Annotated in this window: 216 protein-coding genes, 4 tRNA genes, 3 rRNA genes, 2 pseudogenes and 2 other annotated features (2 of these 227 running past the window's edge); of the genes and pseudogenes, 87 read left to right on the forward strand and 138 right to left on the reverse strand. The window is 40.0% G+C overall.

The window, feature by feature from the left end; all coding sequences use genetic code 11:
- The 6 genes from NYR60_RS05090 to nrfA all read right to left on the reverse strand — a co-directional run.
- On the reverse strand, positions 1–1,539 hold the 5' portion of the coding sequence (locus tag NYR60_RS05090; RefSeq protein ID WP_279465894.1) for an ABC transporter substrate-binding protein. 63 nt of this gene lie to the left of the window's left edge; only the first 1,539 of its 1,602 coding nucleotides appear in the window; the start codon lies at positions 1,537–1,539; its stop codon lies beyond the left edge, outside the window.
- 183 nt (positions 1,540–1,722) lie between these two features.
- Positions 1,723–3,321, reverse strand: coding sequence for an ABC transporter substrate-binding protein (locus tag NYR60_RS05095; RefSeq protein WP_279465896.1), 1,599 nt, complete (start codon positions 3,319–3,321; stop codon positions 1,723–1,725).
- A 146-nt stretch (positions 3,322–3,467) separates the two neighbouring features.
- Positions 3,468–4,436 (reverse strand): cytochrome c nitrite reductase subunit NrfD, encoded by a 969-nt coding sequence (gene nrfD, locus NYR60_RS05100; protein WP_279465898.1) that lies wholly within the window; start codon positions 4,434–4,436, stop codon positions 3,468–3,470.
- Complete coding sequence (gene nrfC / locus NYR60_RS05105; RefSeq protein ID WP_279465900.1) at positions 4,436–5,113, reverse strand: cytochrome c nitrite reductase Fe-S protein; 678 nt, start codon at positions 5,111–5,113, stop codon at positions 4,436–4,438. The genes nrfD and nrfC overlap by 1 nt, the downstream gene beginning before the upstream one ends.
- Positions 5,113–5,766, reverse strand: a complete 654-nt coding sequence (gene nrfB, locus NYR60_RS05110) for a cytochrome c nitrite reductase pentaheme subunit (RefSeq protein ID WP_279465902.1) — start codon at positions 5,764–5,766, stop codon at positions 5,113–5,115. The genes nrfC and nrfB overlap by 1 nt, the downstream gene beginning before the upstream one ends.
- A 20-nt stretch (positions 5,767–5,786) precedes the next feature.
- A complete protein-coding gene (nrfA, locus tag NYR60_RS05115) occupies positions 5,787–7,292 on the reverse strand; it encodes an ammonia-forming nitrite reductase cytochrome c552 subunit (protein ID WP_279465903.1) in 1,506 nt (501 codons plus the stop codon).
- Between the two features lie 420 nt (positions 7,293–7,712).
- On the opposite strand from nrfA, the gene ilvG reads away from it, so the two are divergent.
- The 7 genes from ilvG to rraB all read left to right on the forward strand — a co-directional run bounded on the left by ilvG (position 7,713) and on the right by rraB (position 14,388).
- Positions 7,713–9,365: an acetolactate synthase 2 catalytic subunit gene (gene ilvG, locus NYR60_RS05120; protein WP_279465905.1), complete on the forward strand. Its 1,653-nt coding sequence runs from the start codon at positions 7,713–7,715 to the stop codon at positions 9,363–9,365.
- An 18-nt stretch (positions 9,366–9,383) separates the two neighbouring features.
- Positions 9,384–9,602: an acetolactate synthase 2 small subunit gene (gene ilvM / locus NYR60_RS05125; protein WP_279465906.1), complete on the forward strand. Its 219-nt coding sequence runs from the start codon at positions 9,384–9,386 to the stop codon at positions 9,600–9,602.
- Between the two features lie 122 nt (positions 9,603–9,724).
- Positions 9,725–11,560 (forward strand): dihydroxy-acid dehydratase, encoded by a 1,836-nt coding sequence (gene ilvD / locus NYR60_RS05130; RefSeq protein ID WP_279465908.1) that lies wholly within the window; start codon positions 9,725–9,727, stop codon positions 11,558–11,560.
- 202 nt (positions 11,561–11,762) lie between these two features.
- Complete coding sequence (locus NYR60_RS05135) at positions 11,763–12,593, forward strand: ZIP family metal transporter (protein WP_279465910.1); 831 nt, start codon at positions 11,763–11,765, stop codon at positions 12,591–12,593.
- A gap of 31 nt (positions 12,594–12,624) precedes the next feature.
- Positions 12,625–13,047, forward strand: a complete 423-nt coding sequence (locus tag NYR60_RS05140) for a DUF805 domain-containing protein (RefSeq protein WP_279465912.1) — start codon at positions 12,625–12,627, stop codon at positions 13,045–13,047.
- A 278-nt stretch (positions 13,048–13,325) separates the two neighbouring features.
- Positions 13,326–13,946 carry a ribosome biogenesis GTP-binding protein YihA/YsxC gene (gene yihA / locus NYR60_RS05145; protein WP_279465914.1) on the forward strand — a complete coding sequence of 207 codons (621 nt, stop codon included), beginning with the start codon at positions 13,326–13,328 and terminating at the stop codon, positions 13,944–13,946.
- Between the two features lies 1 nt (position 13,947).
- On the forward strand, positions 13,948–14,388 hold the full coding sequence (gene rraB / locus NYR60_RS05150) for a ribonuclease E inhibitor RraB (protein WP_279465916.1): 441 nt from the start codon (positions 13,948–13,950) through the stop codon (positions 14,386–14,388).
- A 49-nt stretch (positions 14,389–14,437) separates the two neighbouring features.
- Here the strand turns inward: rraB and tusA are convergent, their stop codons facing one another.
- Complete coding sequence (gene tusA / locus NYR60_RS05155) at positions 14,438–14,677, reverse strand: sulfurtransferase TusA (protein ID WP_005603270.1); 240 nt, start codon at positions 14,675–14,677, stop codon at positions 14,438–14,440.
- Between the two features lie 23 nt (positions 14,678–14,700).
- On the opposite strand from tusA, the gene pepQ reads away from it, so the two are divergent.
- Genes pepQ through nudC form a run of 5 tightly spaced genes read left to right on the forward strand, consistent with a single transcriptional unit; the run spans position 14,701 to position 18,854 of the window.
- Entirely contained in the window at positions 14,701–16,032 is a 1,332-nt protein-coding gene (gene pepQ, locus NYR60_RS05160) for a Xaa-Pro dipeptidase (RefSeq protein ID WP_279465917.1), read from the forward strand.
- A 22-nt stretch (positions 16,033–16,054) separates the two neighbouring features.
- Positions 16,055–16,519 carry an FxsA family protein gene (locus tag NYR60_RS05165; RefSeq protein ID WP_279465918.1) on the forward strand — a complete coding sequence of 155 codons (465 nt, stop codon included), beginning with the start codon at positions 16,055–16,057 and terminating at the stop codon, positions 16,517–16,519.
- Positions 16,519–17,367, forward strand: coding sequence for a DMT family transporter (locus tag NYR60_RS05170; RefSeq protein WP_279465919.1), 849 nt, complete (start codon positions 16,519–16,521; stop codon positions 17,365–17,367). Before NYR60_RS05165 ends, NYR60_RS05170 begins: the two co-directional genes overlap by 1 nt.
- Positions 17,368–18,069, forward strand: coding sequence for a pseudouridine synthase (locus NYR60_RS05175; RefSeq protein WP_279465921.1), 702 nt, complete (start codon positions 17,368–17,370; stop codon positions 18,067–18,069).
- Positions 18,066–18,854 (forward strand): NAD(+) diphosphatase, encoded by a 789-nt coding sequence (gene nudC / locus NYR60_RS05180; RefSeq protein WP_279465922.1) that lies wholly within the window; start codon positions 18,066–18,068, stop codon positions 18,852–18,854. The genes NYR60_RS05175 and nudC overlap by 4 nt, the downstream gene beginning before the upstream one ends.
- Positions 18,855–18,926: 72 nt before the next feature.
- Here nudC and NYR60_RS05185 read toward each other — a convergent pair whose 3' ends face one another.
- The 3 genes from NYR60_RS05185 to trxB form a co-directional block, all read right to left on the reverse strand.
- A complete protein-coding gene (locus tag NYR60_RS05185; protein ID WP_005595728.1) occupies positions 18,927–19,352 on the reverse strand; it encodes a YidB family protein in 426 nt (141 codons plus the stop codon).
- A 122-nt stretch (positions 19,353–19,474) separates the two neighbouring features.
- A complete protein-coding gene (kdsB, locus tag NYR60_RS05190) occupies positions 19,475–20,227 on the reverse strand; it encodes a 3-deoxy-manno-octulosonate cytidylyltransferase (RefSeq protein WP_279465925.1) in 753 nt (250 codons plus the stop codon).
- A 107-nt stretch (positions 20,228–20,334) separates the two neighbouring features.
- Positions 20,335–21,288, reverse strand: a complete 954-nt coding sequence (gene trxB / locus NYR60_RS05195; RefSeq protein ID WP_279465926.1) for a thioredoxin-disulfide reductase — start codon at positions 21,286–21,288, stop codon at positions 20,335–20,337.
- Positions 21,289–21,457: 169 nt separating this feature from the next.
- Between trxB and dhaK the strand changes: the two genes are divergently transcribed.
- The 3 genes from dhaK to dhaM are packed head-to-tail and all read left to right on the forward strand — an operon-like array spanning position 21,458 to position 23,575.
- Positions 21,458–22,528 carry a dihydroxyacetone kinase subunit DhaK gene (dhaK, locus tag NYR60_RS05200; protein ID WP_279465927.1) on the forward strand — a complete coding sequence of 357 codons (1,071 nt, stop codon included), beginning with the start codon at positions 21,458–21,460 and terminating at the stop codon, positions 22,526–22,528.
- Position 22,529: 1 nt separating this feature from the next.
- Entirely contained in the window at positions 22,530–23,156 is a 627-nt protein-coding gene (dhaL, locus tag NYR60_RS05205) for a dihydroxyacetone kinase subunit DhaL (RefSeq protein WP_279465928.1), read from the forward strand.
- 8 nt (positions 23,157–23,164) lie between these two features.
- On the forward strand, positions 23,165–23,575 hold the full coding sequence (gene dhaM / locus NYR60_RS05210) for a dihydroxyacetone kinase phosphoryl donor subunit DhaM (RefSeq protein WP_279465929.1): 411 nt from the start codon (positions 23,165–23,167) through the stop codon (positions 23,573–23,575).
- 127 nt (positions 23,576–23,702) lie between these two features.
- Here dhaM and NYR60_RS05215 read toward each other — a convergent pair whose 3' ends face one another.
- The 7 genes from NYR60_RS05215 to NYR60_RS05245 all read right to left on the reverse strand — a co-directional run bounded on the left by NYR60_RS05215 (position 23,703) and on the right by NYR60_RS05245 (position 30,438).
- Positions 23,703–24,164, reverse strand: coding sequence for a hypothetical protein (locus tag NYR60_RS05215; RefSeq protein ID WP_279465930.1), 462 nt, complete (start codon positions 24,162–24,164; stop codon positions 23,703–23,705).
- Between the two features lie 226 nt (positions 24,165–24,390).
- The gene (locus tag NYR60_RS05220; RefSeq protein ID WP_279465931.1) at positions 24,391–24,594 is read right to left on the reverse strand and encodes a hypothetical protein; all 204 of its coding nucleotides are present in this window, start codon (positions 24,592–24,594) and stop codon (positions 24,391–24,393) included.
- Between the two features lie 573 nt (positions 24,595–25,167).
- A 5S ribosomal RNA gene (gene rrf, locus NYR60_RS05225) occupies positions 25,168–25,283 on the reverse strand.
- 175 nt (positions 25,284–25,458) lie between these two features.
- Positions 25,459–28,357, reverse strand: a 23S ribosomal RNA gene (locus NYR60_RS05230).
- Positions 28,358–28,611: 254 nt separating this feature from the next.
- A tRNA-Ala gene (locus NYR60_RS05235) sits at positions 28,612–28,687 on the reverse strand.
- 51 nt (positions 28,688–28,738) lie between these two features.
- Positions 28,739–28,815 (reverse strand) — tRNA-Ile (locus NYR60_RS05240).
- An 83-nt stretch (positions 28,816–28,898) separates the two neighbouring features.
- Positions 28,899–30,438 (reverse strand): 16S ribosomal RNA (locus tag NYR60_RS05245).
- Together the 16S, 23S and 5S rRNA genes with 2 tRNA genes alongside form the textbook arrangement of a ribosomal RNA operon.
- Before the next feature lie 501 nt (positions 30,439–30,939).
- On the opposite strand from NYR60_RS05245, the gene tal reads away from it, so the two are divergent.
- A complete protein-coding gene (gene tal, locus NYR60_RS05250) occupies positions 30,940–31,887 on the forward strand; it encodes a transaldolase (RefSeq protein ID WP_279465933.1) in 948 nt (315 codons plus the stop codon).
- 139 nt (positions 31,888–32,026) lie between these two features.
- Here the strand turns inward: tal and trmL are convergent, their stop codons facing one another.
- Together trmL and rlmKL are read right to left on the reverse strand one after the other, a co-directional pair.
- Complete coding sequence (trmL, locus tag NYR60_RS05255) at positions 32,027–32,506, reverse strand: tRNA (uridine(34)/cytosine(34)/5-carboxymethylaminomethyluridine(34)-2'-O)-methyltransferase TrmL (RefSeq protein WP_005600016.1); 480 nt, start codon at positions 32,504–32,506, stop codon at positions 32,027–32,029.
- 57 nt (positions 32,507–32,563) lie between these two features.
- Complete coding sequence (gene rlmKL, locus NYR60_RS05260; RefSeq protein ID WP_279465934.1) at positions 32,564–34,702, reverse strand: bifunctional 23S rRNA (guanine(2069)-N(7))-methyltransferase RlmK/23S rRNA (guanine(2445)-N(2))-methyltransferase RlmL; 2,139 nt, start codon at positions 34,700–34,702, stop codon at positions 32,564–32,566.
- 190 nt (positions 34,703–34,892) lie between these two features.
- On the opposite strand from rlmKL, the gene NYR60_RS05265 reads away from it, so the two are divergent.
- A complete protein-coding gene (locus NYR60_RS05265) occupies positions 34,893–35,522 on the forward strand; it encodes a response regulator (protein WP_279445209.1) in 630 nt (209 codons plus the stop codon).
- Between the two features lie 131 nt (positions 35,523–35,653).
- The gene (locus tag NYR60_RS05270; protein WP_005614274.1) at positions 35,654–35,914 is read left to right on the forward strand and encodes a YfhL family 4Fe-4S dicluster ferredoxin; all 261 of its coding nucleotides are present in this window, start codon (positions 35,654–35,656) and stop codon (positions 35,912–35,914) included.
- A 49-nt stretch (positions 35,915–35,963) separates the two neighbouring features.
- On the opposite strand, the gene NYR60_RS05275 is transcribed toward NYR60_RS05270, so the two are convergent.
- Positions 35,964–36,851, reverse strand: coding sequence for a folate-binding protein (locus tag NYR60_RS05275; RefSeq protein WP_279465935.1), 888 nt, complete (start codon positions 36,849–36,851; stop codon positions 35,964–35,966).
- A gap of 8 nt (positions 36,852–36,859) precedes the next feature.
- Positions 36,860–37,723, reverse strand: a complete 864-nt coding sequence (locus tag NYR60_RS05280; protein WP_279465936.1) for a YicC/YloC family endoribonuclease — start codon at positions 37,721–37,723, stop codon at positions 36,860–36,862.
- A 203-nt stretch (positions 37,724–37,926) separates the two neighbouring features.
- Between NYR60_RS05280 and rph the strand changes: the two genes are divergently transcribed.
- Positions 37,927–38,643: a ribonuclease PH gene (gene rph / locus NYR60_RS05285; RefSeq protein ID WP_279465937.1), complete on the forward strand. Its 717-nt coding sequence runs from the start codon at positions 37,927–37,929 to the stop codon at positions 38,641–38,643.
- Positions 38,644–38,711: 68 nt separating this feature from the next.
- Here rph and map read toward each other — a convergent pair whose 3' ends face one another.
- The 16 genes from map to NYR60_RS05365 form a co-directional block, all read right to left on the reverse strand.
- The gene (map, locus tag NYR60_RS05290; RefSeq protein ID WP_005602974.1) at positions 38,712–39,518 is read right to left on the reverse strand and encodes a type I methionyl aminopeptidase; all 807 of its coding nucleotides are present in this window, start codon (positions 39,516–39,518) and stop codon (positions 38,712–38,714) included.
- Between the two features lie 106 nt (positions 39,519–39,624).
- Positions 39,625–40,290, reverse strand: a complete 666-nt coding sequence (locus tag NYR60_RS05295) for a 7-cyano-7-deazaguanine/7-aminomethyl-7-deazaguanine transporter (RefSeq protein WP_279440824.1) — start codon at positions 40,288–40,290, stop codon at positions 39,625–39,627.
- A gap of 120 nt (positions 40,291–40,410) precedes the next feature.
- Complete coding sequence (gene hisIE / locus NYR60_RS05300; RefSeq protein WP_279465939.1) at positions 40,411–41,055, reverse strand: bifunctional phosphoribosyl-AMP cyclohydrolase/phosphoribosyl-ATP diphosphatase HisIE; 645 nt, start codon at positions 41,053–41,055, stop codon at positions 40,411–40,413.
- Positions 41,056–41,069: 14 nt separating this feature from the next.
- Positions 41,070–41,420 carry a hypothetical protein gene (locus tag NYR60_RS05305; RefSeq protein ID WP_278226838.1) on the reverse strand — a complete coding sequence of 117 codons (351 nt, stop codon included), beginning with the start codon at positions 41,418–41,420 and terminating at the stop codon, positions 41,070–41,072.
- 86 nt (positions 41,421–41,506) lie between these two features.
- A complete protein-coding gene (gene hisF / locus NYR60_RS05310; protein ID WP_279465940.1) occupies positions 41,507–42,280 on the reverse strand; it encodes an imidazole glycerol phosphate synthase subunit HisF in 774 nt (257 codons plus the stop codon).
- Positions 42,262–43,035: a 1-(5-phosphoribosyl)-5-[(5-phosphoribosylamino)methylideneamino]imidazole-4-carboxamide isomerase gene (gene hisA, locus NYR60_RS05315; protein ID WP_279465941.1), complete on the reverse strand. Its 774-nt coding sequence runs from the start codon at positions 43,033–43,035 to the stop codon at positions 42,262–42,264. The genes hisF and hisA overlap by 19 nt, the downstream gene beginning before the upstream one ends.
- Positions 43,036–43,133: 98 nt before the next feature.
- Positions 43,134–43,727, reverse strand: coding sequence for an imidazole glycerol phosphate synthase subunit HisH (gene hisH / locus NYR60_RS05320; protein WP_279465942.1), 594 nt, complete (start codon positions 43,725–43,727; stop codon positions 43,134–43,136).
- Positions 43,728–43,733: 6 nt separating this feature from the next.
- Positions 43,734–44,447, reverse strand: coding sequence for a hypothetical protein (locus NYR60_RS05325; protein ID WP_279465943.1), 714 nt, complete (start codon positions 44,445–44,447; stop codon positions 43,734–43,736).
- Positions 44,448–44,574: 127 nt separating this feature from the next.
- Entirely contained in the window at positions 44,575–45,657 is a 1,083-nt protein-coding gene (gene hisB, locus NYR60_RS05330; RefSeq protein WP_279465944.1) for a bifunctional histidinol-phosphatase/imidazoleglycerol-phosphate dehydratase HisB, read from the reverse strand.
- A 64-nt stretch (positions 45,658–45,721) separates the two neighbouring features.
- Complete coding sequence (gene tnpA / locus NYR60_RS05335) at positions 45,722–46,177, reverse strand: IS200/IS605 family transposase (RefSeq protein WP_279465945.1); 456 nt, start codon at positions 46,175–46,177, stop codon at positions 45,722–45,724.
- A gap of 123 nt (positions 46,178–46,300) precedes the next feature.
- Complete coding sequence (gene hisC / locus NYR60_RS05340; RefSeq protein ID WP_279465946.1) at positions 46,301–47,353, reverse strand: histidinol-phosphate transaminase; 1,053 nt, start codon at positions 47,351–47,353, stop codon at positions 46,301–46,303.
- Between the two features lie 125 nt (positions 47,354–47,478).
- Positions 47,479–48,765: a histidinol dehydrogenase gene (gene hisD, locus NYR60_RS05345; RefSeq protein WP_279465947.1), complete on the reverse strand. Its 1,287-nt coding sequence runs from the start codon at positions 48,763–48,765 to the stop codon at positions 47,479–47,481.
- Positions 48,766–48,808: 43 nt separating this feature from the next.
- Positions 48,809–48,953, reverse strand: a sequence feature (His leader region).
- Positions 48,954–49,094: 141 nt separating this feature from the next.
- Entirely contained in the window at positions 49,095–49,592 is a 498-nt protein-coding gene (locus NYR60_RS05350) for a thioredoxin family protein (RefSeq protein ID WP_279465948.1), read from the reverse strand.
- 36 nt (positions 49,593–49,628) lie between these two features.
- On the reverse strand, positions 49,629–50,648 hold the full coding sequence (locus NYR60_RS05355) for a LacI family DNA-binding transcriptional regulator (RefSeq protein WP_279465949.1): 1,020 nt from the start codon (positions 50,646–50,648) through the stop codon (positions 49,629–49,631).
- 68 nt (positions 50,649–50,716) lie between these two features.
- Complete coding sequence (locus NYR60_RS05360) at positions 50,717–52,150, reverse strand: glycoside hydrolase family 32 protein (RefSeq protein WP_279465950.1); 1,434 nt, start codon at positions 52,148–52,150, stop codon at positions 50,717–50,719.
- A gap of 51 nt (positions 52,151–52,201) precedes the next feature.
- On the reverse strand, positions 52,202–53,125 hold the full coding sequence (locus tag NYR60_RS05365; protein WP_279465951.1) for an aminoimidazole riboside kinase: 924 nt from the start codon (positions 53,123–53,125) through the stop codon (positions 52,202–52,204).
- Between the two features lie 145 nt (positions 53,126–53,270).
- Here NYR60_RS05365 and nirK point away from each other — a divergent pair, with 145 nt between their 5' ends.
- Positions 53,271–54,350, forward strand: coding sequence for a copper-containing nitrite reductase (gene nirK / locus NYR60_RS05370; RefSeq protein ID WP_279465953.1), 1,080 nt, complete (start codon positions 53,271–53,273; stop codon positions 54,348–54,350).
- A 39-nt stretch (positions 54,351–54,389) separates the two neighbouring features.
- On the opposite strand, the gene NYR60_RS05375 is transcribed toward nirK, so the two are convergent.
- The 5 genes from NYR60_RS05375 to NYR60_RS05395 form a co-directional block, all read right to left on the reverse strand.
- Positions 54,390–54,827, reverse strand: a complete 438-nt coding sequence (locus NYR60_RS05375) for a methyltransferase family protein (RefSeq protein WP_279465954.1) — start codon at positions 54,825–54,827, stop codon at positions 54,390–54,392.
- A 72-nt stretch (positions 54,828–54,899) separates the two neighbouring features.
- Positions 54,900–55,991, reverse strand: a complete 1,092-nt coding sequence (ychF, locus tag NYR60_RS05380; RefSeq protein WP_279465955.1) for a redox-regulated ATPase YchF — start codon at positions 55,989–55,991, stop codon at positions 54,900–54,902.
- A gap of 140 nt (positions 55,992–56,131) precedes the next feature.
- On the reverse strand, positions 56,132–56,716 hold the full coding sequence (gene pth / locus NYR60_RS05385) for an aminoacyl-tRNA hydrolase (protein ID WP_279465957.1): 585 nt from the start codon (positions 56,714–56,716) through the stop codon (positions 56,132–56,134).
- A 103-nt stretch (positions 56,717–56,819) separates the two neighbouring features.
- A complete protein-coding gene (locus NYR60_RS05390; protein WP_279465958.1) occupies positions 56,820–57,335 on the reverse strand; it encodes a DUF805 domain-containing protein in 516 nt (171 codons plus the stop codon).
- A gap of 11 nt (positions 57,336–57,346) precedes the next feature.
- Positions 57,347–57,829: a DUF805 domain-containing protein gene (locus NYR60_RS05395; RefSeq protein WP_279465960.1), complete on the reverse strand. Its 483-nt coding sequence runs from the start codon at positions 57,827–57,829 to the stop codon at positions 57,347–57,349.
- Between the two features lie 193 nt (positions 57,830–58,022).
- On the opposite strand from NYR60_RS05395, the gene prfC reads away from it, so the two are divergent.
- The 5 genes and pseudogenes from prfC (at position 58,023) to NYR60_RS05420 (ending at position 64,622) form a co-directional block, all read left to right on the forward strand.
- Positions 58,023–59,603 carry a peptide chain release factor 3 gene (gene prfC, locus NYR60_RS05400; protein WP_279465961.1) on the forward strand — a complete coding sequence of 527 codons (1,581 nt, stop codon included), beginning with the start codon at positions 58,023–58,025 and terminating at the stop codon, positions 59,601–59,603.
- A 216-nt stretch (positions 59,604–59,819) separates the two neighbouring features.
- A complete protein-coding gene (locus NYR60_RS05405; RefSeq protein WP_279465963.1) occupies positions 59,820–61,394 on the forward strand; it encodes an ABC transporter substrate-binding protein in 1,575 nt (524 codons plus the stop codon).
- A gap of 90 nt (positions 61,395–61,484) precedes the next feature.
- Positions 61,485–62,432 carry an ABC transporter permease gene (locus tag NYR60_RS05410; protein WP_279465965.1) on the forward strand — a complete coding sequence of 316 codons (948 nt, stop codon included), beginning with the start codon at positions 61,485–61,487 and terminating at the stop codon, positions 62,430–62,432.
- Positions 62,433–62,434: 2 nt separating this feature from the next.
- Positions 62,435–63,219: pseudogene (locus NYR60_RS05415) on the forward strand (ABC transporter permease).
- Positions 63,219–64,622, forward strand: a complete 1,404-nt coding sequence (locus tag NYR60_RS05420; RefSeq protein ID WP_279465967.1) for an ABC transporter ATP-binding protein — start codon at positions 63,219–63,221, stop codon at positions 64,620–64,622. The pseudogene NYR60_RS05415 and the gene NYR60_RS05420 overlap by 1 nt, the downstream one beginning before the upstream one ends.
- A 91-nt stretch (positions 64,623–64,713) precedes the next feature.
- Here the strand turns inward: NYR60_RS05420 and recN are convergent, their stop codons facing one another.
- The 18 genes from recN to NYR60_RS05510 form a co-directional block, all read right to left on the reverse strand.
- Entirely contained in the window at positions 64,714–66,387 is a 1,674-nt protein-coding gene (recN, locus tag NYR60_RS05425; protein ID WP_279465969.1) for a DNA repair protein RecN, read from the reverse strand.
- 162 nt (positions 66,388–66,549) lie between these two features.
- Complete coding sequence (gene lpxC / locus NYR60_RS05430) at positions 66,550–67,470, reverse strand: UDP-3-O-acyl-N-acetylglucosamine deacetylase (protein ID WP_279465970.1); 921 nt, start codon at positions 67,468–67,470, stop codon at positions 66,550–66,552.
- Between the two features lie 33 nt (positions 67,471–67,503).
- Positions 67,504–68,718, reverse strand: a complete 1,215-nt coding sequence (gene ftsZ, locus NYR60_RS05435; RefSeq protein ID WP_279465971.1) for a cell division protein FtsZ — start codon at positions 68,716–68,718, stop codon at positions 67,504–67,506.
- Between the two features lie 38 nt (positions 68,719–68,756).
- Positions 68,757–70,031: a cell division protein FtsA gene (ftsA, locus tag NYR60_RS05440; RefSeq protein ID WP_279465972.1), complete on the reverse strand. Its 1,275-nt coding sequence runs from the start codon at positions 70,029–70,031 to the stop codon at positions 68,757–68,759.
- 25 nt (positions 70,032–70,056) lie between these two features.
- Complete coding sequence (locus NYR60_RS05445; protein WP_431831753.1) at positions 70,057–70,710, reverse strand: cell division protein FtsQ/DivIB; 654 nt, start codon at positions 70,708–70,710, stop codon at positions 70,057–70,059.
- 140 nt (positions 70,711–70,850) lie between these two features.
- Positions 70,851–71,762, reverse strand: a complete 912-nt coding sequence (locus NYR60_RS05450) for a D-alanine--D-alanine ligase (RefSeq protein WP_279465975.1) — start codon at positions 71,760–71,762, stop codon at positions 70,851–70,853.
- A 106-nt stretch (positions 71,763–71,868) separates the two neighbouring features.
- Entirely contained in the window at positions 71,869–73,296 is a 1,428-nt protein-coding gene (murC, locus tag NYR60_RS05455) for a UDP-N-acetylmuramate--L-alanine ligase (RefSeq protein WP_279465976.1), read from the reverse strand.
- Between the two features lie 52 nt (positions 73,297–73,348).
- Positions 73,349–74,404 (reverse strand): undecaprenyldiphospho-muramoylpentapeptide beta-N-acetylglucosaminyltransferase, encoded by a 1,056-nt coding sequence (gene murG / locus NYR60_RS05460; RefSeq protein WP_279465977.1) that lies wholly within the window; start codon positions 74,402–74,404, stop codon positions 73,349–73,351.
- Between the two features lie 152 nt (positions 74,405–74,556).
- Complete coding sequence (gene ftsW / locus NYR60_RS05465) at positions 74,557–75,735, reverse strand: putative lipid II flippase FtsW (protein ID WP_279465978.1); 1,179 nt, start codon at positions 75,733–75,735, stop codon at positions 74,557–74,559.
- Between the two features lies 1 nt (position 75,736).
- Positions 75,737–77,047 carry a UDP-N-acetylmuramoyl-L-alanine--D-glutamate ligase gene (gene murD, locus NYR60_RS05470; RefSeq protein ID WP_279465980.1) on the reverse strand — a complete coding sequence of 437 codons (1,311 nt, stop codon included), beginning with the start codon at positions 77,045–77,047 and terminating at the stop codon, positions 75,737–75,739.
- Between the two features lie 83 nt (positions 77,048–77,130).
- Positions 77,131–78,213: a phospho-N-acetylmuramoyl-pentapeptide-transferase gene (gene mraY, locus NYR60_RS05475; RefSeq protein WP_279465981.1), complete on the reverse strand. Its 1,083-nt coding sequence runs from the start codon at positions 78,211–78,213 to the stop codon at positions 77,131–77,133.
- 104 nt (positions 78,214–78,317) lie between these two features.
- Complete coding sequence (gene murF, locus NYR60_RS05480) at positions 78,318–79,712, reverse strand: UDP-N-acetylmuramoyl-tripeptide--D-alanyl-D-alanine ligase (RefSeq protein ID WP_279465982.1); 1,395 nt, start codon at positions 79,710–79,712, stop codon at positions 78,318–78,320.
- Positions 79,713–79,836: 124 nt separating this feature from the next.
- A complete protein-coding gene (gene murE / locus NYR60_RS05485) occupies positions 79,837–81,342 on the reverse strand; it encodes a UDP-N-acetylmuramoyl-L-alanyl-D-glutamate--2,6-diaminopimelate ligase (RefSeq protein WP_279465983.1) in 1,506 nt (501 codons plus the stop codon).
- Between the two features lie 23 nt (positions 81,343–81,365).
- Entirely contained in the window at positions 81,366–83,426 is a 2,061-nt protein-coding gene (locus NYR60_RS05490) for a penicillin-binding transpeptidase domain-containing protein (protein ID WP_279465984.1), read from the reverse strand.
- Between the two features lie 3 nt (positions 83,427–83,429).
- The gene (gene ftsL, locus NYR60_RS05495) at positions 83,430–83,744 is read right to left on the reverse strand and encodes a cell division protein FtsL (RefSeq protein WP_279465985.1); all 315 of its coding nucleotides are present in this window, start codon (positions 83,742–83,744) and stop codon (positions 83,430–83,432) included.
- An 11-nt stretch (positions 83,745–83,755) separates the two neighbouring features.
- Positions 83,756–84,697: a 16S rRNA (cytosine(1402)-N(4))-methyltransferase RsmH gene (rsmH, locus tag NYR60_RS05500; RefSeq protein ID WP_279465986.1), complete on the reverse strand. Its 942-nt coding sequence runs from the start codon at positions 84,695–84,697 to the stop codon at positions 83,756–83,758.
- Positions 84,698–84,720: 23 nt separating this feature from the next.
- Positions 84,721–85,179, reverse strand: coding sequence for a division/cell wall cluster transcriptional repressor MraZ (mraZ, locus tag NYR60_RS05505; RefSeq protein ID WP_279465987.1), 459 nt, complete (start codon positions 85,177–85,179; stop codon positions 84,721–84,723).
- A gap of 246 nt (positions 85,180–85,425) precedes the next feature.
- A complete protein-coding gene (locus NYR60_RS05510; protein WP_279465988.1) occupies positions 85,426–86,760 on the reverse strand; it encodes an anaerobic C4-dicarboxylate transporter in 1,335 nt (444 codons plus the stop codon).
- A gap of 892 nt (positions 86,761–87,652) precedes the next feature.
- On the opposite strand from NYR60_RS05510, the gene NYR60_RS05515 reads away from it, so the two are divergent.
- On the forward strand, positions 87,653–88,657 hold the full coding sequence (locus tag NYR60_RS05515; protein WP_279465990.1) for an ornithine carbamoyltransferase: 1,005 nt from the start codon (positions 87,653–87,655) through the stop codon (positions 88,655–88,657).
- 143 nt (positions 88,658–88,800) lie between these two features.
- Positions 88,801–89,748, forward strand: a complete 948-nt coding sequence (gene arcC / locus NYR60_RS05520; RefSeq protein WP_279465991.1) for a carbamate kinase — start codon at positions 88,801–88,803, stop codon at positions 89,746–89,748.
- A gap of 257 nt (positions 89,749–90,005) precedes the next feature.
- Here the strand turns inward: arcC and NYR60_RS05525 are convergent, their stop codons facing one another.
- The 3 genes from NYR60_RS05525 to thiP form a co-directional block, all read right to left on the reverse strand.
- Positions 90,006–91,427 carry a sucrose-specific PTS transporter subunit IIBC gene (locus NYR60_RS05525; protein WP_279465992.1) on the reverse strand — a complete coding sequence of 474 codons (1,422 nt, stop codon included), beginning with the start codon at positions 91,425–91,427 and terminating at the stop codon, positions 90,006–90,008.
- Positions 91,428–91,575: 148 nt separating this feature from the next.
- A complete protein-coding gene (thiQ, locus tag NYR60_RS05530; protein WP_279465993.1) occupies positions 91,576–92,223 on the reverse strand; it encodes a thiamine ABC transporter ATP-binding protein in 648 nt (215 codons plus the stop codon).
- Positions 92,220–93,806, reverse strand: a complete 1,587-nt coding sequence (thiP, locus tag NYR60_RS05535) for a thiamine/thiamine pyrophosphate ABC transporter permease ThiP (RefSeq protein WP_279465994.1) — start codon at positions 93,804–93,806, stop codon at positions 92,220–92,222. The genes thiQ and thiP overlap by 4 nt, the downstream gene beginning before the upstream one ends.
- Before the next feature lie 264 nt (positions 93,807–94,070).
- On the opposite strand from thiP, the gene ptsH reads away from it, so the two are divergent.
- The 4 genes from ptsH (at position 94,071) to miaB (ending at position 98,362) form a co-directional block, all read left to right on the forward strand.
- Positions 94,071–94,328: a phosphocarrier protein Hpr gene (gene ptsH, locus NYR60_RS05540; protein WP_005598406.1), complete on the forward strand. Its 258-nt coding sequence runs from the start codon at positions 94,071–94,073 to the stop codon at positions 94,326–94,328.
- Between the two features lie 122 nt (positions 94,329–94,450).
- A complete protein-coding gene (gene ptsI / locus NYR60_RS05545; RefSeq protein ID WP_279465995.1) occupies positions 94,451–96,172 on the forward strand; it encodes a phosphoenolpyruvate-protein phosphotransferase PtsI in 1,722 nt (573 codons plus the stop codon).
- Between the two features lie 85 nt (positions 96,173–96,257).
- The gene (gene crr, locus NYR60_RS05550) at positions 96,258–96,758 is read left to right on the forward strand and encodes a PTS glucose transporter subunit IIA (protein ID WP_279465996.1); all 501 of its coding nucleotides are present in this window, start codon (positions 96,258–96,260) and stop codon (positions 96,756–96,758) included.
- A gap of 176 nt (positions 96,759–96,934) precedes the next feature.
- Positions 96,935–98,362: a tRNA (N6-isopentenyl adenosine(37)-C2)-methylthiotransferase MiaB gene (gene miaB, locus NYR60_RS05555; protein ID WP_279465997.1), complete on the forward strand. Its 1,428-nt coding sequence runs from the start codon at positions 96,935–96,937 to the stop codon at positions 98,360–98,362.
- A gap of 140 nt (positions 98,363–98,502) precedes the next feature.
- Here miaB and rlmB read toward each other — a convergent pair whose 3' ends face one another.
- From rlmB to ribF, 6 genes are all read right to left on the reverse strand, one after another.
- Entirely contained in the window at positions 98,503–99,246 is a 744-nt protein-coding gene (gene rlmB / locus NYR60_RS05560) for a 23S rRNA (guanosine(2251)-2'-O)-methyltransferase RlmB (protein ID WP_279465998.1), read from the reverse strand.
- A gap of 97 nt (positions 99,247–99,343) precedes the next feature.
- On the reverse strand, positions 99,344–100,708 hold the full coding sequence (pssA, locus tag NYR60_RS05565) for a CDP-diacylglycerol--serine O-phosphatidyltransferase (protein ID WP_279465999.1): 1,365 nt from the start codon (positions 100,706–100,708) through the stop codon (positions 99,344–99,346).
- Between the two features lie 329 nt (positions 100,709–101,037).
- Positions 101,038–101,712, reverse strand: coding sequence for a hypothetical protein (locus NYR60_RS05570; RefSeq protein WP_279466001.1), 675 nt, complete (start codon positions 101,710–101,712; stop codon positions 101,038–101,040).
- A 62-nt stretch (positions 101,713–101,774) separates the two neighbouring features.
- The gene (locus NYR60_RS05575; protein WP_279466003.1) at positions 101,775–102,449 is read right to left on the reverse strand and encodes a hypothetical protein; all 675 of its coding nucleotides are present in this window, start codon (positions 102,447–102,449) and stop codon (positions 101,775–101,777) included.
- Between the two features lie 76 nt (positions 102,450–102,525).
- Positions 102,526–105,342, reverse strand: a complete 2,817-nt coding sequence (gene ileS / locus NYR60_RS05580; RefSeq protein WP_279466007.1) for an isoleucine--tRNA ligase — start codon at positions 105,340–105,342, stop codon at positions 102,526–102,528.
- A gap of 60 nt (positions 105,343–105,402) precedes the next feature.
- Positions 105,403–106,362, reverse strand: coding sequence for a bifunctional riboflavin kinase/FAD synthetase (gene ribF, locus NYR60_RS05585; protein ID WP_279466008.1), 960 nt, complete (start codon positions 106,360–106,362; stop codon positions 105,403–105,405).
- Between the two features lie 305 nt (positions 106,363–106,667).
- Here ribF and nadR point away from each other — a divergent pair, with 305 nt between their 5' ends.
- The 4 genes from nadR to NYR60_RS05605 all read left to right on the forward strand — a co-directional run bounded on the left by nadR (position 106,668) and on the right by NYR60_RS05605 (position 110,106).
- Positions 106,668–107,948 carry a multifunctional transcriptional regulator/nicotinamide-nucleotide adenylyltransferase/ribosylnicotinamide kinase NadR gene (gene nadR / locus NYR60_RS05590; RefSeq protein ID WP_279466010.1) on the forward strand — a complete coding sequence of 427 codons (1,281 nt, stop codon included), beginning with the start codon at positions 106,668–106,670 and terminating at the stop codon, positions 107,946–107,948.
- On the forward strand, positions 107,945–108,634 hold the full coding sequence (locus NYR60_RS05595; protein ID WP_279466012.1) for a metallophosphoesterase family protein: 690 nt from the start codon (positions 107,945–107,947) through the stop codon (positions 108,632–108,634). Before nadR ends, NYR60_RS05595 begins: the two co-directional genes overlap by 4 nt.
- 189 nt (positions 108,635–108,823) lie before the next feature.
- A complete protein-coding gene (gene arcA, locus NYR60_RS05600; RefSeq protein ID WP_279445256.1) occupies positions 108,824–109,540 on the forward strand; it encodes a two-component system response regulator ArcA in 717 nt (238 codons plus the stop codon).
- A gap of 47 nt (positions 109,541–109,587) precedes the next feature.
- On the forward strand, positions 109,588–110,106 hold the full coding sequence (locus NYR60_RS05605) for a porin family protein (RefSeq protein WP_279466013.1): 519 nt from the start codon (positions 109,588–109,590) through the stop codon (positions 110,104–110,106).
- Positions 110,107–110,184: 78 nt separating this feature from the next.
- Here the strand turns inward: NYR60_RS05605 and NYR60_RS05610 are convergent, their stop codons facing one another.
- Entirely contained in the window at positions 110,185–110,721 is a 537-nt protein-coding gene (locus tag NYR60_RS05610; RefSeq protein WP_279466014.1) for a KdsC family phosphatase, read from the reverse strand.
- A gap of 54 nt (positions 110,722–110,775) precedes the next feature.
- Between NYR60_RS05610 and NYR60_RS05615 the strand changes: the two genes are divergently transcribed.
- From NYR60_RS05615 to NYR60_RS05625, 3 genes are all read left to right on the forward strand, one after another.
- The gene (locus tag NYR60_RS05615; RefSeq protein WP_279466015.1) at positions 110,776–111,471 is read left to right on the forward strand and encodes a YggS family pyridoxal phosphate-dependent enzyme; all 696 of its coding nucleotides are present in this window, start codon (positions 110,776–110,778) and stop codon (positions 111,469–111,471) included.
- Between the two features lie 192 nt (positions 111,472–111,663).
- Entirely contained in the window at positions 111,664–113,511 is a 1,848-nt protein-coding gene (gene typA / locus NYR60_RS05620; protein WP_279466017.1) for a translational GTPase TypA, read from the forward strand.
- Positions 113,512–113,672: 161 nt separating this feature from the next.
- The gene (locus NYR60_RS05625; protein ID WP_005595677.1) at positions 113,673–113,936 is read left to right on the forward strand and encodes a GrxA family glutaredoxin; all 264 of its coding nucleotides are present in this window, start codon (positions 113,673–113,675) and stop codon (positions 113,934–113,936) included.
- A gap of 44 nt (positions 113,937–113,980) precedes the next feature.
- On the opposite strand, the gene hisG is transcribed toward NYR60_RS05625, so the two are convergent.
- The gene (hisG, locus tag NYR60_RS05630) at positions 113,981–114,880 is read right to left on the reverse strand and encodes an ATP phosphoribosyltransferase (protein WP_279466019.1); all 900 of its coding nucleotides are present in this window, start codon (positions 114,878–114,880) and stop codon (positions 113,981–113,983) included.
- A gap of 35 nt (positions 114,881–114,915) precedes the next feature.
- Positions 114,916–115,059 (reverse strand) — a sequence feature (His leader region).
- 191 nt (positions 115,060–115,250) lie between these two features.
- Between hisG and NYR60_RS05635 the strand changes: the two genes are divergently transcribed.
- Positions 115,251–116,108 carry a phosphoribosylaminoimidazolesuccinocarboxamide synthase gene (locus tag NYR60_RS05635; protein ID WP_279466021.1) on the forward strand — a complete coding sequence of 286 codons (858 nt, stop codon included), beginning with the start codon at positions 115,251–115,253 and terminating at the stop codon, positions 116,106–116,108.
- Positions 116,109–116,198: 90 nt separating this feature from the next.
- Here the strand turns inward: NYR60_RS05635 and NYR60_RS05640 are convergent, their stop codons facing one another.
- The 5 genes from NYR60_RS05640 to NYR60_RS05660 form a co-directional block, all read right to left on the reverse strand.
- Positions 116,199–116,516 carry a DUF2322 family protein gene (locus NYR60_RS05640; protein WP_279466023.1) on the reverse strand — a complete coding sequence of 106 codons (318 nt, stop codon included), beginning with the start codon at positions 116,514–116,516 and terminating at the stop codon, positions 116,199–116,201.
- A 65-nt stretch (positions 116,517–116,581) separates the two neighbouring features.
- The gene (locus NYR60_RS05645) at positions 116,582–118,606 is read right to left on the reverse strand and encodes a TonB-dependent siderophore receptor (protein ID WP_279466024.1); all 2,025 of its coding nucleotides are present in this window, start codon (positions 118,604–118,606) and stop codon (positions 116,582–116,584) included.
- Positions 118,607–118,652: 46 nt separating this feature from the next.
- Entirely contained in the window at positions 118,653–120,605 is a 1,953-nt protein-coding gene (gene fhuB, locus NYR60_RS05650; RefSeq protein ID WP_279466027.1) for a Fe(3+)-hydroxamate ABC transporter permease FhuB, read from the reverse strand.
- Complete coding sequence (locus NYR60_RS05655) at positions 120,599–121,552, reverse strand: iron-siderophore ABC transporter substrate-binding protein (protein WP_279466029.1); 954 nt, start codon at positions 121,550–121,552, stop codon at positions 120,599–120,601. The genes fhuB and NYR60_RS05655 overlap by 7 nt, the downstream gene beginning before the upstream one ends.
- Positions 121,552–122,316, reverse strand: coding sequence for an ABC transporter ATP-binding protein (locus NYR60_RS05660; RefSeq protein WP_279466031.1), 765 nt, complete (start codon positions 122,314–122,316; stop codon positions 121,552–121,554). Before NYR60_RS05660 ends, NYR60_RS05655 begins: the two co-directional genes overlap by 1 nt.
- Before the next feature lie 240 nt (positions 122,317–122,556).
- On the opposite strand from NYR60_RS05660, the gene NYR60_RS05665 reads away from it, so the two are divergent.
- The 3 genes from NYR60_RS05665 (at position 122,557) to NYR60_RS05675 (ending at position 126,643) form a co-directional block, all read left to right on the forward strand.
- Positions 122,557–123,123 carry an acetate uptake transporter gene (locus NYR60_RS05665; RefSeq protein WP_279466033.1) on the forward strand — a complete coding sequence of 189 codons (567 nt, stop codon included), beginning with the start codon at positions 122,557–122,559 and terminating at the stop codon, positions 123,121–123,123.
- A gap of 204 nt (positions 123,124–123,327) precedes the next feature.
- Entirely contained in the window at positions 123,328–124,809 is a 1,482-nt protein-coding gene (locus tag NYR60_RS05670) for an aldehyde dehydrogenase family protein (RefSeq protein WP_279466034.1), read from the forward strand.
- A gap of 196 nt (positions 124,810–125,005) precedes the next feature.
- On the forward strand, positions 125,006–126,643 hold the full coding sequence (locus NYR60_RS05675) for an ABC transporter substrate-binding protein (RefSeq protein ID WP_279466035.1): 1,638 nt from the start codon (positions 125,006–125,008) through the stop codon (positions 126,641–126,643).
- 73 nt (positions 126,644–126,716) lie between these two features.
- Here NYR60_RS05675 and pdxH read toward each other — a convergent pair whose 3' ends face one another.
- The 4 genes from pdxH to NYR60_RS05695 all read right to left on the reverse strand — a co-directional run bounded on the left by pdxH (position 126,717) and on the right by NYR60_RS05695 (position 129,633).
- Complete coding sequence (pdxH, locus tag NYR60_RS05680; protein WP_279466036.1) at positions 126,717–127,346, reverse strand: pyridoxamine 5'-phosphate oxidase; 630 nt, start codon at positions 127,344–127,346, stop codon at positions 126,717–126,719.
- A 74-nt stretch (positions 127,347–127,420) separates the two neighbouring features.
- Positions 127,421–128,758 (reverse strand): ATP-dependent RNA helicase SrmB, encoded by a 1,338-nt coding sequence (srmB, locus tag NYR60_RS05685; protein WP_279466037.1) that lies wholly within the window; start codon positions 128,756–128,758, stop codon positions 127,421–127,423.
- Positions 128,759–128,780: 22 nt separating this feature from the next.
- A complete protein-coding gene (gene rimI / locus NYR60_RS05690) occupies positions 128,781–129,218 on the reverse strand; it encodes a ribosomal protein S18-alanine N-acetyltransferase (protein WP_279466038.1) in 438 nt (145 codons plus the stop codon).
- Positions 129,211–129,633, reverse strand: coding sequence for a DNA polymerase III subunit psi (locus NYR60_RS05695; RefSeq protein WP_279466039.1), 423 nt, complete (start codon positions 129,631–129,633; stop codon positions 129,211–129,213). Before NYR60_RS05695 ends, rimI begins: the two co-directional genes overlap by 8 nt.
- 104 nt (positions 129,634–129,737) lie before the next feature.
- Here NYR60_RS05695 and rsmC point away from each other — a divergent pair, with 104 nt between their 5' ends.
- The gene (gene rsmC, locus NYR60_RS05700) at positions 129,738–130,730 is read left to right on the forward strand and encodes a 16S rRNA (guanine(1207)-N(2))-methyltransferase RsmC (RefSeq protein ID WP_279466040.1); all 993 of its coding nucleotides are present in this window, start codon (positions 129,738–129,740) and stop codon (positions 130,728–130,730) included.
- Positions 130,731–130,784: 54 nt separating this feature from the next.
- Here the strand turns inward: rsmC and NYR60_RS05705 are convergent, their stop codons facing one another.
- Positions 130,785–131,462, reverse strand: coding sequence for a phosphoribosyltransferase family protein (locus tag NYR60_RS05705; RefSeq protein ID WP_279466041.1), 678 nt, complete (start codon positions 131,460–131,462; stop codon positions 130,785–130,787).
- A 116-nt stretch (positions 131,463–131,578) separates the two neighbouring features.
- On the opposite strand from NYR60_RS05705, the gene NYR60_RS05710 reads away from it, so the two are divergent.
- The 4 genes from NYR60_RS05710 to NYR60_RS05725 all read left to right on the forward strand — a co-directional run bounded on the left by NYR60_RS05710 (position 131,579) and on the right by NYR60_RS05725 (position 138,092).
- The gene (locus NYR60_RS05710) at positions 131,579–132,388 is read left to right on the forward strand and encodes a Cof-type HAD-IIB family hydrolase (RefSeq protein ID WP_279466043.1); all 810 of its coding nucleotides are present in this window, start codon (positions 131,579–131,581) and stop codon (positions 132,386–132,388) included.
- A gap of 115 nt (positions 132,389–132,503) precedes the next feature.
- Positions 132,504–133,973 carry a porin family protein gene (locus NYR60_RS05715; protein ID WP_279466045.1) on the forward strand — a complete coding sequence of 490 codons (1,470 nt, stop codon included), beginning with the start codon at positions 132,504–132,506 and terminating at the stop codon, positions 133,971–133,973.
- 185 nt (positions 133,974–134,158) lie between these two features.
- Positions 134,159–134,422 carry a hypothetical protein gene (locus tag NYR60_RS05720; RefSeq protein ID WP_279466047.1) on the forward strand — a complete coding sequence of 88 codons (264 nt, stop codon included), beginning with the start codon at positions 134,159–134,161 and terminating at the stop codon, positions 134,420–134,422.
- A gap of 61 nt (positions 134,423–134,483) precedes the next feature.
- Complete coding sequence (locus tag NYR60_RS05725) at positions 134,484–138,092, forward strand: autotransporter domain-containing protein (protein ID WP_279466049.1); 3,609 nt, start codon at positions 134,484–134,486, stop codon at positions 138,090–138,092.
- Between the two features lie 78 nt (positions 138,093–138,170).
- Here the strand turns inward: NYR60_RS05725 and NYR60_RS05730 are convergent, their stop codons facing one another.
- The 8 genes from NYR60_RS05730 to NYR60_RS05765 form a co-directional block, all read right to left on the reverse strand.
- The gene (locus tag NYR60_RS05730; protein ID WP_279466051.1) at positions 138,171–139,088 is read right to left on the reverse strand and encodes a DMT family transporter; all 918 of its coding nucleotides are present in this window, start codon (positions 139,086–139,088) and stop codon (positions 138,171–138,173) included.
- Positions 139,089–139,098: 10 nt separating this feature from the next.
- Positions 139,099–140,031: a DMT family transporter gene (locus NYR60_RS05735; RefSeq protein WP_279466052.1), complete on the reverse strand. Its 933-nt coding sequence runs from the start codon at positions 140,029–140,031 to the stop codon at positions 139,099–139,101.
- Between the two features lie 79 nt (positions 140,032–140,110).
- Positions 140,111–140,368 (reverse strand): 50S ribosomal protein L27, encoded by a 258-nt coding sequence (rpmA, locus tag NYR60_RS05740; RefSeq protein WP_005621788.1) that lies wholly within the window; start codon positions 140,366–140,368, stop codon positions 140,111–140,113.
- Between the two features lie 20 nt (positions 140,369–140,388).
- The gene (gene rplU / locus NYR60_RS05745) at positions 140,389–140,700 is read right to left on the reverse strand and encodes a 50S ribosomal protein L21 (protein ID WP_005618624.1); all 312 of its coding nucleotides are present in this window, start codon (positions 140,698–140,700) and stop codon (positions 140,389–140,391) included.
- Between the two features lie 353 nt (positions 140,701–141,053).
- Entirely contained in the window at positions 141,054–141,467 is a 414-nt protein-coding gene (locus NYR60_RS05750; RefSeq protein WP_279466053.1) for a DoxX family protein, read from the reverse strand.
- Positions 141,468–141,675: 208 nt separating this feature from the next.
- A complete protein-coding gene (locus NYR60_RS05755; protein ID WP_279466054.1) occupies positions 141,676–142,227 on the reverse strand; it encodes an NADPH-dependent FMN reductase in 552 nt (183 codons plus the stop codon).
- A gap of 141 nt (positions 142,228–142,368) precedes the next feature.
- The gene (locus tag NYR60_RS05760) at positions 142,369–143,427 is read right to left on the reverse strand and encodes an NAD(P)-dependent alcohol dehydrogenase (protein WP_115587912.1); all 1,059 of its coding nucleotides are present in this window, start codon (positions 143,425–143,427) and stop codon (positions 142,369–142,371) included.
- Between the two features lie 117 nt (positions 143,428–143,544).
- The gene (locus tag NYR60_RS05765) at positions 143,545–144,384 is read right to left on the reverse strand and encodes a patatin-like phospholipase family protein (RefSeq protein ID WP_279466055.1); all 840 of its coding nucleotides are present in this window, start codon (positions 144,382–144,384) and stop codon (positions 143,545–143,547) included.
- A gap of 248 nt (positions 144,385–144,632) precedes the next feature.
- Here NYR60_RS05765 and ispB point away from each other — a divergent pair, with 248 nt between their 5' ends.
- The 8 genes from ispB (at position 144,633) to mutM (ending at position 151,292) form a co-directional block, all read left to right on the forward strand.
- Positions 144,633–145,628: an octaprenyl diphosphate synthase gene (ispB, locus tag NYR60_RS05770; protein ID WP_279466056.1), complete on the forward strand. Its 996-nt coding sequence runs from the start codon at positions 144,633–144,635 to the stop codon at positions 145,626–145,628.
- Positions 145,629–145,636: 8 nt separating this feature from the next.
- Positions 145,637–145,870 (forward strand): hypothetical protein, encoded by a 234-nt coding sequence (locus NYR60_RS05775; RefSeq protein WP_279466057.1) that lies wholly within the window; start codon positions 145,637–145,639, stop codon positions 145,868–145,870.
- Between the two features lie 11 nt (positions 145,871–145,881).
- Positions 145,882–146,097, forward strand: coding sequence for a hypothetical protein (locus tag NYR60_RS05780; protein ID WP_279466058.1), 216 nt, complete (start codon positions 145,882–145,884; stop codon positions 146,095–146,097).
- A 164-nt stretch (positions 146,098–146,261) separates the two neighbouring features.
- The gene (locus NYR60_RS05785; RefSeq protein WP_279466059.1) at positions 146,262–147,008 is read left to right on the forward strand and encodes an epoxyqueuosine reductase QueH; all 747 of its coding nucleotides are present in this window, start codon (positions 146,262–146,264) and stop codon (positions 147,006–147,008) included.
- A gap of 66 nt (positions 147,009–147,074) precedes the next feature.
- Positions 147,075–148,010, forward strand: a complete 936-nt coding sequence (gene fabD, locus NYR60_RS05790; RefSeq protein ID WP_279466060.1) for an ACP S-malonyltransferase — start codon at positions 147,075–147,077, stop codon at positions 148,008–148,010.
- A 118-nt stretch (positions 148,011–148,128) separates the two neighbouring features.
- A complete protein-coding gene (gene fabG / locus NYR60_RS05795; protein WP_279466061.1) occupies positions 148,129–148,854 on the forward strand; it encodes a 3-oxoacyl-ACP reductase FabG in 726 nt (241 codons plus the stop codon).
- Positions 148,855–149,123: 269 nt separating this feature from the next.
- The gene (gene brnQ / locus NYR60_RS05800; protein WP_279466062.1) at positions 149,124–150,410 is read left to right on the forward strand and encodes a branched-chain amino acid transport system II carrier protein; all 1,287 of its coding nucleotides are present in this window, start codon (positions 149,124–149,126) and stop codon (positions 150,408–150,410) included.
- A 60-nt stretch (positions 150,411–150,470) separates the two neighbouring features.
- On the forward strand, positions 150,471–151,292 hold the full coding sequence (mutM, locus tag NYR60_RS05805; RefSeq protein WP_279466063.1) for a bifunctional DNA-formamidopyrimidine glycosylase/DNA-(apurinic or apyrimidinic site) lyase: 822 nt from the start codon (positions 150,471–150,473) through the stop codon (positions 151,290–151,292).
- A 52-nt stretch (positions 151,293–151,344) separates the two neighbouring features.
- On the opposite strand, the gene NYR60_RS05810 is transcribed toward mutM, so the two are convergent.
- The 8 genes from NYR60_RS05810 to ubiE all read right to left on the reverse strand — a co-directional run bounded on the left by NYR60_RS05810 (position 151,345) and on the right by ubiE (position 157,586).
- Positions 151,345–151,707 (reverse strand): DUF4870 family protein, encoded by a 363-nt coding sequence (locus NYR60_RS05810; protein ID WP_279466065.1) that lies wholly within the window; start codon positions 151,705–151,707, stop codon positions 151,345–151,347.
- An 85-nt stretch (positions 151,708–151,792) separates the two neighbouring features.
- Complete coding sequence (gene hemB / locus NYR60_RS05815) at positions 151,793–152,812, reverse strand: porphobilinogen synthase (protein ID WP_279466067.1); 1,020 nt, start codon at positions 152,810–152,812, stop codon at positions 151,793–151,795.
- A 60-nt stretch (positions 152,813–152,872) separates the two neighbouring features.
- Entirely contained in the window at positions 152,873–153,619 is a 747-nt protein-coding gene (gene tatC / locus NYR60_RS05820; protein WP_279466068.1) for a twin-arginine translocase subunit TatC, read from the reverse strand.
- On the reverse strand, positions 153,609–154,193 hold the full coding sequence (gene tatB / locus NYR60_RS05825) for a Sec-independent protein translocase protein TatB (RefSeq protein WP_279466069.1): 585 nt from the start codon (positions 154,191–154,193) through the stop codon (positions 153,609–153,611). The genes tatC and tatB overlap by 11 nt, the downstream gene beginning before the upstream one ends.
- Positions 154,194–154,196: 3 nt before the next feature.
- Positions 154,197–154,421 (reverse strand): Sec-independent protein translocase subunit TatA, encoded by a 225-nt coding sequence (gene tatA / locus NYR60_RS05830; protein WP_279466070.1) that lies wholly within the window; start codon positions 154,419–154,421, stop codon positions 154,197–154,199.
- A 101-nt stretch (positions 154,422–154,522) separates the two neighbouring features.
- Entirely contained in the window at positions 154,523–156,154 is a 1,632-nt protein-coding gene (gene ubiB, locus NYR60_RS05835) for a ubiquinone biosynthesis regulatory protein kinase UbiB (protein WP_279466072.1), read from the reverse strand.
- Positions 156,151–156,783, reverse strand: coding sequence for a ubiquinone biosynthesis accessory factor UbiJ (locus NYR60_RS05840; RefSeq protein ID WP_279466073.1), 633 nt, complete (start codon positions 156,781–156,783; stop codon positions 156,151–156,153). The genes ubiB and NYR60_RS05840 overlap by 4 nt, the downstream gene beginning before the upstream one ends.
- A 35-nt stretch (positions 156,784–156,818) precedes the next feature.
- Positions 156,819–157,586: a bifunctional demethylmenaquinone methyltransferase/2-methoxy-6-polyprenyl-1,4-benzoquinol methylase UbiE gene (gene ubiE / locus NYR60_RS05845; protein WP_279466075.1), complete on the reverse strand. Its 768-nt coding sequence runs from the start codon at positions 157,584–157,586 to the stop codon at positions 156,819–156,821.
- Positions 157,587–157,886: 300 nt separating this feature from the next.
- Between ubiE and corA the strand changes: the two genes are divergently transcribed.
- Positions 157,887–158,840, forward strand: coding sequence for a magnesium/cobalt transporter CorA (gene corA, locus NYR60_RS05850; RefSeq protein ID WP_279466076.1), 954 nt, complete (start codon positions 157,887–157,889; stop codon positions 158,838–158,840).
- A gap of 389 nt (positions 158,841–159,229) precedes the next feature.
- Here the strand turns inward: corA and NYR60_RS05855 are convergent, their stop codons facing one another.
- The 5 genes from NYR60_RS05855 to NYR60_RS05875 form a co-directional block, all read right to left on the reverse strand.
- On the reverse strand, positions 159,230–159,736 hold the full coding sequence (locus tag NYR60_RS05855) for a hypothetical protein (protein ID WP_279466078.1): 507 nt from the start codon (positions 159,734–159,736) through the stop codon (positions 159,230–159,232).
- A 90-nt stretch (positions 159,737–159,826) separates the two neighbouring features.
- A tRNA-Ser gene (locus NYR60_RS05860) sits at positions 159,827–159,916 on the reverse strand.
- An 83-nt stretch (positions 159,917–159,999) separates the two neighbouring features.
- A tRNA-Ser gene (locus NYR60_RS05865) sits at positions 160,000–160,089 on the reverse strand.
- A 105-nt stretch (positions 160,090–160,194) separates the two neighbouring features.
- Entirely contained in the window at positions 160,195–161,301 is a 1,107-nt protein-coding gene (trmA, locus tag NYR60_RS05870; protein WP_279467969.1) for a tRNA (uridine(54)-C5)-methyltransferase TrmA, read from the reverse strand.
- Between the two features lie 155 nt (positions 161,302–161,456).
- Complete coding sequence (locus NYR60_RS05875) at positions 161,457–161,789, reverse strand: DUF413 domain-containing protein (RefSeq protein ID WP_279466080.1); 333 nt, start codon at positions 161,787–161,789, stop codon at positions 161,457–161,459.
- A 290-nt stretch (positions 161,790–162,079) separates the two neighbouring features.
- Between NYR60_RS05875 and yedE the strand changes: the two genes are divergently transcribed.
- Together yedE and yedF are read left to right on the forward strand one after the other, a co-directional pair.
- A complete protein-coding gene (yedE, locus tag NYR60_RS05880; RefSeq protein ID WP_279466081.1) occupies positions 162,080–163,300 on the forward strand; it encodes a selenium metabolism membrane protein YedE/FdhT in 1,221 nt (406 codons plus the stop codon).
- A 17-nt stretch (positions 163,301–163,317) separates the two neighbouring features.
- Positions 163,318–163,587 (forward strand): sulfurtransferase-like selenium metabolism protein YedF, encoded by a 270-nt coding sequence (yedF, locus tag NYR60_RS05885; RefSeq protein WP_279445299.1) that lies wholly within the window; start codon positions 163,318–163,320, stop codon positions 163,585–163,587.
- A gap of 64 nt (positions 163,588–163,651) precedes the next feature.
- On the opposite strand, the gene ddc is transcribed toward yedF, so the two are convergent.
- The 5 genes from ddc to radC all read right to left on the reverse strand — a co-directional run bounded on the left by ddc (position 163,652) and on the right by radC (position 168,308).
- Positions 163,652–165,187 (reverse strand): L-2,4-diaminobutyrate decarboxylase, encoded by a 1,536-nt coding sequence (gene ddc / locus NYR60_RS05890; RefSeq protein ID WP_279466082.1) that lies wholly within the window; start codon positions 165,185–165,187, stop codon positions 163,652–163,654.
- A 136-nt stretch (positions 165,188–165,323) separates the two neighbouring features.
- Entirely contained in the window at positions 165,324–166,688 is a 1,365-nt protein-coding gene (locus NYR60_RS05895; protein ID WP_279466083.1) for a diaminobutyrate--2-oxoglutarate transaminase, read from the reverse strand.
- A gap of 371 nt (positions 166,689–167,059) precedes the next feature.
- Entirely contained in the window at positions 167,060–167,230 is a 171-nt protein-coding gene (gene rpmG, locus NYR60_RS05900) for a 50S ribosomal protein L33 (RefSeq protein WP_005624479.1), read from the reverse strand.
- Between the two features lie 11 nt (positions 167,231–167,241).
- Complete coding sequence (gene rpmB / locus NYR60_RS05905) at positions 167,242–167,478, reverse strand: 50S ribosomal protein L28 (RefSeq protein WP_005599762.1); 237 nt, start codon at positions 167,476–167,478, stop codon at positions 167,242–167,244.
- 155 nt (positions 167,479–167,633) lie between these two features.
- Positions 167,634–168,308, reverse strand: a complete 675-nt coding sequence (gene radC, locus NYR60_RS05910) for a RadC family protein (RefSeq protein ID WP_279466085.1) — start codon at positions 168,306–168,308, stop codon at positions 167,634–167,636.
- Positions 168,309–168,503: 195 nt separating this feature from the next.
- Between radC and coaBC the strand changes: the two genes are divergently transcribed.
- From coaBC to crp, 5 genes are all read left to right on the forward strand, one after another.
- On the forward strand, positions 168,504–169,709 hold the full coding sequence (gene coaBC / locus NYR60_RS05915; RefSeq protein ID WP_279466087.1) for a bifunctional phosphopantothenoylcysteine decarboxylase/phosphopantothenate--cysteine ligase CoaBC: 1,206 nt from the start codon (positions 168,504–168,506) through the stop codon (positions 169,707–169,709).
- An 8-nt stretch (positions 169,710–169,717) separates the two neighbouring features.
- A complete protein-coding gene (gene dut / locus NYR60_RS05920) occupies positions 169,718–170,173 on the forward strand; it encodes a dUTP diphosphatase (protein ID WP_279466089.1) in 456 nt (151 codons plus the stop codon).
- A 100-nt stretch (positions 170,174–170,273) separates the two neighbouring features.
- Entirely contained in the window at positions 170,274–170,882 is a 609-nt protein-coding gene (gene slmA, locus NYR60_RS05925; RefSeq protein WP_279466091.1) for a nucleoid occlusion factor SlmA, read from the forward strand.
- A 5-nt stretch (positions 170,883–170,887) separates the two neighbouring features.
- On the forward strand, positions 170,888–171,106 hold the full coding sequence (locus tag NYR60_RS05930; protein WP_279445310.1) for a YheU family protein: 219 nt from the start codon (positions 170,888–170,890) through the stop codon (positions 171,104–171,106).
- A 77-nt stretch (positions 171,107–171,183) separates the two neighbouring features.
- Positions 171,184–171,861 (forward strand): cAMP-activated global transcriptional regulator CRP, encoded by a 678-nt coding sequence (gene crp, locus NYR60_RS05935; protein ID WP_279467970.1) that lies wholly within the window; start codon positions 171,184–171,186, stop codon positions 171,859–171,861.
- Positions 171,862–171,909: 48 nt separating this feature from the next.
- Here the strand turns inward: crp and NYR60_RS05940 are convergent, their stop codons facing one another.
- From NYR60_RS05940 to argS, 10 genes are all read right to left on the reverse strand, one after another.
- A complete protein-coding gene (locus NYR60_RS05940) occupies positions 171,910–172,233 on the reverse strand; it encodes a MazG-like family protein (protein ID WP_279466093.1) in 324 nt (107 codons plus the stop codon).
- Between the two features lie 49 nt (positions 172,234–172,282).
- Positions 172,283–173,641, reverse strand: coding sequence for a ribosome rescue GTPase HflX (hflX, locus tag NYR60_RS05945; RefSeq protein WP_279466095.1), 1,359 nt, complete (start codon positions 173,639–173,641; stop codon positions 172,283–172,285).
- A 37-nt stretch (positions 173,642–173,678) separates the two neighbouring features.
- Positions 173,679–173,957, reverse strand: coding sequence for an RNA chaperone Hfq (gene hfq / locus NYR60_RS05950; RefSeq protein WP_279466097.1), 279 nt, complete (start codon positions 173,955–173,957; stop codon positions 173,679–173,681).
- 63 nt (positions 173,958–174,020) lie between these two features.
- Positions 174,021–174,965, reverse strand: a complete 945-nt coding sequence (gene miaA, locus NYR60_RS05955) for a tRNA (adenosine(37)-N6)-dimethylallyltransferase MiaA (protein ID WP_279466098.1) — start codon at positions 174,963–174,965, stop codon at positions 174,021–174,023.
- 160 nt (positions 174,966–175,125) lie between these two features.
- Positions 175,126–175,488, reverse strand: a complete 363-nt coding sequence (locus tag NYR60_RS05960) for a helix-turn-helix domain-containing protein (protein WP_279466099.1) — start codon at positions 175,486–175,488, stop codon at positions 175,126–175,128.
- Positions 175,485–175,793 carry a type II toxin-antitoxin system RelE/ParE family toxin gene (locus NYR60_RS05965; RefSeq protein ID WP_279466102.1) on the reverse strand — a complete coding sequence of 103 codons (309 nt, stop codon included), beginning with the start codon at positions 175,791–175,793 and terminating at the stop codon, positions 175,485–175,487. Before NYR60_RS05965 ends, NYR60_RS05960 begins: the two co-directional genes overlap by 4 nt.
- A 179-nt stretch (positions 175,794–175,972) precedes the next feature.
- Positions 175,973–183,439 (reverse strand): YadA-like family protein, encoded by a 7,467-nt coding sequence (locus NYR60_RS05970; RefSeq protein ID WP_279466104.1) that lies wholly within the window; start codon positions 183,437–183,439, stop codon positions 175,973–175,975.
- Positions 183,440–184,490: 1,051 nt separating this feature from the next.
- Complete coding sequence (locus NYR60_RS05975) at positions 184,491–185,105, reverse strand: HI_0552 family protein (protein WP_279466106.1); 615 nt, start codon at positions 185,103–185,105, stop codon at positions 184,491–184,493.
- 74 nt (positions 185,106–185,179) lie between these two features.
- Positions 185,180–186,355 carry an Obg family GTPase CgtA gene (cgtA, locus tag NYR60_RS05980; protein ID WP_279466109.1) on the reverse strand — a complete coding sequence of 392 codons (1,176 nt, stop codon included), beginning with the start codon at positions 186,353–186,355 and terminating at the stop codon, positions 185,180–185,182.
- 141 nt (positions 186,356–186,496) lie between these two features.
- Positions 186,497–188,224 carry an arginine--tRNA ligase gene (gene argS / locus NYR60_RS05985; RefSeq protein ID WP_279466111.1) on the reverse strand — a complete coding sequence of 576 codons (1,728 nt, stop codon included), beginning with the start codon at positions 188,222–188,224 and terminating at the stop codon, positions 186,497–186,499.
- Between the two features lie 97 nt (positions 188,225–188,321).
- Between argS and NYR60_RS05990 the strand changes: the two genes are divergently transcribed.
- The 4 genes from NYR60_RS05990 (at position 188,322) to mutL (ending at position 191,659) form a co-directional block, all read left to right on the forward strand.
- Entirely contained in the window at positions 188,322–188,918 is a 597-nt protein-coding gene (locus tag NYR60_RS05990) for a VOC family protein (RefSeq protein WP_279466113.1), read from the forward strand.
- Between the two features lie 22 nt (positions 188,919–188,940).
- Positions 188,941–189,405, forward strand: coding sequence for a glycine zipper 2TM domain-containing protein (locus NYR60_RS05995; protein ID WP_279466114.1), 465 nt, complete (start codon positions 188,941–188,943; stop codon positions 189,403–189,405).
- Between the two features lie 27 nt (positions 189,406–189,432).
- The gene (locus NYR60_RS06000) at positions 189,433–189,708 is read left to right on the forward strand and encodes a deoxyribose-phosphate aldolase (protein WP_279466116.1); all 276 of its coding nucleotides are present in this window, start codon (positions 189,433–189,435) and stop codon (positions 189,706–189,708) included.
- Positions 189,709–189,787: 79 nt separating this feature from the next.
- Entirely contained in the window at positions 189,788–191,659 is a 1,872-nt protein-coding gene (gene mutL, locus NYR60_RS06005) for a DNA mismatch repair endonuclease MutL (RefSeq protein ID WP_279466117.1), read from the forward strand.
- Positions 191,660–191,702: 43 nt separating this feature from the next.
- Here the strand turns inward: mutL and NYR60_RS06010 are convergent, their stop codons facing one another.
- The 6 genes from NYR60_RS06010 to NYR60_RS06035 all read right to left on the reverse strand — a co-directional run bounded on the left by NYR60_RS06010 (position 191,703) and on the right by NYR60_RS06035 (position 198,507).
- A complete protein-coding gene (locus NYR60_RS06010) occupies positions 191,703–192,194 on the reverse strand; it encodes a hypothetical protein (RefSeq protein WP_279466119.1) in 492 nt (163 codons plus the stop codon).
- 89 nt (positions 192,195–192,283) lie between these two features.
- Positions 192,284–192,514 carry a zinc ribbon domain-containing protein gene (locus NYR60_RS06015; RefSeq protein WP_279466121.1) on the reverse strand — a complete coding sequence of 77 codons (231 nt, stop codon included), beginning with the start codon at positions 192,512–192,514 and terminating at the stop codon, positions 192,284–192,286.
- Positions 192,515–192,588: 74 nt separating this feature from the next.
- A complete protein-coding gene (locus NYR60_RS06020; RefSeq protein ID WP_279466123.1) occupies positions 192,589–194,607 on the reverse strand; it encodes a M13 family metallopeptidase in 2,019 nt (672 codons plus the stop codon).
- A 177-nt stretch (positions 194,608–194,784) separates the two neighbouring features.
- On the reverse strand, positions 194,785–196,752 hold the full coding sequence (locus tag NYR60_RS06025; protein WP_279466126.1) for a site-specific recombinase: 1,968 nt from the start codon (positions 196,750–196,752) through the stop codon (positions 194,785–194,787).
- Between the two features lie 124 nt (positions 196,753–196,876).
- Complete coding sequence (locus tag NYR60_RS06030; protein ID WP_279466129.1) at positions 196,877–197,686, reverse strand: D-hexose-6-phosphate mutarotase; 810 nt, start codon at positions 197,684–197,686, stop codon at positions 196,877–196,879.
- Positions 197,687–197,760: 74 nt separating this feature from the next.
- Positions 197,761–198,507, reverse strand: a complete 747-nt coding sequence (locus tag NYR60_RS06035) for an MlaA family lipoprotein (protein ID WP_279466130.1) — start codon at positions 198,505–198,507, stop codon at positions 197,761–197,763.
- A 169-nt stretch (positions 198,508–198,676) separates the two neighbouring features.
- On the opposite strand from NYR60_RS06035, the gene metJ reads away from it, so the two are divergent.
- The 4 genes from metJ to yidD all read left to right on the forward strand — a co-directional run bounded on the left by metJ (position 198,677) and on the right by yidD (position 199,984).
- Entirely contained in the window at positions 198,677–198,994 is a 318-nt protein-coding gene (gene metJ, locus NYR60_RS06040) for a met regulon transcriptional regulator MetJ (protein WP_279445325.1), read from the forward strand.
- A 198-nt stretch (positions 198,995–199,192) separates the two neighbouring features.
- Positions 199,193–199,327: a 50S ribosomal protein L34 gene (rpmH, locus tag NYR60_RS06045; RefSeq protein ID WP_005599701.1), complete on the forward strand. Its 135-nt coding sequence runs from the start codon at positions 199,193–199,195 to the stop codon at positions 199,325–199,327.
- A 31-nt stretch (positions 199,328–199,358) separates the two neighbouring features.
- Positions 199,359–199,724 carry a ribonuclease P protein component gene (gene rnpA / locus NYR60_RS06050; RefSeq protein ID WP_279466131.1) on the forward strand — a complete coding sequence of 122 codons (366 nt, stop codon included), beginning with the start codon at positions 199,359–199,361 and terminating at the stop codon, positions 199,722–199,724.
- Positions 199,682–199,984: a membrane protein insertion efficiency factor YidD gene (yidD, locus tag NYR60_RS06055; RefSeq protein ID WP_279466132.1), complete on the forward strand. Its 303-nt coding sequence runs from the start codon at positions 199,682–199,684 to the stop codon at positions 199,982–199,984. Before rnpA ends, yidD begins: the two co-directional genes overlap by 43 nt.
- A 51-nt stretch (positions 199,985–200,035) precedes the next feature.
- Here yidD and glnA read toward each other — a convergent pair whose 3' ends face one another.
- From glnA to NYR60_RS06085, 6 genes are all read right to left on the reverse strand, one after another.
- On the reverse strand, positions 200,036–201,451 hold the full coding sequence (gene glnA, locus NYR60_RS06060) for a type I glutamate--ammonia ligase (protein ID WP_279466133.1): 1,416 nt from the start codon (positions 201,449–201,451) through the stop codon (positions 200,036–200,038).
- Between the two features lie 272 nt (positions 201,452–201,723).
- On the reverse strand, positions 201,724–202,551 hold the full coding sequence (cpdA, locus tag NYR60_RS06065; RefSeq protein WP_279466134.1) for a 3',5'-cyclic-AMP phosphodiesterase: 828 nt from the start codon (positions 202,549–202,551) through the stop codon (positions 201,724–201,726).
- 206 nt (positions 202,552–202,757) lie between these two features.
- Entirely contained in the window at positions 202,758–203,381 is a 624-nt protein-coding gene (nudF, locus tag NYR60_RS06070) for an ADP-ribose diphosphatase (protein WP_279466135.1), read from the reverse strand.
- A 9-nt stretch (positions 203,382–203,390) separates the two neighbouring features.
- Entirely contained in the window at positions 203,391–203,810 is a 420-nt protein-coding gene (psiE, locus tag NYR60_RS06075) for a phosphate-starvation-inducible protein PsiE (protein WP_279466137.1), read from the reverse strand.
- Complete coding sequence (locus NYR60_RS06080; RefSeq protein WP_279466139.1) at positions 203,803–204,531, reverse strand: 4'-phosphopantetheinyl transferase family protein; 729 nt, start codon at positions 204,529–204,531, stop codon at positions 203,803–203,805. The genes psiE and NYR60_RS06080 overlap by 8 nt, the downstream gene beginning before the upstream one ends.
- Positions 204,532–204,590: 59 nt before the next feature.
- Positions 204,591–205,019 carry an EamA family transporter gene (locus tag NYR60_RS06085; RefSeq protein WP_279466140.1) on the reverse strand — a complete coding sequence of 143 codons (429 nt, stop codon included), beginning with the start codon at positions 205,017–205,019 and terminating at the stop codon, positions 204,591–204,593.
- Between the two features lie 167 nt (positions 205,020–205,186).
- On the opposite strand from NYR60_RS06085, the gene nhaA reads away from it, so the two are divergent.
- Positions 205,187–206,359: a Na+/H+ antiporter NhaA gene (nhaA, locus tag NYR60_RS06090; RefSeq protein WP_279466141.1), complete on the forward strand. Its 1,173-nt coding sequence runs from the start codon at positions 205,187–205,189 to the stop codon at positions 206,357–206,359.
- 74 nt (positions 206,360–206,433) lie between these two features.
- On the opposite strand, the gene NYR60_RS06095 is transcribed toward nhaA, so the two are convergent.
- Positions 206,434–207,345 (reverse strand): mechanosensitive ion channel family protein, encoded by a 912-nt coding sequence (locus tag NYR60_RS06095; protein WP_279466142.1) that lies wholly within the window; start codon positions 207,343–207,345, stop codon positions 206,434–206,436.
- 221 nt (positions 207,346–207,566) lie between these two features.
- Between NYR60_RS06095 and rluC the strand changes: the two genes are divergently transcribed.
- The 14 genes and pseudogenes from rluC to dtd all read left to right on the forward strand — a co-directional run bounded on the left by rluC (position 207,567) and on the right by dtd (position 219,410).
- Positions 207,567–208,529 carry a 23S rRNA pseudouridine(955/2504/2580) synthase RluC gene (gene rluC, locus NYR60_RS06100; protein WP_279466143.1) on the forward strand — a complete coding sequence of 321 codons (963 nt, stop codon included), beginning with the start codon at positions 207,567–207,569 and terminating at the stop codon, positions 208,527–208,529.
- A gap of 19 nt (positions 208,530–208,548) precedes the next feature.
- Entirely contained in the window at positions 208,549–208,983 is a 435-nt protein-coding gene (locus tag NYR60_RS06105; RefSeq protein ID WP_279466144.1) for a nucleotidyltransferase substrate binding protein, read from the forward strand.
- Positions 208,967–209,272 (forward strand): nucleotidyltransferase family protein, encoded by a 306-nt coding sequence (locus NYR60_RS06110; protein ID WP_279466146.1) that lies wholly within the window; start codon positions 208,967–208,969, stop codon positions 209,270–209,272. The genes NYR60_RS06105 and NYR60_RS06110 overlap by 17 nt, the downstream gene beginning before the upstream one ends.
- Positions 209,272–210,113: pseudogene (gene folP / locus NYR60_RS06115) on the forward strand (dihydropteroate synthase). The gene NYR60_RS06110 and the pseudogene folP overlap by 1 nt, the downstream one beginning before the upstream one ends.
- 16 nt (positions 210,114–210,129) lie before the next feature.
- Positions 210,130–210,477, forward strand: coding sequence for an ArsC family reductase (locus NYR60_RS06120; protein ID WP_279466147.1), 348 nt, complete (start codon positions 210,130–210,132; stop codon positions 210,475–210,477).
- Positions 210,478–210,765: 288 nt separating this feature from the next.
- Positions 210,766–211,902: a succinyl-diaminopimelate desuccinylase gene (gene dapE, locus NYR60_RS06125; protein ID WP_279466148.1), complete on the forward strand. Its 1,137-nt coding sequence runs from the start codon at positions 210,766–210,768 to the stop codon at positions 211,900–211,902.
- Between the two features lie 33 nt (positions 211,903–211,935).
- Entirely contained in the window at positions 211,936–212,601 is a 666-nt protein-coding gene (locus tag NYR60_RS06130; protein ID WP_431831738.1) for a M15 family metallopeptidase, read from the forward strand.
- A 117-nt stretch (positions 212,602–212,718) separates the two neighbouring features.
- Positions 212,719–213,474 (forward strand): class I SAM-dependent methyltransferase, encoded by a 756-nt coding sequence (locus NYR60_RS06135; RefSeq protein WP_279466149.1) that lies wholly within the window; start codon positions 212,719–212,721, stop codon positions 213,472–213,474.
- A gap of 108 nt (positions 213,475–213,582) precedes the next feature.
- Positions 213,583–214,587 (forward strand): SPOR domain-containing protein, encoded by a 1,005-nt coding sequence (locus tag NYR60_RS06140; RefSeq protein WP_279466150.1) that lies wholly within the window; start codon positions 213,583–213,585, stop codon positions 214,585–214,587.
- A gap of 193 nt (positions 214,588–214,780) precedes the next feature.
- On the forward strand, positions 214,781–215,959 hold the full coding sequence (locus tag NYR60_RS06145; RefSeq protein ID WP_279466152.1) for an ATP-grasp domain-containing protein: 1,179 nt from the start codon (positions 214,781–214,783) through the stop codon (positions 215,957–215,959).
- An 11-nt stretch (positions 215,960–215,970) separates the two neighbouring features.
- Complete coding sequence (locus tag NYR60_RS06150) at positions 215,971–216,723, forward strand: esterase family protein (protein ID WP_279466154.1); 753 nt, start codon at positions 215,971–215,973, stop codon at positions 216,721–216,723.
- A 166-nt stretch (positions 216,724–216,889) separates the two neighbouring features.
- Complete coding sequence (proA, locus tag NYR60_RS06155) at positions 216,890–218,128, forward strand: glutamate-5-semialdehyde dehydrogenase (protein ID WP_279466155.1); 1,239 nt, start codon at positions 216,890–216,892, stop codon at positions 218,126–218,128.
- Positions 218,128–218,979, forward strand: coding sequence for a virulence factor BrkB family protein (locus NYR60_RS06160; RefSeq protein ID WP_431831739.1), 852 nt, complete (start codon positions 218,128–218,130; stop codon positions 218,977–218,979). The genes proA and NYR60_RS06160 overlap by 1 nt, the downstream gene beginning before the upstream one ends.
- Positions 218,976–219,410, forward strand: a complete 435-nt coding sequence (dtd, locus tag NYR60_RS06165; protein ID WP_279466157.1) for a D-aminoacyl-tRNA deacylase — start codon at positions 218,976–218,978, stop codon at positions 219,408–219,410. Before NYR60_RS06160 ends, dtd begins: the two co-directional genes overlap by 4 nt.
- Positions 219,411–219,466: 56 nt before the next feature.
- Here the strand turns inward: dtd and ptrA are convergent, their stop codons facing one another.
- The 8 genes from ptrA to NYR60_RS06205 all read right to left on the reverse strand — a co-directional run bounded on the left by ptrA (position 219,467) and on the right by NYR60_RS06205 (position 230,385).
- Complete coding sequence (gene ptrA, locus NYR60_RS06170; RefSeq protein ID WP_279466159.1) at positions 219,467–222,427, reverse strand: pitrilysin; 2,961 nt, start codon at positions 222,425–222,427, stop codon at positions 219,467–219,469.
- A complete protein-coding gene (gene recC / locus NYR60_RS06175; protein ID WP_279466160.1) occupies positions 222,424–225,768 on the reverse strand; it encodes an exodeoxyribonuclease V subunit gamma in 3,345 nt (1,114 codons plus the stop codon). The genes ptrA and recC overlap by 4 nt, the downstream gene beginning before the upstream one ends.
- A gap of 104 nt (positions 225,769–225,872) precedes the next feature.
- Positions 225,873–226,169, reverse strand: a complete 297-nt coding sequence (locus tag NYR60_RS06180; RefSeq protein WP_279466161.1) for a DUF5374 domain-containing protein — start codon at positions 226,167–226,169, stop codon at positions 225,873–225,875.
- Positions 226,159–226,815, reverse strand: a complete 657-nt coding sequence (locus NYR60_RS06185; RefSeq protein WP_279466163.1) for a DUF2572 domain-containing protein — start codon at positions 226,813–226,815, stop codon at positions 226,159–226,161. Before NYR60_RS06185 ends, NYR60_RS06180 begins: the two co-directional genes overlap by 11 nt.
- A gap of 17 nt (positions 226,816–226,832) precedes the next feature.
- On the reverse strand, positions 226,833–227,465 hold the full coding sequence (locus tag NYR60_RS06190) for a hypothetical protein (protein ID WP_279467973.1): 633 nt from the start codon (positions 227,463–227,465) through the stop codon (positions 226,833–226,835).
- 25 nt (positions 227,466–227,490) lie between these two features.
- The gene (locus tag NYR60_RS06195) at positions 227,491–228,018 is read right to left on the reverse strand and encodes a pilus assembly FimT family protein (RefSeq protein ID WP_279466165.1); all 528 of its coding nucleotides are present in this window, start codon (positions 228,016–228,018) and stop codon (positions 227,491–227,493) included.
- An 88-nt stretch (positions 228,019–228,106) separates the two neighbouring features.
- The gene (gene fabA, locus NYR60_RS06200; RefSeq protein ID WP_279445349.1) at positions 228,107–228,637 is read right to left on the reverse strand and encodes a bifunctional 3-hydroxydecanoyl-ACP dehydratase/trans-2-decenoyl-ACP isomerase; all 531 of its coding nucleotides are present in this window, start codon (positions 228,635–228,637) and stop codon (positions 228,107–228,109) included.
- A gap of 110 nt (positions 228,638–228,747) precedes the next feature.
- The gene (locus NYR60_RS06205; protein WP_279466167.1) at positions 228,748–230,385 is read right to left on the reverse strand and encodes an AAA family ATPase; all 1,638 of its coding nucleotides are present in this window, start codon (positions 230,383–230,385) and stop codon (positions 228,748–228,750) included.
- A gap of 84 nt (positions 230,386–230,469) precedes the next feature.
- On the opposite strand from NYR60_RS06205, the gene matP reads away from it, so the two are divergent.
- On the forward strand, positions 230,470–230,686 hold the start of the coding sequence (gene matP / locus NYR60_RS06210) for a macrodomain Ter protein MatP (RefSeq protein WP_279466170.1). Its footprint extends 230 nt past the window's final position; the window shows 217 of its 447 coding nt (coding positions 1–217); the start codon lies at positions 230,470–230,472; its stop codon lies off the right edge, out of view.

Raw genomic sequence — 230,686 nt, forward strand, 5'->3', positions numbered from 1 at the left:
TTTTACTTCCTTACGAACCGGGAAATAAGTGGTTGAGTGAGCAATGGTTACCCATGGTGCTTGTTCTTTGAAAAGTACTTGCGCTTGTTTATAAAGCTCGGTACGTTTTGCTTTATCAGTTGTTTGAACTGCATCGGTCATTAACTTATCAAAATCTTTATGACAGAATTTGGCATAGTTAGAACCTTGTTTTACTGCCGCACAACTTAATAAAGTATTCAGGAAATTATCCGGATCGCCGTTATCACCGTTCCAGCCCATCATACCGGTGGTATGTTCGCCGTCACGCATACGATTGAGATATTCACCCCATTCGTAACTCACGATTTTGGCATTCACACCCACTTTTTTCCAATCTTCTTGGATAAGCTCCGCCATACGACGTGCATTCGGGTTATACGGACGAGAAACCGGCATTGCCCACACTTCAGTATCAAAACCTTTTTCCAATCCGGCTTCTTTTAACAAGGCTTTGGCTTTTTCCGGATTATAGTCATAATCCTTCACTTCATCGTTATAACTCCACATTGTCGGTGGAATCGGATTTTTCGCTTTTTCACCGGAACCTTGATAAACAGACTGAATAATTGCATCTTTATTAATCGCATAGTTTAACGCTTGACGCACTTTCACATCATCAAACGGTTTTTTCTGCGTATTGAAATGTAAATAGCCGATATTTAAACCCAGCTTGGTCATTAAATTGATATTCGGATCTTTTTTCAATGCTTCAAGATCAGCCGGATTCGGATAAGGTGCGGCGTGACATTCACCTTTTTGTAATTTCGCCATACGCACCGAAGCATCCGGTGTAATCGCAAAGACTAAACGGTCGATCGCCGGTTTACCTTCCCAATATTGCTCAAAACCTTTATAACGAATCTGAGCATCTTTTTGGTAATCAACAAATTGGAATGGTCCCGTACCAACCGGATTTTGATCTAATTTTTCAGGCGTACCCGCTTTTAATAATTTATCCGCATATTCCGCAGAGAAAATCGAAGCAAAATCCATCGCAATATTCGCTAAGAAGGGTGCATTCGGTACTTTTAGATTAATTTTAACCGTATAATCATCCACTTTCTCAACATTTTGAATAATGTTGCCCATATCCATACCGATAAAATATTCATAGTTACCACCAGATACTTTATGATACGGATGATTCGGATCTAATTGACGATTGAATGAGAACACTACATCGTCCGCATTAAAATCACGGCTCGGTTTAAAATCTTTAGTCGAATGGAATTTCACCCCTTTACGTAAATAAAAGGTATAACTTTTGCCGTCTTCCGACACTTCCCATTTTTCCGCTAAGGATGGTACAACTGTTGTTTCGCCTTTAGCAAAGTCAACTAAACGATTAAAAATCGCTTGGCTGGTTGCATCAAGCGTACCGCCGTCTGTTGCAAATTGCGGATTTAAATAGGTAGGAGAGGCTTCTAAACAATAAACAAATGTTTTAGGTGCAGCAAAAGCCGAACTTGAAGCGGCAATTGCCAATGAGAGCAGAGAAAGTTTTGTTAGTTTATTCATTGAATACTCCAGTATTGTGTTTGCTTTTTATTTTTATGAATTATTTGAATATACAAGTTTTTCAATGAAGTTCAATACTTTTTCCATAAAAAGCGGTCTAAATTTAGCGAAAATTTGAAAATCTTTCACTAAATTTAGACCGCTCATCATATCAATTGCAATCTATCCAATATAAATTTTAAACTATTGGGAATTTTCTAGTTCAATGCGATAAAAATTATGTGATAAAAAAGGACTGACCGTATAGCCTTTTACTTCTTTACGTATTGGAAAATAAGTTGTCGAATGTGCAATCGGCAACCAAGGCGCTTGCTGTTTAAAAATTACTTGAGCCTGTTTATAAAGTGCTTCTCGCTTTACCTTATCTGGCTCTTGCGCTGCTTGCGTAACTAAATCATTGTAAGATTTATCACAGAAATGTGCATAATTTGAGCCTTGTTTGACCGCATTACAACTTAATAAAGTATTTAAGAAATTATCCGGATCACCGTTATCGCCAGTCCAGCCCATCATACCGGTTGAATGTTCGCCTTGTTCCATTCGCTTGAGGTATTCTCCCCATTCAAAACTAACAATTTTGGCATTCACCCCGATTTGCTTCCAATCTTCTTGAACCATTTCAGCCATACGACGTGCATTCGGATTATACGGGCGAGAAACCGGCATTGCCCATAATTCCGTTTCAAAACCATTTTCCAAGCCAGCTTCTTTTAATAACGCCTTCGCTTTCTCCGGATTATATTCATAATCCTGAACCTGATCGTTATAGCCCCAAATTGTCGGCGGCATCGGATTTTTGGCAACAGAACCTGTACCTTGATACACCGATTCTAAAATTGCCTGCTTGTTTACCGCATAATTGAGAGCTTGACGTACTTTCTGATTATCTAACGGTTTCTTATCCAAATTAAAAGTAATATAGCCGATATTTAAGCCGGATTTTTCTAATACTTGTAAGTTAGTATCCGCTTTCATCTGAGCAATATCAGCTGGGTTTGGATACGGCATTGCCTGACATTCGTTTTTCTGCAATTTGGCATAACGTACCGTCGCATCGGGTGTCACACTAAACACTAAGCGGTCTAATTTTGCCCTCCCCTGCCAATAATCATCAAATGCTTTAAAACGCACATAAGCATCTTTTTGTAAACCGGCAAACTCAAACGGTCCAGTACCAATCGGTGCAGTATCGACTTTTTCCGGTGTGCCAGCTTTTAACATTTGGTCAGCATATTCTGACGAGGAAATTGACGCGAAATCCATCGCAAGATTAGCTAAAAACGGGGCATTTGGCACTTTTAAGTGGAATTTAACTACATAAGTATCCACTTTCTCTACTTTCTCAATAATATTAGGCATATCCATACCTAAGAAAAACTCGTAGTTACCGCCCGACACATTATGGAAATAGTTATATTTATTTAATTGGCGGTTAAAAACGAATAGCACATCATCGGCATTGAAATTACGAGATGGGGTAAATTCTTTATTTTTATGAAATTTAACCCCTTTACGTAAATAAAAGGTATAAGTTTTACCATCCGCAGAAATATCCCATTTTTCAGCTAAGGAAGGAATAAGATTTGTCGTACCCGGCTCAAAATCAATTAAACGATTATATAACGCCTGTGCTACATCTAATGTTGCACCGTCTGTACCGATTTGCGGATTTAAAAAGGTGGGAGAAGATTCAATACAATAAGTAAATGTTTGCGGAGCCGCCAGAACAGAGCCGGAAAAAGTTGCAATAGCAAACGCAGATAAGGCAGAGAGTTTTTTCATTAGGATTCCTGATATTGTGTCATATTATTAGTATATTCAGATATTATCAGGATATATCTTTGCTCTCAAATGAATAGATATAAATTTTTAAATAGATATAAAAAAAGTCCTAATATTAATTAGGACTTTTTGTTTTTAATCTGAGTTTAACTTGCTACGGTTAATTGTCCGCCATAGAGGATGAAATAACGTAAACACAATACACCGATTAAATCAAGAATTGAAACGAAAATGATAAATTTAACATTATGTTTCAAACTATGGCTACCTAGAATATTTGCCACTAATGGAATTAAGATACCGATAAAGAATACCCCAACCCAGAAAATAGTTCCCCAGAAGCCCGATAACGCATTATGTAATGCAAGTTGTTTATCCGCCCCACCGAAATGTAAACCAACAAAGAATGCCACTAACAAACCTAGTTCAGTCACCATTACTGGAACTTCAAATTTATGGATAAAGTGTACTTCGTTGCTTTCACCGGATAATTTACCAGCAATTAAGATCATTAAGAATGTCGCAGCAATACCGGATGATGTACCTGATGCTAAGAATAACGCTGGTAATACAGGGTTATTTAACATTGGATAGCTGATTAAAGCAGAAAGTAGGAAACCAGTATAAGCCCCTAATACGGCCGCTAACACAAAGAGTACGAACTCTACCAATTTTAGCAAACGGGTTTCTGCAAAATCCACTAACGGTAAAACAAACTTCAGTGCCGGAATATAACGGTTAATTAAAACTGCTAACCAGTCTTTAAACATAATTGCTATCCAAACGACTAAAACCGCCATATAGATTTGGAATAGCATTACCCCCATCGACATAACGGAAGTACCGCTATAGTTAAACATTAATTTCCAGAATGTCCACGGTTTAGTCAGATGGAAGATCAATAATGTTAAACCGATAAGCGTCGGTAACGTACCTAAAATAGCCGCACTACGAATAATCCAGTTTTCGCTATTTTTTTCGATTTTATTACCGCTATTACGGTAAGCGATCGCTAACTGCACCGCACCTGATGAAATACCTAATAAGAAAAGGTAAATCGCAATGGTGCTGTCCCACACTAAATTCGGGGTTTGGAATGGAATATAGTCGTTCATTATCTATGTTCCCCCTTGCCAAATGGAATGTGGTATAAGTTCGGCTCTGTACCTAAAGATACTTTAGTACGATATACAGGATTTTCACGTACTTTTTTGTACACTTCACTATTATGATCGTTCATATCACCGAAAGTTAACGCTTTGGTCGGACAAGCCTCTACACAAGCAGGCTGTTTACCTTCCGCAAGATTGGTATCACGACAGAAGTTACATTTATCTGCTGATTTTTTCTCCGGATGAATAAAACGTACACGGTATGGACAAACTGCGATGCAGTATTGGCAACCAACACATAAGTCTGAATGTACATCAACGATACCAGTTTCCGGATCAACGAATGATGCACCGGTCGGACAAACCGCTACACAAGGTGCGTTTGTACAATGTTGGCAAGATTGACGGAAAAATTCATACTCGACATTCGGAAATTCGCCATATGGCTCGCTACGGATAATTTCTAAACGAGAAACACCTTCAGGTACTTTATTCGTTGTACGGCATGCGTCCATACAAGCGGTACAACCGATACAAGATGCTTCATCGTGCACCATCGCATAGCGAATTTTTTTCTCTTCTTTCTCAGTAGCAAGAGTTACTGAGGTAGCAAGCCCGGTGCTTGCTACGACAGCGATAGCACCTGCCCCTGAGACGAAGTCTCTACGGGTGCAAGTCATTATTTAGTTTCCTTTGCTTTGAGTGAATCCATTTCACGAGTTTTAAATTCGCCTGAATGGATTTTTGTGTGACAATCCGTACAAAGTTTAATACGTTGTTTTTCAGGAATGTCTTTCATCGGTTCTTTTTCCGGGTGAAGTTCATGACAATTTGTACATGAAATTTTCGCTGCATGAGTATCATGCGCCCAGAATTTTTCACGTAATTTATCCGCCGTATGACAAGCTACACACACTTGGTTTTGTTCATTTACAGAACGTTCAAGCGAAGGATTGCTTGCTTTACCATGCGGATTAAAACGCATTACGTCTTTTACACCTTTACGGTGATTTTCAGAAATATTACCATGACAACTTACGCAAGTAATTTGTTCGCCACTATTCGGACTTTTCACATTTTTTTGGAAATGTTTACCCGCATGATGGAACGGTTTACCTGTTGCGTTTGCTGATTCGTGACACTGTACACAGTATTTATTCGGATCACGGCGTGCATCTTCTGCAATTTGTGCATCACTTGCTTGCTCACTCCACAATGGTTTCGGTGGTTGTGGCATTTCCGCTTGGGAAGCGGTTGAAATTGCAAAGAAACTTGCAAAAGCGACCGCTTGGAGGGCGATTGCTCGCCCTACTTTTGAGATAATGTTTTTCATAATTTCACCTCAAGCTTCTATTATTTCGCTTCTGCTTTTGGTGCTGTAACCGCTTTCGGTTCTTCTACTGCAGGTAATAAACCTTTTTCACGAGCTTGAGCTTCCCATTGTGGAACGACTGTACGTAAAAATTCTGCTTTATCTGCCTCTAATTTTGGCATATTTAAACCAATCGCTTTTTGTGCTTTTTCTCTCGTAGAAATATCTGGAATAGCAACCGGTGTTGTTACACCATGTTTCGCTAATACTACACCGAGTTTCGCACGAGCATCCGCTGCACGGTCAATACCTGTTGCAATTACATGCAGCATTACATCCGGAGCGTGCATATGGCTACCGTGACCCGCTGCTGAGTAATCCCAACGCCATTGAGCGTGACGAATTGCTGTTAACACATCTTTCATTTCTTCTTGAGTTGCACCAGCATCCCAAGCTGCTTTCGCTTCAAAGTGTGCTTTCACTAATTGATCTTCAAGTTTGATCATTGCTTCTTTAACTTGATGTTTATGCTCTTTTACACGTTTTTGTAATGTTTCTTTGCTTTGTTCATGACACGTTTTACAAGTCACATCAAATTGATCGAATGGATTACCAATTTTGTGATCCGTATAAACTTTACCATCTTTATCTTTCACTTTCGGCATATGGCAGTCGATACAAGTTACGCCATTTTTACCATGTACACCTTGAGACCAAACTTCAAAATCTGGGTGTTGTGCTTTTAACATAGGTGCTTTAGATAAAGCATGAGTCCAGTCAGTAAATTGAATTTCATCGTAATATTTCTCAATACTATCGACATCCACACCTTTTTTCCAAGGGAACGTTACGTCCGTTTTATCTTTAAAGTAGTACTCAACGTGACAGTTTGCACATACCGCAACACGTTTACCATGTTTATCTAAATCTTCAAATTTCCAACCTACAGTTTCTAATGCACGTAATACGTGTGGACGAGCAACGCGTAATGCTGGTTTGCCTTCTTCAAACTCTTTAGATTTTGTATCATGACAGTCTGCACAACCGATTGAGTTTACGATTTCAGCACCGTATTTTGCCCATTTCGGATCAAAGTAACCACGCTCGCCTTTTTCTTCGATTAAGCGAGGTACATCCGGACCTTTACATGTCCAACAAGCCATTGGCTGAGGGCCATCATTTTCATCTTTTGGTGCACCAGTACGTAAAATTTCACGTACGTCTGTTACTGCATAATAGTGACCACGAGGTTTGTTATACTCTGCGGAAAATAAATAACCCGCCCATAACACAACATAACGAGGATCTGCTTCTAATGCACTACCACGATCCGTTGATTCTGAAGTGGCTTTCCATGAGTTATATTGAAGCGGATATTTTTCAGCAAATTTATGGTTTGCCGATTCTACTACTACACCTAGTTTTTCATGTTTTAATGCTTTATCTGTTAAAGATGGAGCTTTCGCTTCCTCTGCCCATGCTGATGATGATAAACACCCCAACATCGCAATGGTCGCCATTGCTAATTTTTTAGTTAAACGTTTCACGTTGTGTCCCCCCACAAAATGTAGATAGAAATGATAACTTTTCTTATTAAAACAATAAGATAAACTTTAAGTTTCATTAATGAGAATAGAACAAAATAACTAAAATTTTTAGTTCGATTTTAACTTTTATTGAAATAAATCAACAAAAAATCCACAAATACCTCTTTAGCGGTATCTTATTTTGCACATAAATAACAATCATTTTTATCTATTTATGCCATTCATAAAATCTTTAGTAACGATAACGTTTGCTTCGAGCTGATAATATGGCTTATCCGTATTTATTCAGGTAGATAAAGATCGTATTAATTACAATTATTTTAATCTATAAGGTTTAAAAAAATCAGAATCTGTGTTATCAATAACAATCTTTTATTTTATAAATTTAACTAAATAAATAATATAAGGACACAACATACAATGAACGGTGCAAATTTAGTCATTGAAAGTCTGAAAGCACAGGGCGTGACTACACTATTTGGTTACCCTGGTGGGGCGATTATGCCTACTTATGATGCGCTTTATGACTCAGGATTAGATCATTTATTAGTTCGCAACGAGCAAGGTGCGGCAATGGCTGCTATTGGCTATGCACGTGCAACGGGTAAAGTTGGGGTATGTATTGCGACTTCCGGTCCTGGTGCAACGAATTTGATTACCGGATTGGGCGATGCAGCGTTAGATTCTATTCCTGTGGTTGCTCTTACTGGACAGGTAGCAAGTCATTTGATCGGTACAGACGCTTTCCAAGAATCCGATGTTTTAGGCTTATCACTCGCTTGTACTAAACACAGTTTCATTGTCCAAAATATTGAAGAATTACCGGAAATTATCGCTCGAGCGTTCCAGATTGCACAAAGTGGTCGTCCTGGTCCGGTATTAGTCGATATTCCTCGTGATATTCAACTCGCTCCAACTTCAGCCAAACCGATTGTTTATGAAAAACAGCCTGTTGGCCCACAAGATCCATACTTACTCAGTGAAGCAAAAGCTCTATTGGCTAATGCTAAACGTCCGGTACTTTACGTCGGTGGCGGTGTCGGTATGGCTGGCGGTGTACAAGCGGTCAGAAATTTCCTAAAAGTCACAAATATTCCGTCTGTATCAACCTTAAAAGGGCTAGGCACAATTACCGTTGATGATCCACTTTATATGGGTATGATCGGTATGCACGGTACTAAAGCAGCAAACTATGCGGTACAAGAATGTGATCTTTTAATCGCGTGCGGAGCACGTTTTGACGACCGAGTAACCGGTAAATTAGACACTTTTGCGCCACACGCTAAAGTGATTCATATTGATATTGATATTGCTGAAATTAATAAGTTACGCAAAGTACAGGTGGCATTACAAGGTGATTTAATTGAAGCAGTTAATGCTTTGGCACAACCGTTAGATATTGAGCCTTGGCGTGAAGATGTAAAACGCTTAAAAGCAGATTTGGATTTCCACTATATTGATAATGCCGGAGAAGGCGATATTGATGCTAAGGCATTACTAAACACGCTTTCACAACGCAAACCGAAAAATGCGATTATCACGACTGATGTAGGCCAACACCAAATGTGGTCTGCACAGCATTTACAACATTTTGCCCCGGAAAACTTCATCACTTCGGCAGGTTTCGGTTCAATGGGCTTCGGTTTACCGGCAGCGGTGGGTGCGGTAAAAGCTCGTCCACAAGATCCTGTGATATTAGTCACCGGTGACGGCTCAATTATGATGAATATCCAAGAATTCGGCTCAATCAAACGTGGCAAGTTACCCATCAAAATTTTATTACTAGATAACCAACGTTTAGGAATGGTACGCCAATGGCAATCACTCTTCTTCCATGGTCGCCACAGTAATACGATTTTAGATGATAATCCCGATTTTGTGGTATTGGCTTCAGCGTTTGGAATTGAAGGTGAGCGTATCGAAAAAGCAAGCGAAGTATCTGACGCATTAGATCGTTTGCTCAATGCCAAAGAAGCTTATCTACTACATGTTTGTATTCCGGAAGAAGATAACGTATGGCCGCTTGTGCCACCGGGTGCGTGTAACGCCGATATGCTTGATGATGAAGTGTAAGAATAGGGAGAAATAAATATGCAACGTTACGATCTAACTATTACGGCAGAGAAACGCCCTGAAACACTTGAGCGAATTTTACGAGTTGTACGTCATCGTGGATTTGAGATTTTAACGATGAATGTCAGTAGTGATACACAACATTTTGAAATGACACTTCATATACAAAGTACACGAGCGATTGAATTGCTGACGCATCAATTAAGCAAACTGATCGATGTAAAATCGATTCGCTAATCAACTAAAAAGCAAATTTCACAAGCGGTTGTTTTTTATTTGTTTCTGGTAAAATATCAAATAAATGCAACCGCTTATACATTGTTCAAAATAACACAACATAGCCTAATTTGGAGAAATATATGCCTATTTTACGTTCTGCAACCTCAACGCAAGGTCGCAATATGGCAGGTGCACGTGCATTATGGCGTGCAACAGGAATGAAAGAAAACGACTTCGGCAAACCGATTATTGCCGTCGTAAACTCATTTACTCAATTTGTACCGGGTCACGTTCACTTACGTGATATGGGTAAACTGGTAGCTGAACAAATTGAAGCTGCCGGCGGTGTTGCAAAAGAATTTAATACAATCGCAGTGGATGACGGTATCGCAATGGGTCACGGCGGTATGCTTTACTCACTACCAAGCCGTGATTTAATCGCTGACTCGGTTGAATATATGGTCAATGCACACTGTGCCGATGCAATGGTGTGTATTTCAAACTGTGACAAAATCACTCCGGGAATGTTAATGGCAGCAATGCGTTTAAATATTCCGGCAATTTTTGTTTCCGGCGGCCCAATGGAAGCTGGCAAAACCAAACTCTCGGATCAGCTGATTAAATTAGATTTAGTCGATGCCATGGTACAAGCAGCAGATAAAAATGTATCGGATGCAGATGTTGCTGCTATCGAACGTTCAGCTTGCCCTACTTGCGGTTCTTGTTCGGGTATGTTTACTGCTAACTCCATGAACTGCTTAACCGAAGCATTAGGTTTATCTTTGCCAGGTAACGGTTCAATGTTAGCTACCCACGCTGATCGTAAAGAATTATTCTTAAAAGCCGGTCGTCAAATTGTTGAGCTTTGCAAACGTTACTACGAGCAAGACGATGCGAGCGTATTACCACGTTCAATCGCCACCAAAGCGGCATTTGAAAATGCAATGAGCTTAGATATCGCGATGGGCGGTTCAACCAATACGGTTTTACATTTATTAGCAGCGGCACAAGAAGCGGAAGTAGATTTCACTATGGCGGATATCGATCGTTTATCACGTGTAGTTCCTTGCTTATCAAAAGTTGCCCCAAATACCAATAAATATCATATGGAAGATGTACACCGTGCCGGCGGTATTATGGCGATTTTAGGCGAGTTAGATCGTGCAAAATTATTACATAACGACACAAATACTGTACTGGGTATGACGATTGGTGAACAAATTTCACAATACGATATTATGTTAACCAAAGACGAAGCAGTACATAAATTCTTCCGTGCCGGCCCAGCGGGTATTCGTACCACACAAGCATTCTCACAAGATTGTCGTTGGGATACGGTAGATAACGACCGCCAAAACGGTTGTATTCGCAGCAAAGAACACGCATATAGCCAAGACGGTGGTTTAGCAATGCTTTCTGGTAATATCGCACTGGACGGTTGTATCGTAAAAACTGCCGGTGTAGATGAAAGTATCTTGAAATTTACCGGCGAAGCCATTGTATTTGAAAGCCAAGAAGATGCGGTTGCAGGTATTTTGGGCGGTAAAGTACGTGCTGGTCATGTCGTTGTGATTCGTTACGAAGGTCCGAAAGGTGGTCCGGGTATGCAAGAAATGCTTTATCCGACCAGTTACTTAAAATCAATGGGGTTAGGTAAAGCCTGTGCATTATTAACAGACGGTCGTTTCTCTGGCGGTACATCAGGTTTATCAATCGGTCACTGCTCGCCGGAAGCAGCGGCAGGCGGTTTAATCGGTGTGGTAAAAGACGGCGATACGATTGAAATCGATATTCCAAACCGCCGTATTGAGTTAAAAGTGGCAGAAGAAGAACTAGCACAACGTCGTACAGAACAAGATGCGAAAGGTTGGAAACCAGCAAATCGCCAACGTGAAGTATCATTCGCCTTAAAAGTGTACGGACATTTTGCAACTTCTGCGGATAAAGGTGCAGTACGCGATAAAACCAAAATCTAATAAAGGCTAATTAGCATAAATGGACACCCTTGGGTGTCCATTTTTATTAGGATCTAATATTCTTAATGGCAAGCGGTCAATAATGGGGTTATTTTTTGCAAAAATTGATTGAATAGTAAAAAATTAAGCTACATTTAAAACAACATTAACTAACAAAAATTTGTTAAAATTCAACCGCCATTATTTTTTATTCGTGAAAGCTATGTACGATTATTTTTTATCTTTACACCCAGTAGCACAAGCGTTTATCGCGGGGTTATTTACTTGGGGCTGCACTGTCTTTGGTGCGGCGTTTGTCTATTTCTTTAAAACGGTCAACCGTAAATTACTGGATGTAATGATGGGTTTTGCCGCCGGTGTAATGATTGCCGCCTCTTTTTGGTCGCTCCTAGCCCCTGCACTTGAATATGCCGAGCCAAGCTATGGTTCTCTGGCGTGGATACCAGCTGCGTCCGGTTTTCTTGCCGGTGGTTTTTTCTTACGACTCATTGATAAAATTGTGCCTCACCTACATTTAAGTAAGCCGCTTTCAGATGCAGAAGGTATGCCTCAATTTAAAAAAGGTTTATCTAAAAGTATGCTGCTTTTTTTAGCGATTACCATTCATAATATTCCAGAAGGTCTTGCTCTCGGAGTGACATTCGGTGCTTTAGCTTCAAATGTTGCCGATCACCAAGCAATGTTAACCGGTGCGATAGGTTTAGCAATAGGAATTGGCTTACAAAATATTCCGGAAGGGTCATCTTTATCGTTACCGATTCGTGGCGAAGGTAAAAGTCGTAAACAAGCCTTTTTATGGGGAGCAATGTCTGCGATCGTTGAACCAATTGCAGCGATATTCGGTGCTGCTTTTGTACTTTCGATGACAGCCATATTGCCTTATGCACTCGCTTTTGCTGCTGGTGCGATGATTTTCGTGGTGGTGGAAGAACTGATTCCCGAATCACAAAGCGGTGGCAACACCGACATTGCTACTTTGGGATTAATGGTAGGATTTGTAATTATGATGGTATTAGATGTCGCTTTAGGCTAATGATATAACTCTTCATCTAAAAAGGATTGATATGATTTGGTATAAAGCACTATTTTCGTTTCAAGGACGACTTAATCGCCAAGGCTTTTGGATCGGCTTTGCGATTAACTTTATTTTCTTATTTATTGCTGCAAACTTTTGGTTAAATTCTACCGCTTTTAATCTGCTCAGTTTGCTTCCGCTTACATTATCGCTATATAGCTTATCTGCGGTCATTATTAAACGCCTACACGACCGAAACCGTTCCGGCAAAGCGGTTATCATGGCATTTGTACCGGTTGTGTGCTATGGTGTATCCCTCTCAGCTCAAGGTACAATGGCATGGCTACTGGGGATGATGATGCCGATGTTTATCGGTACGATGTTGTTGCTAGAATGGGGTGTATTTAAAGGTAATCCGCAAGCGAACCAGTATGGGGAAAAGGGGCTAAGTGTAAAATTCCTAGCACGCTAGATCAATGTTACTTTTCTTTGCGTTGCCAAAGAAAAGTAACCAAAAGAAAAGCAACCCTATTTCACCGCTTATCTTCGCTTAGTTGAAATTTGCTTAACGGAACATTTTAGATTCGCTTCGGCTCAAGAAAAATGTTCCTACAAATTGCAACACGCTCAGGCGGTTCAGAAGGGAACCCAGATCAGACTGCCTAATATAACTTTCTTTAGTAACGCAAAAGAAAGTAGGCAAAACTTTTTAAAGATGCTCAACTTCTTAAATTAAAAGAAACACTAATAATGCTCAAACTAAACTATCACAAAACTCATTTTTTAACTTCCGCACCAGATATCCGTCATTTACCGGAAGATAGTGGTGTGGAAATTGCCTTTGCCGGTCGTTCAAATGCCGGTAAATCTACTGCGCTCAATGCGTTAACTAATCAAAAAAACTTAGCAAGAACTTCAAAAACACCAGGGCGCACCCAGTTAATTAACTTATTTGAAGTCGAGCCGAATTGTAAGTTGGTCGATTTGCCGGGATACGGTTATGCGGCGGTACCGGAGCAAATGAAGCTCCAATGGCAAAAAGCGTTAGGCGAATACCTACAAAAACGTGAATGTTTACGCGGTGTGGTGATCCTAATGGATATTCGCCACCCATTAAAAGATCTCGACCAACAGATGATCGAATGGGCAGTATCCGCACAATTACCGGTATTATTACTATTAACTAAAGCGGATAAACTCAGCCAAAGCGCAAGAAGTAAAACGGTAAAAATGGTGCGAGAAGCGATTTTACCGTTCCAAGGCGATATTCAAGTCGAAGCCTACTCTGCACTCAATAAAATTGGTATTGATAAACTTTCCGACAAATTAGATAGCTGGTTTGCCGAACAATTCCTCAATCAAGGAGCATAAAATGTACGATTTTAATGAATTACGTCAAGAAACAGATGAGATCATCGAAAACTTATTAAAAGATGGTTCGGATCCGGAAGCACTTTATATTATCGAACACCACGTGGCACACCGTGATTTTGATAAACTGGAAAAATTAGTAGTTGATGCTTATAAACTCGGCTATGAAATTTCAGAGGCGGAAGAAGTTGAAGAAGAAAATGGCAAGGTGATCTTCGTGTGCGACATCGTGAGCGAAGTCAACTTAAATGCCGACATCATTACCGCCCAACAAAAAGAATTACTGCCGCTGATTGAAAAAGTCGGTGCGGAATATGAAGGCTGGGGCACTTATTTTGAAGATCCGAATGCGGAAGATGATGAATACGGTGAAGACGGCGAATTTTTCGATGACCAAGATGAAGATTTTGAGTTTGACGAAGAAGAAATCAGGCGTCACTAATGTTTAAAAAATCCCCCATACGCTCGTATGGGGGATTATTTTATTGTGCTTAAAGCCCTTTTTTGACCCAGTAACGATATGGGGTGTTTTCCGTTTCGCTATTTAGCAATTGGTGATCCATAAATTCACAAAAACTTGGAATATCTCGCGTGGTAGCCGGATCGTCCGCCACAATTAATAATACCTCGCCTTCCGCCATATTGCGGATGGTTTTGCGAGTGAGCATTACTGGCTCTGGGCAACGTAGCCCAAGCGTATCTAATGTTTGGTCAATTTTTATATCCGTCATATTTTTCTCTTATTTTTTCTTTTATGAAACAATTATTTACACAACATATCAAGCGACTACAACAAGTCGTTCAAACCATTTTAGAAAGTAACTTTCTCAGCGGTTTATGGATTCACTCCGGCACGGCTCGCTATCATTTTTTAGATGATCAAACCGCCCCCTTTAAAATAAGCCCACATTTTAACTACTTCTTCCCTTTTCCGACAGCAGAAAATTGCTGGCTGTTTTTAGACGGCAAAAATAAACCGACCGTCTATTTCTATGCACCAAACGATTATTGGCACTCGTCGCCGACCGTCCCGACAGACGCTTTTTTTGCAGATGAATTTCAATGGGTGATTTTGCAAGATGCCCAAGAAATTGCAAAATTTATCCAAAATCCGACCGCTTGTGCCTTTATCGGTGAGGATAAAAACTTGGCAGAATCACTTGGTTTTAACCAAATCAATCCGCAAAAAGTGCTAAATCAGCTCCACTTCGAACGTTCGATAAAAAGTGAATTTGAAATCGAAGCAATCTATCAAGCACAATTTGCGGCATTAAAAGGGCATCAGGCGGCAAAACAAGCCTTTTTTGAGGGGAAGAGTGAGTTTGAAATTAACCTCGCTTACCTAAAAGCCAGTCAGCAATCCGACTTAAACGTGCCTTACGGCAATATTGTCGCCATTAATCAACATTCGGCTATTTTACACTATACTCAGTTTGATTACGCCCCTAATCCGCAACTGCAGAGTTTTCTGATTGATGCCGGTGCAACCGTACACGGCTACGCTTCCGATATTACTCGCACTTATGTGGTTGATTCTAAGAGCGAATTTGCAGCAATGATTAAGCAAATGGAACAATACAAATCTCGCATTATTGAGCAACTCACAGTTGGGGTGAACTATCTGAGTTATCATACGCAAATACAGCAATGGATTGCGGAAATGCTGCACGAATATGATTTTGTTCGCCTTACACCGGAACAAATTTTTGAAGAAGGGATTTCCAGAGCCTTTTTGCCACACGGTTTAGGACATTTGCTTGGACTACAAGTACACGATGTCGCCGGTTTCCAACAAAATCATCGTGGTACTCGTAAATCACCGCCGGAAGTTTATCCAAGCCTGCGTTGTACTCGTGATTTGGCGGAAAATATGGTGCTGACGATCGAACCGGGCTTCTATTTCATTGATATGTTACTGAATCCGTTGCAAAATAGCCCTCTTGCACGTCATATTAATTGGCAAAAGATCGCTGAATTTAAACAATTCGGCGGTATCCGCACCGAAGACAATATTGTGATGCGTTCACAAGGAGCGGAGAATTTAACCCAAAAAGCGGAAATTGAACTCCAACTTTCCGATAGTTAAAAAATTCAAATAAGGAACTGCTATGTCATTTCTTTTTATCTTATTCGGCATTTTTCTGTATATCTATTTCGAGATCTCACTACTGGTCTCAATCGGCTCCCAAATCGGGGTACTACCGCTGATTTTGTTACTGATCGGTATTTCGGTATTAGGCTTATGGTTTGTGAAATTACGTGGGTTATATACCATTTATTCAATTCGTAGTGAATTAAGCCAAGGCAAAATCCCGACACAAGCGGTGATCGGCTCACTTCTGTTTATTTTAGCCGGCGTTTTTTTAATTATTCCTGGTTTTTTAAGCGATATTATTGCGATTTTATTAATGTTGCCGGTGACTCGTCAGATTGCCGAACGCTATTTAATGCGTTTCTTTAAATCGAAAGTGCGTTTCAACCATTTTTCAAGCGGTCAATTTTCACAGCAAGATAACAATACCTTCGATGCCGAATTTGAACGTAAACAAGATCAAGATAAATGGATTAAATAGTGGATAAACATACGCTCGCACTATTGAAAGTGCATTTTACCGCAATCCTTTTTGGTGCATCCAGTATTTTCGGTGCATTAATTGAAAGTAGCCCGGATACACTTGTGCTTGGGCGAGTGATGATTGCGCTTGTTTGTATCTCTTTGTATTTTATATGGAAAAAACAACCGCTTGTAAAACTCACTCGCCAAGCATTCTTTAACCAAGTGCTTTCCGGCGTCTTACTTACCGCCCATTGGGTGACATTTTTTACTGCTGTGCAAGTAGGCGGTGTCGCCTTAGCAACCTTAGGCTTCGCCAGCTTTCCTGCTTTTGTCGCGTTATTTGAAATGCTCTTTTTTAGAGAAAAACTCAGTTATCGTGAAGGCTTTTTACTTGTGGCGATCACTATCGGCTTAATTTTGGTCACACCGGAATTTACTTTTGGCAATCAAGCAACATTAGGGCTTTTATGGGGTGTTTTATCCGCTTTGGTCTATGGCGTGTTGGCAGTTGTAAACCGGAAAAACATGAGCAAATTATCCGGTACACAAATGAGCTGGTGGCAATATTTAGTGGCAATGCTGATCCTGTTACCTTTTTCAACAAAAGGCTTAATAAACGCACCTGCCCTCGATTGGTTTTGGATTTTCTGTATCGGTTTTTTCTGTACCACATTGGCATATACGCTATTTGTCTCCAGCCTTGATACGATCAACGCCCGAACCGCTTCGATGATTATCTCGCTTGAACCGATATATGCCATTGCGATTGCATGGCTATGTTTTAACGAAGTACCAACTATCAAAATGTTGATTGGCGGTGCGATTATTTTACTCTCAGTCGCTTGGGCTAACTTAAAGAAATAAATGATGTTTAAAGCTAAATTTAATCAAAAAAATAAACCTCGTTCTGCAACAACCAAACCGAACTTGCAAAATAGAACCCAAAAACGACCGCTTAAACCACAGTTTTCGTTTGAAGATACTGTGGTTGTGTTGTTTAACAAGCCGTTTGACGTGTTAACCCAATTCACTGATGAACAAGGGCGACAAACGCTGAAAGATTTTATTCCGATTCCACAGGTTTATCCGGTTGGCCGTTTAGATCGTGACAGCGAAGGCTTATTGTTACTGACTAATAACGGTGAAATTCAGCATCGCTTGGCAAATCCCAAATTTGAAAAACAGAAAACGTATCTCGCACAGCTGGAAGGGATTCCGCAAGCTGCCGATTTAGCCAAGTTAGAGAAAGGTGTTGAACTGAAAGACGGCTTAACTAAACCGGCAAAAGCAAAAGCAATTTCCGCCCCGAATTATGAATGGCAAACCGCCCCAAAAATTCGAGAGCGAAAAACCATTCCAACCAGTTGGATCGAGCTAAAAATTCACGAAGGGAAAAACCGCCAAGTACGCCGAATGACCGCACACATCGGCTTTCCGACTCTTCGCTTAATCCGTGTTGGTTTAGGGCAATTTCAGCTAGGCGATTTAGATAGCGGCGAATACCGAGTTTTAGATGAAAAAGAAAAACGCCAATTATTTCAACAAATTGACTTAAAAATTGAATGATTTCGGGAGCAAATATGAAAAGTTATTGGGTATTAGTACATCAATTTGAGATTGCTTTAAAAGATGATGAGATTCCTTTCGGCACCGCCGAACAATTAGGTTTAGCCGGATTTGCTAAATTACAGGTTGGAAAATACCAAAACTCACCGGTTTTTCTGGTGCAACTGGATGAACAAGCGGTCGAAAATCTGCAAAATTTTACGATGGTAAACCTACGCTCACAGATTGCTCGCCTGGCGGAATTAGCTCATCTGTTACACCGAGCGGTTTCACTTAATCATTTCCTCAATACACATAAATTCTGCGGCAAATGCGGAGCTCACACCGAACTTGCTAACAACGAAATTGCCGTACATTGCCCAAATTGCCAACATCGTAGCTACCCGACCATCAGCCCGTCTATTATTGTAGCGGTACGCCGTGGACAACAAATTTTACTCGCCAGCCACTTACGTCATAAAGGCACGATTTACACCACATTAGCCGGTTTTGTTGAAGCTGGTGAAGCAATCGAAACCACCGTTCAACGTGAAGTATGGGAAGAAAGCGGTTTAAAAATCAAAAACATCCGCTATTTCGGTAGCCAACCGTGGGCATTCCCAAACTCACTGATGCTAGGCTTTCTCGCCGATTACGAAAGTGGTGAAATCACGCTACAAGAGGAAGAAATCTTCGATGCTAAATGGTTCGACTGCGATCAACCGCTCCCGGAACTGCCACCGGAAGGTACAATTGCATTAGAACTAATCAAAGAAACGTTGAAGATTTGTCGAGAGGAAAGATAACAATAATTTTATAAAGGGCTAATTATGCCAAAACAAAAACAGGGAGAATTAAATTCTCCCTGTTTTTTAATATTAACTAAATAGCTTACCTAATACACCTTTCGCCGCTTGTGCTAATAGGTCATTAGTATTTAAATTTTGCAGATCCGGTAATTGACCGTCTGGTGTTAACGTATCAACGATTTTCGGTAAAAATTCCGCTAATAAATCACCCGCATCTTTTTCTTCTACACCCGCTTCTTGTGCTGCTGCTTGCAGATTTTCTTGACCGAATACATTTGCGATTTGTTCACCTGATACCGGTGCGTTTTCTTCATCTGCACTGATCCAAGTTTTTAACAGATCGTCCAAACCGCCTTGTTGTAATTTAGCGATCACACCTTCAACACCACCTTGAGATTGTAGTAATGCTTGAATTAATTGAAGTGCTGTTGATTGATTGCCGTTACCGCCACTTAATACAGATGATGCGATTGAGCCTAAAATGTTTCCTAACATAGGTTTACTCCGAGAATGTGCCTAAGCACGTTTTTATTTACTGAGTTGCTACTCAGCCTAGATAATTAAGCGGTCTGATTTGCAACGTTTTTTGCAATTTTGACCGCTTGTTTCTGCCGATTCTAAGCCAAAATATGGCGAACTCGTTCCAAATCTTCTTGCGTATCTACGCCCACTTGAGGTGCTTGTTTAGCAAGTTCGATATGAATTTTTTCTCCGTACCATAACGCACGTAATTGTTCTAACGATTCCAACTGCTCTAATTGTGTCGGCTGCCAAACTACATATTGTTTTACAAAGCCGGCTCGATATGCGTAGATACCGATATGGCGTAAGTAATTTTGGCTTGCCACAAAAGCGTCATCACAGTCTGCGAAATGATCACGAGCAAACGGAATCGGCGCACGAGAGAAATAGAGTGCCATACCGTTTTTATCTGCCAGCACTTTGACGGCATTCGGATTGAAAAGTTCTTCTTTGGTGGTTAATTTTACTGCTAATGTCGCCATATTCACTTGGCAACGATCTAAATTTTCTGCCACTTGCGAGACGATCACTGGTGGGATCAATGGCTCATCCCCTTGTACATTCACAATAATTTCATCATCGGCAATCCGCATCTTTTCAATCACTTCCGCTAAACGTTCCGTGCCTGAATTATGTTGATCTGAAGTCATGCACACTTCCGCACCAAATGCTTTGGCGGTTGCTTCAATCTCCGGATGGTCGGTCGCAATAATCACCCGTGTTGCACCGGCTTGTTGTGCTTTTTCCCACACGTGTTGAATCATCGGTTTACCGGCAATATCTAGCAGCGGTTTACGAGGTAAGCGGCTTGAAGCGTAACGTGCCGGAATAATCACAGTAAAATTCATAACATTTCCTTTATAAAAAACACGGAACATCCGCTCGAATCAACATAGCAAAATTCTTGTGAAATTTAACCGCTTGTTTGAATAAAACTGATGTTCCGTAAAAATATTTAGGCTTCTAACGCATCTAAGAAGCGTTCTGCATCTAACGCCGCCATACAGCCTGTGCCTGCTGAAGTGATTGCTTGGCGATAGTTATGATCCATAACGTCACCGGCAGCAAATACGCCTGCTACGCTAGTTGCAGTCGCATTACCTTCTAAACCCGATTTCACTTTAATGTAACCGTTATCCAATTCAAGCTGACCGTCAAAAATGGCGGTATTCGGTGCGTGACCGATCGCGACAAAGAAGCCGTCCACTTTAATTTCTTCTTTGCTCTCATCTTTGGTCGAAGCTAAACGTACACCGGTTACACCCATATTATCGCCTAACACTTCTTCGACCGTTCTGTCAGTGTGAAGAATGATTTTGCCTTCTTCCACACGTTTCTGTAAGCGACCTAATAAAATTTTCTCAGCACGGAAACTGTCACGGCGATGCACTAAATGTACTTCGCTAGCAATATTGGCTAAATATAACGCTTCTTCAACCGCAGTATTACCGCCACCAACAACCGCAACTGGTTTGTTACGATAGAAGAAACCGTCACAAGTTGCACAAGCCGATACGCCTTTGCCTTTAAACGCCTCTTCCGAATCTAAGCCTAAATATTTTGCCGAAGCACCGGTTGCGATAATTAATGCGTCACAAGTGAAAGTATTGATATCGCCTTTTAATGTGAATGGACGTTTTGAAAGATCAACGCTATTAATGTGGTCAAAAATAATTTCTGTATTAAATTTTTCTGCGTGTTTCAGCATTTTATCCATTAAACCGGTACCGGTGGTATGCTCATACTCGCCCGGCCAGTTTTCAATTTCATCGGTGGTAGTTAATTGACCGCCTTGTTGCATACCGGTCACCAATACCGGATTTAAATTCGCACGAGCGGCGTAAACGGCAGCGGTATAACCCGCCGGACCTGAACCTAAAATTAAAAGTTTTGCGTGTTTAACTGTCATTGTTTAATCCTTATCAATAAATATTGTTGTTATTTTAGCGTAAATTTATCTGTAACTCTATTTTCGTTTTCACTCATCTTTTTTTCGATTTTGTGAAGTAGCTAACAGAAATCCGCCTCGAATTTTGGTTAAATTGGGTCAAATTCTTCTTTTAAAAGGATAAACACCAATGAAAAAACTTATCAATTCAATCGAAACGGTATTACAGGAACAGTTAGCCGGTTTTGCTAAAGCACATCCCACTATTACTCTAAATGCCGAGCCGACTTATGTACGCCGAGCTGACGCACCGGTTGCCGGTAAAGTGGCATTGATTTCCGGTGGCGGAAGCGGACACGAGCCGATGCACGCCGGATTTGTTGGTAAGGGAATGTTAGACGGTGCTTGTCCAGGGGCGATTTTTACCTCTCCGACACCGGATCAAATGTTTGAATGTGGGTTAAATGTCGATAGTGGCGAAGGTGTTTTATTACTTATTAAAAATTATACCGGTGACGTTTTAAATTTTGAAACTGCCACCGAACTTCTTGCCGATAGCGGTGTAAAAGTCGCAACCGTACTTATTGATGATGACGTAGCGGTCAAAGACAGCTTATATACCGCCGGCCGCCGTGGCGTTGCCAACACCGTGTTATTAGAAAAACTATTAGGCGCAGCAGCAGATAAAGGCTACAACTTATCGCAATTAGCCGAGTTAGGTTATAAGTTAAATAATGCCGGCCATTCGATTGGTATTGCGCTTGGGGCTTGTACCGTACCGGCAGCCGGTAAGCCGTCTTTCACTTTAGCCGAAAACGAAATGGAATTTGGCGTAGGGATTCACGGCGAACCGGGTATTGAACGCCGTCCGTTTGAGAACCTCGATAAAACCGTACGCCAAATGTTTGAAACACTCATCGCACACGGCGATTACGAGCGTACTATACGCCGTTGGGATAACGATACTCAACAATGGAACGAAGTGTTAGATAAAAAACAAGCGTTACAAAAAGGCGATCGTGTAATTGTGTTAGTGAATAACTTAGGTGCGGTACCACTTTCAGAATTATATGGTGTTTACAATGTGCTTGCGGATTGTTGCGAACAATTCGGTTTAACGATTGAGCGTAACTTGGTCGGTTCATACTGTACTTCACTCGATATGCAAGGGGCTTCAATTACTTTACTGAAAGTCGATGATGAAACCTTAACACTTTGGGATGCACCGGTGAATACGCCGGCGTTACGTTGGGGAGCATAAAATGGCGATTTCAAAACAACAAATTCTACAATGGCTTGAAAATTGTAATCAAGTGATGACTGAACAACGAGATTTCCTCACACAGCTGGATACCGAAATTGGTGACGGCGATCACGGCTTAAATATGCAACGTGGTTTTAGTAAGGCGTTAGAAAAAGTTGCTACGGTCAGTGATAAAGATATCGGCACGATCTTAAAAACGGTCGGTATGACGTTACTCTCTCAAGTCGGCGGTGCAAGCGGGCCTTTATACGGCACTTTATTCATTAAAGGTTCACAAGTTGCTAACGGTAAAGAACAGCTTACTTTTGAAGAACTTGTAGGTTTCTTCAAAGCCGGTATGGAAGGCATTGTCGCTCGCGGACGTGCAGAGCTGGGCGATAAAACCATGTGTGATGTTTGGCTTCCGTTACTTGATGAATTAGCACAAGCGGATCACTCCCAAACTGAATCTGTTCTACTTAACCAAGCGGTTGAAAAAGCTGAAATTTTTGCAAATGCAACTGTGACGATGATAGCTAAAAAGGGACGTGCCAGCTATTTAGGCGAACGCAGTATCGGTCACGCCGATCCCGGTGCAACTTCGAGTTATTATCTTATTAAAGCCTTAGCGGAAGCAGTTAAATAGGAGCTGTTATGGTTAATTTAGTGATTGTTTCACATAGTAAACAGCTTGGAGAAGGCGTAGCAGAAATTACTCGCCAAATGGCACAGGGAGCATGCCAAATCGCTGTCGCTGCCGGTATTGATGATCCGGATAATCCGATTGGCACGGATGCGGTAAAAATTATGAATGCGATTGAGGACGTATTCAGCGAAGACGGAGTGGTGATCTTTGTTGATCTCGGAAGTGCAATTTTAAGTGCGGAAACCGCAATTGATTTACTTGAGCCAGAGAAAGCGGAAAAAGTGGTAATTAGTTATGCACCGCTAGTTGAGGGTGCATTCGCTGCTACGGTAGCGGCTGCTGGAGGCGATAATTTGGCTTTAGTATTACAAGAAGCAAATGAAGCAGCTGCATTAAAACTAGCTCAGAGTCAAAAATAATACTTATCATAAAACAGCTAGAAACTTCTAGTCGTTTAAGCCATACTAGGCAAAATTGTCTAGTATGGCTAAAACTCAAAAATCTTTATTATAAAGAAATAAAAAGATCTATTTACTATCATCTAAATCAATAGGTTCGACAATTAGTCATTGATCCATACTGATTACAATAGGTTATTTTTGGGGTTGAAAATGGAGTACCAAAACCGAAAGATTGCTGAGAACTAGAAGCGTCTCGAATGGCACTAGCTTGAGCTCGTATAGCCCTAGCCTGAGCTTGCATAGCGGCAGTATATTTTCTCTGAGCATCAAATTGGATATCTGTAGCAGTAGCCTTTTTATTCGATACAGTATTTGTATAACTTCCATAGTTTGATTGTACCGCATAACGGTTTTGGTACTCAGCTTCAGCACCACTCACCCAAATAGCTTTACAAAGAGGCGTTTGAACAAAGCCTATTTGTACCCCTTGTTCCGGAATATCATAGCGTAAAGTAGTTGGTGTATATCCAAAATCTTGAAAACCGCTCTGACTGTTTTCACAAACCAATTTGGCTGATTCTGGAAATGAATTATATTGAATATACAATCCAGTCGGTGGAGAATAAGGAAGAGCAACGCAGCCTTGAAGTAAAAAACTGAAGACACTATAGCTATACTATACATAAAATCTCGTAAACATTTAATCATAAATCCCCCCAAAGTTACTCCACATTAATATGCTTATTAAATGATAAATCCTCATTGTTATTCCCTACTAATCATCAATATCCGCAATACTTTTGCGAGAAACGGTTAGCTGTAGTGAATTCGTATCAAAAGCATATTCCACGACAAAAAAAAGGGCACTTTTTAATTTCTCTCCTTACTATTTTTTCACACTCATCTTTAGGATAGCTAACCTCAAGTAAAAAAGTTTTTGTTTGGTAAATTACCCCCAAATGTTCTTCATCAGGAATAGTTTTAGTTGCACTTGTAATCAGTCTATCGACATGATATTTAAAATCTTCCAAATCCATACTATCTCCATAAAAATTGTTTAACTAGTATTGTTTTAATTCCTATGTCAATAGGAAGTAAAAGCAGTATACTGCTTTGAAAATTTTGGATTTTTTGGCTGAAATTAATTTAGGGGAGTGGCAAGCGGTCTGATTTTACGATTTTTTGTAACGCTAGGGACTTAGTTAGCTCTGTTAAGATTACTTTCTTATTAACCCAAAAGTAAAAAATAAAAAAACCAAATCCATAAAATGCTTTAACCGTATTATTTTACTTCTTATGTCAATAGGAAATAAAATCAATATACAGCTTTTAACATTTTAGTTTTCTGCTTGAAAAAGTTAACTTTGAGGAGAATAACAAGCGGTCAAATTTCCCTTATTTGTTGCAAATCCAATAAAAAATCATACACATATGTATAAAACAGTTCGGGCTAAATCGAGGAATAAATAAATGAGAGAATAAAGAAAAAAGCAGAAAGAAATGAATCAATAAAAGGAATAAAACAATGAAAAAATAAAGTGTCGAAAAAGCAAAAACCCCAGAGCTATCACTAACTCTAGGGTTCTCTCTTCGCTTTCGCGCTAAATTCAATCTGGCGATGCCCTACTCTCACATGGGGAACCCCCACACTACCATCGGCGTTACTGCGTTTTACTTCTGAGTTCGGAATGGAATCAGGTAGAGCCACAGCACTCTGGTCGCCAGAATATTCTGTTGATGACCTTTATCTTCTTTATTTGTCTTTCTCTTCGTTCTTTATCTGCTTTTTATTCGCACTTTAAATTCGAAACAAGCTGTTTACTGATTTTTTCATCTTCTTTAGTTTTTAGTCTTTTCTAGCTTTTCACTTCGCTCTACGCCCAAAAACACTTGAGCGTTGTATAGTTAAGCCTCTCGGGCAATTAGTATGTGTTAGCTCAACGTATCACTACGCTTACACACCACACCTATCTACGTCGTAGTCTCCAACAACCCTTACAGTCTTATAGACTGGGAGAACTCATCTTAAGGCAAGTTTCGTGCTTAGATGCTTTCAGCACTTATCTCTTCCGCATGTAGCTACCCAGCAGTGCCTCTGGCGAGACAACTGGAACACCAGTGATGCGTCCACTCCGGTCCTCTCGTACTAGGAGCAGCCCCTCTCAATTCTCCAACGCCCACGGCAGATAGGGACCGAACTGTCTCACGACGTTCTAAACCCAGCTCGCGTACCACTTTAAATGGCGAACAGCCATACCCTTGGGACCTACTTCAGCCCCAGGATGTGATGAGCCGACATCGAGGTGCCAAACACCGCCGTCGATATGAACTCTTGGGCGGTATCAGCCTGTTATCCCCGGAGTACCTTTTATCCGTTGAGCGATGGCCCTTCCATTCAGAACCACCGGATCACTATGACCTGCTTTCGCACCTGCTCGACTTGTCTGTCTCGCAGTTAAGCTTGCTTATACCATTGCACTAACCTCACGATGTCCGACCGTGATTAGCAAACCTTCGTGCTCCTCCGTTACTCTTTGGGAGGAGACCGCCCCAGTCAAACTACCCACCAGACACTGTCCGAGACCGCGTTCCGCAATCTTCGTTAGAACATCAAACGTTAAAGGGTGGTATTTCAAGGACGCCTCCACAATCACTGGCGTGACTGCTTCAAAGGCTCCCACCTATCCTACACATCAAAATTCAATGTTCAGTGTCAAGCTATAGTAAAGGTTCACGGGGTCTTTCCGTCTAGCCGCGGGTACACCGCATCTTCACGGCGATTTCAATTTCACTGAGTCTCGGGTGGAGACAGCCTGGCCATCATTATGCCATTCGTGCAGGTCGGAACTTACCCGACAAGGAATTTCGCTACCTTAGGACCGTTATAGTTACGGCCGCCGTTTACTGGGGCTTCGATCAGGAGCTTCTCTTTCGATAACACCATCAATTAACCTTCCAGCACCGGGCAGGCATCACACCCTATACGTCCACTTTCGTGTTTGCAGAGTGCTGTGTTTTTAATAAACAGTTGCAGCCAGCTGGTATCTTCGACCGGTTCAACCTTCAGCGGTAAACGCTTACAATCTACGCCGGCGCACCTTCTCCCGAAGTTACGGTGCTATTTTGCCTAGTTCCTTCACCCGAGTTCTCTCAAGCGCCTGAGTATTCTCTACCTGACCACCTGTGTCGGTTTATAGTACGGTTTAGTATAACCTGAAGCTTAGTGGCTTTTCCTGGAAGCGTGGTATCGGTAACTTCATCTCCGTAGAGACTCGTCATCACTTCTCGGTGTTAACAGAATTCCGGATTTGCCTAAAATTCCCACCTACCGGCTTAAACAGACATCCAACAGTCTGATTACCTAACCTTCTCCGTCCCCACATCGCAATTATACCAAGTACGGGAATATTAACCCGTTTCCCATCGACTACGCTTTTCAGCCTCGCCTTAGGGGCCGACTCACCCTGCCCCGATTAACGTTGGACAGGAACCCTTGGTCTTCCGGCGAACGAGTTTTTCACTCGTTTTATCGTTACTTATGTCAGCATTCGCACTTCTGATACGTCCACCAAACTTCTCAATTCAGCTTCATCCGCTTACAGAACGCTCCCCTACCCAACAATGTTTCCATTGATGCCGCAGCTTCGGTGACTAGTTTTAGCCCCGTTACATCTTCCGCGCAGGCCGACTCGACTAGTGAGCTATTACGCTTTCTTTAAATGATGGCTGCTTCTAAGCCAACATCCTAGCTGTCTAAGCCTTCCCACTTCGTTTCCCACTTAACTAGTACTTTGGGACCTTAGCTGGCGGTCTGGGTTGTTTCCCTCTCCACGATGGACGTTAGCACCCACCGTGTGTCTCCTGAGTATCACTCTTCGGTATTCGCAGTTTGCATCGGGTTGGTAATCCGGGATGGACCCCTAGCCGAAACAGTGCTCTACCCCCGAAGGTGTCCGCTCAAGGCTCTACCTAAATAGATTTCGGGGAGAACCAGCTATCTCCCGGTTTGATTGGCCTTTCACCCCCAGCCACAAGTCATCCGCTAATTTTTCAACATTAGTCGGTTCGGTCCTCCAATTAGTGTTACCCAATCTTCAACCTGCCCATGGCTAGATCACCGGGTTTCGGGTCTATACCTTGCAACTAAACGCCCAGTTAAGACTCGGTTTCCCTTCGGCTCCCTTATTCAGTTAACCTCGCTACAAAATATAAGTCGCTGACCCATTATACAAAAGGTACGCAGTCACCCCATAAAGAGGCTCCCACTGCTTGTACGTACACGGTTTCAGGTTCTATTTCACTCCCCTCACTGGGGTTCTTTTCGCCTTTCCTTCACAGTACTGGTTCACTATCGGTCAATCAGGAGTATTTAGCCTTGGAGGATGGTCCCCCCATCTTCAAACAGGATTTCTCGTGTCCCGCCCTACTTATCTCAAACTTAGTACCACAACCTATTCTTCGAATACGGGACTATCACCCTGTGTCGTTGAGCTTCCCAGCTCATTCTTCTGAATTGATTGCTATCGTTTGAAGGCTCCTCCGCTTTCGCTCGCCGCTACTCACAGAATCTCGGTTGATTTCTTTTCCTCGGGGTACTTAGATGTTTCAGTTCTCCCGGTTTGCCTTATTAAGCTATGTATTCACTTAATAATAGTAGATTCTTCATCTACTGGGTTTCCCCATTCGGATATCTTGGATTAAACGCTTCTTATCAACTCATCCAAGCTTTTCGCAGATTAGCACGTCCTTCTTCGCCTCTGATTGCCAAGGCATCCACCGTGTACGCTTAGTCACTTAACTATACAACCTCAAATGTTTTCAAAACTTATTTAAATTCATTCAATGCGTATTTTATTCAACTAAACACTTGACTGCTTTTGTTCAGTCAAGATTTTTTAACTACTCAGACTTTCTTTCGAAAATCTCTCAGTTTTTCAGCTTGTTTCCAATTTTTTAAAGAACAATTTAAGACAATAATTTGACTTATCATCATTACTAAATATACAAACAATTAACTTTTATTAAGTTTTGCTTATATGCTTAGTAATGATGATTGGTGGAGATAAGCGGGATCGAACCGCTGACCTCCTGCGTGCAAGGCAGGCGCTCTCCCAGCTGAGCTATATCCCCATACATCACAACTTGATATAATCATACCTTTTAGCTTTCACTCATTTAGAGTGGTGGGTCTGAGTGGACTTGAACCACCGACCTCACCCTTATCAGGGGTGCGCTCTAACCACCTGAGCTACAGACCCAAAAGGATGCCGGATTATACCCGTTTTTGTCTTCTCTTCTATCAAACAATCTGTGTGAACACTTGCAGTCGCTCAATTCTTGGTAAGGAGGTGATCCAACCGCAGGTTCCCCTACGGTTACCTTGTTACGACTTCACCCCAGTCATGAATCATACCGTGGTAAACGCCCCCCTTGCGGTTAAGCTATCTACTTCTGGTACAACCCACTCCCATGGTGTGACGGGCGGTGTGTACAAGGCCCGGGAACGTATTCACCGCAACATTCTGATTTGCGATTACTAGCGATTCCGACTTCATGGAGTCGAGTTGCAGACTCCAATCCGGACTTAGACGTACTTTGTGAGATTTGCTCCATGTCGCCATATTGCTTCCCTCTGTATACGCCATTGTAGCACGTGTGTAGCCCTACTCGTAAGGGCCATGATGACTTGACGTCATCCCCACCTTCCTCCAGTTTATCACTGGCAGTCTCCTTTGAGTTCCCGGCCGAACCGCTGGCAACAAAGGATAAGGGTTGCGCTCGTTGCGGGACTTAACCCAACATTTCACAACACGAGCTGACGACAGCCATGCAGCACCTGTCTCAGAGCTCCCGAAGGCACTCCCGTATCTCTACAGGATTCTCTGGATGTCAAGAGTAGGTAAGGTTCTTCGCGTTGCATCGAATTAAACCACATGCTCCACCGCTTGTGCGGGCCCCCGTCAATTCATTTGAGTTTTAACCTTGCGGCCGTACTCCCCAGGCGGTCGATTTATCACGTTAGCTTCGGGCACCAAACTTATAGTCCAATCCCCAAATCGACAGCGTTTACAGCGTGGACTACCAGGGTATCTAATCCTGTTTGCTCCCCACGCTTTCGCACATGAGCGTCAGTACATTCCCAAGGGGCTGCCTTCGCCTTCGGTATTCCTCCACATCTCTACGCATTTCACCGCTACACGTGGAATTCTACCCCTCCCTAAAGTACTCTAGTTGACCAGTATGAAATGCAATTCCCAGGTTAAGCCCGGGGCTTTCACATCTCACTTAATCAACCGCCTGCGTGCCCTTTACGCCCAGTTATTCCGATTAACGCTCGCACCCTCCGTATTACCGCGGCTGCTGGCACGGAGTTAGCCGGTGCTTCTTCTGTAGTTAACGTCAATTGATAATGCTATTAACATTACCACCTTCCTCGCTACCGAAAGAACTTTACAACCCGAAGGCCTTCTTCATTCACGCGGCATGGCTGCATCAGGGTTCCCCCCATTGTGCAATATTCCCCACTGCTGCCTCCCGTAGGAGTCTGGACCGTGTCTCAGTTCCAGTGTGGCTGGTCATCCTCTCAGACCAGCTAGAGATCGTCGGCTTGGTAGGCCTTTACCCCACCAACTACCTAATCCCACTTGGGCTCATCTCATGGCATGTGGCCTTGCGGTCCCACACTTTAATCCAAAGATATTACGCGGTATTAGCTACAGTTTCCCGTAGTTATCCCCCTCCATAAGCCAGATTCCCAAGCATTACTCACCCGTCCGCCACTCGTCAGCAAATTAGCAAGCTAATCCCTGTTACCGTTCGACTTGCATGTGTTAAGCCTGCCGCCAGCGTTCAATCTGAGCCATGATCAAACTCTTCAATTCAAAAAGTTTAATCGCTCAATAAACTGCTTAGCTAAGTTCACTTCTCTTACCTAACTAAGTTAAGTAAAAGATAAATATGAATTTCTAGTTTAAGCACCTATTAAGACTTCAAGTTTTAAATAATATTTTTAAAATCAAGTCAATCAACAAGTGCCCACACAGATTGTCTGATATATTGTTAAAGAACAAAAAGAAACGACGCACTGGAAATCAATTTTAAATCGTTCACAACAGTGCGTCGTTGTGTGTGGTGCATTATAGAGAAATATCAAATCCTTGCAAGTACTTTTTGCAAAAAATTTTAATTTATTTATCATTCGAATAACATTTATTCAAATTGAGCAAAACAAGAACATTTTTGAGCGATTTTATGATAACTTTTGAGTGCATATTTAATTTTGTGATCTACCTCACAAAATTATTCGTACTTTTTAGAAAAGTTACTGGTATTATATATGCCATTATCCTTATTCATCTATTATATATAAAGAGGAACCTTTTATGAGCCAATTAGATGCTTTACGTGAAATGACTGTTGTTGTTGCAGATACCGGTGACATTGAAGCAATCAAACAATATCAACCGCAAGATGCAACCACTAACCCATCTTTAATTTTAAGTGCGTCTGCATTACCGCAATACGCATCATTAATTGATGACGCAGTAGCTTATGCTAAAGCAAAAAGTGATGATAAAGCCCAACAACTTATTGATGCAGAAGATAAGTTAGCAGTTAATATTGGTTTAGAAATTCTTAAAATCGTACCAGGACGTATTTCTACAGAAGTAGATGCTCGCCTTTCTTACGATACGGAAGCAACAATTGAGAAAGCTCGTCAAATTATGAAGCTTTATAACGAAGCAGGTATTAGCAATGATCGTATTCTTATTAAAATCGCTTCAACCTGGCAAGGTATCCGTGCGGCGGAAGTGTTAGAGAAAGAAGGTATCAACTGTAACTTAACCTTATTATTCTCTCAAACACAAGCTCGTGCGTGTGCAGAAGCTGGTGTTTACTTAATCTCCCCGTTTGTTGGTCGTATCTTAGACTGGTATAAAGCAACAGAGAAAAAAGAATATGCACCGGCAGAAGATCCAGGTGTAATTTCTGTTACGAATATCTATAACTACTACAAACAATACGGTTATCAAACTGTGGTTATGGGCGCAAGTTTCCGTAACGTAGGTGAAATTACCGAAATCGCAGGCTGTGACCGTTTAACTATTGCTCCACCGTTATTAAAAGAACTTGCTGAAAGCAATGCCCCGCTTGTTCGTAAATTAGAATATAAAGGTGAAGTGAAAACTCGTCCGGCACCATTAACAGAAGCGGAATTCTACTGGCAACATAACCAAGACCCAATGGCTGTTGAAAAATTAGCGGAAGGTATCCGTAAATTTGCAGTAGATATTGAGAAATTAGAAGCAATGCTTGCTGCTAAACTTTAATTACTGAATGATTGAAACAAAAATCCCAAGCGAATGCTTGGGATTTTTTATGTGATTTAGATAAGCAAGCGGTCAATTTCTCGGAATAATTTGCAAATTATTTTAGAAAATTAACCGCCTGTCATTTGATAGTGCTAAGCTAAATTGGCTGTCTCGGTACAGAACCTTGATAACCGAATTGACGCCATGCTTCATATACAACAACAGCTACCGTATTAGATAAATTCATACTGCGACTGTCTTTGCACATTGGTACTCGGATTTTTTGCGACATCGGTAAGCTATCCAAAATCGCCATCGGGATACCACGGCTTTCCGGCCCAAACATAAGGAAATCGCCTAATTCATAACTCACTTCACTATGATTCGGTTCACCTTTAGTTGTCAGCGCAAATAGACGTTTTGGCTTGGCACGTTCTAGGAAATCTTCAAAATTCTTATATTTTTGAATATCGACAAACTCGTGATAATCCAGTCCGGAACGGCGGAGCTTTTTATCATCCCACGCAAAACCTAGTGGTTCAATCATATGTAATCTAAAGCCACAGTTTGCACACAAACGGATAATATTACCGCTGTTTTGTGGGATTTCCGGTTCATATAAAACAATATCTAACATTTTTATTTACCATCAAAATATGGAATACACAAATCTCACTTGTGTATTCCAGCATTGTTAATTTTCAATATGACGAATGATCCAGCAGTTATGGATTTGTGGATTACGCTCAAAATCAAGCGGTAATGTTTTATGTGAAATATTTTCCGCTTGTAAACCTAATTCGGCTAAACCTTCGAAATCCATTTTAAAACCACGTTTATTATTCGAGAATACGATTATTCCATCCGCCGTCAAAATGCGTTTAAGCTGCGTCATTAGTTTAATATGATCACGTTGTACGTCCCAACTATCTTCCATGCGTTTTGAATTTGAGAAGGTTGGCGGATCAACGAAAATCAGCTCAAAGCGTTCTCGACATTCCGCCAACCACTGTAAGCAATCGGCTTGGAATAAGCGGTTATTACGTAGCGGTAAATTATTTAGCTCTAAATTTTGTTCCGCCCAATTCAGGTAAGTATTTGACATATCTACCGTAGTTGTGGACTTCGCACCGTTTAATGCGGCATGAATAGTAGCCGAACCGGTGTAAGCAAAGAGGTTTAGGAAAGTTTTTCCTTTTGCCATCTGCCCTACCATTTTACGTGTTAGACGGTGGTCTAAAAATAAGCCGGTATCAAGATAATCGGTTAAATTCACCCATAATTTTGCACCGTATTCGGTTACGTAGAAATAATCACCTTTATTAGCTAATTTCTCATATTGGTTTGTGCCTTTTTGCTTTTGGCGAACTTTTAAAACCAATTTATTGGTTTCCACGCCTGTTACATACAAGGTTGCAGACACGGCATCCAGTAAGCGTTGGCGAGCTTTTTGTTCGTCGATGTTTTTCGGTGCGGCATACTCTTGTACCACAATATGATCATCATAACGATCAACCGCTAAATTATATTCCGGTAAATCCGCATCATATAAACGGTACGCATTAATACCTTGCTGCTTCGCCCATTTCTCAATTTTCTTAATATTTTTCGTTAAACGATTCGCGAAATCAGGTGCAACTTGTGCATTCTGTTCAAATTTAAGTTCATCAGCTTGCTGTTCTGTCGCTGTGTGCTCACTAATTTGATAATTCTTTTGTAAACAGTCTAACGGACCATTTTTCGCTTTGAATTGACGGTGCGAACGTAAACGTAAGCAGTTCAATAATTCCGGCTCGCCACTAAAAATAGAAGCGTTCCAACCACCAAATTGTTGTTTTAAACGTTGTCCAAATACCGAATAAAGTGCAATCAACGCTGGTGTCGTACCTAAACGCTCACCGTACGGCGGGTTACAAATCACCGTACCGACTTGTTCAGAGCAAGGATTTTTTAACGCCGCTACATCACCTTGTTGCCATTGAATTAAATGTGCTACACCGGCATTTTTTGCATTCTGTTTTGCTTTAGCCAATACACGATGATCAAGGTCAAAGCCGAAGAAAAGCGGTTGAATTTCTTCATTTTGTTGTAAATAGGCTTGTTCCAACACCTCTTTCCATACTGCTTGTTGATGTCCTTTCCACGCATTAAAGCCCCAATGTTTACGATGTAATTGCGGTGCAATTCCTGCTTGCATCTGTGCCGCTTCAATCAACAACGTACCGGAACCGCACATTGGATCAACCAACGGAGTGCCTTTTTGCCAGCCGGAACGAAGAATAATCGCCGCCGCCAATGTTTCACGTAGCGGTGCTTTACCTGTGTCTTCACGGTAACCTCGCATATGTAACGCATCACCGCTTAAATCAAGCGATACCACCATATTTTCTCGGTCAAGATAAACGTGAATACGAATATCTGCATGATCTTTATCTACTGTCGGACGAGTAAAGCCTTTACGTTCAAAATAATCGACTACACCATCTTTTACTCGCATTGCGCCGAATTGGGTATTACGGATCTCTCGGTTAGTTCCGTTGAAATCAACAAAGAAAGTATCACGAGGATCAAAAATGTCTGCCCAGTTGATACCGACGATCGTTGCGTATAGATCCAGATCACTAAAAATTTTGGTGGTTACTAGAGGTAACAAGATGCGAGAAGCCAAACGGCTGTGTAGTAATGCCTGATATGCTCCTCGTTGGGTTGTCGTAAAATGCACTCCGCCTTGTGCAACTTTACACTCGGCTTGGCAGATCTGCTCTAATTCTGTTTTTAACATTTCTTCAAAACCACGAGCAGCGGTAGCAAAATAAGTTATTTGAGTTGTCATTGTTATCATTCTTTTAGCTAAAATTAGCCTTATTATAGCGGAACAAGCGGTCTAATAGTTGAAAAGTTTTACAAATTCAACTGGACAATAACTTGGTACAGATCAAAAATTAGCTGAATTACCCAAAATGGGTAACTTGCATTAGTTAAATATAACAAGCAAAATTCCTACCATTTCATTGGAGGTAAAAATGAACGAACCTTATAAAATTCTATTAATTGATGATCACCCTTTAATGCGTCAAGGTATGCGACAAATTCTTGAATTAGAAGATAATTTTGTTGTCATTGGTGAAGCCAGTAACGGTACTGATGGAATGAATATTGCATTGGATACTAATCCCGATTTAATCATTTTAGATTTGAATATGAAGGGAATTTCCGGCCTTGATACCTTACGAGCCTTAAGAAAACACGGTATTGACAGCAGAATTATCGTTTTAACGGTTTCGGACGAACAGTCTGATATTTTTGCTTTAATGGATGCCGGTGTGGACGGTTATTTATTAAAAGATAGCGATACTGCTGAACTTGTTGAGAATATCCGTAAAGCGGCACGAGGTGAAACGGTATTAAGCGAAAGTGTTAAACAACATCTATTAGAACGCCGTCCGGAAAATGATCCATTAAGTGTTTTAACAGATCGTGAACGTGATGTGTTGCAATGGATCGCAACTGGTATGTCAAATAAACAGATCGCTAGCCAACTATTTATTTCGGAAGAAACGGTCAAAGTACATATTCGTAATTTATTACGTAAATTAAACGTTCATTCTCGTGTTGCGGCAACCGTACTTTATCTTGAACAACAAAAAGGTTAGCCTCTAAAAGCGGTTAAATTTATACAAAAAGTGACAAATTTAATCGCTTATTTTTGCAAGTCTATGTAAAACCCATTCCTATTTTCTACTATAAAGGTATAATCGCTCACTTTTTAGAATACGTTGAATTTATGGCTTTACTGATTACCCACAAATGTACCAACTGTGATATGTGCTTACCTGAATGTCCGAATGAAGCAATTTCAATCGGCGATGATGTGTACGTGATTGATCCGGTGTTATGTACCGAATGTGTCGGACATTATGAAAAGCCGACCTGTCAAAAAGTTTGCCCGATTACTAACTGTATTATTCCGGATCCGGAACATCAAGAAACGCAAGAAGAGTTATGGGAAAGATTTGTGATGATTCATCACCCGGACAAGATATAAAAATAAAATATAAAAAAACGGAGAATGAACCTTCATTCTCCGTTTTTTATTATGCGTCTTTAAAGTTATAAGGCAAATCGCAAATGGCTAATGGAATGCCGTTAATTCTAAATGCGGTATCCGTTTCCACATCATTATTCATTACCACTTGCAGCCAAAGTTTATTTTGGTATGCCACGCTATTTAGGATTGTGCCGGTTGCACGCCAATTTTCACCGAGCTGCATTTCAACCGAACCACCAATCTCCGGTAAGCTCACCTCACCTTCAAATTTGCCGACTAAAGTAAACATTGCTCGCTTATTCGCACCACGATATTTTGCACGCGCTACGGTTTCTTGTCCGATATAGCAACCTTTGGTAAAAGAAATCGCATTTTCGACCGCTTGTAAATTGGTAGCCTGCGGAATCAACTCAAATTGATTCGCTTTTAGCAACATCGGAATCCCGTCTTGAATGTCGATTAAATCCCATAATTGGCTATCAGCATTGGTTTCTAGCGTTTCGCCCCAAACAATCGCACGTTTTTGCCCGTGCGGAATCACCAAAGCGGTCGTATTTTCGCGAAGTTTTGCCAAAATCTCACCGCTTGTTACGCCATAAATAGGCGTATCTAATTCGGTGAAAGTGACTTTAGAAAACACCGCATATTTTTTTAGTTGGTTAAGTGCTTCCGGCAATAAATCCACATGAATCATGGCGATAAATTTATCTGCCGCTTGACGATATAAACGGATTAACGCACTCATTTTGCCCTTCGGATCACAATGGCAAGTTAAGGTATGTTCTCCCTCTGCCAATTTCGCTACATCACAGGTTAATTGTCCTTGAAGATATTTCTCAGCATCCACACCTGCAATTTCAATTAAACGATACTGAGAAAGTTGCACGCAGAGATCTGGGTGGCTATTACTGATTTTGCTGCATTCACACGTCATAAAAACACCTACTCTAAATTCTGAATTTGCTCACGCATTTGTTCGATTAACACTTTTAATTCAACTGCTGAATTGGTTACGTCCGCATTAATAGATTTTGATGCCAACGTATTAGATTCACGATTTAGCTCTTGCATCATAAAGTCCAATTTACGACCTACCGCACCGCCTTTTTTCAAGACGTTAGTCGTTTCTTTCACATGTAACTGTAAGCGGTCTAATTCTTCCGCCACATCTACACGCTGTGCGGTTAATACCATTTCTTGCTCTAAACGTTGCGGATCTAATTGTAAATTCAGCTCGTCAAAACGTTGCTGTAATTTATCTTTCTGCCATTGCAGAATTTCCGGCATCTGTGCTTGCACTTGAGTTGCGATCTCGGCAATCGTATCTAAACGCTGTTGGATTAATGCCTGTAAATTCGCCCCTTCACGACCACGCATCGCAATAAAGTCCGCTAAAATTTGTTCAAAACCGGCTAACAGATCTTGCCCGATTTGATCCAAATCTTGTGTTTGCGTATCGACCACGCCCGGATAACGTAAAATATCCACTAAGTTGATCTCGCCCTCACCGGCAATGCCACGCAAAATTTGTAGTGAGCTGATTACCTTTTCCGCATACTCTTTATTTAATGCTAATTCACTGTTTTGGTTATTACTTAATTCGATACGTAAACTACATTCCACTTTTCCGCGTGTTAGTGATGCACGTAAACGCTCGCGCAAGGTCATTTCTAAATTACGAAATTGCTCAGGTAAACGAAAATAGGTCTCTAAAAAACGTTGATTCACCGAGCGGATTTCCCACACGGCATTGCCCCACTCTTTTTTAATTTCTAAATGGGCGAAAGCGGTCATACTATAAATCATTTTGTGTTCCTTCTTGTTAATTAACCTCGGAATATCACTGAAAAACACGGAAAGATTTTTGCAAAATTTTCGGAAAATTTAACCGCTTGCACTCATTCAAAAAAACCTTTCCGTGTATTTCCGTATTTTCCGAGGCAATAAAAATCACATTGTACTGTTTTATTTGTTAAAATGGCGAAAATTTTTAATAAAAGGAAGAAATTATGCGTCCAAATGATCGTGAACTGAATCAAGTTCGTCCGGTAAAGATTACTCGTCACTATACTCGTTATGCGGAAGGTTCCGTTTTAGTGGAATTCGGCGAAACCAAAGTTTTATGTAATGCAACCGTGGAAGAAACGGTTCCTCGCTTTTTAAAAGGTCAACAACAAGGTTGGGTAACCGCTGAATATGGTATGTTACCACGTTCTACTCACAGCCGTATGCAACGAGAAGCTGCAAAAGGTAAACAAGGCGGCAGAACCATGGAAATTCAACGCCTTATCGCACGCTCATTACGTGCAGTAGTCGATTTAAAAGCGCTTGGTGAACGTACAGTTACGGTTGATTGTGATGTGATTCAAGCAGACGGCGGTACTCGTACCGCGGCAATTACCGGTGCGTGTGTAGCGTTACACGATGCGATGAGCAAATTAGTCGCTGACGGCGTACTGAAAGAAAATCCGATGAAAGGTTTAGTAGCGGCAATTTCTGTCGGTATCGTAGACGGTAATGCGGTATGTGATTTGGAATATGTCGAAGATTCAAATGCCGAAACGGATATGAATGTGGTGATGGTCGAAGACGGCAGATTAGTCGAAGTACAAGGTACTGCGGAAGGCGAACCGTTCTCACATATGGAATTGTTACAATTACTGGATCTCGCTCACGAAGGAATTAATCAATTACTTGATGCACAACGTAAAGCACTAAATATCTAATTCTAAAAAATATGGCAACAAGCTCAAACTTGTTGCCATATTGCTATTTCGTGTGAGTTATCTATTCACTATACATTTTTCATCATGCGAGAAATACGACCTTCGGCAATTTCTTCATCACGAATCGTCATTACTTCACAGCCTTCTTTAGTTACCACAATTTGGTGTTCAAACTGTGCCGAATGGCTACGGTCTTTAGTTTTTACCGTCCAACCGTCCGGCATATTGCGGATTTCTTTTTTACCCGCATTCACCATCGGCTCAATGGTAAACACCATACCTTCTTGTAACACCACTCCACCGTCATCCGAGTTATAGTGAAGCACTTGCGGATCGCAATGGAATTCGGTACCGATACCGTGACCGCAGTATTCACGCACCACCGAGAAACCTTGCTTCTCAACATATTGCTGAATGGTTTTACCGATTTCTTTTAAACGAATGCCTGGTTTTACCGTACGTAAACCGATATAAAGCGATTCTAACGTTACGTCAATTAAACGTTTATCTCGAATGCTCGGCTCGCCAACCACATACATTTTTGAGTTGTCGCCGTAGTAACCGTCTTTAATCACCGTTACGTCAATATTTAGAATATCGCCTTTTTTCAATTTACGATCCGCACTCGGAATACCGTGGCACACCACTTCGTTCAATGAAATACAAGTCGCATTCGGGAAGCCATGATAGTTTAAACACGCCGGAATCGCCTGCTGTTCGTTTACGATATATTCATGACAAATGCGGTCTAATTCTGCGGTACTTACGCCTTCTTTCACATACGGCTCAATCATTACCAATACGTCAGAGGCTAATTTACAAGCGACACGTAATTTCTCAATCTCTTCTTCGGTTCTTAATGGAATCTTGCTCATACTGTTCTCTCTTCTTAATTCAAGCAGTTAAATTTCTCAATTTTCTTGCAAATATGCAGAAAAAAGTAAGGGGATTATACCTTTTTTCAGCATAATCCCCAAACGACTATTTCAGTTTAAATTTTTTGACTAAATAATTGAGTAATACACCGTACAACGGTAAAAACAGCAACAAGCTGACAAACAGTTTAAACGCATAGTCCACCGTACCAATAGTGAACCAATGTTCCGCCATATAAGCATCATCGCTTTTATAAAACGCCACCGCAAAGAAAGCAAAGGTGTCAATCAAGGTGCCGAAAATAGTCGAACACATCGGTGCCAACCACCAAGTTTTGCCCTGACGTAAGCGATTAAACACCACAATATCCAATAACTGCCCCACCACATAAGCACAGAAACTGGCTAAAGCGATACGAAACACAAACAGATTAAATTCGTTTAATGCATTAAAGCCTTGGAATTGCGTCTCAAAAAACAGCACCGAAATCACATAACTAATCAGCAATGCAGGCAACATTCCGACGAAAATAATTTTACGGGCAAGGCTTGCTCCAAATACACGTACGGTTAAATCTGTCGCCAAAAACACAAACGGGAAAGTAAAAGTCCCCCAAGTGGTCGGAATCACAGTATCGGTAAACGGAATCTTTACCTCAAAAGTAATCTGCACCAAATAGTTACTGATAGCGATAATAAAGATATGGAAAAGGGAAAGTAAAACTAGAGAACGACGCTTTTGTGCGTCTGAAAAATCAATTTGAAAGTTCATATTGTTCCTTTTTAAAAATAAAAAAGCCGAGGTAAGGGAACTCGGCAACCAATTTTGAGGGGCGCATTATACGCAAGCGGTCAAATTTTGCAAATTTTTTACAAAACCCAACCGCTTGTATTATTTATTTGAACCTTCTGGATGAAGCCCAATGCCCTGATGACGTTCTTTTAATTTGGCAATCACATCGCCCCATTCAAGATTCATCGAATGTAATAATACGGTTAAGTGATAGGCTAAATCCGCCGCTTCACTCACCACTTCTTCTTTATCTTGCGACACCGCCGCCAATGCGGTTTCAACGCCCTCTTCTCCCACTTTTTGAGCGATTTTCTTCACGCCTTTAGTATAGAGTTTGGCGGTATAAGAACTTTCCGGATCGGCATATTTGCGCTCGGCAAGCACCTGTTCCAATTTAGCAAACCACGTCCAATCGCCTTCGGATTGGCTTTCAAATTGGTGGAAACAACTCCCCTCACCCGTATGGCAAGTCGGCCCGATTGGATCCACTAAAATCAATAACGTATCGTTATCACAATCCAAACTCATATCCACCACATTTAAAAAATGCCCCGACGTTTCACCTTTCGTCCATAAGCGTTGTTTGGTGCGAGAATAGAAGGTTACCACTTTCTCTGCTAAGGTTTTAGCTAACGCCTCTTGGTTCATATAGCCCAACATCAGCACTTCACTGGTTTGGAAGTGTTGGATAATGACTGGGAGGAGGCTATCGACTTTTTGCCAATTAATTTTATGTATTTGCATTTATTTTCCTGTAACTAAATACCTAATTCTCTAGCGATAGAAATATATTCTAAAGAAAGGTTACCCACAATCTTTTTATTACTTCTCAAATAAGTTCCAATAACATCCACATATCTATGATCATCATATAAACAATGGATTATCGTTTTTAGATCTTGATAATTTAAACGCAATGTTTCGCTTAATCGTTTCTCTAATTCACCATAAGTAAAGTCACGCTGTTCAAATTCTTCAAAGACATCACATAAAGTATCAATTTGTTGCCCATCAAAATCAAATATTAATGCAATCTTATCAAATGCATTATTATCCCCTAAAGCCATACGTTTTAGTATGTTAAAATGGAATCGATCTTTTTCGTTCATATAAACCTCCGTATAAATTATTTAATGCTTATACAAAAATTAATTGACTCAATTCAGATTGGGGCTAATATTATTTTTTCAAGTAGCTATAGACGAACTTCAACTTTCTCGTTAGCCAAATACGCCTTCAACTCCCCAATCTCAATAATCCGCTTGTGGAACACACTTGCCGCCAATGCGCCATCTACATTTGCTTCAATAAACGCATCACGGAAATGCACCATTTCGCCAGCTCCGCCAGAGGCGATTAACGGCACATTGCACACTTCACGTACTAATTTGAGTTGGGTTAAATCGTAGCCGTTGCGAACACCGTCTTGGTTCATCATATTTAGCACGATTTCACCCGCCCCACGTTTTTGCACTTCTTGCACCCAGTCGAGCAGTTGCCAGTTGGTTTGGCGAGTGCGTTTTTCATCGCCGGTGTACTGGTTCACCCAGTATTTGCCTGTATCCGTCTCAAACCAACTATCAATGCCTACCACCACAGCTTGCACGCCAAAGCGATCTGCCAATGCGGTAATCAAATTCGGATCGGCAAGTGCGGGCGAATTGATCGAAATTTTATCCGCCCCAAAAGCGAACAATTTTTCTGCGTCTTCAATCGTCTTAATCCCGCCCGCCACACAAAACGGAATGTCGATAACCTGTGCCACACGCTCCACCCAGCTTTTATCCACCGTGCGACCGTCCGATGAGGCGGTAATGTCGTAAAACACCAACTCATCCGCCCCTTCTTCTGCATAACGTTTCGCAAGCGGTACAATATCGCCGATAATTTCGTGATTGCGGAACTGCACGCCCTTTACCACCTGCCCGTCACGCACGTCCAAACAAGGGATTATCCGTTTTGCCAACATTCAATTGCCTCCGCGACATTAAATTTGCCTTCTAACAACGCACGCCCTACGATCACGCCCGCTACGCCTGTGCTTTTTAACGCCTTGATGTCGTCAAGCGAGCCGATTCCGCCTGATGATTGGAATTGGATCTCAGGGTATTTGGCACATATTTCACGGTAAAGATCCACGTTTGAGCCTGCTAACGTGCCGTCTCGGGAAATATCGGTACATAAAACGTGCTGCAATCCGACTGCTTGATAATCTTCAATCAGCTCTTCGAGCGACACGCCACTCGCTTCTTGCCAACCGCTAATCGCAATGATTTTTTGACCGCTTGCATCAATATTTACGTCCAACGCCAGTACGAATTTTTCCGCTCCGTATTTTTCAAACCAGTCTTTAACCATTGCTCGCTCTTTCACGGCGGTTGAGCCAATCACCACACGATTTGCCCCCACTGCCAATAAATCCGCCACGTCCTGTTCGGTGCGAATACCGCCCCCCACTTGGATTTGGCAATTTATCTCCGCAATAATCTTGCCGATAAGTGCGGTCTGTCTTTTCGTAGGATCTTTCGCCCCCATCAGATCCACCAAATGCAACTGCTCCGCCCCTTGTGCGAGATAGTTTGCAAATTGCTCAAGCGGATTATCGGAATAGGTGGTTTGTCTCGCATAGTCCCCTTGATGTAGGCGAACGACATTGCCGTCGATTAAATCGAGGGCGGGGATGATGATTGATTTTTTTGCATATTGTGTTCCTGTACCTAGCACGAGCCGTGCTAGGCTGAATAAACTCAGCCGCTCTGCGGCTGTATCAAAGAGCCACAGCGTGGCTCGGATTATGTAGCCCCATACGGCTCGTATGGGGATTAAATATTCTCCACAAAATTCTTCAACAGCTGTGCCCCATTTTTGCCCGAACGCTCGGGGTGGAACTGCACGCCATAGAAGTTTTTGCTCGCAATCGCAGCCGAGAAAGGCACGCCATAATCAGCGGTGGCGATAGTATTTTCATTCGGCAACACCGCATAGCTATGTACAAAATAGAAATGACTGTTTTGCTCAATACCATGAAATAATGGGTGGTTGGCTTGATACTGAACCTTGTTCCAGCCCATATGTGGCAACGGCAAACCAGTGTTTGGAATTAGCTCAGTTTTACCAGTCATTAGGTTAAGCGTTCCTACATCGCCTTCAGCAGAAAATTCAGTCATTAACTGCATCCCCAAACAAATACCGAGCATTGGTTGCGTAGCGTTGCGGATCGCGTCAATCAAATCACGATCTTGCAAAATCTTCATCGCAGCCGCAGCCGTCCCCACACCGGGCAACAGTAACTTATCCGCCGATTTGATTTTATCTAAATCCCGACTAATCTCCGCCTGAATCCCCAGACGGTCGAATGCAAATTTTACAGATGACAGGTTTGCACAGCCTGTGTTGATGATGGTGATGTTTGGCATAATTATTTATTCTCGCTCAATTTTAGAAAATTCACTACGGATCGAATCGTGAAATTTTTTATTTTCTTTATTATCCTGTTCAATAAATTGATCAATTTTTTCTTTTAATTCTGACATTAACTTATTGTAATCATTAATCAGATTTTCATAATTATCCCACATCATTTCCTTATATAACCTTGTAATTTTATGTGTTAATTCTCCTTTACTCTCATGCCCAGTAAATGGATCTAAAATTTTTGGAATAAAGGCTATATTCCAAGGGGAACAAAATAAATATGGATTTTTAGTACTCCCAAAAATGTGAGATACTTGATAATTTCTTAAATTAGCATTGCTTCCCTTTTTAGTATATCCTGTTAAATTTTCTAATAATCTCGTAGGATAAGTATTATTGCTTGGATCTATTTCTAGATTACAATTAAAGATAGTTTTATAAAAATTTTGATATAAATGATTTTTTGAGCCATTTCGAGCATAAGATCTCACATATACTAACTCATTCTTTTTACTTATTTTGTCTTTTAACTTTTCCCATTCTATTTTAGCCTTGTCTTTCGGAATTAAAATAATAGATGAGTGAGCAAAATTTAAAAAATCATCTTCTGAAATATTAAATTTTTTAAAAAATTCTAAATATCCATCTCTCATAAATAAACTCGCAAAAACATTAGATCTACAAACGATTAAATTCCCTAAAAGCTTCACAAAAACCATCATACCTTTACCTAGCACTCTCGTGCTAGGTTACGCATAGTATTGTCGCTCTGCGACAAACTAGATTGGTTGCGGAGCAACCGCACTATGCGTAACCCTACACGCTAGTGTAGGGCATTCTCACGCTAAATCACAACACTCCCTTACTACTCGGCAATTCATTCCCTTCCACTTTAATGCACTGTCTTAACGTTCTACCGAACACTTTGAACAGGCTTTCGATTTTGTGGTGGTCATTGTCGCCTTGGGTTTTAAGGTGCAGCGTTGCCATTAGGGTGTAGGCGAGCGATTGGAAGAAATGTTCGGTCATTTCGGTGCTAAAATCGCCGACTTTTTCACGCTTGAATTTCGCTTTAAATTTGAAGTATGGGCGACCCGATAAATCCATCGTGCATTCCGCTTTGCATTCGTCCATAGGTAGCACAAAGCCGAAGCGTTGAATACCACGTTTGTCGCCTAACGCCTGTTTTAATGCTGTGCCGAGAGCAAGGGCGGTGTCTTCAACGGTGTGGTGTTCGTCAATCCACAAATCGCCTTTGCATTGCACATTCATTCGGAAACCGCCGTGCGTAGCGATTTGGTCGAGCATATGGTCTAAAAAGCCTACTCCTGTGCTGATTTGGTTTACGCCCGTTTCGTCCAGCCACACCTGCACTTTGATGTTGGTTTCTTTGGTGGTGCGAACCACTTCCGCATAGCGTGGAGAGCGTTCACAAGCGGTCGTTTTTGGCAATAATTTTTCCACAATCAGATCCCAATCCAATTTTTCTGGGTGATATTGCAACGCCTGAATACCAATATTTTCCGCCAATTGCACGTCTGTCGCACGGTCGCCAATCACAAAACTGCGGTCAGGATCGAACAATTTTTTGTCGATATATTTTTTCAGTAATTTGATCTTCGGTTTACGGCAATCGCAGTTATCTTCTGGCTTGTGCGGACAAATCAAAATCGCATCAAATTCAATGCCTTGCGAGCGGAAAATCTCCAACATCGCATTGTGCGGTTTGTCGAAATTTTCTTGCGGAAACGACTCCGTACCTAAACCGTCTTGATTGCTAACCATCACAAAACGGTAGTGATCTTTTAATTTCAGTAACGCAGGAATCACATTACGTTCCAGTTTGAGTTTTTCCAAGCTGTCGATTTGGAAATCAGTTTTCGGCTCATCAATCAAAGTGCCATCACGGTCGATGAATAGGGTGGGTTGCATATTGGTTCTCCTGTTTCCTAGCACTCTCGTGCTAGGTTAAGCATAGTGGCGATACTCTGTGTCGCTATAGATCTTTTTCAAAAAATTTTTCGTTGATTTCAATACCAGCTTCGGTCAATAAGAATTTGGTTTCATCAACAAAATTCTGCGTTTTATGATGTTCTTTCTGATTTTTAATGTAATTGATGATTTTTGCTTTATCTCGTTCGCAATAGGTCAAAGAACAATATCCTCTCGACCACGCATAAAATTCAGGAAATAAATGTTTATTTTCATCAATCCATTTATGGGTTGTCGTTTTCAATTTCTGCACAAATTCCGCTACGGAAAGCGTAGGGTGCAGCTCCACCAAAAGATGAATATGATCTGGCATACCGTTCACTCTATAAAGCACAGAATTATGCTCCCGTACAAATCCCCAAATATAGCGATAAAGATATTCTTCATTTTCTTCTACGATACTCGGCACGCCATATTTTGTACGAAAAATAATGTGGTATAGGTTTCTAGTGTAGCTCATGTTTCCTCCTTTTGACAATGTCGCAGAGCGACATCACTATGCATAACCACGTACGTTAGTGCGTGTTTTTTGCTCATATCCTAGCACTACGTACTAGGTTACGCATAGTACTGATGCTCCGCATCAGGCTACTCGGATTTCATCGATTACTCTCTCTAACTCCTCTCTCGTGCCAATCGAGATACGAATACAGTCTTGAAGTCCAAGAGCTTTGTGTTGATCACGCAAAATAATGCCTTTTTCCCACAGCGCTTTAAACACTTTTTGTCCGTCTTGGAATTTGACGAGAACGTAGTTGGCTTCGGTGTCGAAAATTTCCGCCACATTCGGAATGGTTTTAAGCTGTTCAATTAGCCACGCTCGGTTTTCTAGCACATTTGCTACACGTTGCTTCATCTCATTTAAGCCCTGTTCGGTTAAGGCTTGGGTGGCTATGTCGGAAACTGGTACGGGTAACGGATAAGGTGCAATCACTTTTTGTAGCACGCCGATCAATTCTTCATTGGCAAGGGTAAAACCGCAACGTAGCCCTGCTAGAGCAAAGGCTTTAGAAAGTGTACGGATAATTGCTAAATTCGGGTAATTAGCAAGTTCATTAACCATTGTCGCTTCAGGGCAAAATTCGATGTAGGCTTCGTCCACCACCACAATCGCTCGTCCTGCGGTGATTTGCAAAAGTTTGAGTAAATCCGACCGCTTGACGAGCGTGCCTGTCGGGTTGTTTGGGCTACAGACAAACACCACTTTTACGCTATCAAGGTTGCGTTCGATTTCAGGCAAATTAAGCTGAAAATCAGCGGTTAAAGGCACGGTTTTTAGAGCGATACCGCACGTTTCTGCCGACACGCTGTACATTCCGTAAGTCGGTGGGCAGTAAAGCACGCTGTCAGTCGGCTCGCAGAATGCTCGAATAATCAGCTCAATGCTTTCATCACCACCACGGGTAACGATCACATTTTCAGGGCGAACGCCTGCGTATTTGGCGTAGCTGTTTACCACATCCGATGGTTGTGCTTCTGGATAGCGGTTAAAAGTACGGTTAATTAAATCGAAGTTTGGCGAAGTTGGGTATTCATTCGCATTCAGCCATACATCGCCATTGCCTCCCAAACGGCGTGCTGATTGGTATGGGGTTAGAGCTTGTACATTTTTTCGAGAGAGTTGTGAGATTTGCATATTTTGTTCCTGTTTTTTACCCCATACTGACGTATGGGGTTAAGCATTGTATGGTTGCTCTGCAACCGATTTACTTGTCGTAGAGCGACAACATTATACGTAACCACGCACGTTAGTACGTGGGGCTAGGCAATCTTCGCCAATCGAATCGAAACCGCCTGTTTATGAGCCTCCAACTGTTCGGCTGCTGCCATTACTTCCACCGTTTTGGCAAGATCTTTAAAGCCCTGTGGCGTGAGTTCTTGTACGGTCATGCGTTTGCTGAAATCGGCTAAACCTAAGCTTGATGTGGTATGGGTGTAGCCGTAGGTTGGTAGCACGTGGTTTGTGCCACTGGCGTAATCTCCCATACTTTCAGGGGAATATGCCCCCAAGAAAATCGAACCTGCGTTGTCGAGTCTATCGAGTAGAGAACGGGCATTTTCCACTTGAACTACTAAATGTTCCGGTGCATATTCGTTGCTGATTTCGACCGCTTGTTCGAGGCTTTCGGCGATGAAAATTCGGCTATGTTCTAAGGCTTTACAAGCGGTTTCTTTTCTCGGCAATGTTGCAAGTTGGCGTTCAATGGCAAGTGCGGTCTGTTTTGCTAAGGTTTCGCTTGGAGTAACCAAAATCACTTGGCTATCCGCCCCGTGTTCCGCTTGGGAAAGTAAGTCGCTTGCCACAAAATCGGGATCAGCAAATTCATCGGCAAGCACCAATACTTCCGAAGGTCCTGCCTGCATATCAATCGCCGCCCCATTTACGCTTTGCGACACTTGGCGTTTGGCTTCGGTAACAAAACTGTTGCCCGGCCCGAAAATTTTATCCACTTTCGCCACCGTTTCTGTACCGTAAGCCATTGCCACAATCGCCTGAGAACCGCCCACTTGGTAAATGGTTTCCACACCACATAAATTCGCAGCATATAAAATCGCATCGGCAATTGGTGGCGGTGAACAAAGTACCACTTTTTTACAACCGGCAATTTTTGCCGGAATCGCTAACATTAATACAGTAGAAAATAACGGTGCAGATCCGCCCGGAATATATAAACCGACACGATTAATCGGGCGAGTTAGCACTTGGCAACGCACACCAGCTTGAGTTTCGATGTCAACCGGCTGTGGAATTTGAGCTGTGTGAAATTTTTCGATATTTGCTTTGGCATTTTGGATTGCTTGTTTTAGCTCATCTGATAAACGATCGCTTGCTGCTTGAATCTGTGCTTTTGAAATAACAAGATTATCTAATTTCACTTTGTCAAATTTTTCCGAAAGCTCAAACAAAGCCTTATCTCCATTTGCCAAAACATTTTCACGAATAGAATCGACTGCTTGTTGAATATTGAACGCAGAGCTGATTGCAGGACGAGTCAATGCTGCTTGGCATTGTTGTTCGGTTAAGTTTTTCCAGATTAGGGTTTGCATTTTATTTTCCTTTTATTCCTGTATAAGATGTGAATTTTAAGTATAAAAAAACCTCTCGGAAGTTGCCTTCCGAGAGGTTATGTATTTTGCTGCTGTATGCGATTGCGATTTATACGTACTCGGAAGATTTGCTATCTTCCGACCACATTCAAATGCCCGAAAGATATCAGGTTGAATGATGGTGATGATGAGTACGGATAAAGTTCATAATAGGTTTCTCAATATAAATTGTTTGAATTGCTTTTCAAAATACGCTCAAAATTTATAGATTGCAAGCTGTTTTTGCGAAAAAATGAAAATATTATGCAATCGTTTTCGTATCAGCTTTATTAAGCATTTTTGGTTAAAATAGCCAACAATTCTGCTTCAACTTGTTTACCGAATTTACCCATACGAAAATCAGCTTTCAGTTCGTCAAATTTTTCCGGTTCCGCTTCCATCTTCTGTTTTAAGAATTGCGGAAACTCACATAAAACTAATTCAGTTTTGCCGTTACGAATATCAAAGATGCTTGGAATTTTCTGTGCGGAAATGACCGCTTGTTGTTGCTCATCACTATCAAAATGCTTACGCTCTTTGTTATCTTTACGTGAAACGTATTTCACGTTGATATTCGGATTGAGCTTCGTCATACGTTGGAAGTAAGCCACGATTTCGACACAATCCGGGCAATAAGGCTCTGCCATTACTAACCAATCGCCCTGTACGCCGAGTGCTTTAAGTTTTTCCTCAGTTTCTGCTTCAAGTTTGACATCAACGTAAACCTCAAGCTGATTTTCACGGTCTTCGTCACTACTAAATTCTAAATATTCATAAAAATGTGCCATAGGATATCCTTTTAAGTAAACGTAACTATATTTGTTTTAGTGTCGCCAAATAATTTCACAATCAACTTTGGCATTACCAATCGCTTTACGTTGTAGCTTCTCACATACAAGTTGGAATGTTCTTAACGCAATCTGTTCGTGATCTTGTGCAATCGAATGAATATGAAACGGTAATGCGTCTAATAAATGATGATCATCAAAAGTCGCTAAATGTAACTCACGATTAAGTAATTTTTCCATTTGTTTATGTTCGGTCAAATAACGCAATACCCCTTCTAAAATCGTATAAGAAGCGGTAAAAACGGCTTCCGGTAAACGCCCTAAACGCTCAACCACTTCAGCTAGCATTTGGTAACCTGATTCCGGTTGGTAATCTTTATGCAAAATCCAATCGCTTTGTACCGCTAAACGTGATTGCTCTAAACCTTCGTAAAAACCTTCCAAACGAGAAGCACTCGGCGAAAGTGAAAGTTGTCCGCCTAAATAGAAAAATTCTTTCGGTTGATAAGCTCGTACGATATTTTCCACCAGTTTCGCCACACTTGGCGTGTCATCACTGATTATGTAATTTAGTTCCAAATTAGGGATATGGCGGTCGATATGCAAGACCGGTGTATGACGAATGATTTTTTGATAATAGTTCGGATCTTGGTGAGTTGGTGCGGTAATCAGCAAATCAACCTGACGATCCAATAAGCGTTCTATTACCAGTTTTTCTTGTTGCGGATTATCATCGGAACAGGCAATTACAAGCTGTAAACCGTTTTCACGGCATAGCTTTTCAAGATTGCGAGCGGTGGATGCAAAGCCGTAATTGGTGAGATCCGGAATCACCAAACCAATAACGTTAGAGCGTTGTGCTTGTAATGCTTTGGCATAAACATTAGCACGATAGCCGTATTGCTCGGCAATCGCTTGCACTTTTTGGCGAGTTTCAGGCTTGATACGAAAATCATCACTTTTACCGTTAAGAATCATACTTGCAGTCGTTTTTGATACCCCACTGAGTGCGGCAATATCATTGAGCGTTAGACGTTTTTTAGGTTTTGATTCCACGGTTTTTCCTTAAAAATAATTTTCGTATGGAGGTAAAACGGCACAAGTTTTACTTGTGCCTTATTATTTTAATTTTGGATTTGAATCGCCTGTACTTGGGCAATTTGTACTGTTAACGGACGAGAAGTTTCTAACAGATTGATTCGATTTGCAATAAAGAATCGTGATGTCATCACTTTTTCTCCGCTATTGATGAAAATTTCTACCACTGAACGGTCAAAGAAAATCTCTAAGCTGTCGAGTTTATCAACTTGGCAATGACGCAGGCTACCAAATTTTTCCATTAATTCAGTTTGCTCCGTTGCACTGCGATCTAGCGTTAATAAACCGTTCTCATAACGTAAACCTAGTGTTTGTCCGTTATCATTGCTAAAGAAATTTAATGCAAGCGGTTGATTTTCGACAGAAATTTGCAAATAAGCCGTATCAAGATTGTCGATTGTAATTTTTTGGTCAATTTCGACCGCTTGTTTTGCTGCGAGTTGAACGATTGGTGTTTGCTGAATTTTACCGTTTGTGACTTTCATTTGGCGTGGCAGGCTTAAGGTTGAATGCCATTTATATTTATCGGTCGGGTAAGTTAAATCCGGTAAGCCGACCCAACCGAAGACGATGCGATCAGAGTTTTGTACCGATTGCGGCGCATAGAAATCAAAACCGTAGTCTAGCTCTTCAATATGCTCGGCAATTAAGCTATTACCCTCTAATTTACCTAACGCATAGGTCGCATGATAATTATTTTGGAAGCGGTGTGCTTCACGTAATTTGCCTTGTGGCGACCAAACAAACACATCTTTACCGCCAAGTTGGAACAGATCCGGACATTCCCACATAAACACATGGCTGTTATCAAAGTCTTTTACCGCTAATTCGGAGATTAAACGAGGTGTGCTATCGAGATCGTCCATTTCATACACTAAGCACGTTCCGGTAAGGTTCTCACGTTGCGCACCAAGCACAAAGCGAATTTTACCTTCTGCGCTAATAAACGGTTTAGGATCACGAACGTGCTCGGTATAGCCAGCCGGTGCTTGGTCGATAATGCAACGTTTTTCCAATAATTTGCCCGATTTATCAAAAATCGCAATGTTTTGGTGCGGAACACGTTGGTTATCGCTCGCACGGCGAGTATTACCGGTGTAAAACGCTACGATTTTGTCTTGCCACATAATTGCACCGCCTGAATAGCAACCGTGTGATTCAAACATTTCATCAGGGATCAAGCGGTCGGATTTTTCAAAAGTTTGGAAATCACGGGTAATAAAATGTTCCCAGTGTTTCATTCCATGCAAGGCATCATAAGGGAACCATTGTGCGAAGATATGGTATTTCTCACCGTCAAAAATTAAACCGTTCGGATCGTTAAATAAACCGGTTTGTGGCGCTAAATGGTAGGTCGGATAGAAATCCTTATCGGAAAGCACGGTTTGGCGGATTGTAGCTAATTCGCCTTGTTCTGCTGCGTGAAGACTTTTGTATTTGCCGTTATTGAAAATGTGCATAGTAAAATCCTAAATTGCAAAAAAGCGGTGAAATTTCACCGCTTATTGTGATTATTGTGCTAAAAATGCTTCTAGCTCTGCTTTGTTTGGTAATGCTGACATCGCACCTTTTGCTGTTGTCGCTAAAGCACCTGAAGCGTTTGCTTTACGAATAACATCCACTAATACGCTTTCGTCTTTCCAGTCCGCAACTTGTGATAAACCAGCAAGTAAACCGCTTACAAACGCATCGCCGGCACCGGTGGTATCAACCGGTTTTAACGCTTTGCCTGCAACCACTTGGCTGTTACCGTTTAAGTGATAAATCGCACCGTCTTTACCTAAAGTAATAATGATTAATTTCTCCGGATATTGTGCGGTAATCACTTGAGTCGCTTGTTCAAGTGTAGTGGTATTGGTTAATAGCGTTAATTCTTCTTCAGAGAATTTAAGTACATCTGCCATCGCTACCACGCTATTTACCACTTGTTTCATCTCATCAAGACTTGTCCAAAGTGATTCACGTAAATTCGGGTCAAATGAGAAAAAACCACCCGCTTCTTTTACACGTCTAATCGCTTCAATCGTGGTAGAACGTGACGGATCGTTAATTAATGCGATAGAACAGCAATGTAGGAAATCGCCTTTTTGGAAGGTTGGTAAATCACTCACTTCAAGGAATTGATCTGCACTTGGATTCACCATAAAGGTAAAGCTGCGTTCACCGTCATCTAAACCAACAATTACCGTAGAAGTACGTTGTTTTGGATCGAGGATCATATGTTCTGTCGAAACTTTTTCCGCATTAAGCGTTTGCTGCATAAATTTGCCAAGCGGATCTAAACCTACTCGACCAATAAAACCAGCTTCTACGCCTAAACGTGAAACCCCTACCGCAACGTTTGCCGGCGCACCGCCCGCACATTTTAAATAGTGGTTTTCACCGTCCGGAATTAAATCTACCACCGCATCGCCGGTAACCCAAATCTTACACATAATTATGTTCTCTTTAATAGTCAAAAATAGTTAATTTATCTTAGCTAAAACGGTTTAGTTTTGCAAAAACTATTTCAAATTCTACCGCTTACTGATGTTAGTCATTATAATTTAAATGAAGGTTTCACACATAAAGGAATTAACAATGAAAAAGTCACTTATTACCCTCTGCTTGGCAACATTTTTAGCGAGCACTCCCCTAATGGCAGAACAAACGATAGCTGAAAATCCAAATTTAATTCCAGTTAAAAATCTACCAACTATTGAGGCAGAATTAACCGTTGCACCGAATGTTCCTAAGCCATTAGCACGTAATACACCGGCAAAAGTGGTAGTGAAATTAGAAACACTAGAAAAAGTGATGGAAATTGAAAAAGGAGTCAAATTTAAATATTGGACATTCAACGGTTCAACACCGGCACCTTTTATTCGTGTTCGTGAGGGCGATATGGTAGAAGTACAAGTGTCCAATCCGGCAAACGGCAAAATGGCACATGCGGTTGATTTTCACTCTGCCGCCGCACCGGACGGTGGTGCGAAAGCGAGTTTAACCGAAATCGGTAAACAAACCACATTTGCCTTTCGAGCGATGTCGCCGGGATTATATTTATACCATTGCGGTGCGGATCCGGTTTCGGTGCATTTAGGCAAAGGGATGTTCGGTTTAATGTTGGTTGAACCTAAAGAGGGATTACCGAAAGTCGATAGAGAATTTTATTTAATGCAAAACGAATTTTATGTAAAAGAGGGGACTAATCCCGATCTGAAAATTTTCGATATGACAAAAGCGAGTTATGAATTACCTGATTATGTTGTATTTAATGGTAAAGTCGGCTCAACTATGGGAGAAAATGCCTTAAAAGCCAAAGTTGGCGAAAAAGTGCGTATGTTTGTCGGCAATGCCGGACCAAATAAAATTTCTTCGTTCCATTTAATCGGTAAGCCTTTTGATACGGTCTATGTTGAAGGCGGTTCACTTAAAAATCATCACGTGCAAACCACACTGATTCCGGCTGGTGGCGTCAGCGTAGTTGAAATGGAAATGAAAGTACCGGGCGAATATACCTTTATTGATCATAGTATTTTTAGAACCGATAAAGGGGCAAAAGGCAAGTTAATTGTCGAAGGAGCGGAAAATCCGGAAATTTATACCGGTAAAACCAAAGAACAGAAATACGACAAGATTAATCCGGATGCAGATATTGATGCCGGATATGTCCATTAATTGTATCCAAATAACAATAAACCCACTCAGTTTTTTATTTTATAACCATCTACGGACTTTATCTTGATAACTAACAAAATCTTGCCCGAATTTTTCAGTTAACGCTCGTTCTTCCGGCATAATTTGGAAGCGGTTTAAATAAAGTATAAACCCGATAATAATCAGAAGGCCCCCATAACTGGGTAACCAAATTGTCAAAGCGGATAATAGTAACACTAAGGAAAGATACATCGGATTGCGACTCACACGATAAATGCCTTTAACCACTAATTGAGAGGTTTGCTTCGGATCTAACGGCGTTAATGTGGTTTTAACTTGCCAAAAAGTATAAACACTCATTCCACCAATAAGAAAGGCAAGTAATAGCAAAATATAACTCAAAAATTTAGGGATAAAATAAATACTGCTATGCGGTAGTAAATAAATGAATAATGAGGCAATAGCAAATAACAAAGGAGGAGGAATTTTAAGTTCCATCGTCAATTTCCATTAAAAAATAACCGCTTGCGATATGTCACAAGCGGTCAAATTTACATAATTTTTGGCAAATTACACGTTAAAGCGGAAGTGCATTACATCGCCATCTTGTACGATATAATCTTTACCTTCTAAACGCCATTTACCGGCATCTTTCGCACCGTTTTCGCCTTTAAACTGAATAAAATCATCATAGGCGATCACTTCCGCACGAATAAAGCCTTTTTCAAAGTCGGTATGAATAACCGCCGCCGCTTTTGGTGCAGTTGCACCGACAGAAACGGTCCAAGCACGTACTTCTTTTACACCAGCGGTAAAGTAAGTTTGTAAGTTTAATAAACGGTAACCGGCACGAATTACACGATTTAAGCCCGGCTCTTCAATACCTAAGTCTTGTAAAAACTCGACTTTTTCTTCGTCATCTAATTCAGCAATTTCCGATTCAATCGCAGCGCATACCGGCACAACTACTGCTCCTTCTTTTTCAGCGATTTCACGTACACGATCTAAATATGGATTATTTTCAAAACCGTCTTCATTCACGTTCGCAATGTACATGGTCGGTTTTAAGGTTAAGAAGTTATAACCTTTGATTGCGTGTAATTCATCTTTATCTAAATCAACCGAACGAATCATACCGGCATTTTCAAGCACCGGTAAGATTTTTTCCATAATCGATAATTCAAATTTTGCCTCTTTATCGCCGCCTTTCGCACGTTTTTGTAAACGTTGAATCGCACGTTCGCAGCTGTCTAAATCCGCTAATGCAAGTTCGGTATTGATGATTTCAATATCATCCGCAGGATCAATCTTACCGGCAACGTGTACGATATCGTCATTTTCAAAACAACGCACTACGTGACCGATAGCATCCGTTTCACGAATATTGGCTAAGAATTTATTGCCTAAACCTTCACCTTTACTTGCACCGGCAACTAAACCGGCAATATCCACAAATTCCATCGTGGTTGGCAATACACGCTCAGGTTTCACGATTTCCGCTAATGCGTCTAAACGCGGATCCGGCATTGGTACAACACCGGTATTCGGTTCGATCGTACAGAACGGATAGTTAGCCGCTTCAATACCCGCTTTGGTTAACGCATTGAAAAGAGTTGATTTACCTACGTTCGGTAAACCCACGATACCACATTTAAATCCCATAATTTCCTCTTAATTTTCACGGAATACACAGAAGAATATTGAAAATGACAAGCGGTCTGATTTTGCTAAAAATTTGCAAATTTCTAAAAGAAAATAACCACTTGTTTATGCCATCGAGTATTCTTCTGTGACAAATAATATTATGCTTTAAAGCTGTTAAGACGATTGGTTGCTTTCGTCACACCGTCTTTAAATAGAACATCTACACAGCGACCAGCTTCATCCACCGCCGCATTAATTTTTTCTTGATCCTGCGGGCTTGGTTTACCTAATACATAACCGGCAACCAATTCTTTACTACCCGGATGCCCGATACCAATACGCACACGGTAAAAATTATTACTGTTACCAAGGCTGGCAATAATATCTTTTAAACCATTATGACCACCATGACCACCGCCTTGTTTAATTTTCGCGACACCTGGCGGTAAATCCAATTCATCATGAGCGACTAAAATTTCTTCCGGTTTAATTCGATAGAAATTCGCTAAAGCCCCGACCGCTTTACCGCTTAAATTCATAAAGGTCGTTGGTACAAGTAAACGAACTTCACCGCTTGCGGCATTAATTTTTGCCACTTTACCAAAGAATTTCGCTTCTTCTTTTAAACTGACATTAAATTGACGGGCAATTTCATTAATTAGCCATTCACCGGCATTGTGACGAGTATCTTCGTATTTCGTCCCTGGATTGGCTAATCCTACGATAAGTTTAATGTGTGACATTCTCTGTCCTATTTGATTAACAGGGAAAAGCCCTAAAATGAAAAGTCGTTATTGTAGGCAAAAAGGGCATTTTCTACAAGGAAAATGCCTTTTTTAACCGATTTTATACGGTTAAGGAATTTGTGACTTCATTACTCTTTTTAACCGCTTTCGGATCTTCGCCGTATTGATTCGCAAAACGTTGTCCGTCTTTACATAACAGCAATAAACTAAACACCACAATGACGAGTAACATTATAAGTGTAGCAATATAAACAGCCCATTCCCCCACTGTTATCGCACCACTCATATCCTGATCCAAAGCAAAAATACTCACTAAAACGAGTAAGATCGTTAGGAGGTAAAGTCCTAATTGCCACCAACCGGACCAACCTAAATCATGTAAACGGCGAGTGGTTAAACTGGTCGCAGTCAGAAGAATAAGAATTTGATAAATTGTAAACAAAATATCAAATCCGTCTGCAATATTTTCCAAGCCTAAAGAAATAGCCACGCCGGCTAAAATACCGATAATGAAACTAATAATAAGATTTACTAAGTAAAACCAAGCGTATTCCCTACGTCTTGCTCGCCCCTTAAAATTTAAACTGTTTTTTAAGGTATATACAAACCAATACATAAATTCTCCTTTTATTTATTGTGATTTATTTCCGTGTAAGGTTTTCCATATCGATTTATAAACGGTTGCCCTTTTTTAGTCATTAAATAGCATATCTGACAAATATATATAATCAAACAGAGAAACATCCCCATTCTAGCTACACTATGATTGAGTATTATAGACGAAAGATCATGAGGTAAATAAATAAGAATAAGCCCCAGCATGTTTATCATCATCAAAGGCATCTGCCACCAACCGGAATAACCTAAATCGTGTAAACGCCTTATCGTTACGCTCAACATTGGCAATAAAAACAACAGATCTAAAATATCATTTAGAGCGTTTATACTATAAGATAATTGCGGTAATCGTAACGCAAATGTCACTTTTGTCATCAGAAGTAGAAACCAGCTACTTAATTCATAAACAGCAATAAACCAAATAAATTCGGCACGTTTTGCCCTCCCTTGATAATTAAATGTATTACGTAATACATATATAAACCAATCCATTGGCTTCTCCTTTATAAAAATTAAATAATAATTATTTGTTTTTGCTAAATTTTGCAGTAAATAGAACCGCTTGTCATTCAATTTTAAGAAATTTGCCCGGTTAGGTTGTCCTCAACGCATAAATCAGCGAAAATAGAACATATTTTTAAGGTGGCTTGTCCATCCTTTTTCATTTTTAAGCTTAGAGAAAAATATGTCATATCCACAAGAAGTTAATAAGCGTCGCACCTTTGCGATTATTTCTCACCCCGATGCGGGTAAAACTACGATTACCGAAAAAGTTTTACTTTACGGAAATGCTATTCAAACAGCCGGCTCAGTAAAGGGCAAAGGCTCAAGTGCGCACGCAAAATCCGACTGGATGGAAATGGAAAAACAACGTGGTATCTCCATTACTACGTCTGTTATGCAATTTCCTTACAATGATTGCTTAGTAAATTTATTAGATACGCCCGGACACGAAGACTTCTCTGAAGATACATATCGTACACTCACCGCAGTAGATAGCTGCTTAATGGTTATCGACAGCGCAAAAGGTGTTGAGGAACGTACGATCAAATTAATGGAAGTGACTCGTCTGCGTGATACACCGATTTTAACCTTTATGAATAAACTCGACCGTGATATTCGTGATCCGATGGAGTTATTAGATGAGGTTGAAAGCGTCCTAAAAATCCGTTGCGCACCAATCACATGGCCGATTGGTTGCGGTAAATTATTTAAAGGCGTATATCATATTGCGAAAGACGAAACCTATCTATATCAATCAGGTCAAGGCTCAACCATTCAAGAAGTGCGTATCGTAAAAGGCTTAAACAGCCCTGAACTTGATGCTGCAGTCGGCGATGATTTAGCGAACCAGTTACGTGAAGAATTAGAATTGGTACAAGGTGCATCAAACGAATTTGATCACGAAGCCTTTATCAACGGCGAATTAACACCGGTATTTTTCGGTACAGCATTAGGTAATTTCGGTGTGGATCATTTCCTAGATGGGTTAACCGAATGGGCACCAAAACCGCAAGCACGTCAAACCGATGTGCGTACGGTAGAATCAAGTGAAGAAAAATTCTCAGGTTTCGTATTTAAGATCCAAGCGAATATGGATCCGAAACACCGTGACCGAGTGGCATTTATGCGCGTTGTGTCAGGCAAATACGAAAAAGGGATGAAGCTCAAACACGTACGTATCGGCAAAGATGTCGTGATTTCTGATGCGTTAACTTTTATGGCAGGCGATCGTTCACACGCTGAAGAAGCCTATGCCGGCGATATTATCGGTTTACATAACCACGGCACAATCCAAATCGGCGACACCTTCACTCAAGGTGAAGTAATGAAATTTACCGGGATTCCTAACTTCGCACCGGAACTGTTCCGCCGTATTCGTTTGAAAGATCCACTTAAGCAAAAACAATTGCTGAAAGGCTTAGTGCAGCTTTCGGAAGAAGGTGCGGTACAGGTGTTTCGCCCACTAATGAACAATGACTTGATTGTCGGTGCGGTCGGTGTACTTCAGTTTGACGTGGTCGTTTCTCGTCTGAAAACCGAATATAACGTGGAAGCGATTTATGAAGCGGTAAACGTGGCAACCGCTCGCTGGGTTGAGTGTGGTGATGCGAAGAAATTTGAAGAATTTAAACGCAAAAACGAACAAAACCTTGCATTAGACGGCGGTGATAACTTGACTTATATTGCCCCAACTATGGTGAACTTAAATCTGGCACAAGAGCGTTACCCAGATGTTGAGTTCTTCAAAACTCGTGAACATTAATCTATATTAAAAAAAGCGGTTATTTTGTAGAAAAATTTTGCAAAATAACCGCTTTTTTATCTATTCCATTCTGATATTTCCTTATTAATCTATTCTTAATTTTTTATCCATGATTTTTTTATTGATTTTATAGATTAATATATATTATTTTTTTATGGTTTTATGCTAAAATTGCCAGCATTACAAAATACTTGACTAAAAATAAAGGAAATTTAGATGAAAAAATGGTTACTTCCATTACTTGCAACCACATTATTTACTGTAGCTTGTGATGATAAATCCGTTACACAAAACAACCAGACCAATAATCAGTCAACAACAGCTCAAAATCCGCAAAAGGATGAATTAACGCAAGTAACTGTAGTAGCACCTTGGGAATTAAACAGTTTACACCCTACTCAATCCGGCATAATTTTCCAACGTATGAACTTAGCGGAGACCTTGGTTGAAGCAAATGAAAAAGGTGAATTAGCTCCAGGGTTAGCAACAGAATGGCAAAGTAATAATGACGCAACCGAATGGACTTTTACATTACGTGATGCCGTTTTTCATAATGGGGAGAAAGTTACTGCACAAACTGTCGTAAAAAACCTAACGCTCTTAATGGCACATCCAAGCATTTTACAAAAAGCGTTTATTCAAGAAATTAGTGCGCTAAATGCGAATCAAGTGAAATTCAAACTCACAAAACCATTTGTGCCGTTTCCATCATTTTTAACACACTATTCAACCATTATTTTGGCAAACGAAGCCTTTAATGAAAAAAATGAAGTGGTAAGACTGATTGGTACCGGTGCTTTTAAAGCGACAAAAGTGGAAGCTCCGCAAAAAATTGAAGCCGTACGTTTTGAACAATATTGGGGAGAAAAGCCACAGGTTCTTCACGCAAATTACTTAGCTAGTAGCCGTAGCGAAACTCGTGTGTTAATGGCACAAAGTGATGAAACTTCACTAGTGTTTAATTTAGATGCCGCCAGTACAGATCGTTTAAAAACCGATCCGAATTTAACCTTAACTAGCGGTTCTATCGCCCGTACGATTCAAATGAAAATGGATGTGGCTAAACCGTTTTTTAATGATTTGGTAATCCGCCAAGCACTTTCGCAAGCGATTAATCGTAAAGCGATTGCCGAGCAAGTTTTAAAAATTGAAGACGGCGTTGCCGATCAAATTTTACCTAAGGCTTTTGCCGATTGGCGTGTAGAGAGTAAAGATGTCGATATTGATGTGGCAAAAATCAAACAAAATTTGACCGCTGCCGGTTATCAATTTAATCATGAAGGAAAATTAACCGATAAAGCAGGTAAGCCGTTTAGCTTTACCTTAAGAACCTTCTCGGATCGTCCGGAATTGCCAATTATCGCTACGATTTTACAAGCACAATGGAGACAAATTGGGATTGATGTAAATGTGTCGGTAGGTAACTTCAGTGAAATCCCTGCCGGTCACAAAGACGGCAGTTTAGAAATGGCATTATATGCGCTGAATTATGGTAAGACTATCGACCCATTCGGCATCATTGTGCAAGATTATGCCAAAGGCGGTAGTGATTGGGGTGTGATGAATTGGCATAACGAACAATTAGCCCAAACCTTAGCACAAATTGAAACAGAACGAGATCCTCAAAAAGCTAAACAGTTAAAACAAACTGTTAGCCAAATTATTCACGATGAATTACCGATTATTCCGGTTGTGTATTATCAGCAAAATGTGGCGACTCATAATGAGTTTAAAGGCGTAACGCTCGATCCGTTTGAAAGAAGATTCTTTTTAGAAAAACTCACAAAATAACATTCTCAAATTTAATTGTTAAAACACGGAAAACCGTACCAATATTGGGGCAAATTTCCGTGTTTTTTATATCAATTTACGGTTAGAAATATGCTTAATATTATTTTTAGACGCTTACTGCAAATTATTTTAGTCGTTTGGTCTGTCGGCACGCTTACTTTTATTCTGACTCGACAACTCTCTGGCGATATGGCTTACCGCATCGCAGCTAGCCGTTACGGTTACGATCAAACCGATAGTGCTGCTGCTGATTTAGTACGTACTGAATTGGGACTTGACCAACCTTGGTGGCAAAGTTATGGAGATTGGTTACTGGATCTTTTACAGCTTAATTTAGGTAAATCTTTAGTGACCGGCGATTCAGTTTGGGGAGAAATATCTCATCAATTTGGACATACCTTGAGCCTTGCTCTAATTGCTCTAATGATGGCAATTATCATCGGTCCAGTATTAGGTATTCTTGCTGCTCGTAAAGAAAATGGTGTTTTTGACCGCTTTACTCTTGTATTCAGTACCCTGTTTCGTTCCGTACCGGCATTTATTATTGCTATTGGACTCATTACACTCTTTTCCGCAACCTTACGCTGGCTACCTGCCGGCGGCTATGGTAGCTGGCAACATTTTATTTTGCCTGCTTTTACTTTGGCATTAGGTTTAAGTGCGGTTTCTGTTCGTGTAACTCGTGCTGCAATGTTACAAGTAAAACAATCGGAATATTACCAATTCGCTCGTTTAAAAGGTCTGTCTAAATGGCAAACCTTTACTCGTCACGGTATCCGTAATATCGCTATTCCGGTGATTGCGTATCATGCAGTACAGTTGGTTTACCTAATTGAAGGCGTAGTCATCGTTGAAAGTCTATTTGCTTGGCCAGGTAGCGGACATGCTTTAGTACATTCTATTATTGCTCGAGATGTGCCAATGATCCAAGGGACTTCTCTAGTGATGGGCGGTTTATTTGTCTTATTAAATATGTGTGCGGATATGCTAAGTGCATGGATTGATCCACGAATTACTCACAAACGTCATGGAGAATAATAATGAAAAAAATGACATTTAGCCAAAAAGTAGGGGCAGCTATCCTTGGCTTATTACTCGCCTTTGCCTTTTTACAACCTTACTTTTACCCAATGGATATCGGTTTCCAAGACCTGAGCAATATTCTCATTAAACCGAGTGAACTTGCTTGGTTCGGTACAGATCACCTTGGACGAGATATGCTTGCTCGCCTTGCCTCAGCAATCCGTTTGTCATTCGGTCTCTCTCTTTTTAGCGTATTTTGTGCATTAGTTGCTGGGCTGTTATTCGGGATTTCAGCAGGCTTTTTCGGTGGTTGGCTTGACCGACTATTCAGCTTTATTTGCGATTTAGTCATGGCTCTCCTGGCTTATTACTTATTCTCTTATTTGCAGCACTATCGCCGGGGTCATTTTGGACGCTTTATTTAGGTATTGCGTTAGTGATGTGGGTCGAGTTTTTCCGTGTGATTCGAGCAGTCAGCCAAACGCTTGCATCTAGTGCTGAAATCGAATCTTCTCGTTTAATGGGAATGGGGTTATTTTACAGCTTTAAACGCCATCTTTTACCTCGTTTACTACCGCTGATTGTGACCTTAAGCGCTTTCTCACTCGGTAATGCCATTCTAGCATTGGCTACGCTTGGGTTTGTAAATGTCGGATTACGTCCGCCTACAGCTGAATTAGGTTTAATGATGACAGAATTATTCCCTTACTACTATGAAGCTCCTTGGATCTTTATGCAGCCGGTAATCGCGGTCTTTTTAATGGTACTTAGCCTTCAACTGTTATCCGGGAGAGTAAAATAATGGCACTACTACGAATTGAAAATGTTGGAGTACAAACTACTTCGGGTTTAACTTTAGTTGAGCCAATCAGTTTAAACTTGGAACAAGGTAAAAATATCACCATTCTTGGTGAAACTGGTTCAGGAAAAAGTCTATTGATTCAGGCGATTATGGGTGCTTTGCCAGAAGGATTAGAGGCAAGCGGTCACATTTTTGTAGAAAATCACAAAACCGAAAATACCCAGCTTGAATTGCTCTGGGGTAAAACCTTGGTTATGTTGCCGCAAGAACCCCGCCGTTCTCTTGACCCAATTATGACGATCGGTAAACAGCTTTGGGAAAGTTTCTTCTTTATTGCTAAAAAAGATAAACAAACGGCAAAAAATGAAGGTAAAAATGCACTCGAACATTTAGGCTTAAAAGCCTGGGAAACTGCTTATCCTCACCAATTATCCGGTGGTATGGCTCAACGAGCTTCTTTTGCTATCGCAACTGCTGCCGGTGGCAAAATTTTATTAGCGGATGAGCCAACTAAAGGGCTTGATCCGAAAAGTAAAGCCAATGTCATTCAGCTACTTAAACAAGCTTACCAAAATCAGGGCGGTTTACTCACAATCACTCACGATATTGAAGTCGCTGAACAATTGGGCGGTGAAATTTTGGTAATGAAAAAAGGGCAATTATTAGAAAAAGGTGTGGCAGAAACCTTGCTGACAAACCCTCAGCATCCGTACACCAAAGCCTTGATTTCCGCCGATCCGAAACATTGGCAAGCGGTCGAAAATTCGCAAAATTTTGCAAAAAATCAACCGCTTGTATCAGTAAAAAATCTGAGTGTTGCACGAGGTAAACGCACACTTTTCAGCGAACTTTCATTCGATTTACATCAAGGAGAGATTTTAGGTATTGTTGGACATAGTGGTATCGGTAAAAGTACGCTCGCCGATGTATTATGCGGTTTACTCAAACCTAAAGCCGGTGAAGTGATTTGGCACAGCCAACAGCACAAAAAACATCAGGTGCTAAAACTATACCAAGATCCACCGGAAGCCTTTGCCCCGACTGTCAGTTTACAAACGCTGTTAGATGATGTGATCAATAAACACAAATTAGATCGTTCACAGATTCCAACCTTACTACCACAACTGGCACTTGCCCCAGATATTCTTGCTCGTAATGCGGAAAATGTTTCAGGTGGTGAATTACAACGGGTTGCGATCTTGCGAGCCTTATTACTTGAACCGGTATTACTTTTTGCCGATGAAGTAACTTCTCGCTTAGATCCGATTACACAAAAAGAAACGATTGAGTTATTAATCAATCAATGTCGTCAACGTCAATGTGCATTAGTGATTGTCAGTCACGATCCCTATTTAATTGAGAAAAGCTGCGATAAAGTGATTGATTTAACTCAGTTTATCTAAAATATCACACATTATAGAACAAGCGGTTATTTTACGGAAAAATCTTACCAAGATTTCCAGAAAAATAACCGCTTGTTTTTATTTAGCTCTTTTATTCAACCAGATCCAACATTTCCTGAGCATTGGCAAGTACTGTATCAGTAATCTTACTTCCCCCCAATAATCTTGCTAGGGCTTGTACTCGCTCAGATTGAGTTAACAACGACATTTGAGTTTCAGTTTGATTATTTTCTACATATTTTTGCACATTAAAATGATGATTGCCGTAACTTGCTACCTGCGGTAAGTGTGTCACACAAAGTACCTGACATTTCTTACCTAATTGACGTAACAGCTTACCCACAGTTGTTGCTGTCGGACCGCTAATCCCTACATCCACCTCATCGAAAATAATTGTCGGTGTGGATAATTTATTTGCCGTCAACACCTGTACCGCTAATGAAATACGTGATAACTCACCACCGGAAGCAATTTTAGCTAACGGCTGCGCTTGTTGCCCTAAATTACTCCGTAGATTAAATTCAACAAAGTCCGCCCCATTAATCGATAACTTTTTAACGTCGTGTTGTACATCAATAAAAAACTCACCGTTTTCCATTGAAAGATGTTTAATTTGTGTCGTCACTTGTTCGGCTAATTTTTTACTTGCCTCAAGCCGTTTCAAATAAATTTGTTCCGCTAACTGAATAGATTGTTGATAAGCGGCTTGTTCCTCTGCCATTAACTGTTCTTCATTACCGGCAAAATCCACCAACTTTTGTAATTCATCTTGGAGTAGCGAATGATGTTGCCATAAATTTTCCGGCAATACATGATGTTTACGAGCTAATTGAATCGTTTTACTGATCCGTATATCTAATTCATTTAATAAATCAGGATCTTGCTCAATTTTTCCGGCTAAACCGCCCACTTCAGAACTGGCCTCCTGCACTTGGATAAGAGCCTCATTCAGCATATTTAATGCTGATTGATAACTCGCATCCATCTCGACAAGATCTTCCAAATGACGAATCGTTTTATATAACATTGAATCGATATTTAAGTCATTTTCGCTAAGTAAATCAGTAACTTCTTGGGATAATACAGTCAGAGCTTCCGAATTGGATAAACGACTATGCGTTTCTTCCATTTCCTCAAATTCACCTTGCTTAATGGCAAATTCATCCAATTCGTCCACTTGATATTGTAATAGCTGTTTACGAGCCTCATTCTCTTGGCACTGTTGGCGAAAATTTTTAACTTGCTGATGTAATTTCTTCCAACGATGGTATTGGCTACTCATTTCATTCAACAAGCTATGGATACCTGCATAGTTATCCAATACCTCCAACTGATACTCACTTTTCAGTAACAGCTGTGGTGCGTGCTGGCCGTTCAAATGAATCAGATATTGACCTAACTCTCGCAGTTGAGAAATAGGAATCGGACGATTATTCACAAATGCTTTAGAACGTCCCTCTTGGTTAATCATACGACGTAAAATACATTCATAAGGATTATCTTCATCTAATAATTCGTGTTGCTGTAACCATAAATAAGCCGGACTACTCGGTTGCATAGTAAAGGTTGCAGTAATATCCGCTTTATCCGCCCCATTGCGAATCATACTACTTTCGGAGCGATAACCTAAACAAAGGCTTAATGCATCAATTGCGATTGATTTACCAGCACCGGTTTCCCCAGTAATCACGGACATTCCTTCATTTAGATCTAATGTTAAGTGACGCACAATCGCAAAATTATTAACTGTTAATTGAGTGAGCATAAAACACCTGTAAAAATATATCCTGTATAGATATATACTAAAACTGTTTTTTTAAACAGTAAAGCATTTTTACAAGATTTTTGCTAAATCCAACCGCTTACCCATAAAAAAATCCTCGCTGATTTTCATCAACGAGGATTTTCAAACTAATTAATCTTACTATTAGATAAAGACTTGTTCGCCAATACGATAGCCTTGCGGAGCTTGTTCTTTATCTTCAAAGGTTACAAATTCCCAAGCATTTTCATTAGCAAGGATCGCACGTAATAATTTGTTATTTAAACCATGTCCTGATTTATATGCGCTGAAATCACCAAGGATATTATAGCCGCACATAAATAAGTCGCCGATTGAGTCTAACATTTTATGCTTCACTAATTCATCTTTATAGCGTAAGCCTTCTTCATTCAGAATACGATATTCATCTAATACAATCGCATTATCAAGGCTACCGCCTAATGCTAAACCGATTGATTGAAGATATTCGACATCTCTCATAAAAGTAAATGTTCTTGCACGACTAATTTTGTGAATAAAGTTTTCAGCAGATAATTCCATTTTGAAATTACGCACATCTTTGCTGATCATCGGATGGCTAAAATCAATTGTGAAATCTAATTTTAAACCTTTGCTATAAGGTTTCATTTCCGCCCATTTATCACCCTCTTCTACACGTACCGTTTCTTTAATACGAATGAATTTTTTCGGTGAGTCTTGCTCTTCGATACCAGCATCTAATAATAAATAGATGAATGGGCTTGCACTACCGTCCATAATTGGAATCTCTAGTGCATCCACTTCAACGATTAAGTTATCTAAACCTAATGAAGCCATTGCGGCATTTAAGTGTTCAACCGTTGAAATACGCACACCGTCATCATTAATCATACACGTACAAAGTTGCGTATCACGAATAGATTCCGCACTTGCCGGAAAATAGACTGCCGGTTCTAAATCTGTTCGAGCATAAATAATGCCGGTATTTGCCGGTGCGGGACGTAACGTTAACGTTACTTTTTTACCGCTGTGCAGACCAATACCCGTAACTTTCGTCGCCTGTTTTAGCGTTCTTTGTTTAATCATTATTCTGTCCTTATCCCATTATCTGGGCAGTCATTATTGACCGTTTCTCATAAAGCCCGGAATTGAGTTAGGTGACCATACTTGAGCTGAATCCACTTGCTGAGGTTTTGGTTCAACATGTTGTGGTTGGCCAAACTGCTGTGTCGGCTGAGCATAACCGCCTTGCTGTTGTACAAATCCATGCTGTTGAGGTTGCTGTACTTGCGGTTGATAGCCTTGTTGAACTGGTTGTTGTACTTGTGGAGGAACAACCGCTGCTCTTGGTAAAGTTAATTCTTCCGCTTGACCAATACCAGTTGCCACTAAAGTTACACGTAATTTACCTTCCATTTCCGGATAAACGGAAGTACCAAACACGATAGTTGCATCCGGAGCAGCAAAACTATGGATATAATCCATAATCACATCTACTTCATTTAATTCGATATCTAAGCCTGAAGAAATACTAACTAAAATACCTTTTGCACCAGATAAATCAACATCTTCTAATAATGGACTTGCTACTGCGTCGTGTGCTGCGTGTTCCGCACGATCTTCGCCTTCTGCAATACCGGTACCCATCATTGCACGCCCCATTTCTGACATTACAGTTTTCACGTCGGCAAAGTCTACGTTAATCAGGCCCGGAGAAGTAATCATATCAGTAATACCTAAAACCGCATTACGTAAAATATCGTTTGCCGCTTTAAAAGCGTCCATCATTTTAGTATTTTTAGGTAATACTTTTAATAATTTATCGTTAGGGATGATAATTAATGAATCTACGTGCTTAGATAACTCTTGGATACCTTGCTCTGCGTAGTTCATACGTTTGTTACCTTCAAAACGGAACGGTTTGGTAACAATCGCAACTGTTAATGAACCTTGAGATTTTGCAATATCAGCAATCACTGGTGCGGCACCTGTACCTGTACCGCCTCCCATACCTGCAGAGATAAACACCATATCTGCACCTGCAAGCATATTAGATAATGCTTCACGGTCTTCTTCCGCTGCTTGACGACCTACATTCGGGTTAGCGCCGGCACCTAAACCTTTAGTGATATTCGCACCGATTTGAATCGTTTGGCGTACTGCACTTGTACGTAATACTTGTGCATCCGTATTTACTGAGAAAAATTCAACACCACCAACACCTTCATTTAAGCTACCATCAACCATATGGTTAAGTGCGTTACCGCCACCGCCACCAACGCCGACTACTTTAATTACCGCATCTTGCGTTGTTTCATAAATAGGTTCAAACATTTTTTATCTCCCTTGTGCCAACTTTCTTGTTAACACCATTAAAAACTCGATTTTGCCCAATTAACAGCTTTCTTCACACCTCTACCTAAAACGTCGAGAAGCGTATCCACTTTATCGACAATTTCGCCATTACTTTTCTCATCTAAATTGTAATGACTGTATTGTAAAAGACCTAGTACTGTTGCATATTGTGGTTTATTTACGTAATCCGTTAATCCTGTAATGTTTAACGGATATCCGACTCTCACTTGAGAACCGAAAATATTTCTCGCACATTCTACAATATCTTCGATTTGCGAACCACCACCCGTAAGCACAAAACCTGCAATTAATTCCTGTTTTATGCCTTTTTGCAGTAATTCGTGACGTAATTGTACCAATTCATTTTCTACCACTCTTAATAAATCACTATAACATTGTGAAGTAATCGTAGAAACTTGTGATTTTGTAAAGATTCTCGGTACACGACCACCTAATCCTGCCACTTCAATTTTTTTATCAGCATTATGTGTCGGAGGATTAATTGCACTCCCATAATTAATTTTAATGCTTTCAGCTTCATTACGAGAAGTCGTGAAGACTTGTGCGATATAATCCGTGACGTTATTACCGGCAAACGGAATCACTTTACTGAAACGTAACGCACCATCGGTATAAACCAATACGTCCATCGTTCCGCCACCGATATCAATCAAGCAAACGCCAAGTTCTTTTTCATCTTCGGTTAATACCGAATAACTTGAGGCAAGTCCCGAAAATACAACTTTATCTACTTTTAATTTCGCACGCTCTACTGCATTCTTGAGGTTACGTAACCAATCTTGATGGCAAGCAATAAGATGTGCTTGTGCTTGTAAACGCATACCGGCTAATCCTACCGGATTTTTTGTCGCAGGTAGTCTATCGACTTTATATTCTTGCGGAATAATATGTAACGTTTCTAGACCGTCTGGTAATTTAATCGAACGTGCGATATGGATAGCAGCATCAATATCTTCATTCGTCACAGTCCCGGATAAAGACACAGTCCCACTTTCATTTAAGGCGGTAATATGTTGACCTGAAATCGCTAACGTTACACCGATAATTTGACAATCGGATACTGATTCGGCTTGCTCAATCGCTCGTTGAATGGAATTTACCGCAGCGTCTAAATCAATGACACCACCGCGATCAACGCCTTTAGCCGGAGAACTGCCCGACCCCATAACGTTAATTACCCCATCAGGTAATACTTCGCCAACTACAGCGACAACTTTAGAAGTGCCGATATCTAAACCGACAATAATTTTGGATTCTGCTATTTTTGTCATATCGTTATATTATGTTTGCAAAAATTTATTTAGGTAGAGGATTAAAGCCAACGGCGGCACCATGTTCATAACGCAGATCAACATAAGCCAATCGTTGCCCATCCGGAATGTTAATTTCAGGGAAAATCGTCACAAAGCGGTCAATTTTAGGCGTCCATTCACCACGCCCTAATCTAAGCTCAACCTGATTGGATAAGGTAATTGTCCATGATCCTCTATTATCGACCGAAACAGATGCCAAGTCTAAATTACGTGATTTTAAGTCTGTTCTAATCTTACTCCACGCATCTAATACTGCCTTTCCTTCTGTATCCGGTCCATACAATACCGGCAAACCCGATTTATCCATCCGTTCAGGCGGCAAACTAAAAACTACCCCACGATCAGATAGGAAGTTTACATCATTCCAAACCGCCACCGGATTATGTTCTATCAACGTGATACTTAAACGATCCGGATAAAGTTTACGCACTACCACATCTTTCACCCAAGAAATTGCTAATAATCTTGCTTTAATTTCCTGAATATCTTGCCCAAAATATCCTTTTAGAACAGGCTTTTGCGATAAAGTTTCCCGAATATCCGAATTTGTTGTAAAACGCGTTTTATGTGTCAGTGCATAAGCACGAATCGGTGTTCGATCCAATCCATCTAACCAGTTATACCAATTGCTGTACACAATAAACGCAAAGATTACGCATAATAGCACAATCAAGGGTTTAATTAATACTAGCCGATTAAACGGATTTAACGATGATTTTGCTTTTAAGGGTTTAAAACGGACGGACGAAGCCGTTTTTTTCCGTAGAATTGCAACCATTAAGCACTTAACTCCAATACACGTTCAACTAATTTTTCAAATGGGATTCCAACCGTTGCCGCCGATTTCGGAAAAATACTGTGGCTCGTCATACCCGGACAAGTATTCACTTCAACTAAGTTAAATTGACCATTTGCATCTTCCATCACATCAATTCGGCTCCAGCCACGACATCCAACTACGTCATATGCAGCTTTAACTAATTTGGCTACCTCTGCTTGGCGTTCATCATTTAATGCTGGCACGAGATATTGAGTATTATCCGAAATATATTTGGCATGATAATCATAAAACTCACCTTCCGGAATCACCTGTACCGCCGGTAATACTTGACCGTCCAGCACCGGTACGGAATATTCGTTACCAGCAAGAAACGCTTCAACTAATACGATAGAATCGAACTTTAACGCTTCTTCCACTGCCGGTAATAATTGCTCAACTGTTTTTACTTTAGTTACGCCGACACTTGAACCTTCGCTTGATGGTTTCACAAAGACCGGCAAACCTAATTTTGCAATAATTTGTTCGGAATCGACCGCTTCACCACGGCGAACAACCACCATTTCAGCGGTTGGTAAGCCAACAGCTTGCCACATTAATTTGGTACGGAATTTATCTAAGGTTACTGCCGATGCCATTACGCCACAACCGGTATAGGGAATGCCCATTTGCTCTAATGCACCTTGTAATACACCGTTTTCGCCGATACCACCGTGTAAAATATTGAATACACGTTGGATTCCCTTTTCTTTTAATTTTTCAATCGGAAAATCTTTGGTATCAATACCTTCCACATTATAACCAAGCGATTTTAACGCCTCAGTTACTGCTGCACCTGAATTTAGCGAAACTTCACGTTCTTGGGAAACACCACCAAATAACACCGCAATTTTTTCGTCTTTAATACTCATCTTTTATCCTTTCTAATTTTGGACACGAAATATCGAGTCCATACTGACCGCTTGTAAATGTACAAGCGGTCATTTTTGCAAAATTTTCTAAAAATCTTACCGCTTATTACGCTTTCCAACTTTCCGCTAAACCACGTGAAATACGGCTTACGCTGCCTGCACCTTGTGCGAGAATTAAATCGCCGTCTTGGATAATTTGATCTAATACTTCGCCAAGCTGATCAGTATCTGAAACTAAAATCGGATCGACTTTACCCAAATTGCGGATTGAACGGCATAACGCTTTACTGTCCGCCCCAACAATCGGTGCTTCGCCTGCTGCATACACCTCGAGCATAATTAACGCATCAACTTGTGATAACACTTGTACAAAATCGTCGAATAAATCACGCGTACGTGAATAACGGTGCGGTTGGAAAATCATTACCACACGTTTATTTTCCCAACCAGAACGGGCCGCTTTAATCGTTACATCCACCTCGGTTGGGTGGTGACCGTAATCATCGACTAACATCACTTTACCGTTCGGGCGAATAAATGAACCCAATTGGTCAAAACGGCGACCTGCACCTTGGAAATCGGCAAGTGCAGCTAAAATCGCTTCGTTGGCAATCCCTTCTTCTTTCGCTACCGCAAGTGCTGCCGTTGCATTCAGTGCATTGTGTTTACCCGGTACATTCAGCAATACCTCAATACGTTCGCCGTTCGGACAAACTACCGTATAATGACCTTGGAAACCGGTTTGCTGGTAATCTTCGATACGATAATCCGCTTTTTCGCTAAAGCCGTAGGTCATGACTTGACGACCAACTTGCGGTGCGATTTCCATTACCGTTTCATCGTCAGCACACATAACTGCTAAACCATAGAACGGTAAGTTACGTAAGAATTTGACGTAAGTCGCTTTCATCTGTTCAAAATCACCGCCGTAAGTATCCATATGATCCGGCTCGATATTGGTTACTACTGAAACCATCGGTTGTAAGTGTAAGAATGACGCATCACTTTCATCTGCTTCCGCAATTAAGTAACGGCTCGCACCTAAATGTGCATTTTTCCCTGCCGATTTAACTAAACCGCCGTTAACAAAGGTCGGGTCCAATTGTGCTTCGGTATAGATCATCGAAATCATTGCAGTAGTGGTGGTTTTACCGTGTGTACCGGCAACCGCAATACCGTGACGGAAACGCATAATTTCCGCTAACATTTGCGCCCGCTGAATCACTGGGATTCGTGCTTCTTTTGCCGCTTGGACTTCTGGATTACTGTCATCAATTGCACTGGAAGCAACCACTACACTTGCTCCACTTACATTTTCCGCTTGATGACCGATAAATACTTTAGCACCGGCTTCAGCTAAACGCTTAGTTACTGGACCTTCAGCAATATCCGAACCAGAGATTTGATAACCTTCATTTAATAATACTTCTGCAATACCACTCATTCCTGCACCGCCAATCCCGATAAAATGGATTTGGTTTACACGACGCATTTCCGGTACTAATTTTTTAATTTTATCTTGGAAATTTTTCATTGTTGTTTTCCTAATCTGTACAACCAAATATTTTTGTTGGTTGCGTTTAAAACTATTTCGCTTGTTCGATAATTACTTCTGCAACTCGTTGTGCAGCGGTAGGTGTTGCTTTTGCTCTCGCTTTAACTGCCATTTCGGTTAACTTTTGGCGATCCGCAATTAACGGCTGTAATGCACTTAATAAATTTTCTACCGTAAAATCTTGTTGTTCGATAATAATTGCCGCACCATCATCTGCCAAATAAGTTGCATTCAAATATTGTTGGCGATCTTTATGCTGATAAGGCACAAAAATTGCTGGTAAACCTGCTGCGGCAATTTCACAGACAGTTAAAGCCCCTGAACGACAAATCACTAAATCCGCCCAGTTATAGGCTTGTGCCATATCGTCAATAAATTCGGCGGCAATACCGTTACCAGTCGCTTGATAAATTTCTTCCACCCCACTAAGGTTGCCTTTCCCTACTTGGTGACTAATAAACACATTTTGACCAAGTTGTTTTGCTACTTTAGGGACAGTCTGATTAATCACCCTTGCCCCTTGGCTTCCACCCATCACTAAAATATTGATTGGATAACCACGTTCGGCAAAACGCACTTCTGGTGCTTCCAGCTGAGCAAGATCTTCACGTACAGGATTTCCCACCACCTCCGCATTCGGGAATGCAGTCGGGAACGCTTGCAACACACGGCGAGCAATTTTGGATAACCATACGTTAGTCAAACCGGCGACTGCATTTTGCTCGTGCAAAATAACCGGTACGCCACATAATTTCGCTGCAATACCACCCGGCCCGGACACATAGCCTCCCATACCAAGAACTGCATCAGGTTGGTAATTTTTAATAATTTTACGTGCCTGCATCACCGCTTTAAAAATTGCAAACGGTGCTTTAAGTAATGCCCCAATGCCTTTTCCCTTCAGTCCGGAAATCTGAATAAATTCAATCGGAATACCGTGCTTAGGTACAAGGTCGGCTTCCATTCGATCCTGAGTCCCTAACCAACGAATCTCCCAACCTTGTTTTTGAAGCTCTCGGGCAACTGCGATCGCAGGGAATACATGTCCCCCTGTACCACCTGCCATAACAAGAAGTTTTTTAGCCATGTTGATCTCTTTTACAAAAATTTGAGCGGAATCGACCGCTTGTTAGATTTTTTAGACAAATTGTTGTTATTGTACAGGAAATTGGCAATTTACGGAAAAAGAAAGCGGTCAGTTTTTGCAAATTTTTTGCAAAAACTGACCGCTGCTTTATTTTAACTCTCTTTAATATGTGCATGCCCAATTAGTTCAAGCCGGTTTTCATAATCTATACGAACCAACACAGCTATCGCCACCGACATAATCACTAAACTTGAACCACCGTAACTTACTAGAGGGAATGTCAAACCTTTTGTCGGAAGTAACCCTGATGCGACACCTAAGTTCACAAAACCTTGAATAAAAATCCAAATTGCGATACCGAAAGCAAAGAAACCTCTAAATCTCGCTTCCAGTTTTAATGCTTCTTGGCTTATCTTTATGGCTCTAAATGATAATAACACTAAGAGGAATACCACAAATACAATTCCGATAAAACCAAATTCTTCACCAACTACCGCCATAACGAAGTCAGTGTGTGCTTCCGGTAAATATTCTAATTTTTGTACTGAGTTTCCTAAACCTTGTCCCCAAAATTCGCCTTGGCCAAATGCCATTTGCGAATTGGAAAGCTGGAAACCGTCACCATAAGCATCAGCAAACGGATCCATAAAAGAGGTAACACGTTTTAAACGATATTCCGAAGTAACCACTAAGAATACAAATAGTAGAACCCCTGTCACACCTAAGAACAAGAACTGCATTACTTTTGCACCCATAATAAATAACATTGCAAAAGTCAGCATAAATAATACGAACGTACTACCTAAATCCGGCTGTAGCAGTAATAGAAAACCGAAAATACTGAGAATGACCATTGGACGAATAAAACTTAATTGTCTAGTCCGCATTTCATCGTATTTACGTACGTAAAAACTAGAGAAATAACAAATAATCGCCAATTTAGCTAATTCTGCCGGCTGGAAGTTAATCGGCCCTAACGGAATCCAACGTACCGCTCCATTAATACTGCGACCAAAAATCAGTACAAGTACCAAAAATACTAATGATACCAAGAAAAATAGCACATTTCGCTTTTCCCAGTTTTCCGTTGGAATCTGGACTACGACTGCAAAAGCAAATAATGACGCAGCTAAATACAATCCATCACGGATCGCAAAATAAAACGGATCATCATTTAAACGGGTACTTACTGGAATTGATGCCGAAGTTACCATCACAAAACCAATCACCAATAAACCGAAAAATAACCAGATCAATGAACGATCATAAAGCGAGTTAGTCGGTGTGATACGTGTCCATTTATCCCATTCGGTTTTTAATTTTTCTAACATATTAAGCGGTTACTTCCTGAGCTAATTTGACAAAAATATGTCCACGTTCTTCAAAGTTCTTAAATTGATCAAGACTTGCACAAGCTGGTGACAATAGCACCATATCGCCCTGTTTCAGCTGTGGGCGAATTTGCTCAATCGCTTGTTGCATCGTTTCCACCAACACGCTTTGATTTGATAATGCGGCTAATTGTGATCCGTCCTGACCGAAGCAATAACAAACGATATTCGATTTATTAATCAATGGTTTTAACTCAGAAAAATCTGCTGCTTTACCATCACCACCTAATAACAAATACAGCGTTCCCACCACTTGTAAACCATTCAATGCTGCTACTGTACTGCCGACATTAGTGGCTTTCGAGTCGTTTACCCAACGTACGCCATCATTGGTTTTGACTGCTTGGAAACGGTGTTCTAAACCACCGTACACTTGCAATGCTTTTACAATCCCTTCACGAGGAATACCTGCCGCTTCAGCTAATGCCATCGCCGCTAACGCATTCATTTCATTATGGCGACCTGAAATCAACATTTCTTTAGTAGGGATAATAGCATCATTACCTGAATATAAAATGCCGTTACGCATTGTGTACTCAGCGTTATGTTCTGCAAAACGAATCAATTTTTTAACCGCTTGTGTTTCAAGCGGATAAGTCAGTCTATCTTCGCCGTTTACAATCACATTCTCAGCATTATCATAAATACGCAATTTGGCTAAACGATATTCTTCCACCGAATTATTGTAACGATCCATATGATCTTCGCTGATGTTTAAAATGGTTGCCGCTATCGCTTTTAATGATGAGGTCGTTTCTAATTGGAAGCTGGATAATTCCAACACAAACAACTCATATTCTTCATTCAATAGACTTAATACCGGCACTCCGATATTACCACCCATACCGACTTTAATACCGGCCTGTTTCGCCATTTCAGTCACTAATGTCGTGACTGTACTTTTGCCATTAGCACCAGTAATCGCAATAATCGGTGCTTTCGCTTCACGCACAAATAATTCAATATCGCCAACCACTTCTACACCGGCATTAATCGCTTGTTGAATTTCTGGTGTAGCTAAAGCAAGTCCCGGGCTAATCACAATTAAATCGGACGCTAACAACCATTCGCTATTTAAACCGCCGGTATGCAACGGTACATCTACCGGAAGCTGATCGGCACCTGCCGGTTTCTCACGGGTATCAATTACTTGTACTTTTGCTTGCTTATCCGCAAAAAATTCGACACAAGATAAGCCTGTTTTGCCTAAGCCGATAACCGTAACGACTTTATCTTTATATTGGTTTTGCATAATTGAATCTCTTTATAATAGGTAAAAATTTGGATAAATCAGACCGCTTGCAAGCGAAAAAGGTGGGATAAGCCCACCTATGATTAACGAAGTTTTAATGTGACTAAGCCAACTAATACAAGCATTAAGGTAATGATCCAGAAACGCACGATAACACGAGGCTCCGGCCAACCTTTTAATTCAAAGTGATGATGAATCGGCGCCATACGGAAAATACGTTTTTGGCGAAGTTTGTATGAGCCGACCTGTAAGATAACCGAAAGTGCTTCCACTACAAATACACCGCCCATAATCACGAGCAATAATTCTTGTCGAACCAATACTGCAATCGTACCTAACGCACCGCCTAATGAAAGCGAGCCGACATCCCCCATAAAAACTTGTGCCGGATAAGTATTGAACCATAAGAAGCCTAACCCCGCACCGACGATTGCAGTACATAGAATCACTAATTCACCGGCATTTGGTACAAACGGAATATGTAAATATTGCGCAAAATTAACGTTACCGGTTGCCCATGCGATTAATGCAAATGCTGCAGCTACCATAATGGTTGGTACAATCGCTAAACCGTCTAAACCGTCCGTGAGGTTTACCGCATTTGAGGTACCAACAATCACAAAGTAAGACAGAATAATAAAGAAAATACCAAGCTGTGGCATAAAGTCTTTAAAGAACGGTACGACTAATTGAGTTGCTGCCGTATCTTTACCAACTGCATAAATACCGAATACCGCAATTAATGCAATCACAGATAGCCAAAAATATTTCCAACGAGCAATTAAACCATCGGTATTTTTGCGTTTGATTTTCCAGTAATCATCAACAAAACCGACCGCACCGTAGCCGAATAATACGAATAGCACAAACCAAACATAGCTGTTACGTAAATCTGCCCAAAGTAAGGTACTCACCCCAATAGCGATTAAAATCATAATACCGCCCATGGTCGGCGTACCACGTTTTTTGAAATGGCTTTCCGGACCGTCATTACGCACTTCTTGACCAAATTTTAAGAGTTGTAAGCGACGAATCACTTCAGGGCCAATCCATAAACCGATACCCATTGCGGTAAGCAATGCCATAATTGCACGGAAAGTAATATAAGATACAACGTTAAATGCTGTATTGTATTGAACTAAATACTCAGCAAGCCAAACTAACATAGCAAAACCCTTGTTAAATCATTATAAGTAAGCAATCGCCTACCATTTTATCTACACTAAATAACATCACGAACGATTGTTCAATATTGCTATTTACCTAAAAATTAAAAAGAAACACCTAAAGAAACGCATAAAGCAGAAATCAATGTTTCCATTTTTTGGCTACGAGAACCTTTTGCTAACAACACTAGCGGTTGTTTTTCTGCAATCTTTTGCGAAATAATCGGCAATAAGAAATCGTGCATAGCTTGTTTATCGGTAAAGTGATGTGCGGTTTCTCCACTAATTACTGCACTTTGCTTACCAAAACTCACTACTAAATCTAAATTTGCTTCACGGACGAAATCCGCTACTTGTTGATGACAAGCCACACTTTCATCACCGAGTTCTGCCATATCGCCAACTGCAAAAATACGGAACGCCGGATAATTTTTTAATACCGCCACCGCTGATTTCATCGAATCGACATTGGCGTTATAGGTATCATCAATCAATAAACAATGCGGATTAACTTCAACCGGATACAAGCGGCCTTTAACTTGCGAGCGTTGCTCCAATCCGGCTTTGACCGCATTTAAATCCGCACCGACCGCCATCGCGAGCGAAGTTGCTGCTAAAGCATTGCTGACATTATGTGCGCCTAAATAAGGTAAATTAATTTCGATTTCGCCTTGCGGAGAATGTAGCGTGAAATGAGAACCGGATAAACCTAACTCCACATTTTCCGCCCAAAAATCCGCATACGAATCTTGATCCGAACCGGTATAGCTGAATGATTGCAGCTCATTCTCACCAATTTCTTTTTGCCATTGTGGGTAATAGAACGCTTGATTGACAATCGCTTTCCCACCGGCTTTTAAGCCTCGATAAATTTCACCTTTTGCTTGTGCCACACCTGCAAGTGAGCCGAAACCTTCTAAATGTGCTGCAGCAACGTTATTTACTAAACAAGCGTCCGGTTGAGTAATTGCCGTGGTATAGGCGATTTCACCGATATGGTTTGCCCCAAGCTCCACCACCGCAAATTTATGTTGCGGCGTTAAACGTAATAAGGTCATCGGCACACCGAGGTCATTATTTAAATTGCCAAAGGTATAAAGCACTTCATCTTCACAAGCGGTCATTTTTTGCAAAATTTTTGCCGTCATTTCCTTCACGGTGGTTTTGCCTGAAGAACCGGTCATCGCCACTGTTTTCGGGTTAAGTTTCGCTTTTAACCATTTTGCTAACTCGCCTAACGCAAGGCGCGTATCTTTCACGACAATTTGCGGTACGGAAATTTCACATTCATGCTCAACCACTACCGCCACACAGCCTTGTTCTACCGCATTCGCTAAGTAATGGTGTGCATCAAAATTCTCGCCTTTTAATGCAAAAAACAGCCCATTTTCAACCGTTTGTCGGGTGTCGGTGCTGGTGGTTTCCACCGCTACATTGCCATCTCCAATCAACTGTGCATTAAGAATGTCGGCAATTTCATTTGTTGTTAGTTTTATCATTTTCTTCTTTCAAAAATATTTGCTGTAAACCTCGTACTATATGTACGAGGTTACTGATTGTGCGGTTGCTCTGCAACCTAATCACTCGTCGCAGAGCGATGATACTATGCGTAACCTAGCATATTTATGCTAGGTATTTAGCTGCGGTTTCCTGATCCGAAAAATGATGCTTAGTCGCCCCGATAATCTGGTAATCCTCATGCCCTTTACCTGCAATTAAAATTACATCTTTTTCATTCGCTTGTTCAATCGCAGTTTTAATCGCTTGCTCGCGATCGTGGATCACTTGTACTTTCTCTACTTGAACAAAACCTCTGAGAATATCCGCCATAATCTTAGTATTATCTTCAGTTCTCGGATTGTCATCAGTCGCAATCACTTTATCCGCTAATTTTTCTGCAATCGCCGCCATCATCGGGCGTTTGCCTGCATCACGATCACCACCGCAACCGAAAATACAATAAAGCTCGCCTTCGGTATGCAATCGTGCCGCTTGCAATGCTTTTTCTAACGCATCCGGCGTATGGGCATAATCGACTAACACAAGCGGTCTATTTTGCGGATTTTTTTGCGAAACGATACATTCCATACGTCCTGCAACCCCTTGCAGCAGCGGTGCAGTTTCAATTAATTTTTGCAAATCATGACCAAGCACCAATAAGCTGGCTAATGCAGTAAGTAAATTATTGACGTTAAATGCACCGATTAAACGGCTATTCAACTCACCATTACCCCAGCTTGATTCAAACTCAATTTTTACACCTTGTAAGCTAAAGCTCACATTGGTCGCTTTAACAAATTTATGCTCGCCACTAAAGTGAGCATCGGTACTGACGGCAACCGCATTCGGCAATTTTGCTAACCATTCACGCCCCACTTCATCATCTGCGTTTAATACTTGTGCTTTGGTATCTAATTCGCTAAACAAACGAAATTTTGCTTGTGCATATTCTTCCATTGTCTTGTGGTAATCGAGATGATCACGACTTAAATTGGTAAATACCGCTAAATCATAACTCAACGCTTCCGCACGATATTGTGCTAAACCGTGTGAAGACACTTCCATTGCACAAAAATCAGCACCCATTTCCACAAAGCTGGCTAAATTACGCTGCACTTCAATCGCCGAACCGGTGGTATTTGCCGCTTCTTGTACTTTGCCGTATAAACCGTTACCGATCGTCCCCATTACCGCAGATTTTCCGCCTAACAAGTTGTGCCATTGGGCAAGTAATTGGGCGCTTGTGGTCTTTCCATTCGTTCCAGTCACCCCGACTAACGTCAGTTTTTCGGACGGATTAGCATAAAACGCACCGGCAATTTCCGATAAGATACGAGCCAAATTCGGTACTGAAATCACCTTACAAGCGGTACGTTCTAAGTTATATTTTGCAAATTTCGCATCTAACTCAATTTCAGTTTGCCCTTCATCCGCTTCCGCTAAGACTAAAGCCGCACCTTGTTCAATCGCTTTTTGGATAAATTGGCGACCATCAACTTGATGCCCTTTTAATGCCACAAACAGATCGCCTTCACCCACTTGGCGAGAATCTAACGTCATTTGCTTAAGCGGTTTTAACTCTTCCACCCAAGCATCTAGTTCGGTAAGAAAGGGAAGTAAACGTTTCATATTGTTACCTAATTTATTCTGTTTTAATTTACTTTTCGTTCCGACTTAATTTCACGTACGGCACTTTCCGTATCAGTAAGATTATCCGGTTTGATATTTCGTGCTTTCAAGGTGTAACCCATAATGCTTGAGAAGAGCGGTGCTGAAACCGAACCACCATAATAAGCACCGGCTTTCGGTTCATTAATTAACACCACTAACGCAAAGCGAGGATCGCTTGCCGGTGCCACACCTGCAGTATAGGCAATATATTTTTCTACGTACTGACCTTTTTCAAGTTTACGTGCCGTACCGGTTTTGACCGCCACACGATAGCCGTCAACGGCTGCTTTCTGACCACCCTCGCCTTTTTGAGCAACACTTTCCATCATATGTACCACATCTCGCGTAATTTTTTCAGGCAATACACGCTCACCGATAACCGGTGGGTCAACTTTAGTAATTGAAAGCGGTCGATAAATACCAAAACTTCCCAAAGTGGCATAAGCACGAGCAAGCTGTAATGGTGTAACGTTTAAACCGTAACCGTATGCCATGGTTGCACGCTCAATATCAGACCAACGCTTACGATCACCGTTCGTCCCTTTTTGTTCGCCTAAACCTAAACCGGTATCTTTACCAAAGCCGACTTTGCTATACGTATCGACCAATGCGGTAGACGGCATACGTAAAGCTAAACGGCTTACCCCGATATTACTTGATTTTTGCAAGATACCCGTTAGAGATAAGCTCTCACGCGGTGCAACATCCTTAATCGTATGCCCGTTTACGATAAACGGACGTGTATTAATCACTTCATCACGATAAGTCGCACCATTTTGTAATGCAGTTAACACGACCAACGGTTTAACTGTTGAACCCGGTTCAAAAGTATCGGTAATCGCTCGGTTACGCATTAATTCAGGCCTAAAACTATTACGTTTATTCGGGTTAAACGAAGGTGCATTTGCCATCGCTAAAATTTCACCGGTTTGCACATCAACTAATACTGCCGTACCTGATTCAGCATTATTGGCAATCACTGCTTCTTTAATCTTTTTATACACTTCGGATTGCAATTCTTCATCAATACTCAACATAACGTCTTGCGGATCGTATTGTTTTTCATCACGAATATTTTCAATCACATTACCACGAGCATCTTTACGAATCACTTGGCGACCGTTTTTACCAATCAATAAAGCATCGAAGCTACGTTCTAAACCTTCTGTACCGTGTACATCATCCACATCGGTAAAACCGATTAATTGTGACGCTTCTTCCGCTAGCGGATAAAAACGGCGAGATTCCGCTCTTAATACCATTCCGTCAATTTTAAGATCATAGGCATAATTGGCGATTTGTTCCGATTCGTGACGAGCAAGATAAATAAAACGTTGGCGAGCCGCTTTGTATAAACGAGCCATTAAATCATTATATTTTTCACCGGTAATTTTAGATAACGCTTCTAATTTAGAACGCTCAAATTGTGCTGCACTGATCTCTTGGGTTAGGAAAGCAGAACTTGGATTATTACGGATTAATTGAATTAGTGTATTATAATCCAGTCCGGTAGATTGAGCCAAAAGCGTCCAGTAATCTTCACTTTTGATATTGAGAATAGAACGAGGATCAAAAGCCACTTTTTCTTTTGATTTATTCTTTTTTTCAATAAAATCATTAATATTTTTTTCAATTTTACTCTTAGAAGCCCCCATTTCCATCGCTAACATTTTCCAACGTTCAGGAGAACGTCTTAAAAGACTATCAAAATATTCTCTTGGGTCTAAGGTAAGCGAATACATCGGAACACTAATAGATAAGAAACGTCCGTCACGATCTAAAATACGACCACGAGTAAAAGGTAATTCTTTAGTACGTAGTGAACGATTATTTGCTTCATTAATTAAACGTTCTGAATCATATAATTGAATATGTGCGGCTTTACCAAGTAGTGCGACAGCCATCAACACCATTAATACCACAACAACACCAAAACGAACCGGTAAATAACTCGGCTCATTCTTGACATTTGTTGCTTTCTTGATTTCCGGGGTAGGCTCTTCTGCTACGACTTTCCGCTTTAATTTTACTGATCTTGCCATATTCTATTTAACTAAAATAACTTCTTGTTCTTTTTTAATCGGTTGTAGCCCAAAACTAGAAGCTGCCGCTTCTACACGAGATTTTTGACTCTTTGCATTTTCTTCTAACTGTAAATTGATATAGTTACTTTCTAATTTTCTTTGTGCTTGAATCAATTTACCTTGTTCAGCGGTCAACAAACGAGTTTGATGAGTAATCCAAATCGTACCGATTGCAGTCGCGACAACGGCTATAATAAGAAATAAAGCCACTTTATTATGTCCGGTTAAATCATCTAAAATAATTTGGTGAAGCGGATAACGTTCATTACTTGCCATTCGTAAATTCCCTAGCGTTTTTCTGCAATACGTAAAACAGCACTACGTGATCGAGGATTAGCTTCAATTTCCGCCTCACTCGGCATAATTGCCTTACCGATAGTTTTTAGCGGAATATTTTTATTTAGCTCCGATTCCAAAATAGGTAAGCCTTTCGGCACATCCATACCTTTACTATTTTTCTTCATAAATTGTTTAACCATTCGATCTTCTAACGAATGGAAACTAATAATTGATAAACGACCTTCCGGTGCCAATACGCTTAAGGCTGATTGTAACGCTTTCTCTAACTCGTCTAACTCGCTGTTAATAAAGATACGGATTGCTTGGAACGAACGAGTTGCCGGATGTTTGTGCTTATCTTTGAATGGTACTGCACCAGCAATAATCTGTGCTAACTGAAGCGTACGAGAGATTTTATCCGTTGCAGATTTATTATAAGAAACAACCGCTTGTGCAATACGTTTCGCAAAACGTTCTTCACCAAAAGTTTTTAGTACCCAAGCCAAATCGTCCACTGACACTTGTGCTAGCCATTCTGTGGCAGATAGCCCCTTAGTCGTATCCATACGCATATCAAGCGGCCCGTCACGCATAAAGCTAAAACCACGTTCCGCATCATCAAGCTGCGGCGAAGATACGCCAAGATCAAGCAAAATACCGTCAATTTTACCGGTTAAACCTAATTGTTCGCACACTTCGGGAATCGTAGAAAAAGTAGTATGCACAATTTGGAAGCGAGCATCGTTGATCGTATTCGCTTCAGCAATTGCACGAGGGTCGCGGTCTGTGGCAATTAAGCGACCTTGTTCGGAAAGTTTTGAGAGAATGAGTCGAGAATGACCGCCTCGTCCAAAAGTACCGTCAATATAAATACCGTTCGGCTTAATTGCTAAGCCCTCAACGGCTTCATGTAGCAATACGGTAATGTGCTTATGGACTGTGTCATTCATTATGATTTAACTCACTTATTATCTTATAAAGAAAGGTTTTTTAAGGCTTCACAATTCAGCATTTCCGCTGAACTGCCCAAGGCAAGGTCTTCTGCAATTTGTGATTGCCACTGTTTTTCTTGCCAAATTTCAAATTTATTTAATTGCCCGACCAACATAATTTGTTGCTCAAGCTGTGCATGCTGTCGCAATGTAGAACTCAATAAAATCCGTCCTGAAGCGTCCATTTCACATTCCGTTGCAAATCCTTGCATCACTCGCTGAATACGGCGTTGCATCGGTTCAAAATTGGAAAGTGCAAGTAATTTTTGCTCTACGGTTTCCCATTCGTGTAATGGGTAAAGCAATAAACAAGGTTGGCGAATATCTACGGTACAAACCAAAATGCCCTCGTGTTTTTCACGTAATTCCGCACGATAGCGAGTAGGAATAGCCATTCGCCCTTTACTATCAATGCTGATTGAACTTGCACCACGAAACATTATTGACAACCTAGCTAAAATGGAATTTATCTGTTTAAAAGATTACTCAATTTTGGGAAAGTTCATTGTATTTCCACAAAACACCACTTTTTCCCACTTAAGAGATGAAATTTTATAGATTAGTTGCTCATGGAGCAAGCTGTTTTACGATTTTGTTAGATAAAGAAAGGGACAAAAAAATAAGCGGTCTATTTTTGCATATTTTTTACAAAAATAGCCGCTTAACTTAATTCTTAATCCAAAGTGTTAGATTAAAATTCCTGCTAAAGATAGGCCGACTAAACAGGCTACAATTACCCCGATTAAACCTGGCACCATAAAGCTGTGATTAAAATAGTATTTACCGATTTTTGTCGTACCAGTCATATCGAAACTTACTGTTGCAATATCTGATGGATAGTTAGGAATAAAGAAGTATGCATAAGTTGCCGGCATTAAACCAATTAATAAATCTGCAGGTAAACCAATCGCAATACCCACCGGTAATAACATTTTCGCAGTAACCGCTTGGCTATTTACTACTACAGACACCGCAAATAAAGCGAATGCAAAGGTCCAAGGCTGTGCTTTAACCATTTCGGTAATACCTGCCTTAAATGAAGGCATTGCATAATTGAAGTAAGTATCACTCATCCACGCAATACCAAAGATTGCAATAGTTGCTACCATACCCGATTTAAATACCACTGTATTCGGGACTTTTTTCACATCAGTTTTAGCTAATACTAAAATTAAACCGCCAAACGCTAACATAATCATTTGAATGATTTTATCCATTGGAGCAACTTTACCTGAAGCAGCAAGTGTTGGTTTTAGTGATGGGAACATTGCAATCACAACAATCGTTACAATCGCAAGTAAGAATAGATAAACAGCATTTTTAGCTGATTGCGGCAATTGTTCATTTAAAGTTGTACTGCTGGTTTCTTCAATACGTTTACGGAATTCAGGGTCTTGTAAACGACGTTGATATTCTGGATCGTCTTTCAACTCTTTACCACGGCGTAAACTATAAAGTGCCATAGCAATTACACCAAGGAAAGTCGCTGGAATTGTTACAGCTAGAATTTGTAATAAAGTAATATGTTCTGAACCCGGTACATTAACTAATTCAGTCAAATAATATGCAACAACTGCAGAAACTGGGCTACCGGTTAAACCTAATTGCGATGCCACAGAAGCTGTTGCCATCGGACGTTCCGGACGGATCTCATTTTTTACCGCAATATCGGCAATAATTGGCATAATTGAATACACAGAGTGGCCTGTACCAAGCATTAAGGTCATAGTATAAGTTACGATAGGGCCAAGAATTGTGATACGTTTAGGATTCGCACGTAAGATTTTTTCCGCAACTTGTAACATAAATTTTAAACCGCCAGCAGCTTCAAGCACAGAAGCACAAGCCACAACAGCAAGGATAACTAACATTACGCTGATAGGCGGCTCAGATAACGGCATTTGTAAAATAAAGACTTCAATGAATAAGCCAATACCCGAAACGACACCTAAGCCCACACCACCGAAGCGACTACCTACATATAAAAATGCAAGTAATAGCAAAAATTCTGCATAAAGCATATAAACTCCAAAATTAAAAATAAATAATCATTGTTGATAAGTGTACTTGAGCCGGTATTATGATTCCTTGCACTTGATCAAAAATAGCTTAACACTTTAGTGTTATTTTTTAAAAGATAAAATAATTTAATGATGAGCAGGACAAGTATTGAAAAACCATTAATGATTTACGCTTTATGCGTTACTATATCCGTTACCTAGAAAGAAAATTCCTTTGGAGGAATTATGATTGAAGTTTATTTACTCCTTATTCCGTTATGCTTTTTGATTATCTTCAGCATTTCATTTGCTCGTAAAGGTTTTCTCAAAGCAGTTTTATCTGGTTTAGCACTTTCACTGATTTGGCCAATTTCACTTCCATTACTCATTGTAAAACGGTTATTCAGACGTTCCCATTAAAGGACAAGCGGTTCAAGTTCCTCTCTTTTTTGCAAAAGAATCTTGAAAACAGACCGCTTGTTCTCTCCTTAATCTTCATCAATTTTTATTTTCTTTATAAAAACAACTTGCATCAAAATGAATAAAAATGCAAAATAAAAGCATAATTAATCAAGTTGAGTTTTTTATCATTTAATTAACAACTTGATGGCAAACGTTTGCTTTGCTAGAATTGTGTGCCTACTTCTACAAGAAAGGTTAATGGCGACTCTCAAGTACCAACCCCATAAATTTTTAGGAGTAAAAATGTTAAACCCTACCCTTTTTATACCTTTAACAGGTATAACTCATAAGATAGCTATCGCCTTTGCTATCGCAACGCAATTCTTTTTAAAGTATTCTCGCCTTGCAATTCCATATTTCCTTTATCCACGATCCCGAATAAGTCCTTTCACTTATACAAGCGGTCAAATTTTTAAAACTTTTTACTTATAGCAGACACAGGAGCAATATCATGGCATTTAATCTTAAAAATAGACACTTACTCAGCCTGGTAAATCATACCGAACGTGAAATCAAATTTTTATTAGACTTAGCTCGAGATCTCAAACGTGCGAAATATGCAGGAACAGAACAACCACAATTAAAAGGCAAAAATATTGCATTAATCTTTGAAAAAACTTCAACCCGTACCCGTTGTGCATTTGAAGTAGCGGCTTATGACCAAGGCGCACACGTGACTTATATCGACCCGACTTCATCACAAATCGGTCATAAAGAGTCAATGAAAGATACCGCTCGCGTGTTGGGCAGAATGTACGATGCGATTCAATACCGTGGTTTTAAACAATCGGTGGTACAAGAATTAGCCGACTACGCTGGCGTGCCGGTATTCAACGGTTTAACCGATGAATTTCACCCAACTCAAATGTTAGCCGATGTACTCACCATGATTGAAAACTGTGAAAAACCGTTAAGCCAAATCAGCTATGTTTATATCGGTGATGCACGTAATAATATGGGGAACTCCTTATTATTAATCGGTGCAAAATTAGGGATGGATGTGCGTATCTGTGCACCGAAAGCATTGTTACCGGAAGACAGCTTAGTTGAAATGTGCCAAAAATTCGCAGCGGAAAGCGGTGCAAGAATTACCGTGACGGAAGACATTGATACCGCAGTAAAAGGCGTAGATTTCGTCCATACTGACGTTTGGGTATCTATGGGCGAACCGCTTGAAGCTTGGGGTGAACGTATTGATATGTTAATGCCGTATCAAGTTACACCGGAATTAATGCAACGTACCGGCAATCCGAAAGTAAAATTTATGCACTGCTTACCGGCATTCCATAACAGCGAAACCAAAGTCGGTAAACAAATCGCTGAAAAATATCCGGCTCTAGCAAATGGTATCGAAGTGACCGAAGATGTTTTTGAATCTCCTGCAAACGTGGCTTTTGAACAAGCGGAAAACCGTATGCACACCATCAAAGCGGTCATGGTAGCGAGCTTAGCGTAATAAAGCCCTTCTTTAGTAAAGAGCGGTTGGAGAGATTTGACAAGCAGTTATTTTTTCCCAAATTTTACCTATTTTCCAATCTTTAAATCTCCTCCTTGCCTCCTCTTTACGAAAGAGGGGGGAAATAATGAAAGGAATATAAAATGAAAATCGTAGTAGCTTTAGGCGGTAACGCTTTATTAAAACGCGGCGAACCAATGACCGCCCAAAACCAGTCGGCAAATATCAAAATTGCCGCAGAACAACTAGCAAAAATTAAACCGAATAATGAATTAGTGATTTCACACGGTAATGGTCCTCAGGTCGGATTAAGCGCATTACAACACGCCGCTTACCATGCGATTGATAACAAAATTGAGCCTTACCCGCTTGATGTATTAGTTTCCCAAACCGTGGGAATGATTGGTTATATGTTGCAACAAGAACTCACCAATCTCGTGCCGGAACACCCAACTCAAACCTTAGTCACTCAAGTGATTGTTGATGCTAACGATCCGGCTTTTGCCAAACCAAGCAAACCAATCGGACAAGTTTACTCAAAAGAAGAAGCGGAAAAATTAGCCGCTGAAAAAGGTTGGACTGTAATGGCAGATGGTCAATATTACCGCCGTGCCGTGCCAAGCCCGAAACCGCAATCGGTAACTGGTATTGATGCGGTAAAAGCGTTATTAGCACAAGATCAAATCGTAATTTGCGGTGGTGGTGGTGGCGTACCGAGTATTCGTGATGCACAAGGCAAATTACAAGGTGTGGAAGCAGTTGTGGATAAAGATCTTGCGACAGCAGTAATTTCACAACAACTTGATGCAGATTTATTTATTATCGCAACCGATGTTAAAGCGGCGTGCGTAAACTTCAATAAACCAGATCAACTACAAATTGCCAAAGCAACTCCAGCAGAATTGGAAAAACTAGCTGACGAATTTGCACCTGGCTCAATGGGGCCAAAAGTACAAGCAGTGATTAACTTTGTTAAAGCAACCGGTAAAGATGCTGCAATCGGCTCACTTTCCGATATTCAAGATATTGTGGCCGGTAAAGCAGGAACCCGTGTCACCAATAGTATTTCCGGTATTGAGTTTTATAAATAAGCAAAAACAAGCGGTTAGATTTTACTAAAAATCTGCAATATTAAAAAAGTAGGGGCGTACTGAGTACGCACTTTTTTAATGCAAGTGATTAGTTATAAATGGGAACATTCGTACTATCGCTTTCTGTGACTCTCCGTGTATTCCGTGGTTAAACTCCCATTTGTAAAAAATCGAACAAATTTAACCACTTGTTACATAAACGAAAGCCCCTAAACCATAAGATTGAGGGGCTTTCTCTATTATTTTATTGCCGGCAATTATTTTTTAGCTTGTGCTTTTTTTACCCATACCGCTGAGATTGAGAACGCAACGATAAATGAAATTGCCATACCTACAGAGTACATTGCAAGGCTGTCCGGTTTGATTGACGGCACGCCTAAGAAACCTGCCGCACCTAATGCAATCGCTTTCACATTAAAGAATGCGATGAATGCAGAAGCCACACCTGAACCGATCATTGCAGCGATAAACGCTTGACGGTAACGTAAGTTCACACCAAACATTGCCGGCTCTGTAATACCTAATAACGCTGAGATACCAGACGGCACGGCTAAACCACGTACTTTTGCATCTTTCATTGCGAATGCCACACCTAAACACGCCGCACCTTGTGCGATGTTAGACATTGCAGCGATTGGGAAGATAAATGTACCGCCTGTGTTCGCTACTTCCGCTAATAATTGCGTTTCTACCGCAATAAAGGTTTGGTGCATACCGGTGATGACGATTGGTGCATAGAATGTACCGAAGATTGCACCGCCGATAAAGCCTAAGCTGTCGTATAACCACGTTAAACCTGCTGAAATCGCTGAACCTGCTTCACGGCCGAATGGACCGATTACCGTGAATGCTAAACAACCAGCGATAAATAAAGACATCATTGGTGTCACAAGGTTATCTAAATAAGAAGGCACAAATTTACGGAAACCTTTTTCAAGGGTTGCTAATACCCACGCAGAAACGATAGTTGGGATAACCGTACCTTGATAGCCCACTTTTTCAATTTCAAAACCAAGTACGTTCCAGTATTTGATGTTACCTTCCATTAAGGTTTTCGCATAGTTCCAACCGTCTGCTAATGCAGGGTGAACTAATAACATACCGAGTGCCGCACCTAAGAACGGGTTACCACCAAATTTACGCGTTGCAGAGAAACCAAGTAATACCGGTAAGAAGACAAACGGTGCATTTGCAATGGTGTTGATAAAATCAATTAAATCTGCAAATTCAGGGTATTTGGTCGCAACAGATTCACCTTCCCAGAAGAAACCGACCGAAGTCAGCATTGAGTGGATACCCATCAGCAAACCGCCGGCTACGATTGCAGGAATGATCGGCACAAAAATATCCGCTAAACCTTTCACTAAACGTTGTAATAACGGTTGGTTTGCCGCACCTGCCGCCGCTACTTCAGACGTACTCATATCGCCAATGCTCATTTGTTTTTGCATTTCAGCATGTACTTTATTGACTGTGCCTGAACCAAAAATAATTTGGTATTGACCGCTGGTTGAGAATTGACCTTTAACACCTTCGATATTCTCAATCGCTTGTTTATCTACTTTTGATTCATCCGCAAGGGTTAAACGTAAACGTGTTGCACAGTGTGCTAGCGTTGTGATATTGCTTTTACCACCGAGTTTCTCGATCGTTTGCTCCGCAATTTTCGGGAAGTTCATAGTTTGCCACCTATTTTTATATAAAAATTAAACGATTACATTCTAACTAAAACGTTTTAGCTAACAAAGCAAATTTTGCTAAAACGTTTTAGTTTTGTTGACTGGATCACATATTTACAAGTTTAGCTAATAAACATACTCTCTTACATTAATCACATATTAATTTATCTGAAATTATCGTGCCGTTCTCAATCGTTAACACACGATCAAAAAGCGATTTACTTTCTTCAAATTGGTGAGTCACCATTAATAGTGTCAGATTCTGTTGCCGACAAATATCCGCAACTAATACTTGTAATTCATTTCTACGCTTAGGATCAAGTGCCGAAAACGGTTCATCTAATAATAAAATCGGTTGTTTACGTAATAATGTTCGAGCAAGTGCTACTCGTTGTTTCTGACCGCCGGAAAGCTGATCCGCTCGTCTATTCAATAAATCGACAATGCCCATTTGTTCGGCAATTTCTCGGACTTGTGATTGTTGGCTTCGATTAAGTCTTAAGCTCGGAATTAAGGCTAATCCGATATTTTGCTCAACGGTTAAATGTGGAAACACATTATTATCTTGAAACAACATTGATACCGGACGCTCTGAGACTTCCGTTGTCGTATGATTGCAAGCATTTAACCAAACCTGACCGCTTGTCGGCATTTCAAATCCGGCAATAAGATTCAATAAGGTACTTTTCCCTGCACCGCTCTCTCCAACAATCGCTACTTTCTGCCCTTTAGGAATTTCAAGCCTAAAAGACATTGTCATTTGCTCATAATTAAAATGGACATCTAGACGAATCATCTTATTTTCTCTTGCTGATCAATAAATAAAAACGGCAATAATGCAAATAACATCAAAACCAAAGCCGTAACCGCCGCATCTTCGGTTCGATAACTACCTAATTGTTGATATAACAAATAAGGCAAAGAACTAAAATCGGGACTACCAAAGAAAGCGATGACAGTAAAACTGCCTAAACTCGATGACATTGCAAGTGCAAACGCATTGATAAGCGGTCGAATTAAATAAGTTTTTTCCACAATCCACCAACGGCGTAAGCCGGTTAATCCTAAACTTCGGGCTAATTTATCTTGTGCGGTAAGTGAATGCCACATAGCGGCAAAAATAAGTCGATAAATATAGGGTAATAGGGTTAAACCATTACAAATACCAACAATCCATAATAAGTTTGATGTTGTTAATTCAATCTCCATAAAGATTAAAAACAGCCCGACCGCCAATAAAAATACCGGTAAAATTAATGGATAATTAGCAACGCTACTTAATAAGGTATGCAAGCCATTTTTCTGACGAAAAGCAAGTTGGCGTGTTTCTAATGCAAGTAAATATGCTAAACACAGCACAGTAAATGCGGCAATTAAGCTCAATAAAAAAGAGAACCAAACTGCGTCCCATAAGGCTGAATTGAGCAAACGTTCACTTAAATTCGATACAGAAATGCCAGACCAAACCACACTCGCAAGCGGTAAAATAATAAATAAACTTTGCAACACTAGAATAATCTGAAGTCCTATCTTCCTCCAACCTAAAGGCTTCGGTTTCCAAATCATATCAACCACAGGTGCGTATTGTTTAGTATGATTAAAAGCAAATTTTGTAGTTAAACTCATTAAAAGTTGTAATACACTTCCCACCGCAAATTGAATAAGAATCAACATTACCGCTTTTGCGAAATCAAACTCAAAAGTGACTGCTTGATAGATTGCAACCTCTAACGTGCTATATTTAGGGCTACCTCCCAACATTAAAACAATCGGAAAGCTAGTAAAACAAATCAAAAATACATTTGTGAACGCATAGGGTAAAATTCCTTTTAAGATCGGTAATTCAACAATCCGAAAATACTCCCAACCTTTTAGACCTAGTTGGGCCGCTAAACGGTGTTGACTACTAGGAATCAAATTAAGCCCTTCTAAGCTATATTTCATCACTAATGGCAGGTTAAAAAGTATATGAGCGATTAAAATACCAACCAAACCGTAAAGTTGCACCTTCCACTTCAACTCGAAAAAGTGCATTATTTGAGCCATCCAACCCGAACTTCCCCAAAATCCAATAACGGAAAAAATAATAACTAGAGAAGGCAATGCCCAAACTAAAGTAATACTTTTATAAAGTAAGGATTTCCCCACAAAATCTAAGTAGAAAAAAGCCCTCGCTAACAATACTCCCAACACTACTGCAAAAAAGGCGGAAAGGCTTGCTTGTAAAAAGCTATATTTTAAAATCGGTAGCACTTCGGGAAATTTCCAAAGTGTTTCATATTGTCGATATTGCATTAATGCGTTTAAACTAAAAACATAAAGCCCGACAATTAAAATAAAGATAGACCATGCAGTAAATTTTGAGATGGAACGAAACATTATTTCCCCAATAACCGAATAAGATATTTTTTGAACATTTTACGCAATCGTTTAACTTTTAATAGCATTTTAAAAATTGACATGAGGCAAAATTAACTCGTTTTGGTTAATTAACCGGCTGATATTTAATATTTATCAAAATATTTTCAGGTTTTAAGCGTGTTTTTAGCGTCTTTTTGTAGTAAAGTTAGCATAAATAGTAATGGGTTTTAATTACTTAAACCGATTTTTTTCACTTTTTAAATTATTTAAGAGGAATCTTATATGTACTCAAAAGACGTTGTTATTACTGCACCTAACGGTTTACACACTCGCCCAGCAGCTGAGTTCGTAAAAGCAGCTAAAGGTTTTGCTTCAGATATTACCGTAACTTCCGGTGGAAAAAGCTCAAGTGCGAAAAGTTTATTCAAACTTCAAACATTAGGTTTAACGCAAGGTACAACAATCACTATTTCTGCGGAAGGTGAAGACGAGCAAAAAGCCGTTGATTTCTTAGTAGATTTAATCCCTACTTTAGAATAATCCTCATTGAATTTTTACTTCTAAAAACAGCCCTATTTCTTTTCTGTTTCACTAGAAACCGAGATGGAATAGGGTTGTATTGTGCTATATAGCATTGTATCACTTTTAGACAAGGACACATTATGATTACAGGTATCGCAGCTTCTCCCGGTGTTGTATTTGGTAAAGCACTCGTATTGAAAGAAGAGCCAATTGTACTTAATACTCAAAAAATTACAGCAGATCAAATCGAAGCTGAAAAGGCGAAATTTTTTGAAGGTCGTGATAAAGCGGCAGCACAACTGACTGCAATTAAAGAGAAAGCTAGACGCACACTTGGTGAAGAAAAAGAAGCTATCTTTGAAGGTCACTTAATGATCTTAGAAGATGAAGAGCTTGAAGAAGAAATTCTCGGCTATATTGCTGATAACCTTGTAACGGCTGATGTTGCGGCAAGTAAAGTTATTGATATGCAAGCCTCTATGCTGGCAGAAATTGATGACGAATACTTAAAAGAACGTGCAGGTGATATTCGTGATATTGGTAATCGTTTATTACGTAATATCTTAAATATGCACATCATTGATTTAGGTGACATTCAAGAAGAAGCCATTTTAGTTGCTTACGACTTAACACCTTCTGAAACTGCACAATTAAATTTAGATAAAGTATTAGGCTTTATTACTGATATTGGCGGTCGCACATCTCATACCTCAATTATGGCTCGTTCATTAGAACTTCCAGCGATTGTGGGTACGAATGATATTACATCACGTGTAAAAACCGGCGATACATTAATTTTAGATGCGGTAAATAACCAAATTCATATTAATCCGTCTGATGCTGAGCTTGCAGAATTTAAAGCCCTTCAAGAACGTGTAGCGGCAGAGAAAGCTGAACTTGCGAAGTTAAAAGAATTACCAGCGGAAACTTTAGATGGTCATCGTATCGAAGTTGCAGGTAACATCGGTACAATCCGTGATGTTGACGGTGTACTGCGTAACGGTGGCGAATCAATCGGTTTATACCGTACTGAATTCTTATTTATGGATCGTAGCGAATTACCGGGCGAAGAAGAGCAATTCCAAGCATATAAAGAAATTGTTGAAGCGATGAACGGTAAACAAGTGGTATTACGTACCATGGATATCGGCGGTGACAAAGAATTACCGTACTTAAACTTACCAAAAGAAATGAACCCATTCTTAGGTTGGCGTGCAGTACGTATCGGTTTAACACGTCGTGAAATCTTAGATACACAATTACGTGCGGTATTACGTGCCTCAGCATTCGGTAAATTAGCAGTAATGTTCCCGATGATTATCTCTGTTGAAGAAATTCGTGAATTAAAAGCAATCGTTGCGGAATTAAAAGAACAGCTACGTACTGAAGGTAAAGCATTCGATGAAAACCTTCAATTAGGTATCATGGTTGAAACACCGTCAGCAGCAGTCAATGCTCGTCATCTTGCGAAAGAAGCTGACTTCTTCAGTATCGGTACTAACGACTTAACTCAATATACTTTAGCAGTTGACCGTGGTAATGAAATCATTGCACACCTTTACAACCCATTAAGTCCATCAGTATTAAACTTAATTAAACAAGTAATTGATGCGTCACACGCGGAAGGTAAATGGACTGGTATGTGTGGTGAATTAGCTGGTGATGTTCGTGCAACCGCATTATTATTAGGTATGGGCTTAGACGAGTTTAGTATGAGTGCAATTTCCGTACCTCACGTGAAAAAACTTGCTCGTTCAATCAACTATGCTGATGCAAAAGCATTAGCGGATGAAGCATTAGCACAACCGACAGCAGCTGACATTGAAAAATTAGTTAACGATTTTTACGCTAAACTGAACTAATTTTCAATTAAATGGCATACAAAGGCAAAATTCTCGTATAAAATGTACGGGAATTTTGTTTACTATTTTAATAACGGAGATTTCTATGGGCTTTTTCGACAAATTATTTGGCTCAAAACAAGCAGCAACAAAAGAGGTTAAAGTTTATGCACCTCTTTCAGGTGAAATCGTAAACATCGAAGATGTACCAGATGTTGTTTTCTCTGAAAAAATTGTTGGCGACGGTGTTGCTATTCGTCCAAACGGCGATACTATCGTTGCACCGGTAAACGGTACTATCGGTAAAATTTTTGAAACAAATCACGCATTCTCAATTGAATCCGATGAAGGTGTTGAATTATTCGTTCACTTTGGTATTGATACAGTTGAATTAAAAGGTGAGGGTTTTACTCGTGTTGCTCAAGAAGGTCAAACAGTAAAAGCGGGCGATCCAATTATCAAATTCGATTTAGAATTACTTGAAACTAAAGCAAAATCAGTTTTAACACCGGTTGTCATTTCTAATATGGATGAAATCAGCAACTTAGACAAAAAAGTGGGACAAGTTGTTGCAGGCGAAAGTGTTGTATTAACACTAACTAAATAATTGATTTAGTAACATAACTAAATGCCACGATAGTGAAATATCGTGGCATTTTTGTTTGCTAATTTTATTTAGTTATAGCGAAAAAATAGTCAAACAGGTAAAATAAACATAAGTTTTTGCGTAAAGGGGCTATCTCTTTACGCTTTTATTTTCTACTTATTATTTTTTGAGAAATTATGGCGAAATTACATATTACAACTTGGGGTTGCCAAATGAATGAGTACGACTCATCAAAAATGGCAGATCTTTTAAACTCTACGCACGGATTAGAACTGACCGATAAACCGGAAGAAGCAGACGTTTTATTACTTAATACCTGTTCAATTCGTGAAAAAGCACAAGAAAAAGTATTCTCGCAACTTGGTCGTTGGAAAAACTGGAAAAAAGATAAACCGGAATTAATTATCGGTGTAGGCGGTTGTGTTGCATCGCAAGAAGGCGAACACATTCGTGACCGTGCGCCATTTGTTGATATTGTATTTGGTCCGCAAACATTGCACCGTTTACCGGAAATGATCAATAAAATTCGTGGTGGTGACCGTGCGATCGTTGATATTTCTTTCCCAGAAATTGAAAAATTCGACCGCTTGCCAGAGCCTCGTGCCGAAGGTCCAACCGCTTTCGTTTCAATTATGGAAGGTTGTAATAAATACTGTTCATTCTGTGTAGTGCCTTACACACGTGGTGAAGAAGTTTCTCGCCCGGTAGATGACGTATTATTTGAAATCGCACAATTAGCGGAACAAGGTGTACGTGAAGTGAACTTACTTGGTCAAAACGTAAATGCTTACCGTGGTGAAACTTTTGACGGTGGTATCTGCACCTTTGCAGAACTACTGCGTTTAGTTGCTGCGATTGACGGTATCGACCGTGTGCGTTATACCACTAGCCACCCGATTGAATTTACTGATGACATCATCGAAGTTTATCGTGACACGCCTGAATTAGTGAGCTTCTTACACTTACCGATTCAAAGTGGTGCGGATCGTGTATTAACGATGATGAAACGTAACCATACGGCATTAGAGTATAAAGCGATTATTCGTAAACTACGTGAAGTTCGTCCAAATATTCAGATCAGTTCAGACTTTATCGTTGGCTTCCCGGGTGAAACGGCGGAAGACTTCGAACAAACCATGAAAGTGATCGAGCAAGTCAACTTTGATATGAGCTTCAGCTTTATCTACTCTGCTCGTCCGGGCACACCTGCGGCGGATTTACCGGATGATATTTCGGAAGAAGAGAAAAAAGAGCGTTTAGCACGTTTACAACAACGTATCAATCACCAAGCAATGCAATTCAGCCGTGCGATGTTAGGCACGGAACAACGTGTATTGGTGGAAGGTCCGTCTAAAAAAGATATTATGGAATTGACCGGTCGTACCGAAAACAACCGTATCGTTAACTTCCAAGGCACACCGGATATGATTGGTAAATTTGTCGATATTAAAATCACCGATGTTTATACCAACTCATTACGTGGCAATGTAGTGCGTACCGAAGACGAAATGGGCTTACGTGTCGTAGAATCTGCAGCAAGCGTTATCGCTCGTACTCGTAAAGAAGATGAATTGGGTGTCGGCAAATACGTTGTAAATCTATAAGATCTTTATAAAAATATATTCCGTGGTAACACGACTTACCACGGAATATAAAAAAACTCAAAATCACTGAGGGAAGCAAGCGGTTAGATTTTAACAAATATCTGCTGATTTTCCCTGAAATGCTTCCTAATCTTCAAATATTATTCTGCCATTAATTTTTGGCGAACAATTTCAAATAGACATACACCAGTCGCAACAGATACATTTAGTGAAGATACTGAACCAGCCATTGGAATACTGATCAGCTGATCACAATGTTCACGTGTTAAACGGCGCATACCGTCACCTTCTGCCCCCATCACAAGAGCGATTGAGCCTGTTAATTTTGCTTCATAAATTCCTGATGTCGCTTCACCCGCTGTACCAACAATCCAAATATTATGTTGTTCTTGTAGCTCTCGCATTGTACGAGCAAGATTCGTGACACGAATCAACGGTACAGTTTCCGCCGCACCACAAGCCACTTTACGAGCGGTTGAGGTAAGTTGTGCCGATTTATCTTTTGGTACGATAACCGCATCTACACCAGCCGCATCAGCAGTACGTAAACAAGCACCAAGGTTATGCGGATCCGTCACCCCATCTAAGATTAATAAAAACGGGTTGTGCTTTTGACTCAAGATAACATCAAGATCGTGTTCATTCAGTTCTTTTTGTGGAACCACTTTGGCAATAATGCCTTGGTGAACCTCGCCTTGTGCTTTGTTATCCAATGTTTGACGATTGACTTGCTGAATGGCAATACCCAAGCGTTGTAGCTCATTTAATAAGGGAATTAAACGCTTATCTTCACGCCCTTTTAACACTAACACTTCGATAAGGCGTTCCGGAGCATTATCCAAGAATGCTTTTACTGCGTGAATACCATAAATTTGTTCACTCATTTTTATTCCTTTGTAAATAAAAGACGGATAACAAAGAAAAACACATTTCAAAAAAATCTGTGTAAATCCGTGTTATCCGTGACTAATTAAACTCTTGTTATAACAACATTTTAACGACTTTATCTAACTTCACACGTCCAAAACGTTTTAACAATTTTCGTACCGCTTCTGGATAATCATCTATTTGCTGTAAATCGCTATAGTGAGTTAATTCTGTGGTATATGTACGAATCTGGGCTAATTCAGCTTCCGCTTTTTGATGTAATTCCGCTTTTGGATCATGAATTAACACGGCATTCTCAGCATCTAAAGCCCAAGCACGAGGATTGAGATTATTACCGGTTAATAAGATATAACGATCATCAATCCATACCCCTTTTAAGTGGTAACTATTATCGCCGTGTTTCCATAAACGTACCGTTAATTGTCCATTTTGGATATAGCGATCAAAACGTTTAGCAAAGGCACGTAAATTTTTCTCGTAGAGATACGGTAATGCCGATGCCATTGTGAATTTCTCTTCCGGTGGGGTATAAAAATCATTAGCGGTTTTATCACCAACAATAATTTCCGCCTTTTTACCGTGTTCTAAAAGCCAATTTAAACGCTTATAGAGTGAAAGAGGAAAATTAAAATACGGCGTACAGATCGTTAATTTATCTTCCACTTGATAAAACAAAGCTTCAATGGTTTTGTTTAAGCTATTTTTACGTCCTAACCCCACTAGAGGTGATAAACTTAGCTGCTCGCTTTGTGACTGTCCGCTAAAAGCATAGCTCTGTGATGATAAATACTTACGAAATGCTTTAATAAGCGGCCGAATTTCATTGGTTTTCGGACGGTTTTCGTCATCTAAACGATTTACCGCATCATTTTGTAAAATATGCGTATTGGTGAAATCAATAATTGCATCAGTTAAGACTTTATTTTCAATCAGGTGATAACGGTCATAACGATAACGTTCAAATTGTTGTAGATAGACATTATTAATACTTGCTCCGCTATAGAGTAATGTATCATCAAATACAAAGCCTTTTAGATGTAATACGCCGAATAATTCTTTACGATTAATCGGCACACCCCAAAATTGAATTTCCTGCTCAGTGGGTAAATGATATTGTTGCTTGGTTTTCGCATACCAATCTGCATTTGAACTTGTCGTTTCTTCACCTATACGGCCTCGTTGTGCACGATGCCAATCTACCAAGATTTTAATTTCTAAGCTTGGATTTGCTGATTTTGCTTGATAGAGTGCTTCTAAAATTTCTTGCCCCGCTTCATCTTGTTCAAAATATAAAGCGGTTAAATAAATACGTTTTTTTGCAGTTTTAATGAGCTGTAAAATACGGTCTTTAAACGCTCTGCTACTGCTTAGAAAATCTACTTGTTCCGCATTTTGTGGCAGATAGCGGATACTTTCGAGGTATTTTTTAGCTTGGTTTGATTTGTTTAAAATCAGCATTTTATTGCTCCGTTATGATTTTATTCTTTTCCTAAAAGGATTTTTTACTGATACAAGCCAAAAGGCAATTATTGTCTCTTGTTTCTCTTTCTTCAACCCTGATATTATAACAGAGAGATCTTCTTGTACTTAATAATATACTCCATTTCTATTATGCATTTTTACATCCACAACGACGCACTAGCGGAAATCATGAACCATAAGTAACCAAAGAATATCTATTACTTACTAAAACGGCTGCTAATAAAAGCAACTTCAGCTTCATAAGCATTCCTGAATAAATCGGGAGATCAAGTGGTCAGATTTCGCTAAATTTTTGTAAAATCTGGCTATTTATGCCAATCACTACTATCTGAAGCTAAAAAGAGTAATTGATACGGCAGTGTGACAATATCCCCTATGATTGCAAAGGGAACAGCAGCAATCGCTGTAACGCCCCCCCAATCAACTCTCTCTCCAAATGTAAACTCGGTAATTTCTACAGGGATTTTAGTTTTGAACTTCCCATTGACTGCAACATCTTCTGTTTTTGCAAATATTTGTCCCTTCAATCCTAAGGAGGTTCTCACAACGTCGGTTGAATGGGTACTGTTTTGAGAACAGCCCTGACTAAATCCTAATTCTTTTAACGTTTGTTTTTCCGACTTTTTGGTAGCTTTATAGTATATGTAAGTAGAACCATCCCAATTTTGCGATTTTTCCTTTGTTAGGCGAATATCAACCGTATCGACGGAAAATTCTCCAGATAGTTTTGTATCCATCAGTTTTTGGATATATGCCGATGATTTTTGGTCTAATACGTACCAATACTTATCACCCATCATTACCAACTGCTTCGTGGATTTCAGCATACCGAACTGAGTCACATTGTCTCTAAACACGTTATACTCGCTAGATGGTATGGTTAACTGCGATTCATATAATGCAAGCGAAGTAAGACCACAACCGGATAACAATGAGCTGCTGGCTAACATAGCGGCGGATAAAAGATGTTTCAGTTTCATAAAAAACTTGTATAAGTAATGGAATTAAGCAGTCAGATTCACTAAATTTTTGTAAAATCTGACTATGGACTATGAAAAATATCGCCACTATCTACGGTTGCAAATATCAGTAATTGCAGCGGCAGAGTCACAATATCGGCTGCGATAGCAAAAGGCATTAAGGCAATTGCCGTTAGACCGTCCCCATCTACTCTCTCTTCGGTTTTATACTCGATAAATTTAATAATCAGTTTCGTTTTGAGATTGCTTTTTACCGCAATGCCCTCTGTTTTGGCAAAAAATTTGCCAGAAAACGATAACCTTTTAAAAAAATAGGTCGCTTCTGGGCAGTCATAACAGCCTTCAAACCCCAATGTATTTAGCTTCTGTTTTTCCGCCTTCTTGTCTGTTCTATACTCTAAGAGCGTCTCACCTTCCCAAGTTTGCGCCTGTTTGTCCTTGATTTGAAACACAGCTCCTGATGTCGAAAATCCCTTAGGCAGTTTCGCATCAATGAGTTTTTGCACATAGTTCGATGAGCCTTGGTCTAATAAGTACCAATACTTATCACCCATCATTACCAGCTGTTTCGTGGATTTCACCAAGCCAAACTGTGTAATATTATCTTCAGCAACCACTTTGCTTTCGTGATGGCTTGTGCTTACTCGCGCTTCGCTTGCTGTCAATAGGCTAAAGCAACCTGATAGCAATGTGCTGCAGGCTAAAATAACAGCGGATAAGAGATGTTTAAGTTTCATAGAGATTCCTAGAGAAGACATATAATTAAGCGGTGATATTTAACAAAATTTTTGCAAAATCTCACCGCTTGATTTTTTACGCAAACGTGCGTTTTTCGCCTTCACCTGCCACGTTTTCTATGCAACGTCCACATACTGAGCTATGTTCCGCATGAGTGCCGATGTCGGTTGCAAAGTGCCAGCAACGAGGACATTTTTCACCTTCAGCACGTTCGACTTTCACTGCTAAACCGGCGACTTCACCTTCTGCAACATCCGCTTCACTTAACGGCTTGATAATTGCTTGTGAAGTAATCAGTACAAAACGAAGTTCATTGCCAAGTTGCTCTAGCATTGCACGAATTTCATCATTTGCATAAACGGTTACTTTTGCTTCTAAACCTGAACCGATAACTTTATCTTTACGTGCTTGTTCTAATACACGGTTTGATTCAGCACGTACTTTTAAGATTTGTTGCCAGTAGGCATCATCTAATTTATCTGCTTCGGTTAAGCCGAATAAGCCTTCGTAAAATTCTTCGGTAAAGACAAATTCTGCACGGCCTTCCACTTGTGGTAAGTAACCCCAAATTTCATCAGCTGTGAATGATAGAATCGGAGCCATCCAACGAACCAATGCTTCTGCGATATGCCATAACGCTGTTTGGCAGCTACGGCGAGCAAGACTGTCAGCTTTGGTTGTATATTGACGGTCTTTAATAATATCTAAATAGAATGACCCCATTTCGATAGAGCAGAAACGCATTAAACGTTGTACTACTGCGTGGAATTGGTAGTTATCGTACGCTTCTTTAATATCGTTTTGTGCGTCTAATGCACAGCTTACCGCCCAGCGGTCTAATGCGATCATTTCTTCTGGTTTCACTAAATCACGTTTTGGATCAAAACCATTTAAGTTTGCAAGTAAGAAACGTGCCGTATTACGGATACGACGATAAGATTCACCGGCACTATTTAAGATATTGTGTGAAACGGCGATTTCACCGGTATAGTCGGTTGATGCCACCCATAAACGTAAAATGTCTGCACCGTTTTTATTCCACACTTCTGAAGGCATAATCACGTTGCCGATTGATTTCGACATTTTACGACCTTTTTCATCTACCACGAAACCGTGAGTTAACACTTGTTTATAAGGTGCTTTGCCGTTTGTTGCCGTTGAAAGCATTAATGAAGACATAAACCAACCACGGTGTTGGTCTGAACCTTCAAGATACATATCCGTACCATTACCATTGAACTCAGGACGAGCTTCTACTACGGATGCATAAGTAGATCCTGAATCGAACCATACATCTAAAGTATCCGGTACTTTACGGTAGTTTTTCGCATCTTCTTCACCTAGTACTTCAACCGGATCAAGATCCCACCATGCTTGAATACCTTTTTCTTCTACACGTTTAACTACGCTTTCTAAGATTTCAAGTGTACGAGGATGTAGCTCTTCGGTTTCATTGTGAACAAACATTGTCATTGGGACACCCCAAGTACGTTGACGAGAGATACACCAGTCAGGACGGTTTGCTACCATGGTATCAATACGCGCTTCACCCCAACTTGGGATCCAACGTACTGATTTAATTTCACCTAATGCTTGTTTACGTAAGCCTTGTGTTTCCATACCGATAAACCATTGCGGCGTCGCACGGAAAATAATTGGCGTTTTGTGGCGCCAGCAGTGTGGATAGCTATGTTTGATACGTTCTAATTTTAATAACGCACCGGTTTCTTTTAATTTTTCTAACACTTTTTCGTTTGATTCAAACACACCTAAGCCAGCAAAGAATGGCGTAGTTGAGATAAACTTACCGTCATTTGCCACTAAGCCTGCCATTTCAATATTGTATTTTTTCGATACGACAAAGTCGTCTTGACCGTGATCCGGTGCGGTGTGAACTAAACCTGTACCACCGTCAGTTGTTACGTGATCGCCTAAAATTAACGGCACGCTGTAATCGTAGAATGGGTGTTGGAATTGCATTAACTCTAATGCATCGCCTTTTACTTCACCTAATACTTCAATAGATTCTACTCCAACTGCTTTTTGCACGCTTTCTACTAAATCTTTTACTAAAATGACACGTTCATCACCAAATTGGACTAATTGATAGTCAAATTCAGGATTAATCGAGATCGCTTTATTTGAAGGTAATGTCCAAGGTGTTGTGGTCCAAATTACCGCAGAAATTTGACCGTTTCCTTTACCTGCCGCATTAAATTTTGCTTCAACTGCTGCAGTATCAACTGCTTTAAAACGCACATAAATAGACGGAGACACTTTATCTTCGTATTCTACTTCCGCTTCCGCTAATGATGAGCCACAGTCTAAACACCAGTGAACCGGTTTAGAGCCTTTGTATAAGTGACCGTTCGCAATCACTTTACCTAAAGTACGGATAATGTGCGCTTCCGTATCAAAGTTCATCGTAAGGTATGGTTTTTCCCAGTCACCTAAAATCCCCATACGCATAAAGTCAGCTTTTTGTCCTTCGACTTGCTCTTTCGCATAATCACGGCAAGCCTGACGAAATTCCGCTGCCGAGATTTTTTCGTTGGGTTTACCGACAATGCCTTCTACTTTCAATTCAATTGGTAAGCCGTGGCAGTCCCAACCCGGAACGTAAGGCGTATCGAAACCTAAAGCGGTTTTCGATTTCATAATAATATCTTTTAAAATTTTATTAACTGCGTGACCAATATGAATATTACCGTTTGCATACGGAGGGCCATCGTGCAGAATGAAAGATTTTTTCCCTTTCGAACTTTCACGTACTTTTTGATATAAGTTTTTGTCATACCAATTTTTTAACATATCAGGCTCACGCTTGGCGAGATCACCACGCATAGGAAAGCCTGTTTCAGGCAAATTTAAGGTGTTTTTGTAATCAATCATTTTTGTTTTCCAGTTAATAAAATTTTAGTTTGAATTTTGGTTTAAGTATGAAGTTACTTGTTATTTTGTAAATTCTTTGAAAAATTCGACCGCTTGTAACCTATCTTTCTCAATTTGTGCCTTAAGTGCTTCAAAACTCGGGAATTTCACTTCATCACGGATTTTGTGAATAAAGAATACTTCTATCGACTCGCCGTAAATCGAACGATTAAAATCCAAAATATGTACTTCAAGTAGTGGCTTTGTACCGTTAATCGTCGGGCGATTCCCAACATTGGCAATACCGTTATACTTACCACTTTTAGTTTGAATCTGCACAGCAAATACACCTTGTAACGGTATCACTAAGCGATTAAGCATAATATTTGCAGTCGGAAAACCAATGGTTCGACCGAGTTTATTACCGTGCGCTACACGTCCCGCTATCGAATAAGGTCTACCTAATAATTGTTCTACCAAAGCAAGCTGATTGTCTTGTAAAGCTTGGCGAATAAAAGAACTACTAATTCTCTCATTTTTAAAACTATGTGTATGGCTTTCCTCAACCGCAAAGCGATATTTTAAGCCTGCATTATGCAACATTTCAAAGTCACCTGCTCGCTTTGCCCCAAAACGGAAATCATCACCAACGCTGAGATAACGGACTTTTAACTGTTTTACTAATAGCTCACGAATAAAATCAGTTGCAGATAATTGAGAAAAAGCTTCACTAAAACGAATACATAGAACGAAATCAACACCGGCTTCCGCTAAATATTTGAGTTTATCACGTAGCCGCATTAAGCGAGCCGGTGCTGAAGTGGTCAGATTCTCCGTTTTTTTTACAAAAAATTCTCGTGGTTGTGGCTCAAACAACATAACAACCGAAGGTAATCCGACCTCAAGCGACTGATCGCATAAACGAGCAAGAATATTTTGATGCCCTAAATGCACGCCGTCAAAATTACCGATACTCAGTACACAGCCTTTTGCTAGAGTTGAATGATTTTCTAAATTGTATAGGCCTCGAATTAGTCGCATTTTATCCGCTTTTTTTAAAGAAATTGTTATGATTATACGGCTATCAGCAAAAAATATAAAGCTGATGAACCTGAAAATGATTGATTTTAGCTGATGAATGGAGAGATGTGAAACAATTCAAGTTCTTTCGTGAATATAGACATCCAAATCAAAGTACATAATGTTCAGCTAGCCTAAATTTTTCTATCTCAATCCTGAAAAACACATCAAAAAATAGTGCATCTATACACTATTTTTCAGATAAATACATATCCAAATGCTACATTTTGTTTTATCATATAAACAATTATTTTGAGGAAAAAATTATGACGGATTTTGCTTATCTTCAACAAAAACGTAAACAATTAAAGATGAAAGTAAATGATGTTTGTACGCAAGCAGGTGTAACACGTGCCTATTTTAATCAATTAGTCAGTGGCAAAATTAAAAATCCGAGTGCGAACAAATTAAAATCATTACATCAAGTGCTAAACATTATTGAAGATATGAATCAACGAGTCGGGATAATTTTCGGTAAATTTTATCCTGTACATACTGGTCATATTAATATGATCTATGAAGCATTTAGTAAAGTCGATATTTTACATGTCGTCGTTTGTACGGATTCAGATCGAGATCTGCAATTATTTAAAGACAGTAAAATGAAACGTATGCCAACCAATGAAGATCGACTGCGTTGGATGCAACAAATCTTTAAATATCAACAAAAGCAAATTTTTATCCACCACCTGAAAGAAGACGGAATTCCTAGCTATCCAAACGGTTGGCAGGCATGGGCAGATAGAGTCAAAGAATTGTTTAATGAAAAAAATATTCGTCCGACTGCCGTTTTTAGTAGCGAGATTCAAGATAAAGAACCTTACGAAAAATACTTGAATTTAGAAGTGCATTTAGTTGATCCGAAACGTGAATTATTTGATGTTTCAGCAACACGTATTCGTAATAATCCATTCCAATATTGGCGATTTATCCCGAAAGAAGTTCGTCCGTTCTTTGTAAAAACGATTGCGATTTTAGGCGGAGAAAGTAGCGGTAAGTCCGTATTGGTCAGCAAATTAGCGAATGTATTTAATACCACCTCTGCTTGGGAATATGGACGAGAATTTGTATTTGAACAGCTTGGTGGTAATGAGCAGGCAATGCAGTATTCAGATTATCCTAGAATGGCACTTGGCCACCAACGTTATGTGGATTATGCGATGAAACATGCACATAAAGTTGCATTGATTGATACCGATTATATTACGACCCAAGCATTTTGTATCCAATATGAAGGAAAATCACATCCGTTTTTGGATTCAATGATCAAGGAATACCCATTTGATGTGACGATTTTATTATCAAATAACACAAAATGGGTGGATGACGGATTACGTAGTTTAGGTTCTTTAAAACAACGCCAGCGTTTCCAGCAACTTTTAAAAAAATTGCTAGAAAAATACCATGTGCCTTATATTGAAATCGAATCGCCAAGTTATTTAGATCGTTATAACCAAACGAAAGAAGTCGTTGAAGCGATTTTAAAAGAAGAAGAAATCCCATTACAATTTAAGCAATATAATCATACAGTGGAAGAGAAAGAATGATCCTTTTTGCGGGTGATCCCCATGGGAGTTACGAGCATCTTTATCCGGTATTAAGGGAATATCAAGGCGAACAGATTGCTTTAGTTATTTTAGGCGATCTTCAATTAACGACTCCCAATACCTTGGATAAACTTTCCCAATATTGTGATATTTGGTTTATTCACGGTAACCATGACAGCAAAACGGTTGCTGCTTTTGATGCTATTTGGAATAGCGAATGGAAAACACGTAGTTTGCACGGTAAAGCGGTTGATATTCAGGGAGTAAAAATTGCCGGATTAGGTGGAGTATTCAGAGGACATATTTGGATGCCGCCAAATCGTCCGATGTTTTTTGATCCGATTCATTACTGCCAATACTGTCCGCAGGAACGGATTTGGCGAGGTGGTTTACCTCTCCGCCATCGAACCTCAATTTTTCCGTCCGATGTAGAAGCATTAGAAAATTTACAAGCAGATATTTTAATTACGCACGAAGCACCTAGACCTCATCCGCAAGGATTTGCTGTAATTAATCAACTTGCTAGAAAAATGGGCGTTAAAAAGATTTTTCATGGACATCACCATGATAACTTTGATTATCGTCTGATTAATCGTAATAAACATTGTGAAATTTTTAATATCGGCTTCCGAAGTCTGGCCGATATTCACGGTAATTATTTAATCGTCGGTGTAGATGACCGATAAAGATTGAACTTTCTAAAGTAAAGAAAGTCAACCGAACTTAGTGCATTAAGTTATTTGACCTAATATAACAAAACTTGAATTAACACTTTCTAGCGATAAAGAAGATAGGTAAAATTACCACAACTTTGCAACAATAATTCAACAGAATGCAATAACAGATTTTTAAAATTAATTAGAAGGCTTTATATAATGCAAAACCCACAAATCTTGATTGTTGAAGATGAACTTGTGACCCGTAATACACTCAAAAGTATTTTTGAGGCAGAGGGCTATGAGGTTTTCGAAGCAACCGACGGCGTAGAAATGAATGAAGTGCTTGCCAAGCAAGAAATTCATTTAGTGATAATGGATATTAATTTACCCGGTAAAAACGGCTTAATGTTAGCGCGTGAACTACGTGAAAATACGAAAGTAGCATTAATGTTCCTAACTGGACGTGATAATGAAGTCGATAAAATTCTAGGCTTGGAAATCGGTGCAGACGACTATATTACCAAGCCGTTTAATCCGAGAGAACTCACTATTCGTGCGCGTAATCTCTTACACCGTACAATGAATGAAAAAGAAAAGGTAACAAAAGACAGTACATTAGTTGAAAGTTATCGTTTTAACGGTTGGGAACTGGACGTAAATAGTCGTAGCTTAATTACGCCGGAAGGTGTGATAAATAAATTACCTCGTAGTGAATTTAGAGCATTGTTACATTTTTGTGAGAATCCGGGTAAAATCCAAACACGAGAAGATTTATTACTCAAAATGACTGGTCGTGAATTAAAACCGCACGATCGTACTGTAGATGTGACAATTCGTCGTATTCGCAAACACTTTGAAGATCACCCAAATACGCCGGAAATTATCGTGACAATCCATGGGGAAGGTTATCGTTTTTGTGGCGAATTAGAGTAGACACTTTAAATGTCTTTAGACAATCTTTCTAAACAAGGTACATATTTATGAAAAATTTAACAGTTTTAGCACTAGCAGGATTATTTTCTGCTTCAGCATTTGCCGCACCGGTGGGTAATACATTTACCGGCGTCGGTGTTGGTGTAGATTTAACTACTGCAAAATATAAAGTTAACGGTATTAAAGGTAAACAATCAACCGGCCCAGCATTAGTGGTTGATTACGGTATGGATTACGGCAACAATTTAGTCGGCGTGGTACAAGGCAAAGTCAAAACCGGTAGCACTAAAGTATTTAGCGATATAAAACAAAAAACGAAATATACCGTAGCTTATCAACAAGGTTACCGTGTAGGTTCAGACTTACTTCCTTATGTGAAAGTTGATGTTGCACAAAGCAAAGTAGGTGACGCTAATTTCCGTGGTTACGGCTACGGTGCCGGTGCTAAATATGCTGTATCAAGTAATGTTGAAGTGGGTGCGGAATATACTCGTAGCAACTTGAAGAAAAGTGGTAATAAATTAAAAGGTAATGAATTTACGGCAAACGTAGGTTACCGCTTCTAAACATTTATTCCCTTATAACAAGCGGTCGTTTCTTGCAAAAAATTGGCAAAAATGACCGCTTATTTTTTTATTCATTCTTTATTGTGCCATTTTTTCAGCTACGGTAAGAAAACCATCCGCAGTAGCATAAATTTCTTCAAAGCCTTGTGCTTGTAAAATCCGATCAGATACTTCACGAAAAGCTCCTTCACCGCCAGCTTTTTCTAATACCCAATCCGCTTTTGCTTTTACATAGCCGTGTGCATTACGGGTAGCTATTGCTAGTCCGCAAACCTCAAATGCCGGTAAATCTAACGTATCGTCACCAATAAAAGCGGTTTGTTCCGCTGTTACGCCTGCTTCTTGCATCAATTCAAAACAGGCGGAACGTTTTTCCATTTTACCTAATTTAAATAGCGGTACTTTAAGTACATCAATACGTTTACGTAACAATGCCGAATCGCCGCCGGATAAGATCGCAACTTGGATTCCGCAGGTTTGCAGCATTTTCATCCCTAAGCCGTCATGTACGTGAAAACGTTTCATTACTTCGCCTTCAGCGGTGTAATACATACCACCATCGGTAAGTACGCCGTCCACATCGGTAATCACTAATTTAATCTTAGTTAAATCCATTATTCTGTTCCTCAATATGCTATGATTTATTCATTATAGTTTTTGGAGTTACAAATGTCGATTTCTCAAAATTTATCTGAAATTAAGCAACAAATTCAGCAAATTTCCCAACAATGCGGACGAGATAATATTCGTTTACTGGCAGTTTCTAAAACTAAACCTGTTGAAGCGATTGAAGAAGCGATTTCTGCAGGGCAAACCGCATTCGGTGAAAATTATGTGCAGGAAGGTGTGGAGAAAATTGCTTATTTTGCTCAGCAACCAAATTTAGAATGGCATTTTATCGGGCCGTTACAGTCCAATAAAACCCGTCTAGTGGCGGAAAATTTTGATTGGATTCAAACAGTTGACCGTCTAAAAATTGCGGAAAGATTAAATGCTCAACGTCCTGAAAATAAAGCACCTCTCAATGTGCTGATTCAGATTAATATTAGTGACGAACAGTCTAAATCAGGTATTCAACCCGAAGAATTAGACGAGTTAGCAAAAGCGATTAGCCAATTACCGAATTTACGTTTGCGTGGTTTGATGGCGATTCCAAAGCCGGAAAGTGAAGTTGAACAGCAAAAAATTGCGTTACGTAAAATGCAGCAACTTTTTGACCGCTTGCAAGCCGAGTTTGAAGGCATTGATACGCTTTCAATGGGAATGAGTGATGATATGCAAAGTGCAATTGAGTGCGGTTCAACGATGGTACGTATTGGCACGGCAATTTTTGGTGCGAGGGATTATTCCGCTAAAAACGCTTAATTTGCAAAAAATTTAGTAAATCGGACCGCTTAAATCATAGCCAATAAATAAAAATTTCTGTATAATCTCGCCCCTTGATGAATTGTGATCTTGATCACACTAGATCACAATAAGCAGGGGCGATTCCCCTCTATAAAGATTTCCACGGTGCGTGTAAACGTACCCTATATTCAACTCAATAAAGACATTTCAATGCAAAATTTAGATATCAATAAATTGCGTAATATCGCAATTATCGCGCACGTTGACCACGGTAAAACAACACTTGTAGATAAACTTTTACAACAATCAGGCACATTAGGTGAAACACGTGGCGATGCAGACGAGCGTGTAATGGACTCAAACGATCTTGAAAAAGAACGTGGTATTACCATTCTTGCAAAAAATACAGCAATTAACTGGAACGATTACCGTATCAATATCGTAGATACGCCAGGACACGCGGACTTCGGTGGTGAAGTAGAACGTGTACTTTCAATGGTTGACTCGGTATTATTAGTAGTAGATGCGTTTGACGGTCCAATGCCGCAAACTCGTTTCGTAACCCAAAAAGCATTTGCACACGGTTTAAAACCGATTGTAGTTATCAATAAAGTTGACCGTCCGGGTGCACGTCCTGACTGGGTGGTAGACCAAGTATTCGATTTATTCGTCAACTTAGGTGCAACTGACGAGCAATTAGATTTCCCAATTATTTACGCATCGGCATTAATGGGTGTTGCAGGTTTAGAACACGAAGATCTTGCGGAAGATATGACCCCGTTATTCCAAGCAATCGTTGATCACGTTGAGCCGCCAAAAGTGGAATTAGATGCACCATTCCAAATGCAAATTTCACAATTAGATTACAATAACTATGTAGGAGTAATCGGTATCGGCCGTATCAAACGTGGTTCAATCAAACCAAACCAAACAGTTACTGTGATCGATTCTGAGGGCAAAACTCGTAATGGTAAAGTGGGTCAAGTATTAGGCCACTTAGGTTTACAACGTTATGAAGCGACTGAAGCATTTGCCGGCGATATCATCGCAATCACGGGTTTAGGCGAATTAAATATTTCAGATACGATTTGTGATATTAACAACGTAGAAGCACTACCGGCGTTAACCGTTGATGAACCGACCGTAACGATGTTCTTCTGTGTAAACACATCTCCATTCTGTGGTCAGGAAGGTAAATTTGTTACATCACGCCAAATCCTTGAGCGTTTAAACAAAGAATTGGTACACAACGTAGCATTACGTGTAGAAGAAACACCAAACCCGGATGAGTTCCGTGTATCTGGCCGTGGTGAGTTACACTTATCGGTATTAATTGAAAATATGCGCCGTGAAGGTTACGAATTAGCAGTATCACGTCCGAAAGTAATCTATAAAGAAGAAAACGGTAAAAAACAAGAGCCGTTTGAGCAAGTGACCATCGATATCGAAGAGCAACACCAAGGTGCGGTAATGGAAGCATTAGGTATCCGTAAAGGTGAAGTGAAAGATATGATTCCGGACGGTAAAGGTCGTACACGTTTAGAATATGTGATCCCAAGCCGTGGTTTAATCGGTTTCCGTAACGAATTTATGACAATGACTTCTGGCACCGGCTTACTTTACTCAAGCTTCAGCCATTATGATGATGTAAAACTGGGTGAAATCGGCCAACGTAAAAACGGTGTGTTAATTTCTAATGCAACCGGTAAAGCGCTTGCTTACGCCTTATTCGGTTTACAAGAACGTGGTAAATTAATGATTGATCACGGTGTAGATGTTTATGAAGGTCAAATTATCGGTATTCACAGCCGCTCAAACGACTTAACCGTAAACTGTTTACAAGGTAAAAAATTAACCAATATGCGTGCATCAGGTAAAGATGATGCAATTGTGTTAACTACACCGGTGAAAATGACGTTAGAACAGGCATTAGAATTTATTGATGATGATGAGTTAGTAGAAGTAACACCACAATCAATTCGTGTACGTAAACGTTTATTAACCGAAAATGATCGTAAACGTGCAAGCCGTACGACAACAAGTACCAGCACAAAATAGTTTATTAATTTAACCTAATCAATGCCCGTTGTGCTTAGCTAGCAAGCGGGCGTTTTTTTAGGATTTTTTACAAAAAACTGATAGAATTTGACCGCTTACTAGCCTATTCAAACTGGCATTTGCCAGTGAATAATCCGTTTAATTTTTATAAGGAATGAATTATGTTCGTAGAAATTTATGGTCGTATGACTTGCCCATACTGCACACGTGCGAAAGCATTAGCCGAAAAAATGAAAGGCGAATTAGCTGATTTCGATTTTAAATTTATTGATATGATCGCTGAAGGCATTTCAAAAGAAGATTTAGAACCACGTGTCGGTAAACCAGTTGCGACTGTGCCACAAATTTTCTTAGATAACGTCCACGTGGGTGGCTGTACTGATTTCCAAGCATTAGTAAAAGAAAAATTTGGTATTGAGGTTTAATTTCCCAATCTCATAAATATAGGCGACAGATGTCGCCTTTCTTTTTACGCTAACATTTTCTCAATCGGTAACACTAATACCGAACTTGCGCCCATTTCTTTCAGTTGTTCCATCGTTTCCCAAAACAGGTTTTCTTGGCTGACCACGTGCATAGCTACTCGTGCAGAATCATTGGCAAGCGGGAGAATAGTTGGATTTTCCACACCGGGTAAAAGAGCAGTAATTTCTTTGAGTTTATCTTTTGGTGCGTGCAACATAATGTATTTACTTTCTGCCGCTTGTTGTATTCCTTGAATACGGGTGAGTAAGCGATCGACTAATGCTTGTTTTTCGTCTAAAAGCGGTTCAGCACGTTGAATCAGGCAGGCTTTGGATTGATAAATCACTTCTACTTCTTTTAAGCCGTTTGCTTCCAAGGTTGCACCAGATGAAACCAAATCGCAAATCGCATCGGCTAAACCCGCAGAGGGTGCAACTTCGACGGAACCGTTAAGTAAGGTGCTTTTAAACGCTACGCCCTTTTCGTTCATATAGCGTTTGAGTAAGTTCGGATAGCTGGTGGCAATACGTGAATTAACGAAGTCTTGTACACCGTGATAAGTGCGGTCACGATCAATCGCTAACGACAAACGGCAACCGCCAAAATCCAAGGTGCGTAATTTTTTATATTCGATTTGCTCACCTCGGGCAAGACGACCAAGTTCCTCTTCTTCCAGTACATTTTCCCCAACCACACCAAGATCCACTACCCCCTCAAATACTAAACCCGGAATATCATCATCACGCACACGTAAAATTTCAATCGGCATATTTTCCGCATAAGCAATTAAACGCTGTTCGTTCCAGTTAATTTTTACCCCGCATTGTTTGAGTAATTCGTTGCAATCTTTGCTTAAACGCCCTTTCTTTTGTAGGGCAATACGTAAACGGTTTGTCGTTGTCATTTGTTAGTTCCTATGTTGTGTTTAAATTTCAGATATAAAAAAACCCCTCGGAAGTTGCCTTCCGAGGGGTTATGTATTTTGCTGCTGTATGCGATTGCGATTTATACGTACTCAGAAGATTTATATCTTCCGACCACACTCAAATGCCCGAAAGATATCAGGTTGAATGATGGTGATGATGAGTACGGATAAAGTTCATAATAAGATTCTCAATATAAAATTGCTTAAATTACTTTTTAAAATACGCTCAAAATTTATAGATTGCAAGCTGTTTTTTGCACAAATGTTTACTCATTTAGAATAAATTCGCAATCGTTTGCGTAAACGAGTATAATCCATCTCAGTTTTTCTTCTACAGGAATTTTTCACTATGCAAATTAGCCTCAAAAAAATTTACTCCGGTAAAGTACGTGATCTTTATGAAATTGATGATAAACGTATGTTAATGGTAGCCACCGACCGTTTATCCGCATTTGATGTGATCTTAGATGATCCGATTCCTCGTAAAGGCGAGATCCTCACTCAAATTTCTAATTTCTGGTTCCAAAAATTAGCCCATATTATGCCGAATCATTTTACCGGCGATTCTGTTTTTGATGTCTTACCGAAAGAAGAAGCGGAAGCGATCCAACATCGTGCCGTGGTTTGTAAACGCTTAACACCGGTAAAAATAGAATCGATTGTGCGTGGTTATTTAACCGGTTCAGGTTTAAAAGACTATAAGCAAACCGGCACGATTTGTGGCTTAAAATTACCAGAAGGTTTGGTAGAAGCAAGCAAATTGCCACAACCAATTTTCACCCCGTCAAGCAAAGCGGAAGTGGGCGATCACGATATTAATATTTCATATGAAGAATGTGAACGCCAAATCGGTGGGGAATTAGCGGCAAAAGTACGTGATGCAGCAATTGCACTTTATACTGAAGCAGCAGAATATGCTCTTACTAAAGGCATTATTATTTGCGATACCAAATTTGAATTCGGTTTAGATGAGAATGGTACACTAACGTTAATGGACGAGGTTTTAACCCCTGATTCAAGCCGTTTCTGGTCAGTAGAGACTTATCAAGAAGGTACGAATCCGCCGTCATTCGATAAGCAATTTGTGCGTGATTGGCTGGAAAACAGCGGTTGGAATAAACAAGCTCCGGCACCAAAAGTACCAGCGGACGTAATTGAAAAAACCGTGGCGAAATACCAAGAAGCGTTAGATTTATTAACCAAATAATTTTCGCTTTTCCCTAAAAGCAAGCGGTCGAATTCTGCAAAATTTTTGCAAATTCCGACCGCTTGTTGTTTACGAGTTACTTCACACTAATTACTTAGCGACAGGTTCAAGCGTTAATACTAAATCTTCGTTAATGACTTTAAATAATAAGTCGATATTCGGGTGTTTACCGGCATTTTGTTTTGCATCTTCCACGTGTTCGGCAAACCACTCAATGCCTTGCTGTGCTGCTGAAGCGGTTAATTTTCCGTCAAATTTTTCCGCTAAGGCGTTGTAAAGTTTAAGTGAACCCAATTTGCCTTCCACAGCTGGAATATGATGAATCACTTCCCCTTGTGCATTACGCACATTTAAACCGGCAAGATGATCAACCGCTGAAAAGGTGGCTAAATAGTCTTTAAATTGCATATTGTTTCCTTATGATTATGATAAAAAGAGCTGAGATTATCAGCTCTTTTGATAGGTTTTGCAAATTAGAATTTGTAGGTTAAGTTCGCTGTAACTTTACGTCCTTCTCCGTAATAACAATAGAAACTACAACTTGCTAAGTATTTCTTATTAAACAGATTATCCACATTAACTTGTGCCACCCAGTTTTTCGCAAATTCATATTTAGCCGATAAATCTGCAAGTGTGTAGTGACCTATTTTATAACCTTTATAGTATTGTTCATCAGTAGTTGAGCCTACATAGCGTATACCTGCACCAACAGTTAAACCATTTAGCACATTATCAGCAAAACGGTAATTTAATTTTGCCGCATAAGCATGTCGAGGAATCAGTGCCGAACGGATACTTTGCGAAACGGAGAGATCGGTTTTTGCTTTTGTATAGGTATAAGCGAATTGACCGGATAAGTTATCCGTAAATCCTAAATTTGCTTGAAGTTCTACGCCATGGCTTTTTTGTTTACCCGCTTGAACCGAAATATTGCTTGGATCTGCAATCAATGTATTCTTCTCCTCAAGATCAAACCATGCTAAAGAGAATGTGCCATTGATAAAACTTGGTAAATATTTAAAACCGACTTCGTACTGTTTGCCTTCAAATGGTTTATAAGCACGTCCATAGTCATCATTACCCGACACTGCTCGGAATGATTCCGAATAATTTGCGTAAGGTGCTAAACCATTATCAAATTGATACATTAAACCGGTTGAATAACTATTATGACTTACGTTGTAACCGGTGATTGCGCCATTTGATTCTGAATTTGCACGTACATCGTCATTGCGAGCAGACACATTCCATAACCAATTTTTATAACGTAATTGATTCTGTGCGTATAAACCTAGCTGAATAGTTTTGAGATTATAAGATTTCCCTATTGGGTTATAAGGTGTTTGTCCATAAATAGGGTTGAACATATTGATGGAATTAACCGTCTGACCGAACCCCTCATTGATCCCTTTGGTTTCTGAGTGTTGATAATCTACGCCAACTGTTGTTGTGTTATCAAATTCGCCTATGTTCCAATTCTTACTGATCCGATTATCAAATGTATGATTATTGGTATGACCGACTGTATAAGCATAGCCACGAGAAGCATTTGCGACTTGATCGGAACTCCATGCAAAAGTATTGTACTGATCAATATTCAGACGGCTAAAACGATAATTCTGAGTAAATTGCCAACCTTCTGAAAATTTATTCGTATACTCATACCCTAAAGAATATTGGCTACGATCCGTATAATCTTGGCTAGGCTCTCCCAAATTCACACCATGCGAAATTGTGCCGTTTGGAGTTGGAATTAATGACCCGTAAGCCGGTAAAAACGGATTAACCGGCACTCCGACATCTTTTTGTACACTCGCTAATAACGTTAATGCTGCCGTATTGGAAATATCCCAAGTTAGGCTAGGTGCAAAATAATAACTTTCTAACCATGTTCCATTTAACTGTCCATGGCGTTTATTATAATCTCCGACTACTCGATAACGTAGATTGTCCGCGAACTGGTTGCTCACATCAAAACTTACTCCACGCTCATCTTTATTACCGCCCGTCAGTTTTATTTCGCCTTTAGGTTCCTTGCTTGGTCGTTTACTGACTAAATTCACTAAACCGCCTGTTTCCACAGCACCATAAGTAAAAGAATCTGCACCTTTTACTACTTCAATACTTTCTAAACCGTAAGTATTTGGTAACCATACAAAGAAACCATTTTTCCCTAATGCGGTACCGTCTAACGTCATAGAAGCATCAAAACCACGAATCTTAAACCAATCCGTATCATTATCTCCACCATAAGGCTCTGTCACAATACCTGCTTCATAGCGTAAAGCCTGATCCACTTTTTGTGCATTTTCATCTGCAATTTGTGCATCATTAATCACATTAACCGATTTAGGTGTCATATATTCCACCTTACCTGCTTTAGAAACAGAGCCGACCACCGACACCTCATCCAATACAGCGGTTTCTTGCGCGATTGCCGGTGAGATAGCTAAGGCAACTGCCGAAGCGACTGTTGAATAGAAAAACGTTTTTTTCATTTTATTCACCCTAAAGTGTTGTTAAGAATTTTTTAAATTGTGAAGGTTAAACTCTTCTTAGCATTAATAAGAAATAAGTTCCACCCACTAATGTGGCGACTAAGCCTGCCGGAATTTCATACGGAAACAATAACTGCCTGCCGAGCCAGTCGGCAAGTGACATAATTAATCCGCCCAAACAAGCTGAAATCAAAATCTGTTGCGGAGCTTTTTTTACCCCTAAAAAACGTACCATTTGCGGCACCAGTAAACCGATAAAACTTAACGGCCCGATAACTAAAGTCGCTAGCGCAGTTAATAACGCACTAAATAAAATTAAACACCAGCGAGCTTGTTTGAGATTTAAGCCGAGCGATTGTGCCATCGGCGCTTGTAACGCCAATAAGGCGAGCCAGCGGCTAAAAATCAAACTGGCAAAAAGTAACGCAAAACTGACCGCTAGCAAGCCGATCGCCAATTCATTACTCACATTTTGAGTTGAACCGGATGTCCACGCAATCAGCTGATTAGCTCGAGGATCGCCGCTGGCAATCGCTAAACGCTGTAAGGTATCAAATAATGCCGATAAACTGATACCGGTCAGCAACACTTTTTCCGGCAACATACCGCTCCGCTGATTGATTGCAGTTAATACCAATAATGCAACACAAGCGCCGAGAATCCCTGCCAACCAAAACCATTCGGTTTGCTGTACACCAAACAGAAATAAAGCAGCTAAAATGCCCATCGAAGTGCCGGAAGACACCCCCAATAGTTCAGGACTCGCCATCGGGTTTAACGTTAAACGCTGTAAAATCACACCGGCGACCGATAATAAAATCCCGACCGATATCGCTACCATTAAGCGAGGCAAACGCAATGCGATCAACTCGCTTTGTTGCGTCCATTGCCAGCCATTGATACCTTTGCCAACAAATAACGCTAAGCAAATTGCCAAGGCTAGACCGCCCAGTATCAAAGCAAGAACAAGCGGTCTAAATTGACGAATTTTTTGCGAATCAGCCTCTTGTAAACGTCCGGTATGCGGTAATGCACTAAACATCAGCCAAAGCAACAATGGCGTACCGAATAAAGCCACTACCGCACCAGTCGGTAAATGAATACCGCTAAAAAAAGCAAAGAGTTGTAACAGCAAATCCGTATTCGCCAACAATAACGCCCCCAGCACAAAAGCGGCACATAGCTGATGACTAAAACGGCGAATATGCAGTTGGCGAACGATAGTTGCCGAAGCCAAGCCGATAAAACCCAACATACCGACTTTCGCCACCACAACCGCAATTAAAAATGCCGCAATCAATACGCCAATGACCCGCAATTTTGCGACCGGCACACCTAAGCTCTGCGCATTCGCATCATTTAATGCCAAAATGGTGAGCGGACGAATCAATAAACTAATAATCAAGATCGCAGGTATCGCTTGAGCAATCAGCAATAACGAATCCCGCCAACTTTCTTGCACTAAAGAACCGGCGCCCCATTGCGCCAACCCACGAGATTCTTCCGGATAAAACAACATCATTAGCGCAGAAAACGAACCGAAATACAGATTTACCACTAAGCCGGCAAGGATCAGCAATAACGGCGACATTGTTTTGCGCATCGCCAAACTCAATACTAAAATCAGGCTGAGCGCTGCACCGATTAATGCAACCATACTTGAGCCGTATTTCAGCCAATCCGGTAAAAAAATCGCCGTTAAAAATAGGGCGAATTGCGCTCCGCTACTAATACCCAGCGTGTTATCCGATGCCAACGGATTCGCCATTACTTGCTGTAATAATAAGCTCGCTAAACCTAAAATGCCTCCAGCCAACAATGCCATCACAATTCGAGGCAAGCTATAGCTTTGAATCAGCAATAGTTCCAAATTCTCACTTGGCAAAAAGAGCGAAACGAATCCGCTTCCGCCCGGCAGTTGTAGCATTAATACGGTCAACAGTAGTCCGATAAATAGCAAGCCTAATCCGCTGAACAATAATTTGCTTGCGTTTACCATTGCTCGCCTCCGTTCAGCAATCCGTTAGCAAAAATTTCGGCAAAGCGTTGAGCAGAAGGAATACCGCCGAATGTCCACACCGCCGGTAAAATTAACGGATCTTTTGCCATGGCTAAATGTTGCCACAAGGTGTTATAACGCAAGGCGGAGCCAATATTTTTCGGGTACGGTTTTACCACTACTAAGCGGCTATTTTCTGCCAGTCTAGCTAATTGAGTAACATCAATCGTTTCAAAGCCCCACGCATTTTGTGAACCGTTCCACGCATTGCGAAAGCCGAGTTGTGATAACACCGCACCAAACGGGCTGTTTGCGGCATAAATGCGTAAATGGCGTGTATCAATAAACTGTACCAAGGCAATCGGTCGCTCCAAGTAAGGCTGAACAAGCGGTCGAATTTCACTAATTTTTTGCCAATAGCTTGTCATTAATGCTTCAAATTCCTCTCGTTTATCCGCAATAAATGCCACTTTACGGCTGGCATTCACAATATTTTTCCAAGCATCGCCTTCCGTATAAAAATCGACCAATGTCACAGAGGAAAACGGCTCGAGTGCTGCGGTGGCTTGGGCGTAAAAACTGCTATTGATAAAATGCAAATCATGATCGCCCTGTTTTAAAGTAAGAATCTGTTCTGGATTCGGTTGCATTCGTACCCCGAGATCTAAGGTGTCATTCGGTAATACCGGTTTACTGACCCATTGCTGATAACTTTTTACATCACCGACCGCCACCGGTTTCTCGCCTAAAGCGATTAATGTTTCGGCAACTGTCCAATCCAAAGTCGCAAAAGATTTTGCCTTTACCCCATAAGACATTGCAAAAAAAAGTGTAAAAATGACCGCTAATGTTTTAACCACGGAGAAACACGAAAGCTCGCGGAAAATACGACATATACTTTCCGTGCTTTTCTGTGTGTTCTGTGGTAAAAAAATAAGTCGTTTCATTAATAAAAACTCACCGGTCGTTTGGTTTCCGGGTGTTCGATCACATTCAGATCAATGCCGTAAATTTGTTTTAATTTTGGGCTATTTACAATCTCAAATACATCACCTTGCGCTAATAATTTGCCGCTATGTAATGCTACAAGCTGATCACAATAACGTGCTGCCAAATTAATATCGTGAATCACAATAATCACACCTAAATTCAGCTCGTGTGCTAATTTTTTGACTAATTCCATCACTTCTACTTGATGTGCGATGTCTAAGGCGGCAAGCGGTTCATCCAACAACAAAAATTTGCTTTGTTGTGCCAATAACATAGCCAACCAAATGCGAGAACGCTCACCGCCGGAAAGCGTATCTACCAGCTGCTCGGCAAACTGTTCTGTGTGGGTTAGCGCTAAGGCTCGTTCGATGGCTTCATGATCTTTTTGTTTATTGGAACCGAATAAGCCGTTCCACGCATAACGCCCCATGGCGATAAGCTCTCTGGCGGTCAGATTGGTCGCTTGCGGAAGATGTTGAGGAAGATAAGCGACTTGTTTGGCAAAATCTCGTGATGACCAACAGCTCAGTTCTTGCTGCTTAAACAGAATTCTGCCACCGGATAACGCATTTTGTTTCGCCAATAATTTAATTAAGGTAGATTTACCTGAGCCATTGTGTCCAATTAACCCATACACTTTACCCTGCTCAAATCGTAAAGAAATTGGCTGAAGTAAGGTACGAGAAGGGATAGCAAAAGTCGCATTTTCGATTAAAAACACAATAGCTCCGAATAAATAAAAGGAAGCCATTCTAATTAAAAATTATTAGCATTTAAATCAGTTTCTCACATTCGTTTTGACTTTTTTCAAGATCTCATCAATTTCTATCCATAAGTGGGCAAATTTATAAAATTTTTGACAATTTTAACGTCAACTTATAGCAAGTAATTCAAGTTATCTATATAATGCACCGCTTTTAAAATATACATATTTTTATTTACTCACGACTCGAGGTTTTTAATGTCAAATCATAACGCTTTAACTGCGAATCCGGGCCCATTAGGTTTATGTGGCTTTGCCTTAACAACTTGGTTACTTAGCTTAATCAACAACGGTACATTCGGTGGCGAAAATGTAGGCTTAGTGCTTGCAATGGGCTTTGCTTTTGGTGGTACGGCACAAATGATCGCTGGTATGTTTGAATTTTCAAAAGGTAACACCTTTGGTTTCACCGCATTCACTAGTTACGGTGCTTTCTGGTGGTCATTCGCATTATTCAAAGTCTTTTTCGCTGAAGGCGTAACTGCACCATTTATCGGATGGTACTTAGTCGCTTGGGGAACATTCACATTAATGATGTTCATCGGCACATTAGCCAAAGCACGTGCATTACAAGCAATCTTCTTAGCATTAACCATCACCTTCTACTTATTAGCAGCAGGCGATTTCACCGGTGATCACTCACTTACTCATATCGGTGGTAACTTCGGTTTATTAACAGCCTTATTAGCGTTCTACTTAGCGGCGGCAGAAATCATCAATGAAAGTTTCGGTCGTACGGTATTACCAATCGGTGCGCCGAAATAAGCTAATTTCTGATTTCGTAAGGACGCTTTAGCGTCCTTATTTTTTTGCGTTCAATTATATACTCTCCTTTATTTTTGCGATCTTATTCACATTTTTAACATTTAATTAACAATTTATTCATAAAAACATTGCCGGATTAAATTTAAGAGGCGTATTATGGTTGGCAACAGCTATTTATTTCCCCATAAATCTAGGAGTAATGAGATGAAAGATCTTAATGTTTTTGATAAAAATTACGGCTTATTAATCAATGGCGAATGGACTCAAGGTAGCAGTAACGATTTACTTCCTTCTTATAATCCGGCAAACGGCGAAGTGTTAGCGCATTTTGTCGATGCAACCGATGCGGATGTGGATGCAGCGGTAAAAGCGGCACAAGAAGCATTTAAATCTTGGCGTAAAACAACGGTAGCGGAACGTGCGGCGATTTTAAATAAAATTGCCGATGTGATTGACGAAAACAGCGAATTATTTGCATTACAAGAAACCTTAGATAATGGTAAACCGATTCGTGAAACCAGAGCGGCGGATATTCCGTTAGCAGCCGATCACTTCCGTTATTTTGCCAGTGCCATTCGTGCCGGCGAAGGCAGCTTAAATCAAATCAACCAAGAAGAACTTTCGCTCGTACTGCGTGAGCCAATCGGCGTAGTTGGGCAAATTATTCCGTGGAATTTCCCATTTCTAATGGCGGCGTGGAAAATCGCACCGGCTCTTGCTGCCGGCTGTACTGTAGTCATTCACCCCTCCAGCACCACTTCGTTAAGCCTGTTATCTTTTGCACAAAAAATTAATCATTTACTGCCGAAAGGTGTATTAAATGTAATTACTGGTAAAGGCTCGAAATCGGGCGAATATATGCTTAAACACAAAGGCTTTAATAAATTGGCATTTACCGGTTCAACCGAAGTGGGTCGTCATATTGCGATTTCTGCGGCGGAATTACTCATTCCGGCAACCTTAGAATTAGGCGGTAAATCGGCTAATATTTTCTTTGACGATATGCCGTTTGACAAAGCATTAGAGGGCGCACAAAAAGGTATTCTATTCAATCAAGGGCAAGTTTGTTGTGCCGGTTCACGCATTTTCGTACAAGAAGGCATTTATGATAAATTTATCGCTGCCCTAGCCGAAGAATTTAAGAAAGTCAAAGTTGGTTTACCATGGGAAGACGACACACAAATGGGGGCGCAGGTCAATGCCGGACAACTTAACACCATTTTGAAATATGTGAAAATCGGTGAAGAAGAAGGCTGTCGTATTATTACCGGCGGTAGAAAAGTCTTAGCTGATAACCTTGCCAATGGCGAATTTGTCGAACCGACGTTAATTGAATCGAAAGATAATAATAGCCGTATCGCTCAAGAAGAAATCTTCGGACCGGTAGCAACCGTGATTAAATTTAAAACTGAAGAAGACGTTATCCGTATGGCGAACGATTCGGAATACGGCTTAGGCGGTGGTGTTTGGACCAAAGACATCAATCGTGCGTTACGTGTTGCACAAGCGATTGAAACCGGTCGTGTTTGGGTAAATTGTTATAATATCTTGCCGGCAGGCGCACCGTTCGGTGGCTATAAATCTTCCGGTATCGGGCGTGAAACTCACCAAATGATGTTAGATGCTTATACGCAAGTGAAAAATATCTATATCAGTACCCGTGAAGAACGTGAAGGTATGTACTAATTTTTCATTATAATCTCCAAAATCAGCGGTCTAATTTCCCAGCTTTTTTGCAAAATTTAGCGGAAATTAGACCGCTTTTATATCATTTTAGTATAAAAAAATGCCTTTTGTTCTTTACTCCATTGCTCAGAAAAGGTAATCTCTCGCCACTTTTTATTTTGCGATTTAATTTAAAATCCTACTTGGAGAAGCCGTTATGAAATTAACAACTTTAACGAAAGTAAGTGCAGGTGTATTAGTCGCACTTGCCCTAACTGCTTGTGACGATAAAAACACTGAAACTAAAACCGCAGTAAAACCGGCTGCCGAAAAAACTTTTGTGAACTGTGTTAGCCGTTCACCACAACATTTAAGCCCGGCATTAGCAATGGACGGAATTTCTTACAATGCAAGTTCTCAGCAAGTTTATAACCGTTTAGTTGAATTTAAACGCGGTTCAACTGAGATTGAACCAGCATTAGCCGAATCTTGGGATATTTCCGAAGACGGTTTAACTTACACCTTCCATTTACGTAAAGGGGTAAAATTCCATTCAAACAAAGAATTTACTCCAAGCCGTGATTTCAATGCGGATGATGTAGTATTTTCATTTAACCGTCAGTTAGACCCAAATCATCCTTACCATACGGTATCAAAAGCGACTTATCCGTACTTTAAAGCGATGAAATTCCCAACTTTATTAAAATCGGTAGAGAAAGTGGATGATCATACGGTGAAATTTACCTTAACCAAACGTGATGCGACCTTCGTTTCAAGTTTAGGGATGGACTTCACTTCGATCTATTCTGCGGAATATGCAGATGCGATGTTAAAAGCCGGTAAACCGGAAACTATAGATACGACACCGATTGGTACTGGTCCATTTGCCTTTACCGGTTACGTATTAGATCAAGCAAGCCGTTATGTGGCACATAAAGATTATTGGAAAGGTAAAGCTGATTTTGACCGCTTAATTTTTGAAATTGTGCCGGATGCAACTGCTCGTTATGCAAAATTACAAGCAGGTCAATGCGACTTAATCGACTTCCCGAATGCAACCGATATTGAAAAAATGAAAACCGATCCGAAAGTACAATTACTTTCGCAACCGGGTTTAAATATCGCTTATGTGGCATTTAATACCGAAAAAGCACCGTTTAATAATGTCAAAGTACGCCAAGCGTTAAATCTTGCAGTTGATAAAAAAGCAATTATTGATGTCGTTTACCAAGGTGCCGGTATTGCAGCTAAAAATCCATTACCACCAACTATTTGGGGATACAACGACAGCTTACCAGAATCAGAATTTAATATTGAAAAAGCGAAACAACTTTTAGCGGAAGCTGGCTATCCGAATGGTTTTGAAACCGAACTTTGGGTACAGCCAGTAGTGCGTGCCTCAAATCCGAACCCACGCCGTATGTCTGAAATTATTCAGGCAGACTGGGAGAAAATCGGAGTAAAAGCAAAATTAGTCACTTATGAATGGGGCGATTATATTAAACGCTCAAAAGCAGGCGAATTAACTGCTGGTACTTATGGTTGGTCGGGTGATAACGGTGATCCGGATAACTTCTTATCGCCATTATTCGGTTCATCAAACGTTGGCAACAGTAACTATGCTCGCTTTAACATCCCTGAGTTAGATGCGTTATTAGACAAAGCACTCGGTTTATCGGATAAAGCAGAACGTACAAAACTCTACGAACAGGCACAAGTATTGTTAAGAGAACAAGCACCGTGGATTAACGTGGCACACTCGATTAACTTTGCACCGACTAGTAAACGTGTACAAGACTACAAACAAAGTCCGTTCGGTTATACTTATCTGTACGGTACAAAATTAGCTGACTAAAAGGCTTTAGACTGATTTAGTTAAATCAACAAAAAATGGTGGGATTTCCCACCATTTTTTTATCTCTGCCACCTTATGGCGATAACCTTTCCTTATGCCATACACCTTCCACAAGGCGATAACAAATGCGATCGTGCAAACGACTTGGTCTGCCTTGCCAAAATTCAATACGTTCCGGTAACACGATATAACCGCCCCAATGTGGTGGGCGAGGCACTTGTAACGGGTATTTCGCTGCAATCAATGTCGCTTTTGCTACTAATTCACTTTTACTCGCAAGCACTTGACTCTGATGACTCGCCCAAGCACCAACTCGGCTGGTATAAGGTCGGCTGGCAAAATAGCGATCCGATTCCTCAGCGGAAATTTTTTCAATCCGTCCTTCAATCCGTACCGAACGTTCTAACTCCGCCCAGAAAAAAGTTAATGCCACATAAGGATTTTGCTCAATCGCTTGCCCTTTACGACTTTGATAGTTAGTAAAAAACACAAAGCCATTTGGATTCACTTCTTTTAATAACACAATACGGCTGGTCGGTTTGCCATCAAGAACGGTGGCAACATTCATCGCCGTTGGCTCATTCGCTTTAGCGGTAATCGCTTCCTGTAACCATTGTTCGAATTGCTGAATCGGATCCGCATGACAATGAGCTTGGGACAGCTCTTGTTTACTATAATCTTCTCGAATGTTGTGTAGATCCATGTTTTTCCTCTACAAACTAGAAAACAAAAGCGGTCGAATTTCCACAAAATTTTGCAAAAATTCAACCGCTTGTATTACGCAGATTTTGCCACTTCTGAAGCCGGTTTACGACGTTTACCAATATTTTTGGTATCTTTATGACGCACTTTTACCTTGGCTTTTGCTGCTTCTTTTTTCGCTTCTTTGCGTTTTTTAATGCGTGCTTTTTCTTTTTTGGTCGTAGTATTCAACTCGCCATCTTTCGGTGCTTTGGTACGCGGCTCTAAACCTTCAATCACCCTCGCTTTTAACAACTCTTCAGTATAGCGTTTGATTTTGCCTAACAGTTTGTAATCATGCGCTTCAACCAACGAAATCGCCGATCCTTTTTTACCAGCACGAGCGGTACGACCGATACGGTGCAAATAGGTATCTGCACTGTACGGTAAGTCGAAGTTAATCACATAATCGACATCATCAATATCAATACCACGCGCGGCAACATCCGTCGCTACCAACACATTCACTACACCGTCTTTCAAACGAGTGATCGCTTGGTTACGCTGAGTTTGTGCCATATCGCCTTCTAAATAAGTCGAACGTAAGCCACGTTTACGTAACGTATCGCTTAACTCACGCACATCTTCACGGCGGCGAACAAAGACAATCGCTTTTTCCATTTCCATCGTAGTAATTAAACGAGCAAGCAATTTAGTTTTGTGTTCTAAGTTATCCGCATGGTAATACCATTGTTGGATTTTTTTACGCTCACGGCGGCTTGGTTCCGCATCAATTTTTAACGGGTTATCCAAAATGCGATCTGTAAAATCCACTAATAGCTCACCTTCCAACGTTGCTGAGAATAACCACGTATGTTTACGCCAACGGGTTTCCGCTGCAATTTTTTCCGCATCTTGACCAAAGCCCATTTGTAACATACGGTCCGCTTCATCAAAGATCAAAATCTCTACCGCACGGCAGTCAAAATTTTCTTCTTTGATATATTGCATTAAACGTCCCGGTGTCGCGACCACAATATCTTGGTTGCTGTTAAACACTTCACCGTGGTTTTGATACGCCACACCGCCGGTAATCGTCGCAATACTAAGTTTGGTAAATTCGGCAAAAGCCTGAGCTTCTTCCGCCACTTGCATCGCAAGTTCACGAGTCGGCGTTAAAATTAAAATACGAGGTGCACCCGGTTTACGGCGTGGGTAATCCAATAAATGTTGAATCGCTGGCAATAAAAATGCAGCGGTTTTGCCGGTGCCAGTTGGTGCCGAGCCAAGTAAGTCACGTCCGTCCAGCGCATGCGGAATGGTTTCCGCTTGTACGGCGGTCGGGCGTTTGTAGCCTTTTTTATTGAGAGCTTTTAACAGTTGAGGGGATAAATCTAATTCCTCAAAGGTCATTAATGGGGTTTCAGTGGTCATTATGTTTAATGTTCCTAATTATTTATAAATACAATGCCATCACAACGGCATTTTCTCTTGTGCCACTCGGTGTCGGATAATAATTTTTACGAATAGTGACTTCATTAAAACCGAGTGCATCATATAATTTTTGTGCGGCGAGATTGGATTCTCGCACTTCCAGCCAAAGCGTTAAGATACCTTGTTCACGCAGTCTTTCAATTAAGGCGGATAATAAACGTTTGCCGTAACCTTTTGCTTGAAAACTCGGATCAACAGCGATATTAAATAAAGTGGCTTCGTCCAATACAGTTTGGCAAATGGCAAAAGCCACGATTTGATTTTGTTCGGTCAGCTTAAGATTTAAGTATTTATCGCCTTGATTATTGAGTAACGTGCCTTTGCTCCAAGGTACAAGATGAGCGGCTTGTTCAATTTCAAACAAGCGGTCAAAATCCGATTCATTCACTACTTCAATCATGATTATCCTCAAAATGCTGACAAAATGCCGCCATTAGTCGCCAAAGTTGGCGTTTAGTTGCAACATTAGTTAAATCTTGCCACGAGCTATGTTGCCAAGCGGTCTGATTTGCAAATTTTTTTGCAATTTCAACCGCTTGCGGTTTCGTTTGGATTAGCCAAAAAATGGGATGATGTTCAAAAGCTAAACGCTGGGCTTGTTCCGCATCCAACCATTGATATTGGTTAGGCTGCAACTGCAAAGTGCGTAAAATGTCCGAAAACAGACCGCTAGTTTGATGATTCTCGTCGCAGACTACAACTAGTTTCACCGCTTTATCCAAGCGAATTTGCGCATCGCCCTTTAATACTTGCGGTTTCGTCAGCACCCATTGAGGAATATTCATCTCATTTAATAGCAAATCTCGCCGATTCATCTCATACCTCGCAAAAACAAGTAGGGAATAGTATCAAAAGTCGGTAAAATGCGGAAATGTTTTTATGATTAAGCCCCGTAATATACGGAAATAAAAGGATATTTATGCTCTCCCTTGAAAGTGAAGTGTTAAACCGTCATTTGCCTTTATTTGCCAATAAATCGATTTTACTTTTTGGTGATGTTCGAGATCGCTTTGCCGATCAAATAAAAGCGAATGCGAAAAGTGTAGTCGTTTTTAGCAGTTATTTCGATTATGCTCGCCAATATACCGATGTGAACTTCGGCTTAGATTGCGAAATTAAAGCCGAATTAGCCGTCTTTTACTGGGCTAAAAACAAACAGGAATGCCAATATCAATTACTACAATGGCTTTCACAAGCCGCTGTAGGACAAGAAATGTTGATTATCGGTGAAAACCGTGCCGGTGTGCGTTCAGTAGAAAAATTACTTGAGCCTTACGGTAATATCGCCAAAATTGATTCGGCTCGCCGTTGTGGGTTATATCATTTTGAGTTGCAAAGCGTACCAGAATTTGATGGTAAAAAATTTTGGAAATCTTACCGCTTGCACGATCTCAATATCTTCGCTTTACCGGCGGTATTCAGTTCGGCAGAGTTAGACGGCGGTACGCAATTATTATTATCTACTTTTAATAAGACAGACCGTTTGAAAGGCAAAGTATTGGATCTTGGCTGTGGCGCCGGTGTGATTGGGGCAAGCTTAAAACAGCAATTTGAAAAGATTAAATTAACTATGTCCGATATTCATGCGATGGCACTTGAATCATCTCGTCGTACATTGGCAGAAAATGCTTTGGAAGGAACTGTAGTGGCAAGCGATGTGTTTTCGCATATTGAGGAACGTTTTGATTTGATCGTATCAAACCCGCCGTTTCACGATGGGATTGATACCGCTTATCGTGCAGTAGAAGATCTAATTGATCAAGCAAAACAGCATTTAAATCGTGGCGGAGAGCTACGTATTGTCGCGAATGCTTTCTTACCTTATCCAAATCTACTGGATCAGGCGTTCGGCTCGCATAAAATGATTGCAAAATCGAATAAATTTAAAGTGTATTCAGCAATCGCAAGATAACCTACAAATTACCTTAAACAAGACGGTAAAATATTTACTTACCGTCTTTCTTTTTTAAGTCCTTGCTAAGGTCCAAACCTGAATTTCTTGAACTCCCTTTTTCAATAATTCCGCACAAATCGTATTAAGCGTTGAACCTGTGGTAACAACATCATCAATAATCGCAACTCGCCGATAATTTTTAATTGGCTGATAAGAAAATGCTCCCTTTAAATTACGACGGCGTTCTGTCGCAGACAATTCTCGTTGTGCTTGAGTTGATTTTGTACGAATTAAACTCCGAGTATCCAATGGTACTCCAAGCCATTTAGCCAAATAATTTGCAAGCAACTCGCTTTGATTAAAGCCTCTTTGCCAATAACGTTGCCAATGTAGCGGAACAGGCATAAGTACCTCAGGTAATATTAATTGATGTTCACGGCGAGCATTTTTAACAGCCAGTAAAAGTAAGCGGGCAAGTGGACGATCCAACCAATATTTTCCTTGAAACTTAAAGTGATGGATCCATTCTGCCAACGGTGCTTTATAACGTGAAACCAATACCATTCGTTGCCATTTAGGCTCATTACGTAAACACTCGCCACAATATAAATGAGACTCAGCCAATAATGCTCCGCAACAGCCGCAATATGGCACTTGTTCCAACTGACGATAACAACGGCTACAAATGCCTTGTGTGGCAATCCGTAACATCCGTTCACATTCAATACAACGAAAACAGCAAATATTCATTCTTCCCTCCAGATATATAGCTCTTTGTATCAAATTTCTGTTGGAAAAATGCGAGAATTTTTGCGATACGGATCGGAAAAACGTACAATTCCATGTTAAAAATAGGGAGAGAAACTATGAATAAACCACAGCAACCAATTAAGATCGTCTTTTTTGATATTGATGAAACACTTTATATCAAACAAAAAGCATTAATTCCTGAATCAATTAAAAAAGAAGTGCTACCTCGTTTAAAAGAAAAAGGCATTATGACGGCGATTGCAACCGGGAGAAATTTCGGTAGTTTACCAAAAGCCTTAAAACCTCTCATTGACGATCACTACTTTGAATTATTCGTCACCGTTAACGGACAATATAATTTCTATCAAGATCAGCTTATTAGTGAATATGCACTAACTGCTTCGCAAATTGCAAGATGTATCGAAAAACTGACCGCTCTCGGCATTGTTTATGCTTTTGTGACCAAGGATGAGATCGCTGTTTCACAAGATAATGATATTGTGCGTGAAGCACTCAATCCGATTAAGCCCGATTATATTGTTGATCCAACATATTACTTACATCACACCGCCGTACAATTGTTAGCTTTCTACCCTGAATCGCAAGATCAAGAAGTCATTGATAGCGGTATTTTCAGTGATGAATTAAAAGTCTGTCGTTGGCATCCAATGGGTGTTGATATTCTTAGAAAAGAAAATTCAAAAGCACGCGGTATAGAAGATGTAATTAAACACTTCGGTTTAAATATTGAAAATACAATGGCATTCGGTGACGGCTTTAATGATATGGAAATGTTTGATATGGTTGGTTTTAGTGTCGCAATGGGTAATGCGGAAAACGAACTGAAAGAACGAGCGGATTATGTTACTAAACATATTGAAGAAGACGGTATTCTTTATGCTTTAGAACAACTTGATATTATTTAATTTACTAAAAGGCTGTCTCTTCTGATCTGACAGCCTTTTTATTTTTATGTTTTTATAAAAATCATCCTCATATATAATGATATTATCTTTACATAATTTACCATTTTTTGAAAATATGAGATTAAAATCATTCTTTACATTTCTATTACTTAACTATCCCCTTTCCTCATTTGCTGAAGTGGAAAATACCCCACAAAAAATTTCCGAACGCTTAGATGATCTACGTACTCAAACCGAAGTCACTACGCCACGCCATATCAATAAGACGATTGAACAACCGAAAATTGCGGTACCTCAAAGAGAAAGTAAACAAATATCAATGACAAAAGAGGCATTAATCCAACGACCGGACTTACTTTCTAATGCACTAAATTTGGCATTATTACAAGGCAATACGGATACAGTCGAATTTCTCTTCCCACTATATCAAAAAATGCCGAAACGTTATCAAGACGGTGGTTTTATTAAATGGTCAGAGGCTATTTTAGCTCGTCATTACGGTGATTACACAAAAGCTATTCAACATTATCGTGAAATCCTAGCAACCTATCCGGAGGCAACCGCTGCTCGCTTACAGCTAGCTATCGCCCTATTTGAAAATAATCAATACGAGGCTTCCGAAGACCAATTCCAAAAAGTTCGTTCTGATAATATTCCAAATGAAATAAAAGCATTAACCGATAAATATCTTTCTGCGATGAGTTATAGAGATCGTTGGAATTTTTCCGGCGGTATCACTTATCTTAACGATCCGAATATCAATAATGCACCAAAAGACGGTACAAGTTACGGCAACTGGACAGCACCAAAATCAGAATCAGCTCAAGGATTCGGATTTAATTTTAATATTGGTAAAAAATGGTCGTGGGGAAACGGCTTCTATAATGAATTACGCCTAGATACAAATGGAAAATATTATTGGAACAATAAAAAATATAATGAAGCGAATACTCGAGGCAGTTTCGGCTTGGGTTATCAAACTGCTCGTTTCAATAGCGCATTATTACCCTTTATGGAACAAACTTGGTATGCGGGTGGTTCTCAAAGTAGCGAATCAATCAAACGCTTTTCCAAATCCGGTGGAATAACCCTTGAAACAAGTTATTGGATATCTCCTAAGTGGCAATGGAATAACAATTACGAATACGCAGAAAATCGCTATATCGATCGTTTACATCTCAACGGTAATTATCATTTTATCGCAAGCGGATTAACCTACTTAGCTAATGCAAACCAATATTGGTTCGGTAATATAAATTACAATCGTACCGCAACACGAGATAAAGACGATAGCTATATACGCCGAGGGCTAAATTTAGGCTGGGGGCAAGAATGGAATTTAGGACTTTCAACTCGCTTATCACTCAGTTATGCACAAAAAAATTATAAAGCGCCTATGCCTATTTTCGGCATTACCCAACGCAATAAAGAATATGGTGTTACCGCAAGTATTTGGCATCGTGCTATCCATTATTGGGGAATTACACCACGTTTAACTTATAGCTTCACCAAAATAAAAAGTAACCATACTTTTTACAGCTATGACAAACATCGCATCTTTATTGAGTTTAGTAAACGTTTCTAATTTAATGACAATTATGCACTAAAAAAGACCGCTTGTAGGCTATACAAGCGGTCTTTTTTATTTGAAAAGATACATAGAAATTATAAATCTAAGTAAATAATTAACATTAAACGAAAAGAAAAAATAGGCATAAAGTATAATATATATGTTTTTGTTCTAAAAAATTTCCTGAGGAAAAAGTTTATATGAAATTTACGAAAAACCGTATCGCACTAGCTATTTTATTCGGAATACCTACGGTTTCTGTCGTGATGCCCACCATAGCGGTGGCTCAATCTCGATTTGATGTTACGGATCAAAATCAATTTCAACAGGCATTAAATGCTGCAAAAATTAATCAAACACTCACAGTTATTTCATTGTTAAATGACATTGTGATCTCAACTTATAACACAGCGGCAAATGATAAAAGAGCTTTACCGTTAGAAATGGGGGAATGTCACGATTGAAGGCAATGCTCGTTCATTAACCGTTCGTGCTGCACCAATTTCTTTAACCGGTAATGTGGTAATGAATAATCTTAAATTAATTTTACCGCCTGCTACCGGGGAAATTAATCTTGATGTCACCGCCAAAAGTCAGGAAGAAGTGACACAATTTATTTATCAAAACGGCAAAGATCTCACGCTCAATAATGTTGATACCCAAATCAACCAAAATGCAAAGAGTCTTGCGACAATTGTAATGGGTAACGGCACAGACACATCCGGTGAAGGTAATGGTACATTAACCTTAAGCGGTGTTGTTGGGAAACCACATTTTACTAAAGTAAAAGAAGTGATTGCAGGTAATACGAATAATAAGGAAAAAACTACCACATCAACAATCAATATTGAAGAAAATGCCGATGTTAGCACTATTACTTTTGGTAAAGAAGCGAATCCAGTGAGTGGCTCTGTTGTTGTTAATAGTGATAATAATACTGTTGACGTATTCCAAGGCGGAAGTGCAACAAATACCACAGTTAATCTCAAAAAGGCTAATGAGGCAACAATTAAAGACATCAAAAATGTTACGGTTGAAAGCAAGAAAGCGATTTCAGCGAATCTGATTAGCAATGTAGACACCCTCATATTAAAAAGTGGTGCTGTCGTAACAACAACGGCTGCAACAACACCTCTTACGATCAATAAAATTGTTTCAGAGGGCAATAATGAAGTGAGAATTTCACCAAACAATGAAATTCAGCTCACCGAGGGCGTGACTGATAATAATCTGAAAGTATCCCTTACTGGAGCCGGCATTATTAACAAGCCGTATGTAACTATTTTGGACGATAAGTCGGACAATGTTACGGTTGCCGATACTAACAACAGTACATTTGAATTTAAAGATAAAGCCTTTAAGTTAATTGATACTCAACAAACGACAGACATTACCGTACCAGTTATTCGATTCGAGAAAGATACAAATAATGATGGAATCTTAACCACTAACGAAGAAGCGTCAAATACGACAAATATCACGATTTCTTTTGATGAGCCTGATCAGCTTTACGGTGATGAAACAATTGAAGTTGTGATCATTCGAAATGGTAAACAAGAAACGCTCCCAGTAACATTAGGGGATAATGATTACCATAACCCAATCATCATACCAATTTCAATAAATGAAAAAGAAGCGGTAGAGATTTTTGCCGTTACTAAGGATCCGAAAAACGTAAGATCGCCGAAATCATCAACACTTACTATAAATGCGAAGAATATTACTCCACTTACTCCGGTAGAACAGAGAAATGGAAGTTCTGTAACCGCCGAAGCTAAACCGGAAATCGCTATTGTTCAGAAAAATGGAAGTGGCGTAACTACTGAGACTAAACCGGAAATTGCTATTGAACAGAAAAACGGAAGTGGCGTAACTGCTGAAGCTAAACCGGAAATCACTGTTGAACAGCAAAACGGAAGTGGCGTAACTGCTGAAGCTAAACCGGCTATTACTATTATTGAACAGCAAAATGGAAGTTCTGTTACCACCGAAGCTAAACCGGCTATTACTATTGAACAGCAAAACGGAAGTGGCGTAACTGCTGAAGCTAAACCGGAAATTACGATTGAACAGAAAAACGGAAGTTCTGTAACCACCGAAGCTAAACCGGCTATTACTATTGAACAGCAAAACGGAAGTGGCGTAACTGCTGAAGCTAAACCGGAGATTACGATTGAACAGAAAAACGGAAGTTCTGTAACCACCGAAGCTAAACCAGAAATCACGGTTGAACAGAAAAACGGAAGTTCTGTAACCGCCGAAGCTAAACCAGAGATCACGGTTGAACAGAAAAACGGAAGTTCTGTAACCGCCGAAGCTAAACCGGAAATCACTCAGGAAAAGCAAACTGGAAGTTCTGTAACCGCCGAAGCTAAACCGGAAATCACGGTTGAAAAGCAAAACGGAAGTTCTATTACCACCGAAACTAAACCGGCTATTACTATTATTGAACAACAAAATGGAAGTGGCGTAACTGCTGAATCTAAACCGGAAATCACGGTTGAAAAGCAAACTGGAAGTTCTGTAACCGCCGAAGCTAAACCGGAAATCACGCTGGAAAAGCAAACTGGAAGTTCTATTACCACCGAAACTAAACCGGCTATTACTATTATTGAACAACAAAACGGAAGTTCTGTAACCGCCGAAGCTAAACCGGAAATCACGGTGGAAAAGCAAACTGGAAGTTCTGTAACCGCCGAAGCTAAACCAGAGATCACGGTTGAACAGAAAAACGGAAGTTCTGTAACCGCCGAAGCTAAACCGGAGATCATGGTTGAACAGAAAAACGGAAGTTCTATTACCACCGAAACTAAACCGGCTATTACTATTATTGAACAACAAAATGGAAGTGGCGTAACTGCTGAAGCTAAACCAGAGATCACGGTTGAACAGAAAAACGGAAGTTCTGTAACAGCCGAAGCTAAACCAGAGATCACGGTTGAACAGAAAAACGGAAGTTCTGTAACCGCCGAAGCTAAACCGGAGATCATGGTTGAAAAGCAAAACGGAAGTTCTATTACCACCGAATCTAAACCGGAAATCGCTATTGAGCAAAAAAACGGTAGTAGTGTAACTATTGAGGCTAAACCAGAAATCACTATTGAGCAAAAAAATGGAGATAGTGTAATCACTCAGGAGAAAGCAAATGCTGAAACACCGGTTGTGCAAGCAAAAGGAACTGGGGTAACCACAGAAGAAAAACCGGCTATAGAAATTCAAATTGAACCGGATAATAGTAAGAATTTAGTCTTATTAGAAAGTCAACGTGTTGCAAATATTCCATTATCAAATCTTGCAACACAGACAGACGATATAGCAACAGTTGGTATCGATTTAGCTCAAGCCGTGATTGAAAAATTCCCTGAAAACGGTAATAACTATCGTATTTGGTCGAAAAATACTTTGGCAAATAGCAAACACTATGCAAATTTCCATAAAGGCTACGAAAGTGATAGTTTCCGCACTCAATTAGGAATCAGCGGCTTAATCAATGAACGTACTCAAGTGGGTTGGCTCCTAAACGATATGCGTAGCGATAACGATTTTGCCGATAATACGAAAAGTAAAAATAAATTCTTAATGAGTTCTATTTTTATGAAATATCAAACGCTAACCGGAAACTTTGCTGCGATTGACGTTGGATTAGGCCATATTAAAAACGAGCTTAAAACAAATGGCGAAGAAATTAACGTACGCCGTAATATATGGCAAGCAGGATTAACATTCGGTAAAGAGCTTGAATGGAAGCAAATTGAAATCACGCCTAAAGCAGGTATCCGTTATAGCCGTTTAGAATCAGCAAATTACCAGATTAACGGTAATCAAATACAAGAGGAAGCGGTCGGATTTGTTAGTTATCTTGCAGGATTAGATGCAGGTTATCGTTTTAACCTATCTCAAGATTATAGTTTAAAACCTTTTATTTCCGTAGAACATTGGTGGAATAAAGGTAACAGTGATGTAAAAGTAAATGGTTATAACTTTAATTTTAATGCAAGTAACCAATACCACTATCTCGGTGGTCTTGAATTTGCCTATAAAAACTTAAAACTTAAAGCATCGGCAGGGATTGCTAATGGTTCACAAATGGCGAAGCAAAATCTAGCAAGATTACATTTAAGCTATGATTTCTAGCCAAGTCTAACGCAAAACAAAAACGGATATTCATCCTACTGAATATCCGTTTTTTATCTCTACAAGCGGTTTATTTCTCTACTTTTTTACCCATAATTTATCCCCTACCGCAGCCAGCATCGCACCGATAACAACAATAAATGCACCAATATAACTCATTAAATTCATATCAGGATTAGCAAATGTATTTGGGAAAAAATAATGTCCGATAAAAGCAAAAATCATCGTAAAAACCGGAATCATTGTCGTTACAACGCTGACTTTTGACGTATCCCAATGATTTAGTGCTTCTCCATAAGCACCATAACCAATTAACGTATTACAACAGCAATAAATAAAACAAATTAACGGAAAACCGCTTAGTTGTGTTAATTGACTCGGTGTTGAAAGCGGTGCAAGTAACAAACCACAACCGATATAAATAATCATTAAGACTTGTTGTGAGCTTAACTTTCTGAGTAATAATTTCTGTGCAATACCATATATAACCCAAATTGTACTGGCTCCTGAACCGAGTAAAATGCCTAAAGCATAACTATCAAATTGTAAGATCTCATCAAAGTGATCATTAAAAAATGCAATCAAACCAATAACTAACAGTATAAAGCCGACTTTTTGGAAAAATTTTAACTGTTCTTTAAAGAATAAAATTCCACATAGAATCATTGTAAAAGGAGCTAATTGCCATAAAACCTGGTCGGTAGTCGGTGAAATATAATTCAGTGCGTCAGCAAATAATACAAAATTAGTGGATAAACCGATAACACCTAAACATACCCATCCCCAATCTTTTAAACTCAGTTTCGCTAATTTGGGCAAACGACGAGTGAGAAATAAAACCGACATTAATACAATAGCAGCAACTACAAAGCGGCTCCATACTAATGTTTGTGCATCAACATATTTTAGTACTTGCTGTGCCATCATCGGTAATGATCCCCATGTCGCCGTTGCAAGTAATGCTAAAGAAAATCCAAGTAGAGGTCTTCGTGTCATCATTTATCCTTTATCTTTTACGTAATTGATTACGATAAAACAATTTATGACCGACAGCGGAAATCATCGCTCCGGAAACGACAGTAATCGCACCAATATAACTTAAACCGTTCAGATCCGGTGCTTCAAATAATTCGGGCGAAAGAGAGTGACTTAATGCAGTAAGCATAATGGTTAGAATCGGGATTTGAGTCATCATTAAACTTACTTTAGACACTTCCCAACGATTTAATGCCTCGGCATAACAGCCGTAGGCAATCACCGTATTAATACCACAAAAGCCTAACCAGCCCCAAGCGGCTAAATCTAATTTAGCTAATTCTCCCATATGTGCAAAAGGCGTAAATACCAAAGTACAACCAAAATAAATCAGTAACAAAATTTGTTGTGAACTAAAATTCGCCAACATAATTTTTTGTGACAAGCTATAGCCAATCCAAATCAAACTGGCACAAATGCCCAGTAATACACCATATGCATAGCTATTCATTGCGATTAAATCTGCAAAACGATTATTAAAAAACATTGCTAAGCCAATGACTACCAGTATAAAACCAATTTTTTGATGAATACCGATCGTTTCTTTAAACAACACAACACCGAGCGCAATCATTACAAATGAAGAAAGTGGACTAATAACCTGGCTGGTTGCCGCCGGAATATAATTTAAGGCAAGATTAAACAGAAAGAAGTTACAAGACAATCCGATGACCCCCACCAACCATAACCAACGATATTGGCGAAAGAAAGCGGTTAAATTCGGTAATTTTTTTGCAAAAGCGAGTATGGCAAAAACGCCGAGTGTTGCGACTAAGAATCTAAACCAAACAATCGTTTGAGAATCTAATGATGTTAAGACTTGTTTAATCGCAAGCGGTAGCATTCCCCACATAAAAATGGCTATTAAAGAAAATAAAAAGCCAAGTAAGGGTTGTTGTTTCATAGACTTTTATGAGCTTGAAAAAAGGTAACAAAAAACCCCACATTTGTGGGGTTTTCTTACAAATCTTTATTGAAATGAATTACTCAGCAACGATGCTTACGTATTTGCGATTTTTCTCGCCTTTCACTTCAAATTTAACTTTACCGTCAGCAGTTGCGAATAAAGTGTGGTCTTTACCCATACCAACATTGCTACCAGCGTGGAATTTAGTACCACGTTGACGAACGATGATGCTACCTGCTAATACAGATTCGCCACCAAAACGTTTAACACCAAGGCGTTTAGCTTCAGAATCACGACCGTTACGAGTTGAACCACCAGCTTTTTTAGTTGCCATCTACTTGATCTCCTCTGAAATTATGCTTGAATACCAGTGATTTTCACTTCTGTGAACCACTGACGATGACCTTGTTGTTTACGGCTGTGTTTACGACGACGGAACTTAACGATTTTAACTTTATCGCCACGACCTTGTGCTACAACTTCAGCCACTACTTTTGCGCCAGCAACTACTGGTGCACCAATTTTAACATCTTCACCGTTAACGACCATTAACACTGAGTCAAATTCAACTTTCTCACCAGTTGCGATTTCAAGTTTTTCTAAACGAACTACTTGACCTTCGCTCACTCGGTGTTGTTTGCCGCCACTTTGGAAAACTGCGTACATATTTACTCCGCTAATTTGTGCCAATCGCTTCTGCTTAGGCACTCTTAAATTCATATAAAATAGGTGGTCAATTCTACGCAAAAACAAGCTAAAGAGCAAGAATGTTTTGCAGAAAAATTAAAAAATTTCCGGGTTATTTTCTCTTTAAATCACTTTTTCAGAAAAAAGTACAAAATAAACAACAATCTATTTTTGAATTGCGACTAAGTCGGCAATCATTTCAAGATGCTTTCTGTTTTTACGAGCTACCACCCTCGTGATTTTTGGATGTTTGGTATTATAACAAAAAAGCGGTCAAATTCTGCAAATTTTTGCAAAAAATGACCGCTTTCGATTTTTAATTGCTAAAAGGCTTATTTGTTAGCATTTACACGTTTATTATCTAATGCAAATGCACCCGGACCAACAAATACTAATAAGAAGAATACAACAGAATATAACAACGCTAATTCGCCTTTGTTTACTAACGGTAGAGCAATATCTGCTGCTGTTGCATGCATAAAGAAATAAGCGTATGCCATCATACCTGACAATAAAAATGCCACAGGACGAGTGAATAGACCTAAAATTAATAGAATACCGCCACCGATTTCTAAGATACCGCCGATACCATACATTGACATTAACGGCACTGAACCATTACCACCGGTCATTGACACCGGAAATTCAAAGAATTTTGCCGTACCGTGTAATAAGAACATATATGCTGCCACAATACGTAACAATGCTAATGCGTATGGGGTAATTTTCTCTAAGTTAGAGTTCATTTTGCTTTCCTTAAAAAATTAAATTGAATCATCAAGATTTGATAGGTGTATTCTATATAAATCATTTTTTAAAATAAATAGTATATTTATAAATAAACTATTTCATTTAAGTAAATAATATCTTACTCAATCTAAAAAGCGATTATTTTTGCAACAAATTTTACAAAATAACCGCTTATATTAAAGTAGTTTAAAGGGAATATTGCGACTAGAATTTAGCAATAAAATCCGCATAGCTGTCGATAAAACCTTTTAACGTACCTAATACCGCTTCAGATACAATTTCACCTTGCTCATTTAACACACCGTTAAATACGCTACCTACGTTTGCCGCAAACGGAGCAACCGGCATATTAATAAAACCGCCTGAAGCCACTACACGTAATTGATCTGCCGCACGCACGCCACCAGACATACCTGCTGCAACTGATACGATACCTGCCGGTTTACCAAGCCATAAACTTTGTCCCATCGGGCGTGAGCCTACGTCAATCGCATTTTTCATCATTGCTGACATTCCACCATTGTGTTCAGGTGTTACAAATAAGAAACCATCAGCTTTTACAATTTCCGCACGAAAACGATTATATTCCGCTGGACTATTTTCATCTAAGTCACGATCATATAATGGAAGATCGGCAATATTAACGAAATGTAACTGAATATTTGCTGGTGCAATAGTTTTTAAATGATTCGCAACCACTTGGCTGATTGATGTTTTACTGCCACTACCTACTAATACTGCAATTTGTTTTGTCATAAAAGTCATATCCTTAAATATAAAAAAAGAATGAATAAAAGTTTCGAATGTTATTCTACTCTTATTCATTCCGCTGACTAGATAGTAAATAATGAATAAACTATTTACTTTTAAGAAACAATTATGGGGTTAATTCAAATATTAACCCTGTTTTAGTGATTGCATATCGATCACAAAACGATACTTCACATCTGATTTCAACATACGCTCATAAGCCTGGTTAATATTTTGAATATCAATCATTTCCACATCGGAAGTAATACCGTGTTCACCACAGAAATCCAACATTTCTTGCGTTTCTTTAATGCCGCCGATTAATGAACCTGCAACAGAACGTCGTCCCATAATAAGCGGAACGGTACTAATGCTTGGCTCTAAATCGCCGACTAAACCGACAAGTACAATCGTACCGTTTAATGTCAGTGTATTAATGTATGGTTTTAAATCGTGTTGATAAGGTACGGTATCAATGATGACATCAAAAGTATTTGCTACCTGAGCCATTTGTGCTTCATCGGTTGAGATAACCACTTTGTGTGCGCCTAAACGGAATGCATCCGCTTCTTTACCGGCACTACGACTAAATAAAGTAACATCTGCCCCTAACGCATTAGCTAATTTCAATGCCATATGACCTAAACCGCCTAAACCGACAACTGCAACTTTTGTGCCTTTACCGACATTCCAGTGACGTAACGGCGACCAAGTCGTAATACCGGCACACAGTAACGGGGCAACCGCTTTAGTATCCAATGTTTCAGGTACGCTTAATACGAATTTCTCAGTAACTACAATTTTCTCGCTATAACCACCGAATGTCGTCATACCGTCTTTCGGATCAACTGCACCATAAGTATCAATACGACCGTTTTCGCAATATTGTTCTAAACCGTGGCGACAAGGTTCACAATGCTGGCAAGAATCTACCATACAGCCGACACCGACAAGATCGCCCACTTTAAATTTTGTTACATCTTTACCAACTTTGCTTACTCGACCGACAATTTCATGCCCTGGTACGATCGGATAAGTCGAGAATCCCCAGTCATTTTTTGCCATATGTAAATCCGAGTGGCAAACCCCACAATATAGGATGTCAATCTCCACATCATCTTGACGAATATCACGGCGTTCAATAATGTGTTTAACTAATGGTGTTTTCGGATCTAATGCCGCAAAACTTTTTACTTGAAATGTCATTTTTGCTTTCCTTTTTATTGAATAAAAACGAGTAAATTATAGAAGAAATATTGTTGCTCAATTATTAATGAAATCAAAATTAAGAATTAGGTAAATAAAAATAAACTGACATAATTTTTAGCCTAAAAATGCTTTTAATGCCGGTATAAGAGCTTTAGCGTCCTGAATCCCCAAGTTATACATCGCTTTTAATTTATTCGGATCTTTTTCTAAACGGCTAATTGCCAAAGATTGTGACGGACGGATCACAAAAATTTGCTGTTGCTCATTCAGTTTAATCACTTGTTCCACAGATTGATTATATTCAGCATAACGATTCTGCCAACGCTCGATTAATTTAGGGTATTTACGATAAAACCACTTAAATATTGCGGTAGAACTCGGTTTTTTACGGTAATCTAACGGACGAGTTAAAATTACAATAATCTTGTCATAGCCTAACTCAATACATTTTTGCAGTGGAATACTGTCGGCTATTCCTCCATCCAGATATTTTTTACCGTCAATTTCCACCATTTTCGAAACCATCGGCATTGCTGAGGTTGCTCGCAACGCTTCCATTTGAGTGAAAGCATCGGTAATTTTTACATATTCCGCTTCTCCTGTTTCTACATTGGTTAGCGTTACCCAAAAATCACATTGTGACTGTGTAAAAGTAGTCTGATCAAAAGGATCAAGCGTAAATGGTAATTCATAAAAGGCAAAATCTCGATTCACAATGTTACCGGTGGTCAATAAGCTATGTAGCCCCATATAACGTTTATCATTCAGATACTTGAGGTTGTAACGCAATACCCGTCCTTTTTGTTTGGAAGGATAATTAATGCCGAACAATGCCCCTGCCGATACAGTTACCGCTCCGTCAATCTGAATTTGCTCGTCTAAAAAGACATCCAATACTCCGGCGGTAAACATTCCTCTCATTGCGCCACCCTCTAATACTAATCCTACTTTCATCTCCAATCTGCTCTTTTATTTAGTTAAATCTATATCATCATATCATTCATAAGGAGAAAGAGGAGCTGATCCCATCGTTAAATTCACTGTTCGTACCTGTTCTTCAACCTCATTATTTAAGCGGTTATATTCAAATAAAAACGTGCAAATAATCCAACAAAATTAACCGCTTCCGCCAATTCCTTTTTGAAGCTCATCAGATTTAAGGTAGAATTACCGCCAAATTTTCACATTTCAATGAGAACGCAATGACAACCTTATTAACACTCGAACAAATTCAAGCACTGGCTAAACAAGATATGCAAGCGGTAGATGCGGAAATTCTTGCTCAACTGAACTCAGAAGTTATTCTAATCAATCAGTTAGGGCACTATATTATTGCCGGTGGTGGAAAACGTATTCGTCCGTTAATTGCGGTGCTTGCCGCTAACGCATTAGGTTATACCGGTAACAAACACGTTACTTGTGCCGCTTTTATCGAATTTGTGCATACTGCAACCTTATTACACGATGATGTGGTTGATGAGTCGGATATGCGTCGAGGTCGTGCAACGGCAAATGCAACGTTTGGCAATGCGGCAAGCGTATTAGTCGGCGATTTTATTTATACGCGTTCATTCCAAATGATGACCAGCGTGGATTCGCTTGAAGTGTTAAAAGTGATGTCTGCCGCAACCAATGCACTTGCTGAAGGTGAAGTTCAGCAATTAATGAATGTGAATGATCCGAATACTACCGAAGCGAATTATATGCGTGTCATCTACAATAAAACCGCACGCTTATTTGAAGCGGCAACCCAATGTGTTGCCATTGTGGCAGGCGTAGAAAAATCGGTTGAAACCGCGTTAAAAAATTACGGCTGTTATCTCGGTACCGCCTTCCAATTAATTGATGATATTTTAGATTACTCAGCAAAAGCGGAAAGTTTCGGCAAAAATGTCGGTGATGATTTCGTTGAAGGTAAACCGACTTTACCATTGTTACATGCTATGCACGCTGCTCAAGCGAAGGGTAATCAAGTGCAGGTGGATATGATTCGTTCTGCGATTGAAAACGGTGGAGAACGTGAACAAATTCCAGTGGTATTAGACATTATGGCGGAACATCAATCACTTGAATATGCAATGCAACGAGCGAAAGAGGAAGCTCAAAAAGCAGTTGATGCACTTACAGTTTTACCTGAAAGTGAATACAAACAAGCATTGATTTCTCTTGCTTATTTATCGGTAGATCGTTCTTACTAGGAGGATTTATGATCCAACTAAAACCTGAATATTTACATCAACAAATGGCACTGATTGTGCAGGCTATTCAAGCCGGTATGGCAAATCAGGAACTAATTACTTATGTTCAAAACATAGAAAAACGCTTGTCCGAACAAGAAGATCCTGAATTTAACTATGATTTGGAGCGAATAAAAAAACACGTTGAAAGTGAAAGTATCACTGTTCTTCAATTTTCTACACCAGAAGAACTAGATAAATAGATAGTGTCACTATGAGCGGATTAAAGGTTGAATTAGGACAATTATTTTCAAAGGAAATGAAAAATTATCCTCAGAAAGATCGCCTCTTAATTAATAAATTTATCATTCATATTCAGCAATTTGGTTTCGTTGGGCTAGAAGGTCGAAATAAAAACTCAGATAATGTGGATAAAGATGCTCCTTATTTCTCACAAAAAGTAAAATATGCTCAGGAGAATGCCCTATGACACTACCATATCGGGATTCTTCGTTATGATAAAAACAAACCTTTTGGCGATAGAACCTCTGAATACGTTTTACACTATCAACGTTTTAACGAAACAATCAAAATCGTGGATTATGCTGCTCATCCGCCATTCTATTTACCCGAAGAACATTATTTGATTTAACCATGACAGAACAAAACCAACAACCTTTAGAACATAAACAAGCGTTACAACAAAAGAAAAAGCTAACACGTAAAGGCAAAGATCCGAACGCACCTTTTGTGCGTGAAAAATTAACGCTTCCGGGCGGACATAACAAATTATTGCTGCACTCTTGTTGTGCACCTTGTTCCGGTGAAGTAATGGAAGCGATCCACGCATCGGGTATTGAATTTACCATCTATTTCTACAATCCAAACATTCATCCGATGAAAGAATATCTGATTCGTAAAGAGGAAAATATTCGCTTTGCCGAGAAATGGGGTATTCCGTTCATTGATTTCGATGATGATTACGAAAATGACCGCCGTGAATGGTTTAAAAAAGCGGAAGGAATGGAGTGGGAACCGGAGCGTGGTATCCGTTGTACGATGTGCTTTGATATGCGTTTTGAGAAAGCGGCGGAATACGCACACAATAACGGCTTCCTGGTTTATACCAGCTGTTTGGGAATTTCTCGTTGGAAAGATATGAACCAAATCAACGACTGCGGGCATCGTGCCGCCGCTAAATTTGATGATGTGGTTTATTGGGATTACAACTGGCGTAAAAATGGCGGTTCGCAGCGTATGATCGAAATCAGTAAACGTGAACGTTTCTATCAGCAAGAATACTGCGGTTGCGTCTATTCTTTACGTGATTCAAATAAATGGCGTTTAGAAACCGGTCGTCAGCGTATTGAAATTGGTAAACTTTATTATTCACCAGATTAAGCATTATTCATAACGGATGCACTCAGTGTGTCCTCAGTACCAAATTTACAAATAAGAGGAAAAAATATGTCAAATTTTGCAATGGTGTTCCCGGGACAGGGTTCACAAGCGGTCGGAATGTTAGCGGATCTTGCAACTGCATACCCGATTGTTGAAGAAACCTTCAAACAAGCATCTGATGTTTTAGGTTACGATCTTTGGGATTTAGTCCAAAACGGTACCGCAGAAGATTTAGGTCAAACACAACGCACCCAACCGGCACTTTTAGCATCATCGGTTGCAATTTATCGTGTATGGCAACAAAAATACCCTGAATTAAAACCGTCTGTAATGGCTGGTCATAGCTTAGGTGAATACTCAGCATTAGTTTGTGCAGGCGTATTAGATTTCCAAGATGCAATCAAACTAGTGGAATTACGCGGTAATGCAATGCAACAAGCAGTTCCAGCAGGTACAGGTGCAATGTATGCGATTATCGGCTTAGATAATGAAGCGATTATTAAGGCTTGTGAACAAGCTCAAGCGGAAGTCGGCGAAATCGTTTCAGCGGTCAACTTCAACAGTCCGGGACAAGTGGTGATTGCCGGTACAAAAACGGCTGCAGAAAAAGCAGGTGAATTATGTAAAGCAGCAGGTGCAAAACGTGCGTTACCATTGGCGGTTAGCGTACCTTCACACTGTGCATTGATGAAACCAGCAGCGGATAAATTAGCGGAAGCATTGCAAAATATTACGCTAAACGCACCGGTTGTACCAGTAATTAACAATGTTGATGTGAATGCAGAAACAGATGCTGAAGCAATCCGTCACGCACTCGTTCGCCAACTTTACAACCCGGTTCGTTGGACTGAAACGGTAGAAAAAATGGCAAACGAAGGTGTTGCAACGCTTTACGAAATCGGTCCTGGTAAAGTCTTAACCGGTTTAGCTGGTCGTATCGTAAAAGAGTTAAATGCCAAAGCAGTCAATGATGTAGCTTCATTAGAGGCTGTTTCAGCATAATGATTAACACCCCTCTTTGAAAAAGAGGGGCTGGGGGAGATTTTTAGGATCTTTAACATAACACTTATCTCCCCTCCCCCTCCTTACTAAAGAGGGGAACTTTTTATAGGAGAACAAAATGCAAGGTAAAATCGCATTAGTAACGGGGGCAACTCGTGGTATTGGTAAAGCTATCGCTGAAGAATTAGCTGCAAAAGGTGCAACCGTGATTGGTACGGCAACATCAGAAAAAGGTGCGGAAAGTATTTCTGCATACTTAGGTGACAAAGGTAAAGGTTTAGTGTTAAACGTAACAGATGCAGAATCTATTGAAGCCGTTTTAGCACAAATTAAAGCGGATTTCGGCGATATTGATATCTTAGTAAACAACGCTGGTATCACACGTGACGGCTTATTAATGCGTATGAAAGAAGACGACTGGTTTGACATTATTCAAACCAACTTAACTTCCGTATATCGTTTATCTAAAGCGGTATTACGTCCAATGATGAAAAAAGGTGGACGAATCATTACTATCGGTTCAGTTGTTGGCTCAATGGGTAACCCGGGTCAAACCAACTACTGTGCAGCAAAAGCCGGTTTAGTCGGTTTTTCTAAATCATTAGCGAAAGAAGTCGCTTCTCGTGGCATTACGGTAAACGTGGTTGCTCCGGGCTTTATCGCAACCGATATGACAGACGAATTAAACGAAGATCAAAAACAAGCAATCTTAAGTCAAATTCCGGCTGGTCAATTAGGTTCAGCACAAGATATTGCGAAAGCAGTCGCATTCTTAGCAAGTGATGATGCAAAATACATTACTGGCGAAACTATCCATGTAAACGGTGGTTTATATATGAACTAACCGAAATAAGCGGTCTGTTTTTAACCGAACTTTGCAAACAACAAAGTTCGGTTTTTTATTTTCTGAGCAGAAATCATGATAGAACCGACTCTCATTGGTAAACTTCATTGAATTATTCACTAAATAATGATATGTATAGCAATAAGCGGTTAAAGTTTATAAATTTCTTGTAAATTTGGCTGTTTCTTTACCGAGCTGTTTAGGTAATCTATGTTCCTCGCTGTTGCGAGGTTTATTTTTTATATTTAACTATTATTGTGTGTTTCATTATGTCTAAAAATACTTTTGTGGTCGGCTTTATGCTGTTTGCCATTTTCTTTGGAGCGGGCAATTTAATTTTTCCGCCAAAATTAGGATTTGAAAGCGGTGCGGATTTCTGGGCTGCAACAATCGGATTTGTGGTTACCGGTGTAGGTCTACCGTTACTCGGTATTATTGTAAGTGCCTCTTATAAAGGCGGTTATAAAGCAGCTTTACATCGTATCCACCCATGGTTTTCACTGCTCTTTTTAGTCGCGATTTACTTAACTATCGGGCCTTTCTTTGCTATTCCTCGTACTGCGGCTACTGCTTATGAAATGGCTGTTTTACCGTTTTTAGGCGAACAGACACCGATTTCATTGCTGATTTTCACATCGGTTTATTTTTCGTTAGCCATTTGGCTTGGTTTAAATCCATCAAAAATGGTGGAAAGAATCGGCTCGATTCTAACGCCTTTACTGTTAATTTCGATTCTTGCACTTGTCATCAGCGGTATCGTGTTACTTGCTGATAATCCGTCAAGCACTAATGTGATGGAAGCGCCGATTGTAGATGGAATCCTTGCCGGTTATAACACAATGGACGCTTTGGCTTCTGTTGCATTCTCAGTAATCGTAATCAACGCAATTAAAAATAAAGGCTTTACTGACGAAAAAGCTCTGAGCAAACAAACTGCGATGGCAGGCGTCATAGCAGCGGTTTTATTAGCGTTAATCTATTTATCTATCGGTTGGATTGGCAATAAATTACCAATTTCTGCGGAAGTATTAGCAGATTTAACTGCTAAAAAACAAGATTTAGGTACTTATATTCTAAATGTGGCGGCAGCTCAAGCATTTGGCGATTTCGGTCGTACCGTATTAGGTGTGATCGTTTCGTTAGCTTGCTTAACGACTGCGATCGGTCTGATTGTGTCAGTAAGTGAATATTTTAATGAGATTTTCCCGAAAATTTCTTATAAAACCTATGCCATTATTTGTACCTTAATCGGCTTCGGTTTAGCAAACCAAGGATTAAGTGAGGTAATCAGTAAATCTATCCCGGTATTATTGGTACTTTATCCGATTGCAATGTCGATAATCTTTTTATTGCTATTAAATTTATTTATTCAATTACCGTTATTAGCATTACGTATTTCACTAATTCTAGTCACGATCGTTTCTATTTTATCAGTCGCAGGTGTCAGCTTAGTTGATAATTTACCGTTAAAAGCCTATTCAATGGAATGGCTACCATTTGCACTCGGCGGTTTAATGATTGGGCTAGTCTGTAACCGCTTTGTTAGCGTAAAATAAAATAATTCTCGGGCAAGGTTATCCTTGCCCTTTATTTATCTCAAATCTTGGAGAAAAGATATGCCCGAATTACCAGAAGTGGAAACCAGCTTACGAGGTGTAGAACCTTATCTACACGGCAAAACCATTAAACAGATTATCGTACGAACTAATAAATTACGTTGGGCAATTTCAGATGAATTACAACAAATGCAAGGCGAAAAAATCATTTCGCTCTCTCGCCGTGCCAAATATTTAATCTTACATACGACAAACGGCGATATTCTGATTCACCTAGGAATGTCCGGTTCACTCGGTATTTTACAAGAAAGTCAACAAGCTGCCGGCAAACACGATCATGTTGATCTTATTACCCGAGATGGTACTGTGCTTCGTTATAACGACCCACGTAAATTCGGTTGTTGGCTATGGATGCACAATGCGGAACAACACGAGCTGATTACTCGTTTAGGACCGGAACCGCTCTCTGAAGCATTTACAGCCGAGTATTTATTTACTCGAAGCCGTAACAAAACCGTGGCAGTCAAAAACTTTATTATGAATAACGATATTGTGGTGGGTGTGGGGAATATCTATGCTTGCGAATCTCTGTTTATGGCTGGGATTCATCCGGAACTTGCAACGCAAAACCTGACTAAGCAACAATGCGAACGCTTAGTTAAAGTGATTAAAGATGTATTAACTAAAGCGATTATTCAGGGTGGAACAACGCTTAAAGATTTTATTCAACCTGATGGAAAACCGGGTTATTTTGCTCAAGTATTACAAGTTTACGGTCGCAAAGGCGAAGCCTGTAATGACTGTGGAACAATGATTGAAGCAAAAGTGATCGGGCAACGTAATAGTTATTTCTGCCCTCATTGCCAAAAACTGCCTCTCTAGCTCATTACAAGTGTGAAAAAGCGGTCAAATTTGACCGCCTTTTTGCAACTTACTACATAAACCAGCCGGTTGGTGTCACCGATTTGTTATCCAATAATTTTATCGCACCGTAAATCACTCGGAACACATACCAAATACTTACCGCCCAAATCACCAAAATACCAATGCCGATAAACGAAAGTATCATTCCCAAAACAAAGCCAGCTAATGTTCCCCAAAACGTACGAATGAGAAAACGCATATGATCATAATATGCTGTGCCTTGCATATCTTCACGTTTAATATAAGCCATTATCACACCGGCAATCGCCGGTAGACCACCAAAAATAATTCCTAAGCCGAATAAACCGTAAGTGATATACATCATCTTACGTTGTGAATCGTCAGACGGTTGAAGAGAAAAAGGATCGTTCATTTATACCTCCTAAAAAAGTAACGGTTAGACTGAAGTATTTACAAAAAATTCCTCAAATCTAACCGCTTACATTTAAACATTATCGTTATTTACGATTATCTTCATATAACCACTTCGCTACCGTTTTAGCGAAATAAGTTAAAATACCGTCCGCTCCCGCTCGTTTGAAACAGAGTAACCCCTCCATTACACATTCACGTTCTTTTAACCAACCGTTTTGAATTGCTGCCATATGCATTGCATATTCACCTGATACTTGGTAAGCAAATGTCGGTACGCCGAAAGTTTCTTTTACACGCCATACCATATCCAAATAAGGCATACCCGGTTTTACCATCACCATATCCGCCCCTTCTTGAATATCCATTGCCACTTCGTGTAAACCTTCATTCGCATTCGCAGGATCAACCTGATAAGTAAATTTATTACCGCCTTTTAAATTACCAGCCGAGCCGACCGCATCACGGAACGGACCATAATAATTTGACGCATATTTAGCCGAATACGCCATAATTTGCGTATTGATTAAGCCTTTCGCTTCAAGTGCTTCACGAATTTTACCGATACGACCGTCCATCATATCGCTTGGTGCAACAATATCCGCACCGGCTTCTGCGTGAGATACCGCTTGTTTTACCAAAACTTCGGTTGTAATGTCATTTAATACATAGCCTTCTGCATCAATAATACCGTCCTGACCGTGTGTGGTGAACGGATCTAACGCCACATCAGTCATTACACCTAATTCCGGATAAGCTGCTTTTAATGCACGTACCGCACGTTGTGCCAAACCTTCCGGATTATAGGCTTCTTCCGCCATTAACGATTTCTTCGACTCGCCAACGACAGGGAAAAGAGCAATCGCAGGTACGCCGTATTTAACTAATTCGCCCGCTTCAATTAAAAGTTGATCAATCGTCAAACGTTCAACACCCGGCATTGACGGTACATTGACACGTTGGTTTTCGCCCTCAATCACAAAAACCGGATAGATCAAATCTGCAGCGGTTAATTGATTTTCCGCGACCAAACGTCGGCTAAAATCGTGTTTACGTAAACGACGCATACGGCGAGTGGGGAATGAAGTGTTAAGATATTGGGTCATAATGCCTTCCTAATTTTGCAAATTTTAGTAAAAAATAACCCGCTTATGAGCGGGTTTCGATTAATTGGCTGCCGTTTCCTCTTGCTCATCTCTCGGTTTATAGAACTTCGAGAAGAACAACCCGACTTCAAATAGCAAACACATCGGAATCGCTAAAAGCGTCTGAGAAAAAATATCCGGTGGTGTTAATAGCATACCGATCACAAATGCAGCCACAATAATATAAGGGCGTTTTTCTCGTAAATCATCAGCAGATGTTACACCAGACCAACATAATAAAATGATGGCTACCGGTACTTCAAAACAAATACCAAATGCTAAGAAAATAGTCAGTACGAAATCCAAATAGCTACTAATATCGGTTGCCATTGTTACCCCTTCCGGTGCGGTACTAGTCAAGAAACCGAATACCAATGGAAACACGACATAGTAAGCAAATGCCACGCCTAAATAGAATAATAATGTACTTGAAACCAATAATGGGTAAATTAATCGCTTCTCGTGCTTATATAATGCAGGAGCCACGAATGCCCAAATTTGATAAAGAATAAAGGGAACCGATAAAAATACCGCCACGACCCCCGTCAACTTAATCGGAGTAAAAAATGGTGTAGCAACGTTAGTTGCAATCATGGTCGCACCGACCGGTAAATTTTCGGTCAACGGCGTAGCGAGCAAAGTATAAATATCATTCGCCCAATAAACTAAGGCACAAAAAACCACAAGCACACAAATAAAGCTACGCAGCAAGCGATTTCTTAATTCAACAAGGTGACTAATCAGAGGTTGGGATTGTTCAACTGACATTCTGTTTATCCTGTTGTGTTGTTCCTGATGAGGTTGGGTTTGCTAAATCATCGTCAGGCGGATAATAAGCGGCAAACTGCGATTCGTCCAATTCAGCCTGTTCTGCAATTTCAGCGGGAGATAATTCCACTTTATCCTTAGCAGATTCATTATCAGCAAGCGGTTGATTTTCCAGATTCTTTTGTGATTCCGACACGGCAATTTGCTGTTCTTCTTGCTCTATTTTCGCTTGAATTTCAGCCACCTGCTCATCTGTCAGTTTGGTAATTTCACCTTTTGCCGATGCCAAATCAGCCTGCATTTGTTGTGCGGATTGTTTTAAATCTTCCACCGTTTTACTTAATTCAGGTGAAAGTGAACTTAAATTTAATGCTTCCGCTTTTTTAATGCTTTCTTGAAGCTCTTGTAATTTGAGTTCTTGTGCTAATTCATTCTGCACGTTTGCGGCTAATCCACGAATTGTACGAACCCAGCCCATTACGGTACGAATAGCAACGGGTAAACGTTGTGGACCCAGTACAACCAGCCCCACAACGAAAATCAGTACTAATTCAGAAAAACCTATATCAAACACAATCTATGCCTGCTCTTTTTCTTTTGCTTTTTGTTCGGTAGCTGCAGCTTCTTTTGCTTCTACTTTCTCAAAACTTGCATCTTGTGGTTTCTCCTCTGCCATTGCTTTTTTAAAACCTTTGACAGATTCCCCTAAATCCGTACCTAAGGTACGTAATTTTTTTGTACCAAATAATAAAACGATAATTGCTACAATAATAAGTAATTGCCAAATGCTGATACCACCCATAAAGGTTCCTCTTTTTGTTTTAAGTTTAAGAAAAATTGTTTGTATTATATGTTACTTTGCTTTGCGTTTCCAAACAAAAGTAACCGAAATCCCGACTTGTCCTATTTTCTTTGAAGAAGCAAAGACAATAATGCCACGGATAATAAACTAATATTTACCCATAACGGTAAACTGTCAAATCGCCATAACACACCGAGAATAATCATACCGCTCACAATACTCTGCATATTGCGAGTTTTCTGCTGTCCTTGTGTTTGTAGCGTTTTATTTAACTCGTCTAAACGGAAATTAATCTGCTTCTGTTGCTGTAAAGCATTAAATACCGCTTCCGGAAATTCGGCAAAATGTTCTCTAAATTGTGGCACACGTTGTTTTAAATCTCGTAAAATCGCTTTCACACCGACTTGCTCATTCAGCCAATTTTGTAAAAACGGTTTTGCGGTTTGCCACAAATCTAGCTGCGGATAAACCTGTCTGCCTAAACCTTCAATATACAGCAATGTCTTTTGTAACAATACTAATTGTGGCTGTACTTCCATATTAAATTCACGTGCCACATTAAATAGATTCAGTAACACGTGCCCAAAAGAAATTTCCGATAGAGGTTTGGCAAAAATCGGCTCACACACCTCACGAAAAGCCTGTTCAAACGCATCAATATCGGTATCCGCCGGTGTCCAGCCTGATTCCACGTGCATTAATGCCACACGGCGATAATCCCGATTAAAAAAGGCAACAAAACTTTCCGCTAAATAGCGTTTATCATTTTGGTTCAGCGTACCGACAATACCGCAGTCAATCCCGATATATTGCGGATTTTCCGGGTGTTCAGGATTAACGAAAATATTACCGGCGTGCATATCTGCGTGGAAAAAACTGTCACGAAACACTTGAGTAAAGAACACTTGCACCCCACGTTCCGCCAATAATTTCATATCCGTGCCGTTGGCTTTGAGTGTTTCGACATCCGACACCGGAATACCATAAATACGTTCCATCACAATCACGTTTTTATAGCAAAAATCCTGATACATTTCCGGCACATACAACATTTCACTGTTTTCAAAGTTATTACGTAAGCGAATCGCATTTGCCATTTCTCGGGTCAAATCCAGCTCATCGAGTAGCGTTTTTTCGTATTCACGCACCACTTCAGTCGCACGTAAACGCTTCGCATCATTCGATAGACGAGGAATCCAACTTGCTAGACGATACATCAACGCAATATCCGCCTTGATAAGCGGTTCAATATCCGGACGAATCACTTTAAGCACCACATCTTTGCCGGCAAGCGGTTGATTTTGATTAAATTTTGCCGTGTGAACCTGTGCAATCGAAGCGGAGGCAAGTGCCTGCTCATCAAATTCATCAAACCAAGTTTCAAGGCTTCCGCCTAAGGCTTGTTCAATAATTTGGCGAGCTAATTTGCCGTCAAACGGTTCAACCGAATCCTGCAATAACGCCAGCTGATCCGCTAATTCCGTCTCAAATAAATCACGGCGAGTTGAAAGCATTTGTCCGAGTTTAATCCACACAGGCCCCAACTCTTGCAAAGCTAAACGTAAACGCACACCGAACGGCTGATCTTTGTGTTGATTTCGCACCCAAAACAGAGCCTTACGTCCTAAACGAGCGTGGCGGGTAAGCGGAATATCAGGAATGATTTCATCAATACCGTAACGTAGAAATGTCGTGATAATTTGATAAAGGCGGCGAGTATTTTTAAAGGTCATAATTTATTCTCAAATTTTGCAAATTTTCGTTCAAATTCGACCGCTTGCTGCTCAAGTTCTGCCACTTGATCGTAAAAATTAACCGCTTGTAAGCGATGTACCAATACCGGACGTTCATTCATTAAATTCTCTGCGAGATGCTGATGATTCTGCTCAATTTGTCCTTTGAGTTTGTTAAATAATTTTTTGGCAAAATCAGTTGAAGTCTGAGCAATTACATCGCCAACAAAAGGCGACAACAGTTCGGCAGGATCTTTTTCCAATTCATCTAACAATACGGTGAAATGTTGTAACACCTGAATATCGCCGTTCAGTACCAATGATTTGTTATTAATCAGCTCGGTTAATTTGGCTTTATCGGCAAGTTTCGGCAAGGTTTCAAACGAAAGCTGTACGTGGCAATCCGCTTCGCCTTCGTAAGCCGATAGCCATTCCGCACGAGTTTCGCTAAAGATTAGATAAAAATTGATTGTCGGTGAGGTTAATTCAATATGTAAGCACTTACCTACTAACTTACGTAATGTCGGTAATACATGCGGCGAACGCTGCAGCAAGGCATTAAAAGCGGTTTCTATCGCACCGAACGCAAACTGTGGCAACATAAGCTGCTGTTTAAGTTGAGATAACATAACGTATTCCTTGGATTCCAATTCAAAAAGATAAATTAAAACTTATATCCTCGATGTAACGCTACAATACCAGCACTTAAGTTGTAATAATTTACGCTTTCAAAACCGGCATTTTCCATCATCGCTTTTAATTCATCTTGTTTCGGGTGCATACGAATCGATTCGGCAAGATAACGATAGCTCTCCGCATCGTTGACTACCACTTCACCCACTTTCGGCAAAATATTAAAAGAATAGAAATTATATAACTGGCTAATTGGGTCAATAATCGGTTTCGAGAATTCTAATACTAATAAACGGCCACCTGGCTTCAACACACGAAACATCGAACGTAGCGCTTTGTCTTTATCGGTCACATTACGCAAACCGAAACTGATTACCACGCAATCAAAGGTATTATCCGCAAACGGCAGACATTCTGCATTTGCTTGCACGTAATTCACATTGCCGACCACACCTAAATTACGCAATTTTTCACGGCCGACTTCTAACATAGAGCTATTAATATCAGCTAACACAACCTCGCCGCTTTCTCCAACAATACGCGAAAATTTTGCAGTAAAATCACCGGTTCCACCGGCAAGATCCAACACTTTTTGCCCTTTACGCACGCCACTGCAATCAATGGTAAAACGCTTCCAAACACGATGGATACCAAACGAAAGCAAATCATTCATTAAGTCGTATTTGCCAGCAACGCTGTGGAATACATTAGCAACTAGTTGCTGTTTTTCTTCTTTGGCAACGGTTTTAAAACCAAAATGCGTTGTTTCGTTTTCAGTCGTGTGTTGTAAATCAGTCATTGTCAAATTCTCATCGATTATTTCGGAGTGCTAACGATAGCAAAAAAGCGGTCATTTTTCCTTAAAATTTTGCAAAATCAAGCAAGTAAATGACCGCTTGCTTGACTAGAAAGCGGTTAATCTGTACCATTCGCACACTATTTTTATTTGAGGATTACAATTTTGGACAGTCACAGTCGATACTTATCAGATTTCTAACCCACTTGTCCAAACCCTCTGGTTGCCGACAAGTCGGTAACTCTCGCCTAGTATCTTTTTTGTTCCTTTTTGTTCATTACCTCCTAACCATTGGAGAATAAAATGATCCGTGCATTTGCCTTAGATAACGCACGTCTTATTAGCGTTGACGAAACCGCTACCGATCAGCTAAATGATGCGATTTGGGTTGATTTGATCGATCCAAGTGATGACGAACGTAGCGTATTACAGCGTGGTTTAGACCAAACCCTTGCAGAAGAACACGAATTGGAAGACTTAGAGGCTTCTGCTCGCTTCTTTGAAGACGAAGACGGCTTACACCTTCACTCTTTTTTCTATTGTTTAGATGATGACGATTACGCCGATATTGCCACCGTTGCATTTACTATTCGTGACGGGCGTTTATTTACTCTACGTGAACGTGATTTACCTGCATTCCGTTTATATCGAATGCGTTCTCGCCGTGAAAAATTAATTGATAGCAATGCGTACGAATTACTGCTCGACTTATTTGAAACCAAAATCGAGCAGCTTGCAGACGTGATCGAAACAATTTATGCGGATTTAGAAACCTTAAGCCGTGTAATCTTAAACGGTAAGCAAGAAAGTGAAAATTTTGACGATGCACTTTCGGATTTAACCGAATTGGAAGATGCCAGCTCAAAAGTGCGTTTATGTCTGATGGATACGCAACGTGCGTTAAGTTTCTTATTACGTAAAACTCGCTTACCGAACAATCAGCTTGAACAAGCTCGTGACATTATGCGAGATATTGAATCACTCCAACCGCATAATGAATCGTTGTTCCAAAAAGTGAACTTCTTGATGCAAGCGGCAATGGGTTATATCAATATTGAGCAGAATAAAATTATGAAGTTTTTCTCGGTCGTATCGGTGATGTTCCTACCAGCAACGCTGGTTGCTTCGACTTACGGAATGAACTTTGAATTTATGCCGGAATTACATTTTAAATACGGCTATCCGATGGCAATCGGCTTAATGATTTGTGCCGCCGCCACACCATATATCTACTTTAAACGTAAAGGTTGGCTATAAAAATGCGAAAGCACAGAATGTACGTTCTGTGCTTTTTTGTTATATATAAATGCTCTTTTTGTCTACTATGCTCTCTTCAATTTAATCTCTTAAATAAATATCTGATGGTAATTTAAATGGAGGATGAGCTGAAAAATCAACTACTTTAATAAAAGTATCACCTTTTATATAGTGCAAAATATATTCAGAAGTATAATTTCCAAAACCTAAACTTACGTCATATTCAGGGATGCCAATATGATAATGCCATAAATGATATTGCTGAGCCTTAGCAACTTTTATTGACCAATTCGGATCATCTGTTGGAACATTATCGGAACATTTATTTCGACCGGGTAAATTGTCTAAACCATAAGCTTCAACATATTCTTTAAATTGCCAAATCTTGATTAAGTCGTTTTCTCACCGGCAATTTTAGAACCGAATAAAACTTTACCATTCCCGATACCTTTTAACCAAGCTCTAAATTCACCAACATTGGTTACTTCATTAGGTAATTCGTGAAAAATATCATCCAAACGCTCTTCCATTCGATTCAAATCAAAATTGAATGATGTCGCTTTTGCCATCTTCTCTTCAATTTTCCGAATATTAGATTTCATATTATCTAATATTGCCATTGTTTGAGAACCATCATTAAAATAATCTTGGGTATCAAAAATAACAGCTTTATTCTGAGTAAGATATTTTTTGAAATCTGTTAAATTAATGTCAGTCCAAAAACTAGGATTTTGATCAATTGCTTCAAGACAAGTAACCAATAATTGATTAATCATTGAAATACGAAAATTTAAGAACAAAATTTGTTCTTTTGTTACTGATTTTTTATCAATGAATTCAAATGGCGGATAAATAGCAGTAAGTGCATTTGACATAGATAACGCAACATTTTTCATACTTATCTCCTCTATTATCCCTGATATTCTACACAGATTCTTATAAAAGAAAACCGCTTGTAATTTTCATTACAAGCGGTTTTGAATAAATGGCGGAGGAAGTGAGATTCGAACTCACGGAGGGCGTAAACCCTCGCCGGTTTTCAAGACCGGTGCCTTCAACCACTCGACCATTCCTCCGGATTGAAAACATATTCTAAATTGTATTCTCTTTGAGAGAAAAAAACTTGCTGATTTATCGAATCAACAAGTTGTAAATTTGATGGCGGAGGAAGTGAGATTCGAACTCACGGAGGGCGTAAACCCTCGCCGGTTTTCAAGACCGGTGCCTTCAACCACTCGACCATTCCTCCGTTGAAAACGAGCGGAATAATATAAGTTTTAAAGATGTCGGTCAAGAGAAAAATCGACAAAAATCGCTAAATGATTTTTTTTTCAGCATAACCGACTATTTATGCTTACTTCCTAATCAACCACACGCCACTTTCTACGTGATGAGTATAAGGGAACTGATCAAACAGTGCCGCACGCTCAATACGATGCGTTTGGGTTAATTGTTGTAAATTCTCTGCTAACGTATGAGGATTACACGAAATATATAAAATTCGCTCGTAAGCCTGCACCATATTTAGAGTATCTTGATCTAAACCAGCTCGTGGTGGATCAACAAAAATCGTATTGCAATTATACGCTTTCAAATCAATCCCTTTTAAGCGATTAAATTCACGCACACCGTTCATCGCTTGAGTAAATTCTTCCGCTGACATTCGAATAATCTGCAAATTATCGATCTGATTCTGTTCGATATTATATTGTGCAGAATGAACCGAAGATTTTGAGATCTCTGTGGCTAGCACTTGGCGGAAGTTCTCCGCTAATGCAATCGAGAAATTTCCGTTACCGCAATAAAGCTCTAATAAATCACCGCTACTATTTTTGGTACAGCTTCTTGCCCATTCCAACATTTTGATATTCATTTTCGCATTCGGTTGAGTAAAGCTATTTTCGACTTGGCGATAAATTAAATTACGCCCGTCCACCGGCAATACTTCTTCAACATAATCACGATCTAAAGCGATCTTCTGTTTAGTCGCTCGTCCGATAATTTGCACGTTAAAACCGTGATTTTCCAAACGTGTTTTTAATGCTACAGCTTCCGCTTGCCATTCTTCCGTCAACTTTTTGTGGTAAAGCATTGAAACCGCAATTTCACCGCTTAACGTGCTAAGATAATCCACTTGGAATAATTTACGCGTGAGTAATTCACGGCCCTTAATTTCAGCGAGCAAGCAGCTCATCATCTTATTGATCAGTTGATTAGCAATTGAAAATTGATCGACTCGATAACGCTGCTTAGTTTCCTGATCGAACATAATGTGATACAGCTCATTTTCTCCGGCTGCATTAGTGTCGTGCCACACACGAAACTCTGCACGCATACGGAAATGGCTGGTTTCAGACGCAAACACTTCAAGTTCGGGCGGATTAAAAGGTGCAAGTAAAGCGGTCAAATTTTCTGCTTTTTTTGCAAGAAGATCAGCATATTGCTCAATAGGAAGATTCATCATTTTTTACTGTCTGTATTACTGCCTCAAAATACGGCAATTTTAAAAATCAAAATAGTATAAAAAAATAAACCACAAAATACCCCGACCAACACTTACGTGTTTTCAGCGTATTCCGTGGCATATTTAAAACGGTAAATACTCAGAAATACTGATTATTCAGCTGCACTGAAATCATCACCGGCATCATTACCCGCATTACCTGAAAGCGTATAAATACGTTTGGTTTTACTGGTTAATGAGCGATATTTTGACCATGATTTTTCAATAATGCTTTCAGCAATTTCATCGCCTTTCATTACAGCAACAAAACGTTCTTCTTCTGCCGTTACCGGACTACGTTCGCCTGATTCTAACGCTAAACACGCTTGACCGAATTGCTCTAAAGTTTGTGCCTCACGAATAGTGTAATCACCATGACGTGCAAAACCACGCGGATAATTTTTATCATCAAAGAAACGACGCGTAACGCTAAAACTCTCTGCCATAATATGCCTCTTATTTAAAATTTATTGCTGAATTTGGAAAGAAAAAATCGACCTACCATTAAATCAATTATTCAAAATAAGTCAAGAAAAAATAGTTTAGATTATGTGATTTATAAGGATTGACGAAATCAGATTAATCTTTAGAATAAATTAAGTCTATTCAGACATTCATTCGATATATCGCAAGTTTTGTGTATAGGAAATGAACAAATCTAATTGTATTCAATTCTATTTTTTCATCGTTATACCTTGCTTGTCATTTTTAACTTCTCTTAAGGATTTAAGGACTTATGTTAGAAATCTGGCAACAATTCAAACAAACTTATCTGATTAAATTTTGGAATCCAATTCCAGCCGTTATCGCAGCCGGTATTCTCTCTGCCTATTATTTTGGCTTAACCGGTACTTATTGGGCGGTCACTGGTGAATTTACCCGTTGGGGAGGAGAAATCTTACAGATATTCGGTGTTGATATTTCAGGTTGGGGATACTTTAACCTAATCGGACTGGACGGAACAATTTTCACTCGAATTGACGGCTTAATGATTCTCGGTATGTTCACCGGCTGTATTGCCGCCGCATTGTGGGCGAATAATATGAAAATTCGGATGCCGCAAAATAAAATCCGGATTTTTCAGGCATTAATCGGCGGAGCTTTAGCCGGCTTTGGAGCTCGTCTAGCGATGGGCTGTAATCTTGCCTCTCTCTTTACCGGTATTCCGCAATTTTCTATGCACGCTTGGTATTTTACTATCGCTACTGCTATCGGGACTTACGCAGGGGTAAAATTTACGTTGTTACCAATGTTCCGACCGCCACTTAAACTGAAAAAAGGCTCAGGTAAAGTCAAAGCTAGTAATCCTAAGCACGCAAACATCCGCTTTTGGATTGGGATGATAGTCTTTATTGCTTGGGCAATGGCTTCCATCTATATATTGCAATATTCAATAAAATTAGGTTTTGCAATGTTATTCGGACTAGGCTTTGGTTTATTGATCGAGCGAGCACAAATTTGCTTTACATCTGCATTCCGAGATTTATGGGTTTCAGGTCGTTCACATATGGGCAAAGCGATCATTTACGGAATGTTAATCGGCACAATTTGCGTATTTAGTTACATTCAATTAGGCATGAATCCGAAGATTATGTGGGCTGGTCCAAACGCTATTCTCGGCGGTTTATTATTCGGCTTTGGTATCGTATTAGCCGGCGGTTGTGAAACTGGTTGGATGTACCGTGCAATGGAAGGTCAAGTGCATTTTATGTGGGTCGGCGTTGGGAATATTGCCGGTTCAACGCTACTTGCTTATCTCTGGGACGATTTAGCCCTGGTGCTTGCCCTAGATTATGAAAAAATTAACCTCTTAAAATCATTCGGCCCGATTAGCGGTTTATTGATTAATTACGCATTAATGATTGCTTGTCTTATCTTTATCGTATGGTGGGAAAAACGCTTTATCAGCAAAGCGAAAGCAAGAATAGCAGCAACCAATACCTATACTATTAACTAACCAAAAGGAAACACACTATGGCTTTTATCGTTATTGAACAAAAAGACAAACACCCGAGCGAAATCACACCGGATTACACATTAGATATGCTAGGCGAACCTTGTCCGTATCCGGCTATCGCCACTTTAGAAACGTTACCAACGCTACAAGACGGCGAGATCTTAGAAGTATTAAGCGATTGTGCACAATCTATCAACAATATTCCGGTTGATATGAAAAATCACGGCTATACCTTACTAAGCGTTGAGCAAGACGGTCCAACCTTACGCTATTTAATTCAAAAATAGCGAATAAAAATCATAAAAAAGACCGCTTGTAATGAAGCGGTCTTTTTCACTAAAGTTTTACCAACTAATCAATCGGTGGCACATAAGTACCGTTTACAATCGAATCTTTGATACGATCCGCTTCCGCTAATACTTGTGCTAATAATGCTTTCACATTTTCCAATGTTGCGATCGGGCTTAACGTGGTCATCTTAAGTGATTGTTTGTCTCCCACTTTAGTTACGCCGATATTCGCTTCGCCACGTGCGAAAAGCTCGTCCGCTACGTTTTGGTTTAAGGTATCGATAAATTCTGCCGGATAGCCTTGCGGTACGACACGGAATAACACCGAAGCGAATTGGCTTGGCACTAACATTTCTAAGCCGTCAGTTGCGTTAATATAGCCTTCCACTTCTTTCGTTAAGTTCACACCGTGATCAATCATTGAAGCATATAAATCTTCACCTAACGCTTCTACCGTAAACCATAATTTTAATGCGTCAAAACGACGAGTGGTTTGTAATGATTTCGCCACTAAGTTCGGTACACCGTGTGCCTCGTCATATTCTGAATTAAGATAATCCGCTTTATAGTCGATAAAACGATAGTTTGCCTGATCTTTTAATAAGAACGCACCACACGAAATACTTTGGAAGAAGTGTTTGTGGAAATCTAAGGTGATTGAATCAGTTTCCTCAATACCGTCTAAGAAATGACGGAAATCTTTAGAAAGTAATAACGCACCGCCCCAAGCCGCATCTACGTGTAACCATGCACCGAATTTATTGGTGATGGCACGAATTTCTTTTAAAGGATCGATTGCACCAGCGTCAGTCGTACCGGCAGTTGCTACTACACAAGCAACAATTTTGCCCTGTGCGGTCAAACCCGCCAATGTTTTCTCTAATGCTACAACGTCCATTTGAGCGTTTTCATTGCACGGTACGGTCACAACAGATTGGAAACCCATTCCCATCATTGCCATATTTTTTTGTACTGAGAAGTGAGCATTTTCCGAGCAAACCACTTTCACATTTTTCATTGCATCTGCCGGAATACCGTCACGTTGCACAGACCATTCCGAACCGTCTTCGTTTTTCCAGTTTTTCGCAATCGCCCAGTCACGAGCGAGCAATACGCCCATTAAGTTTGATTGCGTACCGCCTGAAGTAAACACGCCTGAAGTACCGGCACCATAGCCAACTTTTTGACGTAACCAATCAATTAAATGTTCTTCCATAATCGAACCTGCTGGGCTTTGATCCCAAGAGTCCATTGATTGGTTGGTCGCATTAATTAACACTTCCGCAATTTGGCTGGTTACCATTGTCGGGCAATGTAAATGTGCAAGCGAGTGAGGGTGATGAACTTTAAGGCTTGGTTTTAAGAAAATTTCCACTAAGTGCTCAAGCGATTGTTGTACGCCTACACCTTCTTTTGACGGATTAAAACCGTCAATCAAAGCACGCATTTGCTTGATTGAACCACCAGTGTACATTTTATCATTTTTTAACCAAGCACTGACCGCTTGCACCGCATTATTCATCGCATTTTCATAATCCGCGATTGATTGCGGATCACTACAGAAAAGCGACTGTCTGTGTTTTGAAATATCTGCCATTTTTTCTCTCGCACCTAGCACGAGTCGTGCTAGGTTATAATTAAGCTCAGCCCCGTTGGGGCTAGGATATAAAAAGAGCCACAGCGTGGCTCAGATAAAGCACCCCTACACGACACGGCTCGTGTAGGGTTTAGAATTAGCCACGCACCGCTTTAATTGCATCCGCCACAGATTGTTTGAAGCGTTTGATAAACTCTTCACATTCCGCTTGGTTGATGTTTACTGCACAAAGCACACGTACTACGTTACCACCACGTCCACCACGTTCTAGCAATAATTTATTGTTGAAACACGCTTTTTGAATTGCGACCGCTAATTCACCGTCTTGTGGGTAAGCACCGGTTGCATCTTGCGGTTTACGCTCATCAACGATATCGATACCCATCATTAAGCCACGACCACGCACATTACCGATACATGGAAATTCTTTGCTTAATTCACGTAATGCGTTGGTTAAGTATTCGCCACGTTCTTGAGCATTTTTCGCTAAGTTTTCTTCACGCATAATTTTTAATGAAGCATAACCGGTTGCCATTGCTAATTGGTTACCACGGAAAGTACCGGTGTGACCTGCCGGCTGCCATGCGTCAAATTCTTTACGAATGGCTAATACTGCTAATGGCAATGAACCGCCAACTGCTTTTGACATTACCACAACATCAGGTTCAATGCCTGCGTGTTCGAAAGCGAACATTTTACCGCTACGACAAAAACCTGCTTGAACCTCATCCACAATCATTAAAATGCCGTGTTTTTTGGTTACTTCACGTACTTTTTGTAAGAAACTGATAGGAGCAGGTACAACACCGCCCTCACCTTGAATTGCTTCTAAAATAACTGCTGCCGGTTTTACTACACCGCTTTCCACATCTTCAATAAAGTTTTCAAAATAGTGTTCAACCGCTTTTGCACCGACTTCACCGCCGATACCGAACGGACAACGATATTCATGCGGATACGGCATAAATTGCACGCCCGCCATTAAGTTTTGTACCGCATTTTTCGCACTTAAGTTACCAGTTAATGATAACGCACCATGTGTCATACCGTGGAAGCCACCAGAAAATGCGATAACATTACCACGACCGGTATAAGTTTTGGCTAATTTGATTGCTGCTTCGTTAGCATCCGCACCTGATGGGCCGGTAAATTGAAGGATATATTGATCTTTCGGGAAGAATGAAAGTAATTCTTCTGTGAATGCGTCTTTTAGTGGTGTGGTTAAATCAAGTGTATGTAACGGTAAACCGCTGTCTAATACGTCTTTGATTGATTGCATTAATACCGGATGGTTGTGACCTAATGCAAGTGTTCCTGCGCCCGCTAAGAAGTCAAGGTATTCATTACCTTCAACGTCTGTTACCCAGCAACCTTGTGCTTTTGCGTAAGCAAAAGGTAATTTACGAGGATAACTACGAACATTTGATTCCATTTTATCTTGACGATCTAAGAAATGTTTGTTTGATGCGAGAACTGCTTTTACAGGAGTGGTAATTGTCATTTGAAATAAAACCTTCTAAAAAGAGGTGAAAAAAAATAAGTCGGGTGCCTTGCGGGAAGCCTAAGCTTTCTGATTCTAAAAAACAGATGCCATGGGGCATTTGACTCGCTACTTATTAAAAAAAGCGTTTCAGCTTTTTTGTTTTTACCCTATATCTCCCAAAGAAAAGAATTGTGGGATAGGTTGGAAACAAGCTCAAATGTAGGGTTACATTTAAGAACGGCTAATAGTACATTTTTTTTACAAAAAAGGAAGTGATTTTTACCGCTTACGGCAAGATCTAAGCCTAACAGTTCAAAATCGGAACGATTGCTTAATATTACATATAAAAAAACCCGACTTAAAGTCGGGTTCTTAAAAACTGAATCAAATTATTTGATTTTAGCTTCTTTATAAACAACGTGTTTACGCACAACCGGATCAAATTTTTTGATTTCCATTTTTTCAGGCATATTACGTTTGTTTTTAGTTGTTGTGTAGAAGTGACCAGTTTCAGCAGTTGAAACTAATTTGATTTTCTCACGATTACCTTTAGCTGCCATTGGTTAGCTCCTTAGATTTTTTCGCCACGAGCACGGATTTCAGCTAATACTGCATCGATGCCTTTTTTATCGATAATACGCATACCTTTCGCTGTTAAGCGTAAAGTTACGAAACGGTTTTCACTTTCAACCCAGAAACGGTGAGTGTGTAAGTTAGGTAAAAAACGACGACGAGTCGCGTTTAATGCGTGTGAGCGGTTGTTACCAACTGCTGGACGCTTGCCGGTTACTTGGCAAACTCTTGACATTTTAATTCTCCAATTACTTAAGTAATGTTTAAATGGTTCGGGCGATTAGGACTCATATCAGTTTATCTAATTGCCTCGTCAGGCTCAGCCCGACCAAAGTCATATTTAAAGACCACGGATTATACTCGCTTTAATAGCGTTATTCAAGCCTCAATTTATGAATTATTTCGGCGATACTTTTCTTCCTCAAAAGAAAAATAATTGCCTTTTCCAACCACAATATGATCAACAAAACGAATTTCAACCAAATCACACGCCATTTCAATCTTTCTAGTTAATGCTCTGTCCGATTCCGAAGGCGTACAATTCCCCGAAGGATGATTATGGGCGACAATAATTGCCGCCGCATTACATTTTAATGCCTCTTTAATAATTTCTCTAGGATGTATCGTTGCCTGATTAATCGTACCGTAAAACATTTTTTCTTTTTTAATTAGACGGTTTTGATTATCTAAGAACATTACCATAAATACTTCTCGCTCTTCCGATTCTAGCTCACTCTGAAAACACATTACCGCTAAATGAGGTTCACTAATATTTTCTCTGACTTGCATTTGTTGTGCCAAATAACGCTTGGTCATTTCTTTAGAAGCCTGTAATTGAATAAATTGCGTTTTGCCTAATCCTTTAATTTGACAGAATGCCTTCAAATCCGCACTCAACAATCCCCTTAACGAACCAAAGTGTTTTAGCACCGCTTCAGATAACTGCATCACCGGCATCCCTTTAATACCGGTACGCAAAAAAATGGCTAATAATTCATAATCGGTTAAAGATTCCACACCATAAGCCAATAGCTTTTCCCTTGGCATTAATTCGTTATCATTCATTATTTTTACTCAAGTTCACTGAAATAACCCCGAAGCATAAATAAGCAAACTTATTGAAGCAAAAAGGTAATGCTATTTTTTCGATATGGATCGCAAAAATCACTTTATTGTGAGTGAGTGCTTATTCAGGTAGAATGATACTAGTGATTTTCTTTGCAAAGCAGAGAAATGAATTAGAGATTAAAAGGAATAGCTATGCTGCATAATAAGAAAATTTTAGTCGGTATTACCGGCGGTATTGCCGCTTATAAAACGATTGAATTAATTCGTCTTTTCAAAAAAGCCAATGCCGATGTACGAGTCGTTTTAACGCCGGCTGCCGAAGCATTTGTGACTCCACTTACCCTACAAGCGATTTCAGCCAATGCCGTTTCCAATTCCTTATTAGATCCGCAAGCGGAATTAGCGATGGGTCATATTGAATTAGCAAAATGGGCGGATATCGTGGTGATTGCACCGGCATCTGCCGATTTTATCGCACGTTTACGTGCTGGTATGGCAAATGACTTACTCTCAACCCTCTGTTTAGCAACCGCCAGTCCGATTTTTCTTGCACCGGCAATGAACCAACAAATGTTCAAACAAACGGTTACGCAAGAAAATTTAGCCGTATTAGCCAATCGTGGTGTACAGATGATCGGTCCAAATAGCGGCTTCCAAGCTTGTGGTGATGTTGGAGCAGGCAGAATGTCTGAACCGAGCGAGATCCTCCAAGCAGTATACGATCACTTTAACCATACACAAGATCTGAAAGATCTTAGCGTGACCATTACCGCTGGCCCAACCCGTGAAGCGATCGATCCAGTGCGTTATATCAGCAATCATAGCTCCGGTAAAATGGGCTTTGCGATTGCTGAAGCATTTGCCAAACGTGGTGCAAACGTGAATTTGATTGCCGGTCCAGTCAATCTTGCCACACCGGTAAATGTCGCTCGAATCGATGTGGAATCGGCACTAGAAATGGAACAACAAGCGGTCAAATTTGCCCAAAAATCAGCAATTTTTATCGGATGTGCTGCGGTTGCCGATTATCGAATGGCGGAAATCGCCCCGCAAAAAATCAAAAAAACCACTGATAATGACGAACTAATTCTTAAATTAGTAAAAAATCCGGACATTATCGCCAATGTGGCAAATTTAACCGAAAATCGCCCGTTTACCGTGGGTTTTGCAGCGGAAACGCAAGATGTAGCGAACTACGCTAAAGATAAACTTAAACGCAAGAACTTAGATTTAATCTGTGCCAATGACGTATCCGGCGGACAAGTATTCGGGCAAGATCAAAATTCGCTCCACCTGTTTTGGCAAAACGGGGAGAAAATCTTACCGCTTGCAGATAAAAGCAAACTGGCGGAAGCCTTAGTTCACGAGATTATTGAGCAATTTAAACACGACAAATAGGAACATAAATGAAACAAATCGATTTAAAAATTTTAGATAGCCGTATCGGCAACGAATTTCCCTTACCGGCTTACGCCACCGAAGGTTCGGCTGGTTTAGATTTACGAGCATTAACAGAAAGTGCTTTAACCGTAGAACCCGGTCAAACCGTCTTAATTCCAACCGGTATTTCCATTTATATCGCGGATCCGAATTTAGCTGCGGTAATTTTACCTCGTTCAGGTTTAGGGCATAAAAACGGCATCGTGTTAGGCAATTTAGTCGGTTTAATTGACAGCGATTATCAAGGCCCATTAATGGTGTCATTGTGGAACCGTAGCGATAAGCCTTTTACCGTTGAAGTCGGCGACCGTATTGCTCAGTTAGTTTTTGTACCGGTGGTTCAAGCCAGCTTCAATATCGTAAACGATTTTGCACAAACCGAACGTGGCGAAGGTGGTTTCGGTCATTCGGGTAAACAGTAATTCGATACCCAAACAAGCGGTCGAATTTGTAAAAAAGTTTGTAAAAATGACCGCTTACCGTTTCTTTTAATGATGAGCAGATGACTAACAAGAGAAATTTATGACACAACCAACAGTGAAGATGCCTAAAAAATCGGTAAAAGAACGCCAGCAACAAGTTCTCGAAGTGCTGATTGGGTTATTAAATTCCGAAGACGGTATGCAGCGAGTAACCACCGAACGTTTAGCCAAAGCAGTAGGCGTATCAGAAGGGGCGTTATATCGCTATTTCCCAAGCAAAACTAAAATGTTTGAGGCGTTAATTGAACGTATCGAACAAACGCTAATCAGTTATATTAATGCCAGCAAACGCAAAGAAAATTCGACTGCATTAGCAGTGAAAGCCATTCTCTATACCGTAATCGAATTTGCTCGCAAAAATCCGGGCGTAACTCGTATTCTGACTGGTCATGCACTTATGTTTGAAGACGATCAATTAAAAACACGCGTTGCCAAATTTTTTGACGGCTTAGAATTTCAATTCGCCAATATTTTACAAATGAGTAAATTGCGTGAAGGTAAATCCTTTGAAGATGAACGTGCGTTAGCTGGTTATTTGGTTAATTTTTGTGAAGGTCAATTTTTACGCTTAGTACGTTCTAATTTCAGTTATAACCAACACCAACATTTTGAAAAACAATGGGCATTAATTAAGCCGTTATTTGAGTAAATTTTATGATTATTCCATGGCAAGAGCTTGAGCCTGAAACATTAAATAATGTTTTAGACTCATTTATTTTACGAGAAGGCACCGATTACGGAGAAAGAGAGCTGTCTTTAGAGGAAAAACGTGAACGTTTATTCGCTCAATTAAAGGCGGATAAAGTCGTGATTGTGTGGTCTGAACTTCACCAAAGCCTTGATATTAAAGATAAAAAATCTTTCTTAGGCTAATTCATACTCCCGTGATACAATCACTTAGTTTAAAATATTAAAAGCTATAAAAGAATTTATCGAGGTTTTTTATGCAGATGCAAGATATTTCAATTTCAACACCTCAATTAGACAGTGAAATGACTGTCACACCCTCTATCCACGATCCTGCGGTAGAGTGGTTTCTGACTCACTGTCATATTCATCGTTATCCGTCAAAATATACGCTGATTCACGCTGGGGAAGATGCCGAATCATTATTTTATATCGTTAGCGGATCCGTTGCGGTATTTATCAAAGATGAAGAAGGCAAAGAAATGATTCTTTCGCATCTTGGTCAAGGCGAATTTGTCGGGGAAATCAGTTTATTTGAAGAATCTGTTCAACCGCGTACCGCTTGGGTTAAAACCAAAGGTGCTTGCGAAATTGCAGAAATCTCGTATAAAAAATTCAAACAGCTTGTGCATTTAAACCCAGATATTTTAATGTATCTTTCAGCACAAATGGCTCGCCGTTTACGCCAAACGTCACGTCAAGTCAGTAATCTTGCGTTCTTAGATGTCACCGGTCGTATTGCACAAACTTTAATGAATCTGGCGAAAATGCCGGATGCGATGACCCACCCTGAGGGAATGCAAATTAAAATCACCCGACAAGAAATCGGACAAATGGTCGGTTGTTCACGTGAAACGGTCGGCAGAATCTTAAAAATGTTAGAAGATGAAGGCTTAATTTCAGCCCACGGTAAAACCATTGTGGTTTACGGCACTCGCTAAAGTTTAATGAAATCAGACCGCTTGTTAACACTAGCAAGCGGTCTTTTTTTATTCGTCTTTTACATAGCGTTTGATAAATTTTGCTTGGTGCTTTTCAATCACTTCTTCCATCGAAATATCGTATTTGTCTGCCAAAATAAATAGATTATCCAGCACATCACCCAGTTCTTCCACTAAACACTTTCTTTTTTCTTGATAAGACGCTTCCGTTTCATTCGGGCGATCCCGACCAATTTCAATTGCACGCACCGCACGTGCCACCTCACCGACTTCTTCACTTAAAAAGTTTACTCGAATAAACGGGTTATAGCGATACCAACCCTGTGTTTGATAAAATTCTCTAACCCAATTTTGATAATCTTGAATCTGCATATAACTTCCTTAAATTGTAAAAAACGGTAGCAATGCTACCGCTTGTATTCTAGCTTTCTTCCCAACTTGCAAACTCAATATATTCTGCCAATTCCGGGAATTGTTTGAGCCACTTATTCCATTGTACTAAATCTACTTCCACTTCAACCAATCGGTCACCAAACTGATTAAAGGCTTCATTTTTAATACAATTCTGTAAACGGAATTGCGTATAAATTTGCCCAGCGGTTGCCGGTAATAATATCTTCTCACGCACTAACTCATTGCGTAAACATTCCCGAATCGCTTCATACAACAAATCAATACCTTGATTGGCTTGTGCGGAGAGATAAACCGAAATCGGTTTGCCGTCATCATTCCGCTCAATATGTGGCATCACACCTTCGAGTTTATCGACTTTGTTATAAACCAATAAGGTTGGAATGTCTAACGCACCGATTTCGTCTAAAACTTGATTAACCGCATCAATATTTTCATTTTTGCGATCATCCGCCGCATCAATCACGTGTAACAGTAAGCTCGCTTCGGTGGTTTCTTGTAACGTGGATTTAAAGGCAGAAACCAAATCATGCGGTAAGAAACGAATAAAACCGACCGTATCCGCTAAGATTGTCGTACCGACATCCTGAATCTGCATCCGGCGTAAAGTCGGATCAAGTGTTGCAAATAACTGATCTGCTGCATAAACGCCGGCATTAGTGATTGCATTAAACAAGGTAGATTTCCCAGCATTGGTATAACCCACCAATGAAACGGTCGGAATATCCGCTTTTTGGCGAGTTTTCCGATTTTGGCTACGCTGCTTATTCACTTTCTCTAAGCGGTTTTGTAACTGTTGAATCCGCACTTTAATCAAACGGCGGTCGGTTTCCAGCTGGGTTTCGCCCGGTCCGCGTAAACCGACTGCACCGCCCTTTTGCTGATCTTGATTGCCCAAACGGCGAACCAAACGGGTTGCCAAATGTTTAAGTTGAGCCAACTCGACCTGTAATTTACCCTCGTGCGATCTGGCTCGTTGGGCAAAAATATCTAAAATCAGACCGGTTCTGTCCACCACCCGACATTCACATAATGCTTGTAAATTACGAGTTTGTGACGGACTAAGCTCGTGATTGACTAACACCACCGTAGTTCCCAACTCTTTTACCGCTTGAGCAATTTCATCGGCTTTACCTTGTCCGACAAAATATTTGATATGTGGTGCAGAACGAGAAGTGGTTAAGGTGGCAAGAATTTCAACACCAGCCGATTCAGCAAGCGTTTGAAATTCCATAAGATTCTCAATATCTTTAGTTTGAGAAAGAAAGAGGTGGACTAAGACCGCTTTATCTTGCGTATGAGAAAAGTCTTTTGTCTGTTTCTCAGATAAAGCAAAGCCAAATACAGCATTTTCATCTGTATTTGGCATTTCATTATGAATTAAGGCTTCAGTAGTAATAACTTAATTATTCCGTTTTGTCCGCAGCCGCTTCAACTGCCGGAGCAGGTTGAGCTTGTGCCGCACCGCCGTTGTTATGAGAAACTGAGCGAGCCGGTACTACGGTTGAAATTGCGTGTTTGTAAACCATTTGGCTTACCGTGTTCTTTAATAAAATTACGAATTGGTCGAAAGATTCGATTTGTCCTTGTAATTTAATACCGTTAACTAAATAAATTGAAACAGGAATACGCTCACGACGAAGTGCATTCAAATATGGATCTTGTAAAGATTGACCTTTTGCCATTTTCTTTTCCTTTTTATTGTTGTGGTGAATATTGTTTTAGTGCCAAAGGCGAAGACGATATTATCATAATTTAATTAAGTTTTGTTCGATCTTTTTCATCATTTTTAACTTAGAACTGGTCGGATCTAAACTGTCCAACCATTCAATTTCGCCATTCCAGCCTCTTAACCAAGTTAATTGACGTTTTGCGAGCTGACGAGTGGCACAAATGCCTTTGTAAATCGCTTCATCGAGCGAAATATCGCCATCCAAATACTCCCACATTTGACGATAACCGACACAACGAATAGACGGCAGATCTTTATGTAAATCACCTCTAGCACGTAATTTTTCTACTTCTTGCTGAAATCCGAGATCGATCATTTTCTGAAAACGTTGCTCAATTCGCTGATGTAATACCGCTCTGTCTTGTGGTGCAATCGCAAATTGCAACACCTGATAAGGCAAACTCTCACCCTGTTGAGCAGTTAACTCTGTCATTGTTTTGCCTGTGATATAAAAAACTTCCAAAGCACGATTAATCCGTTGACTATCATTAGGATTAATTCGATTGCCGGCAACCGGATCTATCTCTAATAATTCACGATGCAATCCGTTCCAACCAATTTGCTCCGCTTTCGCTTCAATCTCCGCACGAATATTATCATCAGCGGAAGGTAACGGCGAAAGCCCTTCTAACAATGCTTTATAATAGAGCATCGTGCCACCGACTAATAACGGAATACGTCCACTTTCGCGAATTGCTGCCATTTCTCGTAACGCATCAGCACGAAAATTCATCGCTGAATAACTTTCGCTCGGATCTAAAATATCAATTAAACGGTGTGGGGCAAGTGCCAATTCCGCTTTACTCGGTTTTGCCGTGCCAATATCCATGCCTTTATAAATTAATGCCGAATCGACACTAATTACTTCCACCGGCAGCGTTTGACGTAATGCGATTGCTAAATCCGTTTTGCCCGAAGCGGTCGGCCCCATTAAAAAAATTGCTAAAGGTTTCTGATTCATATTATTCCGTCTAAAGTTACAAGCGGTCGCATTTTAGCGGAAATTTGCCAAAAGCCCAAATGGAATTCCTTTTGTTAGCCATTTCTTAGCGATTGCCTCACAGCACGAATTACAATACCAAAGTAAATAAAGCCTTCAATAAAGAAGGCTTAAAAAATCATTAAACATGGGAAATCTCATTGATGAGCTCTGGGCGTTTGTGTAACAGATCCAGTAAAGTTTTTGCCGCGCCACTCGGCTTACGTAACCCCTGTTCCCATGAACGAAGCGTTGCAACAGAAATCCCTAATTTTTCAGCAAACTTCGGCTGTGAAAGGTTCGCTCGTTGGCGAGTTTCTACAATAGGGGAAACCTGAATTTGAGATATTCTCCCGATTTCCCCATTTTTCGCACTCGCTAGTGAAAGACGTAAATCATTAGCATATTCTGCCATTTCAGGATCATCAGCAATAATTGCTTGCACCATTGCATCAATATCCCAGTCTTTGGTTGCATCTTGAGTAAGTTTTGCATAATCCGTCATTTTGTTAACTCCATTAGTTTTTTTAGATCTTTATCCGAAATATTTTCTTTTTCACTCTTGCAATAAATATCAATCATCAGAATGAAACCTGCTTGTAAAACATTAAAGTAAAGTACTCTTACACCACCACGTTTTCCACGCCCTTGATAATGCCAACGAACTTTCCTTACGCCTTTACCATGCTGAATTACATCTCCAATTTTTGGGTTCTGCGAAATATAAGTAAAGAAGGCTAAACGCTCATCTTCATCCCAAATTTTCTTAGATTCTTGTTCAAACTTCAGAGTTTCAATAATAGTGTACATTAACCTCTCCTTACCAAATGTATTATACTACTACCTTGTAATATCTCAATGTAATCATCAAATACAGAAAAATCAATATACAACGATTTAAATTAGCTATATCCATAAAAAACGGCGATAAGTTTGCACCTATCGCCGTTTTTATCTTATTTACTCAGTTCATTGAGTAAAGCGTTAAATTACCATTGGTAACCTACACCCACAGAACCACCAAGGTCGCCACGAGTATTTGCATTACCTTGAAGTTTCAAGATAAGTTTGCCATTGTCAGACGCACGTGAGTAACCTACCGCTACCGCACTTTCGCCTTTAAATGTACCCGCAGAAGCTGCAACCATTGATTTACCCGGAATGTAAACTTGTGGTAAGCCTGCTGCCGCATTCGCACCTGCGATACCAGCACGTAAGTCTTTATTAACTTTGTTAATACGACGGTTTACACCACCGATTTCGTCTTTTAATTGACCTACGTTCACTGCATCAGTACGAGCTTTACCTGCTTTCACGTTAGTAATACGTGTTGGAGAACCGTCTTTATTAGCAACATTTACAGAAGTGTTACCATCAACGTCTTTACCCTCACTAATTACAGTATTTTTACCAACTTGTACCGAAGTAAACTCAGGTGTTTTCGAAGTTGCGATATTGATATTTTTACCTTTACCGCTTACTACGATGTTGTTACCTGCATTAATGCTGACTTTGTCGCCCGCTTTCACTTTATCGCCGCCTTGGTATTCAGATTTACCTGTTGTACCTTCAACTGCTTTAGCTTCCACGTTCCAAGCAACATTATTAAGTGTATTAGCAAGATCACCTGCATTTACAAATTTATTTGCTTCTTCACCAGTTGGAACATTCACGTTACCTGCATCTGCAACATTTAACGTTGTGTTGTTAACATTGTATGCAATGTCACCCGTGTTAGGGTCAACAGAAACATTGGTATTAGAACCATTTACAAAGTTAACTTTGCCGTCTTTGTTCGTTGCCGGTTTGCCGTTTACATTCACATAGTTGTATAACTGGTCACCGTTAACCGCTTGGTTGCTGTTCGGAGAAATATCACCGTCTGCAACATTGCTAATCTTATCACCACCCACATCTAAGCCGTTATCACCTGATGTTAATGTAGTCGATTTAGCTGGATCTTTCGGATCACCTACCACAACGGTTGTCGCATTCATTTGGTTGAATGTCACATCGTCTTTAGTTGCGTAGGTAAACTTGCCGTTTTCTTGAACAAGTTTCATATTTTTACCTGCATCAAAGGTTACCGTTTCGCCCGGATTAACAAGCTCATTCGATTTACCAGATACTTCGCCACCATCAACGCCTTGACCTGCTGTTGCAGTCCAACCTGAGTTATTGATTGCATCTTTAACATCATTAACTGTGGTTAATTTACCGCCATTAGCTGTATCTCCACCGTTTGCAGTACCATTTGCGTTGTTCGTAATATCACCGGTTAACGCATTGACATCAATGTTAAATTGAACGTCTGTTGTTTTACCGTCTGAATTAATAACAACTTTTGTACCAGCACCGTCTTTGAAGTTAACCGTATCACCCGCTTTCACACCATCTTTCACATCGCCGTTACCCGCTACGTTCCAGAAAGTATTATTCACAGTGTTAATCACGTCTGCTGCTGTTGCAAGCGCATTCGGATTAATTGGCGTAGTTACCGGATTACCGTCTTTATCAACGTTAGTCGCAGTACCATCGTTATTCACACCAACTTTAGCCGTATCCGCTTTTACAGTTACGTTATAAACGCCATTCTCATCTGTTTTACCGGTTACGCTAATACCGTTTTCGCCGGTGAATTTAACTTCGTTCGCGTTTTTAACCGCTTGTTTATATTGGTTTTCCGGTGCGGATACTACCCAACCCATATTTGCTAAATCGCCTGCTGTTACCGCAGAATTTTGCTGTGCCAGGGTTAGGTTAGATAAATCAACTAACTGAACATCTGCTGGGTTAGTACCGTTCGCATCCGTTGTCGGTGTTACTTTCGTTGTTAACGGAGATGATACGCCGGTTAATTGTACCGGATTACCGTCTTTATCACCGAATTTCACAGCTGACGGAGTAATAGTATCGCCACCGGTTGTGCCGTCCGGTTTACCTACGTTGGTTGGTGAACCTTCTTGGGTTGTCATCGTTACATTCGGAGAAGTATCCGTATTGTTACCGATTGTTACGCCGTCTTTCGCGGTTACAGTAGTAAATACTGGGTTTGGATTTACTGAATAAGTAAATACGTTACCTGCTTGATTTAATACCATATTATCGCCGGCACGGAATGTTACAAGTTCACTTGGGTTAATTAACTCTTCAGTTTTACCTGAAACAGTACCTGTACCGTCTTTATCCGCAGTGACTTTCCAGCCTGACTTATTGATCGCATCTTTAACTTCATTAACTGTAGTTAATTTACCACCGTTATTTACATCACCACCGTTTGCAGTACCATCCGGGTTGTTAGTAATGTTACCAGTTAATGCTTTCACATCAATGTCGACTTTAACTTTTGATACGCCATCTTTCGTTGTGATATTTACGGTTGTACCATTACCATTTACGAAATCAACGGTTTCATACGGAGTAACAAAGTCTTTCTCTGTACCGTTCTCTTTTAAGTTCCAACCTGCATTTAATACATCGCCTAACGTTGCCGCTTTGCCTGTATTAACATTTGTCGGAGCATCTTGAGATTTCGGAGCTTCGCTGCCTGCAACACCATTATCAAATTTAGATGCAGTCGGTAATGAACTGTCTAAACCAGTGATTGAGTTATTTTCAATCGTAATATTCGGTTTATTTGAGTTCGGATCCGTATTTGGTACTTCAATTTTGTTTGAAGTAACGTTATTTGCAGTCACATTGTTAAATTCAACATCATCTGTTGTTGAGTAAGTCACTTTACCATTAGCTTCTTGCTTAACTTTTAAGTTCTTACCTGCAACCATTTCAACTACATCGCTTGGATTAATTAACTCATCGCCTGTTGACGCTGCGTCTTTCTCACCATCTGTTGCTGATGTTTTTAACTTGAAGCCAGCATTGTTGATCGCTTCTGCGATATCGCCTGCTGTTGCAAGTTGGTTCGGGTTAACTGCTGTCGCTTTACCTGCATCTGCGTTATTTACATCACCTTCAACCGTAATGTCTGATGTTTTTGCAGTAAAGGTAACGTTAGTTTTGGTATCGCCGTCTTTACTTACAGTTGCCGTTAATGTATCGCTGTCTACAAAGTGAACTTCGTTACTTGCTTTCACTTGGTTAGTTGCAGCATCACCGTTTTGGTGAACTGTCCAGAATGCATTATTTACGGCATTAACCACATCACCTGCTGTTGCAAGTTTGTTTTCATCACCTTGGTTAACGTTGTTTACATTACCTGCCTGATTATTCGTAATCGGCGTCGTTAATGCTGCTGTGTCAATATCAAATTTAACATTTGATACTGAACCATCCGTTGTGATGTTAACTTTTGTACCTGTACCATCAATGAAATTCACTGTGTCATAAGGTTTTACGAAGTCTTTCGCTGCGCCTTTCTCTTGTAAATTCCAACCTGCGTTTAATACATCGCCTAACGTTGCCGCTTTCGTATTATCTACATCTTGCGGTGCCGCTTGGTTTGTCGTTGTATTATCCGTATCCGGTAAAGTTGATGTTAAACCTGTGATTTGGTTGTTACCATCTTTCGTTTCAATTGTGATTGGGTTATTTGTATCGCCCACTTTCACGCTGGTAAACTCAGGATTATCAACCGTTGCAAAGGTGAAGTTTTGATCAACTTGTTCTACAGATAAGTTTTTACCTGCGATAAATTTAACTTCTTCACCGTTTTTCACTTTAGCTTGCGTTGCTGTACCAACCTGTACACCACCGTTAGCTGTACCTGACGTTGCATTCCAACCTGAATTATCAATTACGGCATAAAGCTGTGAACCGTTAATCGCATCAGTTGAAGTTGCAGAGATTAAACCTGCCGCTACGTTTTGGATACGACGCTCATCGCCAGCTTTACCTACAGAAACAACCGCTTTTGGTGTGGTTGCGGCAAATGTACCGTACTCAACACCGTTTACGTTTGCTGAAGTGACTGCCGTTAAACCTGCAGACTGAGCTGTTGCATCAGCACTTGTCGTTGCAAATGAACCTAATGCCACAGAATTTTGTAATGATGCTGTTGCATTTTGGCCTAATGCCATTGCGTTATTTTCTGTTGAACTTGCAGCATAACCTAAGCTAACCGATTGACGACCACTTGCATTAGAGTAAATACCTTCACTGATTGATGCAAAACCTGTTGCTTCTGATTTATAACCCATCGCAAGTGCGTGTCCGCCGTTAGCACCGTTAGCGGTTGCTTCCGAACCGATTGCGATATCATAGATATTCTCAGCTTTAGAGAAAGAACCGAGTACAGTTGCAAAATTTGCTTTCGCTTCTACACGGTCACCCACAGCTAAACTTGCTGTACCCTCTGCTTTCGCTTGTGAACCGATTGCAGTAGCAATATTACCTGAAGCAGTAGAACGGTTACCGATAGCAATAGTATCTAACTCGCTAGTTTCAGCATTTAAACCAATTGCAACCGCGTTAGAACCTAATTGATTTTTTTCTGCATCAGGATCATTTGGTTTATAAATATTTTTCGCACCATTACCTAAGGCAATAGAAGAAGAGGTCGCACTTGTCGAACTGTTACCGATTGCAACAGAGTAAGTACCACCAGCATTTGCAGAGCTACCCACAGCAACAGAACGCTCACCGCCTGCATTTGACGACATACCACCAGCAAATGCACCTGTTCTCTCTGCTGATGCAGACTGACCGAGTGCAACTGTACCTTGTGCAGCAGCATAAGAATCAAAACCGACCGCTGTCGCCTGATCTGCTAACGCTTTTGCTTTAGAACCTACAGCTGTCGTCGCAGTTTGTTTTGCTTCTGAACCAAGACCTAAAGCGGTTGCTTCATTGCCACTTGCTGCCGCACTTTTACCGATTGCAACCGTATTATCGTTACTTGCATTTGCATTGACACCGATAGCTGTCGCATATTGTACAGAATGAGCATTATTATCTGCCGTTGCACCCTGACCGATAGCAATCGTACCCGGACCATAAGATACAGAATTTAAGCCGATCGCTGTTGCAGCCTGAGCATCTTCTACACCACCGGAAACTGCTTTCGCATTTGTACCGATTGCGATAGAGTGTTGGCTATCCATTGCGCCATTAGCACCACCTTGGTTGCCTGCAGCGTTAATACCTGTTGCATTTGCACCATCACCGATAGCAATAGATGAAACACGCTCTGCTGTTGCATTACCGATAGCAATCGCATTGTCAGCGGTTGCTGAAGCATTAACACCTGCCGCTAAAGCAGCATCACCAGTTGCACCATCATTTTTATAGTTGTCACGGTGGTTACCGCTGTCATTTACACTATAGTAATGCGTTTGTGTTTCGTGTGCTTTGTCGATTACTGCATAAAGCTGTGAACCGTTGATCGCTTCAGTTGAAGTTGCAGAAATATTACCTGCCGCTAAGTTAATGATCTTACGCTCATCACCTTTCGCACCAACGCTGACAAAACGACCTTCGTCTTTTACAGTACCTTTAAAGCCATCATAAGTTACTTGTGCTGCACCAGTACCGATTGTTGCAGAGGTTACGTTTTCAATTGCGTGCGAACCTTCGGTTTTTGCGTCTTGACCAAGAATGACAGAACCTGCTTTCTCTTTCGCAACAGTAATGTTGTTACCTAATACCATTACGTTTTCTGCATTAACGGTATTGTTGTTACCGATAACCATTGAACCGCTTGCACTGTCAGCTAAGGTTAATTCTTTAGTTTGATCCACAACGCCATCTGCATTACGTGTACCTGTACCACCAAGGCTGTTTTGGTTACCGATACTGATTGCTTTCTCTGTGTTTTTAGCAATCACGTGGTTATTACCTAATACAGTCGAGTTGCTACCGTCAACCACAGATGGGTCACCGAATGCACCTGAATTATCACCTCTTACCACGTTACCGAAACCTACCGCTGTTGAGTAGTTACCGGTTACGTTTGCATTACGACCGATTGCTGTAGAACTATTACCGGTTGATTTTGCTGCCGCACCTAAGGCTAGTGCGAAATGGTTTCTTGCAACAGTTGCCGCACCAATTGCGATCGCACTATCAGATGAAACCACATTATCCGGTAAGACTTTAGCAAGATCCGATTGAACATCTTGTAAAGTCATTTGTAAGTTAACTAAAGTACGATCCGCTAGGTTATAATCATATAAAGTAGCCACTGACGGATTAGCAACATACGCTTCTTGTGCCGTTTTACGCTTGTTAGTCGCTGCGGTCACTTGTGCAGTTAACGCATCACGATATTTTTCTAATACCGCAACATCCGCTTTCGCCGTACCGCCGGCTGCTGAATTAGTACCTAATGCGATCGTATGGTCAGAAAGTGCATTTGCTTGAGAACCAATCGCTGTCGCACCCGGTGCTACTTGTGTAATCGCACCTTGATTAGCAATAGTAGATGGTTCACCTTGGTTTAAGACCGTTCTACCTGCATCAATAATTGATTGTGCACTATATTGACCGGCAATCGCATTGTTACCTAAAGCAATACCTGATGCACTACGTGCAGAGGCGTTATAACCAATCGCATTAGAGAAGTCTGAACCTGCACCTGCTCGTGCAGAAACCCCGATTACATTCGATGCTTGACCTTTAACAAAGGCATTTGAACCGATCGCATTACCGCCGGCTGCGTTATCCGTATACGCATAAGCACCGATTGCCACTGTACCGGTTAACCAGTGATCGCCGTTTGAACGAATCTGGTCAGAGGTTGCACCCGCACCTAAAGATACGCCGAACGCATACGCCTGTGTTTTAGTACCGATTGCTGTTGCAAAAGCGTCTGCACTCGTACCGTATAATGTATTACCTTTGGAGGTAACATAATCGCCACCGCCAACAACTGATTGATGACCTACCGCAACAGAACCCATACCAGACATAACTGATACGCCATTACCGATAATAACGTGGTCAGTTTTTGGACGTTGAACTGTAGTACCATCCGCTTTCTCGTATGTACGCCAATCCGGATTACTGATACCTGATGCACCAATCACAATATTATTGATACCCATTACAGTACCAGCACCAATGCCGATAGAGTTTTTACCAACTACATTAGTATTCTGACCGATAGCTATTAATTTATTACTATCCGTAGCTAATACTGGGTCAACTTTATTGCCTTTATATCCTAAATTATCGATAGGATTAGTTTGTGCTTTCTCACCGATAGCAATACCAACGTTAGTATTTGCCTTAGCATTACTACCTACCGCCACTGCATAAGAAGCAGCCGATGCAGTATCACCGATCGCGGTTGCATCTGCAGCTGTTGCTACTGCTGAACCGGCTTGTGTCGTGCCTTGGTAAGCAGTCGCCGCTAACGCATCTACTGCACCTAATGTTGATAATGCAACAACAATCGCCTTAGCGGTTGATTTTGTCTTACCTTTTGCTTTTGATAATTCAGATACCGCAACCCAAGTCTGCGAAGAATGATCCCAAATTACCTTAAAAATTTTATTCATAAACATTTCCTAATGTTACAATGTTACTCATTTCGAAATTATCACTACACCAATAAACAGTCCTTTGTTACGTAGGATATTCGTTTCTCTTGTATTGCTAATTTGCCTAAATTACAAATATAACAAGAACAAGTTATTCTATGATCAAAATCAAATAAATACCAAAGTCTATAAATTTATTTACTCATTAGACCTTATTTGTAAATTTGTTTTGTTTTGTTTTGTTTTGTTTTGTTTTGTTTTGTTTTGTTTTGTTTTGTTTTGTTAAAGAATTATCTTAAAGATTTGTGGGAAGTGAAATACAGTATAGGAAATATCTGTAAAAATTTAACCGCTTGTCTATGCCACGCACGGCAAGTCTTACGTGGTTAAGCATAGAACAGCCCCTTTGGGGCTGTCTAAGAAGATTTGTTGATTCGGAAAAACAGCAAATTGCTAGAGAAAATAGAGATTGGTCGGATAAAGAAAAGAAACGTTTATACGGCTAAATATAAAAATAAGGGCGGATATATACTCCGCCCGATAAATATATAAGTGCTAATTTATTTTAGATATAACCCGCTAATAACATCAATTTTCTGTAAAAATTTTTATATTGACAATTAAAATTGACAATCCTATTATCCACTTCAATTTTCTAAACTAGAACCTATATTAGGAGGACAAAATGAAAAAATTTAATTTCAATGAGGGTTGGGAGATCTAATAATGCTAACATTTTTAAAGAGCATTGATTGGTCACTAATTTATGGGCTAGGTACTTGTTTATTTACTGGGTACTTAGCCTTTTTTGCATGGTCACAACTTAATGAAGTGAGAAAGCAGCATAAACAAAAATCAACTATTGATTTATTAATTAGTAATAACAGCAATCCTTATTATAGAAAACGTCGAAAGATCTATATGAGAATGCGTGATGATGGCGAAAATTTTACCTCTCTTGCTTGTAAGTTAGCCCTTTCGACTCATAATTAATATACTCTCTCGCGTTTTCTTATTTATTAGCTTTAACAGCTAAATTTTTCTAGCATCTGCTTTCATAAACCCTAATCTATTTTTGATGGCACGCTTCATACAGCGGTAATAATTGGCGAATGGTTTGGTAAATAAATTCCGCTATATCAATCTGATCCAAATCAGCTTTTTCGATATTACGCCCGATACACCAAAAATCTTCTTCATTTTCAAGCGACAACAAATCGGTTTCTTTAAGCGTTTTAAAATCAGCATATTCACTTTCCGCACCGTGCCATACTTCAAAATCTCGGTATTGCAAGCGGTCTAATTTTTCTAACCATTGGTTATATTGTGCTAACGAAATCTGAGATCGATCCGCTCGGTAACAATGCCAATCCAAACACACCTGTAAACGGCGGCGATTTAAAATCACCGATAAAATTGCCGCAGAATTGCGGTTAAATTCATATTTATAATAGGCAAAAAAATGCGACCGCACTTGCCAACCGTTACACCATTTTTCAATATGTGGTTCGGCAAACGGCATACCGAGCTGACGAGCCACTTCTAAATGCAATGTTTTCCATTTTTGCCACTCCGCTTTGTAATTTGCTTTTATCAACGGAATATCTTCCGGACAATATTTTTTCATTTGCGCAAATTGAAAAAACGGGATTTCGAATAATTCACAACTTTTGGCATTCAGCATTTTGATTCCTCAAATAAAAAGCGGTCGAATTTGCAAATTTTTTCGCGAATTCAACCGCTTGTCATTAGCTAGGATTAGCTACGGGTGTAAACAAATTCCACACCTTCTTCATCTTCTTCCGACCAATCATCATCAAAGTCATCCCAATCTTCTTCGATAGGGTTTTGCATTGCTTGTTGATGGTAGTCATCCCATTTGAATTTCACTTCATCCGCTTCTTTATTTTCTTCTGCAACTTCACGAGGGTTCGCTTCGATAAAGTCCATAATGTCACGGGTTAAGTTTTGCACGTTTTGACCAGTTGCTGCCGAAATTAAGTAATAATCGCCTTCCCAACCGATTTGTTCTGCGATTTCTTTCGCACGGGCTTGTGCTTCTTCTTCGCCAATCGTGTCAATCTTATTGAACACTAACCAAGTCGGTTTTTCCGATAATTTTTCGCTATATTGATACAGCTCGCTTTCAATCACGGAGATATTTTGTGCCGGATCGCTTTCGTCAATCGGCATAATATCGACTAAGTGAATTAACACACGGCAACGCTCAAGGTGTTTTAAGAAACGAATACCTAAACCGGCACCGTCTGCCGCACCTTCAATTAAGCCAGGAATATCCGCCACCACAAAGCTGCGATCCGCACCGACACGAGCCACACCTAAACTTGGCACAAGTGTGGTAAACGGATAATCCGCTACTTTCGGTTTTGCTGCTGATACGGCACGAATAAAGGTTGATTTACCAGCATTCGGTAAGCCAAGCATACCAACATCGGCAAGTAGCATTAATTCCAGTAATAAATCACGTTTTTCGCCCGGTGTACCATTCGTTTTTTGGCGAGGCGCACGGTTTACCGACGATTTAAAACGGGTATTACCTAAACCGTGATAACCACCTTTTGCCACCAACATTTTCATACCGTGTTTAGTTAAGTCACCAATCACTTCTTGAGTGTCATTGTCGATTGCTCGCGTACCAACCGGCACACGTAAGGTAATATCGTTGCCACGGTGTCCGGTACAGCCGGCACTACGACCGTTCTCGCCACGACCTGCAGCATAACGTTTTTCAAAACGGTAGTCGATAAGCGTATTTAAGTTTTCGTCAGCGATTAAATAAACATCGCCGCCGTCACCGCCATCACCACCGTCCGGCCCACCTTTCGGGATATATTTTTCACGACGGAAACTCACACAACCGTTACCGCCATCGCCTGCTTCGACACGAATCAGGGCTTCATCAATAAATTTCATTGTTATTCCTTTTTTACTCCCCTCTTTAGCAAAGAGGGGCAGAGGGAGATTTGTTAGATCTAAAATTTGCAAAATATTGGAGAAATTTCACCGCTTGTAAAATCTCCCTAACCCCTCTTTACAAAAGAGGGGGACATTTCATTACATTTTTTCAATCGTCTTAATACCTAAGAGATCTAAACCTTGTTTTAGCGTTTTCGCTGTTAATGCAGCTAAACGTAAACGGCTGTTTTTCACATTTTCTTCCGCATTCAGCATTGGGCAAGCTTCGTAGAAACTTGAGAATGCACCGGCTAATTCGTATAAGTATTGGCAAAGAATATGCGGCATACCGTCTTTTGCCACGCCATTCAACGCTTCTTCAAACTGTAAAAGTTTAACCGCTAACGCACGTTCTTTGTCTTCAGTTAAGTTAATTTCGCCATTTAAGCCATTTACATCAATGCTGGCACGGTTGAAGATTGAACGAATACGAGTATAAGCGTACTGCATATACGGTGCGGTGTTGCCTTCGAAGGTCAGCATATTATCCCAGTCGAATACATAGTCTGTGGTACGGTTTTTCGAAAGATCCGAATATTTGACCGAGCCGATTGCCACCGCTTCCACTACCGCCGCTTTTTCTGCTGCAGTTAAATCGGTTGAACGCTCTGAAATTAATTTATCCGCACGTTCCACCGCTTCATCTAGCAGATCTTTTAATTTAACCGTACCGCCCGAACGCGTTTTAAACGGCTTACCGTCTTTACCTAACATCATTCCGAAGAATGGATGTTCAAGGCTGAAACTTTCTGGCACATAGCCTGCTTTACGGGTAATTAACCACGCTTGTTGCATATGTTGTGCTTGGCGAGAATCCGAGAACACTAACACACGATCAGCATTTAACGTTTCATAGCGATATTTCGCAGCGGCAATATCAGTCGTGGTATATAAGAAACCGCCGTCTTTTTTCTGTACGATCACGCCCATCGGGTCGCCGTCTTTGTTCTTAAATTCGTCTAAGAACACCACCAATGCACCATCGTCTTCCACCGCTAAACCTTTTGCTTTTAGATCCGCTACGATTTCCGGCAACATCGGGTTGTAAAGGCTTTCGCCCATCACATCTTTTTCTGAAAGGGTAACGTTTAAACGGTCGTAGTTTTCTTGGTTGTGGTGCATGGTAATATCGACTAATTTTTTCCACATCGTACGGCAATATTCATCACCACTTTGGAGTTTCACCACATAGTTACGTGATTTTTCAGCAAACACTTCATCACTGTCATAATGCTCTTTTGCCGCACGGTAGAACGCTTCCAAATCACTTAATTCCATTTGGCTGGCGTGTTCGTTTTCCATTTTTTCCAAGTATGCGATTAACATACCGAATTGCGTACCCCAGTCACCGACGTGGTTAGCACGAATCACGTTGTTCCCTAAAAATTCTAAGGTACGCACCACCGCATCACCGATAATAGTTGAACGTAGGTGACCTACGTGCATTTCTTTTGCTACGTTCGGCGAAGAATAGTCGATCACGATAGTTTGCGGATTTGAAGTTTTAATCCCAAAATTGACCGCTTGTAATGCTTCACTTGCTTGATTTGCTAACCATGCTTGGTTTAAGAAAATATTGATAAAACCCGGGCCGGCAATTTCTAATTTATCGGCAATACCGTTTAAATCTGCGTTATCTAAAATTTTCTGTGCAAATTCACGTGGGTTCATACCTAATTTTTTCGCCGCACCCATTGCACCGTTTGCTTGATAATCGCCAAACTCTGGTTTGCCTGACTGACGAACAAGCGGCTCAACATTGCTTTCCGCCCCAGCCGCAATCATTGCTTGTTTAATTTTGTCTGATAAAATCTGTTGAATATTCACGAATATATAACCTTTTTCTACGTGCAATTTTTGCACGATATTACATTTAAAAAATCCGAATAGTGCCTTAAATCGCACTCGAAAGGAAAAACGCTCTATGATACAAGAAAATGCAAAATTTTACGAGAAAATGACCGCTTATTTTGGCGATTTTTCTGAATTTCAACAAAAAATTCAGCAAATTGCACACTTAGCAATGTTGGATTTAAACCAGTTTGAGATTGACCATTTGGCAGTCAGAATGAATGAACAATATACCGCTGAACAATGGCGTTCGTTCTTACTCGAACACGGTGAATTATTAAAAGAAAGTGAAGTAAACGGGCGACCGATAGCTCTTATCAAACTCAGTCAGCCGTTATCTTTTTTAGGGCAAGCGGTTTCAATTATCGAATTACCGTTCCCGAAAGATAAAGTTTATCCGCAACAAGGTTGGGAACATATTGAAATGGTTTATCCGATGAAGAAAAACGAAACGGTTGAGCAATGGGTTGAACGTACCTTAAAACGATTTCATTTAAAAATTAATGCCAATCTTGAGCTTAAAATCAGTCAGCCACAGGTAGAAGGAGAACGTTTACCGAATCCGAGTATTGCAATTTCATTAAAAAGTAAAACTTATTCCAATCCTTATTGTCTAAAGCTCCACCCTTATGATATAAATACAGTGGTCCGATCAGAGGATCATTTCTGAACAACTTTTGTTGGAGAACAATATGAAAAAATTTAGTTTAGCAGCTGCTTTATTTGCCAGTTTAACTCTTGTAGGTTGTGCAAATACCGATATTTATAGCGGTAGCGTATATAGCTCAAACCAAGCGAAAGAAGCTCGTTCAATCAGCTATGGTACGATTGTTTCTGTACGTGATGTCAAAATTCAAGCGGATAACCAAGGCGTTATCGGTACTGTCGGTGGCGGTGTGTTAGGCGGTTTAGCCGGTTCTACTGTCGGCGGTGGTTCTGGTCAAGCGGTTGCAAGTGCAGTTGGTGCGATTGCCGGTGCAATGATTGGTAGCACGGTTGAAGAGAAAGTAAGCCAAGTTTCTTCATTAGAAATGGTAATTCGCAAAGATGATGGTCAAGAAATCGTTGTTGTTCAGAAAAAAGAGGATGGTTTTGCTCCAGGCAAACGTGTTAGAATTGTAGGCTCAAATTCAGATTTGAACGTATCACTTCTTTAATTTATTTATCTTTTAAGGATATTCATAATGAAAAAATTTTCTCTCGCTCTATTAGCAACAGTAGCTTTAGCCGCTTGTACTCAAGACTTCTATGCAGATAAAGGTAATGCGACTATTTTAGACAGCAAAACATTATCTGAAGATACTGTTCAGTTAACCGTTAAAAAAGACGACGGTAATGTTGTTACAGTTACTCGTAAATACGATTCACACGCTACTGTAGGTGCTCGCGTGAATCTATCCGACAATATCGAACAACAAGATGCGGATTTAACAACGATTCGTCGTTACGAATTTAAATAATTAAAGCAATCCCTTCAAAATGGTCGCCTATAATCTCTCGATTTAGGCGACCATAATTTTTTCTAAAGTGCCGAAAGTTATGACTCAACATCTTATTCATATTCTTCCTCCTCAACTCGCTAATCAAATCGCAGCCGGTGAAGTAGTGGAACGCCCTGCCTCAGTGGTAAAAGAATTGGTGGAAAACAGCTTGGATGCCGGTGCAAATCAGATTCAAATTGATATTGAAAAAGGCGGTTCACAACTTATCCGTATTCGAGATAACGGTTGCGGTATCAGTAAACAAGATTTAGCCTTGGCTCTAGCACGTCACGCGACCAGTAAAATTTCCAGTTTGGAAGATTTGGAGATGATTTTAAGTTTAGGCTTTCGTGGTGAAGCATTAGCAAGTATTAGCTCAGTTTCTCGCTTAACACTCACTTCTCGCCCGGAAGGGCAAGCGGAAGCCTGGCAGGCGTATGCACAAGGGCGTGAAATGGAAGTGGAAATCCAGCCGGCTTCGCATCCGGTCGGCACAACGATTGAAGTCGCTAATTTATTCTTTAATACGCCGGCACGCCGTAAATTTTTGCGTACCGATAAAACCGAATTTGCACATATTGATGAGGTGGTTCGCCGTATTGCCCTAGCGAAACCGAATATTGGCTTTACCCTGACCCACAACGGTAAAACAGTTCGCCAATATCGTAAAGTGCAAGATAATTCGGTCGAACAGCAACAACGTCGAGTAGCGGCAATTTGTGGTGATGAGTTTATTCAAAATGCGATCCATATCGACTGGCAACACGGCGATTTACATTTATATGGCTGGATTGGATCACCAGCGATTTCCACGTTGCAAAACGATTTGTGTTATAGCTATGTAAATGGGCGAATGATGCGTGATAAAACGATTAATCACGCTATTCGCCAAGCCTATGAAGCAACCAATATGCCAGCCGGCAATTACCCTGCATTTGTGGTCTTTTTAGATATTGAACCGAGTCAAGTCGATGTGAATGTACATCCGGCAAAACACGAAGTACGCTTTCATCAAGGACGATTGGTACATGATTTTATTTTACAGGGCGTACAAACCGCCTTACAGGGACAAGCAGAAATCGGTTTAGTCGATCAAGTGAATGAGCCGTTACCGAGTTATCAGCGAGATAGCAATCGTATTGCGGCAGGTGGTAATAGCTTTTTAACACCGCAACCAGCGGTCGAATTTACAGAAAATTTGGCAAAACCGACCGCTTCTCGTACGCCAAGTTATTCATCTCGTGCAACAAATGTCTCCAAATCGGCACAAAAATGGTATGGGGAATTGGTTAGTCAACCACAAGCTCAATCAGATAGCAGACAGGATATTATTGAGCCGAAAACGAATGTCGTACCGATAATTTTTGCACAAGAAAGAGAAGATGCTGAACATAAGCCAATACAATCCGTCCCAACGGCAACAGGACATTGGCAGCCGTTAGCCATTGTGCAAAATCAGGCATTACTGCTAAAAGCGGAACAACAATTTTATTTGCTTTCGCTAGAAAAATTAGCTCGCTTACGGTTTCAAACACAACTTGCCAAAGGCGAAAGCCAAGCGTTACTGATTCCGTTGAATTTAAGTTTAGACGAGCCACAAACACAGCGTTGGCAAACCCTTAAAACAGCATTGGCAAACTTGGGATTTGCGATCAAGGAGAAATCGTGGCAAGGACAAATGCGTCTTTCGGTTGCCCAAGTGCCGAGATTATTAAGAGAACAGAATTTACAACAAATCTTATTAGCCTTACTGGATGCACAAGCGGTCGATTTAGCCCAATTTTTTGCAAAATTTGCACCCATTCCGACCGCTTATAGCTTGTCAGAGGCAGTAAATTGGCTGGCAGAGAGTGAACAAGTCGCCAAAGCAGAATTGGAAAAGCTAAAAGTGGAAGTAGATTTTTCAGGCTTTTTAAATCAATTAAATTAACAAAAAACGCTAAGCATACAGCTTAGCGTTTCTTCTTTGACCACTATTTCACAACAATCTTCGCACCATTCGCAAAGACTAATTCTTTTGCCACATTTAATGAACGCACGCTTGCCTTAGGATCAGATAAAATTTGGCGTACATTTTCTGGCAATGACTCAAGCGGGATACTGATCGTCACATCTGTTTTTGCTTTAGAGCCTAGCGTTTTATCAAATACAACCGGAATATCTTGGGCAAAAAAACCTTGATCGCCTACGGCATAAACTGAGTGCCATGTAATGGATTTAATATGCGTTTTGCCTTTATTTCTTACCACATATTTGAATACTGCAACCGCTTTATTATCTTGCTGACCGATACCACGCTCCGTAAAAGTTAATTCTACTTGGCGATTAAATTTTTCAAGATTTTTATCTTTTACTACCGCTTGTTGTGTCGGTTTTTCGGCTGATGTTTTCACTTCCGCCGCTTGCGTATTTAGTGTAACCAATGATGCAAATGCTAAAGCAGTTAATGATTTGATTAATTTCATTTAATTCTCCCTCGAATCTTAGGTTTTTTATGACAATATATTTTACTCTATGTTCATAACAACTCAATATAATACCGATTACTTACGAATTAATTTAACAATAAACTCGCTCCGATAATCACAAGACTAAACACCGCTAACCAAAAAAGCTGTATCTTGATATTTTGGCGATTAAGCTCCTGATTATGTAAACGGCGTTGTTCCAATTTCTCACGATAAACGGCTAAGTCCGCTTCTTTAAATGAAAAACCGCAATGCGGACAAGCGATAACACTCTCGCTAATTTTGTGCCGACACTCTGGGCAACGTTGTAATGCCATAAAATTCCCTTAAATTAAGCGGTCAGATTTCAGCGATTTTTTGCAAAATTTTGCTGGAATCCGACCGCTTGCAATTACCAAATACGAATACGTTCCGCTTCATTGCGATACATTTTATCGCCAGCTTTAGTGCCGAACGCACGATGGAAACCACTGATATTTAGCACAGGTGCATAAGCACGGAATTGCCCTGGTGCGTGCGGATCGCTTTTCACTTGGTGAGTTAATGCTTGTACGGTTGCTTTATGACGCCATGAACGTGTCCAACTCATAAAGAAGCGTTGATCACTGGTAAAGTTTTCAATCGTCGGGCTAGTGCCGTGATCTTGCTCATACAATTTCAACGCATCGTAAGCGATACTTAAACCGCCTAAATCGGCAATGTTTTCCCCCAAAGTGAAACGCCCGTTGACAAAAACTTTCGGTGCGACTTCAAACTGATCAAATTGTGCGACTAATTTATCAGCCAAGGCTTCAAATTTTTTGCGGTCGTCTGCCGTCCACCAATCTTTTAGATTTCCTTCGCCGTCAAATTTTGAACCGCTATCATCAAAGCCATGGGTAATTTCGTGTCCAATAATCGCCCCGATAGCCCCGAAATTGACCGCTGGATCTGCCTGTTGGCTATAAAGCGGTGCTTGTAAAATGCCAGCCAGGAACACAATGCGGTTCATCAACGGACTGTATGAAGCATTAACCACCTGTGGCAACATTCCCCATTCATTTAAATCAACCGGTTTACCGACTTTAGCAAGGTTGTAGTCGTAGCTCCATTTCGCAATTTGTTGCATATTCGCATAGAGCGTACCGCCTTGCTGAACAGTTTTCAGAGTTAAATTGCTGTAATCTCGCCATTTGTTCGGATAACCGACTTCGACAATAAACTTATCTAATTTGGCTTTCGCTTTTTGTTTGGTTTCCGCCGACATCCAAGTGAGATTATCAATCCGCTGATGATAGGCTTTCACTAAATACTTCGCCATTTCCAACACATCATTTTTTGCTGATTGTGGGAAAAATTCCGCCACATAAAACTGTGCAAATTCTTGTCCAAGCCAGCTATTTATCGTGGCTAAAGCACGTTTTTCTAACGGGCGTTGCTGTTTCTGACCGACTAATTTTTTGCCGTAGAACTCAAAACGCACATCATCCATTGCTTTGTTTAAGTAAGGGGCGTTATCCGATAACGTGCGGAATAATAAATAATCTTTAATGACCGCTAAGTTTTGTGGATTGATAAGCTGATCCAACGCTTGGAAATAACGAGGCTCATATAAAATCACCTCATCGGCTTCCACGCCAACCGCTTTTAAATACTGAGCTAAGTCAATGTTTTTACTCAGTTTTTTCAGCTGTGCCATATTGGTTGGGTTATAACGTTTTTGAATGTCACGATCTTCTTCATTAGTAAACAACGTTTTCGCAATCGCTTTTTCGTAAGCAACAATTACTTTCGCCTTTGCTACTGGATTTTCGACTTTAGCATAGCCTAAAATCTGTGCGATATATTCTTGATACAGTTTTAAAGTGGCTCGATTTTCCGGCGTATCTTTTTGGAAATAATCGTTGCTTAAACCCAAATCCACATTGCTTAAATAGACCCCGTTTTGACGGGAATTTTTTAAGTGAGCAAATACCGACCAACCGAATAATACTTCGTTACCAGCTTTGGTTTCTTCAATCAAATAGCGTTCTAAATCGGCAAAGGTATTGATCTGTTTAATTTGCTCAATATCTTTGGCAATCGGGCTAAGCCCTGCTTGTTCACGTGCATTTAAATCGGTATAAGTTTCATATAGCGCTTTTAAACGTTGGGCTTTCACATCGTTGGCAAATTTCGGCTCGGAAATGACCGCTTGTAAGAATTTAATCGAACGTTGTTCATTCAATTCATTTAATTCCGCTAACGTACCCCATGAGGTTCTATCTGCCGGAATTTGTGCTTTTGCCAACCATTTGCCGTTTACAAAACGATAAAAATCTTGTTGTGGGGCAACCGTATTATCCACACCTTCTGTTAAGGTAGATTGATAACTGCTACTACAGCCCGAAACCGCTAGCACAAGGCTACAAGTTAGAAATGTTTTTTTCATAAATGATTTACTATTATTAATTATCTGTTTCAATAATGTAGAGGCGAATTGCATTCGCTCAAACAATTTATAATGAATATCATAAGGACGAACACAGTTCGCCCCTACAAATATACTTTTGTGCAACTGCTACATAATACCTATAAATATGATCAACCGAACCACTTTATTCCACAATTATTTATTCAACTGCACCGGAAGAATAAGACTTAACGGGCGTTTACGGATAATATCCCATAAACATTTTAAAATTTCTTGCCAGCTGTCAATTTCGGTATTACGTGAACGCAAGGCAATCCATAATGTTAATGAGAAGCTCACAATTAAGTTAACTGCCCCTATCATTAGGACAAAACAGATACTTTGTAACAACACTTGCCAACCTAATGATTCACTCACTACCGCATAGCCGACATTCGCCGAAGAAAATGCAACGTGTCGAATATCGAGTGGTAAATCTAACCAATAACCGATCACCCCAGTAATTCCAAGTAACATACCGAAGCCTAAGTTACCGATAATCGAACCGATATTATCGTGCATATAATCAGCAAATTTTTCTCGCATGGATAATGGTAAAATTGCCTTTAACCATGGGTGCTGTCTTAAACGCATACGAGTATTGAGATAATTGCTACGGTTATCAAAATAACCGGACATAATCCCCGAACAGAATAACCATAAACCGGCTATTGCCGCAAACCATAAAGTCCCTTTGGTTGGGTCTATCGAACCGAGTTGATATTCTACGGTTGCACGATCTAATAACGGTGTTCCGGTATAGTGTGCATAACCATAAGCAATTAATCCAGCAACGCCCATAGATACCATCACATTGCCTAAAACCGCAATACTTTGTGAACGTAATACATCTACTAATAATTGTGCCAGTTTCATATTGACCGCTCTGCCTTGCGGATTTCGCTCAACCGCCTCGGCAAAACGTGCGGCAGTCATCGCCGGCTGTTTCGTTGCCACGGTAAAATGCAACATAAAAATGATCGTGAAGCCGATACCGTAGTTCAAACCTTCCGCAATACCTTTCCAAACTTTATCGTCAATCATTCCACCTAAATACACTTTAAATAACGCCATTAGTGCAATCAGCACGCCACCGCCGGCAGCAGAATAAAACATACTGAAATATTCTTTTTTATCACGAGTAATATAGTGTTCGCCGTGATCACTAGTATGTTGAGTAACGCTACGAGAAAGCATTTTGACACTTTGCTTCCATAAATCGGAAATACTGTGTTGCTTCGCCGAAGCCTCCACTAACATTTTAGTAATTTGTAAGATACGTAAACGTGCTACACGATTAGTCGAGAATAATTCCATTAACATTGCTAATCGATCTAAAGTTTGGCTTAAACGCTCAAGTAAATGTGCTACGCCGAGTGATGAACCGGCTGTTGCCCCTTTTTTCTGTAAACGGTCTACCAGTTGGCGAGATTGTTCAAACATTACTTGTAAATGACCATCGTCATAACATTGATTTTGACGACGGGCTTCCAGCCATAAAAAAACTTCTTTTTGTAATGCGACAAAAGGTGAATCAGCATCTAATAATGTGCGATCCAAACGAATCAGTTCCGGTTCTAAATCTTCCGCCGCAATCCAAATCGAAAGCATTTTAATTGCAAATAGCCCTTCGTGGCGGATATGTTCATACAGCCAAGAACGGTCCTGCTCATTCACAAAACGATTTAAGCTATTCAGGAAATTTAACCAACTTTTGGTCGGAATCGCATTGATCCAATCAATATCGTGACGATCGCAAAACAGTAAAATAAACACATCACGTAAATCATTTACATCTTTAAAAGACGGATTAAGTTTCTCATATAAGCGATGACGCATTTCACGTCCGAAACCTTGGCGAGCTAACATACCACTACTGACTAAAATCGGATATAAACGAAGCTGACAAAGCCAGCGACAGACTAAAGTCGCAACAGATTGCCCAAATTCCGGTCGCTGTTTCAGTAAGTGAGTAAAAAATTCTAATTTTTCGACCGCCTGTTCAGCTTCTCCACCCCTCAGCCATTGGCATAAGCCGTTAACCAAAGTAAAGGCATCATTTTGTTCAATTTGTTCGTTCACAAAGGCTAAAAGATTGGTTTTATTCAATTCTATTTTTGGCATATTTAGTAAAATTTGTTCCTATTTTTCATTAACTTCGGTAATTATGAGCCTATTTTTCGAGAAAAAGTTCAAAAGAAAACGGTAAGGTTTCCCTTACCGCTAGTTAAATTAGAGTCTATAGATACTAAACTAATTTAAAGATGACTTCAAAGCTATCACCCTGTTGTAAGTTGCGGTTTATTCGGGCAGTTTCTACACATAACATTGTTTGATAACCGGTTTCGCTCATCGCACTGGTCGGCTTATGCCACGGGTTCCATAACACGATATCACTCGCATCAATATGCTCAATTTGAATTGTGCGTTGATTTGCTATATCTTCAATACGGCTGATAGATTGTTCTGCATTATAAATACAATCCACATTTTCACTGATTTTACGTGGTGAAGGCACTTGCACAAATTGCTTAGTTAACGAATCAAAACACTCATGCGGTAATCCTTTCACTTCGGTTTGCTGAATATCCGCCACATTGAAATAACTATGCAATGCCGCTTGTGCTTCTTGCTCTGCATAATGAGTAAAAATCAAATGACATTCTTGGTTAAACGCCATTTCAATTTTCGCTTCGATAATATTTTGTTCGTCATAGAGCGAAAATTCTAAATAGGCATATTCTTCATCCATTTCATAATGGCTGAGCGACCAGTCACGAAGACGAGCTGTGCCGTGTGAAGGGCTTTTTGCCATACCGAACCACGGATAACAAATCGGCACACCGCCACGAATTGCATTTCCCGCTTGAAATGGCTCAAGCTCAGATACCCATAATACATCTTGTTTTGCCGAAGCTGGTTGCCAACTTAATAATTGTGCCCCTTGTAAGGCAACTACCGCAGCCCCTAATTTGTGATCTACCCGAATTACATATAATTCATTGCATTTTTCAAGGCTGATGCCTTGGCTGATTTGGCGAATAAATTCAGTTTTCATATTCCACTCCTTTAACACATCCAAAAGCAAGCGGTCAAACTTACAACTTTTTTTGCAAATTTGACCGCCTGAGATTAATCAATATTTTTTAAATCTTCTTCAGAAAGCTGCTCTTTACCGCTTTCCTGAGCTTTACCATCACTCACTTTAAATTCAAGGTTTTGGAAATATGCCTCACGGAAAGTGACATATGGATCGGCTGATTGTTGTAATAGTGCGTCCTGATCTAATAATTTTGCTCTGCTATCCACACCTTGCACAGCGAATTTCGCAACAGTCCAAGGCATAGTTAACATTGATAATACTGGATATGCAGAATCCGCGACTTTTCCGACCGCTTGACGTGGTGTCGTAGCCCCATAGCCCGGCACCATAATATAAGTGCCTGCCGGCACATTATAACTGCCTAGCGTATGACCGAACTCACGATTACCGTTATCTAATTTTAAATCTTTTGTCTGGCTCGCCCAGTCAATTAAACCACCCAAACCGAAAATTGAGTTAATCCAAAAGCGATTAAAGTGAATCATCGCTTTTTTACCTTCTCCCTCTAATAAACGATTCACAAAACTTGCCGGCTCATCGAGGTTATTCGCCACATTGGTTAAACCGGTTTTAATCGGACTTGGCACATAATCACGCCAACCTTTTGCAACCGGTTTAAGAGCATAAGTATCAACATAATCGTAATTGACTTTCCACATCGCACGGTTAAAGCCTTCCAACGGATCTTTACGCTCACCGGTGGCTTGGTCAATTGCTGAGGAGCAAGCGGTTAACATGATCACGCCTGCAACTAAACCTAATTGTTTTAATTTCATAGCTAAATTGCCTTAATTAGAAAAATCATTGTTATATTCTAACCAACTCGCTACAAAACACAAAGTAAACCAGCGTAAAATTAGAGATAGAAATCTAGACGTCTAGATTGCGAGAAAATCAAGTTTTGATTACAATAATCACAATTTTAGCTAAAACAGGATTTTTAACATGGCAGATTGGAATGGCGAATATATTAGCCCTTATGCCGAACACGGTAAAAAAAGTGAGCAAGTAAAAAAGATCACGGTTTCGATCCCAATTAAAGTATTAGAAATTTTAACTAACGAACGTACGCGTCGTCAGATCAAAAACTTACGTCACGCAACTAACAGCGAATTATTATGCGAAGCCTTTTTACACGCATTTACCGGACAGCCATTGCCAACGGATGACGATTTAATGAAAGATCGCAGTGATGAAATTCCTGAAGAAGCCAAAGTTAAAATGCGTGAATTAGGCATCGATCCGGATCAATGGCAATATTAACCAAGATCCTATCCTATTTCGGGATTTAGTACGGTTTATCCGAATAAATAATATAAATTTACAAACAATCTATCTCTATTTTGCTTTCATTCTTGATTTCTGTTTAATTTATCGGTAAAATCGCAACTCTTTTTTATGGTCCTCGTTTGGCAAAGATTTAATTCCAGCCAACATATTTAAATATTTAGGTAGATAGCAATGAAACGTACATTTCAACCTTCTGTATTAAAACGTGCTCGTACTCACGGTTTCCGTGCTCGTATGGCTACTAAAAACGGTCGTCAAGTTTTAGCACGTCGTCGTGCTAAAGGTCGTAAATCTTTATCTGCATAATTTGCAGTTAAAGCAAAGCCTTATCACATCAGTGAAAAAGCTAACCTTTTCTCGGGAGCTACGCTTGTTAGCTCCCATTCAATTTAAAGCTGTGTTCGAACAGCCGCTTCGAGCTAGCACTCCCGAACTTACTATTCTCGCTCGCCATAATCATCTCGATATTCCTCGTCTTGGTTTAACTGTCGCTAAAAAACATTTAAAGCGTGCTCACGATCGTAATCGTATTAAACGTATTGTGCGTGAAAGTTTTCGTTTAAAGCAGCATGAATTACCAAGTGCAGATTTTGTGTTTGTAGCAAAAGGCGGTATTGGTAAACTTGATAATGCCACACTTTTTGCGATGTTGGAGAAGCTATGGGCTCGTCACATCCGTCTAGCGAAAAAGCCACAAGCGTAGTAACACCCTCTGTTGCCGCCAAATTGCTTTTGTTACCAATCTATTTCTATCGTTATTGTATTAGTCCGTTAATTGGACCTCGTTGTCGTTTTTATCCGACTTGTTCAACTTATGCGGTCGAAGCGATTAAATTACACGGAGCAATAAAAGGTGGTTGGTTAGCGGCGAAACGTATTGCACGTTGTCATCCTTGGAATGACGGCGGTGAAGATCCTGTTCCGCCTTGCTGCCATCGTCATACCAATAAGCAAGAAAAGTAAGTGGCAAACAAAAGGCGACCAAAGCGGTCGCCTTTTTAGATCTTTTTGCAATTATGCGTAATACATTTCGAATTCTACTGGGTGTGGCGTCATATTTAAACGCTCAACCTCTTTGCGGCGAATACCAATATATGCATCTACGAATTCTTTCGAGAATACGCCGCCTTGAGTTAAGAACTCATAGTCAGCTTCAAGTGAGTCTAATGCTTCCTCTAATGAACTTGCCACTGCCGGAATTTCTTTAAGTTCTTCCGGTGGTAAGTCATAAAGGTTTTTATCCATTGCATCGCCTGGGTGGATTTTGTTAATCACACCGTCTAAACCTGCCATTAATAATGCAGCGAAGCAGAGGTATGGGTTTGCTAACGGATCCGGGAAACGAGCTTCAACACGTGTTGCTTTCGGGCTAGTTACTGCAGGAATACGGATTGATGCAGAACGGTTACTCGCTGAATACGCTAATAATACTGGAGCTTCAAAGCCCGGTACTAAACGTTTGTATGAGTTGGTACTTGGGTTAGTAAACGCATTTAATGCTTTAGCGTGTTTAATGATACCGCCGATGTAATAAAGTGCCGTTTCAGATAAACCTGCATATTTATCGCCCATAAATACGTTTTTGCCGTCTTTACTTAATGACATATTACAGTGCATACCTGAGCCGTTATCACCAGCAAACGGTTTTGGCATAAAGCAAGCGGTTTTGCCGTGTTCTAATGCAACATTTTGCACGACATATTTATAGATCTGTGTTTCGTCCGCTTTTAAGGTTAGGCTGTTGAATTTTGTCGCAATTTCATTTTGACCTGCTGTTGCCACTTCGTGGTGATGTGCTTCAACCACTAAGCCCATTTCTTCTAAAATTAAACACATTTCCGAACGAATATCGTGTGCTGAATCAATTGGTGCAACAGCACAGTAACCGCCTTTTTTGAGTGGACGATAGCCTGTATTGCCGTCTTCGTATTTACGATTCGTGTTCCAAGCCGCTTCAATATCATCGATTTTATACGATACGTTGTTCATACCAACGTTATAACGTACATCATCAAATAAGAAGAATTCCGGTTCCGGACCAAACATTACGCTATCAGCGATACCGGTTGATTTTAGGTAATTTTCTGCACGAATAGCAATTGAACGTGGGTCACGGTCGTAAGATTGCATTGTGTTTGGGTCATAGATGCTACAGCGGATAGTCAGAGTAGGGATTCGAGCGAAAGGGTCAACAACAGCGGTTTCAGCGATTGGCATTAAAAGCATATCGGCTTTATTGATCGCTTTCCAACCTTCAACAGACGAACCGTCGAACATTTTCCCTTCTTCAAATAAGTCTTCTAAATCGTCACCGATTAAACTTACCAGGAGTGAAACACCGTGTTCTTTACCTTTGATATCGGTAAATTTTAACATTACGAATTTGATATCGTTATCTTTAATTAAATCAAATACTCTTTTTACAGACATTGTGGGACTTCCTTCAAGCGGGTTAATTTTCACAGGAATTTGCGAAAGAAGAAAGATACAAGAATTTGAGAAATTTTTAAATAGACAAATGCAATATTTTACAAAAAATTTTGATTCGAAAGATATTTGTTTTGAAAAAGGAGAATATCGAAAGTTAAACGTTTGCGTCGAAATAAGTGACTCAATAATTCAGAAATAAACGATTGCCATTAATACGAAAGCGATAAAATAAAATGAGCTAGGTTTTACCTAGCCATTTTAACAAAAATCCATTAATAACCTTTCGATTTAAAGTCCGGTAAAAATGCGTTGGAATTTAACCGCTTCACTTCCGTTTCGATATGTCCATCATCAAATAAATTTAATTCTCGCCAGCCTTGCGGAAGCATATCTAGGGTAAATTCATCACAATCGGGTTTAAATTGAATACAAGTGGAAGGTGTGGCAAACACACGGTAATTTTTCCAAAGTGCATCCACTTCTTGATGGATATGTCCGTGCAGAATCGCTTTAACATTGGGGTAATGTTGTAACACTTCCGCTAGCTGTTCACTGTTATTTAAGCAATGTTGATCAAGCCATGCGGAATGCGTAGATAAAATATTATGATGAAGAACAACCAACGTATAACGATCCGGATATTCGGCAAGTTTTTTATCTAACCAAGATAATTGGCCAAATGAAAGATGTCCACTTGCAGCTCCAGCTACTTGACTGTTCAACATAATAATTTGCCATTTCTCACCGGTTAAAATATGTTTTGCCGGAGAAATATGTGGATACTTTGCTAAATATAACCCCATATGCGGCTGTAAATCATGATTTCCTTCTAGCCAAAAAATCGGCTTTGCCAACGGTTTAACCATTTCAGCGAAACGATGATAAGCCTCAGGATTATGATCTTGGATAAGATCACCGGTTGCCAATACCAGATCGTAATCAAATTCACTTTGTTGTATTTGGTCAAGTACCGCTTGAAAACTATCCGTGGTATTTACACCAAGCAAATCATCTTTTTCAGAAGAAAATAAATGCGGATCCGTAATTTGTAGAACTCGCACTACCGGTTCTTTTTTACCTAATGAATAAAAGCTACCCATACTATGCCCCTTAGTTTTATGTTATTGTTGTTATTCCCTCGTAATTGGGCAACTTTATACTACTTTCTTTAAGTTTATCAGCTAGTTAAGTTTAAAAATGAGCGTTATACCTCATTTTTCACAAAAATTTACATTTTTTGCGTATTTATCAACAAATTCGCCCTCTCTCGAGGGCGAAAACTTTAGTCTGTTCAATAGACTAATACTTACTTTTGGTATTTTTGATAATTCAGCTGTAACCACTGTAAACCGACTACCGCAATTACATTGTCAATTTTGCCTTCACATACCCATTGATACGCCTGTTCACGGCTTACTACGTGTACCAAAATATCCTCACCCTCTTCTTCTAAACCGTGTACTGCACCTGATTGAACGGTAGAGCTATCAACTAGCCCTAAAAATAGATGCAAACGCTCTAATTGCCCACCCGGGCTATCCCAAATGCTGAGTGCGTGTTCCACCTTTTCAACATATAAACCAGCTTCTTCTTGTGCTTCTCGAATAGCGACTTCCGCCGGATCTTCATTTCCTTTATCAATCATACCGGCAACCAGTTCCAATAACCACGGCGATTTATCCGAATGAGGAGCATAAGCGCCGATACGAACCTGTTCGACTAATACAACGCTATCACGAACCGGATCATAGGCAATCAGTGCGGATGCCGCCCCTTTAATTAATAATTCACGTACGATTTCACCGCTCATTTCGCCACTGAACAACTTATGACGAAAATACATTTTTTTCAGTTCAAAATGCCCTTTATAAACGGTTTCTTCTTTTATTATTTGTAAATCGTTTTGTGAGAATTGAAGAATCTCAGCCATATAAATTCCTTAGCTTTTACGTAAGCGGTCTGTATGAACAATAAATAATGCAATAATCATCACTAAAATAGAGAGTGCAAACAAGAGCGTGTGCATTGCATTAGAATGATCGACAATGATTAAACGTACCATTGCGGTAATCCCGATATACAGAAAATAACGCAACGGAAAGTGATAATTATATTTAAAATACTGTACGATCAGGGCTAAAAATTCAAAGTAGAGAAAGAAAATCACGATTTTCTCGACAATTTGGAATTTTTCACTGTGGTTTGCCAATAATTCGTATAAAGAATAGGCTTCCGAAAAGAGTGAATAAGACAATAATAAGCCGGCAACTAATAGTGAAATATTAAGTATCCACTGGAAACATTCAGAAATAACTTTTCCAAATCGCGAGTGTTGTTCTTCTAAAGTAAGTTTAGGCATTTTTATCCCTTGGGTTAACTTGATAAATAAGCGGTTCAAAATCAGTGACTTTTTGTAATTTCCCGTCTTTCCATTGACGAATAACGGCAAGTGAATCACATAAATCCTGATAAAAGTAACATAAATAAAATGGCAACTGATGATAAAAATGTAATGTCCCTGTTGGACAATGTACCGATCTGATAATCCGTTGTTTTGGCAAATGTTTTACCTCTGATAATTGCACAATCCCTACGCCTTGTGATTTTAATACGGCTTCATGTAAGCACCAGCTCAAATAAAAGCGGTCTGTTAATTCAGTAAAAGGCGTATAGTTCTGTTCGAGTAGCCCTACGATTTCTTCTCGATTTGCATAATGACGTAATAAATCAGCATAACGTCTGACTTTTTGCGGATGTTCAATATCAATCCCCACTTGTAATTTGTGTTTATGATAGCAAAAGATGACAGCAACCCAATCCCCCGAATGGCTGATATTAAAATCAATTTGTTCATTTGATACAAAAGGTCTGCCGCTTTGGGTACGCTGAATATTCGCTAATAGTGCTGGCGGCAATTGATATTTTTCAAACAGCTTTGCCAATAAAAATTGAGCTGTTCTACGACTTTGCCAACGTTTTAATTGGCGTTCGGAAAGCCCTGCCGGCGGTAAAAAAGGATGCGGTAGCGGCTCATCACAATGTGCAAATACTACTTCAATAATAGGGAATGAATCTGGCATAAATGGGATCTTACAAGCGGTTAAATTGAATCAAAATTTTGCAAAAAATAAGCGATATTCTACCGTTTTATCGCAAGGGTTAAAACGCCTGCCGCAACGAGTGCAATACCAATCCAATCTTGACCGCTTGGTCTTTCGCCTAAAAAAATCACAGCAAATACAGTCACTAAGACAAGACTAAATTTATCAATCGGAGCAACTTGTGAGGCATTTCCGATTTGTAACGCTTTGAAATAAGCCAACCATGAACCGCCGGTTGCGAGTCCGGATAAGATTAAAAATGTCCAGTTTTTACCTGTCAGCGAACCGAACGGTTGCCATTTACCGCTATAAGTTAGAAAGGCGGCAAGTGCGATTAGAATCACCACGGTTCGGATAAAAGTAGCAAAATCCGAATCAATGCCCTGTAAGCCGACTTTAGCAAAAATTGCGGTCAACGAGGCAAATAAAGCGGAAGCTAACGCCCAATATAGCCACTCATTTGACATAAACCACTCCAAAATGATTATAAAAAAAGCAAACAAACCTAATAAATAGCCAAATTTCACAAAATATATACTGATTTGACTTTTGTATTTGGTTAAAAAAATGTTAATGTCCGCATTAAGTATAATCATTATACGATAAAGATAAGTATCTTACAGAGGGGATTTTTATGATCAAACAGATTCAGAAATTTCTGAAGCTAGAAGCAGCAAGTGGGATTTTACTACTTATATCCGCCCTGCTTGCAATGATATTTGCTAATACTGACCTCAATCAGCTGTATTTTAGTTTTTTACAGATGGATGTTGTGGTAAAAGTCGGTGCATTCAGCATCGATAAACCGTTATTAATGTGGGTTAATGACGGTTTTATGGCGGTATTCTTTATTTTGGTTGGCTTAGAAGTCAAGCGCGAATTATTTGAAGGCTCTCTGTCCAGCCCTCAGAAAGCAATTTTTCCAGCCATTGCTGCACTTGGCGGTATGGTTGTGCCGGCACTCGTTTATTGGTTTATTAACCAAAATAATCCGGAATACCAACAAGGTTGGGCAATTCCGATGGCAACCGATATTGCATTTGCCTTAGGGATTGTGGCTTTACTCAGTAAACAAGTCCCTCCCGCATTAAAAGTGTTTCTACTTGCGTTAGCAATTATTGATGACTTGGGTGCAATTGTCGTGATTGCCTTATTCTTCTCGCATGAAATGAGTATGCAAGCACTAACCATTGCTAGTATTGCGATTGTTATTTTAGTGGCAATGAACCGCTATAAAGTTATTGGGTTAATCAACTATGCGATTATCGGTACAATTTTATGGACATCGGTACTGAAATCAGGAGTACACGCTACACTCGCTGGTGTAATTATCGGTTTCTGTATTCCGTTACGCGGTAAAAATGGCGAAACACCGCTTTATCATCTTGAACATATCTTAGCACCTTGGTGTTCGTTTGCGATTCTACCGCTCTTTGCTTTCTCAAATGCCGGTGTATCGCTTGATGGAATGAGTTTAGATAAATTAGCTTCGCCGTTACCACTAGGCGTTGCGTTAGGTTTAATTATCGGTAAACCGGTCGGCGTATTCTTATTTAGCTACTTATCCGTCTTATTTGGGATGGCAAAATTACCGGAAGGTATTAACTTCAAACAGATTTTTGCGATTGCGGTACTCTGTGGTATCGGTTTTACCATGTCGATGTTTATTGCGGGTCTTGCATTCGGTGAACAGAATGCAGATGAAAGCCTACTACCACTTTCCCGTTTAGGTATTTTAATGGGGACTTTCGTTTCTGCCATTATTGGTTATACATTACTAAGAATAACGACGAAAAAAACTTATTAATCTTTGCTTTTAAAGCATAAAAAACGGTCGGTTGCTTGATACAACCGACCGTTTTGATTTAAATTATCAGATGATTATTTATGCTCAATCGCAATACTTTTGTTATCTGCAAGATGTAAATTCATTTGATTATACGGAATCTCAATACCTGCTTTATCAAACTCAAGTTTCACCGTTTCAGTAATGCCCCAGTAAGCGGTCCAATAATCTGAAGTTTTTACCCAAGGACGCACTACAAGTTGTACACTATTTGCCGATAAAGCACCAACTGCCACCACAAATTCCGGATCTTTTAAGACTAACGCATCATTTTCTAAAATACGTGTCACAATATCCTTCGCCTCTTTTAAGTTTGATTCATAGGCAATATCAAACGTAAAATCAATACGGCGAGTTTCGTTATCCGAATAATTCACAATACTATCTGAGAATACTTTCCCGTTTGGAATTAATACGGTTTTATTATCGCCGGTACGCAGTTCTAATACTAATAAGCCCATTTGCTCAACTGTACCGGTCATTCCGCCGGTTTCAATTAAATCGCCTTTACGGAATGGTTTAAAGATTAATAGCATCACACCTGCCGCAAAGTTTTGTAATGAGTTTTGCAATGATAAGCCAATTGCTAAACCTGCCGCACCGATTAATGCCACTAATGAACTGGTGTTAATGCCTAATTGTGAAAGCGATGCAATCACTACAATTAATAACAATAAGAAGTAACTGATTGAACTAACGAAACTTTGTAACATTTCGTCTTTGGTTGAAGCTAATGCCGCTTTACCCAACAATTTACTGATGATACGGGCTAAGAATTTACCCACGATAAAAATCACAATCGCTAACAATACTTTCGTACCGTATGGGATAACCCAATCATTTAATAAAGTTTGCATATCCATTGTGCTTACTTTATCAATCACTTTTGTCGTTTCAGCTACAACATCAACGTGTTGTGCCGTTTCAGCGGTTTTTTCTGCTGACATTTTATTTTCCTTTATTTAAGAGAGATAAAAATTCCTTAGCATAATACTAAGGAACCAAGAAATTTGAGGCGTGCATTTTGCATAAAATGCGTACTAATGACAATATAAATTATGATTAGTGCAGGCTATTTGTAAAATTTTTGAGAAATCTGACCGCTTGCCTGCCTCGCCGTGGGTGATTATGTTAAAATCGACAAAATTTTTGATGAAGAAGTAGAACAATGACCACAGAAAAAGTAATCAGTGCCAGCGTGCAGTTTTTTACCATTAGTGATGATGAAGCCGGGCAACGTTTGGATAATTTCCTGCTCGCTAAATTGAAAGGCGTGCCGAAAAGTTTAATTTACCGTATTGTGCGTAAAGGCGAAGTGCGTGTGAATAAAGGCAGAATCAAACCGGAATATAAATTACAAGAGAGCGATGTTGTACGTGTACCGCCGGTGCGTGTTGCCGAGAAAAACGAAGCACCGATTTCCACTAAACTCAATAAAGTTGCCGAATTAGAACAGCAAATTTTGTATGAAGACGAAGTGATGTTAGTGATTAACAAACCGTCTGGCATTGCCGTTCACGGTGGTAGCGGTTTGAACTTTGGTGTGATTGAAGCATTGCGTGCGTTACGTCCAGAAGCAAGATTTTTGGAATTGGTTCATCGTATCGACCGTGATACGTCCGGTATTCTATTGGTGGCGAAAAAGCGTTCGGCTTTGCGTAATCTGCACGAGCAATTGCGTGAAAAAGTGGTACAAAAGGATTATCTCGCCTTAGTACGTGGTCAATGGCAGTCACACGTAAAAGTGATTAAAGCACCTTTGCTTAAAAATGAATTGGCAAGCGGTGAACGTATTGTCAAAGTGAGCGAAGAAGGCAAACCGTCCGAAACTCGCTTTGCGATCGAAGAACGCTATGCCAATGCGACTTTAGTGAAGGCCTCACCTGTAACTGGCCGTACTCATCAAATTCGTGTACATACCCAATACGCAGGACATCCGATTGCGTTAGACGATAAATATGGCGAAGCGGAATTTGACAGCAAAATGAAAGCGGTTGGTTTACACCGTTTATTTTTACACGCTTATTCAATTCGTTTCGAACACCCGAAAACCGGCGAAGAAATGCTGATTACCGCTCCATTGGATAAAACCTTAAAAGGTGTATTAGCGAAGTTGAGAGCAGAAAAATAACTACAAATAGGAGGCTGTGATGAGTTTAAGTGTCGAGCATCTGCAACATACTGCAGACACTTTGGAACAAGCCATTTTACGTTTAACGGAAACAGATCCTAAAGATACGGTACTATATGATTTATTTCGCAATGCAGCTATTAAGAGCTTTGAACTTTCTTTAGAAACAACAGGAAAATTACTTAGAAAAGTACTGAAATTGTATAGTGGTAGTCCGCGAGAAATAGATCGTCTGGTATTCAATGACTTATTTCGTTATGCCAATAAACACGGTTTACTTGACGAAGCTGCGACTGAACGTTGGTTAACTTACCGAGCAAATCGTAATCTTACCGCCCACGATTATGGAGTCGCTTTTGCCGAAGAAACATTGACAATGTTGCCTCACTATTTAGTTGATTTACGTACATTAGCCGGTGTAATGAAAGAGGTTTTCGATGCGTCAGCCGATTGAAAAATTAGCGGTTAAACCAAAACATCTATCTGTTATTTTGCAAATTTTGGCGGAAAATGTACCGCTTGCAGAGGTGTGGGCTTATGGCAGCCGTGTAAATGGTAATGGACACGAGGGAAGTGATTTGGATCTTGTGGTAAAGGGTGAAGCTGATCTTGCCCAATTACGAAAAGCATTTCAAAGCAGTTTATTACCTATGCTGGTTGATATTCATTTATGGGAGCAAATTCCCTCAAATTTCCATACCAACATACAAGCCAATTATGTTGTGCTACAAGAGAAGAAATAATGCAAATTCATTTCAAAAATTATCAAAAAAAAGACCGCTTGCTAGATTTAACCCAGCCGAAAATTATGGGGATTTTAAACTTCACGCCCGATTCTTTTTCCGATTCAGGCAAGTTTTTCACATTGGATAAAGCGTTATTTCAAGTGGAAAGAATGTTGAGCGAAGGGGCGGATATTATTGATATCGGCGGTGAATCAACCCGTCCTAATGCGGAACTTGTAACGCTTGAGCAAGAACTGGAACGTGTTGTACCCTTGGTAGATGCGGTACATAAACGTTTCGATTGTTTAATTTCCATTGACAGTTCAAAAGCGGAAGTGTTTAAACAGTCAGCAAAAGTAGGTGCTGATATTCTGAATGATATTCGAGCCTTAACTGAGTCGAATGCGTTAGATACTGCGGTTGAATTAGGTTTGCCGGTTTGTTTAATGCATATGCAAGGCAATCCACAAAATATGCAACAAAATCCCGAATATGATGATTTATTGGAAGAAGTAGCGGATTTTCTTAATCAACGCATTTTTGAATGTATCACCGCAGGGATTCCAAAAGAACATATTATCCTCGATCCGGCTTTGGGTTTGGAAAAAGTGTACAGCATAACTTTACACTACTTAAGAATTTGAAAGCCTTTTCGGATGCTGGTTTTCCGGTACTTGCAGGTTTATCTCGTAAATCAATGCTCGGTGCAGTAACCGGTAAACCAGTTGATCAACGTGTGGCAGCATCGGTTGTTAGTGCCTTAATTGCCGTGCAAAATGGGGCGAAAATTATTCGGGTACACGATGTGGCGGAAACTGCCGATATGTTAAAAGTGTGGCAGGCAACAATTGAAGCATAAAAAATAAGGAAATAAGATGATTAAAGTTTATGGTATTAAAAACTGCGATACAGTTAAAAAAGCCTTGAAATGGTTAACTGAAAACAATATTGCTCACCAACTTCACGACTACCGTAATGATGGCTTACCTGCGGATTTTCTTTCTCAAGCAGCGGAAGTTTTTGGCTGGGAAGCCTTGGTTAACAAACGTTCTACAACCTGGCGAAATCTCGATCAAGCGGTTAAAAATAATCTTGATTTTGTCACTGCTTTGCAAGTGCTTACCGAGCAGCCAACACTGATTAAACGTCCGATTATTTTACAAGACGGGATTGCCTTGATTGGATTTAATGAAGAAGAATATGCGAAATCACTACTACCGTAGAATCATTCGTTCATTATTTTGGTTGTGTAGTATAAATGCTTTAATTGCACTTCCTATCGCTTATTTTTCAACCGGATTTGTATCAGATGTTAATGAATATTTTGAATACGGCTGGTGTGATTTTAATATGACGGCTGAAGAATGTGATGAAAGTGTCACAGCTTGGACAATTTTTTCACATAACTATGTTGTTGTTACGCTCTGTTTTATTACCTTCAGTTTAATCCCCTGGATAGTTTGCAATGTAATTTTACTTATTGCAGATTACTCTTTATCTCGGAAAAAGAAATGAAAAACACAATTATTGAACTTGCTCAAAACTTAATCCGCCGCCCGTCAATTAGCCCGAATGATTGTGGTTGTCAGGCAGAAATCGCTCAACGTTTAGAAGCGGTGGGATTTACTCTCGAATGGCTACCGTTCGGTGATACGCTAAATTTATGGGCAACACACGGTTCAGAAGATCCTTGTGTGGTATTTGCCGGACATACCGATGTTGTACCGGTAGGCGATGAATCACAATGGCAATACCCACCGTTTTCCGCCGAAATTGTAGACGGTACACTTTATGGTCGAGGTGCAGCAGATATGAAAGGTTCTCTTGCCGCACTTGTGATCGCCGCCGAAACTTTTGTGAAAAATAATCCGAATCATAAAGGTAAAATTGCGTTACTAATTACTTCCGATGAAGAAGCGGCAGCCAAAGATGGCACAGTAAAAGTTGTTGAAACACTTATGGCTCGTCAAGAAGCGGTACACTATGCTGTCGTGGGCGAACCTTCCAGCGGTAAAGTGTTGGGCGATGTGATTAAAAACGGCAGACGTGGCTCTATAACTGCCAATCTCTATATTGAAGGGATTCAAGGACACGTTGCTTATCCACATTTAGCTGAAAATCCGGTACATACCGCATTGAATTTCTTAACCGAATTAACCACATATCAATGGGATAACGGTAACGAATTTTTCCCACCGACAAGTTTGCAAATTGCCAATATTAAGGCTGGAACCGGCAGTAATAATGTGATTCCGGGCGAATTATATGTGCAATTTAATTTACGTTATTGCACAGAAGTTACTGACGAAATCATTAAAAATAAAGTAGCGGAAATGCTGAATAAACACGCTTTAAAACACCGTATTGAATGGAATTTGTCCGGTAAACCGTTTTTAGCCGGTAATGGTAAATTAGTCAAAGCGGCGGTACAAGCGGTTGAAAATGTCACAAAAATTACCCCTCGTTTAGATACGAGTGGAGGGACTTCAGACGGTCGCTTTATCGCATTAATGGGTGCAGAAGTGGTCGAGTTCGGGCCGTTAAACGCCACTATTCATAAAGTAAATGAATGTGTTAGCGTGGACGATCTTGGTAAATGTGGCGAAGTGTATTACCAAATTCTGGAAAATTTACTGAATGGCGAATAGCTTTTCATATAATAAAAAGGAGATTTTTCAATCATGCAAAATCTAACCGATATTCTCACCGGTAAAACACGTGAACACCTTGTGCCGTTGCCGAATCCGTTATCGGATAAACATTTTCTGCAAGCTGAGGTAGTTGATGCCTTTCTTGCATTGCAACAGGCAGCAAAAGATGCCGGTTTTAATTTACAGCCTGCTAGCACTTATCGTGATTTTGAACGCCAAATGCTGATTTGGAACGCTAAATTTAACGGCGAACGCAAAGTACATGATGATAATGGTTATGCGATTGATATGAGTAAATTGGACGACTTACACAAAATTCAAGCAATGATGCGTTGGTCGGCAGTACCAGGATCTAGCCGTCATCATTGGGGAACGGAAATTGATATTTTTGATCCTGATTTACTGCCGGAAGGGCAACATTTACAGCTTGAACCTTGGGAATATCAAAACGGTGGTTATTTCGCATTATTAACCGAATGGCTACATCACAATGCCGAACGTTTCGGTTTTTATTTTCCGTTTGATGGTATTCATAATGCGAAAGTCGGTTATGAGCCTTGGCATATCAGTTATCGTCCGATTTCTGCTGAATATGAAAAATTGTTCAATTCCGAGATTTTGCAAAAATCGTGGCAAAATGAACCGCTTGCCGGCAAAGCCTGCTTACTTGAACATTTTAACCAATTATTTGGCTGATATCTCTTACCTCGAAATACACTGACAACATGGAAATGAAACATTATTTTTCTTCTGTGTACCTTAGTATTTTCCGAGCTGTATTACCGAACCGAATAATCTTTTGCGATTAATATAATGACCATTCAACTTATCAATGAATCTTCAAATGCTGAGAAATTTCAGCAAATTTGTGACAAATGGCAACTCACTCACGCTCAATCCTCTAGCTTGGCTTTAGTGTTGACTGACGAACGTTTAGAACTGCGTAAACTCGACGAGCCGAAACTCGGTGCGATAGCAGTCAATTTTGTCGATGGCACCATGGCTCACCGCCGCAAATTCGGTGGCGGTCGAGGTGAAGCTGTGGCAAAAGCGGTCGGAATTAAAGGAGATTACTTACCCACAGTGATTGATGCAACTGCAGGACTGGGCAGAGATGCTTTTGTGTTAGCGGCTATCGGTTGCAAAGTGCTACTAGTCGAACGTAACCCGGTTGTTGCTGCACTCTTAGAAGACGGATTAACAAGAGCCTATGCCGATCCGGAAATCGGTAGCTTTATGCAGGAGCGAATGATTTTGTCCGATGTCCGTAATATTGCTCAACTGGATACGCAACAACAAACTGCCGATGTGGTTTATTTAGATCCAATGTATCCACATAAACAAAAAAGTGCCTTAGTGAAAAAAGAAATGCGAGTATTCCAACATTTAGTCGGTGCTGATTTGGATTCGGATGATTTCTTTGTGCCGGCAAAAGCACTGGCTCGTAAAAGAGTGGTGGTAAAACGTCCTGACTATGCCCCTTTTCTAGCGGAGCAAAAACCGGATTTTTCGCAAACCACGAAAAATCACCGCTTTGACGTTTATCTTTCTCATTTAAAATCTGCGTAAAGTTTTGTGAAAATCCAGTTGCTTATCTGCTTAGCTTCTAGGCAAATTGCAGTTTTTCTAGTAGGATTACTACTTTTAGTTTTTTAATTAGACATATAGGTGTTTACCGTGCCTCAACGTGATTATGCTGCCCGTTCAAATAAAAATAAGGGCCTAAATAAATCTCTTATCTTAGGAATTATTATTTTCCTACTTCTAGCCGGCGGAATTAGTCTATGGGTATTAAAAGAAAATGCTCCTACACCAATCATTCCAGCTACTCAACAACATCAACCGGTTCAGCCTCAAGGACCTGCCTTGCCAAGCCGTCCGGAAGAAGTGTATAGCTATATTCGTGATTTAGAAACTCGTGAAGTATTAACTGATAATACTCAGAAATCACAAGAAAAATTAGCTCAGCTTTCTGCAGAACAGAAACAGCAACTCGAAGCAAAATTAAAACAAGAAGAACAGGCTCGTATAGCGGCAGAAAACCCTGCACCTAAATCGTCCGAAAATACAACCGCAGATGCGACAACAGATACGCAAACACCGCCAAGCGTTGTAGCTCTAACACCGGAAGAATTAGAGGCAAAAAAATTGGCTGAGCAACAAAAAATGGCCAAATTAGCCGAAGAAAAACGCAAACAAGCGGAATTGAAAAAACAGCAAGAATTAGCAAAACAAAAGCAGGCTACCACTACGGCAGAAACTGTAAAATCGCCTACTCCGGCAGAACAGAAAGCGAAAACGGCAGCTGAACAAGCTAAAGCTGAGCCAAAAACCACAGAGTTACAAGCAAAAACTGAGTCATCTAAAAAAGTAGAACAGCCTAAGAAAGAAGAACAACCTAAAAAAGCTGAGCAACCTAAGATTATTGCAACAGCAGCAAAACCTTCTGATAAGCCCTCAGCTCAAGCTGGTAAATTTGGCTTACAATGCGGCGCATTTAAAAATAAAGCACAGGCAGAAAATATGCAGGCACGTTTAGCGATGGCAGGTTTTAATGCACGCATTAGTTCGAGTTCCGATTGGAATCGTGTATTTGTCGGCCCAGTCGGCGATAGGGCGGCGGCTTCAACGGCACAATCTAATGCACGTAGCGTTGCTGAATGTGTGATTATTTCAATGTAACTAGATTCGTTTAATTGCTTTCAAGGACTGATTCGATAATCTCGAATCAGTCCTTTTTATTTGATAATTAATATATTTCGCTTAATAAAATAGTATCAAAAAGCCAAAAAGTCGCTTAGAATCTGATCAACTTGATAAAAGTTATAAGTATTATTTTTACACCAATACACTTTCTTATATATGGAATGAATTTATGTCAAAACAACTCAACTTTGTGATGATTTCGCCGCATTTTCCGACTAATTTCGAGACGTTTGCCGTCCGAATGAAGGAAAAAGGCATTAATACGTTAGGTATCGCCGACACGCCTTATGAGCAACTCAGCGATACATTAAAAGCACATTTAACCGAATATTATCGTGTGGATAATATGGAAAATTACGATCAGGTTTATCGTGCGGTGGGTTATTTCGCCCATAAATATGGGCGTATTGATCGTATCGAATCACACAATGAATACTGGCTTGAACTGGATGCTAAATTGCGTACTGATTTCAATGTGTTCGGTTATAAAAATGAGGATATGCTCACGATTAAAACTAAAGCACAGATGAAAGAAGTCTTTCGTAAAGCCGGTTTAAAAGTAGCAAAAGGACGTGTGTTTAAAGATGAGCAAGATGCTCGCAAATTAGCTAAAGAGCTGAAATTTCCGGTGATCATAAAACCGAACTCCGGTGTTGGAGCTTCAGACACTTATAAAGTGCGTAATGAAGCGCAGTTAAACGAATTTTTCGCCGTTCAAAATCCGCAAGTCGAATATATTATGGAAGAATTTATTGACGGCGATATCGTGACCTTTGACGGTTTAACCGATCACGAAGGCAATATCGTATTCTATTCTAGCCTCGAATATTCTGAAGCGGTGTTAGACACGGTGGAAAAAGACGGCGATATGTTCTATTACGTACCACGTGAAATCTCACCCAAATTAGTCGAATTAGGCAAAATTTGTGTTGAAGCCTTTAAAGTGCGTGAACGTTTCTTCCACTTTGAGTTTTTCCGTGTGAAAAAAACTGGCGAATTATTACCGCTTGAAATCAACTGCCGTCCACCGGGCGGTTTAACCATTGATATGTGGAACTATGCGAATGATTTTGACGTGTTCCGTGAATACGCCAATATCGTGACGGAAAACCAATTCTATGCAGATATTACCCACCCATGGAATGTGGTATATATCTCACGTAAAGCGAACCAAAATTATTTGAACAGCATTGAAGACGTTTGCCATAAATATGCCAACAATATTATCAGCGTACAAACCGTACCGGGCGTATTTGCCAAAATTATGGGCGAACACGGCATTTTAGTCCGTACCGAAACCATGGAACAATTACGTGAAATTGTCCGTTTTGCACAACAAAAACAGTAAAGGAGCTAGCAATGCATTTTGAAAGAAGAAGTCATTGGAGTGGTGAATTAGGTCGTGAAATGCACTTCAATGTGTATGGTCATGCCGGTAAACCGGTAATCGTGTTTCCTTCCTCGGGAGGTAATCAAAACGAATATGGTAATTTCGGTATGATTGAGGCTTGCCGTGAATTTATTAATCGTGGTTTAATCAAATTTTACACACCAGATTCTTACGATAGCGAATCGTGGTTGGCATTACACAAATCCGGACACGATATGGCGTTAGCACATAATGCTTACGACCGTTATATCGTCCACGAATTAGTGCCGTTAATCCGCCACGAAGCAAATTGGAACGGTACGATGATCGCTACCGGTTGCAGTATGGGCGCGTTCCATTCGGTCAATTTTGCACTTCGTCATCCGGATCTGTTTGATACCACCATTGCACTGAGCGGTGTTTATGACGCGCGTTTCTTTACCGGCGAATTTTACGGCGATCCAACGGTATATTTTAATTCGTCTATTGATTCGCTTTGGGGACAAAATGATGATTGGTTCTTAAATCGTTACCGCCAAAATCATTTTATTATTGCGGTTGGACAAGGTGCTTGGGAAGAACAACACGTGGAAGATACCCGCCGTTTACAAGAAGCGTTCAATGCCAAAGCTATTCCGGCGTGGTTTGATTACTGGGGACACGACGTTGAACATGACTGGCCGTCATGGCGTAAAATGATGCCGTATTTCCTCGGAAAATTGGAAGAACAGCGAATTATCTAACTGTCTAAACATCCTAAAACTCATATCGCAACAAGGCAGAACTTGTAAAAGTTCTGCTTTTTTTAACACTTAAGTTAAAGTGATTTTCGGAGAAATTTCCACTTTAATCCGGGTAAATAGCTATGATAGACTGCTCTTAATTTTTATGATTCAGAGATATATCACTATGCAAATGCTTACCCTCGCTCAACAAGCCAAAACTGCCAGTATTGAACTGGCTCAATTCGGAAGCGTTCAAAAAAACCAAGCACTTCTTACCATTGCCGAACAATTGGAACAACGCTCGGCAGAAATCCTTGCCGCCAATGCCAAAGATATTGAATTTGCAAAAAATCAGGGCATTTCGACCGCTATCATCGATCGTTTGTTATTAAACGAAAGCCGTTTGCAAGGTATTGCTAATGATGTGCGTAACGTGGCGAAGCTCGCTGATCCGGTCGGGCAAGTAATTGATGGCGGTGTATTAAATTCAGGTTTAAAAGTTGAACGTCAACGTGTGCCGCTCGGGGTGATTCTTACCATTTATGAAGCACGCCCAAACGTCACGATTGATGTTGCCTCTCTGTGCTTGAAAACCGGTAATGCGGTCATTTTACGTGGTGGTAAAGAAACCAAATTTACCAATGCGGTGTTAGTGGAAGTGGTGCAACAAGCGTTGAAAACTGCCGGTTTACCGAAACTGGCGGTTCAGGCGGTTACCGATCCGGATCGTGCTTTATTACTCGAATTATTAAAACTCGATCGTTACATTGATATGGTGATCCCTCGTGGCGGTGCCGGTTTGCATCAGTTCTGTAAAGAAAACTCGACCATTCCGGTAATTGTCGGTGGGATCGGTGTTTGCCATATGTTTGTCGAAAAAAGTGCCGACCAACAAAAAGCGTTAGAGCTTATTGCGAATGCCAAAACGCAACGCCCAAGCACTTGTAACACGCTCGAAACCTTATTAGTTGAAAAAGCAATAGCGGTCGAATTTTTACCGAAACTTGCAAATCGTATGAAAGCATTAGGCGTGACATTACATACCGATGATTTGCAAAAAACTGAGGGAATTGAACCGCTTGATCAAGCAAGAATGCGTCAAGAATGGCTTTCGTTAGATTTAAATGTGGTGGTGGTCGAGAACTTAGCCAAAGCGGTAGAACATATTCGTGAATACGGTTCGCAACATTCGGAAGCCATTCTGACTTCTGATTATCAACTGGCACGCCAATTTGTCGCCCAAGTTGATGCGGCGGCGGTCTATATCAATGCCAGCACCCGTTTTACCGATGGCGGTGAGTTCGGTTTAGGAGCAGAAGTGGCAGTAAGCACCCAAAAACTCCACGCACGAGGTCCAATGGGCTTAGAGGCTCTCACCACCTACAAATGGGTCTGCGAAGGGGATTATTTGGTGAGAAAATAATGTTAAAAGCTAACGTAAATATGTTTTTATCACTAAAATCTTTTCTTAACCTGCTGCTCAAACGCTGGAAAATTCACAATATTCCGGTGTCAGCCGGCTACTTAACTTACAGTACAACATTAGCAATTGTGCCGTTGGTTATGGTGGTATTTTCTATTTTTACCGCTTTTCCTCTCTTTCAGGAAGCGACCGAGCAACTGAAAACGCTGATTTACGATAACTTTGCCCCAAATGCTGGCGATATGGTTGAAGAATATATTGATCTGTTTGTGGCAAACTCAAAAAAAATGGGAATGGTGAGTACAATCGGTTTAGTCGTGGTTGCTCTAATGCTGATTAAAAGCATTGATGAAACGCTTAATAAAATGTGGCGTAACCATCGCAAGCGGTCGATTTTTATCTCTTTTTTGCTATATGCCGTCATTTTATTTATCGCACCGTTACTTGCCGGCGGTAGCATTGCGATTAGCTCATATGTCTTTTCAATGGCAATTTTTAATGGTGAGGGATTGTTATCCTTTAGCCAATCTCTTCTGCAATACGCTCCTTTTGTACTAATTTGGTTACTGTTTACGAGTGTTTATTGGCTTGTACCGAACACCAAAGTCAACATTTTTCACGCTATGATAGGAGCAATTATTGCGGCTATCTTTTTTACCTTAGGTAAACAGGCGTTTATTTGGTACATTACCACTTTTCCGTCTTATCAAGCGATTTACGGTGCTTTAGCGGTGTTGCCGATTATGTTGCTATGGATTCATTTGAGCTGGCAAGTCGTGTTAATCGGCGGATTAATTACTTCAACATTGAATGTATATAGTGAAATGAAAAAAGGAAAACTCAATTTATGATCGCACTTATCCAACGTGTAAAATGGGCAAAAGTAGAAGTTGAAAATCAAATAGTCGGCGAGATTACACAGGGTTTATTAGTATTACTCGGTGTAGAGCAAGGCGATGATCAAGCCAAAGCGGATAAACTACTGGAAAAAGTATTAAACTATCGAGTCTTTTCCGATGAACAAGGCAAAATGAATTTAAACGTACAGCAAGCTGTCGGTAGTCTATTAGTGGTATCACAATTTACTTTAGCTGCCGATACCAACAAAGGTTTACGCCCAAGTTTTTCTCGTGGTGCAGCCCCTCAGGAAGCAAATGCGTTATACGAATATTTCCATCAACAAGCCGCCCACAAAATCCATACACAAACCGGACAATTTGCAGCAGATATGCAAGTCAGCTTGCAAAATGACGGTCCGGTGACTTTCTGGTTACAGGTATAAAACAAAGCCTAGTCAATTTTATAGACTAGGCTTTTCTCTCAATATTCTCTTCTCATTTAATAGTATTTAATCGGGAATTGTTTTTGGATTTTTTCAATACTCTCCACTTTTTCATAACCTACCGGTTTCGCCGCATCTTCCGCTTTTGCTTTAGTGCCTAATGCTTGGCTAACAAAAGCAAAACCTTGCTGTTCAATCACTGTATGTCGATAAAAATCGACCAGATCTTGCTTGGTAAGCTGTTTTACCGCCTCAATCATTTTTGCTCGTTGATCAAACAGCTCATTACGACGATTAAAGTCAAATGTGAATTGTGAAAACTCTTGGCTTAATGATTCCGGCTTACGCTGTAATTTCTCGATTAAACTCTCACGATATTTAACAAATTCTTGCTCAGATAAAGCGGTCAATTTTGCTAAACTTTCTGCAAAAAAGCGTTGATTATGTTGCATAATGCCAGCAGGTGTTGTGTTCGGACTCTGAACCATAAAACGCATGCCAGATGTTTTACCTAACTTAGCACTGCTTGCTGACACCACATAACCTAGTTGTTTCTCGGTGCGTAAATCATCAAAATACCAACGGCCGATAATATCTCGCAACAAACTTGCTCTCGCAGAACCAGCAAGTTCATCATAACCTTTAGCAAGATAAATAATGCTGAGTGCATTATCTTCGTGTGGTACATTCTTAATGTAATTTAACTTACGAGTGCTATCATTCAGATCTAAATAACGCCCTCTACCTCGTTCCGTTTCACTATTTTTGATAATGCCATTAATTTCGCTTGCCAAGTTTTCCACCTGTTTATCACTCAGATTACCGACGGATAAAATGCTTAACCCGGTTGATTTTGCTAACAATTTCTCACGAATTAACTTCACATCGTTAAGCGTCATCTCATTTAATACTTTACGCTGTTTATCTTCTTCAAAATACGGATAATCCGTAAAATTAGCAATGACTTGATTTGCTTGAGTAAGACTACTTGTCTTACTTAAACCGTCTAATGCCTCAACAGCTCTTTGTTTCGCTTGCGATAAAACTGCTTCACTTAATTCAAAAGTTTTAAACTGGATCAGTGTATCACCAATTAATTTCGCTAAGTGTTGAGTATAACCTTCCGCTTCAATCGAAATTCCATTAGGATAAGGATTGGCTTCTGCTTGCATACCGGCTACCGCGGTTTGGAAAGCAAGTTTTGTTTGTGCCAAATCATTCATATAACCTAATAAAGTGGCACTAACCGCTTCTTTTAACTCGTCATTTTTCGGCATAATGGATAAGCTGACCGACACGATTGCCTTTGGATCTTGAGCAAAATATTGACTCGGCATTGCATAAATCGCTTTACCTTCATTACTTACTAAGGCTTTCGGTATTTTACGTTCATCCGTCGGCTGAATGAGCGAAAAATCGGTTGCAAAGTAAGGATTTAGCTCCGGTAATTTAAGCGATGGATTTTTACTGAAATCCAACCATTGCTTTTTCTCTGCATCACTAAATTTTCTCACACTATAGCCAGCTTCAAAATACGGTGTTTTTTTATCAGTTTTCGCCAGCTCTGAAACCAATACAATACGTGCATTATCTAATGTCATTGTCTCCAATTTAGCTTTTATCGCTTCACGGTCCATTGTGCTGACCACATAAGATGAATCTAAAATATGTTCGACCGGATAATGCAACATTTGCTCGGCAAGTGCTTCAATATAGTTGCCGTTTTTCTCTACTTGTAAATGTTGGAAATCCTGTTTTAAGCTCTCACGCACTTCATTGAAATAACTGTCCTGAATACCTTCTTTTTTCACTTGTTCGATTTGTTGAAAAATCAATGAAATCACTTTATCTTGTTCCGCCAACCCTTTATCGGTTAACGCAACATAAAAAGTAAAATCGCCTCGATTACGGCTGACGTTCGCACTTGGTACGGCAGCAATTCCGCTATCGGACAAACCTTGTTTAATTAAGTAATCGGAAAGCGTTCCCTCAGTATTATTACTAAAAACATACGCCAAATATTCACCGGTTTTATGGGCGAATTTGTCCTCGTCATTCTGCATATCAAATGAAACGGACAGTAATTTGGTCGGTTGAACCGGTTTATATTCAATCAACACGCCTTTATCTTCCGCACGAAAGAATGGCATATCAACTGTGGGTACAGCTAGCTGCTTATTCTGCATTTTTCCTAACGTACGTTCAGCTAAAGCAGCTAATTGTTCGATGGATTGATTGGAATAGAGTATGGCTTTAACTAAATTGGCAGAATAATAACGCTGATAAAACCACTCTAATTCTGTTTGTAATTTACTATCCGATTTATCCGATAAAGTTTGGTTATTTCCAACCGCAAACTTGGTAATCGGGTGAGCTGGATTAGCAGTAGCTAAATTCACACTATGTAATAAATGCCCGTCACTCGATTTAGCTCGCACCATTTCCGCATTTACCGCATTAACTTCTTTTTTCGCATTACTCTCTGATAATAACGGCTGGGCAAAAGCATCCGCCAAACGAGCGACCGCTTCATCAAACGCATTATTATTTACCTCCAAATAATAAGCGGTACGATCGGAAGTGGTTGAAGCATTGTTATAGCCACCGTTTTTCGTCAAAAACTGATCTAAACTATTGGTTTCAGGGAACTGCTTTGATCCCATTAAGATCATATGTTCCAAATAGTGTGCTAGCCCTTGTTGCTGTTGCGGATCTTCCATTGAACCGATTGGTAAAGCTAACGACATTAACGATTTATTCGCTTTATCATCAGAAATGAGCAAAACTGTCATACCGTTTTGCAAACGAATCGCTTGGTAAATTGCTTTATCATTCGGGCTTTTATTAATCGTTTGCTGCAAGACTTCAAAACCGGCTGTTTTTAGCGGCAAAATTGTTCGTTCACCGGAAGCGGCCTGATTTTGCAAATTATTTGCCCATGTTGGCTGTATTATCCCCAATACAAAAGTTGCGGATAAGGCATAACGTATAGCACGAGAAATCATCTTCTTTCTCATTTTTTCTCCTTAATTTTGGCTTTTTTTGGTTTGCTTTGTTGCATTAATTCAAACCATTCCAAGGTTGTGGTATGAATGTCAGCATAATCTACTTGCGAACTCTGTTGTAATATTCGTTGCAAGTACCCCCCCTCAAAATACTGTTTATCTATTAATGCCGATAATTGTTGCTGACAATATTCTTCAATGGTTTGTTCCTCAGGCTGCTTTTCAAAATAATTATCCAAACCTTCCCAAATTCCGAAGGTTAATTTTCTAAAGGTGGCTAAATAAGCAACGACATAAGTGTGTAATTGCGAACGAGCTTGTTCCGTACTAATTTGACTAAATTGGAAGATTTCCGCTCCGTCTTTATTCCTTGTAATTGCCTTCAGATCTATATTTAAGTCTTGAGCTTTAATGACTAAATAAAAAATCCATAAACGGATATAATCCTTATCTTTCAAGCTACTTACTTTCCAAAACACAATTTCATTGGCAAATTTATTTTGGATATTACCGAATAAGCGGATTTTAAGTTGGTTAACTTCAAATAATTGTTCAATGCCTAAAATATCGCTCTCGCCTAAATAAGGCAAAATAAGTTCTCGCAATTCATTGACCGAATCTTCTAAATCCTGCACAGAAACTTTAGCAAAGTTAGCCATCGGTAAGTTTCCTTTTAATTGTTCTTGCTTAAAAAATGTCTCTCTTTCTGCTGACTCCAACGTGACCAAATGTTGACGCAATTGGTAATTATCCAAATCACTAAGCGAGAACTTCTCACTTTCTTCAATACTTTCTTCGTTGTTACGGAAATAAACACCCAACTGATGATTAAAGAAATATTTAATCGGGTTACTCACAAAGGCAATTAAATCTTCAAGATTAATTTCTGTCGGTATCTCGCCTTTTAAGTCCAACGGTTCATACAGAAAATCCGCTAATGATTCGTACGGTTGATCCAATAACCACTCTTTATCATAAGAAGCATATTCTGCTGTAAAGTTCTTAGGGCTAAATACAGTAAGCGGTTGTTTTACTACCATTTTTTGTAAAAATAATGACTCGGAGAACCGTTCATTTTCGCTCACTTGCAAACGTGAGGATTCGGTCAGATGCTCTGCCAAATAGTCTAATAATTGTGAAACCAATACTGACGGTAAACGTTGTTTATTATTCGTCGCCGATTGTCCGATATAGCTTAGATAAAAAATCTCTTGAGCAGAAAGCAAAGCCTCTAAAAATAAATAACGGTCATCATCACGTCTAGCACGGTCGCCTCGTTTCGGTGCATATTGCATTAAATCAAAACTATTGACCGAATGTTGACGAGGGAAATCCGCTTCGTTCATCCCCAATAAACAAACCACTTTAAACGGAATGGATCGCATCGGTAGTAAAGTACAAAAATTAACTTTACCGGCTAAGAAATGTAAACTATTTTGTTGTTGATTCAGCTTATCCTCTAGTAATAAACGAATGATTTCAATACCGATACTTTCGGTAAATTTAGCCTGTTCAGCTTTATTGACTACCTCATTTAATGTTTCATTCAATAACAATATGGCATCTAAACTATCATCTGATTCTTGATAAAACTCACCAATCAGCATTTGAATACGAGTATTCCATTCAATAATAGTGTGATCTTGTTGTATAAACTCATACCAAGCGGTCAGATTTTCAATAAATTTGGCTAAAAAGCCGACTAATGTTGCGGATAAACCATAGCTCTCATTAAAGGCAATGCTATCCTGCCAAATACCGGATTCCTCTTTTAAACTGGTCCCTAGCAATAAACGGGTTAAGCCGTTCTCCCACGCATTATGATTTTGCCAATCGTCTTGCTGAACATTTAAGCCAAAACGAATCCCGACTTGATTAACCCAATCTCGTAAAATTTGCAAATCTTGTTCTTGTAAATGAAAACGTGTACGAAGTGCATTAACATCTAATAAATCTAATAATGATTCTGCATTAAAATTACTTTCTTTCAAATTCAACAATATTAAAAAACTGGCAATAATCGGATCAACAGCGGTCACTTTTTGGTCGGAAAGCGTAAAGGGAATATATCGCTTATCGCCTCTTTCATAACGTGCAAACACCGCATTAATATAGGGTGCATATTTATCAATATCCGCCGACATTACAATAATATCTTTGGGCGTGAGTGCCGGATTCTGCTCGAACATCTGCAGTAATTTATTATGTAGCACTTCTACTTCTCGCATCACACTATGACAGGAATGGATTTGTATCGACCGATCCTGTTCAGCAAGCTCGAAACGTTGTTCATTGTTAAAATGCAAAATCGCATTTTTTAATTTGGTCAAATTTGAGTCGCCGGCATATTCATCAAAAACATCAATCGTATTATCCGGTTCTTGTTCAACTAATTGTGCTAAAAACTCACGTCCCTGCTTACCCCACATTGTCAGCAACTGATTACCCTGTTCCGCTAATAACGCATCAAGATCTTGCTGAGAAAGTTGCTGTTTTAACGCCAGTTTCTCCAAACTTTTATCTTCAACACTATCCGCCCAATATTCTTGGCTTGGATCTAAAAAGAACAAATAAATATCACAATGCTCACTCAGTTTCTTTAATACTGCAAGTTGTGTCGCCGGTAACGAGGAAATCCCAAACACAAAAATACGCTTAGGTAATTTAGCTTGTTCTGCTTTAGTCAAATTATCCAATTTATCGAAATATTGTTGTTGCAAATAAGCACGATGAGAAGTCATAAACACTTTTTCGTCACTATCTGTCTTAATATCTTCCACTAATGCGTTCCATAGTGTCGCCTGCCAACGTAAGTTCGCCAAAATATCTTGCTCATTTTTCTCTTGAAACGCAGCGGCAGTTAAAATTTCCTTTAATACCATTTCAATCTGGCCGCTTTCCCAATGTACTAACCAATGCGGACGATAAACTAAATATTGGTCAAAAAGATCAGCAATTTTGCCGGCTAATTGATATAACTTTAACTGATACTGACGCATATCTTTATTTAGATAAAGATTTAACGGTTCAAATTCCACTTGATGCAAATAATTTGGAATTAATCGCATTAAACGCCAAGTGACACGCTCTCTTTCAAAAATATTCTCTTTAGGTAGCTCCGGAAACAGCACACGATATTGTTGCCATAAAAAACTGGTTGGAAACGGAAATTGATAATTCCTGGCAACACCGGTTTGATCGGCAATTTGCATTTGTAGCCATTGTGCCATACCAACACTTTGTACTAATACAGTTTCCGGTTCAAACGGATTGGGATTCGGATCATTTTGTTGTAAACGGATAAGTAGCGTAGCCAAAGATGAAAGTTTTTGAGAGAAAAAGACCGTGAACATAGAAACTCCTTGTGTAGCCGAAAGATTTTCTACTAAAACCCCAACAGATTCAATCTCTTTCCTTGGTCGGCAAGCGGTCATTTTTTACTCGCCTTTGTAAAATCTCATTCAAAAATAACCGCTTGCCCAAGTGGAAACTTAACTTGAATTTTTCCGGTTTTACATTCAATCTGAAAAGTAATGCGATTTTGTATGATTTGTTTCTCACAAGGCTTATTGGCTAATCTAAGTGCAATCTGATTTTCTATAATCTGCAACGCTTGCTGATGCTGATAATGAGTATTAATTTTGGCTATCTGACGCTGTTGCCAATTGGAAAAACTCAGCCAAATCAATGCAAATAATGTAAGACCAACTAACACACTCGACAACGTTTCCGCCGTATATAACTTATTTCGCATTTAAAATATTCCTTGAGTTTGCTTGAAAATGCCAAGATGAATATTGCTTGTCAAAATAATCAACGACCTCACGGCTATAAGTAATATATCTGCTATTTTTATGATCCTCTTGTGAGGAATAAAGTATGCCGTATATCTTCGCTCCACTTTTCAATGCTAATTTATGCTGTGTAATCAAAATGCCATAAAAATCTCGAGTCAATTTTTCATTAATATCTTGTCCCAAAAGCACAATCTTAGGATCGCTAGGTGTCGTAGGCGGAAGCTCCAATAATGTTTCGATCTCCATAATCGGAATTGAATCATTCAGCCTTAAATGATCAGTTATTTGCTCAAAGATGACTATTTTTTTACTTGGTGGTTTGCCTAAGAAAAAGGGAGATTTCTCACAATAAAATTGATAAGTTGAATGAGTCAATTCGATCAGAATTTCATCTTGTTTAGCCTTTAGACATACTGCATTTTCATCAATAGCATGTTGTTTAAGTAATGCCATTTTATCGTTCAAATATTGATGATAATAATGATTTGCCTGTTGCTCATAAGAAATAAACTTTTCTCTGGAGAGAAAAATCAGACTTAAAATACCGGAAAGTGAAATTAAGCCGACAAGTAAAACCGTTGCTTTAAATTTATGTTGCCACATTTTATTCGTTTAACTTTTTAATGATTTAGAATATAGACTAAACTATTAACTTCATAACTTACCGCTTTCTGCCTGTTAGAGGTTAATTTCAGAGCAATATGTAATAATTTATTTTCTTCTTTCCATTCAAAGAGCAAACGTTCAACGAGATAATCTTGTTCCGAAGTAAACTTTCGCCATTTATCACGGCAAGCATTTAATAATTTTCGACATTCTTGATAAGTGCAATGCTCCAAAGTATTTTTATCGTAAATATAAAGTGATTTATTTTCTAACTTAATACCGAATACTTCTTTAGCTAATTCTTTCGTTTGATTAGTCTGTCGACTAATACAATGAGCATTTTTTGTTGCACGTTTACCTAAACAACCGTCATGATTTAAATCATAAAAAAACAGTAAACATCGTCCGTTTAAATCAATCGCATAACGTTTATCCTCTTTTTCAAATAAGTAGAAATTACTCTGCTCTCGAGTATGCCCTTGATATCCCATATGCTGAATATGTTGTTGTAAATAGCTTAATAATTGATGACTCTCTTTTTGTAACATAAGCAATTCATTTTGTTTTACTTTATTCTGATAGAACTGCCCATATAGCTGAGAAACGATAATTAATAAGCCCACAGCCAAGAACAAAGAAATCAACATCTCAACTACAGTAACAGCCTTCAATTTAGAATTTACAAACACTGCGTTTATCTTTCGGTACGACATACACTCGCCCCCATTGATCAAATTGTAAAATTTTACTGACTTGATTTAGGCTTAATGCCAAACATTTAGATTCCAAACGCCCTGCCGTGCCGTCAATATTCAACAATGATTTAGGATATAAACTGTTATTTTTTAATTTAATATTTGAATGGCTATTGTCATAAAGGAAAAAGTGCTGAGTTAATCGGCATTGTTTGATATTCAAGCAATCACAGACCACTTCTTGTGTTGATCCGACTTTTTTCTGTATTGCAATCAGACACCAATTTTGCGTTTGTAGATTTTGTGAAGCGGTCAGCGTATAACTCTGTTTTTGATAGCGTGCTTTAGACTGAATTTGATAAATAAAGGACTGGATATTTTCAATTTCATTATTCAATGCAATGCTGTCTTGTAATTGAAAAATAACCGGTGAAATGAAATAGTATGAAATAATAAGAATGGATAACGTAATTAAACTTTCAATGAGTGTGAAGGCTTTAAACATAAATAGTATTCTCCCGAAGAAGAATACTATTTAATCTAAAGTATGAAGAAAATAAGCTATCTTTTTTTATTCGATCTCGATCGCAAAATTAGAAAGAAGATGTATCTTGGAATAAACCCACTTTTAAATCGGTTGCGGTATAAATCACTCGACCGTCCACTTCTACTTCACCGTCAGCCATACCCATCACCAATTTACGATTAATCACACGTTTCATATTAATACGGTAAATCACTTTTTTCGCACTCGGTAAGATTTGACCGGTAAATTTCACTTCGCCCACACCTAATGCACGCCCTTTACCTTTGCCCCCACTCCAGCCGAGGAAGAAACCAACTAATTGCCACATTGCATCTAAGCCTAAACAACCGGGCATAACCGGATCACCAATAAAGTGACAACCAAAGAATGGTAAATCCGGACGAATATCCAACTCAGCTTCAATATAACCTTTATCAAATAAGCCGCCGTTTTCAGTCATTAGATTAATACGATCCATCATTAACATCGACGGTGCTGGTAATTGTGGACCTTCTTTACCGAAAAGTTCGCCTCGACCTGAAGCCAATAAATCTTCGTAAGTATAGCTATCTTTAATATTAGGTGTACACGTGTTCATTTTTTTATTCCTATAGATAAACAAAAAAGCCCGTACTATCAGGGCTTCTGATTTGAAGCGATAGTACAGGCTTTTAAATCAGCGAACAACTGTTCGCTGAACTTGTCGGATCAGTGACGACGGAAAAATTGGTAAATTTTATTAATAAACGAACCACTTTCCTCACGGGCTTGTTCTTGCTCAATCTGTTGATGAATCAAGCTAAAGATAGAAGGTTTATCACAATTTTCAGGTTTATCTTCATCATAAAAATGCTGATTTAAGAGAATCTGAATCGCTTCAAAAACATTAGTAACCGCCCAAATATTGAACTGTTTTGCTTTAACTGCCTCGATTACTTCTGCTTTTAAACTTAAATGCGAAAGACAAGTTGCCGGAATAATCACACCTTGTTTACCATTTAATTCCCTCGCATCACAAATATTAAAAAAGCCTTCAATTTTCTGATTCACGCCACCGACACTTAATACATTACCGAATTGATCGATAGAACCCGTGACCGCAATCGACTGTGGCAATGGTAATTTAGCTAAGGCACTGATCAATACGCAGAAAATGGCGAGTGATGAACTATCGCCGTCCACCTCTCCGTAAGACTGCTCAAATGCAAGCGAAGCGGAAAATGGTAACTGGGTTGGAAATTCTAATAAATTGGCTAAGCAAGATTGGGCAATAATAATACCTTTGGAATGAATATTACCGCCTAATTCCACTTTTCGTTCAATATCAGTAATCTCTCCGTCACCGTATTGGACATTGCAGCTAATGCGTAGTGGTTCGCCAAATGAATGAGGAACACCTTCAAATTCAATCACTGATAAACCGTTAATCTGTCCGATTTCTTCATCATCAGTTTCAATATATAGCTGATTAGTCAAAATATCTTGCGTCGTATATTTATTTAACACGGAAGATTGCTGTTCCAAATAATTAAAATACGGCTGAACTTGACTAAAAGCGGTCGTATTTGGATAAAAATTTGCAAGCCCTAATAAATGTTTTTTTAATAAGGTCGGTGAAATCGAAACCAGTTCCTGACTCTCGCTCTCACGAACATAAGCTTGTAAAAACTGACTTAATGCCTTATCAGAAAACGTTCTGCCAATTACACTTTGTGCTGTGCTTTGCACATAATCGCCCCACAGTTCAATGCTTTCTTCATCTAAACTTAAATAGGATTCAATTTCAGCATATTGCCCAAACTGATATAAACTATCGTCATATTCCGATAACATAGAAATATCTTCTCGGCTGCCAATTAATACTAATTTAAATTGCGTTTGAATTTTCGGTAAACAATAAGGCATATGATTTACCGAATGTTGATCATAATAGCCGAATAATAATGCCTGTTTTAACTTATCCCATTGGGTAATATCCAACAATAATGCGTTGATATTCAGCATTAATATTTGCTGATCAGCAGCTTGAATTGCTCCTTGAATGGTTTCAACTCTATTTTCTTTTTCCAAATAAATGCTGTAACCGAATAGATTATTTTTATTAAATTCGGTTTTTGTAATCACATTGGTATGAGCGTCTTTAGTTAAATACTGCTCGATTTCATTAATAAATTCGGGGAAAGTTTCTGTTTTTAACACAAGCAGGGAACCGAACTGTCCACGTTTAAACAGATCAATCGCTTGCTTTGCATTGGGTTGAAAATCGAAGAAACGTACCGCATCAAATTCTTCAGAAAATGGATGCTGAAGCGTTAAAGATTGCCACGCTAATGGGGTTAAATTCACGAAAATGCCTCATAATAGAAATTTGGTTTATTATACAGAATTCCGCTATACTGATAAGCGTTAATCTAGGGGAATGAAATAAAAATGCGATATCAAAAATTAGAGATTCAAGAAGCGAATTGGAAATGGAAATATCTGCTGAAAAAACATCGTGAAGGCGAAAATATAACCAAACACGAAGAAACCAGCTTGATTGAGTTGAAAGTACAATTACTCACGACATTGCAACATTCTCCTGAAGAAATCGAACAGTGGATTAAGCAGGAAATGACTGCCGAACAACGCAGAAAAATGCGTCAGT

Source organism: Actinobacillus genomosp. 2 (assembly GCF_029773605.1).
Lineage (GTDB): Bacteria > Pseudomonadota > Gammaproteobacteria > Enterobacterales > Pasteurellaceae > Actinobacillus.

Excerpts from the sequence above, each read along its gene's own strand:
- NYR60_RS05095 (WP_279465896.1), bottom strand. The coding sequence starts at position 3,321 with ATGAAAAAACTCTCTGCCTTATCTGCGTTTGCTATTGCAACTTTTTCC.
- nrfD (WP_279465898.1), bottom strand. The coding sequence starts at position 4,436 with ATGAACGACTATATTCCATTCCAAACCCCGAATTTAGTGTGGGACAGC.
- nrfC (WP_279465900.1), bottom strand. The coding sequence starts at position 5,113 with ATGACTTGCACCCGTAGAGACTTCGTCTCAGGGGCAGGTGCTATCGCT.
- nrfB (WP_279465902.1), bottom strand. The coding sequence starts at position 5,766 with ATGAAAAACATTATCTCAAAAGTAGGGCGAGCAATCGCCCTCCAAGCG.
- ilvG (WP_279465905.1), top strand. The coding sequence starts at position 7,713 with ATGAACGGTGCAAATTTAGTCATTGAAAGTCTGAAAGCACAGGGCGTG.
- ilvM (WP_279465906.1), top strand. The coding sequence starts at position 9,384 with ATGCAACGTTACGATCTAACTATTACGGCAGAGAAACGCCCTGAAACA.
- ilvD (WP_279465908.1), top strand. The coding sequence starts at position 9,725 with ATGCCTATTTTACGTTCTGCAACCTCAACGCAAGGTCGCAATATGGCA.
- NYR60_RS05135 (WP_279465910.1), top strand. The coding sequence starts at position 11,763 with ATGTACGATTATTTTTTATCTTTACACCCAGTAGCACAAGCGTTTATC.
- NYR60_RS05140 (WP_279465912.1), top strand. The coding sequence starts at position 12,625 with ATGATTTGGTATAAAGCACTATTTTCGTTTCAAGGACGACTTAATCGC.
- yihA (WP_279465914.1), top strand. The coding sequence starts at position 13,326 with ATGCTCAAACTAAACTATCACAAAACTCATTTTTTAACTTCCGCACCA.
- rraB (WP_279465916.1), top strand. The coding sequence starts at position 13,948 with ATGTACGATTTTAATGAATTACGTCAAGAAACAGATGAGATCATCGAA.
- tusA (WP_005603270.1), bottom strand. The coding sequence starts at position 14,677 with ATGACGGATATAAAAATTGACCAAACATTAGATACGCTTGGGCTACGT.
- pepQ (WP_279465917.1), top strand. The coding sequence starts at position 14,701 with ATGAAACAATTATTTACACAACATATCAAGCGACTACAACAAGTCGTT.
- NYR60_RS05165 (WP_279465918.1), top strand. The coding sequence starts at position 16,055 with ATGTCATTTCTTTTTATCTTATTCGGCATTTTTCTGTATATCTATTTC.
- NYR60_RS05175 (WP_279465921.1), top strand. The coding sequence starts at position 17,368 with ATGATGTTTAAAGCTAAATTTAATCAAAAAAATAAACCTCGTTCTGCA.
- nudC (WP_279465922.1), top strand. The coding sequence starts at position 18,066 with ATGATTTCGGGAGCAAATATGAAAAGTTATTGGGTATTAGTACATCAA.
- NYR60_RS05185 (WP_005595728.1), bottom strand. The coding sequence starts at position 19,352 with ATGTTAGGAAACATTTTAGGCTCAATCGCATCATCTGTATTAAGTGGC.
- kdsB (WP_279465925.1), bottom strand. The coding sequence starts at position 20,227 with ATGAATTTTACTGTGATTATTCCGGCACGTTACGCTTCAAGCCGCTTA.
- trxB (WP_279465926.1), bottom strand. The coding sequence starts at position 21,288 with ATGACAGTTAAACACGCAAAACTTTTAATTTTAGGTTCAGGTCCGGCG.
- dhaK (WP_279465927.1), top strand. The coding sequence starts at position 21,458 with ATGAAAAAACTTATCAATTCAATCGAAACGGTATTACAGGAACAGTTA.
- dhaL (WP_279465928.1), top strand. The coding sequence starts at position 22,530 with ATGGCGATTTCAAAACAACAAATTCTACAATGGCTTGAAAATTGTAAT.
- dhaM (WP_279465929.1), top strand. The coding sequence starts at position 23,165 with ATGGTTAATTTAGTGATTGTTTCACATAGTAAACAGCTTGGAGAAGGC.
- NYR60_RS05220 (WP_279465931.1), bottom strand. The coding sequence starts at position 24,594 with ATGGATTTGGAAGATTTTAAATATCATGTCGATAGACTGATTACAAGT.
- tal (WP_279465933.1), top strand. The coding sequence starts at position 30,940 with ATGAGCCAATTAGATGCTTTACGTGAAATGACTGTTGTTGTTGCAGAT.
- trmL (WP_005600016.1), bottom strand. The coding sequence starts at position 32,506 with ATGTTAGATATTGTTTTATATGAACCGGAAATCCCACAAAACAGCGGT.
- rlmKL (WP_279465934.1), bottom strand. The coding sequence starts at position 34,702 with ATGACAACTCAAATAACTTATTTTGCTACCGCTGCTCGTGGTTTTGAA.
- NYR60_RS05265 (WP_279445209.1), top strand. The coding sequence starts at position 34,893 with ATGAACGAACCTTATAAAATTCTATTAATTGATGATCACCCTTTAATG.
- NYR60_RS05270 (WP_005614274.1), top strand. The coding sequence starts at position 35,654 with ATGGCTTTACTGATTACCCACAAATGTACCAACTGTGATATGTGCTTA.
- NYR60_RS05275 (WP_279465935.1), bottom strand. The coding sequence starts at position 36,851 with ATGACGTGTGAATGCAGCAAAATCAGTAATAGCCACCCAGATCTCTGC.
- NYR60_RS05280 (WP_279465936.1), bottom strand. The coding sequence starts at position 37,723 with ATGATTTATAGTATGACCGCTTTCGCCCATTTAGAAATTAAAAAAGAG.
- rph (WP_279465937.1), top strand. The coding sequence starts at position 37,927 with ATGCGTCCAAATGATCGTGAACTGAATCAAGTTCGTCCGGTAAAGATT.
- map (WP_005602974.1), bottom strand. The coding sequence starts at position 39,518 with ATGAGCAAGATTCCATTAAGAACCGAAGAAGAGATTGAGAAATTACGT.
- NYR60_RS05295 (WP_279440824.1), bottom strand. The coding sequence starts at position 40,290 with ATGAACTTTCAAATTGATTTTTCAGACGCACAAAAGCGTCGTTCTCTA.
- hisIE (WP_279465939.1), bottom strand. The coding sequence starts at position 41,055 with ATGCAAATACATAAAATTAATTGGCAAAAAGTCGATAGCCTCCTCCCA.
- NYR60_RS05305 (WP_278226838.1), bottom strand. The coding sequence starts at position 41,420 with ATGAACGAAAAAGATCGATTCCATTTTAACATACTAAAACGTATGGCT.
- hisF (WP_279465940.1), bottom strand. The coding sequence starts at position 42,280 with ATGTTGGCAAAACGGATAATCCCTTGTTTGGACGTGCGTGACGGGCAG.
- hisH (WP_279465942.1), bottom strand. The coding sequence starts at position 43,727 with ATGCCAAACATCACCATCATCAACACAGGCTGTGCAAACCTGTCATCT.
- NYR60_RS05325 (WP_279465943.1), bottom strand. The coding sequence starts at position 44,447 with ATGATGGTTTTTGTGAAGCTTTTAGGGAATTTAATCGTTTGTAGATCT.
- hisB (WP_279465944.1), bottom strand. The coding sequence starts at position 45,657 with ATGCAACCCACCCTATTCATCGACCGTGATGGCACTTTGATTGATGAG.
- tnpA (WP_279465945.1), bottom strand. The coding sequence starts at position 46,177 with ATGAGCTACACTAGAAACCTATACCACATTATTTTTCGTACAAAATAT.
- hisC (WP_279465946.1), bottom strand. The coding sequence starts at position 47,353 with ATGCAAATCTCACAACTCTCTCGAAAAAATGTACAAGCTCTAACCCCA.
- hisD (WP_279465947.1), bottom strand. The coding sequence starts at position 48,765 with ATGCAAACCCTAATCTGGAAAAACTTAACCGAACAACAATGCCAAGCA.
- NYR60_RS05350 (WP_279465948.1), bottom strand. The coding sequence starts at position 49,592 with ATGGCACATTTTTATGAATATTTAGAATTTAGTAGTGACGAAGACCGT.
- NYR60_RS05360 (WP_279465950.1), bottom strand. The coding sequence starts at position 52,150 with ATGCACATTTTCAATAACGGCAAATACAAAAGTCTTCACGCAGCAGAA.
- NYR60_RS05365 (WP_279465951.1), bottom strand. The coding sequence starts at position 53,125 with ATGTGTAAGATTTGGGTTACCGGCGATGCGGTGGTAGATTTAATTCCG.
- nirK (WP_279465953.1), top strand. The coding sequence starts at position 53,271 with ATGAAAAAGTCACTTATTACCCTCTGCTTGGCAACATTTTTAGCGAGC.
- NYR60_RS05375 (WP_279465954.1), bottom strand. The coding sequence starts at position 54,827 with ATGGAACTTAAAATTCCTCCTCCTTTGTTATTTGCTATTGCCTCATTA.
- ychF (WP_279465955.1), bottom strand. The coding sequence starts at position 55,991 with ATGGGATTTAAATGTGGTATCGTGGGTTTACCGAACGTAGGTAAATCA.
- pth (WP_279465957.1), bottom strand. The coding sequence starts at position 56,716 with ATGTCACACATTAAACTTATCGTAGGATTAGCCAATCCAGGGACGAAA.
- NYR60_RS05390 (WP_279465958.1), bottom strand. The coding sequence starts at position 57,335 with ATGTATTGGTTTGTATATACCTTAAAAAACAGTTTAAATTTTAAGGGG.
- NYR60_RS05395 (WP_279465960.1), bottom strand. The coding sequence starts at position 57,829 with ATGGATTGGTTTATATATGTATTACGTAATACATTTAATTATCAAGGG.
- prfC (WP_279465961.1), top strand. The coding sequence starts at position 58,023 with ATGTCATATCCACAAGAAGTTAATAAGCGTCGCACCTTTGCGATTATT.
- NYR60_RS05405 (WP_279465963.1), top strand. The coding sequence starts at position 59,820 with ATGAAAAAATGGTTACTTCCATTACTTGCAACCACATTATTTACTGTA.
- NYR60_RS05410 (WP_279465965.1), top strand. The coding sequence starts at position 61,485 with ATGCTTAATATTATTTTTAGACGCTTACTGCAAATTATTTTAGTCGTT.
- NYR60_RS05420 (WP_279465967.1), top strand. The coding sequence starts at position 63,219 with ATGGCACTACTACGAATTGAAAATGTTGGAGTACAAACTACTTCGGGT.
- recN (WP_279465969.1), bottom strand. The coding sequence starts at position 66,387 with ATGCTCACTCAATTAACAGTTAATAATTTTGCGATTGTGCGTCACTTA.
- lpxC (WP_279465970.1), bottom strand. The coding sequence starts at position 67,470 with ATGATTAAACAAAGAACGCTAAAACAGGCGACGAAAGTTACGGGTATT.
- ftsZ (WP_279465971.1), bottom strand. The coding sequence starts at position 68,718 with ATGTTTGAACCTATTTATGAAACAACGCAAGATGCGGTAATTAAAGTA.
- ftsA (WP_279465972.1), bottom strand. The coding sequence starts at position 70,031 with ATGACAAAAATAGCAGAATCCAAAATTATTGTCGGTTTAGATATCGGC.
- NYR60_RS05450 (WP_279465975.1), bottom strand. The coding sequence starts at position 71,762 with ATGAGTATTAAAGACGAAAAAATTGCGGTGTTATTTGGTGGTGTTTCC.
- murC (WP_279465976.1), bottom strand. The coding sequence starts at position 73,296 with ATGAAAAATTTCCAAGATAAAATTAAAAAATTAGTACCGGAAATGCGT.
- murG (WP_279465977.1), bottom strand. The coding sequence starts at position 74,404 with ATGGCTAAAAAACTTCTTGTTATGGCAGGTGGTACAGGGGGACATGTA.
- ftsW (WP_279465978.1), bottom strand. The coding sequence starts at position 75,735 with ATGTTAGAAAAATTAAAAACCGAATGGGATAAATGGACACGTATCACA.
- murD (WP_279465980.1), bottom strand. The coding sequence starts at position 77,047 with ATGCAAAACCAATATAAAGATAAAGTCGTTACGGTTATCGGCTTAGGC.
- mraY (WP_279465981.1), bottom strand. The coding sequence starts at position 78,213 with ATGTTAGTTTGGCTTGCTGAGTATTTAGTTCAATACAATACAGCATTT.
- murF (WP_279465982.1), bottom strand. The coding sequence starts at position 79,712 with ATGATAAAACTAACAACAAATGAAATTGCCGACATTCTTAATGCACAG.
- murE (WP_279465983.1), bottom strand. The coding sequence starts at position 81,342 with ATGAAACGTTTACTTCCCTTTCTTACCGAACTAGATGCTTGGGTGGAA.
- NYR60_RS05490 (WP_279465984.1), bottom strand. The coding sequence starts at position 83,426 with ATGGCAAGATCAGTAAAATTAAAGCGGAAAGTCGTAGCAGAAGAGCCT.
- ftsL (WP_279465985.1), bottom strand. The coding sequence starts at position 83,744 with ATGGCAAGTAATGAACGTTATCCGCTTCACCAAATTATTTTAGATGAT.
- rsmH (WP_279465986.1), bottom strand. The coding sequence starts at position 84,697 with ATGAATGACACAGTCCATAAGCACATTACCGTATTGCTACATGAAGCC.
- mraZ (WP_279465987.1), bottom strand. The coding sequence starts at position 85,179 with ATGTTTCGTGGTGCAAGTTCAATCAGCATTGATAGTAAAGGGCGAATG.
- NYR60_RS05510 (WP_279465988.1), bottom strand. The coding sequence starts at position 86,760 with ATGCTTTATGCAGAATTTTTGCTATTACTTGCATTTTTATATGTAGGT.
- NYR60_RS05515 (WP_279465990.1), top strand. The coding sequence starts at position 87,653 with ATGGCATTTAATCTTAAAAATAGACACTTACTCAGCCTGGTAAATCAT.
- arcC (WP_279465991.1), top strand. The coding sequence starts at position 88,801 with ATGAAAATCGTAGTAGCTTTAGGCGGTAACGCTTTATTAAAACGCGGC.
- NYR60_RS05525 (WP_279465992.1), bottom strand. The coding sequence starts at position 91,427 with ATGAACTTCCCGAAAATTGCGGAGCAAACGATCGAGAAACTCGGTGGT.
- thiQ (WP_279465993.1), bottom strand. The coding sequence starts at position 92,223 with ATGATTCGTCTAGATGTCCATTTTAATTATGAGCAAATGACAATGTCT.
- thiP (WP_279465994.1), bottom strand. The coding sequence starts at position 93,806 with ATGTTTCGTTCCATCTCAAAATTTACTGCATGGTCTATCTTTATTTTA.
- ptsH (WP_005598406.1), top strand. The coding sequence starts at position 94,071 with ATGTACTCAAAAGACGTTGTTATTACTGCACCTAACGGTTTACACACT.
- ptsI (WP_279465995.1), top strand. The coding sequence starts at position 94,451 with ATGATTACAGGTATCGCAGCTTCTCCCGGTGTTGTATTTGGTAAAGCA.
- crr (WP_279465996.1), top strand. The coding sequence starts at position 96,258 with ATGGGCTTTTTCGACAAATTATTTGGCTCAAAACAAGCAGCAACAAAA.
- miaB (WP_279465997.1), top strand. The coding sequence starts at position 96,935 with ATGGCGAAATTACATATTACAACTTGGGGTTGCCAAATGAATGAGTAC.
- rlmB (WP_279465998.1), bottom strand. The coding sequence starts at position 99,246 with ATGAGTGAACAAATTTATGGTATTCACGCAGTAAAAGCATTCTTGGAT.
- pssA (WP_279465999.1), bottom strand. The coding sequence starts at position 100,708 with ATGCTGATTTTAAACAAATCAAACCAAGCTAAAAAATACCTCGAAAGT.
- NYR60_RS05570 (WP_279466001.1), bottom strand. The coding sequence starts at position 101,712 with ATGAAACTGAAACATCTTTTATCCGCCGCTATGTTAGCCAGCAGCTCA.
- NYR60_RS05575 (WP_279466003.1), bottom strand. The coding sequence starts at position 102,449 with ATGAAACTTAAACATCTCTTATCCGCTGTTATTTTAGCCTGCAGCACA.
- ileS (WP_279466007.1), bottom strand. The coding sequence starts at position 105,342 with ATGATTGATTACAAAAACACCTTAAATTTGCCTGAAACAGGCTTTCCT.
- ribF (WP_279466008.1), bottom strand. The coding sequence starts at position 106,362 with ATGCGACTAATTCGAGGCCTATACAATTTAGAAAATCATTCAACTCTA.
- nadR (WP_279466010.1), top strand. The coding sequence starts at position 106,668 with ATGACGGATTTTGCTTATCTTCAACAAAAACGTAAACAATTAAAGATG.
- NYR60_RS05595 (WP_279466012.1), top strand. The coding sequence starts at position 107,945 with ATGATCCTTTTTGCGGGTGATCCCCATGGGAGTTACGAGCATCTTTAT.
- arcA (WP_279445256.1), top strand. The coding sequence starts at position 108,824 with ATGCAAAACCCACAAATCTTGATTGTTGAAGATGAACTTGTGACCCGT.
- NYR60_RS05605 (WP_279466013.1), top strand. The coding sequence starts at position 109,588 with ATGAAAAATTTAACAGTTTTAGCACTAGCAGGATTATTTTCTGCTTCA.
- NYR60_RS05610 (WP_279466014.1), bottom strand. The coding sequence starts at position 110,721 with ATGGATTTAACTAAGATTAAATTAGTGATTACCGATGTGGACGGCGTA.
- NYR60_RS05615 (WP_279466015.1), top strand. The coding sequence starts at position 110,776 with ATGTCGATTTCTCAAAATTTATCTGAAATTAAGCAACAAATTCAGCAA.
- typA (WP_279466017.1), top strand. The coding sequence starts at position 111,664 with ATGCAAAATTTAGATATCAATAAATTGCGTAATATCGCAATTATCGCG.
- NYR60_RS05625 (WP_005595677.1), top strand. The coding sequence starts at position 113,673 with ATGTTCGTAGAAATTTATGGTCGTATGACTTGCCCATACTGCACACGT.
- hisG (WP_279466019.1), bottom strand. The coding sequence starts at position 114,880 with ATGACAACGACAAACCGTTTACGTATTGCCCTACAAAAGAAAGGGCGT.
- NYR60_RS05635 (WP_279466021.1), top strand. The coding sequence starts at position 115,251 with ATGCAAATTAGCCTCAAAAAAATTTACTCCGGTAAAGTACGTGATCTT.
- NYR60_RS05640 (WP_279466023.1), bottom strand. The coding sequence starts at position 116,516 with ATGCAATTTAAAGACTATTTAGCCACCTTTTCAGCGGTTGATCATCTT.
- NYR60_RS05645 (WP_279466024.1), bottom strand. The coding sequence starts at position 118,606 with ATGAAAAAAACGTTTTTCTATTCAACAGTCGCTTCGGCAGTTGCCTTA.
- fhuB (WP_279466027.1), bottom strand. The coding sequence starts at position 120,605 with ATGGTAAACGCAAGCAAATTATTGTTCAGCGGATTAGGCTTGCTATTT.
- NYR60_RS05655 (WP_279466029.1), bottom strand. The coding sequence starts at position 121,552 with ATGAAACGACTTATTTTTTTACCACAGAACACACAGAAAAGCACGGAA.
- NYR60_RS05665 (WP_279466033.1), top strand. The coding sequence starts at position 122,557 with ATGTCAAATCATAACGCTTTAACTGCGAATCCGGGCCCATTAGGTTTA.
- NYR60_RS05670 (WP_279466034.1), top strand. The coding sequence starts at position 123,328 with ATGAAAGATCTTAATGTTTTTGATAAAAATTACGGCTTATTAATCAAT.
- NYR60_RS05675 (WP_279466035.1), top strand. The coding sequence starts at position 125,006 with ATGAAATTAACAACTTTAACGAAAGTAAGTGCAGGTGTATTAGTCGCA.
- pdxH (WP_279466036.1), bottom strand. The coding sequence starts at position 127,346 with ATGGATCTACACAACATTCGAGAAGATTATAGTAAACAAGAGCTGTCC.
- srmB (WP_279466037.1), bottom strand. The coding sequence starts at position 128,758 with ATGACCACTGAAACCCCATTAATGACCTTTGAGGAATTAGATTTATCC.
- rimI (WP_279466038.1), bottom strand. The coding sequence starts at position 129,218 with ATGATTGAAGTAGTGAATGAATCGGATTTTGACCGCTTGTTTGAAATT.
- NYR60_RS05695 (WP_279466039.1), bottom strand. The coding sequence starts at position 129,633 with ATGAATCGGCGAGATTTGCTATTAAATGAGATGAATATTCCTCAATGG.
- rsmC (WP_279466040.1), top strand. The coding sequence starts at position 129,738 with ATGCTCTCCCTTGAAAGTGAAGTGTTAAACCGTCATTTGCCTTTATTT.
- NYR60_RS05705 (WP_279466041.1), bottom strand. The coding sequence starts at position 131,462 with ATGAATATTTGCTGTTTTCGTTGTATTGAATGTGAACGGATGTTACGG.
- NYR60_RS05710 (WP_279466043.1), top strand. The coding sequence starts at position 131,579 with ATGAATAAACCACAGCAACCAATTAAGATCGTCTTTTTTGATATTGAT.
- NYR60_RS05715 (WP_279466045.1), top strand. The coding sequence starts at position 132,504 with ATGAGATTAAAATCATTCTTTACATTTCTATTACTTAACTATCCCCTT.
- NYR60_RS05720 (WP_279466047.1), top strand. The coding sequence starts at position 134,159 with ATGAAATTTACGAAAAACCGTATCGCACTAGCTATTTTATTCGGAATA.
- NYR60_RS05725 (WP_279466049.1), top strand. The coding sequence starts at position 134,484 with ATGAATAATCTTAAATTAATTTTACCGCCTGCTACCGGGGAAATTAAT.
- NYR60_RS05730 (WP_279466051.1), bottom strand. The coding sequence starts at position 139,088 with ATGACACGAAGACCTCTACTTGGATTTTCTTTAGCATTACTTGCAACG.
- NYR60_RS05735 (WP_279466052.1), bottom strand. The coding sequence starts at position 140,031 with ATGAAACAACAACCCTTACTTGGCTTTTTATTTTCTTTAATAGCCATT.
- rpmA (WP_005621788.1), bottom strand. The coding sequence starts at position 140,368 with ATGGCAACTAAAAAAGCTGGTGGTTCAACTCGTAACGGTCGTGATTCT.
- rplU (WP_005618624.1), bottom strand. The coding sequence starts at position 140,700 with ATGTACGCAGTTTTCCAAAGTGGCGGCAAACAACACCGAGTGAGCGAA.
- NYR60_RS05750 (WP_279466053.1), bottom strand. The coding sequence starts at position 141,467 with ATGAACTCTAACTTAGAGAAAATTACCCCATACGCATTAGCATTGTTA.
- NYR60_RS05755 (WP_279466054.1), bottom strand. The coding sequence starts at position 142,227 with ATGACAAAACAAATTGCAGTATTAGTAGGTAGTGGCAGTAAAACATCA.
- NYR60_RS05760 (WP_115587912.1), bottom strand. The coding sequence starts at position 143,427 with ATGACATTTCAAGTAAAAAGTTTTGCGGCATTAGATCCGAAAACACCA.
- NYR60_RS05765 (WP_279466055.1), bottom strand. The coding sequence starts at position 144,384 with ATGAAAGTAGGATTAGTATTAGAGGGTGGCGCAATGAGAGGAATGTTT.
- ispB (WP_279466056.1), top strand. The coding sequence starts at position 144,633 with ATGACAACCTTATTAACACTCGAACAAATTCAAGCACTGGCTAAACAA.
- NYR60_RS05775 (WP_279466057.1), top strand. The coding sequence starts at position 145,637 with ATGATCCAACTAAAACCTGAATATTTACATCAACAAATGGCACTGATT.
- NYR60_RS05780 (WP_279466058.1), top strand. The coding sequence starts at position 145,882 with ATGAGCGGATTAAAGGTTGAATTAGGACAATTATTTTCAAAGGAAATG.
- NYR60_RS05785 (WP_279466059.1), top strand. The coding sequence starts at position 146,262 with ATGACAGAACAAAACCAACAACCTTTAGAACATAAACAAGCGTTACAA.
- fabD (WP_279466060.1), top strand. The coding sequence starts at position 147,075 with ATGTCAAATTTTGCAATGGTGTTCCCGGGACAGGGTTCACAAGCGGTC.
- fabG (WP_279466061.1), top strand. The coding sequence starts at position 148,129 with ATGCAAGGTAAAATCGCATTAGTAACGGGGGCAACTCGTGGTATTGGT.
- brnQ (WP_279466062.1), top strand. The coding sequence starts at position 149,124 with ATGTCTAAAAATACTTTTGTGGTCGGCTTTATGCTGTTTGCCATTTTC.
- mutM (WP_279466063.1), top strand. The coding sequence starts at position 150,471 with ATGCCCGAATTACCAGAAGTGGAAACCAGCTTACGAGGTGTAGAACCT.
- NYR60_RS05810 (WP_279466065.1), bottom strand. The coding sequence starts at position 151,707 with ATGAACGATCCTTTTTCTCTTCAACCGTCTGACGATTCACAACGTAAG.
- hemB (WP_279466067.1), bottom strand. The coding sequence starts at position 152,812 with ATGACCCAATATCTTAACACTTCATTCCCCACTCGCCGTATGCGTCGT.
- tatC (WP_279466068.1), bottom strand. The coding sequence starts at position 153,619 with ATGTCAGTTGAACAATCCCAACCTCTGATTAGTCACCTTGTTGAATTA.
- tatA (WP_279466070.1), bottom strand. The coding sequence starts at position 154,421 with ATGGGTGGTATCAGCATTTGGCAATTACTTATTATTGTAGCAATTATC.
- ubiB (WP_279466072.1), bottom strand. The coding sequence starts at position 156,154 with ATGACCTTTAAAAATACTCGCCGCCTTTATCAAATTATCACGACATTT.
- NYR60_RS05840 (WP_279466073.1), bottom strand. The coding sequence starts at position 156,783 with ATGTTATCTCAACTTAAACAGCAGCTTATGTTGCCACAGTTTGCGTTC.
- ubiE (WP_279466075.1), bottom strand. The coding sequence starts at position 157,586 with ATGACTGATTTACAACACACGACTGAAAACGAAACAACGCATTTTGGT.
- corA (WP_279466076.1), top strand. The coding sequence starts at position 157,887 with ATGATCCGTGCATTTGCCTTAGATAACGCACGTCTTATTAGCGTTGAC.
- NYR60_RS05855 (WP_279466078.1), bottom strand. The coding sequence starts at position 159,736 with ATGAAAAATGTTGCGTTATCTATGTCAAATGCACTTACTGCTATTTAT.
- trmA (WP_279467969.1), bottom strand. The coding sequence starts at position 161,301 with ATGAATCTTCCTATTGAGCAATATGCTGATCTTCTTGCAAAAAAAGCA.
- NYR60_RS05875 (WP_279466080.1), bottom strand. The coding sequence starts at position 161,789 with ATGGCAGAGAGTTTTAGCGTTACGCGTCGTTTCTTTGATGATAAAAAT.
- yedE (WP_279466081.1), top strand. The coding sequence starts at position 162,080 with ATGTTAGAAATCTGGCAACAATTCAAACAAACTTATCTGATTAAATTT.
- yedF (WP_279445299.1), top strand. The coding sequence starts at position 163,318 with ATGGCTTTTATCGTTATTGAACAAAAAGACAAACACCCGAGCGAAATC.
- ddc (WP_279466082.1), bottom strand. The coding sequence starts at position 165,187 with ATGGCAGATATTTCAAAACACAGACAGTCGCTTTTCTGTAGTGATCCG.
- NYR60_RS05895 (WP_279466083.1), bottom strand. The coding sequence starts at position 166,688 with ATGACAATTACCACTCCTGTAAAAGCAGTTCTCGCATCAAACAAACAT.
- rpmG (WP_005624479.1), bottom strand. The coding sequence starts at position 167,230 with ATGGCAGCTAAAGGTAATCGTGAGAAAATCAAATTAGTTTCAACTGCT.
- rpmB (WP_005599762.1), bottom strand. The coding sequence starts at position 167,478 with ATGTCAAGAGTTTGCCAAGTAACCGGCAAGCGTCCAGCAGTTGGTAAC.
- radC (WP_279466085.1), bottom strand. The coding sequence starts at position 168,308 with ATGAATGATAACGAATTAATGCCAAGGGAAAAGCTATTGGCTTATGGT.
- coaBC (WP_279466087.1), top strand. The coding sequence starts at position 168,504 with ATGCTGCATAATAAGAAAATTTTAGTCGGTATTACCGGCGGTATTGCC.
- dut (WP_279466089.1), top strand. The coding sequence starts at position 169,718 with ATGAAACAAATCGATTTAAAAATTTTAGATAGCCGTATCGGCAACGAA.
- slmA (WP_279466091.1), top strand. The coding sequence starts at position 170,274 with ATGACACAACCAACAGTGAAGATGCCTAAAAAATCGGTAAAAGAACGC.
- NYR60_RS05930 (WP_279445310.1), top strand. The coding sequence starts at position 170,888 with ATGATTATTCCATGGCAAGAGCTTGAGCCTGAAACATTAAATAATGTT.
- crp (WP_279467970.1), top strand. The coding sequence starts at position 171,184 with ATGCAAGATATTTCAATTTCAACACCTCAATTAGACAGTGAAATGACT.
- NYR60_RS05940 (WP_279466093.1), bottom strand. The coding sequence starts at position 172,233 with ATGCAGATTCAAGATTATCAAAATTGGGTTAGAGAATTTTATCAAACA.
- hflX (WP_279466095.1), bottom strand. The coding sequence starts at position 173,641 with ATGCCAAATACAGATGAAAATGCTGTATTTGGCTTTGCTTTATCTGAG.
- hfq (WP_279466097.1), bottom strand. The coding sequence starts at position 173,957 with ATGGCAAAAGGTCAATCTTTACAAGATCCATATTTGAATGCACTTCGT.
- miaA (WP_279466098.1), bottom strand. The coding sequence starts at position 174,965 with ATGAATCAGAAACCTTTAGCAATTTTTTTAATGGGGCCGACCGCTTCG.
- NYR60_RS05960 (WP_279466099.1), bottom strand. The coding sequence starts at position 175,488 with ATGACGGATTATGCAAAACTTACTCAAGATGCAACCAAAGACTGGGAT.
- NYR60_RS05965 (WP_279466102.1), bottom strand. The coding sequence starts at position 175,793 with ATGTACACTATTATTGAAACTCTGAAGTTTGAACAAGAATCTAAGAAA.
- NYR60_RS05970 (WP_279466104.1), bottom strand. The coding sequence starts at position 183,439 with ATGAATAAAATTTTTAAGGTAATTTGGGATCATTCTTCGCAGACTTGG.
- NYR60_RS05975 (WP_279466106.1), bottom strand. The coding sequence starts at position 185,105 with ATGCTGAATGCCAAAAGTTGTGAATTATTCGAAATCCCGTTTTTTCAA.
- cgtA (WP_279466109.1), bottom strand. The coding sequence starts at position 186,355 with ATGAAATTTATTGATGAAGCCCTGATTCGTGTCGAAGCAGGCGATGGC.
- NYR60_RS05990 (WP_279466113.1), top strand. The coding sequence starts at position 188,322 with ATGATACAAGAAAATGCAAAATTTTACGAGAAAATGACCGCTTATTTT.
- NYR60_RS05995 (WP_279466114.1), top strand. The coding sequence starts at position 188,941 with ATGAAAAAATTTAGTTTAGCAGCTGCTTTATTTGCCAGTTTAACTCTT.
- NYR60_RS06000 (WP_279466116.1), top strand. The coding sequence starts at position 189,433 with ATGAAAAAATTTTCTCTCGCTCTATTAGCAACAGTAGCTTTAGCCGCT.
- mutL (WP_279466117.1), top strand. The coding sequence starts at position 189,788 with ATGACTCAACATCTTATTCATATTCTTCCTCCTCAACTCGCTAATCAA.
- NYR60_RS06010 (WP_279466119.1), bottom strand. The coding sequence starts at position 192,194 with ATGAAATTAATCAAATCATTAACTGCTTTAGCATTTGCATCATTGGTT.
- NYR60_RS06015 (WP_279466121.1), bottom strand. The coding sequence starts at position 192,514 with ATGGCATTACAACGTTGCCCAGAGTGTCGGCACAAAATTAGCGAGAGT.
- NYR60_RS06020 (WP_279466123.1), bottom strand. The coding sequence starts at position 194,607 with ATGAAAAAAACATTTCTAACTTGTAGCCTTGTGCTAGCGGTTTCGGGC.
- NYR60_RS06025 (WP_279466126.1), bottom strand. The coding sequence starts at position 196,752 with ATGCCAAAAATAGAATTGAATAAAACCAATCTTTTAGCCTTTGTGAAC.
- NYR60_RS06030 (WP_279466129.1), bottom strand. The coding sequence starts at position 197,686 with ATGAAAACTGAATTTATTCGCCAAATCAGCCAAGGCATCAGCCTTGAA.
- NYR60_RS06035 (WP_279466130.1), bottom strand. The coding sequence starts at position 198,507 with ATGAAATTAAAACAATTAGGTTTAGTTGCAGGCGTGATCATGTTAACC.
- metJ (WP_279445325.1), top strand. The coding sequence starts at position 198,677 with ATGGCAGATTGGAATGGCGAATATATTAGCCCTTATGCCGAACACGGT.
- rpmH (WP_005599701.1), top strand. The coding sequence starts at position 199,193 with ATGAAACGTACATTTCAACCTTCTGTATTAAAACGTGCTCGTACTCAC.
- yidD (WP_279466132.1), top strand. The coding sequence starts at position 199,682 with ATGGGCTCGTCACATCCGTCTAGCGAAAAAGCCACAAGCGTAGTAACA.
- glnA (WP_279466133.1), bottom strand. The coding sequence starts at position 201,451 with ATGTCTGTAAAAAGAGTATTTGATTTAATTAAAGATAACGATATCAAA.
- cpdA (WP_279466134.1), bottom strand. The coding sequence starts at position 202,551 with ATGGGTAGCTTTTATTCATTAGGTAAAAAAGAACCGGTAGTGCGAGTT.
- nudF (WP_279466135.1), bottom strand. The coding sequence starts at position 203,381 with ATGGCTGAGATTCTTCAATTCTCACAAAACGATTTACAAATAATAAAA.
- psiE (WP_279466137.1), bottom strand. The coding sequence starts at position 203,810 with ATGCCTAAACTTACTTTAGAAGAACAACACTCGCGATTTGGAAAAGTT.
- NYR60_RS06080 (WP_279466139.1), bottom strand. The coding sequence starts at position 204,531 with ATGCCAGATTCATTCCCTATTATTGAAGTAGTATTTGCACATTGTGAT.
- NYR60_RS06085 (WP_279466140.1), bottom strand. The coding sequence starts at position 205,019 with ATGTCAAATGAGTGGCTATATTGGGCGTTAGCTTCCGCTTTATTTGCC.
- nhaA (WP_279466141.1), top strand. The coding sequence starts at position 205,187 with ATGATCAAACAGATTCAGAAATTTCTGAAGCTAGAAGCAGCAAGTGGG.
- NYR60_RS06095 (WP_279466142.1), bottom strand. The coding sequence starts at position 207,345 with ATGTCAGCAGAAAAAACCGCTGAAACGGCACAACACGTTGATGTTGTA.
- rluC (WP_279466143.1), top strand. The coding sequence starts at position 207,567 with ATGACCACAGAAAAAGTAATCAGTGCCAGCGTGCAGTTTTTTACCATT.
- NYR60_RS06105 (WP_279466144.1), top strand. The coding sequence starts at position 208,549 with ATGAGTTTAAGTGTCGAGCATCTGCAACATACTGCAGACACTTTGGAA.
- NYR60_RS06110 (WP_279466146.1), top strand. The coding sequence starts at position 208,967 with ATGCGTCAGCCGATTGAAAAATTAGCGGTTAAACCAAAACATCTATCT.
- NYR60_RS06120 (WP_279466147.1), top strand. The coding sequence starts at position 210,130 with ATGATTAAAGTTTATGGTATTAAAAACTGCGATACAGTTAAAAAAGCC.
- dapE (WP_279466148.1), top strand. The coding sequence starts at position 210,766 with ATGAAAAACACAATTATTGAACTTGCTCAAAACTTAATCCGCCGCCCG.
- NYR60_RS06130 (WP_431831738.1), top strand. The coding sequence starts at position 211,936 with ATGCAAAATCTAACCGATATTCTCACCGGTAAAACACGTGAACACCTT.
- NYR60_RS06135 (WP_279466149.1), top strand. The coding sequence starts at position 212,719 with ATGACCATTCAACTTATCAATGAATCTTCAAATGCTGAGAAATTTCAG.
- NYR60_RS06145 (WP_279466152.1), top strand. The coding sequence starts at position 214,781 with ATGTCAAAACAACTCAACTTTGTGATGATTTCGCCGCATTTTCCGACT.
- NYR60_RS06150 (WP_279466154.1), top strand. The coding sequence starts at position 215,971 with ATGCATTTTGAAAGAAGAAGTCATTGGAGTGGTGAATTAGGTCGTGAA.
- proA (WP_279466155.1), top strand. The coding sequence starts at position 216,890 with ATGCAAATGCTTACCCTCGCTCAACAAGCCAAAACTGCCAGTATTGAA.
- NYR60_RS06160 (WP_431831739.1), top strand. The coding sequence starts at position 218,128 with ATGTTAAAAGCTAACGTAAATATGTTTTTATCACTAAAATCTTTTCTT.
- dtd (WP_279466157.1), top strand. The coding sequence starts at position 218,976 with ATGATCGCACTTATCCAACGTGTAAAATGGGCAAAAGTAGAAGTTGAA.
- ptrA (WP_279466159.1), bottom strand. The coding sequence starts at position 222,427 with ATGAGAAAGAAGATGATTTCTCGTGCTATACGTTATGCCTTATCCGCA.
- recC (WP_279466160.1), bottom strand. The coding sequence starts at position 225,768 with ATGTTCACGGTCTTTTTCTCTCAAAAACTTTCATCTTTGGCTACGCTA.
- NYR60_RS06180 (WP_279466161.1), bottom strand. The coding sequence starts at position 226,169 with ATGCGAAATAAGTTATATACGGCGGAAACGTTGTCGAGTGTGTTAGTT.
- NYR60_RS06185 (WP_279466163.1), bottom strand. The coding sequence starts at position 226,815 with ATGTGGCAACATAAATTTAAAGCAACGGTTTTACTTGTCGGCTTAATT.
- NYR60_RS06190 (WP_279467973.1), bottom strand. The coding sequence starts at position 227,465 with ATGTTGATTTCTTTGTTCTTGGCTGTGGGCTTATTAATTATCGTTTCT.
- NYR60_RS06195 (WP_279466165.1), bottom strand. The coding sequence starts at position 228,018 with ATGTTTAAAGCCTTCACACTCATTGAAAGTTTAATTACGTTATCCATT.
- fabA (WP_279445349.1), bottom strand. The coding sequence starts at position 228,637 with ATGAACACGTGTACACCTAATATTAAAGATAGCTATACTTACGAAGAT.